General features: G+C 60.2%; 142 protein-coding genes and 2 tRNA genes. 86 read left to right on the top strand and 58 right to left on the bottom strand.

Annotated features, from left to right (window positions below):
• Window positions 1-43: 43 nt before the first annotated feature.
• Window positions 44-784 (bottom strand): RNA polymerase sigma factor, encoded by a 741-nt coding sequence (locus BGE01nite_RS07155; RefSeq protein WP_146849742.1) that lies wholly within the window; start codon window positions 782-784, stop codon window positions 44-46.
• 75 nt (window positions 785-859) lie between these two features.
• Here BGE01nite_RS07155 and BGE01nite_RS07150 point away from each other — a divergent pair, with 75 nt between their 5' ends.
• The 6 genes from BGE01nite_RS07150 (at window position 860) to BGE01nite_RS07125 (ending at window position 10,139) form a co-directional block, all read left to right on the top strand.
• Window positions 860-6,082 (top strand): FG-GAP repeat domain-containing protein, encoded by a 5,223-nt coding sequence (locus BGE01nite_RS07150; protein WP_146849741.1) that lies wholly within the window; start codon window positions 860-862, stop codon window positions 6,080-6,082.
• A gap of 109 nt (window positions 6,083-6,191) precedes the next feature.
• Window positions 6,192-7,085 (top strand): sugar phosphate isomerase/epimerase family protein, encoded by an 894-nt coding sequence (locus BGE01nite_RS07145; RefSeq protein WP_146849740.1) that lies wholly within the window; start codon window positions 6,192-6,194, stop codon window positions 7,083-7,085.
• Window positions 7,086-7,180: 95 nt separating this feature from the next.
• Entirely contained in the window at window positions 7,181-7,915 is a 735-nt protein-coding gene (locus BGE01nite_RS07140) for an SDR family oxidoreductase (protein WP_146849739.1), read from the top strand.
• Between the two features lie 40 nt (window positions 7,916-7,955).
• Window positions 7,956-8,210: a phosphopantetheine-binding protein gene (locus BGE01nite_RS07135; protein ID WP_146849738.1), complete on the top strand. Its 255-nt coding sequence runs from the start codon at window positions 7,956-7,958 to the stop codon at window positions 8,208-8,210.
• Window positions 8,211-8,230: 20 nt separating this feature from the next.
• Complete coding sequence (locus tag BGE01nite_RS07130) at window positions 8,231-9,262, top strand: lysylphosphatidylglycerol synthase transmembrane domain-containing protein (RefSeq protein ID WP_146849737.1); 1,032 nt, start codon at window positions 8,231-8,233, stop codon at window positions 9,260-9,262.
• Between the two features lie 40 nt (window positions 9,263-9,302).
• Window positions 9,303-10,139 carry a patatin-like phospholipase family protein gene (locus BGE01nite_RS07125; protein WP_170266655.1) on the top strand — a complete coding sequence of 279 codons (837 nt, stop codon included), beginning with the start codon at window positions 9,303-9,305 and terminating at the stop codon, window positions 10,137-10,139.
• Between the two features lie 388 nt (window positions 10,140-10,527).
• On the opposite strand, the gene BGE01nite_RS07120 is transcribed toward BGE01nite_RS07125, so the two are convergent.
• Together BGE01nite_RS07120 and BGE01nite_RS07115 are read right to left on the bottom strand one after the other, a co-directional pair.
• Window positions 10,528-12,351 carry a peroxidase family protein gene (locus BGE01nite_RS07120; protein WP_146849735.1) on the bottom strand — a complete coding sequence of 608 codons (1,824 nt, stop codon included), beginning with the start codon at window positions 12,349-12,351 and terminating at the stop codon, window positions 10,528-10,530.
• 295 nt (window positions 12,352-12,646) lie between these two features.
• The gene (locus tag BGE01nite_RS07115; protein ID WP_146849734.1) at window positions 12,647-14,782 is read right to left on the bottom strand and encodes an SGNH/GDSL hydrolase family protein; all 2,136 of its coding nucleotides are present in this window, start codon (window positions 14,780-14,782) and stop codon (window positions 12,647-12,649) included.
• 288 nt (window positions 14,783-15,070) lie between these two features.
• On the opposite strand from BGE01nite_RS07115, the gene kdpF reads away from it, so the two are divergent.
• From kdpF to BGE01nite_RS07080, 7 genes are all read left to right on the top strand, one after another.
• Window positions 15,071-15,154, top strand: a complete 84-nt coding sequence (gene kdpF / locus BGE01nite_RS29875) for a K(+)-transporting ATPase subunit F (RefSeq protein WP_146849749.1) — start codon at window positions 15,071-15,073, stop codon at window positions 15,152-15,154.
• A gap of 11 nt (window positions 15,155-15,165) precedes the next feature.
• Complete coding sequence (kdpA, locus tag BGE01nite_RS07105) at window positions 15,166-16,998, top strand: potassium-transporting ATPase subunit KdpA (protein WP_146849733.1); 1,833 nt, start codon at window positions 15,166-15,168, stop codon at window positions 16,996-16,998.
• Window positions 16,999-17,082: 84 nt separating this feature from the next.
• A complete protein-coding gene (kdpB, locus tag BGE01nite_RS07100) occupies window positions 17,083-19,104 on the top strand; it encodes a potassium-transporting ATPase subunit KdpB (protein WP_146849732.1) in 2,022 nt (673 codons plus the stop codon).
• 192 nt (window positions 19,105-19,296) lie between these two features.
• A complete protein-coding gene (gene kdpC, locus BGE01nite_RS07095; protein ID WP_146849748.1) occupies window positions 19,297-19,908 on the top strand; it encodes a K(+)-transporting ATPase subunit C in 612 nt (203 codons plus the stop codon).
• A gap of 57 nt (window positions 19,909-19,965) precedes the next feature.
• On the top strand, window positions 19,966-20,700 hold the full coding sequence (locus BGE01nite_RS07090; protein WP_146849731.1) for a transposase: 735 nt from the start codon (window positions 19,966-19,968) through the stop codon (window positions 20,698-20,700).
• Window positions 20,694-23,408, top strand: a complete 2,715-nt coding sequence (locus tag BGE01nite_RS07085; RefSeq protein WP_146849730.1) for a sensor histidine kinase — start codon at window positions 20,694-20,696, stop codon at window positions 23,406-23,408. The genes BGE01nite_RS07090 and BGE01nite_RS07085 overlap by 7 nt, the downstream gene beginning before the upstream one ends.
• Window positions 23,409-23,426: 18 nt before the next feature.
• A complete protein-coding gene (locus tag BGE01nite_RS07080) occupies window positions 23,427-24,092 on the top strand; it encodes a response regulator (protein WP_146849729.1) in 666 nt (221 codons plus the stop codon).
• 55 nt (window positions 24,093-24,147) lie between these two features.
• Here the strand turns inward: BGE01nite_RS07080 and BGE01nite_RS07075 are convergent, their stop codons facing one another.
• Both BGE01nite_RS07075 and BGE01nite_RS07070 read right to left on the bottom strand, forming a co-directional pair.
• The gene (locus BGE01nite_RS07075; protein WP_146849728.1) at window positions 24,148-25,179 is read right to left on the bottom strand and encodes an SMP-30/gluconolactonase/LRE family protein; all 1,032 of its coding nucleotides are present in this window, start codon (window positions 25,177-25,179) and stop codon (window positions 24,148-24,150) included.
• A gap of 68 nt (window positions 25,180-25,247) precedes the next feature.
• Window positions 25,248-27,485 (bottom strand): redoxin domain-containing protein, encoded by a 2,238-nt coding sequence (locus BGE01nite_RS07070; RefSeq protein ID WP_146849727.1) that lies wholly within the window; start codon window positions 27,483-27,485, stop codon window positions 25,248-25,250.
• A gap of 150 nt (window positions 27,486-27,635) precedes the next feature.
• Between BGE01nite_RS07070 and BGE01nite_RS07065 the strand changes: the two genes are divergently transcribed.
• On the top strand, window positions 27,636-28,379 hold the full coding sequence (locus BGE01nite_RS07065; RefSeq protein WP_146849726.1) for a hypothetical protein: 744 nt from the start codon (window positions 27,636-27,638) through the stop codon (window positions 28,377-28,379).
• Between the two features lie 97 nt (window positions 28,380-28,476).
• Window positions 28,477-28,716 (top strand): acyl carrier protein, encoded by a 240-nt coding sequence (locus BGE01nite_RS07060; RefSeq protein WP_170266653.1) that lies wholly within the window; start codon window positions 28,477-28,479, stop codon window positions 28,714-28,716.
• Window positions 28,717-29,009: 293 nt separating this feature from the next.
• On the opposite strand, the gene ligA is transcribed toward BGE01nite_RS07060, so the two are convergent.
• Window positions 29,010-31,001 carry an NAD-dependent DNA ligase LigA gene (gene ligA / locus BGE01nite_RS07055; RefSeq protein WP_146849724.1) on the bottom strand — a complete coding sequence of 664 codons (1,992 nt, stop codon included), beginning with the start codon at window positions 30,999-31,001 and terminating at the stop codon, window positions 29,010-29,012.
• A 24-nt stretch (window positions 31,002-31,025) separates the two neighbouring features.
• On the bottom strand, window positions 31,026-32,252 hold the full coding sequence (nspC, locus tag BGE01nite_RS07050) for a carboxynorspermidine decarboxylase (RefSeq protein ID WP_246145677.1): 1,227 nt from the start codon (window positions 32,250-32,252) through the stop codon (window positions 31,026-31,028).
• A gap of 172 nt (window positions 32,253-32,424) precedes the next feature.
• Between nspC and BGE01nite_RS07045 the strand changes: the two genes are divergently transcribed.
• Both BGE01nite_RS07045 and BGE01nite_RS07040 read left to right on the top strand, forming a co-directional pair.
• On the top strand, window positions 32,425-33,657 hold the full coding sequence (locus BGE01nite_RS07045) for a PQQ-binding-like beta-propeller repeat protein (protein WP_146849723.1): 1,233 nt from the start codon (window positions 32,425-32,427) through the stop codon (window positions 33,655-33,657).
• A 63-nt stretch (window positions 33,658-33,720) separates the two neighbouring features.
• Window positions 33,721-34,137, top strand: a complete 417-nt coding sequence (locus BGE01nite_RS07040; RefSeq protein ID WP_146849722.1) for a hypothetical protein — start codon at window positions 33,721-33,723, stop codon at window positions 34,135-34,137.
• Between the two features lie 46 nt (window positions 34,138-34,183).
• Here the strand turns inward: BGE01nite_RS07040 and BGE01nite_RS07035 are convergent, their stop codons facing one another.
• Entirely contained in the window at window positions 34,184-34,708 is a 525-nt protein-coding gene (locus tag BGE01nite_RS07035) for a hypothetical protein (protein ID WP_146849721.1), read from the bottom strand.
• Between the two features lie 137 nt (window positions 34,709-34,845).
• On the bottom strand, window positions 34,846-37,296 hold the full coding sequence (locus BGE01nite_RS07030) for an Amuc_1098 family type IV pilus outer membrane protein (protein ID WP_146849720.1): 2,451 nt from the start codon (window positions 37,294-37,296) through the stop codon (window positions 34,846-34,848).
• Window positions 37,297-37,795: 499 nt separating this feature from the next.
• Between BGE01nite_RS07030 and BGE01nite_RS07025 the strand changes: the two genes are divergently transcribed.
• Window positions 37,796-38,446: an RNA recognition motif domain-containing protein gene (locus BGE01nite_RS07025; RefSeq protein WP_146849719.1), complete on the top strand. Its 651-nt coding sequence runs from the start codon at window positions 37,796-37,798 to the stop codon at window positions 38,444-38,446.
• Between the two features lie 105 nt (window positions 38,447-38,551).
• On the opposite strand, the gene BGE01nite_RS07020 is transcribed toward BGE01nite_RS07025, so the two are convergent.
• From BGE01nite_RS07020 to BGE01nite_RS07000, 5 genes are all read right to left on the bottom strand, one after another.
• Window positions 38,552-39,199 carry a histidine phosphatase family protein gene (locus BGE01nite_RS07020; protein ID WP_170266652.1) on the bottom strand — a complete coding sequence of 216 codons (648 nt, stop codon included), beginning with the start codon at window positions 39,197-39,199 and terminating at the stop codon, window positions 38,552-38,554.
• Between the two features lie 119 nt (window positions 39,200-39,318).
• Window positions 39,319-40,146 carry a PP2C family protein-serine/threonine phosphatase gene (locus BGE01nite_RS07015; RefSeq protein ID WP_246145676.1) on the bottom strand — a complete coding sequence of 276 codons (828 nt, stop codon included), beginning with the start codon at window positions 40,144-40,146 and terminating at the stop codon, window positions 39,319-39,321.
• Window positions 40,147-40,275: 129 nt separating this feature from the next.
• Complete coding sequence (locus BGE01nite_RS07010; RefSeq protein WP_146849717.1) at window positions 40,276-40,944, bottom strand: hypothetical protein; 669 nt, start codon at window positions 40,942-40,944, stop codon at window positions 40,276-40,278.
• Window positions 40,945-40,962: 18 nt separating this feature from the next.
• Window positions 40,963-42,591 (bottom strand): DUF1501 domain-containing protein, encoded by a 1,629-nt coding sequence (locus BGE01nite_RS07005; RefSeq protein WP_246145675.1) that lies wholly within the window; start codon window positions 42,589-42,591, stop codon window positions 40,963-40,965.
• 38 nt (window positions 42,592-42,629) lie between these two features.
• Window positions 42,630-47,675, bottom strand: coding sequence for a DUF1800 family protein (locus tag BGE01nite_RS07000; protein WP_146849715.1), 5,046 nt, complete (start codon window positions 47,673-47,675; stop codon window positions 42,630-42,632).
• 270 nt (window positions 47,676-47,945) lie between these two features.
• Here BGE01nite_RS07000 and BGE01nite_RS06995 point away from each other — a divergent pair, with 270 nt between their 5' ends.
• Entirely contained in the window at window positions 47,946-49,376 is a 1,431-nt protein-coding gene (locus BGE01nite_RS06995) for a DUF1501 domain-containing protein (protein ID WP_146849714.1), read from the top strand.
• 37 nt (window positions 49,377-49,413) lie between these two features.
• On the opposite strand, the gene BGE01nite_RS06990 is transcribed toward BGE01nite_RS06995, so the two are convergent.
• Together BGE01nite_RS06990 and BGE01nite_RS06985 are read right to left on the bottom strand one after the other, a co-directional pair.
• Window positions 49,414-49,938 (bottom strand): hypothetical protein, encoded by a 525-nt coding sequence (locus tag BGE01nite_RS06990; RefSeq protein ID WP_170266650.1) that lies wholly within the window; start codon window positions 49,936-49,938, stop codon window positions 49,414-49,416.
• A 216-nt stretch (window positions 49,939-50,154) separates the two neighbouring features.
• Window positions 50,155-50,862: an RNA polymerase sigma factor gene (locus tag BGE01nite_RS06985; protein ID WP_146849712.1), complete on the bottom strand. Its 708-nt coding sequence runs from the start codon at window positions 50,860-50,862 to the stop codon at window positions 50,155-50,157.
• A 203-nt stretch (window positions 50,863-51,065) separates the two neighbouring features.
• Here BGE01nite_RS06985 and BGE01nite_RS06980 point away from each other — a divergent pair, with 203 nt between their 5' ends.
• From BGE01nite_RS06980 to BGE01nite_RS06970, 3 genes are all read left to right on the top strand, one after another.
• Window positions 51,066-53,072 (top strand): serine/threonine-protein kinase, encoded by a 2,007-nt coding sequence (locus BGE01nite_RS06980; protein WP_146849711.1) that lies wholly within the window; start codon window positions 51,066-51,068, stop codon window positions 53,070-53,072.
• A gap of 63 nt (window positions 53,073-53,135) precedes the next feature.
• Complete coding sequence (locus BGE01nite_RS06975; protein WP_146849710.1) at window positions 53,136-54,002, top strand: M48 family metallopeptidase; 867 nt, start codon at window positions 53,136-53,138, stop codon at window positions 54,000-54,002.
• 20 nt (window positions 54,003-54,022) lie between these two features.
• On the top strand, window positions 54,023-55,030 hold the full coding sequence (locus BGE01nite_RS06970; RefSeq protein ID WP_146849709.1) for a phytoene/squalene synthase family protein: 1,008 nt from the start codon (window positions 54,023-54,025) through the stop codon (window positions 55,028-55,030).
• Between the two features lie 89 nt (window positions 55,031-55,119).
• Here the strand turns inward: BGE01nite_RS06970 and BGE01nite_RS06965 are convergent, their stop codons facing one another.
• Window positions 55,120-55,809 (bottom strand): DUF1353 domain-containing protein, encoded by a 690-nt coding sequence (locus BGE01nite_RS06965; RefSeq protein ID WP_174770039.1) that lies wholly within the window; start codon window positions 55,807-55,809, stop codon window positions 55,120-55,122.
• Between the two features lie 217 nt (window positions 55,810-56,026).
• Between BGE01nite_RS06965 and BGE01nite_RS06960 the strand changes: the two genes are divergently transcribed.
• From BGE01nite_RS06960 to BGE01nite_RS06885, 16 genes are all read left to right on the top strand, one after another.
• Window positions 56,027-56,353 carry a hypothetical protein gene (locus BGE01nite_RS06960; RefSeq protein ID WP_146849708.1) on the top strand — a complete coding sequence of 109 codons (327 nt, stop codon included), beginning with the start codon at window positions 56,027-56,029 and terminating at the stop codon, window positions 56,351-56,353.
• Between the two features lie 84 nt (window positions 56,354-56,437).
• Window positions 56,438-56,821: a hypothetical protein gene (locus tag BGE01nite_RS06955; protein ID WP_146849707.1), complete on the top strand. Its 384-nt coding sequence runs from the start codon at window positions 56,438-56,440 to the stop codon at window positions 56,819-56,821.
• Between the two features lie 12 nt (window positions 56,822-56,833).
• A complete protein-coding gene (locus BGE01nite_RS06950; RefSeq protein WP_146849706.1) occupies window positions 56,834-59,533 on the top strand; it encodes a TraG/VirB4 family ATPase in 2,700 nt (899 codons plus the stop codon).
• Window positions 59,530-60,051 (top strand): hypothetical protein, encoded by a 522-nt coding sequence (locus tag BGE01nite_RS06945; RefSeq protein WP_146849705.1) that lies wholly within the window; start codon window positions 59,530-59,532, stop codon window positions 60,049-60,051. Before BGE01nite_RS06950 ends, BGE01nite_RS06945 begins: the two co-directional genes overlap by 4 nt.
• 24 nt (window positions 60,052-60,075) lie before the next feature.
• Window positions 60,076-60,999 (top strand): hypothetical protein, encoded by a 924-nt coding sequence (locus BGE01nite_RS06940; RefSeq protein ID WP_146849704.1) that lies wholly within the window; start codon window positions 60,076-60,078, stop codon window positions 60,997-60,999.
• Window positions 61,000-61,047: 48 nt separating this feature from the next.
• Complete coding sequence (locus tag BGE01nite_RS06935; protein ID WP_146849703.1) at window positions 61,048-62,112, top strand: hypothetical protein; 1,065 nt, start codon at window positions 61,048-61,050, stop codon at window positions 62,110-62,112.
• Window positions 62,113-62,133: 21 nt separating this feature from the next.
• Window positions 62,134-62,769: a hypothetical protein gene (locus BGE01nite_RS06930; protein WP_146849702.1), complete on the top strand. Its 636-nt coding sequence runs from the start codon at window positions 62,134-62,136 to the stop codon at window positions 62,767-62,769.
• 11 nt (window positions 62,770-62,780) lie between these two features.
• Window positions 62,781-63,467, top strand: a complete 687-nt coding sequence (locus BGE01nite_RS06925) for a hypothetical protein (protein WP_146849701.1) — start codon at window positions 62,781-62,783, stop codon at window positions 63,465-63,467.
• Window positions 63,464-64,414: a hypothetical protein gene (locus BGE01nite_RS06920; protein ID WP_146849700.1), complete on the top strand. Its 951-nt coding sequence runs from the start codon at window positions 63,464-63,466 to the stop codon at window positions 64,412-64,414. Before BGE01nite_RS06925 ends, BGE01nite_RS06920 begins: the two co-directional genes overlap by 4 nt.
• 33 nt (window positions 64,415-64,447) lie before the next feature.
• On the top strand, window positions 64,448-65,659 hold the full coding sequence (locus BGE01nite_RS06915; protein WP_146849699.1) for a TrbI/VirB10 family protein: 1,212 nt from the start codon (window positions 64,448-64,450) through the stop codon (window positions 65,657-65,659).
• A 51-nt stretch (window positions 65,660-65,710) separates the two neighbouring features.
• Window positions 65,711-66,394, top strand: coding sequence for a hypothetical protein (locus BGE01nite_RS06910; RefSeq protein ID WP_146849698.1), 684 nt, complete (start codon window positions 65,711-65,713; stop codon window positions 66,392-66,394).
• Between the two features lie 55 nt (window positions 66,395-66,449).
• Window positions 66,450-67,346: an AAA family ATPase gene (locus BGE01nite_RS06905; RefSeq protein WP_170266649.1), complete on the top strand. Its 897-nt coding sequence runs from the start codon at window positions 66,450-66,452 to the stop codon at window positions 67,344-67,346.
• Window positions 67,321-67,581, top strand: a complete 261-nt coding sequence (locus BGE01nite_RS06900) for a hypothetical protein (protein WP_146849696.1) — start codon at window positions 67,321-67,323, stop codon at window positions 67,579-67,581. Before BGE01nite_RS06905 ends, BGE01nite_RS06900 begins: the two co-directional genes overlap by 26 nt.
• An 8-nt stretch (window positions 67,582-67,589) precedes the next feature.
• A complete protein-coding gene (locus tag BGE01nite_RS06895) occupies window positions 67,590-67,955 on the top strand; it encodes a hypothetical protein (RefSeq protein ID WP_146849695.1) in 366 nt (121 codons plus the stop codon).
• A 53-nt stretch (window positions 67,956-68,008) separates the two neighbouring features.
• Window positions 68,009-68,824: a DUF7847 domain-containing protein gene (locus BGE01nite_RS06890; RefSeq protein WP_146849694.1), complete on the top strand. Its 816-nt coding sequence runs from the start codon at window positions 68,009-68,011 to the stop codon at window positions 68,822-68,824.
• Window positions 68,821-70,083: a DUF1552 domain-containing protein gene (locus BGE01nite_RS06885; RefSeq protein WP_146849693.1), complete on the top strand. Its 1,263-nt coding sequence runs from the start codon at window positions 68,821-68,823 to the stop codon at window positions 70,081-70,083. The genes BGE01nite_RS06890 and BGE01nite_RS06885 overlap by 4 nt, the downstream gene beginning before the upstream one ends.
• Window positions 70,084-70,175: 92 nt before the next feature.
• Here the strand turns inward: BGE01nite_RS06885 and BGE01nite_RS06880 are convergent, their stop codons facing one another.
• Window positions 70,176-71,078: a LysR family transcriptional regulator gene (locus tag BGE01nite_RS06880; RefSeq protein ID WP_146849692.1), complete on the bottom strand. Its 903-nt coding sequence runs from the start codon at window positions 71,076-71,078 to the stop codon at window positions 70,176-70,178.
• Between the two features lie 103 nt (window positions 71,079-71,181).
• On the opposite strand from BGE01nite_RS06880, the gene BGE01nite_RS06875 reads away from it, so the two are divergent.
• From BGE01nite_RS06875 to BGE01nite_RS06835, 9 genes are all read left to right on the top strand, one after another.
• Window positions 71,182-72,309 (top strand): CmpA/NrtA family ABC transporter substrate-binding protein, encoded by a 1,128-nt coding sequence (locus BGE01nite_RS06875; protein ID WP_146849691.1) that lies wholly within the window; start codon window positions 71,182-71,184, stop codon window positions 72,307-72,309.
• The gene (locus BGE01nite_RS06870) at window positions 72,306-73,598 is read left to right on the top strand and encodes a CmpA/NrtA family ABC transporter substrate-binding protein (protein WP_146849690.1); all 1,293 of its coding nucleotides are present in this window, start codon (window positions 72,306-72,308) and stop codon (window positions 73,596-73,598) included. Before BGE01nite_RS06875 ends, BGE01nite_RS06870 begins: the two co-directional genes overlap by 4 nt.
• Window positions 73,599-73,700: 102 nt before the next feature.
• On the top strand, window positions 73,701-74,588 hold the full coding sequence (locus tag BGE01nite_RS06865) for an ABC transporter permease (RefSeq protein WP_146849689.1): 888 nt from the start codon (window positions 73,701-73,703) through the stop codon (window positions 74,586-74,588).
• Window positions 74,589-74,607: 19 nt separating this feature from the next.
• Entirely contained in the window at window positions 74,608-75,531 is a 924-nt protein-coding gene (locus BGE01nite_RS06860) for an ABC transporter ATP-binding protein (RefSeq protein ID WP_146849688.1), read from the top strand.
• On the top strand, window positions 75,528-76,415 hold the full coding sequence (locus BGE01nite_RS06855; protein WP_218032919.1) for an ABC transporter ATP-binding protein: 888 nt from the start codon (window positions 75,528-75,530) through the stop codon (window positions 76,413-76,415). Before BGE01nite_RS06860 ends, BGE01nite_RS06855 begins: the two co-directional genes overlap by 4 nt.
• 50 nt (window positions 76,416-76,465) lie before the next feature.
• Window positions 76,466-77,857 (top strand): alginate export family protein, encoded by a 1,392-nt coding sequence (locus BGE01nite_RS06850; RefSeq protein WP_146849687.1) that lies wholly within the window; start codon window positions 76,466-76,468, stop codon window positions 77,855-77,857.
• Between the two features lie 215 nt (window positions 77,858-78,072).
• Window positions 78,073-79,278 carry an MFS transporter gene (locus tag BGE01nite_RS06845; RefSeq protein ID WP_146849686.1) on the top strand — a complete coding sequence of 402 codons (1,206 nt, stop codon included), beginning with the start codon at window positions 78,073-78,075 and terminating at the stop codon, window positions 79,276-79,278.
• A 52-nt stretch (window positions 79,279-79,330) separates the two neighbouring features.
• On the top strand, window positions 79,331-80,962 hold the full coding sequence (locus BGE01nite_RS06840; RefSeq protein ID WP_146849685.1) for a bifunctional protein-serine/threonine kinase/phosphatase: 1,632 nt from the start codon (window positions 79,331-79,333) through the stop codon (window positions 80,960-80,962).
• Window positions 80,963-80,986: 24 nt separating this feature from the next.
• On the top strand, window positions 80,987-82,615 hold the full coding sequence (locus tag BGE01nite_RS06835; RefSeq protein ID WP_146849684.1) for a diflavin oxidoreductase: 1,629 nt from the start codon (window positions 80,987-80,989) through the stop codon (window positions 82,613-82,615).
• Window positions 82,616-82,721: 106 nt separating this feature from the next.
• On the opposite strand, the gene BGE01nite_RS06830 is transcribed toward BGE01nite_RS06835, so the two are convergent.
• A complete protein-coding gene (locus BGE01nite_RS06830) occupies window positions 82,722-83,114 on the bottom strand; it encodes a four helix bundle protein (protein WP_146849683.1) in 393 nt (130 codons plus the stop codon).
• Between the two features lie 38 nt (window positions 83,115-83,152).
• On the opposite strand from BGE01nite_RS06830, the gene BGE01nite_RS06825 reads away from it, so the two are divergent.
• From BGE01nite_RS06825 to BGE01nite_RS06790, 8 genes are all read left to right on the top strand, one after another.
• Window positions 83,153-84,907 (top strand): NirA family protein, encoded by a 1,755-nt coding sequence (locus BGE01nite_RS06825; RefSeq protein WP_146849682.1) that lies wholly within the window; start codon window positions 83,153-83,155, stop codon window positions 84,905-84,907.
• A gap of 64 nt (window positions 84,908-84,971) precedes the next feature.
• Window positions 84,972-86,585, top strand: a complete 1,614-nt coding sequence (locus BGE01nite_RS06820; RefSeq protein WP_170266648.1) for a DmsC/YnfH family molybdoenzyme membrane anchor subunit — start codon at window positions 84,972-84,974, stop codon at window positions 86,583-86,585.
• A 2-nt stretch (window positions 86,586-86,587) separates the two neighbouring features.
• On the top strand, window positions 86,588-88,783 hold the full coding sequence (locus BGE01nite_RS06815) for a molybdopterin oxidoreductase family protein (protein WP_146849680.1): 2,196 nt from the start codon (window positions 86,588-86,590) through the stop codon (window positions 88,781-88,783).
• A gap of 33 nt (window positions 88,784-88,816) precedes the next feature.
• The gene (locus BGE01nite_RS06810; protein WP_146849679.1) at window positions 88,817-89,122 is read left to right on the top strand and encodes a hypothetical protein; all 306 of its coding nucleotides are present in this window, start codon (window positions 88,817-88,819) and stop codon (window positions 89,120-89,122) included.
• A gap of 127 nt (window positions 89,123-89,249) precedes the next feature.
• A complete protein-coding gene (locus tag BGE01nite_RS06805) occupies window positions 89,250-89,822 on the top strand; it encodes a DNA-3-methyladenine glycosylase family protein (RefSeq protein ID WP_218032918.1) in 573 nt (190 codons plus the stop codon).
• 312 nt (window positions 89,823-90,134) lie between these two features.
• Window positions 90,135-91,301 carry an efflux RND transporter periplasmic adaptor subunit gene (locus tag BGE01nite_RS06800; RefSeq protein ID WP_146849677.1) on the top strand — a complete coding sequence of 389 codons (1,167 nt, stop codon included), beginning with the start codon at window positions 90,135-90,137 and terminating at the stop codon, window positions 91,299-91,301.
• A gap of 17 nt (window positions 91,302-91,318) precedes the next feature.
• Window positions 91,319-94,489, top strand: coding sequence for an efflux RND transporter permease subunit (locus BGE01nite_RS06795; RefSeq protein WP_146849676.1), 3,171 nt, complete (start codon window positions 91,319-91,321; stop codon window positions 94,487-94,489).
• Between the two features lie 17 nt (window positions 94,490-94,506).
• Complete coding sequence (locus BGE01nite_RS06790) at window positions 94,507-95,979, top strand: TolC family protein (protein WP_146849675.1); 1,473 nt, start codon at window positions 94,507-94,509, stop codon at window positions 95,977-95,979.
• Window positions 95,980-96,062: 83 nt separating this feature from the next.
• On the opposite strand, the gene xylA is transcribed toward BGE01nite_RS06790, so the two are convergent.
• Window positions 96,063-97,376: a xylose isomerase gene (gene xylA / locus BGE01nite_RS06785; protein WP_146849674.1), complete on the bottom strand. Its 1,314-nt coding sequence runs from the start codon at window positions 97,374-97,376 to the stop codon at window positions 96,063-96,065.
• 86 nt (window positions 97,377-97,462) lie between these two features.
• Between xylA and BGE01nite_RS06780 the strand changes: the two genes are divergently transcribed.
• The 3 genes from BGE01nite_RS06780 (at window position 97,463) to BGE01nite_RS06770 (ending at window position 102,099) form a co-directional block, all read left to right on the top strand.
• Window positions 97,463-98,287 (top strand): AraC family transcriptional regulator, encoded by an 825-nt coding sequence (locus BGE01nite_RS06780; RefSeq protein ID WP_246145674.1) that lies wholly within the window; start codon window positions 97,463-97,465, stop codon window positions 98,285-98,287.
• 88 nt (window positions 98,288-98,375) lie between these two features.
• The gene (locus BGE01nite_RS06775) at window positions 98,376-98,612 is read left to right on the top strand and encodes a hypothetical protein (protein ID WP_146849673.1); all 237 of its coding nucleotides are present in this window, start codon (window positions 98,376-98,378) and stop codon (window positions 98,610-98,612) included.
• A 109-nt stretch (window positions 98,613-98,721) separates the two neighbouring features.
• Entirely contained in the window at window positions 98,722-102,099 is a 3,378-nt protein-coding gene (locus BGE01nite_RS06770) for a choice-of-anchor D domain-containing protein (protein ID WP_146849672.1), read from the top strand.
• A gap of 149 nt (window positions 102,100-102,248) precedes the next feature.
• Here the strand turns inward: BGE01nite_RS06770 and BGE01nite_RS06765 are convergent, their stop codons facing one another.
• From BGE01nite_RS06765 to BGE01nite_RS06745, 5 genes are all read right to left on the bottom strand, one after another.
• A complete protein-coding gene (locus BGE01nite_RS06765) occupies window positions 102,249-104,156 on the bottom strand; it encodes a vanadium-dependent haloperoxidase (RefSeq protein ID WP_146849671.1) in 1,908 nt (635 codons plus the stop codon).
• A 140-nt stretch (window positions 104,157-104,296) separates the two neighbouring features.
• Window positions 104,297-105,502, bottom strand: coding sequence for a DUF1573 domain-containing protein (locus BGE01nite_RS06760; protein WP_146849670.1), 1,206 nt, complete (start codon window positions 105,500-105,502; stop codon window positions 104,297-104,299).
• A 26-nt stretch (window positions 105,503-105,528) separates the two neighbouring features.
• Entirely contained in the window at window positions 105,529-112,866 is a 7,338-nt protein-coding gene (locus BGE01nite_RS06755) for a carboxypeptidase regulatory-like domain-containing protein (protein ID WP_170266647.1), read from the bottom strand.
• A 105-nt stretch (window positions 112,867-112,971) separates the two neighbouring features.
• A complete protein-coding gene (locus BGE01nite_RS06750) occupies window positions 112,972-114,111 on the bottom strand; it encodes a hypothetical protein (protein WP_146849668.1) in 1,140 nt (379 codons plus the stop codon).
• Window positions 114,112-114,125: 14 nt separating this feature from the next.
• On the bottom strand, window positions 114,126-117,287 hold the full coding sequence (locus tag BGE01nite_RS06745) for a carboxypeptidase regulatory-like domain-containing protein (protein WP_146849667.1): 3,162 nt from the start codon (window positions 117,285-117,287) through the stop codon (window positions 114,126-114,128).
• Window positions 117,288-117,776: 489 nt separating this feature from the next.
• Here BGE01nite_RS06745 and BGE01nite_RS06740 point away from each other — a divergent pair, with 489 nt between their 5' ends.
• Together BGE01nite_RS06740 and BGE01nite_RS28920 are read left to right on the top strand one after the other, a co-directional pair.
• The gene (locus tag BGE01nite_RS06740; protein ID WP_146849666.1) at window positions 117,777-125,066 is read left to right on the top strand and encodes a Calx-beta domain-containing protein; all 7,290 of its coding nucleotides are present in this window, start codon (window positions 117,777-117,779) and stop codon (window positions 125,064-125,066) included.
• The gene (locus tag BGE01nite_RS28920) at window positions 125,066-125,203 is read left to right on the top strand and encodes a hypothetical protein (protein ID WP_170266646.1); all 138 of its coding nucleotides are present in this window, start codon (window positions 125,066-125,068) and stop codon (window positions 125,201-125,203) included. The genes BGE01nite_RS06740 and BGE01nite_RS28920 overlap by 1 nt, the downstream gene beginning before the upstream one ends.
• A 107-nt stretch (window positions 125,204-125,310) precedes the next feature.
• Here the strand turns inward: BGE01nite_RS28920 and BGE01nite_RS06735 are convergent.
• Window positions 125,311-125,385 (bottom strand) — tRNA-Cys (locus tag BGE01nite_RS06735).
• An 89-nt stretch (window positions 125,386-125,474) separates the two neighbouring features.
• Entirely contained in the window at window positions 125,475-126,239 is a 765-nt protein-coding gene (locus BGE01nite_RS06730) for a serine/threonine-protein kinase (protein ID WP_170266645.1), read from the bottom strand.
• A gap of 71 nt (window positions 126,240-126,310) precedes the next feature.
• Here BGE01nite_RS06730 and BGE01nite_RS06725 point away from each other — a divergent pair, with 71 nt between their 5' ends.
• Window positions 126,311-127,978 (top strand): sulfatase family protein, encoded by a 1,668-nt coding sequence (locus tag BGE01nite_RS06725; protein WP_146849664.1) that lies wholly within the window; start codon window positions 126,311-126,313, stop codon window positions 127,976-127,978.
• 95 nt (window positions 127,979-128,073) lie between these two features.
• On the opposite strand, the gene BGE01nite_RS06720 is transcribed toward BGE01nite_RS06725, so the two are convergent.
• From BGE01nite_RS06720 to BGE01nite_RS06705, 4 genes are all read right to left on the bottom strand, one after another.
• Window positions 128,074-128,304, bottom strand: a complete 231-nt coding sequence (locus BGE01nite_RS06720; protein WP_146849663.1) for a ribbon-helix-helix domain-containing protein — start codon at window positions 128,302-128,304, stop codon at window positions 128,074-128,076.
• 114 nt (window positions 128,305-128,418) lie between these two features.
• Complete coding sequence (gene fabF / locus BGE01nite_RS06715) at window positions 128,419-129,666, bottom strand: beta-ketoacyl-ACP synthase II (RefSeq protein WP_146849662.1); 1,248 nt, start codon at window positions 129,664-129,666, stop codon at window positions 128,419-128,421.
• Between the two features lie 79 nt (window positions 129,667-129,745).
• Window positions 129,746-130,150 carry an RNA-binding S4 domain-containing protein gene (locus BGE01nite_RS06710; protein ID WP_146849661.1) on the bottom strand — a complete coding sequence of 135 codons (405 nt, stop codon included), beginning with the start codon at window positions 130,148-130,150 and terminating at the stop codon, window positions 129,746-129,748.
• A gap of 57 nt (window positions 130,151-130,207) precedes the next feature.
• Complete coding sequence (locus BGE01nite_RS06705) at window positions 130,208-131,593, bottom strand: alkaline phosphatase family protein (protein ID WP_146849660.1); 1,386 nt, start codon at window positions 131,591-131,593, stop codon at window positions 130,208-130,210.
• Window positions 131,594-131,909: 316 nt separating this feature from the next.
• On the opposite strand from BGE01nite_RS06705, the gene lgt reads away from it, so the two are divergent.
• The 3 genes from lgt to BGE01nite_RS06690 all read left to right on the top strand — a co-directional run bounded on the left by lgt (window position 131,910) and on the right by BGE01nite_RS06690 (window position 134,139).
• Window positions 131,910-132,857 carry a prolipoprotein diacylglyceryl transferase gene (gene lgt, locus BGE01nite_RS06700; protein WP_170266644.1) on the top strand — a complete coding sequence of 316 codons (948 nt, stop codon included), beginning with the start codon at window positions 131,910-131,912 and terminating at the stop codon, window positions 132,855-132,857.
• A gap of 117 nt (window positions 132,858-132,974) precedes the next feature.
• Window positions 132,975-133,051, top strand: a tRNA-Pro gene (locus tag BGE01nite_RS06695).
• Window positions 133,052-133,185: 134 nt separating this feature from the next.
• The gene (locus BGE01nite_RS06690) at window positions 133,186-134,139 is read left to right on the top strand and encodes a hypothetical protein (protein ID WP_146849658.1); all 954 of its coding nucleotides are present in this window, start codon (window positions 133,186-133,188) and stop codon (window positions 134,137-134,139) included.
• 60 nt (window positions 134,140-134,199) lie between these two features.
• Here BGE01nite_RS06690 and BGE01nite_RS06685 read toward each other — a convergent pair whose 3' ends face one another.
• Window positions 134,200-134,436, bottom strand: coding sequence for a ferredoxin (locus BGE01nite_RS06685; protein ID WP_146849657.1), 237 nt, complete (start codon window positions 134,434-134,436; stop codon window positions 134,200-134,202).
• Between the two features lie 221 nt (window positions 134,437-134,657).
• Here BGE01nite_RS06685 and hemQ point away from each other — a divergent pair, with 221 nt between their 5' ends.
• From hemQ to BGE01nite_RS06660, 5 genes are all read left to right on the top strand, one after another.
• Complete coding sequence (hemQ, locus tag BGE01nite_RS06680; protein ID WP_146849656.1) at window positions 134,658-135,470, top strand: hydrogen peroxide-dependent heme synthase; 813 nt, start codon at window positions 134,658-134,660, stop codon at window positions 135,468-135,470.
• 31 nt (window positions 135,471-135,501) lie between these two features.
• Window positions 135,502-135,768: an addiction module protein gene (locus BGE01nite_RS06675; protein ID WP_146849655.1), complete on the top strand. Its 267-nt coding sequence runs from the start codon at window positions 135,502-135,504 to the stop codon at window positions 135,766-135,768.
• Window positions 135,765-136,067, top strand: a complete 303-nt coding sequence (locus tag BGE01nite_RS06670; RefSeq protein ID WP_146849654.1) for a type II toxin-antitoxin system RelE/ParE family toxin — start codon at window positions 135,765-135,767, stop codon at window positions 136,065-136,067. Before BGE01nite_RS06675 ends, BGE01nite_RS06670 begins: the two co-directional genes overlap by 4 nt.
• 17 nt (window positions 136,068-136,084) lie before the next feature.
• Entirely contained in the window at window positions 136,085-136,870 is a 786-nt protein-coding gene (locus BGE01nite_RS06665) for a thiazole synthase (protein WP_146849653.1), read from the top strand.
• Between the two features lie 84 nt (window positions 136,871-136,954).
• Window positions 136,955-138,334: an NAD(+)/NADH kinase gene (locus BGE01nite_RS06660; protein ID WP_146849652.1), complete on the top strand. Its 1,380-nt coding sequence runs from the start codon at window positions 136,955-136,957 to the stop codon at window positions 138,332-138,334.
• A gap of 651 nt (window positions 138,335-138,985) precedes the next feature.
• On the opposite strand, the gene BGE01nite_RS06655 is transcribed toward BGE01nite_RS06660, so the two are convergent.
• The gene (locus BGE01nite_RS06655) at window positions 138,986-141,811 is read right to left on the bottom strand and encodes a PVC-type heme-binding CxxCH protein (protein WP_146849651.1); all 2,826 of its coding nucleotides are present in this window, start codon (window positions 141,809-141,811) and stop codon (window positions 138,986-138,988) included.
• A 48-nt stretch (window positions 141,812-141,859) separates the two neighbouring features.
• Window positions 141,860-142,117, bottom strand: a complete 258-nt coding sequence (locus BGE01nite_RS06650) for a hypothetical protein (RefSeq protein ID WP_146849650.1) — start codon at window positions 142,115-142,117, stop codon at window positions 141,860-141,862.
• 175 nt (window positions 142,118-142,292) lie between these two features.
• On the opposite strand from BGE01nite_RS06650, the gene BGE01nite_RS06645 reads away from it, so the two are divergent.
• Window positions 142,293-142,793, top strand: a complete 501-nt coding sequence (locus BGE01nite_RS06645) for a hypothetical protein (protein WP_146849649.1) — start codon at window positions 142,293-142,295, stop codon at window positions 142,791-142,793.
• Between the two features lie 9 nt (window positions 142,794-142,802).
• Here BGE01nite_RS06645 and BGE01nite_RS06640 read toward each other — a convergent pair whose 3' ends face one another.
• A complete protein-coding gene (locus BGE01nite_RS06640; protein ID WP_146849648.1) occupies window positions 142,803-143,396 on the bottom strand; it encodes an LOG family protein in 594 nt (197 codons plus the stop codon).
• 129 nt (window positions 143,397-143,525) lie between these two features.
• Here BGE01nite_RS06640 and BGE01nite_RS06635 point away from each other — a divergent pair, with 129 nt between their 5' ends.
• From BGE01nite_RS06635 to BGE01nite_RS06625, 3 genes are all read left to right on the top strand, one after another.
• Window positions 143,526-144,137 (top strand): superoxide dismutase, encoded by a 612-nt coding sequence (locus BGE01nite_RS06635; RefSeq protein ID WP_146849647.1) that lies wholly within the window; start codon window positions 143,526-143,528, stop codon window positions 144,135-144,137.
• A gap of 231 nt (window positions 144,138-144,368) precedes the next feature.
• The gene (locus BGE01nite_RS06630) at window positions 144,369-145,796 is read left to right on the top strand and encodes a Gfo/Idh/MocA family protein (RefSeq protein WP_146849646.1); all 1,428 of its coding nucleotides are present in this window, start codon (window positions 144,369-144,371) and stop codon (window positions 145,794-145,796) included.
• 5 nt (window positions 145,797-145,801) lie between these two features.
• Complete coding sequence (locus BGE01nite_RS06625; RefSeq protein ID WP_146849645.1) at window positions 145,802-147,193, top strand: hypothetical protein; 1,392 nt, start codon at window positions 145,802-145,804, stop codon at window positions 147,191-147,193.
• 84 nt (window positions 147,194-147,277) lie between these two features.
• Here the strand turns inward: BGE01nite_RS06625 and BGE01nite_RS06620 are convergent, their stop codons facing one another.
• The 9 genes from BGE01nite_RS06620 to BGE01nite_RS06590 form a co-directional block, all read right to left on the bottom strand.
• Window positions 147,278-147,646, bottom strand: a complete 369-nt coding sequence (locus tag BGE01nite_RS06620; RefSeq protein WP_146849644.1) for a hypothetical protein — start codon at window positions 147,644-147,646, stop codon at window positions 147,278-147,280.
• Window positions 147,647-147,894: 248 nt separating this feature from the next.
• Window positions 147,895-148,707 (bottom strand): bifunctional DNA-formamidopyrimidine glycosylase/DNA-(apurinic or apyrimidinic site) lyase, encoded by an 813-nt coding sequence (gene mutM, locus BGE01nite_RS06615; RefSeq protein WP_146849643.1) that lies wholly within the window; start codon window positions 148,705-148,707, stop codon window positions 147,895-147,897.
• A 29-nt stretch (window positions 148,708-148,736) separates the two neighbouring features.
• Window positions 148,737-150,230, bottom strand: coding sequence for a signal recognition particle protein (ffh, locus tag BGE01nite_RS06610; RefSeq protein WP_146849642.1), 1,494 nt, complete (start codon window positions 150,228-150,230; stop codon window positions 148,737-148,739).
• A 173-nt stretch (window positions 150,231-150,403) separates the two neighbouring features.
• Window positions 150,404-152,200 carry a GreA/GreB family elongation factor gene (locus BGE01nite_RS06605; protein ID WP_170266643.1) on the bottom strand — a complete coding sequence of 599 codons (1,797 nt, stop codon included), beginning with the start codon at window positions 152,198-152,200 and terminating at the stop codon, window positions 150,404-150,406.
• 223 nt (window positions 152,201-152,423) lie between these two features.
• Entirely contained in the window at window positions 152,424-153,782 is a 1,359-nt protein-coding gene (locus BGE01nite_RS06600; protein ID WP_146849640.1) for a tetratricopeptide repeat protein, read from the bottom strand.
• A 40-nt stretch (window positions 153,783-153,822) separates the two neighbouring features.
• Complete coding sequence (locus BGE01nite_RS28915; protein WP_170266642.1) at window positions 153,823-153,999, bottom strand: hypothetical protein; 177 nt, start codon at window positions 153,997-153,999, stop codon at window positions 153,823-153,825.
• 75 nt (window positions 154,000-154,074) lie between these two features.
• Entirely contained in the window at window positions 154,075-155,340 is a 1,266-nt protein-coding gene (gene murA, locus BGE01nite_RS06595) for a UDP-N-acetylglucosamine 1-carboxyvinyltransferase (protein ID WP_146849639.1), read from the bottom strand.
• A gap of 97 nt (window positions 155,341-155,437) precedes the next feature.
• On the bottom strand, window positions 155,438-155,587 hold the full coding sequence (locus tag BGE01nite_RS28910) for a hypothetical protein (protein WP_170266641.1): 150 nt from the start codon (window positions 155,585-155,587) through the stop codon (window positions 155,438-155,440).
• 243 nt (window positions 155,588-155,830) lie between these two features.
• Window positions 155,831-156,172: a low molecular weight protein tyrosine phosphatase family protein gene (locus BGE01nite_RS06590; RefSeq protein ID WP_146849638.1), complete on the bottom strand. Its 342-nt coding sequence runs from the start codon at window positions 156,170-156,172 to the stop codon at window positions 155,831-155,833.
• 66 nt (window positions 156,173-156,238) lie between these two features.
• Here BGE01nite_RS06590 and BGE01nite_RS06585 point away from each other — a divergent pair, with 66 nt between their 5' ends.
• Window positions 156,239-156,919, top strand: coding sequence for a metallophosphoesterase (locus BGE01nite_RS06585; protein ID WP_146849637.1), 681 nt, complete (start codon window positions 156,239-156,241; stop codon window positions 156,917-156,919).
• A gap of 159 nt (window positions 156,920-157,078) precedes the next feature.
• Here the strand turns inward: BGE01nite_RS06585 and BGE01nite_RS06580 are convergent, their stop codons facing one another.
• Genes BGE01nite_RS06580 through BGE01nite_RS06565 form a run of 4 tightly spaced genes read right to left on the bottom strand, consistent with a single transcriptional unit; the run spans window position 157,079 to window position 163,830 of the window.
• The gene (locus tag BGE01nite_RS06580) at window positions 157,079-157,513 is read right to left on the bottom strand and encodes a cyclic nucleotide-binding domain-containing protein (RefSeq protein ID WP_146849636.1); all 435 of its coding nucleotides are present in this window, start codon (window positions 157,511-157,513) and stop codon (window positions 157,079-157,081) included.
• 45 nt (window positions 157,514-157,558) lie between these two features.
• On the bottom strand, window positions 157,559-158,737 hold the full coding sequence (locus BGE01nite_RS06575) for a GumC domain-containing protein (protein WP_146849635.1): 1,179 nt from the start codon (window positions 158,735-158,737) through the stop codon (window positions 157,559-157,561).
• Between the two features lie 30 nt (window positions 158,738-158,767).
• A complete protein-coding gene (locus tag BGE01nite_RS06570; RefSeq protein WP_146849634.1) occupies window positions 158,768-162,283 on the bottom strand; it encodes a hypothetical protein in 3,516 nt (1,171 codons plus the stop codon).
• Between the two features lie 53 nt (window positions 162,284-162,336).
• A complete protein-coding gene (locus BGE01nite_RS06565) occupies window positions 162,337-163,830 on the bottom strand; it encodes a type IV secretory system conjugative DNA transfer family protein (protein ID WP_146849633.1) in 1,494 nt (497 codons plus the stop codon).
• Between the two features lie 120 nt (window positions 163,831-163,950).
• Between BGE01nite_RS06565 and BGE01nite_RS06560 the strand changes: the two genes are divergently transcribed.
• Window positions 163,951-167,670, top strand: a complete 3,720-nt coding sequence (locus tag BGE01nite_RS06560; RefSeq protein WP_146849632.1) for a hypothetical protein — start codon at window positions 163,951-163,953, stop codon at window positions 167,668-167,670.
• A 229-nt stretch (window positions 167,671-167,899) separates the two neighbouring features.
• Here BGE01nite_RS06560 and BGE01nite_RS06555 read toward each other — a convergent pair whose 3' ends face one another.
• Both BGE01nite_RS06555 and BGE01nite_RS06550 read right to left on the bottom strand, forming a co-directional pair.
• Window positions 167,900-168,091 carry a hypothetical protein gene (locus BGE01nite_RS06555; RefSeq protein WP_146849631.1) on the bottom strand — a complete coding sequence of 64 codons (192 nt, stop codon included), beginning with the start codon at window positions 168,089-168,091 and terminating at the stop codon, window positions 167,900-167,902.
• 24 nt (window positions 168,092-168,115) lie between these two features.
• Complete coding sequence (locus tag BGE01nite_RS06550; RefSeq protein WP_146849630.1) at window positions 168,116-169,381, bottom strand: glutamate-5-semialdehyde dehydrogenase; 1,266 nt, start codon at window positions 169,379-169,381, stop codon at window positions 168,116-168,118.
• 270 nt (window positions 169,382-169,651) lie between these two features.
• Here BGE01nite_RS06550 and BGE01nite_RS06545 point away from each other — a divergent pair, with 270 nt between their 5' ends.
• Window positions 169,652-170,578 carry an alpha/beta hydrolase gene (locus tag BGE01nite_RS06545; protein WP_146849629.1) on the top strand — a complete coding sequence of 309 codons (927 nt, stop codon included), beginning with the start codon at window positions 169,652-169,654 and terminating at the stop codon, window positions 170,576-170,578.
• An 11-nt stretch (window positions 170,579-170,589) separates the two neighbouring features.
• On the opposite strand, the gene BGE01nite_RS06540 is transcribed toward BGE01nite_RS06545, so the two are convergent.
• The 3 genes from BGE01nite_RS06540 to BGE01nite_RS29700 all read right to left on the bottom strand — a co-directional run bounded on the left by BGE01nite_RS06540 (window position 170,590) and on the right by BGE01nite_RS29700 (window position 178,397).
• Window positions 170,590-171,252: a hypothetical protein gene (locus BGE01nite_RS06540; RefSeq protein WP_146849628.1), complete on the bottom strand. Its 663-nt coding sequence runs from the start codon at window positions 171,250-171,252 to the stop codon at window positions 170,590-170,592.
• Window positions 171,197-177,559, bottom strand: a complete 6,363-nt coding sequence (locus BGE01nite_RS06535) for an ATP-binding protein (RefSeq protein ID WP_146849627.1) — start codon at window positions 177,557-177,559, stop codon at window positions 171,197-171,199. Before BGE01nite_RS06535 ends, BGE01nite_RS06540 begins: the two co-directional genes overlap by 56 nt.
• 115 nt (window positions 177,560-177,674) lie before the next feature.
• Window positions 177,675-178,397, bottom strand: coding sequence for a hypothetical protein (locus BGE01nite_RS29700; protein WP_146849626.1), 723 nt, complete (start codon window positions 178,395-178,397; stop codon window positions 177,675-177,677).
• Window positions 178,398-179,418: 1,021 nt separating this feature from the next.
• Between BGE01nite_RS29700 and eno the strand changes: the two genes are divergently transcribed.
• From eno to BGE01nite_RS06515, 3 genes are all read left to right on the top strand, one after another.
• Window positions 179,419-180,705, top strand: a complete 1,287-nt coding sequence (gene eno / locus BGE01nite_RS06525; protein ID WP_146849625.1) for a phosphopyruvate hydratase — start codon at window positions 179,419-179,421, stop codon at window positions 180,703-180,705.
• A 48-nt stretch (window positions 180,706-180,753) separates the two neighbouring features.
• Complete coding sequence (locus BGE01nite_RS06520; protein ID WP_146849624.1) at window positions 180,754-181,086, top strand: FtsB family cell division protein; 333 nt, start codon at window positions 180,754-180,756, stop codon at window positions 181,084-181,086.
• 225 nt (window positions 181,087-181,311) lie between these two features.
• Window positions 181,312-181,965: a hypothetical protein gene (locus BGE01nite_RS06515; RefSeq protein ID WP_146849623.1), complete on the top strand. Its 654-nt coding sequence runs from the start codon at window positions 181,312-181,314 to the stop codon at window positions 181,963-181,965.
• Between the two features lie 268 nt (window positions 181,966-182,233).
• Here the strand turns inward: BGE01nite_RS06515 and BGE01nite_RS06510 are convergent, their stop codons facing one another.
• On the bottom strand, window positions 182,234-182,743 hold the full coding sequence (locus BGE01nite_RS06510) for a cation transporter (RefSeq protein WP_146849622.1): 510 nt from the start codon (window positions 182,741-182,743) through the stop codon (window positions 182,234-182,236).
• Window positions 182,744-182,856: 113 nt separating this feature from the next.
• Between BGE01nite_RS06510 and BGE01nite_RS06505 the strand changes: the two genes are divergently transcribed.
• Entirely contained in the window at window positions 182,857-183,840 is a 984-nt protein-coding gene (locus BGE01nite_RS06505) for a rhomboid family protein (RefSeq protein ID WP_170266640.1), read from the top strand.
• 148 nt (window positions 183,841-183,988) lie between these two features.
• Here BGE01nite_RS06505 and BGE01nite_RS06500 read toward each other — a convergent pair whose 3' ends face one another.
• Window positions 183,989-185,185, bottom strand: a complete 1,197-nt coding sequence (locus BGE01nite_RS06500; protein WP_146849620.1) for an FG-GAP repeat domain-containing protein — start codon at window positions 185,183-185,185, stop codon at window positions 183,989-183,991.
• 156 nt (window positions 185,186-185,341) lie between these two features.
• Between BGE01nite_RS06500 and BGE01nite_RS06495 the strand changes: the two genes are divergently transcribed.
• Both BGE01nite_RS06495 and BGE01nite_RS06490 read left to right on the top strand, forming a co-directional pair.
• Window positions 185,342-191,200, top strand: coding sequence for an immunoglobulin domain-containing protein (locus tag BGE01nite_RS06495; protein WP_146849619.1), 5,859 nt, complete (start codon window positions 185,342-185,344; stop codon window positions 191,198-191,200).
• A gap of 120 nt (window positions 191,201-191,320) precedes the next feature.
• Entirely contained in the window at window positions 191,321-198,112 is a 6,792-nt protein-coding gene (locus BGE01nite_RS06490; protein ID WP_146849618.1) for an immunoglobulin domain-containing protein, read from the top strand.
• A gap of 62 nt (window positions 198,113-198,174) precedes the next feature.
• On the opposite strand, the gene BGE01nite_RS06485 is transcribed toward BGE01nite_RS06490, so the two are convergent.
• The gene (locus BGE01nite_RS06485; RefSeq protein ID WP_170266639.1) at window positions 198,175-199,497 is read right to left on the bottom strand and encodes a S8 family peptidase; all 1,323 of its coding nucleotides are present in this window, start codon (window positions 199,495-199,497) and stop codon (window positions 198,175-198,177) included.
• A 205-nt stretch (window positions 199,498-199,702) separates the two neighbouring features.
• Here BGE01nite_RS06485 and BGE01nite_RS06480 point away from each other — a divergent pair, with 205 nt between their 5' ends.
• Genes BGE01nite_RS06480 through BGE01nite_RS06470 form a run of 3 tightly spaced genes read left to right on the top strand, consistent with a single transcriptional unit; the run spans window position 199,703 to window position 202,869 of the window.
• Window positions 199,703-200,782 (top strand): ABC transporter ATP-binding protein, encoded by a 1,080-nt coding sequence (locus BGE01nite_RS06480; RefSeq protein ID WP_146849616.1) that lies wholly within the window; start codon window positions 199,703-199,705, stop codon window positions 200,780-200,782.
• 23 nt (window positions 200,783-200,805) lie between these two features.
• A complete protein-coding gene (locus BGE01nite_RS06475) occupies window positions 200,806-201,906 on the top strand; it encodes a cytochrome-c peroxidase (protein ID WP_146849615.1) in 1,101 nt (366 codons plus the stop codon).
• Between the two features lie 45 nt (window positions 201,907-201,951).
• Window positions 201,952-202,869 (top strand): glycosyltransferase family 2 protein, encoded by a 918-nt coding sequence (locus BGE01nite_RS06470; RefSeq protein WP_146849614.1) that lies wholly within the window; start codon window positions 201,952-201,954, stop codon window positions 202,867-202,869.
• On the opposite strand, the gene BGE01nite_RS06465 is transcribed toward BGE01nite_RS06470, so the two are convergent.
• Window positions 202,870-203,301 (bottom strand): DUF5069 domain-containing protein, encoded by a 432-nt coding sequence (locus BGE01nite_RS06465; RefSeq protein WP_146849613.1) that lies wholly within the window; start codon window positions 203,299-203,301, stop codon window positions 202,870-202,872.
• Between the two features lie 42 nt (window positions 203,302-203,343).
• Window positions 203,344-204,384, bottom strand: a complete 1,041-nt coding sequence (locus tag BGE01nite_RS06460) for a Gfo/Idh/MocA family protein (RefSeq protein ID WP_170266638.1) — start codon at window positions 204,382-204,384, stop codon at window positions 203,344-203,346.
• A 48-nt stretch (window positions 204,385-204,432) separates the two neighbouring features.
• Between BGE01nite_RS06460 and BGE01nite_RS06455 the strand changes: the two genes are divergently transcribed.
• The gene (locus BGE01nite_RS06455; RefSeq protein WP_170266637.1) at window positions 204,433-205,104 is read left to right on the top strand and encodes a SanA/YdcF family protein; all 672 of its coding nucleotides are present in this window, start codon (window positions 204,433-204,435) and stop codon (window positions 205,102-205,104) included.
• The last annotated feature ends 177 nt before the right edge of the window (window positions 205,105-205,281 follow it).

Below are 205,281 nucleotides of genomic sequence, written 5' to 3'. Positions count from 1 at the left end.
TCCGGGCAAAGTGACAGGATTTTTGAGAACCGGTCTAGTCCGTCTAGTCCTCACGGCTTCCCATCACGGCCATCAGATGCGCCAGTTCCGCCTTCAGTTCCTCGGCACCGCTCACCGTCTGCGCGATCTCTCCCTCGATCAGCTTGCCGTATCGCTTGCGCATGCGGTGGATCTGCAGGCGCATGGTCGCCTCGACGATGCCCAGCCTTCTGGCCACGTCTGCGTAGGGTGTGACGTTATCTCCCAGCGGCAGAAACTCCCTCAGCAACTCAAAGGTCTCACGATTGTCAGCCTGCACATACTCCGCGCGCAGCTTCGCCTCGGCTCCCGCCAGCACGTCCGCAGCCCACGCACGATCAAACAGCAGATCTGGATCAGACGGTTCGCTTGACTCCACCGCGTAGCGCGCCTCGGCGTTGGTGTCCTGAAAGGACATCGTCTGAAGATGCATGCCACCGCGCTTGTTCGCCGTGTCATGCCGGTGCTGCTTCGCCATCACCCGCTTCAGCAGGCCCAGCATGAAACCGCGCAGCCGTCCCTTCTCCTGCCGCGCATCCTGCAGGCATTCATGGCTCACCAGATTCTGAAAAAAGGCCTGCGTGATGTCCTCCGCATCCTCTACCGCCAGCCCCCGCCGCCGCGCATACGCATAGATGGGATACCAGTATGTCCGGCAGAGCTGCTCCATGGCCTGCGCAGCTTCAGGGGAGCCTCCCTTTTGCGCGCTGCGCACCAGAGTCCAGCGGGTGGACGGAAATTCAGAACTTGGACTGGCGCTCGACATTTAAAAATTTGTTCGCTCAGACTGAAACAACTCCGCCCGGACCGGTAGAGCAAGATCAAACGCATCATCGCGCTTATGAACCGACTCTCCCGACTGTTCACCCTCCTGCTTTGCCTCTCATCTGTCCACGCGGCAGACACCACCCCTCCCACTCTGAACGTCCAGCACACCTGGATGGAAAAGATCGGCGGCATCACCCACTTCAAGATGCTCCTCGATCCCAGGGACGAGACCGGGTTTGCCGCCTTGGCGGGCATCGAGTTCCGCAGCAAACTCAACAGCACCGCAGCACTGCCGGACTCCACTCCCTGGAATGCTTATCCCTGGATCCGAGGCCAGCCCTTTGACATTCCCTTCAATTGCACCTCGGTGGTGTTCGAGTTGCGTGCCAGGGACGCCGCCGGCAATGTCTCGCCTTTGCAGCGCAGGACCTTCGCCTCGCCCTTCCCCTATTCCACGCCGCCGAACACGATGGCCAAGTTTGGCGGAAAGTTCGCCTATCCAGGAAATGCCATTGCCTGCGTGGGTCTCTTTGGCGCGAACTTTGACGGCGTTGGAATCGGTGATGACATCGTTCAGATTGATCGCGTGAGCGGTGAGGTCCGCGTGCGGAGACAGCCCGGCGGCAGCACCTTTGCCGCGGAGGACTCCATCTTCCTGACGGGCAATTCAGTCACTGATAGCGCCATGGCAGACTTTGACGGTGATGGCAGACCCGATCTCGCGGTGGTCGTGGACGGAACTCTGAAAGTCATGCACAACGACGGCCTGAACGTCAGCAATGCGCTGACCTTCACCACGGCTGAACCCACCGGCATGTCCACGCTGGCCTACACCTCCGTGGTCAGTTGCGCAGTGGCAGATGTCACCGGTGAAGGCAAGCCTGACATCATCATCACCGGCACCGCGAATGATCCCATGGCTGGAGCCGTCACCCGCATCGCCGTGCTGGTCAACAACGACCAGAACAACCTCACCTCCGCCAATTATGCCAATGCCGGCCCCTCCACCAGCCCTGGCCAGGTCAGGCTGGGTGATGTCAATGGCGATGGCTGGACGGATGCCGTGATGGTGGATCCGGCGAACCAAAAGCTCGTCACCTTCCGCAACAAGACGAATGGTTCCTTTGGCAGCGCGGATGAGGTGGATGAAAGCCTGCGCCCCAGGGAAGTTTCCACCGGGCACATGTTTGAACCCATCACCGCCAGGGCCCTGGCCGTGGGTGATGTGACCGGTGACGGCCGGGCTGACGCCGTGGCCATGATGCACTGGTTTGTCAGCACCAATATAGATGACCGGGACGACACGCGTGATCACCAGATGTGGCAGTTGTTTGACGCATTGCCTGACGGCTCCCTGCATGTGAATCCCATGTATGAAGTGGGTGTGGGTCCGCGGGCCGTCACGCCCACTGATTTCAATTCAGACGTGCTGCTTCAAGACCTGGATGGAGACCGCTTTCCTGAGATCATCGTCACCAGCAAGTTTGAGCCCATGCCCCCGGGTGGCTCACGCGCCGGAGGCATCCGCGCCTACAAGCTGACTTGTCAGCTGAGTCCCACCAACACCCTGCAAAGCTTCGATCTGGAGCAGACGGTGTATGCCACGGACGCTGGCAATCCGCACCGGCTGGCTCCGGGCCGCTTCTCCGGCAATCAACGCCCGGACATCCTGCTGGCGAACGCCTCCAATCCGCAGCTGCAGTGGCTCTTCAGCAACTACACACCGCTGTCCAAACCCACAGACATCGCCGGAGGAGCCACCACGGACTCAGATGCCACAGGCGTGGCAGGTTCAAACGGCATTTATAGTTATACCGAGTATCCAGGTGGAGGCATCGGCTACTCCATCACCTGCGTGAACAACACCTCCTCACCGCTGGCTGGCGTGACCTTGGAGAGCACCCTGCCCGCAGAGTTCATTTTGCAGAGCAACGACCTGAACGCCGTGGTCAGCGGCACAGGAGCTGCACGCGTCATTCGCTGGACCACAGACGTGCCAGCCGACTCCGCCGTGGTGAGAAACTTCCGCGTCAACCTCAGCACCACCACCAAGACCCCCAGCTTCTCCCCGAAAATCCAGCTCAAGCAAGGCACGAAGGTCCTCATCTCCGCCTACATGCCCTTGGTGAAACTAGGCGCCGTGAACTTCACTGCCATCCCGGACAGTCCCGGACAGCTTTGGATCTTCAGTTACAAGCCAGCTTCCGTGCCCCCAAACTCCACCGTCACCGTGCAGGCCAGTCCTGACGGCATGAACTGGCTGCCCATCCCCAGCGGCCAGATGAGTGAGGAAGTGTCCCCGACACCGAAGTTCAGCCTGATCACCACCACCATTCCCGATGGCAGCCGCTATTTCCGCGCGGCCGTGTTCTCAGAGGCAGAAGGCTTCAAGTACTCCTCCGTCTTCAATACATTTTTACCGCCCACAACGGCTCTGAAGATCACCACCAAGTCACCTCCGAAAACGGGTCAGACCTGGACCTTCGCAGCCACCCAGACCAGCACTGCGGCCAATGTCCAGGTCCGCTTCCAGTCCACGCTCACTCCCGATGACGAGTACACCTGGACCGACCTCCCGGCCTATGCAGAAACAGCCCGCTCGGGAAACACCTGGACCTCAAACACCTACAACATCCCCTCAGGAAATCGATACTTCAGGGCCATCTCTTCTGCGCCAGGATGGGTGGACAGCATCTCCGGACAAGCCGGTCCCTACAATGTCCAGCAGTCCTCCCCTCAGCTGCCCTACTTCACCTACTATCACATCGACTTCAAAAGCCCCATCCGCCATGGCGACTCCGCCGCCTTCATGGCCAGCTGTCCTGCCGTGTTCGGCTTGAAGGTCCGCTTCCAAAGCCGCCCTGCGGGCTCAGACGACAATGCCTGGACTGACCTAACCGATGGTCAGACAACCGTCAGCGGCACCAAGTGGACCTTCATGAGCAAATACCTGCCGGTGGGAAACCGCGACTGGCGCGCCGTCGCCTCTGCTCCTGGCTACAACGACAACACGCAGCGCATCACCGGCAAGGTGGTTTCAGAGGCGCTGTACACCTTTGAGGTGCTGCCTGCGCCTCTGCCGCAGATGGCCACCGTCTTCGCTCCATTCAACATGCCGGAAGACGGCTCAGTTCAGCGTAACAACGTTAACTTCAACATCGGCATCGACCTTCTGGACTTCAATGGCGTGCAGCGGGTCTTCCTCCTGGCCGGCCCGCCAAACGGAGTCTACAAAGAAGTACCCGGTGTCGTCTTCACCCACCTCGGAGGTGTCAGTTACATCGCACCCGTCAAGTTCACCGGCACGGGAGATCTGTATCTGTGCATCGGCTGCACGGATGGCTACAGCCCGTCCCAGACCAAGTACTCAACTTCGGTTAGGATCACCATCGGCTCGGGCACCGGCAGCTCGTTCGGCCCCGTCATCACCGCTCCCGCCGGCACACCCACCCACCCCACCAAAACCGCCCTCGGCTCTGTGCTCATCAAGGCCCGCATTGGTGATGATGCCCAGGTCTGGCGGGCCTTTGTTCATCGGATGACATCGGACGGGCAGTTTCTTCACACCGTCGGAGAAATGAAGCGCGGCTCCACCGCCAATCCCTCTGACTTCACCTGCACGGATGGTGCTCTTGATGCAGGTCAATATTTCTACCGCGTCGTGGCTCAGGATTACGAGAATCATGAAACAGTGGGCGCCACCTTCGGCCCAGTCACCCTCACAGCGCCCGCACCGCCTCCCGGGCCGATCTATCTCAATGTCGTTTCCTCATCCCAGCACGTGCAGCCCAAACTGCCAAAGACCAACCCCAACTACCCCTACATCCCGTATGCCACCTCAGGAACGGTGACGTTCGACTACAGCGGCCTGCCGGCAGGAACCACCTACTTCCTTGCCTACCGTGTGGATCGGACCTCTGACGACGCCTACATCACCCTCCCCGTGACCAAAACCACAGGCTCGGCCACCATCAGCTCTCCTGAATGGGATGAGGAGACTTATGGGCTGCAAGGCCCGGGTGAATACCAGATCATCGCCGTGAACAGCGGCAACGAGCTCACGATCGGCAGCGGAGACAACACCTTCCGTGTCGGCCGCTCATGGAACCAGCCAGACTCCTTCACTGAGCTGGACTATGGTCTCTACTGGTTCAAGGACGTGAACAATGGCCTCAAAGGTTTCGACTCATCGCAAAGGGATGACTACTTTGATCCCGACAAACCCACCGTCATCTACGTGCATGGCTGGCAGAGCGGCGAGGTCAAGCTCCGCCGGCGTGAGAGCTGGAAGCGCCAGGATCCTTTCAAGGACAGCACGACCTACAACATGTGCCAGTACTGGAAAAAACAGGGCTACAATGTCGGCATGTTCAACTGGAACCAGTTCGCGGATGCCTCGCTGCTGGAGTCCCAGGCAAACATCTACTACATCGCCAGCGAGCCAGACATGCCAGCCGGTCACTCCATGTTCTTTGAGACCGCCAACACCTATGATGCATGGACCAAGCAGCCGGAAAGCACCCGCAGGTATCGGCGGAGCGGCAAGGGCGGCTCCATTGAAAACAAGACAGTCTGTGACCTCCTGCTGGCAGAACTCTCCCGCTGCATGGGCGGCTATGTGCCCACGTCTAACAAGGAGTTCAGAATGATCGGCCACTCGCTCGGCACCCAGCTCGTAGGTCGCACCTGTGATGTCATCCGTGAGAATCCAGGTTGGGGCATCCCCTTGCCCACGCGCATCTCCCTGCTGGAGCTCGCCCAGATCCACGGTCTGGATCCGCGGGGGCTCAACATCAATGACCTCCAGTACGGTTACATCAGCCGTCTGAAGGCCGCAGGAGTCGCCATCGACTGCTATCAAAGCACCGATCTGCAGTCACTGCTGGGCATCAATCTTTCCTTTGTGGGGAACATCCACGACATGTGTGCCTACAGCCGCTGGCGGCCTGACTTCATCACGCCCATCAACTGGAGCCTGGACATCTTCAACAAGTCCGTCGGACCCGGCGGAGTCTTCGTGAAATCCCACAACGAGCTTGTGCGCTGGTACATGCATACCTTCAACTATCCCGCCAGCACCTTCGAAGCCTGGACCTACCGGGGGCTGAATCTCTTTGCCAAGGACCAAAGGGTCGGGAACGCCCTCACCGCCAGCACTTCCAACGCCGCTGTGAGAGCCCTGATGAATGGTAACTATTGGTTCGAGCAAAGCGGCGGCGGTGGCAACAGCAAGGTCAACGGCAAAGCCACTCAGGACTTGCTGGACGATGAATGGGAACGCAAAGGCAGCCCGTGACCTGCGCCATGTCCCGCCGCCAGATTCATTAGCCTGGGCCTAAGGTGCAGGTGCCGTTGATTGCAAATGATGCCCGGGGCTGAACGTACGTAACCTCACCCTGACCATCATGAGCACACGCCGCACCTTTCTCACCACCGCCCTTCAAGCCAGCGCCCTTGCCCTCGGAGGCACGGCTGTCACTTCTCAGGCTCAAGCTCCGAAGCGCCAGCTTCGCAAGGCCATCATGGGCGGCACGCTCGGCATCAAAGGCACGCTCATTGAAAAATACACCGCTGCGAAAGAGGCAGGTTATGAAGGAGTCGAACCCTCTGGCGGAATGAACCAGCAGGAAGTCATCGATGCCCTCGGAGCCTCCGGTTTGAAAGCCGCCAGCGTCTGCTGCCACACCCACTGGAAGCAGACTCTCACGCACAATGATGAAAAGGTCCGCGCGGAAGGGCTGCAGGGCGTGCTTCAGACCCTGAAGGACGCCAAGGCCTACGGTGCCGAGTCCATCCTCGTCGTGCCCGGTGTCTGCAATGAAGAGGTGCCTTACCATCTCGCCTGGGAGCGCTCCATCGCCGAGATCAAGAAGGCCGTGCCATTGGCCAAAGAGCTCGGCGTGAAGATCAGTATCGAAAACGTCTGGAACAATTTCATCCTCAGCCCGCTCGAGGCCGTGCGCTATCTCGATGAAGTCGGTGATCCCATCGTCGGCTGGCATTTCGATATCGGCAACGTCCTGCGCTACGGCTGGCCTGAGCAGTGGATCACCGTGCTCGGCAAGCGCATCAACCGCATCCACGTCAAAGAATACAGCACCAAGAAGATGAAGGACGAGGGCGTGTGGAAAGGCTTCGACTGCGACCTCACCGAGGGCGACAACAACTGGCCCGCCATCATGAAGGCTCTCGACGACGTCGGCTACACCGGCTGGGCCATCAGCGAGCAGCGCGGCGGTGTGAACCCGAACGGCCTCAAGATGCTCACCGAGCGCATGGACCGCATCTTCGCGATGTAATCCGCACTGTTGACCGCCTACTGCTCACTGCCCACCGGCAACCGTCCACCGCTCGAATCACTAGCATAGCGCCACGGACTCGTTAAGAGAGAAGCATGTCTTCTCCCAGACGTATCCTCATCACCGGCGCCAATGGCGTCCTCGGCCAGGCCACGGCGCGCTATTTCCTCCAGCGTGACCCGGACTGCCAGGTCCATCTGGGCGTGCGTGAGCGCCGGGATCAGGCAGAGGCCCTGGTGGCGGAGTTCAGCGGCCGCGCCTTCCTCAGCCCCCTGGAAATCACAAGCGCGGAGGCATGGTCAGCCGCGATATCCCAGATCGAAGCCCAAAGCGGCCCTCTGAACGTGCTGATCAATAATGCTGGCTACCATGATGACTCCCTGCTCGCGACCATGACCGCGCAGCAGTGGCATGGCGTGCTGGATGCGAACCTCAATGCCGTCTTCATCGGCTGCCAGGCCGCCTTGAAGCCCATGATGCTCCAGCGCTGGGGCCGCATCGTGAATGTCGCCTCTCTCAGCGCCCTGCATTCCCCCGCCGGCCAGACGAACTACGCCGCCGCCAAGGCCGGTGTCATCGGCCTCACCCAGAGCCTGGCCAAGGAAACCGCCCGCCTGGGCATCACCGTGAATGCCATCTGCCCCGGCCATATCGAAGGCGCGCTCCCTGCGGGCTGGACCGAGGACCAGATCAAGGCCGTGAAGCGTGAGACGCCCATGCGCCGTTTTGCCCGGCCGGAGGAGATCGCCGCGGCGGTTTTCTTCCTTGCGAGCCCCGAGGCGAGCTATATCACTGGCGCCGCCCTGAAGCTCGACGGTGCCCTCGTCTGATTTCCCCTCTCCCTACCCTCTGACTCCGAACACATTGCGAATGAATCTACGCCAGCGAATCAAAGAAGTGATGGCCAGTGAACTGATGCTGGAAGTAAGCGTGGATGAAATCGCTGACGATGCCCCCCTCTTCGGCCCCAACGGCATCGGCCTGGACAGTGTGGACGCGCTGCAGCTCGTGGTGGCCATCGAGAAGCATTTCAAACTCAAGATCAGCGACCAGACGAAGGCCCGGGAGATCCTCCACAGCGTGGATAGCATCGCCCAGGCCATCGAGGAGGCCGGTCTCGCCTGAAGTCTCCGGACGCCTCGTGCATGAAAAAGGCGCTGCTGATCTTCCTGAAGCTGGCGGTCACCACCGTGCTGCTCGGGATGATCTTCCGTGAGCATCAGTTCAGGCAGAGCATCCTGCCGCACCTCAGCGCGCTCGGGACGAACTGGCAGTGGACACTCGGCGGACTGGCCTGCTACGGCCTCTCCGTCTGGCTGAGCTCCCTGCGCTGGGAGGTGCTCTTGCGCGGTCAGAAGCATCCGGTTCCGGGGAAGGAAGTGCTGCGCGTCACCGTCGTCAGTACTTTCTTCAATATCACGTCCCTCGGTCATGTGGGCGGAGATGCCTACCGCATCCTCGCGCTCATGCGCCGCCCTGGCGCGCAGCGTCTGCCCGTGGTCGTCTCCGTCATCCTGGATCATCTGGTCGGCATGGTCGGCATCGCCATTCTCTTCCTGAGCTGCCGCGTGGTCTTTGACGACCGGCTCGCCACCCTCAGCCCTGAGGTGCGCACCATCCTGAAGGGCTTTGAGATGTTCATGGGCGGCGCCTTGTTCTTTGTCATCCTCTCCGCCATCTCCTTCACCCCGCATCTCTACAACTGGGGGGAGAAACAGTGGCCCCGCATGCTCGGCTTCGCTCCGCTGAAAAGCTTCGCCAATGCCTGTGATGCCCTCCGCCGGGACTGGCCCGGGTCCCTCATCGCCATCGTGCTTTCGGTGCTGCTCTTCGCCGCTCACTTCCTCTCCTTCTACTGCGCCATCTTTGCCGTCGGTGGCCAGGCACCGCTGCTGGAGGTCATGGGGGCCATGCCCATCGTCGATACCGCCGCGGGTCTGCCCATCTCCGTCTCCGGCCTCGGTGTGCGTGAAAAGACCTTTGAGACCCTCATGCATGCTCTCACTGGTCTGCCAGAGGCCACCGCCGTCTCCGCCTCCCTCGTCGGCTGGCTCATGAGCGTCGCCTGGGGTGTCCTCGGCGGCCTGCTCTTTCTCAAAGGCGGCGGCAAAGCCTCTCTGCCCTCTGAAAACAGCGAAGCACAAACCGAGAACCGCGAACCGAGAACTGAGAACTGAGAACTGCCAACTGTTCACCGTCCACCGCTCACCGTCCCCCTTGTCCTCCCGCATCGCCATCTCCCTCGGGGCCTCCTTCCTCGGCTACGCCACTCACTCGGGCTTCCTCGCTCGTCTGCATGAGCTGGGCATCCGTCCCGTGGCGGTCGGTGGCTCATCGGCAGGAGCTGTCGCCGCCGGTTTCTATGCCTCGGGACTGCCTGCGGACCAGGTGCGCCAGGTCGTGACCTCATGGGACTTCCGCAGTGCCTTCATCCGCCGCACGCCGTGGTTCACGCACTACATCCGCGCCACCTTTTGGGAATCCAATCCCGGTCTCTTCAAAACCGATGACGCTGTGACCTTCCTCGAATCCGTTCTCGGTGATCTCCAGATCGAGAGCCTGACCTCGCCATCCTTCCTCGCCGCCGTCAGCAATCTCGAAACCTACCGCACCCACTTCCTGCAGAGCGGTTCCCTCGCCCGCGCCATGGTGGCCAGCTGCTGCGTGCCCACCATCTTCCAGCCGCTGCAGCATGCCGGCATGACCTGCTATGATGGTGGCGTCGCCCATGAGACGCCCATGGACCCTTGGTTTGAGGATGAGAATGTGGACACCATCATCCTGCACCGCGTGTCTCACACCGGCGGCAGCGCGCCACGGATGGTGCCCTTCAATCTCATCAACCTCACCGCCAGCTCCCACGCCGTCGCCAGTGAGCAGTTGCTGCACTACCGCCTCAAGCTCGCCGAGATGCACGGCAAAAAGGTGATCGTTATCAACACCAGTCACGACCGCCCCGCCCTCTTCTCCAGCAAGCAGATGCCCTCCTTCTACGAAGCCGGCGCCGCCACCGCCGAGAAGCTCTTCGAGAGTGATCTAAAATCACTACGATAGCATCTCACGCACAGCAGTCGCGAAGCGTCCCGGAGTGCGGTGGCAGAGAGGCACGGGCCACCGTGCCTCGTCGACACCGCTAGCGTGCGCATGAAAAATCCCCGCACCTCGCCCCCGTCTCTGCGCACACAAATACAGCGCATCGCCAACGGCTCGCCTAACCAAAAGCTTTCGAGCCGGAGGCTCGGCGGCCGGTAGCCGGTGGTGAAATGAGCGTCAGCGAATGAGAACCACCGGACCACCCATGACGAGATCTCCAAATAAAGCACGCATCCCGGAGGGATGCCGGAAGCTTCCGCTGCCTCCTTCACCTCAGTAAACAAAACAAAGCCCATGTAGCCTTCGCCACATGGACCTTGCCTAACAAACCCTTCCACCACACCACTCCTCACCGCGCTACTGCCTGCTTGCCTGCGGGTGACACACGCTTCGGTGGAGGCGAAATAAAAGCATTCGGCCCCACCTCAGCACCAATCTTCGTGTTGCGATGCACGATCACACTCAGCGTCTGCGCGTTGATCATCCGCACCACATCACGCGGCAGATACCACTCATACCAGAAACGATCCCCGTCACGAACCCGCACGAATTGATCCACCAGGATCTTCTGGAAGGTCTCACCCACCATCGAACCAGGCCGGTCCGCCTCCGCCAGACCACCGATCCACAGATCAATGTCCGCCGCACTGTCATACGCCGCATCCAGCTCCGCCACCACCTGACGGTTCGGATTCACGTCCTGGAACTTGTTCACCGGACGCAGCTTCAAAGCCGCACGCATTTGAGCAAAACTTGGCAGGCCATGATCACGACCGCGCTGCAGGTTCAGCGAGGCCAGGTCCAGACCACCAGCCCCAGGAGGGCCGAACAAAAAGTCACGCACGTCATCGATCACCCATTCATCCAGCTCCTGCGCACGGCCGATGCACAGGCCGCGCAGGATCGGATCCACACCCTCATCCGTGATGTGCCCAGGCTGGAAGAACGACTGCGCCAGCGACAGATTCCCCGCCTCGATCTCCGCACCCGTCGCATCCAGCCGCAGCAGCGTGGAGGAAAGCAGACTGTGGCCGATACGATACGCCGCCGTGGCGAACTCATTGGAGATCGTCGGATTCACACCATTCTTGTAACCGCGATACGGAGGAATCGCCCCAGGTCCCAGCAGCACTGGCAGGAACTCGCGATACGTGATCGCCTGCATCTCCGCGCCCACCACGATGCGCGCAAAGCTGTAGATCTCATCCTCAGGCGCTGAAGGATTCGCCGCGCGATACAGATCCGCCCAAAAATTATGCTCACGCAGAAACAGCGTGTGGATCGCGATCAAGCCCACCTGCTCATTCACACGCACATCACCTGCCACAAAGAAGCCAGGAGCCGGTGGCAGTGCCGCCAGCGTGTCTGAATGCGTGGGCAGCAGATCACCATGCACGCTGGTTGTCACTCTCAGCCGACCTGTTCCATCATTCGCACGCAGCGCCGCTGATCGAGCGGCATCCGAACCATACACCTGCGAGGCATCAATCCACGCCGTGATCGCGCTCTTCTGCTCACGCACACCGTTCACCATCACATAAGCACTGCGGTTCAGCGCCATCGTGGCCGTGCCAGTGCTGGTGGGATCAAACGAAGGATCACCTGTGGGGACAGCCACCGGGAAAGCCTCTGCCGGATTCGCTGCGGGCGTTTCATCCAGATCATGATCCAGGAACTGTCCCCACTGCCAGAGCATGTCGCTGGCACCACGACGGTTCGGACGATCATTCTGCTGCTTCGCCACCGCATTGCTGATCACACGCGGACTGGGCCGAGTCGCTCCTGCCGGTGTGCTCACACCATCTCCATAAGCATTCGGTGCCAGACGCACAAACGGCTGGTTAGGCGTGCCCCAGGTCGGATTCGCCGCATTGTTGGCGCTGCCATCCACCGTACGAAACTCCGCTGGCAAAATAAACGAGGCAGGCATCGCCGGAGGCTGTGGCTTGCCCGCATTCTGCGGCGGCTTCGGAGCCTGACCATTCTGCGGAGGCTGCTGCCCCTGCGGTGGCTGGCCTTGTGGAGGTTGCTTGCCCGGATCCATGCGCGGAATAGGCGCCGCACCATTCGGCATCGGCGGAGGTCCCTGCTGCGCCAGCGCAGCACTGCTCAGGGCAAAGAGAGCCGCCGCAGGAACGACTCGGTTGATCATGGGGTGTCTGATCGTTTTCATGGCTTTGTTGGTTAGGTTTTGAATCGTGGCGGCTGGCAGGCGCCAGCGTTGTCACACCCACAACAGACCAACCCTGTGTTAAGGCCTTGTGTCAGCGAACCCGGAGATTTGTAACGGGATGGTAAAGGTCGAAAAAACCTTCCGGAACTCCCAAAAGCAGGCCACCCGAGCATCTCACGCAGAGAAGCTCTCACTCAGGTCTCTTGATTGGAACCCCTGTGTCCCTCGGTGCTCTCTGTGGTTAAAATGGATGCCTTCCCAAACACGACGTCGCCACCACCTAACCATTTTTCACTCAATCCACAATCACCGTCGCACGCGCCGTCGGCTTCTCCGTGAGCTCCAGCACCGCCTGCGCACCAAAACCATTCGCCTGCTGCCGCAGCGGCACCAGGGACCACGTTTGATATCCCTTCGAGGTGTTCAGTGTCAGTCGCACATTCAAACCAAACTGGCTGTTCCCATTGTCCAGAGCCCATTCATGCAGATACAGATAGCTGCGCGGAATCACGAGCTGGATCTGATTCTGCCCATCCGCACCGGAGACAAGCGAGGCGTGAAACACCTTCGGATCAAACACCGCTCCATACCCCGTGCCAAACGCCCACGCCGCCACGGGAAGCACCGTCCCCTTCCCTGGTGTGGCACTGCCTGTGACACGCACCGGCGCCGTGCTGCCCGACTCCAGCCGCTTGCCATAGCTGCGAGCATCCAGGTTCACCTCCATCTGCCACGCCGGCCTGCCATCGACGGTTGGCAGCAGCATTTCAGGGCCGTTGACATCGCAAACCAAGGTCAGCCTCGATTTATCCGCCTGCGCCAGGAAAACCACCCTGCCTGCAGATTCCGTGGAAGGCGTGAGAGTCACCGCCTGCTTCAGCCCCACGTTCCGGGCCACCACGATCGGACGGGTGCTCGTCAGATCCAGCCCCGGCAGCTTCACCTTCAGCGTGAGATTGGATCGCCTAACCAACTCTCCATCCACAGGAAGGTCGAAGCCGAGATCCAGCGGCTGTGCGGCGCCCGGCTTGAGCTGGAACCTGCCGCTGAGCTTGCTGCCCAGAAACTCCGCCTCCCAGCTCCCGGACACATCTTCTGTGCCTGTGCTCATGATCTGTCCGCCGACCATGAATTTCTTGTCCTGATTGAAGAGCGTGTCGGGATTCCACACCACCGCCACCGGCTGCACCGGCGCACGCTGCGTCATCACCGCGGCCCGGCTGCCTGAAATGACCAGCAGCGGCAGCCGCACCACACTCTCCTCCAGCGTCACCTCCTCCTTGCCCCGCGCATACTGGATCACCAGCGCCTTCTTCGCTCCCGCCGCTAGCACCACTTCCGGCTGCGCCTCGCTCGGCTTCCAGCCACTGGCGATCAAGGGCAGCACTGTGAGCCGCTGCTCCTCCTTCGTTCCATTCACCACCGTGCAGCGCAACTCCAGGCCCGCACCATTGTCCTTCCACACTGCAGCCGTGTTCTCAAAGTTCACGGATGGAGCCGCGATGCCATCCAGCATCATTTGAAACAGCACACTGCCCAGACGCTGATGCAAAGCCACGCGTGGCATGAACCGCCCGCCTTTGTCTTCATGGAAAAAACTGCGCCAGGCACCCGAAAGGCGGTCAAAGCGCTGCGCATCATCACGAGCGTCCGAAGGAGGCATCCCCATCACAGCGGCCAGATCACCGAGATCCGCAAACATCCAGCCTTCATCTTCCGCCTGCTCGCGAAGCGCATCCCCCAGCGGACGCGCGCGCCCAAGACTGCCTTCCAGAGGCTCGCTGGCTGGCAGCCACGGAGCCACGGCAAACACCTCCGCTTTCATCGCATGCGCAGCTTCCACCGCCTGCTCCATCTGACGCACAAAGGCTGGTGGCGACACACCAGCCTCCGCTTCAGCCAGCCCATGACAGATCAGCACCAGGTCCACCGGAGACTGTGTCGCCACGGAGCCAAGAATCGACGGAGCATCCACCAGAGCCTGGTCCTGCCCCGAAAGCACACGCACGGAGATGCCTGGTGCCAGCACGTCCAAGCTCGCATCCTTCCCGGTCTCACGCACACCGCCCGTGTAGAAAAATTGGTTCGTCAGTTCACGGGCAAAAAGCGCCGGGAAAGTCTGCATCGCACCCGCCTTGCCATCCTCGGACCAGATCTCCATCTCCCGCTGGCCGGCCAGCACCAGAATGTGCACCGTTTCCCGTTGCTTCAGCTTCAGCCAGGTTTTGGGCAGCAGCTTCTGCAGGCGCTGCTGGCGGACCTCGCTCAGCTCAAAACTGTCCCTGCTCTGTGGTGGTGTGGGCTTCGGCAGCCGCGCCTCCAGCGCCCGCGCATGCAGCACCTCCGCCGGTGTCTGGGCAGACAACGGGCACAGGCCGCCCCAGGCAACAAGCCCGGCGCCAAGGAGGTGAAGTAGCTGGAAACGAATCATGGCCTTTCATCGCCGTGGAGACCGCCCTTTTCCAGTCCAAAGACACGCTCCTGACAGCCTTCGCCGCCTTCGTCTGCCGCACCTGAGGGCCATCTTTACGCCGTTTTAACGCCCCGCGCCCGGCCTTTAACTCGGCAGCGGCGGAGCAGCGGCCATCGTGGGGGTAAAGCAACACCCCTCACACCATGATTGACCTCATCTACGTCCTGTCACTCGCCGCCTTCTTCGTCATCAGCGCCCGCTACACCGACGGCTGCGACAACCTCTAACCCGCGCCCACCCCACGCCATGGAAACCATCCTCGTCGGACTCATCGCCCTCGCCCTGATCGCCTACCTCACGGTGGCGATGCTGCGTCCTGAAAAATTCTGAACCACCCTCCTATGCAAGCAAGCGACTGGCTTCAATTTGCCCTCTTCCTGGGCCTCCTCACGCTCATCACGAAGCCGATGGGCCTTTATCTCATGCAGGTGCTCGATTCCAACGGGCGCACCTGGCTGGACCCCGTGGTCAGGCCTGTGGAAAAACTCACGTACAAAATCCTCGGCGTGGATCCACAGCGCGAGCAGGGGTGGAAGCAATACACCTTCTCCATGCTCGCCTTCAGTTTGACTGGCGCGCTCTTCACCTATGCCATCCTGCGCCTGCAGCACCTGCTCCCGTGGAATCCCCAGGACCTGCCGGGCCTGAGCCATCACCTGGCCTTCAACACCGCCGTCAGCTTCACCACGAACACGAACTGGCAGAGCTATGGTGGCGAGGCCACCCTGTCCTACTTCTCACAGGTGGTCGGGCTGACGTTTCATAACTTCGTCTCCGCCGCCGTCGGTATCGGTATTGCCGCGGCCCTGGTGCGCGGCATCAGTGATCGTAAAACGAGTTTTCCAACTCGTTCAACCGTAGACCGGGTTTTCCAACCCGGTGAAACGAGTTCGAAAACTCGTTCTACAGTCGGCAACTTCTGGACCGATCTGGTCCGTGTCACCTACTACCTGCTCCTGCCGGTCTGCGTGGCCTTGGCCATCTTCCTGGTGTCCCAGGGCATGATCCAGAACTTCGATGCCTACACCCACGCCAAAACGCTCGAAGGTGCCGAACAAATCATTACGCAAGGCCCCATGGCATCCCAGGTCGCGATCAAGATGCTCGGCACGAATGGTGGCGGCTTTGTGAATGCCAATGCGGCGCATCCTTTTGAGAATCCGACACCCCTGTCGAATCTCATCCAGATGCTCTCGATCTTTGCCATCGGCAGCGGTCTCACCTACTACCTCGGCCGCATGGTGAAGAACCAGGGCCACGGCTGGGCCGTGTGGGCCGCCATGATGATCATGTTCGTCGGAGGCGTGCTCGTCTGCGCTCACTATGAAGCCGCAGGCAATCCCATCCATCAACAGCTCGGCATCACCAACGTAGACCGGGTTTTCCAACCCGGCCATGAAGATCAAACAAGCTCACAAACTCATCCCACGGGCAACATGGAGGGCAAGGAAGTGCGCTTCGGCCTCTTCAATTCCTCCCTCTTCGCCACCGTCACCACGGCCGCGTCCTGCGGTGCGGTGAACTCCATGCATGACTCCTTCACGCCCATCGGCGGTCTCGTGCCGCTGTTCATGATGGAACTGGGCGAGGTCGTCATCGGCGGTGTCGGCGCAGGCCTGTATGGCATGCTCGTCTTTGTCATCCTGGCCGTCTTCATCGCCGGTCTCATGGTAGGCCGCACGCCCGAGTATCTGGGCAAGAAGATCCAGGCCAAGGAAGTGAAGCTGGCCATGCTGACGCTGCTGGTTCTGACCCTCAGCATCCTCGGCTTCACCGCCTGGGCCAGTGTCAGCGCCTGGGGCGTCGCCGGGCTGAACAACGCCGGTCCTCACGGCTTTAGCGAGATGCTGTATGCTTACAGCTCCGCCACGGCCAACAACGGCAGCGCCTTCGCCGGCCTCACCGCCAACACTCCGTGGTATAATACCACGTTAGGCATCGCGATGCTCATCGGCCGCTTCCTCATGATCGTGCCCATCATGGCCATCGCCGGATCTCTGGCAGCCAAGCAGGCGGTTCCTGCGGGCCCCGGCACCTTCCCGGTGAATGGCGCCACCTTCACCATCCTGCTCATCGGCACCGTGCTGCTCATCGGCGCGCTCAATTTCCTCCCCGCTCTCGCCCTTGGCCCCATCGTCGAGCACTTCCTCATGGGCCAGGGCCAGCTCTTCTAAAACGTAAAACGAGTTTTCCAACTCGTTCGCCAATAACCTTCGCAAACACCCCCAACCATCGAGTTCGAAAACTCGTTCTACGATATGCCCCACAAACCTGCTTCTCTTTTGGATGCTTCCATCCTCGTGCCCGCCATCGGCGGGTCATTCAGGAAGCTCGATCCCCGCCTCATGGTGAAAAACCCGGTGATGTTCGTCACGCTCGTCGGCGCGGTGCTCACCACCGTCAGCATCTTCACCAGCCAGGCTGACCGCGGCTTCATTACCCAGCTTTCCGTCTGGCTGTGGTTCACCGTGCTCTTTGCCAACTTCGCCGAGGCGGTCGCGGAAGGCCGTGGCAAGGCCCAGGCGGACAGCCTGCGCAAGGCCCGCAAAGATACCCTGGCTCGTCGCCTCAAGAACGGCCAGGAATCTCATGTGCCTGCCCCTTTGCTGGAGAAAGGCGATCTCGTCGTCTGCGAGGCCGGAGATGTCATCCCCGCCGATGGCGAGGTGATCGAAGGCATCGCCAGTGTCGATGAAGCCGCCATCACCGGCGAATCCGCACCCGTCATCCGCGAAAGCGGTGGCGACCGCAGCGCCGTGACCGGCGGCACGAAAGTGATCAGTGACCGCATTGTGATCCGCATCACGTCCGAAAAAGGAAACACCTTCCTCGACCGCATGATCGCCATGGTGGAGGGCGCGAAACGCCAGAAGACGCCGAACGAGATTGCCCTGACCATCCTGCTGTCAGCGATGACGCTGATCTTTCTGCTCGTGTGCATCACTTTGAAGCCCTTTGGCATCTACTCGGGTGTCGCTTTCAGCATCCCTGTTCTTGTCGCACTGTTGGTTTGCCTCATCCCGACCACCATCGGCGGTCTTTTGAGCGCCATCGGCATCAGCGGCATCGACCGCCTCATCCGCCGCAATGTCATGGCCACCTCCGGCCGTGCCGTCGAGGCTGCGGGTGACATCGATGTGCTCCTGCTGGACAAGACCGGCACCATCACTATCGGCAACCGCATGGCCTCGGACTTCCGTCCTGCCAACGGCATCACGGAGCAGCAACTCGCGGATGCAGGCCAGCTCGCCTCCCTGGCTGATGAAACACCGGAAGGCCGCAGCATCGTCGTGCTGGCCAAGGACAAGTTTAACATCCGCGGCCGTGAGCTGGCCGCTCCTCATGCCACCTTCGTTCCCTTCACCGCACAGACACGCATGAGCGGTGTCGATCTCGAAGGCCGCAGCATCCGCAAAGGTGCCGCTGACTCGATGAAATCCTACATCGAAGGCAAGGGCGGTGTGTATCCCGCTGAAGTGGCGAAGGCTGTCGAAGCCGCCTCCCGCGCTGGCCGCACACCGCTCGTCGTGGCCGAGGGCAGCCAGGTGCTGGGTGTCGTGGAACTCAAGGACGTGGTCAAAGGCGGCATCAAGGAGCGCTTCGCGCAGCTTCGCAAGATGGGCATCAAGACCGTCATGATCACGGGAGACAATCCCATGACCGCCGCCGCCATCGCCGCCGAGGCCGGTGTGGATGATTTCATGGCCCAGGCCACCCCAGAGGACAAACTCAAGCGCATCCGCGCCGAGCAGGCCGAGGGCCACCTCGTCGCCATGACTGGTGACGGCACCAACGACGCGCCTGCCCTTGCCCAGGCCGATGTCGGCGTGGCCATGAACACCGGCACCCAGGCCGCGCGCGAGGCCGGCAACATGGTCGACCTCGACAGTAATCCCACGAAGCTCATTGAGATCGTGGAGATCGGCAAACAGCTGCTCATGACACGCGGCTCGCTAACCACCTTTAGTATTGCGAACGACATCGCCAAATACTTCGCCATCATTCCGGCGATGCTCATGGCCACCTTCCCGGCCATCGCCCCGCTGAACGTCATGGGCCTCGCCTCACCTCAGAGCGCCATCTTGAGCGCCGTGATCTTCAATGCGCTCATCATCATCGCGCTCATCCCGCTCGCGCTGAAAGGCGTGGCCTACAAGCCCATGGGCGCCGCCGCCGTACTTCAGCGCAACCTGCTCGTCTACGGCGCTGGCGGCATCATCATCCCCTTCATCGGCATCAAGGCCATCGACGTCATCGTCACCACCCTCCACCTCGCCTGACTCGTAAAACGAGTTTTCCAACTCATTCGCACACAGCCTTCGCAAACACCCCCAACCGCAAAACGAGTTTTCCACCTCGTTCGCAAATCACCTTCGCAAACACCCCCAACCGTAAAACGAGTTTTCCAACTCGTTCGCAAATCACCTTCGCAAACACCCCCAACCAACGAGTTAGAAAACTCGTTTTACATGATGAACCCTCTCTTCACCGAACTCCGTCCCGCCATCCTTGCCACGCTTGTGCTGGGTGGCATCACCTGCGGCGCTTATCCGCTGCTCATCACCCAGGTGGCCAATGCCACCTTCCACGACCAAGCGCACGGCAGCCTGATCACGGGCAAAGACGGCCAGATCATCGGCTCTGCCTTGCTCAGCCAGAACTTCACCGCGGAAAACTACTTCCACCCGCGTCCCAGCGCTGCGGGCAGTGGTCACGATGCCGCAAGCTCCAGCGGCAGCAACCTCGGCCCCACCTCGCAGAAGCTGCATGATGCCCTGAAGGAACGCATCGCCGCCTATCGCACCCTGAACGGCCTAACCACGGATGCCGCTGTGCCTGCGGATGCGGTCACCGCCTCGGGCAGTGGTCTCGATCCACACATCAGCGTGAAAAACGCCGAACTGCAGGCCGCTCGCGTCGCCAAGGCCCGCAACCTCAGCATCGAAAAAGTAAAAGAACTCATCATCGCAAACACCACGAAGCCTGACCTTGGCATCCTCGGTGACGCAGGTGTGAATGTGCTCGAGCTCAACCTGGCGCTGGACAACGTAGAACGAGTTTTCCAACTCGTTCCCTCCAAGTAACGTCAACACCCAAACCCAAACCGAACGAGTTGGAAAACTCGTTTTACCATCCACGCCATGCCACCCGACTTCATCATTCCAGAAGACTTCAAACCCTTCAAATGGCAGGGTGATTTTTGGAACTATGAGCGAAACCTGCCCCACTGGCGGCAGCCAGGTGTGACATTTTTCATCACCTTCCGGCTGAATGATTCGTTGCCACGCGAGGTCGTGCAGGAGGCGCAGATGGAAAAGGAAGCCTGGGAGAGGCGGATCGCCCAGCAAGAGGTCCCCGACGAACACATGCAGGAAGAGTATGCGGCCTGGCAGCGTCGCACCTGGCGGAAAATGGAGTCGGTCATGGACCAATGCCACGGCGCATGCCTGCTGCGCGACCCCGCGATCCGTCAAATCGTCGCCGACGCCCTGATGTTTTTCGAAAACGAACGCAGCAGCATGCATGGCTTCGTCATCATGCCCAATCATGTGCATCTCGCGGCACGTGCACTCGCGGAATGGCAGATTGAAGACGTGCTGAAATCGTGGAAAGGTTTCACGGCTCGCGAGATGAACAAGAAGCTGGGTCAGAAAGGCCAGCTCTGGCAGGAAGACAGCTGGAACCGCATCATTCGCGATGAGACCCACTGGCTAAAAGTGATGCGCTACATCGCCAGCAATCCCGCCAAGGCGAATCTACATGACGGAACCTTCACCGCCTGGTTTGCCGAGCGGACCCTCAACGTAGAACGGGTTTTCCAACCCGTTCTCAAAGAAGAACCACCCATTTTTCACCCCGAGGACGAACCATGGTAAATGACGAACAGCGAACGAGTTGGAAAACTCGTTCTACGGATGACGAGTTGGAAAACTCGTCCTACGCTGACGCCCTCCTCGCGGACATCGTGCGAGCGGAGGCTAAAACAGGCAGGCTGTACATCTTCCTCGGCATGTGCCCGGGCGTGGGCAAGACCTACGCGATGCTGCAAACAGCCCGCCAGCGCATGAAAGAGGGGGTGGAGATGCTCGCGGGCATCATCGAAACCCATGGTCGCGCGGAGACCGCCGCCCTTCTGGAAGGCATGCGAATGCTCCCGCGCAGGAAGCTGGAGCACCGTGGATTCATGCTGGAAGAGTTCGACCTGGATGCCGTGCTTTTGCAGCGGCCCGAGATCGTGCTGGTGGATGAACTAGCACACAGCAATGCGCCCGGTTCACGCCATGCCAAGCGTTATCAAGACGTGCTTGAGCTGCTGGATGCAGGCATCGATGTGTATACCACGCTCAACGTGCAGCACATCGAGAGCCAGGTGGACATCGTGCGGCAGATCAGCGGTGTGACGGTGCAGGAAACCGTGCCGGATTCCATCCTCGATCGCGCACATGAGATCCAGCTCATCGACCTCAGCGTGGAGAAACTGCTGCAGCGGATGACTGAGGGCAAAGTGTATCTCGGTGACCGTGCGGAGGAGGCCATGAGCGGCTTCTTCAAGGCAGGCACGCTGACCGCACTGCGTGAGCTGGCGCTGCGCTTCACCGCTGAACGAGTGGACCGTGATCTGGAGGACATCCGCAGGGCCAGACGCATCAGCAGTCCGTGGAAGACGAATGCGCGGCTCATGGTCGGCGTGGGTCCGAGCCCGCATGCGGAGAGCCTGATCCGCTGGACACGCCGCGCTGCCACAAGGCTGAACTGCCCCTGGCTCGTCGTGTGGATCGAAAGCTCACCGAGTCTGAGCACCCAGGATCAGGAACGTCTCACCCGCGCCCTTGGTCTCGCCCGCAAACTGGGTGCCGAGGTGATCTCCGCGACGGGTGAGAATGTGGCGGAAGCCCTGCTGCGTGTGGCCCGCGAGCGCAATGTGACCCAGATCGTGGTCGGCAAGCCAGAGAAGCGGCTCTGGTGGCGAGCCTCCCTCGCCGACCAGCTCATCATGGGCAGCGGCGACATTGACATCTGTGTGGTTAGGCCTGCCGCTTCAGCGGAAAAGAAGTCCGGCACCGGACCGCGGGAGCTTCTGCCCGTCTCCGTCATCGGCGAATATAGCTGGGCACTGGTCTCTGTCTTTGTGATCGCCAGCCTGTGCTGGGGCATCGCGCCGCACACGGGATACATGTTTGTGGCGCTGATCTTCCTGATCGCGGTGGTGCTGGCCGCATTGCGCTTTGGCCGCGGCCCGGTGCTGGCCATGGCCACGCTGAGCGCGCTGTGCTGGAACTATTTTTTTATTCCGCCCCAGTTCACACTGAACATCAGCAAGGCCGAGGACTGGATCATGTTCATCCTGTTCTTCATCGTGGCCCTGAGCATGGGCAGCCTCACCTCCCGGCTGCGCATGCGTGAGGTTGCTGAACGTCGCCGCGCCAGCCAGACGGACGCTCTTCTTCGGGTCACTCAGGGCGCGGCGCTCTCCGCTGATCCTGCGAAGGGACTCGCGGATGCGCTGCGCTGTATCAATGAACTGCTGCATGCGCACACAGCGCTGGTGATCCGTGAAAACGACCGCTCGCTGCCCCAGGCAGCTCATCCAGCCAGCAGCTTCCAGCCATCGGCGAAGGAGTGGGGAGTCATCGCCTGGAGTTATGAGAACAAACAGTGTGCCGGATGCCATACGGAAACACTGCCGGAGTCCGCCGCCACTTGGTTTCCTCTGCAAACAGCCACGGCCACCATGGGCGTGCTCGGTGTGCATCTGGATGATGAAACACGCCTGGACTTTGCCACGCGGCAGATGATCGAAGCCTTTGCCCTGCAACTGGCGCTCGTGATTGAAAAGGAGCACTTTGTCCAGGCCTTCAGCCATGCGGAGGTGCTGGCGCAGTCCGAAAAACTGCACCGAACCTTGCTCGACAGCGTCTCCCACGAACTCAAGACCCCAATCGCGGTCATGCAGGCCTCCCTGGAGGCGATGGAGGACATCCAGAGTCCTTATCTGACCGAGATGCGAACCGCCACGCGACGGCTTCAGCGAGTGGTCGACAGCCTCCTGCAAATGACACGGCTCGAATCCTCCGCGCTGCACGCTCATCACGACTGGTGTGATCTGCGAGATGTCATCGCGGATGCGCAGCAGACCGTCGGCGCTGCTTTGGAAACGCATCCCGTGCGCCTTCACATCGCGGACGATCTTCCGCTGTTGAAGATCGACTTCACGCTGCTCGCACAAGCCCTAACCAACATTCTGCACAACGCGGCTGTCTACACACCACCTGGCACCGAGATCGATCTGCATGCACGCCTGCAAGACCAGCGATTGCGGATCACTCTTCGCGATCATGGGCCAGGCCTGCCACCCGGTGCCGAACTGCGGGTGTTTGACAAATTTTACCGTGCGCCTGGATCTCCTGCGGGTGGGACAGGCCTTGGGCTGGCCATCACCAAAGGCTTCATCCAGGCTCTCGGCGGGCGCATCAGCGCGCATAATCATCCCGAAGGCGGAGCCGAGTTTGTTATCGAGATAGAACCAATCTCCCAGCTCACTCCGCCCGTAGAACGAGTTTTCCAACTCGTTCCCAACGAGTAAGAAAACTCGTTCTACACCATGACCGCGCTCGTCATCGACGATGAAATCCAGATCCGCAGGCTGCTGCGCATGGCCCTGCAGTCCAGAGACTACACCGTGCATGAAGCGGAGAGCGGCCAGCTCGGCCTGCAGGCGGCCGTGTTTCAAAAGCCGGATGTCATCCTGCTCGATCTAGGTCTGCCGGACATGGATGGCGTGGAGGTGCTGAAGCGTCTGCGCGAGTGGAGCCAGACACCGGTGCTCATCCTCAGCGTGCGTGACCAGGAAGCTGTCAAACTCGCAGCTTTCGATGCTGGTGCGGACGACTATGTGACGAAGCCTTTTTCAACCGCCGAACTCATCGCACGCCTCACCGCCATCCAGCGTCGTCAGCAGGCCGAGGACTCAGCCAATCTGCGCTTCGGGGACCTCACGCTAGATCCCGTGCACCATGAAGCCCTGCTCCACGAGCAACCTCTCAAGCTGACGCCAACCGAGTATGCCCTGCTGGCCCTCCTGGTGAAACATTCGGGCAAGGTAGTGACCTTGAAACAACTCCTGCGCAGCGTGTGGGGACCGCAGGCCGAGCAGCAAAGCCACTACCTGCGTGTCTACGCCAATCATCTGCGCAAGAAGCTGGAAGGCTCCTCTTTGGAGATCAAAAATGAACCCGGCATCGGCTATCGCCTCACTCAGAAATCGTGATCAGCCACCGCGGCGAGACAAACTTCGCAGTTCACTGGATGTGCCTCTCATTGGCTCATAGCCCTTTGACCTTCGTCTTCACGCGCAGCAGAAACATGTCCGCCGTGATATACAGCGTGCTCTTGTCCTCACCACCCCAGGCGCAGTTCGCCGTGGCCTGACCCGTGAGGATGGAACCCAGATGCTTGCCATCCTTGTCCAGGATCAGCACACCCCCAGGGCCTGTGGTCCAGATGTTGCCTTGGGAGTCCACCTTCATGCCATCACAGCCACCTTTGCGCTCTGGTGACTTCAGCTTCTGCGCATTGAAAAGCTCGCGTCCCTTCGCCGGCTTCGGCACGATCACTCCATTGATGATGCCCGCGATCCCCTTCCCTTTGGACACCAGGTCATACGCCATGATCCGGGTGTTGTCCTTGTCTGACACCGCGATGTAGAGCGTCTGCTCATCCGGACTCAGCGCGATGCCGTTCGGCCATTTGATATCGTCGATCAGCAGCATTGCCGGCGACTTCTGCCCCTCCACTGGATACACCGCGTAGATGCCATGATACGGTGCATCCGGCGCCTCGCCCTTCTTCATGCCATACGGCGGATCGGTGAAGAAGATCACTCCCTTGCTACTGATGACGAGGTCATTCGGACTGTTGAAACGCTTGTCGTTATACTTGTCCGCCAGCGCCGTGAAGCTCCCATCCTTCTCAAGTCGCGCGATCCTTCGCTCGCCATGCTGGCAAAGGATCAGGCTGCCCTTCGCATTCACCGCCAGACCGTTCGAGCCCTGCCCGTCTCCGGAAAGACTGCCGCTCGGCTTCAGCACCACCGAGGCAGCCTTCTCGCCTTCCTTCCAGCCAAACACCGTGTTCTCCGGCACATCGGAAAATACCAGCCCGCCTTCTTTCCACACCGGCCCCTCGGACCAGTTAAACCCGCTCGCCAGCACCTCAACCTTCGCATCCGAGTCTAACAGTGCATCCAAAGCCGGATCCAGCTTCTCAATGCTGCCCTTGAACTCCGGCAGAGGATCGGCCGCCAAGGCAAGTGATGTGATGACAAAAGCGAGGCTGGAGAGGACGGTCAGTTTCATGAGCACGCGGAGGCTAGAGAGAAGCCTCCCGCATGGCAAGCGTATGAATCAGCCAGTCACCACCTCATTCACCGCGCCGCCACATCGCCATGGAAGGGCGAGTAGTATTCGAGGTAGCCGATCATCATCTCATCAAAGGTCTGCTGGCCCCAGTGCACCGTCTTGGTGGGGTCAGGGTTCGCGGGATTCTTCTCACTGTTGTCAAACACCGCGGTGATCTTCACCTGGCTGCCACGCGGGAGGAAAAGCGGCTTGCTGTAGTCATAGCGGAGCTGCCAGTTGAAGTCATAGCGCGGGATGTCCAGCAGCACTTCTTGTTTGCCACCAGGGCGTGTGACCTCAAATTTAAAGGCCTTCCCACGCACGTGCATGTGGGCCACATACGCGAGCACGTGCATGTCAAAGGGCACATCCTGCACCTTCGTCACCACATGATCAGATTCGCCCGGCGGAATGTTCAGACGGTTCTGCGTGACGGCGGCGGTATGCACCACATAGCGCGGTGCAGTCTTGGCAAAGTGCAGGCCCATGCGCAGGCGCTCCTGCGTGGCCTTGCCATTCGGCGTGTAGTGAATCTGGAAGCTCACCGTGCATCCGGCAGGTAGCTTCTTTGCATAACCTTCCGGCCAGAAATGATTGGAGTTCCCCGGCACATACGCCGCCCAGTAGCCTTCGGAACCTTCACCACGATCACGCAGCTTCGCGCCCTTCTTGTGCACCTGGACGATCACGTGATGCACCACGCCCGCATTCGTGGGCAGGATCTCATACCCCTGCACCCAGCGGTCTTCCGGGAAGTCCGTGGACACCGTGAGAAACTGATACGGCATCGTCCCCTCCGCTTTGATATCCACCGCCCGCGGAAGCTGAATCACCGCGTCAGGCTCACCCAGCTGCCACATCTCCGGGAAAACCAGCTTCGCCGGTGCATCCGCGACATCGCCCATCGGACGGTCACTGGCCAGCCAGGCAAGGAGATCGCCCTTGTCCTGCTTGGCGAGCGAGCAGTCATTGCTCCAGAGTGTCGCCTGCCCTTCTGGCGGTGCAGCGGCAAACCAAGGCGGCATCACTCCGCGCTCCACCTGCTTGCGGATCATGCCGGCGTTCTCGATCACGTCCTCATACGTCTCCAGGCTGAACGGACCCACGCTGTCTTTGCGATGACACTCGATGCAGTTCGCCTGCATGATGCGTGAGATCTGGTGATGATAGGTGACCTTCGTCTGAGCCACCGGCGCGCTCTTCTTCAGATCCAAAGCACATCCCGGCGCCGTGGTCGCCGCCACCTCCGGCTGCTTGCGGGCGATCAACGCCGCCACAGCATCACGCAAATAAGTCTTCGTGGCCTTCTCCTTGGAGTAGCCCAGCCCATACTGGTCGTTCACCGCTCCGCGATACGTCAGCGTGCGCGCTGGATCGATGAGGAAGCACTCCGTCGTCGTCGTGGCCGCCAGCGTGGCGGTCAGCAGCCCTTCCTTGTCATGAATCACGGGGGAGCCCAGCGCATGCGAGCTAACAAACTTTTGAATATCCTCCGTCGTCTCACCCGCCACCGGGCACACCAGCATCATCCTCACCTTCTGCGCGCTCGCCTCTTTCTCAAGGCGCGCCAGCTCAGCTCCGAGCTTGCCGCTGATTGGGCAGGTGGCCCCAAAGTAAGCCACGATCAGCCCCTGGCTGCCTGCCAGATGCTCGCTGAGCTTCTTCTCCGCGCCGTTCAGGTCCTTCAGCATCAGATCAGGCACCAGATGCCCCACACCCACCTCGCTGCCTTTGAGGATCTGTGGTGCTTCGGTGAGCTCTTCGCTCTTCGTCTCAGTCACAGGAACCTCAGAGGCCGGAGCTGTCGGGGCACCGGGAACAGCAGGGATGGTCTCGCCCATCGCTTTCAGCTTGGCCACGGCGACGCTGGCCTCTTCGAAGGTGATGCTGCCATTGCCATCCGTATCGAGCCGGCTGAACCACGGTTTCTTCGGCATCTCCTCGGCCGTGATCACCCCGTCCTTGTTCTTGTCCAGGTAGTCAAAGACACCCCGCTCGCCCGATGAAGACTCAGACTTGCTGGGAGCAGCCGCCTGCTGGCGCAGCGCCTTCGCCGCTTCCTCCAGAGTCAGGCTGCCGTCTCCATTCAGGTCCAGCCGGGGCAGGATGGCGGCGGCATCCATCTCCTGGCCGGAGATCTGGCCGTCCTTGTTCGTGTCATAGGCATCGAACTTCGAGCGCAGATCAGCGGCGCCCTGGGCGCGCAGGAGCACCGCACCGGTGGCGACGACCAGGAGGAAGCAGACGAGAGTGATTCGTTTCATGAAGGTGTGATGAGTGCGCCACGCGTGGCGGATGTATGACATCAAATTCAGCAGCAGCCCTCCCCCAAACCCGGGCGGAGGAGACTGGTTGCCAGATAGGGGGACGAAAGTCTGGTTGCGCAGACGCGTTGGAGTGGCTTGGAGTACCTCATGACTGACGCGACCGTCCCGACGCCCGCTTTCCCCATCCTCTGCCATGTCACGCCCTGGTATTTCCGGCGCATGGGCATGATGACGCTGATGGTGGCGGTCTTCGGCATCTATTTCCTCTACGATGGCAAATATGGCTACCCCAAGGCCAACGTCATTGCCGACAAGAAAACCTGGTTCGAGGAAGTCGTCCTGAAGAGCTTCGACGAGGCCAAGTCCGCCGGAAAGGTGGACATCTGGGTGGAAAATGCCCGCCAGCAGGGCTGGCCCACCGGCCGGGATGGCGAGCCCCCCCGCTGGGTGTCCTACGCCGCCGAGCACAGCTGGCCGGAAAAACCGCACCGCTACACCCAGAAGGAGATCGATGAGCAGTTCTGGTGGGGCGGCGGCACCCTTTTTGCCGCTGTGATCCTCGGCGTGATGATCCTGGTGAACAAAAACAAGGTCCTGCGCGGCGAGCCAGACCACTTCGTCACCCCTGAGGGAAAAAGGGTGAACTATGCCGACTCCTTCCGGATCGATAAACGTCTTTGGGATAACAAAGGACTCGCCTACGTCTGGCACCGTCCTGGCGGCGACTCTGCCCAGCCTGCCAAAGCCGTGATCGACGATTTGAAATACGAGGGAGCCGTGCGCGTTTTGGACGTCCTCATGGCCAACTTCAAAGGCGAGTTGCTTGAGAAAGTGCAGCCTCCAGAAACGCCAGTTGACGACGCCGAAACCGAGGCGGGTAAAGAAGCTTGAAAAGTCCACTTTTGAACCACTTTCAAAAATCCAATAATTCGCCCTTGCCAAAGAAAAACGAGCCGCTACCTCTCCGCCGCACATCCCCCACCCTATTATGGCAGACAACATCCAAGACAAAGTCCGTGACATCATCGTCGAACAGCTCGGCGTGAACCCAGAGCAGGTGACGCTGGAAGCCAAGTTCATCGAAGATCTGGGCGCAGACTCCCTGGACACCGTTGAGCTCGTCATGGCCTTCGAAGAAGAATTCGGCATCGACGTTCCTGATGAAGAAGCTGAGAAGCTTCTCTCCGTGGGCGACGTCGTCCGTTACGTGGAAGAAAACGCTGAGTAATCAGCCCCTTCCTCATCAACCCTTTTCACAAGCAGGCGGGCCCTCCCGCCTGCTTTTTTGTGCCCACGACTCTCTGACATGGACTGCGGCAGCCCTGCTGCCGCTTTCTCCAGGCCAGCCCAGCTGGCCGTCGCCAACACATTGGGCATTGGAGTTCATTCGAGGCGCTCCCTCGGCAGCAAGGCTGCCCAAACGCCAAAGCGGCAGCAAGGCTACCGCAGTCCAAGTGGACCCGGGCCAGTCTGCAAACCGTCGCCAACACTCAAGATCGCAGATCAAAACGTGATCATCGATCACCCGATCATCACCCGAAACTCCGGCTCGCTGATGATCTTCACGCCCAGCTTCGTGGCCTTGTCCACCTTGCTGCCCGCATCCTCACCCGCGAGCAGATACGTGGTCTTGCCACTCACACTACCGCTGACCTTGCCGCCATGACTGCGGATGGTCTCAGCGATCTTCTCCCGCTCCTCGCTGAGAGCACCCGTGATGACCCAGGTCGTGCCGTTCAGCTTGTCACTCGCCGCCACGATCTCCTGCTGCGCAAAAGTCAGCCCACTGGCTTTCAGCCTCTTCAGCAGTTCGATGTTCACCTCATCACGGAACCAGGCAAACAAGCTCTGGGCCACGACTCCACCGATGTCGGGGCATTGGGCGAGTTCTTCCAAACTGGCCGCCTGCACGGCATCGATACTGCCAAAATGCTCCAGCAGCTTTCGTCCACCACCCGCACCCACATGCAGAATGCCCAGGCCAAACACGAGCTTCGCAGGTGACTGCGTCTTGCTTTGCTCGATGGCCTTGAGGTAGTTGTCGATGCTCTTCGTTCCTACGCGCTCCAGAGTCGCGAGCTTGATCTGGTCCAGCGCATAAAGGTCCGCCACATCCTGCACGAGCTTCAGCTCCACAAGCTGCGCCACCACCGACTCGCCGAGTCCGCTGATGTCCATCGCACCACGGCTGACAAAATGCTCGATCCGGCGCTTCACCACTTCCGGGCAGTGCGGGTTCGGGCAGCGGATCACCACCTGCTCCTCATCCTTCTTCACTCCCGTGCCGCAGATGGGACAATTCGTGGGCACCGGGATCTTCGGCTCATCGCCGCTGCGCTTCTCTGTCTTCACACTCACCACGGCCGGAATGATCTCCCCTGCCTTCTCGATGATGACGTAGTCACCAATGCGGATGTCTTTTCGCTCGATCTCCTCAAAGTTGTGCAGCGTGGCATTGCTCACCGTGCTGCCACTGACAAACACCGGCACCAGTCGTGCCACCGGCGTGAGAGCCCCCGTGCGCCCGACCTGGATGTCCACGGACAGCAGCTTGGTCTCAGCCTGCTCCGGCTGGTATTTATACGCGATGGCCCAGCGCGGCGCCTTGCTGGTGAAACCCAGCTCACGCTGATCCACAAAACTGTTCACCTTGATCACCGCACCATCCGTCTCATACGGCAGCGCTTTGCGCTTCTCATCCAGTTCACGGATTGCGGAAATCAGCTCCTCCGCCGTGCTCGCATGCCAGATGTGGTCCGCTTTGCGCAAGCCAGCGCGGCCGAGCAGATCATGCATGTCCTTCTGCGACTGCACCTCCAGCCCGGTGGCATCCGCAAGACCGTAGAAGACTACGTCCAGAGGCCGTTTCGCCACGATCTTGGAGTCCAGCAGCTTCAGCGTGCCCGCCGTGGAGTTGCGCGGATTGGCAAAGGTGGCCTCACCAGCCTCCTCACGTTCCTGGTTCAGCTTGGCGAAGTTGGCCTTCGACATGTAGACCTCGCCGCGCACTTCAAAATTCTGCGGCCCGTCCTTCGGCAGCCGCAGCGGCAGTGATTTGATGGTCTTGATGTTGGTCGTCACATCATCTCCCGTCTGCCCGTCACCACGCGTCACGGCATGTTTCAGCAGACCGTTTTCATAGCGGATGGAGATGGCCACGCCGTCCACCTTCGGCTCCACCACGCAGTCGATCTTCTCGCGGCCCAGTCCCTTTTGCAGACGGGCAAAGAACTCCGCCAGTTCCTCCTCGGAGTAGGTGTTGTCCAGGCTCATCATCGGCGCGCTGTGCCGGATCTGGGCAAAGCCCTCGATCGGCGCGCTGCCCACACGCTGGGTCGGTGAATCCGGCGTGATGAGATCCGGGAACTTGGCCTCGATGTCCTGCAGTTCGCGCAGCAGCACGTCAAACTGCTGGTCGGAGATGACCGGCTTCCCTTGGTAATATAGTTGGTTATGCCTCTCAAGGTCGGCGCGGAGGAACTCGGCGCGGGCGGCGGCTTCAGCGTGGGTCATGGATGAAGGTCGGTGATGAAAGTCTCAGGACAGCTTTCTCTTGAAGTCCTCATACCCAAAGCGCCGCACCACGCGGAGCACTCCGGTTTCAGGATCATAGAGATCGATGTCAGGATGGACCACACCGTTGAAGGTGGAGGTCTTCACCATGGTGTAGTGGGCCATGTCCGTGAAGACAAGCTTTTGACCAATCTTCAGCGGTTCGGGGAAGCTATATTCATTCACCACGTCTCCAGCGAGACAGGTCATGCCGCCGAGGCGGTAAGAGTGCGGCAGCGCGCCGGGAACATCCGTCCCCAGCACATGCGGGCGATACGGCATCTCCAGCGTGTCAGGCATGTGCGCCGTGGCGGAGCAGTCGAGAATGGCCGTGGGCAGACCTTCTGTCGGCACGATGTCCATCACGCTCGCAATCAGATAGCCTGTGTTCAGCGCCACCGCTTCACCGGGCTCCAGATACACTTCCTTGCCATGACGCTCGATGAAGCTGCGGATCACACGGATCAGGCGCTCCACATCATAGTCCTTGCGCGTGATGTGGTGACCACCGCCCATGTTCACCCACTGCACCTGTGCCAGCAACTTGGGGAAACGTTTCTCCACTGCGGCGAGCGTGCGCTCCAGCACATCGCTGTCCTGCTCGCAGAGAGCGTGGAAATGCAGGCCTTCCAGACCCGTGAGATCTTCATCCTCCAGCGTGGCCATGCAGGTGCCCAGACGGCAGCTCGGTGATCCTGGATCATAGAGGCTCACCTCCACCTCGCTGTGCTCCGGGTTCACGCGGATGCCCGGGCTTGGCGCATGCTTGCCAGCCGCACGCGCGGCATCCAGCAGCGGCTTCCAGTGCTTCCACTGCGAAGGCGAGTTGAAGCTGATGTGATGGGAGATCGGGATGATCGTCTCCATCTCCGCCTGCTTGAAGGCCGGGGCATAAACATGCAGCTCCTTGCGGAACTCCTCATGACCCAGCAGCGCCTCATGCAGACCGCTGGAGCAGCAGCCGTGCAGATACTCGCGCACCAGGTCAAAGGTGGAAAACATGGAGAACCCCTTCAGCGCCAGCAGGATCTTCGCGCCGGACTCACGCTGCACATAGGCCAGCTTCTCCAGGTTGCGCTTCAGAAGACCACGATCGACGACATACGCGGGCGTCTCGACGGCATTGACGTCGAAAGCGGGCGCGGGTTGCTCAAACACATGCGGAGGGGTTGGGGCCATGCGCGCAGGGGGATAGCGAGATGCGAGGCTCATGCCAGTAACAATGCGAGGAAAGTCCGGCGAAGATTCCACTCCTCTCTGGCACTGCATTTGCCGCGCTCCCTTTCCCGAGGCAGCATTCTCCAAATCGGCAGCAGCATGAGGGGGATTTTTTTCTCGCATTTGCGGACGGTTCGCGGCCCTATCAGACGTACAGTCACCACCTATGAAAGCCGTCCTCTCCCTCGCCCTCCTCATCACCACGGCGCAAGCCGCCGACTGGCCCACCTTCCGCGGTCCTGACCGCACGGACATCTCTGGAGAAAAAGGCCTGCTGAAAGAGTGGCCTTCCGCCGGCCCCAAAAAGGTCTGGACGAATGAGGACGCCGGTCTCGGTTACTCCGGTTACGCCATCGTCGGCGGAGTGCTCTACACCATGGGTGCTCGCGATGCCGTCGAATACCTGATCGCCATCGACACCGCCACCGGCAAGGAAAAGTGGAGCGCTGAGGCGGGCGCCCTGCTGACGAATGGCTGGGGCGATGGTCCGCGCTCCACACCGACCGTGGATGGAGACAAAGTCTATGCCATGAGCGGCAAAGGCACCCTCGGCTGCTACAGTGTCGCCGATGGGAAACAGATCTGGAGCGCCAGCATGACCGAGCTCGGCGGCAAAGTGCCAGGCTGGGGCTACTGCGAGAGCCCGCTAGTTGAGGGCACCCTCGTCATTGCCACCCCCGGCGGAGCCAAAGGCACCCTGGCCGCCTTTGACAAGACCACCGGCAAGCTCGCCTGGCAGACGGCGGACTGGACGGATGGTGCCCAGTATTCCAGCGTCATCGCCGTGAATCACAACGGCGCACGCCAGCTCATCCAGCTGACCATGCAGAGCATCGCCGGTGTGGATGCCAAGGACGGAAAAGTGCTCTGGAAGACCGAGTTTCCCGGCAAGACCGCCGTCATCCCGACTCCCATCTTCAAAGACGGCCAGGTGTTTGTGGCTGCCGGTTATGGTGTGGGCTGCAAGGCCATCAAGATCGGCTCGAACAACAGCGTGGAAACCGTCTACGAAACCACCGACATGGTGAACCACCATGGTGGCGTGGTGCTCGTGGGTGACCACCTCTATGGCTACAACGACAAAGGCGGCTGGACCTGCATGGAGTTCAAGACTGGCAAGGTCGTCTGGACGGAGAAGAAACTAGGCAAAGGCGCCATCCACTGCGCGGACGGCATGCTCTACCTGCTGGAGGAAAAGACCGGCACGGTGGTGCTCATCGAGGCCAGCCCCAAAGGCTGGAGTGAAAAGGGCCGCTTCACCCTGAACCCGCAGACCACCCAGCGTAGCCCGAAAGGCATGATCTGGACGCACCCTGTGGTCAGTGGTGGCAAACTCTTCCTGCGTGACCAGGAACTGCTCTTCTCCTTTGACGTCGGCGGAGCCACACCCGCTCCCTGATATCAGGTCCGAGGTGAAGCCTGGTCAAACATCGCTCGTTGTGGCATGCTGAGTCGCATCATCATGAAACGCCATCTTTTCACTTTCTTCGCGACTGCCATCGCGGCTGCAGGCTTCCAGGCCGCGGTCGCCGAACTGCCGCCGTATGTGTATGAGGAGCGGAAAGCGGGTGCTCCTGAGCATCTGGAACTGAAGATCGTCAGCTCTGAAGTCACCGAGAAGAAAGAAGGAGACACCACATCTGCCCAGGTCAAAGCCACGGCGGAGGTGGTCTCCGTGAAGCGCACCCGCGCCAGGCTCAAGCCCGGCGAAAGCATCGTGATCAGCTACGGCACCATCACGAAGCGGCCTGCGGGTTGGGCCGGGCCTTCCTCTCCCGGCGTTTTGACGAAGGACATGAAGGTCATCGCCTGGCTCGCCAAGGAAGAGGACGGGACTTATGCGCCGGTGGCGGGCGGACAGAGCTTCGCCCAGCCTTAAAGAGATGCGCTGCATCACCTATCCAAAAACGTGACCACCTGGAGTGTCAGCTTTCTGGATAGACCGCCACGGTCATGATGCCTTCCGTCGGCGCCCAGCCCACGACTTCCACCCGGCGGGGAGAAGCCTTGGCCGTGGCATCGCTGCTCATGCCCTGACGAACCGCATCCACGACCTTCTTCTGAGTGTCGTCATTCACATTGCTGCCGAAGAGATCCGCCAGTTTGGCGAGCACAGGTGCGGGAGCCGTCATGCCCACTGCCGTCACGGGCTGGCGGCTTTGGCCGATGGCCGCGATCTGCTCACGCATGGTTTCAGGCGGCATGCCACCAGGCATCAGGATCAGACGACGCAGGCGCGCCACGGTGGGCACATTCACATGCGGCTGCAGCGCGCTCGCCAGGGAGGGGCTCACGGCAACCGCCGGCGGCTTGATGGACTTCGTGGGCTTCAGGAACCGGCTGCCAGAGACCATAGTGTCGTCCTCCATGACCGGCAGCTCAGGCCCTGCCACCGGTAGCGGCAGCAGGCTGTCCTGCGCGCGAAGGGTCGCAGCGCAGGTCAGGCTCATCAGGAGCATCCAGGCAAGTCGGGGGGGAAACATTATCAGGAAAGGGCCGCGGTTGTATCAAGAGTGCTGAAATCCGACAATCCTATTTTTTGAGCTTTTTTGGCCTGGGTGCCGTCCAGCGGCACTCCCAGGTCCGATCAAGGCTGGTTCACACGCCTGCCGGAAGGGTCCACCACCTTCACCGAAACGAACATCAGCATGTTCTTCAGGCGGCGTTGCTTGACCTTGCTCTGGAAGGCCCGGCCAACAATCGGCAGCTTGCCGATCACCGGCACATGGTCGTCGATCATGATTTCCTGATCGGAAATAAGCCCGCCAAGGACGATCGTGGCACCATCATAGATCTTCACGGAAGTGACGATCTTCTTCGTCGAAAAGATGGGTTGCAGGATGGTGTTGGGCGTCAGTTCCACCCGCACTGGAGGCAGGGCGTTCAAAACTGCACCTGGAGCAAAGGCCACGGTGTTGATCGGCGAGCCATAATTCACAAATCCCACGAACTCGGTGAACTCGGGCGTCAGGGTCACGTCCACAGAGCGACCGTCCTCCGAGATGACAGGTTCGACATCCAGCACAACACCCACGCGCCGTGTTTCAAAGGCCGTCGGCGTGGTCGGTGTCACCGGAATCGGTGGCGGCGGCGCCTGCGGCTGGATCACACCATTGATGATGGTGACCGTGTTGTTGTTCCCCACATTGGTCGGAATCTGCGGTGGATCAAACTCGGTGGGGTAGATCAGTTCACGCACAATCTCCACGGAAGCCTTCTGGCCGCTCTTGGTGATGACCGAGGGTTTGGCCACCAGATCCAGGCCTTCTTTTTGATCGAGAGCCCGCACCACCGTTTGGAACTGCGGTGCTGTGAACACTCCGGCCAGGGAAAACGCTCCGGAGGATCTGGCCGCTGCCGAATTCACACCGCCATACAGGACATTTTCAATCGTCCGGTTGGCATCCAGGTCGGCCGAACTGCGCAACCCGGCAGTCACTGGGCCCAGGTCAGCCTTGTTCAGACCAGCCACCGCAGGAAACTCGGTGCTGCCAAAAAGATTGCTCTGCTGGTTGCCGCCGGTGCCTCCGCCGACCTGCACGTTGCTGCCACTGCCGCCCAGAAGCCAGTCAAAGCCCAGCTCTTCCAGCTTGCCGCTGTTCACCTCCAGGATCTTCACCTCGATCACCGCCATCTTGGGAGACGAGTTCAGGGACTGCTCCACCAGGGATTCCACCATCTCCAGGTTCTTGGCCGTGGTGCGCACAGTGAGCATGTTCGCCACCGGATTGTAGTTCGCACCGCCGCCCTCAGGGAAAAGGATGCCCCGGCTCTCCAGAAACTCCTTGGCACCCATGCGCCGCTGAATGGTCGTCGATCCGGCACCTGCCGCCGGCTGGGCGAAGGGATCCGCAGGCGCCGCCGCAGGAGCCATGGCAGCGCCGGCGATGAAATCTGGCGGCACCCGGAAAGTCCGTGAAATCAAGGTGGTGCCGGTATCCGTGAGGGACACAATACGGACGGCGAACTCTTCCACACGGTAGGTCACGCCGGAAACCTCCGTCGCGTAGCGCAGGATCTCCTCGACCGGCACATCGATCAAGCTCAGTGACACCGGACGCAGCGGAGTGTCTGGTGGCAGCCCCAACACGAAATCAATGCCTCTCTTCGTCGGATCGACATCACGTGTGCGGACTCGCAGGTATTCCAGGACCTCTTCCAGGCTGGCGCCGCTGAAATCCACTTTCTCAATCCGCAGGTCACGCAGCTTGTCCACCAGGCCGCTTTTGCCGCTCTTGGCTGATGTGCTCCTGCCGCTGACGGCACCATCCGGCAAGCCGCTGACGGTTGGCGCATTGAGCAATGGCTTGTGTTCCCAAAGCTCGCTCACGCCATTCAGCATGCGGCTGCGTTGATGATCTTTGGCCGTGTTAAAATATCTGGCGCGCTCCCGCTCCACCTTCTCCATGCCACGGCGGGCGGCGGAGTTGGTCGGGTCAATGCGCAGGACGTCTTCATAGGTGGCCAGAGCCTTGTCGAACATGCCCGTCTCCTCCTGGGAGGCGGCGAGTGTCAGCAGGCGCTTGACCTCCGCCACCTTCTCAATGTGCTTGGGAGTGAGCGCTGGCGGGAAGCGGTCGGGATCATTCATGATCAACCGCAATTCCACGATGCCACGATCACCTTTGGCGATGCCTTCATGGTCCAGCGTTTCCAAAATCAGGTTCGCCGCCGGGTAGTCAGCCCCGTTCACCTTCTCACGCGCCAGGATCAGTCCCGAGCGCAAATACCCCTCCAGGGCCACCGCCCGGAAAGCCTGGGCCGTGGGGATGTTCGGAATCGTCTGAAACACTTCCTCGTAGGCCTTGTAGGCGGCCGCGGACTGCCCTTCGCGCAGCAGCTTGTCGGCGGTCTCCAGCTTGGCCACCTGGTCACTCATCAGCTGGCTCCTTCTCAAAACCTCCCGTTCAGCCAGGGAAACCGTGGATTTTGAATCGGCCGCCGGGATTGTCGAGACGGCACCGACTCCCAGGCCTAAAGCCATGAGAATCTGGAGCTTGCCGGGCCAGAATTGGGTCGAAACGTGGGGGGAAATCATCGAAAAAGCGGCATCAAATACCAGGGGAAATGGCAGGACTATCAGTTTTCGCTGGCCAGCCCAAGCATTTTCTTTGCTGTGTTTGCGGGCGCGGGAAAGTGGTCCGGCTCGGTTAAAATCCAAGGTTGACCCGCCATTCCCTGGCGCTTAGTCTAACTGTGCAACTGACCAGAGCACTGTGCTCGGAGGTATCTGCCCACCCACTGACCAGCGGAATGCGCCACGCCAGACCACTGACTGCGCCAACAGCTTCGATTGGACCCGCGATGAACTCGCGCGGGCGCCTCACTGTGACTGATTTTTGTCACCAGCATAGCGGACCCGCCGCAGGGTCCATCTCCAGTCATTGTTGCGGCACCCGATGGGGCAGCGAGGAACCGCAAGGGCGGTTTCTAACGCGGCCCGTCGTCCGGGAGGATCAGTCGTCCCGGCCACCAGCCCCCAGCATGCCCCTTGGCGTGGTGCCACGAAACCCACAGCACCCCAGATACCCCACCCCATGTCAGACAATTCATATCAAGGAAACCGCCGCCGCCGCCGTCGTCCACGCACCGGCAGTGGCCCCAGCACCGGTGGCCAGCGCTCGTCCAACGCTCCGCGCAACGCCTCCATCCAGCAGACTGGTTTCCAGAAGTTCCTGAGCATCATCAGCTTCGGCCTTCTCGGCAAACCTTCTTCCCTGCCCTCCGTCGCCCCTCGCTCGGCCCCGACCAGCCAGCTGTCCGGTGGCAGGTCCTCATCCCCATCTTCCTCCTCCGGTGCACCTCGCCCGCCACGTGAGCCTCGCGAGCCGAAGCCACGTCGTGAGTCCGCCGCCCCAAACCCAGGAGAGATCTCCACGGAGCGCCTCTATGTTGGCAACCTCTCCTACGACGCTTCTGAGAGCGATCTCTTTGAGCTCTTCAACGGCGTCGGCAGCGTCCGCAATGCCGAGGTCGTGGTGAACAGCCGCACCCAGCGCTCCAAGGGCTTCGCCTTCGTGACCATGGGCACCGTCGAGGAAGCTCGCCGCGCCGTCACAGAACTCCACGGCAAAGAATTCATGGGCCGCCCGCTCCAGCTTAGCGGTGCCAAGCCAATCGGCAGTGGTGATCGCGACCAGCGTGACTCTTCGGAAGAGTCCGCCTCCACCGAACCTGCAGCGGTTTGATCTGAATCATTCACCGGGTCTGACCTGACCCGCTTCCACAGCCTGCCATCTTCACCGATGGCAGGCTTTTTGTTGGGCACCGGTCGTCAGGCTTGGAGTTTGGCCTCAAACCTCCACCAGAGGCGGGCAAAAATTCAGCAGCTCAATCTCAAACGCGTGTTTCTTGTCCGGCTGCACTTCCACCACGCTGATGCTGCCATACTCAATGTTAAAGTGAGCCATGTGCCGCAGCGGCTGCCCCAGCATCAGGGACAAGATCACACGGATGATGCCGCCATGGCAAAACACCGCCACACGCTTGTGCGGGTTGTCATGCAGGATCTTCAGCAGCGCAGGCTGCACTCGGTTCTCCAGCTCCGCAGCGGATTCGCCATGCGGGATGCCCTTGGTCTCGATGATCTCCAGCCAGTCAAAAGCGCTGACACCGAAGTGCTCCTGCACCCCTTCCCAGCGGTAGCCGGTCCAGTCACCGAAATCGACCTCACGCAGTGCCGGAATGATCACCGGTTTCATGGCCGTGCGCTCCGCCAGCGGAGCCAGGGTCTCCTGCACCCGCTTCAGCGGGCTCGCATAAATGGCATCCATCGGCGTGTCACGCAGCCACTCAGAGGCTGCTTTCGCCTGCCTATGACCCAGCGGCGAAAGCCCCATGTCGATCCGGCAGCCGCCAAAAACCTTGTGATAACGCTCCTCCACCTCGCCATGGCGGATCAGGTAGAGCTGCGTGGGATGATTCGGGAGATGAAGTTTCAAAGCACCCCCGTCATGCCACCAAACCCGCCCTTCGGCAAGAAGCAGGCTCAAGGCACAACCTTCAGAAAATTTTTCTACCTTAACAACAAGGAACCAAGAACAAAGAACCAGGAACTCCCTCACTCCACCTCAATGCAGATGGCCGTGCAGTTATCTCTCCCAGATTCCGCCACCGCATGCTCCACCACTTTATAAGCCCGCGGCTTCTCATCCGCAGGAGCACTCAAGTGATCCGCAATCCGGAAATCCCACAGCGCATCCGTGATGCCGTCTGAACAGATCAAAAAGCGGTCCCCGCTCTGATAGCGCACGGAGCCAATATGCGGCCGCACGTTCTGCTGCCCTGCCCCCAGCGCCTGGTCCAGCCGGTTCTTCGCCGGATGCATGCGTGCCTCACGCTCATTCAGCTTTCCCTGACGCCTCAGCCAGCCCACGTGCGAGTGATCCTCCGTAACCTGGATCATGGAACCCCCTGAGGGCAGGTAATAAATACGGCTGTCCCCCACATGCGCGAAGTGCATGAATTCCGTTGAAAAACACGCCAGGCTCAGCGTCGCGCCCATGCCGGCACATTCATGATACATGCGCCCCATCTTGGAAATCTCCGCATGCACCTGGTGGCAGATCTCCTCCAGCACATCGCCAAAGCCTTGGTTGATGCCCTCCACCGCCAGCTTGTAGCTCCTCGGCATCAGCCGCATCACCTGCTGGACGACCATGCGGCTGGCGAACTCACCGGACTTCGCGCCGCCCATGCCATCGCTCACTGCAAACACAAAGTCTCCCTGCGCCAGTGATGACTCCCCCACCTTCCCGAGGTAGTGCACCTCCCGCGCATCATAGGTCAGCGCGAGGAAGGAATCCTCGTTGTTTTGGCGGTAGCGGCCGACATGGGTCATGCCGGACCACCGCAGGCGCGGCGCTGGAGAGTCGGGAGAAGGGGTCACGATCACCTGATCGTGGATAATCCAGGGCCAAAGGTCAACCCTCGGCCTTGCGGAATCACATCCTGCCGGCACGCAGTTCACGAGCCAGCGTGTGCCTCCTCACACGCTGACTCATGACACAACGAGCACTCACTTCAGCACCACATCCGCGCTGACGCTCTCGCTGAGAATGTCATCGGCCGTCCACATCTTCTTGTCAGGGCCTGCGGACCGGACGGTGGTCTCCCAGGCGCTTTCGGGATGAAATCGATACGGTGTGCCCCAGCGGTCGATCAGCTCGCCGTCAGGATTGATCGCCGGATGACTCTTCGGCAGTACGGCGATGCCCTTGGGATTCTCCCCCTGGAGCCGGCGGACGATCTCGTCATTCAACTCACCTGTCGGCATCGCCCCAAAAGCCCGGCGGAACTCCTCCAGCAAAATGCCGACGCTCTGCACGTCATCATAAGCGGTTTCATTCGCAGGCTTTTTGGCTGCTTTTTCAGCCAGGGCTTCGGGCAGCCCGAGATCATGAATGATCTCGAAGGCCCCGCGCATCGGGTACACCACACCCAGCGGTGTGGTGGCAAAGAGATGGACTCCAAAGGGACTCTCCACCGGTGGCGGCGGGCGCGGCTGGGCCAGAGGGCCGCAGAAAGCGGCATCCTGCGGACCTTTCGCGCGCAGCGTGGCCTCCGATGAAGAAGTCGAAGTGCCGGCCACGTCTCCATCGCCCGCCAGCCACCATCCTGCGAACAGGATGACAGCCAGCAGGGCGACGAAAGCGGCCTGCCTCAACAATGTCATGCGGCGCGACATAGCTTTTGGCAGGAATGGTTAGACCGTGAAGTCCACAAACCCGAGGTTGCTCGGGATCGTGCTCACGCTTTGGAAACGGCCCAGGTTCGGGAAGACCGTGGTGACATCATTGCTGGTTAGGCCGGAGACATAGCCGGTGCCCTGGCTCATGAACCACTTCGCCACCACACTGGCGTATTGGTCCACCGCCAGGGTCGGGATCCAGCGGCCGCGGTTGCTGTCCACATCCTGGCTCGTGGCACGGGCGAGGTCCGGGAAGCTGCCGTAGATGCGCTGGCCGATCACAGGCCCGCCCATGACGATCTGGTGACCGCCCCAGCCATGATCCGTGCCGGAGGAGGTCTCACTGCCATTCGGCTGCAGCGTGCGGGTGAAGTCAGAGCTGGTGAAGAGCAGCGTGTCATTCCAGAGAGCTGGGTCGATGGCCTCGATCGCGTCCTTGAAGCCCTTCAGGCTCTTGTCCAGGTTCCCCATGAGGTTGCCATGATCCGTGGGCTGGTTTTGATGCGTGTCATAGCCGCCCATGCTCACAAAGAAGATCTGGCGGTTGTTGCTCAGGTCGGTGCGGCCCTGCATGAGGCGCGCCACCATCTTGAGCTGGTTCGCCACATCCGGCAGCGTCACGCCAGCGCCGAAGGCATTCGTGAAGGCCGTGTCGATCGCCGTGGTCGCGCCGCTCAGCGCGGTGCCCACGATCGCCTCGTTGTCACGAGCACGCTGCATCACGTTGTTATACCCCTCTTCCAGGTGATGCTGGTAGATGCTGTCCCCCACCCCGAGCTGCATGCGCGCGAGCTTGGTGATGGTGTCAAAAGCCTTCAGGGTGCGGCCCTGGTCATTGTTGTTGTAGGTCGGCGGTATCGTTCCGTAGTTCGCACCGTTCGCGTAAGTGTTCGTGCCGCTGTTGTATCCGCTCAGCCCCACCACACCGGTGGTGCCGATGGAATACTGGATGACACTGGAACCCACCTGGAAGGAGTTTTGTCCTGCGATGGAAATGTTCATCGACACCGACGAGTTGGGGTTCGCTCCCGCTGCCGTCAGCACATCCGCGGCACGTCCGCCCCAGCCGTTTTGGAAAGGACGGTCCGGCAGGCTGCTCTGCCACTGAAGCTGCTGGTCACTGTGGGAGAAAAGCTGCGGTGGCACCGGTGTGGTGCGTGGCACGGCGATATACTGCGTGCGGGTGATCGGCTGCACCAGCGTGCCCACGTTGGCCACAAAGGCCAGGTCGCCGCTGTTGAACATGCCCTGCACGTTCGTCATGTTGGGATGCACGCCGAAGGACGTCGCCGTGGTCTGGCCGAAACCGCCGCTCGGCGCCGTCAGCGCCAGCGCGGCCCCGGTGCCAGTCACCGGGATATGAATCGGGTGCGGTGTCGCGCCGCCGGGCCTCGCTGACTCATAATTGGTTCGCGCCGTGCCGTCCAGCGGCACGAGCATGTTGTTGGAGTCATTGCCTCCGTAGAGGAAGAGGCAGATGATCGCCTTGTAGTCCGTCGGCGCGGCCTGCGCCATCACACCCTGCACCATGTTCAGGTGCGCGAGCGTGTTGACGATGCCCGTCACGCCGAGGCTGGCGCAGGCGGAGCGGCAGATGAAATTCCGCCGTGTGTCGAAGTGGTCCTGATGCTTTTTGTTCTTCATAATGATCAGTGGTTAGGTGTTTCGATGTGGGGCGGAGATTACTTCTGGACGATGAACTCGGGCGAGCTGGTGATGAGATACACCGCGGCTCTCACGCGGTTGCCGCCATTGGCTTTGGAGACTGGCGGCGCGTCCGGAGCGATGATGGAGAGCTGGTTGATGATGATGCTGCGTGGATCCACGGCTGTGGAGGTGTAGGCAGCGCCATACTTCGCCTTCAGCGAGCCCGAGCAGAGCAGCGCATCCAGGCGGTCCACCAGGTAGGTGCAGGCAGAGACTTCCGTGGCACCCACCGTCTCGCGGTTGGTGATGTAGTCCGTCACAATGCCGCCAAGGTCGACGAAGACGCCGTCCTGAGTACCAGCCGTGTCACCGATGAGGTTCGTGGTGCCCTGGCCGCCTGGCAGCGCTGCCGCAGGATCCACGATGGAGGAGTAATCAATCTGGCGATGATAGTTGATGTTCTGCACCACCATGTTTTCCGTCAGGATCTGCAGCTCAGGAGCCACGAGGCCCGCCGCTGCCACACGTCCGCCGGGAGTGTAGTCGGGCAGATACCAGTTGAACACGCTTGGGGCATTGTTCGGCGTCTGGCCCAGCACACCACCGGTGCCGCCATAGCGGAGCTGGGTGGCGCCACCGGGGAAGTTGTCAGCCTGGCTGGCCAGATAACCGTAACCCACGAGGTCGTTGGTGTTCGGGCTGGCTTCATCCATGTCGATCTGGGAACGGGCACCGAAGGCGCGCAGCACCTGGAGGTAGCGGACGATCGGCTCCTTCACCTTGCCATAACCCACATTGACGGAGGTGTTGCCGTTGATCGTCTGAGGATCCACGTTCTTCATCGTGCGGGCCTCGTAGTCCAGCAGGATGGCCTTCACCACGGCAGGCAGACTGCCGCGCAGACCGCCGGCCGTGGCACCATTGCTGTCCTTGAAGGCCTGGGTCACACGATAGATGTAACCACGGCTCGGATTGCTGGTGGTCAGGCGCTGGATGAGCCGGCTGCTCAGGAAGGGCGCGCTGTTGTTGTGGTTATACAGGGCATCCATCGTCGTATCCAGCTCCGTCTCCGCGTAGGCTTCACGCTCAGCCGTGGTCGGCGTGGCATCCACATAGGCAGGCAGGTTCGCGCTGAGGAAGGCTTTCACACCCTCGTCATGATAGGTGACGAAGTTCTTCATCGGGTTTTCATAGCCCGGATGGAAGTACTCGGCGCCTTCGCTGGCATTGCCAAAGCTGGCCTGGTTGATCGGCGGCACGTAGTTGTTCGCGCTGCTGTTCTGCACCAGCGCAAAGCTGTAGCCGGTGAACACCTTGGACAGCTCCTTGATGTCATCATTGTCATAGGTGGCGATCGGCTGGCCGTTGCTCTGCAGCTTCAGCGTGCCGTCGTCCCACAGTTCCAGCAGGCCGATGGAGAAGAGCTGCATGATCTCACGAGCGTAGTTTTCATCCGGGGAGAGAGTGATCTCGTTCGGATCCAGCACGCCATTGCCATTGGTGTCGGTGCCCTGGGCCTTCTGGTTCTTCAGGTGGCTCAGGTATTTGCCCATGATCGGGTGCTTGCTCACGTCTTCCAGCAGTTGGCGGATCGTGATGCTGCTGCCGTTCGCGCTGCTGTAGCTGGTGACGATGGGCGGCACAGCACTGGGGCTGCCTGGTGGCTGCAGATGACGGATGCCATCCGCAAAGTCCGTCAGCATGTCATAGTAGCGTGAGTGGCCGTAAGCACGGGAGCTGACGGTGCCCTCACGATCTGACACCACGAAGACCTGCTCCAGGGCGAAGCCCACACGCTGGCGGAGCTGGTCGTGCGAGTCATTCGCGATCATCCACCAGGCGTGACGACGGTTTTTGTTATCCGGATCATAGCTTTCCTTGTTGCGTCCGGCTGGGATCGGCGGACTGCCCACCGTGCTGCTCCACTTCTGCCAGTCAGCTGCATTGTTAGGCGGGAAGCCCACCGCAGTCCCACCGGAGTCGAGCAGGGGCTGCGCGCCAATCAGCGCCCACTCCTGCTGGTCAGCCGCATAGTTGTAGTCATAAAGCGTGGTCTGATCCCGGGTGGAGGAGAACTGGTCATCAATCCAGGCCGAGAAGGCAGCAATGCGGTTCGTGGCCGTGGTCTTCGGCGTGGCGATGGTGTTGTAGAGAGCGGTGATCTCAGCCTCGGTCGGACCAAAGGTGGCCTGGGTCAGGAAGCGTGCGCACTCGCGGCGCACCTCTTCATCGGTCGTCAGGTTCTCCAGAGTTGGGCTGGTCGGCACCGGAGGCGGAAGGGGTGAGCCAGTCTGCAGCGTCAGGTCCGCTTTGATTTCACCACTGGCATAGCGGTTGGTGTGAACGTTCACATACAGGTTCACCCCGGTGACATTGCGGTAGATCGCGTCGATGATCTGCTGTCCCTTGACCCCTGCGCTGTCCACAATGGTCCAGGGATAGTCGACCAGCGGACCGTTGGGCAGACCATCAGGATCACCGTAGATGATTGTGCCATGAGCGATCGGACTCGCAGAGCCGCTGTTCGAATAGTGAACATGGCTGCCGTCGATGTCCGTCTGCGGCGTGGTGAGACCATTGAAGGTCGTGGAGATGCGTGCTGCATTGTGCGTGCCGTTCACGATGATGGTGCCATAGCCGTAAGCACTCGTCACAGCAGCACCCTGCGCCAGAAAGGGACCGACAAAGAGGCGCTCATTGGCAGGAATGTTCTGCGCATCATAAATGATCACCACTGAGGTCGTGGTGCTGCCTACAACGTAGGTGGATCCATTGGAGCCGAGCGTGATGCGCAGACCTTCTGGATACTCTTCCAGCCCATCACCATCCGGTGATCCAGCCGTCACAGTCGGCCGCACGTACACATCCACGCTCTGGGCTTCCACCGGCAGCGCGATGGAGGTCGTGAGCTGCGTGCCGCCTGTGTTGGCCGTCCACAGCGTGTAATCAGTCGCGCTGGCTGGAGCACGATTCGTGTCCGTGGTAGCAGTTCCCGCGACCGTGAAGTTGATGGTCAGCGGCGCGAAGGCTCCGGTGCGTGTGAAGCGATAGCGGGCGCTCGTGCTGGCGATCGTGCCAGCTGTGCGGTCATTCACTTCATACGCATTCGTCGCTGCATTGCCCACCGTGATCGTGCCGCCTGTGAAGACAGTGTAGTTGCTGGAGGTCGCGAAATCGAGGCGGTTGTGATACTCCTGCTGGTTGGTCATGGCGTCACCATCGTCATCAGCGGCACCATTGATGGTGGTGAGGTTGCCCACCGTCGCGGTTTCCCAGGTATCAGGAGCACCATCCTCATCCACATCCGCAGCACCTTGCACGACCAGGAACGCGGTGGTCTCCGAGCTGTGCGTGTTGTTCACCGTGCCCTCGCCGAACTGCAGCGGGTGGTTGTCCTCCTGGGCCACGATATTCACGCGGTCGCCGAACAAGTATTGCCAGCGGATGGTGGCGGGGTCGGCATCCACCTTGGTCTGCATGGAAGCGAAGATGAAGGGATCTGCATGCGCACGGCTGAAGGTCACCTTGCGGAAGGAGCTGTCATTGTTCGTGATCTGTCCGGCCTGGAAGCGCATGCCGGTCGTGAAGAAATTGCTGCTGCCCTGGGTCATGGCGATCCAGTGGACCGTCTCACCCGCATGGGCGTCGGCATCGATTTCGGACTCATCAAGTTCAATGCCGAAGCTGGTGGCTGTCACGGCGCTCACGCGTGCCTGGCAGGCATCTGCATCCGTGGTCGTCGCCACCTGCGCGAAGACCGCCGGGGCATTCGGGAAGGAGGTGGAAAGGCTCTGCGTGCTCGTGGTCTGTGTCACACTGCTGGTTCGGCCAGCCTGCCACACCACACCGCCCACGGCGTGCGTGCCGGACTCGGCGACGATGTAGCTGAGGTGCTCCAGATAGTTGTGCGTCTGGCCGCTGTGATGATCCCAGCGGTCCACGATGAACTCGAAGCTGCCCTTGTTGGCATTCGCAGCATCCACCGCGAGCACGTTGCGCACGCGAATCGTCAGCGAGGTGCTGTTGGTGTAGGAGAGAGGCCCCATCACCACCACTGGTGTGGTGTAGGCATTCGCCAGGTTCACCTTCGTCCAGGTCGTGGCGCTGGCCTGGGTGACATTGAGGTCACCCACTTCCACCTTCGCAGCCACTTCGCCATTCATGTCACCGAGGACAATGTAACCAACCGCTTCAGCGGTGTGAGTGACATCGGCACTGGAGGAGGTCTCCTCCTGGAACTGCACCTGCACGCTGGTGGTGCTGAGGGACTGCATCCGCAGCTCGCCAGGATTCGTGTCATTCTTCGTCTGTGCCTGGGCGATGAAGATCGGGTTGGTGCGGGAAGCCGGGAACGTGAGGGTTCCAAAGGCATCGGTCGTGGCCGCAGAGGTGGTGACAGCGCTCAGCACCTTGCCATCGAGATAGCCCGTGCCTGCCGACACCGCGATGTAGCCGATGCTCTCATTCGAGAGGGCCGTGGTGTAGGACTCCTGCGTTTCCAGGTTCACCTGGAAGCCCGTGGAGGTCACACTGGCGATGCGGGTTTTCAGCGCGCGTGGATTGTTCGCGGCGATCGTGTTCACCGTGGACTCCACCTGCGCCAGCACCACTGGTGCGGCTGTGAAGCCTGTCAGTGTCACGCTCGATGCCGTGCGGTTCACCGTGGACAGACGGCCCACCTGCCAGCGCTGCGTGCCGAACACATGCGAGCCTTCGCTGAGCGCCAGATAATGCACCGTCTCAGCCGCATGATCTCCTGTGAGATAGTCCCACTCATCCACCTGATACTGGAAACTTGTGTTGGTGACATTGCGCACGCGCATCACCAGCGGATCTCCATTCGCCTTTGTCGCCGGCCCCATGACCACCACCGGAGCGGCGGCAAAGGTGCGGGTGAAATTCACCGTCGTCCAGGTGGTCGAGTTCGCCTGCGTGATGCTCAGGGATCCGGATTGGAAATTGGCCGGTGCAGCCGCGAGAGCACCGCCGATGAGAGAGAGCGCTAGCGCGGCGGAACGCACCAGAGTGGTGAAGCGCGAACGTACACGTCCGCAATTTTGGTTGGGTGGTTGGTTTGCCATAACGCTATTATTTTTGGCGTTAGGCCTCAATGAATTGAAGAGTTTCGTTGTCCCCCGTTCGGGTGAGTTTAAAGTTACCAAACGGCAATGTTGTAATCACAACGCATGTCATCGCACCACATCCTGTCCATCCTGCCACGACAAGAATACTGCCTGCATCAGGGAAACCCCTCTTTGCATAATCCGGCATGACGACATGGCTTTGCCTACCCAGGACGAAAGAGAACTTCATTCGTGTGCGAATGCTGGTATCCTCCAAAATTCGCCTCCATGAGCCTCCTCCGTGACCTTCAGACTGAGCATGCCCGCTATCTCACCCGCCGCTGGTTTTTCCAGGAGTGCGGCGTGGGCATGGCCTCTCTGGCTGCGCTGGACATGATGCGCTCTTCGGGCCAGGCAGCACCAGCGCCTGTCAGTCCGCTGGCCACGAAAAAGCCCCATTATCAGGCGAAGGCCAAGCGGGTCATCTATCTCTTCATGGGCGGCGCCCCGAGCCACCTCGAGCTTTTCGACAACAAGCCCGAGCTCGCCAAGTGGGACGGAAAGCTGCCACCTGCAGACCTGCTGAAAGGCTATCGCGCTGCCTTCATCAATCCGAACAGCAAGCTCCTGGGACCGAAATTCAAGTTCGCGAAGCATGGCCAGAGCGGCGCTGAAATCAGCGAACTCCTGCCGCACACCGCGAAGATTGCCGATCAGCTCACGATTGTGCGCTCGATGAAGACGGATGCCTTCAATCACGCGCCTGCGCAGATCCTGATGAGCACGGGCTCGCAGATCTTTGGCCGTCCGAGCTTTGGTTCATGGACCCTCTATGGCCTCGGCACCGAGAACCAGGATCTCCCCGGTTATGTGGTCATGCAGAGCGGCCAGAAGGGACCCAGCGGCGGTCTTTCCAATTTCGGCTGCGGCTTCCTGCCCACGGTTTATCAAGGCGTGCCCTTCCGCAGCAGCGGCGAGCCCGTGCTCTATCTGAACAACCCGAAAGGCGTGACCGAGACCACCCAGCGCCAGACTCTGGATGCGCTCAAACAGCTCAATGAGGAGCGCCTCGGCACGGTGGGAGATCCAGAGATCGCCGCGCGCATCAACAGCTTTGAGCTCGCCTACCGCATGCAGCACACCGCTCCGGAGGTGATGGATATCTCCAAGGAGCCGAAGCACATCCTCGACATGTATGGCGCGAAGCCAGGCGAGGCCTCCTTTGCCAACAACTGCCTGCTCGCCCGTCGTCTCATCGAGAGCGGCGTGCGCTTCGTGCAGCTCTTCCATGAGGCCTGGGACCATCACGGCGGCCTCACCGGTGGCCTGAAGCAGCAGTGCGGACTCACGGACCAGGCCAGCGCAGCCCTCGTGCGTGATCTGCAGCAGCGCGGTCTTCTGGAAGACACCCTGGTGATCTGGGGCGGCGAGTTTGGCCGCACTCCGATGGTGCAAGGCGGCAGCGACGGACGCGACCACCACCCGAATGCCTTCACCATGTGGTTCGCCGGCGGCGGCATGAAGCCAGGTCTCACCCTCGGCGAGAGTGATGAGTTCGGCTTCAATGTCACCCGGGATCCCGTGCACGTGCATGACCTGCATGCCACACTGCTTCATTTGTTAGGCTTTGAGCATACGAAGCTGGCCGTGAAGTTCCAGGGCCTGGACATGCGCCTGACCAATGTCCACGGCGAGCTCGTCCCCAAACTGCTCGCCTAAAGTATGTTGTTCACGCTTCAGCGTGTCTGGGGCTGCCTCATTTGATCTTCGCATCCATCAGGTCGATGTGCAGCTCGGCCTTCTGGCGCCCCAGGATCTCCGCGTTGCTGATCTTCCCGGTAAGCGTGATCTTGCTGCCCGTGCCGATCTTCGCGGCCTTCTCATGCTCGCTCAGATCCAGCACGGCCATGAGATGCACATTGACCTGCACACCCGAGGCGCGGGTCGTGTCGATGACCGACAGGATGCGGTAACGCGTCACATCCGGCGCATCCGGACGCTGGAACTTCTCCACCGCACGCACATTGAATTTGAAGGTGCCTGTCTTCCCTTCCGCATTCTTGGCGGCCTGCATGCTGGCCTTCGCCGCCGCATCCATCATCTGGCGGGAGCCAGGTCGCAGGTCACCCATCACATCACGGGGGATGTCCTTCAGCGCATCATCCGGATCGGTGATGACTGAGGCGGAAGGCTCTTCCTTTTTGGCATCCTGAGCGGGGCTCAGCGAGGTGGCGAACGCAAGGCAGACAAGGGCAAGACCGGATTTGAAGTGCATGTTCATGGGGCGACTTGGAGAGAGTCAAAGCCACAACGGCGGGTGCTGGAGCTTTATTGGGACGTCTTTAAATAAAACCGCCGATGAATGTCGATAGCATCCCTCGCACCATTTCACTCAGTCATTTCCAGTTACCTATCGTTTCAATCCTAGGACACCTAGCCTCCACGCATCACGATTCACCTGACAAGGATGTCATGCCCTCTCAGTTTTGAAAACTGCTCAACCCACCAGCGCATTGCGCAGGGCAGCCAGTTCTTCGTTCACACTGTCCTCCGTCGGCGCGCTCAGCGTGCTCGCCACGATCTCCTTCATCACCTCGCGAAAGCGTTTGCGAAGCCGTGACACGGACTGCCTCACCGCATCATGTGACATGCCCAGCTGGCGGGCCAGTTCCGCATCATTTCCAGATCCGGATTGTGAGGGATCAAGGCGCGTCCGGAGCAGTTGAAACTGCGCCCCCTTCCCTGCAGCCTCCTGTTCGCGAGCCAGTTGCTCTATGGAAGCTTCAATGATGCGCAAGGCACAGAGACGCTGGTAGTTCGCTTCAGGCGTCCGATGATCCACTGGCTGGATGGCAATCTCGTCCTCTGCCATGGAAGCCTCGATGGAAAGCACCTCGCGCCCGCCTCCACGCTTGAGCGCATTGGCTTGTCGCTGCCAGTGCTTGATGTGGCGGCCAAACGCCGTGAGGAGATAATTACGCATTCGACCCAATCCAGCATCTGCGGCAGAAAAGAGGTCCTTCTCCAAAACGAAACTCAAAAAGCTTTGCGTGAGATCCTCTGCATCCGCAGGAGATATATTCTGGTAGCGCGCATAGGAGTAGATCGGTCTCCAATAAATTTTGCACAGCTCTTCGAGCGCGAGACGGCCCTGGATCGGATCTCCTCCATCACGCAAAGCCACAACCACGCTCCAACGTGTCATCGGAAAGGCTCCATGTTGTGTGACAGAACTCGTCGGCATTCAGTACCTATCGGGCAGCACCATGCGGACGGCAACAAACGAGAGCAATGTGACGAAAAATTTTAACTGTCACAGTCTCCAGCCGTCTGCGTACCCAAGTCATGTTCTCCCCGCCCTTTTGATTTTCTGAAGTGGCAACATTCCAGATAGTCACCTCACTCTCGATGTCTGATTACGCTCCGACTCCTCAGCCCAAAAAGACACCTGGCTCCTCCGATCATCGGCTGGCCGGGCTGAATCCTATTGGCTTGATGGACGGGGTGCTGGGTGGCCGGTCCACGGATTGGGAGCCTCCGTCAGCTGAGTCGCTTGAGCCCTACTTCCCGGGGTACACAAGCTTCCGCTACATTGATCGCGGTGGCATGGGCGCCGTCTACTCGGCGCTGCAGACTTCCCTGCAGAGGCGCGTCGCCATCAAGATCCTGCCGCCAGAACTCGTGGATGATGAGGGCTTCATGCAGCGCTTCCAGCAGGAGGCCCAGCTGCTCGCACGCCTGCAGCATCCGCACATCGTCACCGTCTATGACTTTGGCATCACGCTCGCGGGTCATCACTTCATCGTCATGGAGTTTGTGGAGGGTGTCTCGCTGCTGGACATCATCCGTCGTGACAGTCTCGGCGCATCACGCGCGCTCAACATCACCGCGCAGGTTTGCGAGGCGCTGGGCTACGCTCATGAGCGCGGCATCATTCATCGTGACATCAAGCCGAGCAACATCCTCATCGACCAGCGCGGTTTCGTGCGGGTGGCTGACTTTGGACTGGCCAAAAGCTCGCTGGCCCAAAACACCACCACCAGCGCGCGCACCCGCGGCTTTCTCGGCACCGTTGGTTATACCGCTCCAGAGCACCGGCGGAAGGACACCGTGCCGGACCACCGCTCAGACATCTTCAGCCTCGGCGTCACGCTCTATGAAATGCTCACCGGCCAGCTTCCGGCGGGCGTCTTTGACCCGCCGTCCAAGACCTGCGGCACGCCCTCACACGTGGACAGGATCATCCGCCGCGCGCTCATGCAAAATCCGGCGGACCGGTTCCAGACAGCGCTGGAGATGCGCGCCGCTCTCGCCTCCTCGCTGATGCGCATGGGCACGCCGCTCGTGCAGCGTGCCATCATCAGCAAGCCCATCACCTCCATGGTCACCTGCGTGATCGTCGGCATGGGCCTCATCTACTTGCTGGATGCGCTGAATAACAAATTCCTCGTCAACCGCCCGCATGCGCACGTTTCCACCGCGCAGCCCTCGGTGGGGGAGATGACCGCCCTGCAAAAGCCGGAGGAGTCCATCATCCCGCTCAGCTCAGAATGGGCCGTCCTCCACATCAAGACACGCTGGCCGCTGGTTCCTCTGGCAGTCGCCAAGCTGCCTGGCTGGACCTTTGCCGAGATCCACTCTGAAAGTGAGCAGGCAGAGGTGATGCGGCTGCTCGCCGAGAAAGAATTCAACAGCCCCCTCTGGCTCGCGGCCCATGCTCAGCAAGATGACGGACACACACCTTTCACCTGGGTCTCCGGGCGCCCCATGGACTATCAGGCCTGGGTGGGTCCCCACGTGGCGCAGCCGCTGCTGATCACCGAGATCCAGGCGAAGAACAGCGCCACACTGGTCGCAGGTGAGGAGAGTCCCGACTGGATCGAGGTGATGAATACCTCCGCCGCCCCCATCGACATCGTGGGTTATCACATGAGGCAGATGGTCGTGCAGGACTCCACCCGGCGCTTTTACTCCCAGGACTGGCTGCTGCCAAGCCGTGTGCCTGAAGGCATGAGTTCCATTCTTCAGCCTGGGGAGCGGCGTGTGCTGATCTGCCGCAATCACGCCACGCCTTCGTCGAGCCACATGTTCATCACCTTCAACCTGGAAGGCACCTCGGCGCGCCTTCAGTGGTGTGATCCTCGAGGCCACATCTGTCAGAACTTCGAGACGCCATGGCGGGCCTTCCCGACGGATGCCTCCATCGCCCTCGCACCGGATGGCAAGACCTGGGGATGGAGTGAGAAGCCCACCCCGGGAGCGGCCAACAGCGCCGTCAAGACCGCCTTCACAGCTCCAGTCGCCGGATCGAAGGATGAGCAGGGCTTGGCCTTCCTGCCAGATCTTGGCGGGCGCTGGTGTGGCAGTCCGCAGCAGTTCACCAAGGCCGCGCTGCTGCGGCGCAAGGCCCCGTAAAGTCGTGGAACACCCCAGACTCGTCTCTTGATCGGGACTTCATGCCCCGATACGATCTGCGGCATGAAATCCCTCTTTGATCGTCTCTTCGGTGGTCCGCGGAACTACTATGGTGAGCCACAGCAGCGCCGTGGCATCGGTTGTCATCCGCGCATCCTCATGGCGCTGCTCATTATCGGCGGCAGCGTGGTCTTCCACTACATGGGCACCACCTCTTATGAAAATGAGTTCACCGGTCGCACCCAGCGTTTGAAGTTTGAGACACCGCAGGAAGAGATCGCCCTCGGCCTGCAGTCCGCCCCCGGCATGATCCGTGAGATGGGTGGCCAGTCACGCAATGCCGCAGGGCAGGCCCAGGTGGACAAAGTGGGCCAAAAGCTCGTGCAGAGCACACTCGCGCGGCAGACACCCTACCAGTTCGACTTTCATCTCCTGGCGGACAATCAGACCATCAATGCCTTCGCCCTTCCCGGCGGCCAGATCTTCATCACGGAGGCCCTGTTTCGACTGCTGAAAACGGAAGACCAGCTCGCCGGTGTGCTCGGTCACGAGATCGGTCATGTCGTCGGTCGTCACTCGAATGAGCAGATGGCCTCCTCAGGTCTCTGGAGTGGCATCGGGCAGGGAGTCGGCGTGCTGCTCTCGGATGGGCAGAGCAATGCCGGAGCACAGATCGGCCAGACCATCGCCCAGATGCGCATCATGAAGTTCGGGCGTGATGACGAGCTCGAATCTGATGCGCTCGGGGTGCGCTTCCTCATCGAAGCAGGCTACGACCCCGAAGGCATGATCGCCGTCATGGAGGTGCTGGCAAATGCGGCCAAAGGCAGCCACCAGCCCGAGATGCTCAGCACCCATCCGAACCCTGAAAACCGTGCCGGAAAGATCCGTGAGTTGATCGCCAAATACAGAGCGGAGAAGCGCCGCTAAGCAGCCCCCAGCCTTCCTCCATGTCTGACGAATCCCATCACGAACGCGAACTTGGCGGCCAGCTTCTCGCCAGCGTCTCACGCTCCTTTTACCTCACACTCAAGGCTCTGCCCCAGGAACTGCGGGAACCCATCTCACTGGCCTACCTTCTCGCACGCACCGCTGATACCATCGCCGATACCGCCAGCGTGCCTGCCACAGTTCGCATCGAATGCCTCAACGACTTCGAATCCCTCGTTCTAGGCGGTTCTGACGACGTCAAAGCCCATCTCACCAAACGCATCACCGCCGACTTCGTTGCTCATCAGAGTGACGAGGCCGAGCGCCGTCTCATGGAGCGCTTTGCGGATGGTCTCGCCTGGCTGGGCACCATGCAGGGCGCGCCATTGCATGCCATCCAGCAGGTGCTTCAGCGCATCATCCACGGCCAGCGTCTCGACATCCAGCGCTTCCCTGCTGATGGCTCGCTGCGCTGCCTGCAAACCGAGGCCGAGCTGGATGAATACACCTGGCTGGTCGCCGGATGTGTGGGTGAGTTCTGGACCGAGATGTGCGCCATTGAAAAACCCGCCTCTCTGGATCCCGCCGTCAGTCTCGAGCAGATGAAAACCTTGGGCGCGCGCTTTGGCAAAGGACTCCAGCTCATCAACATCCTCCGTGACATCGGTGAGGACATTCAGGACGGCCGCTGCTATCTGCCCGGCTTCACACCTGAAGAGGTCCAGCGTGACTCACGCATCCTCCAGCCCGCCTGGCAGCATTGGCTGGGCGTCTGCCGTGGTCATCTCGACTGCGGTCTCGACTACATCAGGCACGTCGCGGATGCCAAGCTGCGCTACGCCACGGCCCTGCCGCTGCTGATCGGAGTCAAAACCCTCTCCCGCATGGAGAAGACCTCCTGGGACAAGCTGCTCCAGGGCGTGAAGATCAACCGCCTCGACGTCGCCGTCATCCTCGCCGAGACCGCCATCGCCTGCCGCAGCGTGGAAAGCATGACCAAGTTATATCATAAGTTAGGCCAGCACTGACTTTCAGACCTGCTTAGCCTCTCACAAGCCGCGCCGCAGCCGTACGTTGTTCACGCTTCAGCGTGTTCAATGAATCCCGCACCCGCACCTCACGGCGGCGACTCCCAATACGGCGAGGTCGAACCCGCCAGCACATCCGGCTTGTCAGGTGTCGGTGCGATCTCACTCTGTATCTTGTTCAGAGCCGGGATCAAAGGCAGGTTGCTGACGGCCGTGCCTAGCAGGGGTGTGAACAGCGAGTCCTCCACCAGCGTCGGCTGGCCGTTCCAGGCCTGCATGCCAAAGCGCTTCACCGCCCAGTGAATGGCCAGCAGCCGCGCAGGATTCGGATCCTTGTAGGCTTTGCAGTCACCTTCCATCTGCGTCTTGATGACTTCAGCGAGAATCCAGTCCGCCTTCTCCTTGTCATAGTAGAGCGCCTTTCCATCACGTGACACACCCGCCGGGACCTTGCGCCGGTTCGCCTCATACAGCCAGTCGTGGATCAGGTAACCTGGCGCATACGTCCATGGCGAGTATCCCTTCCGGTTCCACAGTGTTCGCGGGATGCTGCCACCGTCCGTCTTGATGGGGTGCGGGCAGATGATCTCGCCGTTCCAGCGCTGGAAGGCAAACAGCCGGTCCACATTGTTCTCCAACTCAAATTTGTTAGGCTCCTCCCACTTCATGTAGGGATTGCCGACGATCTTGCCGGTCGAAATCTTGTCATAGAACTGCCGGCTGGCACAGGAGGTGAGCGTGCTGGCGAGTGCGGCGAGGAGGAGGAAGACGCGAATCATAGGGGGAGCTTCCCGCGCCTTAACCACGCGCCGCCCTGTGGCAAGAAAATCAACCGTCAGGTTTGCGGCGCGCCCCCGGCGGCAGCCTGGCCGCCCTGGCCCCACGGCGTCCGGAACAAAAGTTTGTCACAGCCTTCCGCACTCCGGCTAACCCCCAGCAGCAAACGGCATCCAAGCCCGGGAGCTACCAAGATACACTACAACAAACTACTCCTCCATGAACCCTATCGCAGTCGCAACATTTGGCGCAAACATCCTGCGCTTCACCATGCCTCTGGCTCAGACCGGCACGGAACAAACCCTCGCTGGCAACATGAGCAGCATCGTCAGCATCCTGAACATGGTCGGCCTCGTGCTCGCCTTCGGCGGCCTGCTCTTCGCAGCCGTGATGTTCATGATGGGCCAGACCGAGCGCGTGCTTTACGGCCTGGTGGGCGCTGGCATTGGCGGCCTCTCCTTCGTCATCGTGAAAGTGATGTTCAATGCCGGCAACTCCGGTTCGGACAGCACCGAGCAGGTGAACATGGGCGGCGCCACCCCGTAATTGGTTAGACCCAACTCAATTCTCGGGCTTTCAAGACCCTGATGAGCCCCGGCGGCTCATCAGGGCTCCCCACTCCATCCCATCATGGCAGCCGACCAGCACCAAGGCATCCGCCTGCACGAGACGAATGAAGGCCGCGAGACCCAGCAGGGCATCGCCGGCTTTGAGGGCCTGAACGCCCTCTTCTTCATGTTCGCGCTCGGGCTGGCGCTCATGATCTTCCGCAGGTTCGCGGGCGATTCTCCGCCCAACATGCCCGCGGCGGTCATCGGCGCGGCCATTCCCATCGTGCTCGTCTCCCTCTACTGCTTCGGCCTGAAGCAGGGAAAGCCGCCCAGTTATGACGTGGAGCTCGGTGAGTGGCTCATCATCAAGGCCTCCGGCGCATCTTACTTCTCGCCCCGGCAGGTGGAACCCCTCGCCCTCGACTGGGTGCAGGATCCGAAGAACAAGGAATCTCAAGTCTGACCCTCCTCCAGGATGGCACGTTTCATCAACTCCTACCTCGACGAGGATCTCATCATCTACCGCGGTCTCCAGCGTGGCGGCGCCATCGGCAAGGGCTACAATGTCGAGCTGCCGGACACCGAAAACACGGATGCCTCCTGGCTCATGTCTCTGGAAGACAACCTCCGCGTTCTGCTGCGCATGGTGCGCCCGGAACTGCGCATGCAGGTGGCCTGGAGCGTGGACAGTGACTACCGCAAGGAGCTGGAGCGCTATCGCGAGAAGACCGAAACACTCCCGCAGGACCGCTGGTCCACCCGCAACCGCGAGGAGCGCTACAACCGCTACGATCAGAAGATCAAAGATCACAAACTGCGCCGCGAGCATCTGCAGTTCTATTTCACCTCACGCCTCGGTGGCAAAGCCATGGGCGGAGGCCGCCCGTATTATGAAGAGCTGCTGCAAGCCGCGAAGCGTGAGCAGAACGAGCTCGAGGAAGCTCTCCGCCAGCAGTTCGGCAGCCTCGGCGGCCGTGTCTCTCCCATGGGAAACATGGACCACTTCGAGTCCTTTTACCGCTACTTCAATCCCAGCGCCTTTGAGAATGATGCGCTGAAGCTGGACGACATCTACGATCCCAGCAAGACCATCGCGGAGATGTGCTTCAACAGCGAAGCCTCGCCTCTGCGCATGGGCAGTTCCACCTTCAAGCTGGACGGTTTTTATCAGGGCATCTGTGTGGTGAAGACCCTGCCGAAGTTCACTTACATCGGCATGATGCGCACGCTGACGCAGCTGGATTTCCTGGACTACCAGATCATCTGCAACATCGAGGCGGGCGATGTCGAAAAAGACCGCGTCGCCACGGAAAGCAAAGTAGCCCGCCTGGAGCGTGGCAAGATCACCCCTTCCCTTGAGGCCACGCTGCAAAAGCTGCGCACGCGTATCCGTCGCCTCAGCACCAACGAGGTCGTGCCTTACCGCATGCACCTCATCGTGCGCGTGTGGGACAAGGATCCGGATGACTGCGCCAGCAAGCTCTCCGCCATCCGCAATTCCATCCTGAAGCTCGGTGGCGCTCAGTCCTATGAACCCACGTTGCCCACCAGCGTGCGGAATTACTGGCAGCTCTGCATGCCCGGCTGGACATGGGCGAACTACAACGACTTCAAGCTCTACGTTGAGGACGTGAACCTCGCGGATCTCCTGCCCATCTCCAGCACACCCACAGGTGATCTCGATGAGGCTGAAGCCATCTATGACGGACCTCGTGGCGCTCTCGTCGGCTGCACCACCTTCGTGGGTAAAGAAGGCAACATGCGTCCTGAGCACGGCATCATGTTCGGTGCCTCCGGCGCCGGTAAATCCGTCTTCACCATCGACCTGCTCACCCAGACCGCGCCGTATTATGACTACACGGCGATCGTCGAGGAAGGCCTGAGCTACAATCTCTTCACGCGCATGTATGGCTGCAAGCCCATCATCGTGCAGCCGAACGGCAACCTAACCTTTAATTATTTCGACACACGCGGTCTTCCCCTTAGTCCGGACCAGCTCAGCGGTGCCACCTCCGTGGCGCACCTTATGGCCGGACCACCTCCCGATGTGGACAAAGATCGCCTGCGTCAGGCGCTGCTCGCGAAGCAGATCGAGCGGATCTACATCGACCAGTTTGAGACCTGGGCCAGCCGTAATGCCGAGCTTCGTGTGGAGGCCGCACGCCGCGTGGCCATCGCGGATGCCTGGCGTAAAAAGAAGATGCCGCAGGGCACCGTGCTCGCAGATGCCTGGATGGACTTCTGGTCCGACTTCCAGGATGGCGAGCCTCTCGCGTCCGAGCTGAACCGCATGACCGTGGATAACGCACGCATTGAGGACTTCCTCAATGATCCGGGTAATCAATGGGATCTCATGAGCATGGCCTACACCCTCATGAAGCCTGAGGACATGCCCACGCACAGCCAGTTCGTGGAGTTGCTGAATCTCGAAAGCCGTCAGCGCAAAGCTCATCCAGATCTTGCTCTGCTCTACATGCTTCTGGATCCATGGACACGCACCGGCCGCTACGGTGCCATCCTGGATGGCGTGAACAATGTGGACCTCAGCGGCAAGGTGGTTCACTTCGAACTCAGCTACATTCCTGAAAGCGCTCGTGAGCTGCGCACCGTCGCCGCTTTCCTGATCACCAATGACCTGCGCAAGGAGATCATGCGCCGTCCGCGCTCGACTCGTAAACGTGTCATTCTGGAAGAGCTCTCCGCCTTCCTCGCCATGCCGGACGGTGACCGCATCACGCGTGAGTACTATGAGCGTATGCGTAAGTATTCCTGCTGGGTCTTCTCCATCATCCAGCAGTTCCAGCGCATCAAGGACCATCCGGTCCGCTCGTCCGTCGTCGGTAACTCACGCGTCATGTTCATGCTGAAGCAGCCTGACCAGCGCGATGTCGAAAGCATGAGCGAGGGCTTCCGCATCCCGAGTGTGACGAAGCGCCAGGTCACCTCCTTCCCGGATCCCTCCGAGATGAAGACGGACCCTTACGGCTCCTTTGTCTATTACCACGAAGCCACAGGCCGCCCGAAAATCGCCGTCGGCAGGCACCAGGCCTCGAAGGAAATGATCCTCTGCTCCGCGACCTCGGGCGAGGCCTTCGAGAAGCAGAACGAGCAGCTCAAAGAATACGGCGGAGACGCCTACAAGATGATCCTCAGCCAAGCCAAGTCGAAGAAATGAAAACGCGCACTCTCATCTCCCTCCTCTTCCTCAGCGCCCATCTCGTCTCCTGCACGAACTCCGAAGGCGGCATGAACAAAGGCCTGCTCGGCGCAGCATCCGGCGGCCTCATCGGCGCACTGCTGGGTGACAACCTGCTGAACAAAAACAAGAACAGCAGCAGCGGCAACAGCTCGTCAGGCAATTCCGGCAACAGCAGCGGTAATAGCGGCAGCAACGATGATGGTTTCCTCGAGGAAAACTCCGGTCTCATCACCGGTGCCGTCGCCGGTTATGCCGCAGGCGCCATCAGTGATGGCATCTCCAAAAACGAGATCCGTCAAAAGTATCTCGATGGGTATAACAAAGGCCGCAGTGACTCCATCAAGGAGCTTTACTGGCTGAAGCGTGATGCCGAGCGCCCTGCCGGAAATCCAGATCTCCAGCGCCGCTACTACGAAGTGCCCATTCCCGAACATGTGACCACCGACGGTGTGCTCGTCGAGCCGCGCAAAGCCGTCATCGAAGTCGTCGAGTAAACAAACTCAAGCCACCCCAACACCATGAAAACATGCTTGTTACTGATCAGTGCCAGCATCGCCATGAGCGCGGTGTCCGCAAATGCGCAGGCCCAGCTTGTCTATGATCCATCCGTCGAAGCGGCGGTGAACACCTCCACCGCCAAGCTCACCGAACTGCTGGCGGAGGCCAAAAAGCAGAACACGAACCTTGAGGAGCAGCTCAAGCGCGCGGGAGATCCAGCGAGCCTCTACAACGGGTCAATGGAGGCGCTCAAGCGAGATCTGCTCAACACCGATGCCACGATCAAAACGAACGATGAGCGCGCCACCATGCTCACCGCGGCTGACGGCACCGCTGTGTTTGGCCGGGCTACTTATGGCATCACCGCTGCCGTGAATGAAGATGTCACCTTGAAGGACGGCACTGTCGTCCAGCGGGACGTCGCGAAGTATGAGATCGAAGGCAAGATGCTGGCAGATGTGGATGAATACCGCCGCATCCGTGATCAAGCTCTGGCCAAGAAGAAGACCCTCACCACTGAGTTGCAGACAACCATCGGCCAGCTGGAAGCCGCGACAGACTTCGGCAGCATTCAAAAATACGGCACGCTGATCCAGCTCCTGCAAGGCCAGATAGCGAGCACCGACCGCGCGGCCGAACAAGCTTTGCATGACATGGAAGTCCTGGACCGTGAGATCAAGATCCAGTCCAGCGCCGCGCGCAAAGCCAATGCGGAGAAAGCCCAGCTCGAAAGAGATCACAACGCCGAAGGCCGCAGCAAGAGCACCATGGCGGACCGCGAGACGCAGATGGATGCGACCAAGGAGACGGCCCTGGAGAAGGTCAATGAATACATGACCAGCCGCAAGGGCAAGAACTACGGCACGCCCACCAACAAGGGGCCTAACATTCAATGGCGCAAGGGCACCGACACTCCTCCTGCTGAGGAAACTCCCGCTCCCTGATCGGCCTGCCTCTCATCGGTCGCGACTCGCCTCACTTCCTAGCCCTCCATGAACCTCCCGATCCCCATCCTCCTGGCTGACGGCGTCATGGCGACGCTGCAGGAGCTGATGAATCCGTTCTACGAGGGACAGCTCACGGACATCTGCGTGCTGGTGTTTGACACGCTGATGCCCCTCACCATCGGGCTGGCCTTCGCCGGACTGATCACACAGGTCTACAAAGGCCTGATGAGCGGCACGCTGGACGGCATGTTCGGCCAGATCATCATGGTCGGTCTCGTGGCTGCCATCATGCCCTTCTATCCTCAGTGGATGCTCGACTGCCGTGTCTGGCTCAGTGATGATCTGCTGGCGGCACTCTCGCTCGATCCCACAGGTTTGCTGGACTCCTTTGGCGAGAGCTTTGGAGATCTGGACATGTCCGCGGACTCGGACAGCATCTTCGACCTCTTCGGTCTCATCGACCCGCTGGCCCTCATCGAATACATCGCGCAGATCATCGCAAACTTCTGCATGCTGGTGATCGGCTTCATCTGCTACATCTTCTTCTTCCTGGCCTATCAGTTGCAGATCTTCGGCCTCATGATCGGAGCCTGCGTCTCGCCGCTCATGTTCGGCATGTTTCTCTTCGAGACGACGAGGACCACCGCCGTGAAATACTTCACCGGCATGATCGGCATCTGCTTCTGGCCGCTCGGCTGGGGCATCGGCCTGCTGCTGGCGGACTTCTTCCTCACCGTCGGCATTGAGATCTGCACCATCATCTGCATGGCGCTGAACTTTGTCGGCTTCGGTCTCATCGTGGAGGTCATCGCCATCTTCCTCATGGTGCTGCTGGTCTTCATGTGGATCATGTTTGTGCTCTTCAAGGCACCGAAGATCATCCAGGCCATGGTGCTCAATGGCACGCAGATCGGCATGGCCTTCGCGGGTGCGGCCCTGGGCACCGCCACAGGCGCGGTCGGCAGCACCATCGGCGCCGTGGGTTCCGTGGCCGGTGCCGTGCCCATCGTCGGTGGCGCAGCCGAGAAAGCGGCGGGCGCAGCCAAGGGTGGAGTGGATGCCATCGGCAGCGTCGGCGGACTGGCCAACGACGGAAACGACCAGGGATAACCAAGACGAAACCACATTTGCATGAAAGGAGTCGCTGACATCTTCATCTCCAAGGAAAAGCTGGCCATTTTCTGGTATCTGGCCTCACTCAGCTGCCTGGTCTTCACCGGCTGGCATCTGCACGGCCTGGCGGTGGAGCGGCGCGGCACCATGCTCTATGTGCCGCTGGAGAACTCAGACTACTATCTGGACCGCACCCTGAAGCTCGAGACGACGAACGAGCTGCTCGACTACCATACGCGCTTCGCCCTCGAGACTTATTTGAATCGCGGCCCCTCCGGCCCGCTGACAGCCACCCGCCTGCCCTACCTCTTTTATGGCAAAGGTCTGGACCAGGTGCTGGCGGATGAAAAAGCACTGCGCTTTGATTTTGCCAACCAGAAGACCCACCAGATGCTGGAGGTCGGCAGGGTCACGCTGGAGCTGGAGGAAAACCTCAGCGCCACCACCATCATTCAGGGCCAGCTGCTGCGCATCAGCTCTCATCCCACCACGGGTGAGACGGTGGTGCAATCCTTCAAGGTCCAGGCCAGGATGGGCTGGGAACGCAATCCGAACGCGCTGCTCGCACGCCGCTTTGCCTGGGTCTGCAATGACGTGGCCTACAGCCTGGACGAGGTGGTCGCCGATCCCGAGGCGGAGAAAAAAGAGAAGTAACTCACGAACTCATGCCTGAAGCCGCTCCCAACACCAAACGCCGCAGCGCCATCGACACCCTGGTGGTGCGGGACCGCACTGCCGTCTTCTGGTTCCTTGTCGCCATCGCCACGGCGGCGGCATGCACCTGGTATACGAACCTGATGTCAGAAGCCTTCAAGCTTCAGTCCACCTTCGTGGTCATGGACTCCGCAGGGGCCTACTACGTGCCCCCTGGCCTGCCCTACAACAAGCTGGACGCCATGCACCTGCAGCTCAGCGAGATGGTGGTGGAGACCGTGCTGGAGCGAAATCGCGACGGCCTGGTGTATCCCGAGCGCCTACAGAAGCTCTTTGAGAAGCCTGCCCTTCAAAAGTTCCTGATCTACCTCGAAAAAGAAGCAGTCTATTTCCGGTCTAACAACGTCACGCAGACCTTTGAGCTCGACCCCATCAAGTTCATCGAACCACGCGGCAATGCCACGGTCACCACCGTCGCCACAGGCAGGGTTCGCCGCGTGAGCTTCCTGGCCGGACAACAGCAGGACAAGACCTATGACTTCACGATCACCATCGGCTGGTGGGTCAATCCGTATCTGGCACGGGACAAGAACTTCCCCTCCCTCGTCCGGGGGCTGCAGATCAATGACTTCCAAAAAGCTGACGCACCCGCCGCGGAAGCGCTGCCCGAGACCGCACCCAAGTCTGACGCCCAATGACTCTGACCTCCCATTCCAGTCTCCTGCTCACCTGCGCGCTGCTCATCCTCGCAGCGCTCAGTCCTGCTCATGCCCAGGTGCAAAGCGGACGCGAACTGGTGCGGCTGAATGCCAGCCAGAACCTGCATGAAATCGCCATCAACACGAACGTGTCCACCACGGTCGTGTTCCCGGAGAAGATCACCACGCTCACCGGCTTCGGACTGGTGACCCAGCCTCAGTCTGCCGAGCAGATGGGAGCCTCGAAGGTCTGCATCGTGCATTACGAGAACAGTCCTGCGGACACTCTGGTCGTTCGTCTGATCAAGCCCGGCGAGGCCTGCTATGCCACCATCCGCACAGCGCGCGCCTTTTACATGATGCGCTTCACGCCTTCGGAAGCCGCGAATCTGGCGGTGATCGTTCCACCACCTGCTCCCACGACTGCGTCCTTCCAGGTGGAGGCGCAAACCATCGCCCAAAAGCGCATCAAGTTCTCTGCCGAGGAGCTTGTGGGCATGCTCGGCAAGGCGCGCAACCGCAAGGCTCTGCAGCCGCTGAACCCCGGCCTCTACTCCGGCTGGCAGGAGCGCAACGGTCTGGAGATGACCTCCTCCCAAAACGGCATGATCTCCACCATCTATGAGATCCAGCGCAATCCGGACAAGGACATCATGGTCTTCCGCTGCAAGGTCACCAATGGCAGCACCAGTGTCTATGACTTCGAACCCGACGCCGTGAAGATCCGCGTGGGTGAGCGCAGCTATGATGTGCAGCTCGCCGACTCCGGCCACACCATCAATGCCGGGGGGAGCATCCTCATGGACCTCGTGACGCAAGGCGGCCCGGGAGGCAATCGCGAGGCGCTCTCCATCAACCAGGACTTCCGCATCGAGATGCCCGAGCCAGGGCGCCGCGACCAGATCGATCCCGTCCTCTTTGGCGACTCCCTCGCTGAAGGCAAGTAACTGAAAAACTGAGAACCGAGAACTGCGAACGCCATGATGAAGCACCTTCAGAAACCCGCCGTGCAGATGCTGCTGCTCCTCGGCGTCGTGGGCATCGCGGTCATCGTCTTCTACAGCACGAAGAAGCCCTCCACCACCGCGGTGAACATCACGAAGAAAGGCTCCCAAGGGCAGACCTCCAGCCTCATCGCTGAGGAGAAGAACGTGAAGACCACGGACAAGCGCACCGCATCCATCGGCAGCGAGCAGGATGTGCAGACCTTCGTGCCGGTCGCAAAAAAGGCACCGCCTAGCATCATCGGCAGCACCAACCGTGGAAACACCTCCCAAAAGCCGCCGCCACCGCCGCCTTATCCGAAGCTCGTTCATGTCACCAACGTGCTGCCGGAGCCCTTTCAGCAGAAGGCTCCCACGCTCTTTGCTCCACGCGGCCTTTTGATCAAGGCAGCTCTCGTCATCACGGTGGACTCCTCTTCCCTGGACACTCCGGTGCTCGCTCTCATCACCGAGGATGTGTATTGGAATCACAAGCTCATCGTCCCTGCCGGCACGCAGGTGATGGCCAAGGCCTCCAAGGGTCGTGAACGCGACCGCATCGCCATCAGCGGCTCTTACACCTTCATCTGGGCGGACGGACGTGAGTATAATCTCTCCTGCACCGCGCTGGATCACGTGCGCGAAAGTGATGGCAGCTACGGCATCACCGACGGCTCCGCCGGCATCCGCGGACAGATCATCAAGAACGACCAGTATGCCGAGCTGAAGATCATGGTTGCCGAAGCCCTTCAGGGCATCATGAACAACAACCAGAATCAGTTTCAAAGCATCTACGGTCTGGTCCCAGAGAACTCCAGCCGCAACGCCGCGCTGGGTGGAGGATCACAGGCCGCCAGCGCCTACTCCCAGCTTCTCACGAAGAAGCTGGATCAAGACCTCGACTTCGTCCGCGTGGCCGCTGGCACGCAGTTTTACATCTTCACCAATGCGGTCTTTGAACCTGAGATGGCCAGCATCGCCGGGCTGAAGCAAGGCGGCAAGGAGCTGACCAGCTGGGAGCTGAGTCAGGAGATGTATTCACGAGCCGCCGCTCTGTCGGCGTCTGATAGCGCACAAGCTGCCACAGTCGCTGAAGCCACACGCAAAGCGGATGACGAAAAGCGTGCCGCCGAGCGCGCCGCACGCGTCAGCGAACTCATCCAGGGCGGCCCCAACGAAACCACTGCTCCAGCGCCCGCCGCTCCTTAACGTTTCTCCGTGTCTTCCCTCTCCGCGTCTCCTCTCTTCTTCTCGTAAGCCATGAATCTCCACTTCCTCATCATCCCAGCCAGCATTCTCCTGCTGGCCTCATGCTCTTCCAGAAAGGAAGACGAGGTGCTGACATCGCCGCTCGCCGCGCCGGCTGAAGAAGAGGAGCTGGCCTACATTCCCACCTATTCGAAATCCGTCCTCGCAGGCTGGCCCAAAGGTCGCTCGCTCGACAAGCATGACACCTCCCGCGTCCGTCTTGATGAGCAGGTGCATGCCTACCATGTCGGCCGCCTTCCCAGTCATGACCGCCAGGAGATGCATGAGGCGCACACGGTCTATCGCTTGGAGCAGAATGCCCGCTGGGACACCCGCCTCCCCGCCACGCCCATGCAGTCACGCGGTGTGTTGTTAGGCATCATCGAGCCTTCGCGCAACGAGGTGCCCAAGACCACGCTCATCGAGCAGGAGCGCCAGTCTCTGCTGGCGAAGAGCCGGCAGCTCGAAATCACCATGACGCGGTTGAACGGGCTCCAGGGCCAGCTTGAGAAGAAGCTCGCCGCTTTTGACGAGACCGAGAAAAAGGCCAGAGATCTCGAGCTCGAGATCGCCCGCACCCTGGCAGAGAAGAACGAAGCTAAAGCCGCTCTGAAAGCCGCGGAAGAGCGCATCAGAGAGCTCGATGCCAGGGAGCGCCTGCGTGTCAATTCCTCCAACCAGAGCCTGCTCAAATAACAAGCTGAAGCCACTCTCCACATTATCGGATCCTCCCACGCTACCACACCGCTTCATGCCCGACCTCGCTCACATCCAGGGACTGCGCCCCTTCCTCGATGAACGCATCATCGGGCAGGATCACGTGATTCCGAAGGTCGTGCCCATCGTGCAAAACGGAGAGCTGGGCCTGGCAGATCCGAAGCGCCCCAAAGGCACCTTTCTCTTCCTCGGCCCCACCGGTGTCGGCAAGACGGAAACCACACTTTTGGTTACCGAATATGTCTACCAGGATGTGCAGAAGCACTGCATCCGGCTGGATATGTCCGAGTATCAAAACCAGGAGTCGCTCGGCCTTCTGCTCGGCAGAGATGAGAGTTCCCGCGGCAACATGGGGCGCTTCTATGATCGTGCCGAAGGTCGCGGTGTGATTCTCTTTGATGAGATCGAAAAGGCGCATCCGCGTGTGCTGGACATCTTTCTCCAGGTGCTGGATGCCGGACGCATCACCGTGGCGAATGGGGAGACACTGAACCTCTGCGAGTTCTACATCGTGGCCACCTCCAACATCGGCGCGGATGCCCTCATGGAGCTCAAGAACAGTCCCATGGCCACCGTCGAGCGTTTCATCGAGGATCTCGCCGCTGCGGAACTCCGTCCTGAAGTGCTCGCGCGCTTCAATGTGCGCTGCGTCTTTCAAAAACTGGGTTACTCCGCGCAGAAGCAGATCGCCAGCATCATGCTGAACAAGGAGCTAAAACTGCTGAAGGCCAAGGGTTACGAGCTCCAGCCAGGCCCCGGCGTGATCGAGCTTCTCATCTCCAAGGGCGTGGAACCCCGTCTCGGTGTGCGCCGCATGCGCTCCACGGCTGAAACCCTCTGCCGCGCCGCCGTGCGCGAGGCACTGCTCGCCAGCCAGCCCACCTCCGGAACCCTCGTCCCCCAAAATGGAACCCTGGTCATCCATTCGTAACTACTTGTTAGACAAGCGGGACGCGCTGCAGGTCTTCTACCGCCTGCATCCAGCCGCTCTGCGCTACACCTGGGCGGGTCTCTTTCTCCTCTCCGCCGCCGCCACCCAGCGCTGGGCCGCAGCCCTGATCATCCTCGCCGCCATCGGCGTGCTCATGCTCTTTGACCGCTGGGGCGAACCCTGGCTCAGAAAGGGTCGCCAGATGTTCAACTCGAAACCCGGCCCCAAGCTGTGACTCTTTCCATGAAACACTTTTGGTTCACCCTCTTTAGCATGGCATGGCTGCTTCTCACAGCCTGCAACACCGCCCATCCTCCGCATGTGATGGTGGATTCCGATGTCATACCCGTCGGCAGCCGCGTGAACTTCTGGGTCAATCACGACGACGAAGGCTGGAAGGAGTCGAACATCCACATTGCTTATCTTCCGCGTCCCATGACCGGTGCCGAGGCACGCCGCTGGGCGGAAGGCGCGGGCACCAGAGACGGCGGCATGCTCTGGACCCATTACTACGTCCTCGTCACCCCGCCCGGAGCCGATGGCCGCGTCTGGCGCAGCAACGTCCACGCCCGCGGCGCCACCTGGGATCCAGGCAGCAAGCGACTGTGAGACTTGAAGCCGGGGGATGAGCACTGCACTATCAGAGGCAGACCGCTGATCCTTTGAACGAAAGCCTCAACCCCTACGCGCCCCCGGACTCGGAGATCCTGACACCTCCGGAAAGCCCGCTTGGGACCTGGAGCACCTTTTGCAAAGCCTGCGTTCTTTATGTCCGCCATTTTCCTGCCATTGCGGTGATCGTGCTGGTCGTCAGCATACCTATGGAGCTGGCATGCAACTATGCCACAACCTTCGAGCTCGATTGGAATCAGTTGATTCTGCAGGCGACTCTCATCAGCGAGGTGTCTGACCACTTGGTGGGCATCATCCCCATGGCCGGAGTCATTTTCTTCACGCTGAATCGCATGTCTGGCAGGCCCGCCAGTCCCGGCGCGTCTTTGATGGCAGCCCTGCGTTCCTGGCCCAAGATGTTCTGGACCAACCAGCTCTCCACCTTGATTCTGATTCCGGCAGGGCTGCTGCTCGTGGTGCCCTTCTTGGTGCTCTATCCCTACCTCATCCTCATGGAAGTCCTCGTGATGGCGGAAGGCCTGTCTGGCACCGAGGCATTGAAGCGCAGTATGGCCCTCACCCGCAGATGCTTCTGGCCCGTTTTCCGGATCGGCTTCCTCTCCATGGGAATCCAGCTAGCGATTTCACAGATGCTCTCCGAACTTCAGCTGTCCGTTCCTGAGTTCGACCATTGGCTGGGGACCGCCTTTGAGTGCGTTCTGGAGACACTCGCCGGGGCGTTTGAACTTGTCATTCTTTGCTGCATCTACCAGGCCCGCACGACCCCAGCGGTGAGGGAGCTGGGAGAGACGGACATCTGGAAAGATCCCCCCTCCGCCGACGTTCGCATCAGTGCCCCCCTATGAAGAACGTCCATTTTAGCTTCGGTTCCCATCTTTCCCGCCGCGCCATGCTGCGTGGAGCCGGGATCTCGCTCGGTCTGCCGCTGCTGGAGGCCATGACGCCTGCCTTTGCGGCCACGCCAGAGGTGAAAAGCGCCAAGCGCTTTGTGGGAGTCAGCCTGGCCCTGGGCCTGCACAATCCGAATCTCGTGCCTGAAACCGGCGGCAGGGACTACAAGCCTTCTCGCTACCTCGCGGGCATTCAGGACCTGCGGAATGATTTCACGGTGGTGTCTGGCTCTTCCCACCCGGGAGTGACGGGTGGTCACACGGCTGAAGGCAGCATTTTTTCCGCCTGCCCGAACCAGCGCGGCACCACCTCCCGCAATACCATCTCGATTGACCAGCTCATGGCGAAGCATCTGGGGCACGAGACCCGCTTCCCTTCCCTGGTGCTGAACACAAACAGCCAGAGCAGCCCCTCCTACACGGAGAACGGCTCCATGATTCCCGCTGAAAACAGCGCCATGAAGCTCTTCACACGCCTGTTTGTGAATGACTCGCCTGCTGAGCAGGAGCGCCAGGCCGAGCTCATCCGCCAGGGCCGCAGTGTCATGGATGTCGTCGGAGCCGAGGCGAAGGCTCTGCAGCGCGAAGTCGGCGCCGGGGATCGCGACAAGCTGGATGCCTGGTTCACCAGTGTGCGCGAGCTCGAGCAGCGGCTGGCCGCGAACGAGGCCTGGACTTACAAGCCGAAGCCCAAGGTGGCCATGAAGCCGCCCACGAACATTCCGCGTGACAACGAGGTGGCCGTGGAGCGCATCTATCTGGACATCATCCACATGGCACTGATGACGGACAGCACGCGCTTCATCACGCTGCACGTCACGGGTAATTCTGTGCAGGGCATTGAAGGCGTGGACACCAGTTACCACAACCTCAGCCATCATGGCATGGACGAGGAGAAACTGGCGCAGCTCGCGCTCGTGGAGCAGGGCGTGATCAACGAGTGGGCTGGATTCCTCCGCAAACTCAAGACGGATAAATTGTTAGGCGACACCATGGTGATGCTCACCTCCAATCTCGGGAATGCCTCCGCGCATGACAACAAAAACATGCCCGTGCTCTTTGCCGGCGGCGGCTTCAAGCACGGCCAGCACCTCGCCTTCGACCAGAAGGAAAACTATCCCCTGCCCAACCTGTATCTGAGCGCCCTGCAGCGCCTGGGCCTGGAGGAGGAAACCTTCGCCACCAGCACCGGCACGATGAGCGGACTGGCCTAAAGCCCTCAAGACCGCGAACCAAAAGTATGTTGTTCACGCTTTAGCGTGGAATTGGAGGTTCATTGCACACGCTGAAGCGTGAACAACGTACATCACCCGTTCATCCCGCGCCCTACTTCCTCGCAGAGCCCCACAAACGTGCGCTCCGGAAGATTCAGCATGCGCCCCTTCAGCGTGGAGACCACCCAGCGGCGCTTCAGCTTGCCCTTCGGCATCGGCACACCCACCAGCTGACCAGCCTCGATCTCATGCCGGGCGATCCAGCGCGCGGCAATGGCCACACCGATGCCTAGCTTCGCCAGCTCCTTCGTGGCTTCCGAGCTTCCCAGCTCGATGAAGTTCCCCAGCCGCACGCCCTGCTTCATGAAGAACTCCTGGATCAGCGTGAAGTTCAGGCTGTTCCGGCTCGCCACAATGAAAGTCTCGTTCGCCGCATCCTTCAGCTTCGGCGGCTTCTGCGCCCAGGGATGCAGAGGCGACACGAGGAACTCCAGGTCATCCTCAAAGATGGCATGGCAGTCAAGACGTGAAACATCGTTAGGCCGCAGGCTCACGGTGAGGTCCACATCTCCCTTCATCAGGCGCTCGATCGTGTCCGGTGTCTCACCGCAGATCACCTTGATCTCATAAAGCGGGAAGCTTTCCTTAAACTCACGGAACACCGTGGGCAGGATGAACTGCGCCGCCGCCGTGGTGCAGCCGATGCGCAGTTTGCCGCGCGGTGTCTGGTCCAGCGTGCCCAGCGCGGAGCGCGCCTGGGTCATCACCTGCAGGATCGTCTCAGCACTCGGCAACAGCTCACGGCCCGCATGGGTCAGATGCACGCTTTTCCCCTGGCGGTGGAAGAGCTGGCAGCCCAGGTCCGTCTCCAGCGCCTTGATGGCATGACTGATGGCACTTTGGGTCAGGTGCAGCTCACGCCCCGCCTGGGTGAAGCTGCCGCTGCGGGCCAGGGAAACGAAGGCGCGAAGCTGTCGGGTATCAAGGGTCTGCATGGATCAATGAATCGAATTCATACATGAAGTGAAAATCTTCGCGCCTGATTTCTGAGGGAATTTGGCCCGATGGCACCTTCGATGCTGAGGGGAATGGCACGTCATGCCCAAGTCCACCTCTCTCTCTCAGCCCGCTCTAGGCGGTGTCGTCCAGCCTGTACGCATCGGCTTCAAGCCGCTCGTCGACTGCGCTCCGTTGCTGGTGGCCCATGAGCGGGAGCTGTTTCGCAAGCATGGCGTGCGAGTCGATCTTAGTTGTGAAGTCGGATGGGCCACCATTCGGGAGAAGCTGCTCTACGGCCAAGTGGACGCCGCCCATGCCATCGCGGGACTGGCACTGGCAATGCGCCTTGGCCTCAGCAGCCCGCCCTGCCGGGTGGTGGCACCCTTCGTCTTCAACCTGCACGGCAATGCCATCACCCTCAGCCGTGACCTCTGGAACCGCGGCGTGCGTGATGCCGCCAGCCTGAAAAAGCTCATCCGCAGCACGCCGACGCGCCGCTTCACCTTTAGCACCGTCTCCCGCTTCTCCTCCCACTACTTCCTGCTCCGCCAGTGGCTCACTGCTGGTGGCATTGACGTCGAAAAGGAAGTGCGCATCGTCGTCCTCCCGCCCACGCAGATGGTCGGAAACATTGAGGCAGGCCTCATCGACGGTTGTTGCGTGGGCGAACCCTGGAACAGTGACGCCGTCTCACGCGGTGTGGGCTGGATCGCCGCCACAAGCGAGCAACTGGCTCCCGGTCATCCTGAAAAAGTGCTGCTCACCACGGAAGCCTTCATTGAGAAGCATCCGGATCAATCTGCGGCCCTGGTCGCCGCTCTGCGCGAGGCCTGCGCCTTCTGTGATGATCTGGACAATCGTGGTGAAGTGGCCCGCATCCTGGTCCGCAGCGGCTACTTCCATCTGCAGAGCGAGGAAAGCCTGAAGCGCTCCCTGGTCGGCCCGCTGGATCTCGGCACCGGCAAAATGGCGGACGTGAATGCTTTTCATATCTTCCAGCGCCGGGATGCCAATGAGCCCACCGGCGAACGTGGCCGCTGGCTGCTCGAGCAGTTCATCACCCACGGCCTGATCACCCCGGGCGAGCGCCCTGAAGCGTCCATCGTCCTCGCCGAATGCTGGACCGCCAGCGCCATTCCCCAGATTTCCCTGCCAACAGCCGCCGCCAACGCCACCGCCCCCACGACCAGCAAACCCAACAAACGCCCAAAAATCGCCCAAGCATGAAACCCTCCCCCACCACAGGCACTCTTTCCCGCCGCACCCTCCTCCAGCGCAGCGCCAACGCCGGTCTCGGCACCCTCTTCTCCGGCCTGCCCGCCGGCTGGGTCGGCTCTGCTTATGCGGACGACTCTCCGGAAATGCCGGACGTGAAGCTGGGCATCATCGCCCTCACGGACTGCTCCAGCATCGTCGTCGCTCACGAGAAGGGTCTCTTCAAAAAATACGGCATCAACTCCACCGTCAGCAAAGGTGCCAGCTGGGCCGCCATCCGCGACTCCCTGACCAACGGCGACATCCAGGGAACACACATGTTGTTAGGCATGCCCATCGCCTCCACCATGGGCCTCGGCGGCGCGCCGAAGAAGCCCATGGTCGCCCCCTTCATCCTGAACCGCAACGGCCAGGCCATCACGCTGGCAAACACCTTCAAAGGCAAGGTCGGTGATGATCCGAAAGCTCTTAAGCCCTTCGTCGATGAAGCCAAGGCCAAGGGCAATCCTCTGACCTTCGCGATGACCTTCCCGCCTGGCACGCACGCCATGTGGACCCGCTACTACCTCGCCGCAGGTGGGATCAATCCTGGCGACGCCGCAGGTGCAGGTGCTGACATCTCCCTCATCACCGTGCCGCCTCCGCAGATGGTGGCTAACATGAAGGTTGGCAAAATGGATGGCTTCTGCGTCGGCGAGCCCTGGGGCGCCAAGACCATTGCTGAAGACATTGGTTATACCGCCATCACCACCCAGGCCATCTGGAAGGATCATCCGGAAAAAGTCTGCGCCTTCACCGAGGAGTTCACCGCCAAAAATCCGAAGACCGTCAAGGCCGTGCTCAAAGCCCTCCATGAAGCCAGCGTCTGGCTGGACAAGATGGAGAACCGCGAGGAGCAGGCAAACATCGTCAGCGCCGCCACTTACATCAACTGCCCGCCTGAGACCATCCTCGGCCGTCTGCAGGGCAAGTATAACATGGGTGACGGACGCAAGTTCAAGGACCCGAACTACATGATTTTCAGTGATCGTAACTGCAACTACCCGCAGGCCAAGTATGGCAAGTGGTGGCTCACCCAGCTCCGCCGCTGGGGCTTCACCGAAGGCGCGCCTGACTATGAAGGCGTGGCCAAGCAGGTGATGCGTGCCGATATCTATGAGGAAGCCATGAAGGAAATTGGTTATGCCCACGGAGGTGCCAGCGATGCCGCTGAGACTCTCTTCGACGGCGTGACCTTTGATCCCAAAGGCGACCTCGAAGCTTACGCCGCGTCCTTCGCGGTCAAGACCATGAAAGGTTAATCCCCCTCTCTCCCCCGAGACCTCAACGCCCTAAAGCTCCGGCTGTGAAGAAACACGCAGCCGGGGCCACGGGGAGTCCATGCCCAAGAACAGCCGCCGCCCATGCAACACCTCCTCCACAAATACAAACTCGACGCCCTCTTCCTTCCGCTCGCAGCCATCCTTGTGACCTGCCTCTTCTGGTATCTGGTCGCGGGCAAATCTGTCATCACTGAAAAGGTCGATGACTTCGGAGACAAGATCAAGGTCACCAAGCGTGAAGGCCTCTCCGCCGACCTTCCCACACCGGTGGAAACCTGGACGGCCAGCAAGCTCTACATCACCGAGCCTTTCGCCAAGCGTGGTGAGCTCGACCAGGGCATCCTCCGCTTCACCTGGGAGTCACTGGTGCTGGTGGCACAGGGTTACGCCATCGCTCTCATCATTGGCACACCGATCGGCTTCTTCCTCGGCCTTTCCAAAAAGTTTACCATGGCCTTTGATCCGCTGATCCAGGTCCTGCGTCCTGTTTCCCCTCTCGCCTGGCTGCCGCTGGGCATGATCCTTTTCAGTGGTGTGAAGATCGTCAACGGCGATGGCCGAACCACCTTTGGTGCATCAGATGCCGCCGCGCTCTTCACCATTGCCGTCTGCGCCATGTGGCCCACGGTCATGAACACCGCCGTCGGCGTGCGAGCTGTGCCGGTGGACTATCTGAATGTCGCGAAGGTCCTGAAGCTCTCGAAGTGGAAGACGCTCTGGAAGGTCCTCGTGCCTGCCACGCTGCCTTACATGTTCACCGGTTTCCGCCTCAGCCTCGGCATCGCCTGGCTGGTGATCGTGGCTGTGGAGATGCTCACCGGACGTCCAGGAGTGGGTGGCTTCCTCTGGCAGCAATACAACGCCAACAGCTACGCCCACATCATTCTCTGCATCCTCACCATCGGCGTCATCGGCTACATCCTCGACCGCCTCATGAGTGTGATCGAAGGCCGCTTCAAGACAGCTTAACCCTCCACCTGATCAAAATATGCCGCTTATTGAGATCAAGAATGCTTCAAAGGGTTACGGCTACAATGGTAACCGCTCTGAAGTCCTCAAGGATATTAATCTCTCGCTCGAAGAAGGCGAGTTCGTCGTCATCGTTGGTTATTCCGGATCTGGCAAAAGCACGTTGATCAATCTGATCTCCGGGCTTGTGAAGCCGGATTCCGGTGAAGCCACTATTGAAGGCAAGAAGATCACGGAGCCAGGCCCTGACCGTGGTCTCGTCTTCCAAAACTACTCCCTGCTTCCATGGCTCAACGTCACGGAAAATATCGCTCTCGCGGTCGATGAAGTCTTCAAAGACTGGACCAAGGAGCAGCGGAAGGAGCATGTGAAGAAATACATCGACATGGTGAAGCTCACTCCTGCGGCCCACAAGCTGCCGAAAGAGCTCTCCGGAGGCATGCGCCAGCGTGTTTCCGTGGCACGCACACTCGCCATGATGCCGAAAGTCTTGCTGCTGGATGAGCCTCTCAGCGCGCTCGATGCCCTCACGCGTGCCACCATTCAGGATGAGATCAGCGAGATCTGGCGCGAGAACCTCACCACCGTGCTGTGGATCACCAATGATCCTGATGAAGCGCTGCTGCTGGCCGACCGTGTGATCCCGCTGCTGCCCACATCACCAGCGGCGACTCTGGGCGAACCAATCCTGGTGGATCTCGAGCGTCCGCGTGACCGCAAGACGTTGAACCACGATCCTAAGTTCAAGAAGCTGCGCGCACAGCTCATCAACACACTTCTGGATGCCAAGGGGAAATCCAAATCCAAGACCAGCGTGAAGCTCTCCCTGCCTGACATCCTGCCTGAAGACCTGACCACGGTGAACAGCCTCGAATTCCTGAACCGCCGCGGACCCAAGCGCCGCTCCGACAACAAGCGTGAAGAAGTGGAGGTGGCTGTATGAGTGTTCCCAATCCCAAAATGCTGGAGCTGGATCGTCTCTGGAAGACTTACGACACTCCCAAAGGCCCGGCCACCATCGTCAAAGACTTCAATCTGAAGCTGAAGGAGGGCGAGTTCGCCACGCTCATCGGCCACTCTGGCTGCGGCAAGAGCACCGTGCTCATGATGGTCGCGGGCTTGAGTGACCTGAGCAAGGGCAACATGATCCTCGCCGGTCGTGAAGCCAGCGGCCCGGGTCCGGATCGCGGCATCGTCTTCCAGTCCCCCTGCCTGCTGCCATGGATGAGCGCCTTTGAAAACGTCATGCTCGGCGTTAACCAAGTTTACTTCACGGCCAGCAGGCAGGAGCGCCGCCAGATGGCGGAGTATTACCTCAGCATCGTCGGTCTCGCGGATGCCATGCACAAGTTTCCGGGCGAGCTCTCCCAGGGCATGCGCCAGCGTGTTGGCATCGCCCGCGCCTTCGCGCTGCAGCCAAAGATGCTGCTGCTCGACGAACCCTTTGGCATGCTGGACTCCCTCACTCGTTACGAGCTTCAGGAAGTGCTTCTGGAACTCTGGCGCCGCAACCGCATCACCACGCTCATGGTCACCCATGATGTGGATGAGGCCATCTTTCTCTCCGACCGCGTCGTGATGATGACGGATGGTCCCGAGGCCGAAGTCGGAGATATCCTGAACATCCCCTTCGAGCGGCCACGCAACCGCAAGGAGATCATGGAAGACCCGCGCTACTACGAGCTGCGCGAGCACCTCATCACCTTCCTCAACGACCGCTCCCACATCCGTCCGAGTCGCGAGCCCTCCTTCAAGCCATCTCCCGACATGGCCGCGGAGCTCGCCACCCACGGACCCGCCCTCCCTTTCCCTACCGCCGCCGCGTAGCCGAACCCCCAACACCAACAGCACCTCAACGCAACAACACACCACCCGTGATGAAACCCACTGCTCTCTTACTGCTCGCATCGGCATCGCTTGCTTTCGCAGGCGCTCCTGCTGAAAAGCCAGCAGCTCCCGCTCCCTTCCCACCTCCCGGTTACGCGCCCATCACCTTCTTCGACGGCAAGCTCACCGTCGACATCCAGGAGAAAATGCGCTTCGAAGGCCGCGAGAATAACTTTGACTTCAACAGCGCGGTCAACAGCCCGCAAGACGCCACCTGGCTGCTCCAGCGCTTTCGTCTCGGCCTCGGTTATCAGATGACTGACTGGCTCAAGATTTACGTCCAGGGCCAGGATGTCCGCGAACTCGGCGGCAGCCGTAACAACGACATCGGCAGCCCCGGCAGCTTCGGCGCTGAAGGTGATGACAACTTTGACATCCTGAAGGCCTACGTCCAGCTCGGTGACATCAAGAAAGGCTTCAGCGCCACCGTGGGTCGTCAGTTCCTCAGTTATGGGGACCAGCGTCTCGTGGGTCCGCTCGAGTGGTTGAACCAGGCGCGCACGTTTGATGCCATCAAACTTCGTTATGCCACCAAGACATGGGCGCTCGACCTCTTCACCTCCAGCCCTGTGACCTTCAAGGATCACGAGTGGAACGTGTCCCAGGCCTTCGACAACCAGAACAACCAGGACTCGATCTTCAGCGGTGCCTACCTGTCCACCCAGTTCATCCCCATCAACACCACCACGGACTTCTACGCCTTCCACAAAAGTGACCAGGGGAATGCTGACTTCGGCGCTCGTCGCGGCGATAGCAGCTTCTACACCTTTGGCACCCTGTGGAAAGGGGATCCAAAGAAGCTCGGCGGTTTCGACTACGAAGTCGAGATGGCCTATCAGACAGGCAAGGTGTCCGGCCGTGATCTCAGCGCCTTCGCCGGCCACTGGGGTGTGGGGTATAACATCAAGCACTCGTGGAAGCCACGCGTGGGTCTGCAATACAACTACGCCACCGGTGACGACAGCCTGGCTGACGGTGACGTGAATACCTTCCAGAACCTGTATCCGACTAACCATCTTTTCTATGGTTACATGGACACCACGGCCTGGTCGAACATGCACAACCCGCAGCTCAACGTCAGCTTCATGCCCACGGCCAAGCTGAAGGTCATGCTGGACTACCACATCTACTGGAATGCTGACAGCGGTGACGCCTGGCGCCGGGTGAACAACCAGACGCGCGTGCGTCCGGTGAACGCAGCCGCACGCAGTGCTGACAAGTATCGCGGCCAGGAGTTCGACATCACGGCGATCTACAAGTTTAACCCGCACGTGGCCCTCCAGACCGGTTACAGCTTCTTCCTTGCAGGCGATTACCTGGCCCAGACCGGCGCTTCCGACAACGCGCACTTCGGTTACGTCCAGCTTCAGTTCGACTTCTAATCCCCTGATCCACTGACCCTCATCGAGAAGGGCGGGATCCGCACACCAAGCGTCGGGCGCGACCAAACAGCGTCTAATGCCCGCGGACTCCCGCCCTTTTCACATGAGGAATGTTCATGGATATCAAAGAAAAGATTCACGGAACTTGCAATGAGAGCACCCGGACTTGGCATGCAGGCGGCTAATTAAACGAGGCAGTTCCACATCGCCCCCGAATGAAACTCTCCGCCCTCAAATCCTCCGGCCACTGGCCCACCCTGCTCACCTCATTTCTCTATTTCGACGTCAGCTTCATGGTCTGGACCATCCTCGGCGCCCTGGGTGCGCAGATTGGTCAGACGCTCGGCCTCACTCCCCAGCAAAAGGGTCTCATGGTTGCGGTCCCCTATCTCTCCGGAGCCTTCATCCGCATCCTGCTCGGAATGCTGGTGGACCGGATCGGAGCCAAGAACACCGGCATCGTCGCCCAGTTGATCGTCATGGCGGGCATGACGGTGGCCTGGTTCACCGGCCTGCATCAGTTTTCCCACACCCTCATGCTCGGCGTGGTCCTCGGCGTCGCCGGGGCCAGCTTCGCCGTGGCACTCCCCCAGGCAGGCCGCTGGTATCCGCCGCAGATGCAGGGCGTGGTCATGGGTCTCGCAGGCGCTGGCAATGTCGGCGTGGTGATTGATTCCCTCCTCGCTCCTCGTCTCGCCGCCGCTTATGGCTGGCCCTCCGTTTTCGGTTTTGCGCTCATCCCGCTGGTGCTTGTGTTCATCGCCTATTGTGTCTTCTCCAAAGAAGCGCCTGTGCAGGTGAAAAAGAAGACGCTCAAAGACTACGTCAATCTGCTCAAGGAGCGTGACGCGCACTGGTTCTGCTTCTTCTACACCATCAGCTTCGGTGGCTTCTCCGGTCTCGCCGCCTCCCTCATCATCTACTTCACCTCGGAGTTCGGGCTCACCGCGGTGGAAGCTGGCACCTGGGCCGCAGGTTGCACGCTCATCGGTGCTCTCGGCCGCCCGGTCGGTGGTGCCATTGCAGATCGTCTCGGTGGCATCCGTGCGCTGAACATCCTCTATGTGGTCGCAGCGCTCTCCCTCTGCCTCGCCGCTTTCGCTCACAGCATCGTGCTCTGCGCCGTCGGTTTCTTCCTCGCCTCCGGCGCCTTTGGCATGGCGAATGGTTCGGTCTTCCAGCTCCTGCCTCAGCGCTTCGCGAAGGACATCGGTGTCATGACCGGCCTCGTCGGCTGCGGTGGTGGTCTCGGTGGCTTCATGCTCGCCAGTTCGCTGGGCTACTCGAAAGGCCTAACAGGAAGTTATCTCATCGGCATCCTCGCCTTCTCTGGCCTCTGCATGCTGGCTCTCATCGGTCTCAGCCTCGTGAAGACCCGCTGGCGCACAACCTGGGGTGCCATCGCCGAGGCCCGCATCTGATTAATCCGCCGTATCCACGCCTAACGACCTTTTCTTAACAAAGCACACACTCGTGAAAGTCCTCAGCACCAGTTTCGGCCTGCCGCGCAACGAAGGAGATCCCTCCTCCGATGCCTTCGCCGTGCGTGCCTGGGACCAGACGGTGATCGCGGTGCTCTGTGATGGTGCTGGCACCGGCACTCCGGCACGTGAAGCAGCTCAGAGGGCGGTCTCCACGCTGATCGAGAACTACAGCGCCCGCCCGCGCTCCTGGGATCCGCCCCGTGCTCTGACCGAGTTCACACGCATCCTCAACCGCTCCTTTTACCAGGAGTCCATTGCCCGCTATGAGCGGCCTGAGATGGTCTCCACGCTCGCCGCGGCTGTCATCGAAGGGAACCGCCTCTATGGCGTGAACCTCGGTGACTCGCGCATCTCCCTCTGGCGGAATGACCGCCTGTTCACGCTCTCTGAAGACCATGTCGACGACGATCAGCGCAACATGCTGACCCGCGCGCTGGGCATGACCGAGGAGACCACTCCGAATGTCTTCCACATCGACCTCGAGGACGGTGATGTGGCCCTGCTCTGCTCTGATGGTCTCAGCAACCATCTCGAGCCGGAGCAGATCGACAACGCTCTGCGCCAGCGCAGCAGCGCCCGCAGCCTCGTTCACAGTGCCCTGCTTCACGCGAAGACGGAAACCATGGATGACATCAGCGCGGTCGTGCTCGACATTCAGAAAACCGGTCAACTCCGTGCCATGAGCGAGCGTGCCCTCACGATCCCTGAAACACTGGCCAAAGGCCAGGTCATCGACGGTTACGAACTCATTCGCAGCTTCCAGGGCACAGACCGCGTGTGGCTCGCAGAGAAGGAGCATCAGCGCGTGGTCATCAAGTTCGCCCCCGTGGAAGCCACCAGCAGCGAACCACATCTGAATGCGTTTGTGCGCGAGGCCTGGAACGCCACCCGTGTACAGACTGAGCACTTCGTGCGCTCTCACGAGCCTGCCGGGCAGACGCTGCGTTACTATGTGATGGAGTTCGTGGACGCACCCAGCCTTTGCTCGGTGCTGCGTGAGCGTCTGCTCTCCGTGGACTCCGCGCTCGCGCTGGGTCACTTCCTTGCCGAAGCCTCGCAAACTCTGCTGCGCCTTGATCTCGCCCATGGTGACATCAAGCCGGAGAACATCCTGTGCGCCGGGGACTATGCACGCCTCACCTTCAAGCTCGTGGATCTCGGCAGCGCGGTGGAGCTCTTCTCCATCTCGTCACGCGCCGGCACGGCCAGCTATCTCGCGCCCGAGCGTTTCCACGGCGCGCCGATCAGCGAGCGCACGGAGATCTTCGCCATCGGTGTCACGCTGTATCAGGCACTCACGCGCAAGCTTCCCTATGGCGAGATCGAGCGCTTCCAGACGCCCGTTTTCTCCCCTGCTCGCGGACTCACCAAGCTGAACCCGAACGTGCCGCCCTGGCTTGAGACGGTCGTGCGCCGCGCCATCACCATCAGCCCGGAGCGCCGCTACCAGCACTACTCCGAGCTTCTCCATGACCTGCGCAATCCAGCGAAGGTTCAACCTTTCTTCGAGCATGCCACCCCGCTCGTGGAGCGCATCTCACCACGCTTCTACAAAGTGGGCTTTTTCCTGCTGCTCATCGCCAACCTGATCCTGCTCCTGAAGCTCATCTCCACGCATTGATTGTTAGTCCCTCCTTTTCTTGTCATGACACACGTCCCGCTCATTCCTGAAAACGCCCCCTTCACCGCCGAGCAACGCTTCTGGCTCAATGGCTTCCTCGCCGGTGTCCTCAGCCGTGGTGGCGCGGCAGCTGTGGCTGCTGCTCCTGCGGAGGCAAAACGCCCGCTCCTCATCGCCTTCGGCAGCCAGAGCGGCAATGCAGAAAGTTTGGCCAAGCGGCTGGCCAGGGAAGCAACGGGTCGAGGCTTCGCGGCGCGAGCCGCCGGTCTCGACTCGTTGCAACCCGCCGATCTCCTCAAGGACAAGAACGTCCTGCTCATCACCTCCACCTGGGGTGAGGGCGACATGCCAGACAACGCCATCTCCTTCTGGGATGCCATCAATCAGAATGGCAGCAGCCCGAAACTCGAAGGCGTGCAGTACAGCGTGCTCGCCCTCGGCGACAAAAACTACGGCGACACCTTCTGTCTCGCCGGCAAGAAGCTCGATGAGCGTCTCGCTGAACTTGGTGCCACGCGCATCGTGGATCGCGTGGACTGCGATGTGGACTTCGATGACCTCGCCAAGAAGTGGTCCACGAATGCCTTCACCCTGCTCAGCGGCAGCGACAGCGCCGCAGCAGCGCCTGCAGCAGAAGAGGAGAAGGAAACCGGCTACACCAAGAAGAACCCCTTCCCCTCCCCACTGCTCGCCAATGTCGCACTGAACGCCTCCAACAGCAGCAAGGACACACGCCACATTGCCTTCAGCCTGAAAGGCAGCGGCCTCACCTATGAAGTGGGTGATGCGCTCGGCGTCTTCGTGCAGAACTGCGCTGAGGTCGTGGACAGCATCATCGCCGCTCATGCCTTTGATCCAGAGGCCACCATCACACTCGAAAGCGGTGCCACCTGCGCGCTGCGTGAGGCGATGATCAAGCACTTCGAAGTGCGTCACCTCGTGGGCAAGACACCCGAGGCAGGCATCGCGCTTCCAGCCTTCATCGAAGGTCTGCGCAAGCTTCAGCCGCGTCTCTACTCCATCGCCTCCAGCGTCAATGCCCATCCGGATGAAGTTCATCTCTGCGTCGGCGCGGTGCGCTACAGCACGGATGGCGTGCAGCACAAAGGTGTGGCCAGCACCTTCCTCTCCGACCGCCTGCCGCTCGGCGAAACCACCGGCATCTACTTCCACGCGGCGAATCACTTCCGCCTGCCGACAGATCTCAGCAAGCCGGTCATCATGGTCGGCCCGGGAACAGGCATCGCCCCCTTCCGCGCCTTCCTCGAAGAGCGTGAAGTCACGAAAGCTCCCGGCAAGAACTGGCTGTTCTTCGGTGACCAGAAGCGCACCACTGACTTCCTTTACCATGATCAAATCATTGGTTGGGTGCAGACTGGTCACCTCACACGCCTGGACACGGCCTTCAGCCGCGACCAGGAAGAGAAGATCTACGTCCAGACCCGCATGATGCAGGCTGCTAGCGAACTCTGGCAGTGGCTGGAGGAAGGCGCCTACTTCTACGTCTGCGGTGATGCCAAGCGCATGGCCAAGGATGTGGATCAAGCCCTGCACGAGATCATCCAGACCGCCGGCGGCAAGACAGTCGAAGAGGCCGCCGCCTATGTGAACGAGATGAAGAAGGCCAAGCGGTATGCCCGCGATGTCTATTGAGAATGACCAATTTCCAAGCATGCCAATGACCAAGGAAATCCCAAACGCCAAAACTCAATGCCCATGCAAGCTCGCAAATGCAGCTTGGTCATTCCCACCTCGGGATCTATTTCTGCCGGTAGATAGCCGCAAAGATGAGCAGAAGCTCATTCGCTTCCTTCCAAACCGGAACAGCTGCATTTCTTTTATCAGGGCAGGCTTTCACAATCATCCGCACCCAGTGACGAGTCTCTTTCGACTCCTTCTTACAGGTGCCAATCTTATTCATAAACTCTTTCCTCGACACAGCCTCATCAGCCTCGCCGTAGTTCGCGCCCACGCTGGTGCCACTGCGCACAAGCTGGCTGATCAAAGGCCGGGTCACACTGTCTTCCTTAACCGAACGACAGAACTCGATCACCATCTCGCCAAACAACGCCGTCCGCTCCTCCAGATCAAACGGAGGCTGATCCCCGCCATCTCCAGTACTGCCTTGTTGGTCATTGGGCTTCTTGGTCATTCCTTGGTCATTGGTGCCTGAACCTTGGTCATTATTCTATGAACGCTCTTTTAACACCTCAATCCTCAAAAGACACAGTTGGCGATTTTTCGTCAGAGCAGAAACGTTATCTCGAAGGCTTCTTCGCCGGAGTCTCCGCCGGAGGAGTTTCCTTTGGAGATATTTCAGCAGCTCCGGCTGCAGCCGCTGCGCCATCAGGTCCATCCTTGGACGAACTGACCAAGGAAGAGCGCATCAAGCGTGAGCTGCATCCTTTCGATGCCATCGAGCAGCTAGTGATGGATGCGCGCTGGAATGCGAAGCCTGAGCCTGAGTCGGTGTTTCGTTACAAGTGGAACGGCCTCTTCTGGCTGAACCCGGTGAAGGATGGCTACATGTGCCGCCTGCGTATTCCGGGTGGCATCGTGAAAAGCTACCAGCTTCGTGAACTCGCGGCGATCTCGCGTGAACTGACCACGGGTTACATTCAGATCACCACGCGCAACAACTTCCAGATTCGTCTGATCGAGCCTAAAAACTGCCCAGATGTGCTTCGCCGCATCCAGGGCTGTGGTTTGCACTCCAAAGGCGCGGGTGCGGACAACATCCGCAACATCACGATGAACCCTTGCGCGGGTTATGATCCTTACGAGCTCATCGATGTGCGCCCGCTGGTGAATGAGCTGGCCACGCTGATCATCGCCTCCAAGGAGTTCTACGATCTGCCGCGCAAGTTCAACATCGCCTACGATGGCGGCGGCCTGATCTCTTCGGTTGAAGACACGAACGACATCGGCGCGAGCGCGGTGAAGATCGGCGAGAACAGCGAAGGCATCGAGCCAGGGGTCTACTTCCGCATCGCGCTCGGAGGTGTCACAGGTCACCAGACTTTCGCCAGCGACTGGGGTGTGCTGGTGAAGCCCGAGCAACTCAACGACGTCATGGTCGCTCTGCTGCGCGTGTTCATCCAGTTCGGTGACCGCACGAACCGCAAGAAGGCACGCTTCAAGTATGTCGTGGAGGATAAAGGACTCGATGGCGTGCTCGTGGAGACAGAAAAGTTCCTCAAGTTCAAGCTCACCCGCCTCGCTCCGGATTCACCGATTCAGGAGAAGCGCACGTTCTCCCAGCAGGGCCACTCACACGTCGGCACCTACCCGCAGAAGCAGGAAGGTCTCGTCTATGTCGGCGCCACTGTTCCCGTGGGTCAGATGACCGCCAAGCAGCTCGAGCGCGTGGCCGATCTCGCCGAAAGCTATGGCAGCGGCGAAGTGCGCCTCACCGTGTGGCAGAACTTCATCATCCCGAACGTCAAGGCCGCCTATGCCGCCACGCTGGCGAAGTCTCTCAAGAAGCTCGGCTTCCCCTGCGAGACCTCCCCGCTGCGCAATGGCTTCGTGGCCTGCACGGGTAACAAATATTGCAAATTCGCCGCCAGCGACACCAAGGGCCACGCCATCGCCATGATGGACTACCTGGACAAGCGCGTGAAGCTGGACAAGCCCGTGAACGTTCACTTCACCGGCTGTGCCCACTCCTGCGCCCAGCACTTCATGGGAGACATCGGACTCCTCGGCACCAAGGTGAAGTCTGAAAGCGGTGAAGGCTACCACGTCACCGTCGGCGGCGGCTTCGGTGAGAACCGCAAGATCGGCCGTCAGATCTTCAGCGGCGTGGCCTTCGAATCTCTCGGCACCACGCTGGAGCAGATGTTGAAAGGCTATCTCGCGAAGCGCACGCCGGACGAGTCCTTCCACGCCTTCTGCAACCGCCACACGGTGGGGCAGCTCCAGGAAATCTTCAGCGAAGCATGAGGCACAAGTCATGGTGGTCGACCTCTCACAATCCCCAACGTCAACGGTAGGGACACGCTGCTCTGTGTCTCAGCCGGGTGGCGGAGACGGTGAATCATCGCCACCAGGATCTCAGACGCGCTCACTCACCCAGGAGTCTCTGCTTGAGGAACTGCTGAAGGAGCAGAAGACCCTGGGGACGCCGGTGGCGCTCTTCTCCGAGGAGTATGATTCCAAGCCTGTCCGTGATCGTTTCTCCCACCTCATCCCGCTCTCGAAGCCCACGCGTGGTGAGCAGTATGCCTTTGAAGTGCACCTGGATGAATGCACCGGCTGCAAGGCCTGCGTGGCCGCCTGCCACTCGCTGAATGGTCTCGATGAAGGCGAGTCCTGGCGAGACATGGGCCTGCTCGTCGGCACGAGAAAGCAGCCCTATCTGCAAACCGTCACCACGGCTTGCCACCACTGTGTGGAGCCCGCCTGCGCGGACGGCTGCCCCGTGCTGGCTTATGATAAAAACCCTGTCACAGGCATTGTTAGGCACTTGGACGACCAGTGCATCGGCTGCAGCTACTGCATCCTGAAATGCCCGTATGACGTCCCGAAGTTTAACTTCAAGCGCGGCATCGTGCGCAAGTGCGACATGTGCCAGGGCCGCCTTGCCGAAGGTGAAGCCCCTGCCTGTGTGCAGGCCTGCCCGAACGAGGCCATCCAGATCAAGATCATTCGTCATGATCTCGTCCAGGAGAGCGGCAGCATCATCCCGGGAGCGTTTGATTCCAAATACACTCGGCCCACCACCACCTACATCTCCAGTAAGCCAGTGCCTGTTGCGGCGAAGGCCGCGGACTCAGGCCGCATCGAGCTGGATCACGGCCACACACCGCTCTCCTGGATGCTGGTGCTCACGCAGATGAGCGCTGGCACCTTTATCGGCTGCGCCATCGCCATGTGGCTGAATGCGCTGACCCTCCAGCAAGCCGCCATCACCAGCGCTGTCGCACTTTTGATTGGGCTGGTCGGCATCCAACTGAGCGTGCTGCACCTCGGGCAGCCTCTGAAAGCCTGGCGCGCCTTCATGGGCTGGAGAAAGTCCTGGCTCTCACGCGAGATCCTCGCCTTCGGGGCGCTGCCCGGCGGTGGTGCAGCCATCGCGGCTGCGTGGTGGTTTGACAATATGGAATGGATGCGACTCGCGGTGACTGGCACGGCTGTGGCAGCGCTCGCCGCCGTGTTTTGCTCCGTGATGGTGTATGTGGACACAAGGCGGCCGTTTTGGTCGCTGTCGATGACCTCAGGCAAGTTCTTCGGCACCATGCTGCTGCTTGGTGGCTGCGTGTGCGCCGCCGTGTGGATTTTCTTTGGAGTCGCTGCTGTCTACTGGGCCATGGGCATCAAGGTCGTGCTGCGCTGGATCCTCTCTCTTTGGGAGATCTCACGCTATCGTCTGGCCTTGGAAGATGAAACGACTCCCTGGCACAAATCCGCGCTGGTCATCCGGAAGCATCTCTCGCATCACATTGAGCTGCGCGGACTCAGCCTCGTGATGACAGGTCTTGTGATTCCTGTGGCCATCGCCGGAGGTGCCCCGGCACACTGGATGCTCATTGTCTCACTGCTGATGACCTCTGCCAGCCAGCTCGTCGAGCGCCTCTATTTCTTCACCGCCGCGGCAGGCTCTAAAATGCCAGGGAACTGATCATGATCACCGCACCAGCCATGACCTTTCGCGAGTGGGACGGCCCGCTCACCTCTGACCTTGTGCGAGAGCCCGCCAAGTTCGGACTCGGCCAGGTTCCATCACGCCTGCTGCCAGATGCGACAACGAAAGCCATCTGCGGCTTCTGCTCCACGGGCTGTGGCTTAAAGCTGCATCTCAAAGATGGCGAGGCCATCAACCTCACGCCGGATCCTGACTATCCGGTGAACCTCGGCACAGCCTGCCCCAAAGGCTGGGAAGCTCTGGCGGTTCTGGATGCGCCAGATCGCGCTACCATGCCACTGCTTCATGGCAAGCCTGTGGAGTGGGATGTGGCGCTGAAATACTTCTGCGAGAAGATGAAGGGCATCCTCGACACGCATGGTCGCGAGGCTGCGGCGTTTCTGAGCACCGGCCAGATCATGTTTGAGGAGATGGCCTTCCTCGGATCGCTCGCGAAGTTCGGCATGGGCATGCTGCATGGCGATGGCAATACGCGCCAGTGCATGGCCACTGCGGTCACTGCTTATAAAGAGAGCTTCGGCTTTGATGCGCCGCCCTTCACCTATGCGGACTTTGAGGAAAGTGACGTGCTGGTCTTCATCGGCGCGAACCCCTGCATTGCCCATCCCATCATGTGGCAGCGGGTGCTGAGCAATGAGCGCAATCCGGAGATCATCGTGGTGGATCCGCGCAAGACGGAGACCGCGATGGCGGCCACGCAGCACTATGCCATCAAACCGAAGAGTGATCTCACGCTGCTCTACGGCATTGCCCACCTCATCATTCGTGAAGGTGGCGTTAACCAAAACTTCATCAACGAGCACACGAACAACTTTGAGGAGTTCGCGAAGTTCGTCGCTGACTACACGCCTGATCGTGTGTCTGCCGAGACCGGCATCAGCGTGGAGCAGTTGAACAAGTTCGCGCAAACCATCATCAAAGGCACACCGCGTGTCTCCTTCTGGTGGACCATGGGTGTGAACCAAGGTCATCAGGCCACACGCACCGCGCAGGCCATCATCAATCTCGCGCTGATGACGGGGAACATCGGCAAGCCCGGCACGGGTGCGAACTCCATCACGGGTCAGTGCAATGCGATGGGATCGCGCTTGTTCTCAAACACCACCAGCCTGCTGGGTGGTCATGACTTCCGCAATCTCGCGCATCGTGAGAAGGTCGCCGCTGCCACAGGCATCCCGGTGCATCGCATCCCCGATCAGCCGAGCCTGGCTTATGATCAAATCTTGGACGCGGCAGACAGTGGCAAGGTCAAGGCCATCTGGTTTGTGGCCACGAACCCGAGCCATTCGTGGATCGATCAGAGCCGCTTCAATCGCATCCTGGACAAGCTCGACTTCATCGTGGTGCAGGACATGTATTGCAGCACCGAAACGGCGAAGCGCGCGCATCTTGTGCTGCCTGCCGCGGGCTGGGGTGAGAAGGAAGGCTGCTTCATCAATAGCGAGCGCCGCATCGGCTACAGCCCGAAGGTGCGCCGTGCTCCAGGTCAGGCACTCGCAGACTTCCACATCTTCCGCCTCATCGCCCACTACTGGGGTTGTGATGATCTCTTCCGTGGCTGGACGAGCCCTGAGGCCGTCTTTCGCGTGCTGCAACGCTGCACCGAGAACCAGCCCTGTGACATCACCGGCATCAACGGCCATGAGATGCTGCGCAAAAGCGGCGGCGTGCAGTGGCCGCTGAATCGCGAGCAGGCCGCCAAGTTTGATGTCTCCACCTCCAAGCAGCGCAGGCTCTTCGCCGATGGCAAGTTCTACACATTGGACAAGAAGGCCAAGTTCATCTTCGATCCACCGACGGAGATCCCGGACCAAGCTCGCGATGAGTATCCGCTCGTGCTGATCACCGGTCGTGGCACCAGTGCGCAGTGGCATACGGAAACACGCACCGGTAAATCAGCCGTGCTCGCGAAGATGATCCCGGAAGAGCTCATGCTCGATCTCAATGTGAACGATGCACGACACCTCAAGATCAGCGATGGCATGAGCGTGCGAGTGATCTCACCTCGTGCTGAACTGACCGCCAAAGCGCGCCTAACCACCTGCGTGAATCCTGGAGAGGTCTTCCTGCCGATGCATGACAATCGCGTGAACCAGCTCACTTACGCCTCCTTTGACCCGTATAGCCGGCAGCCGAGCTACAAGCACAGCGCGGTGCGGGTGGAGAAGGCTTGATGACGGAAGACGTGCCCAGATAGGATTCGCAGCATGAAGCTTATCGAGTCTATCGTAGTTGGTGCAATGCTTGTTCTGCTGGTCCCGGCGGTCGCAGGTGGTATTTATGAGATCGTGAAGCAAGGGCCGAGCGATAGCTTCCTCTTCGGCATCTTGGTTTTCGGCCTGCCAGTGATCATCGTAGGGTTGATCACGCTGCCGGTCGCCATTTATCGAGCACCAAGAGTCCGGCAAGTTTGCCGTCTGCTGCTGGTCTTCATGATTGGCATGGTCTTTGTCATCCGAACATTGAACCAGCGGAGATGGAGTAACAGGCCGCCAGCCGACCTCCAGACGTAGTGCTGCGCGGGTGGAGAAAGTTTGATAGTGTTCATCCTGACATCATGCTGGCAATCCGCTGGATGCTTTTACAGTGCTGGTGATGCACTCCGAAGCTGAAGCCCATCTGTCCAAGCGCTGCGCCATCATGAAGCGACTGATCCTCGCTCATGGTCCCTGTGATCTCAAAGCCGAAGCCAAGCGCTCTCCTTATGAAGCACTGGTCAGTGCCGTGGCGCATCAGCAGCTTCATGCAAATGCTGCGGAAGCCATTTTGAAGCGCTTCAAGGCGCTGTTTCCCGGCACACGCTTTCCGACTCCGGCGCAGGTGCTGGAGCTTGATGAAGCGGCACTTCGCAGTTGCGGCTTCTCTTTGAGCAAACTCACGTCCATCCGCGACATCGCCGCGAAGGCCGCCTCGGGTCATATTCCCACACGGGCAGCAGCCATGAAGCTGAGTGATGAGGAGTTGATCGAGCGACTGGTGGAGGTCCGCGGCGTGGGTCGCTGGACGGTGCAGATGCTGCTCATTTTCACGCTGGGTCGTGGCGATGTGTTTCCCTCCGATGACTACGGCGTGCGCAATGGCTGGCGGGTAACCAAGAAGCTCGCCGAGATGCCGAAACCCAAGAAGCTTCAGGCTCACGCGGACAAGAAATGGAAGCCTCATCGCACCCTCGCAGCGTGGTATTTGTGGCGGGCGGCGGATGCCTCCAAGTAAGGGGGATGCCCCCTGCTGCCAGGGGGGAGGAAGGGGTGGGATACCGCCTCCAGGTGATGCCCGTTCACCAGAGGCGGCCAGAGGACCTCCCAAGCCCAAAAAGATAGCACATTTCGTTGATTTTCAAAGATAAACGCACCCCAAGAGCTCTACCTCCCCAGGAGGCAGGCGCTTCGATCACGCCAGAAATAGCAGAAAAAATCAGGCTTTTTTGATGGTGCCCGGGGTGAGTCAAAAACCCCCTGCTGAGGGTATAGGATTTCCGGGGGGATTGTGGCTTTGTTCCCAGCGTAACTCCCCCTCTCTATCCCTATGACTTGGAAGTATCTCATGCTCGCCAGCCTGCTGGCAAACTCTGTCCCGAGCAGCTGCAACAAACAGAAAGACGAAGCGCAAGAAGCGCATGGAGAGCACGCCGACAAGGCCAAAGGTGAAGGCGAGCACCATGAGGAGGGTGGCCATGAAGAGCATGAGGAGCATAAATCCAAGCTCATCGTCACCCGTCCGCTGAAGAAGGACACCGTGGTCACGCGTGATTACGTGTGCCAGATCCGCTCTCGCAGCAACATCGAGGTGCGTGCCCTGGAGCGCGGCTACCTGCAGTCCACCTTTGTCAAAGAGGGCCAGCTGGTCAAAGAGGGCGACCCCATGTTTAAGATCCAGCCGCTGGTTTACCAGGCTGAACTCAAAAGCGCAGAGGCTGAGTCCCAGGCAGCGCGGGTGGAGTATGAAAACACGAAGCGTCTCTCCGACAGCAAGGTGGTGTCTGAAACCGAGCTGGCCATCTCCAAGGCCAAGCTGGAGAAGACTCTGGCACAGGTGAACCTAGCGCAGACGCATCTTGGTTTCACGGACATCAAGGCACCCTTCTCCGGCCTGCTGGACCGCCTGGAAGTGCGACAGGGCAGCCTTCTGGACGAAGGCGACTTGCTGATCAAGCTCTCTGACAACAGCGAGATGTGGGTTTACTTCAATGTGCCGGAGGCTGAGTACCTGGACTATGCATCTGAAGAACAGCCGGAAGACCGCAAGGCCGTCACTCTGGTGATGGCAAACGGTCAGGCCTTCAAAGAGAAGGGCCGCGTCAATGTCATCGAGGCTGAGTTTAACAACGAGACCGGCACCATCCCCTTCCGTGCAGACTTCCCGAATCCAGACCGCCTGCTCCGTCATGGTGGAACGGGGAACATCCTGATGAAAAAGCAGGTGAAGGGAGCGATCCTGATCCCGCAGAAAGCCACGTTTGAGGTGCTGGACCATCACTATGTGTTCGTTGTCGGAAAAGATGATGTGCTGACGCAGCAGCGTGTGCACATCAGCGAGGAGATCGAGGATCTCTTCATCATCAGCGAAGGCGTGAACGAGAATGACAAGATCGTGCTCGAAGGACTGCGCCAGGCGAAGAGCGGCACGAAGGCCGAGTATGAGTTCCAGGAGCCCGCGGAGGCTTTCAAGAACCTCAAACTGCGCGCTGAATAACTCCGGAGAATCCGACCATGTTCACCAAGATCCTCCACAGGCCAGCCCTGGCCATCGTCATTTCGCTGCTCATCCTGTTCCTGGGCGGCCTCTCCATCGTCACCCTGCCCATCTCCCAGTTCCCGGATGTGGCGCCGGTGGTGGTCATGGTCACCCTCGACTACCCTGGCGCGAGCGCCAAGGTGCTGGAGGAGTCCTGCCTCATCCCGCTGGAGCGCTCCATCAATGGCGTGCCTAACATGAAGTATATGACGTCCGATGCCACCAGCGCGGGCGAGGCCACCATCCAGGTGATCTTCAACATGGGCACCGACCCCAACCAGGCGACGGTGAACGTGATGAACCGCGTGAACCAGGTGATGAGCCGTCTTCCTCCCCTGGTGCAGCGTGAAGGTGTGGTGGTGAACAACCTCACGCCGAACATGCTCATGTATGTGAACCTGTACAGCACGGACAAGAACGCGGACATGCAGTTTCTGTTCAACTACGGTTACATCAACCTCATCCCCGAGCTGAGCCGTATCCGCGGCGTGGGTTCCGCCAAGATCCTGGGCACCCGCCAGTATGCCATGCGCATCTGGCTGAAGCCGGACCGCATGCGTGCCTATAAAATCTCCACGGAGAAGGTCATGGAAGCGCTGGCCGAGCAGAGCGTCATCGGATCCCCCGGCCGTCTCGGCCGTGCGGACAGCAAGACCTCCCAGGCCCTGGAGTATGTGCTGACCTACTCAGGCCGCTTCAATACCCAGGAGCAGTATGAAAACGTGATCCTGCGCGCCACCGAAGAGGGCGAGCTACTGCGCCTGAAGGATGTGGCCACCGTGGAGCTCGGCAGTGAGTTCTACGATCTTTACTCCGACCTCGATGGCAGCCCTTCCGCCGCTATTGTGATCAAGCAGAGCTTCGGCAGTAATGCGCATGAAGTTATCAAGGAGATCAAGGCGAAGCTGGCTGAGTTTAAAGAGAAGTCCTTCCCCTCCGGCATGGACTACAAGATCAGCTATGACGTCTCGAACTTCCTTGATGCTTCCATTGAGAAAGTGCTGCACACGCTGGCAGAAGCCTTCGTCCTCGTGGCGCTCGTGGTGTTCGTCTTCCTCGGGGACTGGCGCTCCACGCTGATCCCGACACTGGCCGTGCCCGTGTCACTCATCGGTGCCTTCTTCCTGATGCAATGCTTCGGGGTGACGATCAACCTCATCACCCTCTTCGCCCTGGTGCTGGCCATCGGTATCGTGGTGGACAACGCCATCGTGGTGGTGGAGGCCGTGCATGCTAAGATGCATGGCAAGGAGCACATGTCTCCCTACGCGGCGACCAAGATGGTGCTGCATGAGATCGCAGGCGTCATTATTGCCATCACGCTGGTGATGACGGCGGTGTTCGTGCCGGTCACGTTTATGCCAGGTCCTGTGGGTGTGTTCTACCGCGAGTTCTCCATCACCATGGCCGTGTCCATCGTGCTCTCCGGGGTCATGGCTCTCACGCTCGCGCCCGTCTTGTGCGCCATGCTTTTGAAGAAGCCTAGTCACGAGAAGAAGAAATGGCGCGGACCGATCGCGATCTTCCTGGATATCTTTAACCGCATTTTTGACAGGGTCACTGACATGTATGAGGCCCTGCTCAAGAGGATCGCTCACCGGTGGATCGTGACGCTCATTGTTTTGGGTGCCTCCGGTGCAGCGACCTACTATCTGAATGAAGCGCTGCCTGCTGGTTTCATTCCGGCAGAGGACCAAGGTATGATCTACGCCATCCTTCAGACACCTCCGGGTTCCACCCTGGAGCGAACCTACGCGAAGTCTGAGGAGCTGCAGAAAGTCGCCAAGGGCATCGAAGGCGTCGAATCCGTCTCGACTCTGGCAGGTTACGAAGTGCTGACGGAAGGCCGTGGCTCCAACGCCGGCACCTGCTTGATCAACCTGAAAAGCTGGGACGACCGTAAACTCACCGCCCCGCAGGTCATTGAGGAACTGGAGCACCGGTGCAAAGAGATCTCCGGTGCGCAGTTTGAGTTCTACGAACCCCCGGCGGTGCCTGGCTACGGTGCGGCGGGCGGCTTCTCCCTGCGTCTTCTGGACAAGACCAACACGGGTGACTACGACAAACTGCAGGTGGTGAACAACGACTTCATGGCAGCCCTGCACAAGCGCAAGGAACTGCGCGGTCTCTTCACCTTCTTCAGCGCCAACTACCCGCAGCAGGAGATCGTGATCGACAACAAGGTGGCCATGCAGAAGGGCGTCTCCATCGGCAAGGCCATGGACAACCTCGGCATCATGATCGGGAGCACGTATGAGCAGGGCTTCATCAAGTTCGGCCAGTTCTTCAAGCTGTATGTGCAGGCGGATCCAAAGTATCGCAAGATGCCCTCGGACCTCGACGACATGTATGTGGCTAACGAAAAGGGTGAAATGGTTCCCTACTCGGCCTTCATGAAGCTGGTGCCGAAGCAGGGCCTGAACGAAATCACCCGTTACAATGCCTACCCTGCCCCGTCCATCCAGGGCGCGCCAGCCCTCGGCTACAGCAGCGGTGACGCCATCAAAGCCATCCAGGAAGTGGCGGCAACGACTCTGCCGCGCGGCTATGACATCGGCTGGGCGGGTCTCTCGTTCGACGAAGTGGGCCGTGGCAATGAAGCGCTCTACATCTTCATCATCGTGCTCGCCTTCGTGTATCTCGTGCTCGTGGCCCAGTATGAGAGCTTCATGCTGCCGCTGGCGGTGATCCTTTCCCTGCCGGTCGGCGTCATGGGTTCCTTCGCGCTGCTAAAAGCCATGGGCCTGGACAATGACATCTATGCGCAGGTCGGCCTGATCATGCTCGTGGGTCTTCTCGGCAAGAACGCCATCTTGATTGTGGAGTTCGCCGCGCAGCGACACCACGAAGGTCTCTCCATCTTTGAGGCCGCCGTGGAAGGTGCGAAGGTTCGTCTCCGCCCGATCTTGATGACCTCCTTTGCCTTCATCGCGGGCATGGTGCCGCTGCTGCGTGCGCATGGTGCAGGCGCCATCGCGAACCGCACCATCGGTGCCTCTGCTGCTGGCGGCATGCTTCTCGGCACGGTGATGGGTCTGCTTGTCATTCCTGGCCTTTACTACATCTTCGCCACGCTCTCTGATCGCGGAAAACTCCTTCCAGATGAGCACGACACACCGCTGAGTGAAATCCCCGAATATCATTGATAGCCCCCCTCCCGACCATGAAGAACGTGAAGACTAGTTTTCAAATATTTGGCATGGCCAGCATGATCCTGCTGGTGCAGGGCTGCTCAGGGCTCAAGCGTGATCCGCTGCCCTCCAGCGAGCCGCCGCTGCCCGCGCAGTTCCCCGGAGCAGGCGGCTCCGCGCGCTCCTCCGCACAGATCGGATGGCGTGATTACTTCAAGGATTCGAACCTGACCAACCTCATCAGCACCGCGCTGCAGAATAACCAGGAATTGAACATCCTGATGCAGGAGATCGCGGTGACGAAGAGCGAGGTGAAGGCGCGCAAGGGCGCCATCTTCCCCTTCATCACCCTCGGCACGGAGGCGGGCCTGGAGAAGTCCAGCCGCTTCACCCGTGATGGCGCCGTGGAGGAAGGTCTCGAAGTCAAGAAGGGCAAGGAATTCCCCGACCCGCTGCCGAACTTCGGCGCCGTGGCCGAGTTCGAATGGGAGGTGGACATCTGGAGGAAGCTGCGCAACGAGCGCGACTCCGCCATCAAGCACTACCTGGCCACACAGGAAGGCCGGAACTTCATGGTGACGAACATCGTCTCCGAGATCGCCCAGTCCTACTACGAACTGATGGCCCTGGACAACCAGCTCTCCATCCTCGGGCGCACGATCGAGATCCAGGAGAGCGCTCTGAGCGCCGTGAAGCTGCAGAAGGACGCCGCCAAGGTGACCGAGCTTGCGGTTAGGCGATTCGAGGCCGAGGTGCTGAAAAACAAAAGCCACCAGTATGAGATCAAGCAGAAGATCGTCGTCACGGAGAACAAGATCAACTACCTGGTCGGCCGCTATCCGCAGCATGTGAAGCGCAGTTCCGGCGGCTTTGAGCACCTCATGCTCACCGGCATCCGCGCCGGTCTGCCTGCCGAGCTGCTGAGGAACCGTCCGGACGTGCTTCAGGCGGAACTGGAACTGGCCGCTGCTGGTCTGGATGTGAAGGCCGCAGGTGCGCGCTTCTACCCCGCGCTGAGCATCAATGCAGCCCTCGGACTGCGCTCCTTCAGCCTGGATTCTGTCTTCACCACGCCTGAATCCCTGGTCTATGGAGCCGCCGCCAACCTGGTGACTCCGCTGATCAACCGCAGCCAGATCCAGGCCGCTTACAATGGTGCCAGCGCCAAGCAGGTGTCCGCCATCTACAGCTATCAGCAGACCGTGCTGAAGGCCTACATCGAGGTGGTGAACCAGCTGGCCGAAATGCGGAACCTGAACCAGGGCTACAACCTCAAGACCCAGCAGGTGCAGGCGCTGTCTGACTCCATCGACATTTCCGGCAAGCTCTTCAACTCCGCCCGCGCGGACTACACCGAAGTGCTCATCACCCAGCGTGATGCGCTCGAGGCGAAGATCGACCTGGTCGAGCTCAAGCAGCAGCAGCTCAACGCCTATGTGAAAGCTTACAAGGCTCTCGGCGGCGGGTATAACCGGGATGGTGATGCAGGCCCCAGCAAGAACTGACCGCCTCCGCCTCGCGAACAAGAATAACAAAAAGCCCCGCCAGGACATGTCCCGGCGGGGCTGATTCTTTAATGGAGGATCAATCAGGTGAGCTCGTTGACGATGTTCTCCAGGTATTCCTGACGGCCGCTGATGTTTGGAGCAGCTTCACCCTTCTCCAGGGCGAAGGCTTCCAGAGAAGCGAAGGATTCCTGGCCAGCTTCGATGCGGGCACCGAGGCCGGTGTCCCAGGAAGCGTAGCGCTGCTTCATGAACTGGTCGATCCGGCCGTCTGCGCGGATGGCGGCGGCGTTCTTCAAACCACGGGCAAAGGCATCCATGCCGCCGATGTGGGCGAAGAAGAGATCTTCAGGGTCAATGCTCTCGCGGCGAACCTTTGCATCGAAGTTCACACCACCGGTGGTGAGACCGCCATACTTCAGAGCGGAGAGCATCATCTGCGTGGCGACCGGAGTATCGGTCAGGAACTGGTCCGTATCCCAGCCGAGGAGGAGGTCACCGGTGTTCGCATCCAGAGAGCCGAGAGCGCCGGCGGCACCTGCGACTTCCATTTCATGCTGCATGGAGTGGCCTGCGAGTGTGGCGTGGTTGGTCTCCAGGTTGAGCTTGAAGTAGGGGAGCAGGTTGTATTCGCGGAGGAAGTTCAAGCAGGCGGCAGCATCGCTGTCATACTGATGCTTCGTGGGTTCCTTGGGCTTCGGCTCGATGTAGAACTGGCCTTTGAAACCGATGGCCTTGGCATGGTCGACGGCCATGTGGAGGAACTTGGCGAGGTGATCGAGCTCGCGCTTCATGTCTGTGTTCCAGAGGGTCATGTAGCCTTCACGGCCGCCCCAGAAGGTGTAGCCTTCACCACCCAGCTCATGGGTGACTTCGAGAGCCTTCTTCACCTGCGCGGCGGCGAAAGCGAAGACCTCGGCATTCGGCGAGGTGGCGGCGCCGTGCATGAAGCGCGGATGCACAAAGAGCTGAGCGGTGCCCCAGAGCAGCTTGATGCCCGTGCGCTTCTGTTGTTCTTTGCAAAGACCCACGATGGTGTCGAGCCACTCGTTCGACTCACGAAGCGTCTTGCCATGAGGGGAGATATCGCGGTCATGGAAGGCCCAGTAAGGCATCTGCAGCTTCTCAGCCATCTCGAAGAACACCGGCACGCGGGCCTTGGCCTGATCGAGGCCGCTCTTGCCATCATCCCACGGACGGATGGCGGTGGGAGCGCCAAACATGTCCGCGCCCTGGCCGCACATGGTGTGCCAGTAGACCATGGAGAAGCGCAGGTGCTCACGCATGGACTTGCCTTCGACGAGCTCGTCAGGATTGTAGTGCTTGAAAGCAAAGGGGTTCTTTGACTGCGCGCCTTCGTAGGCGATGCGGGGAATGTTGGGGAACTGAGCGGACATAGGCTGGGTTCGGACTGGGTTGGATTCCTGGGATGACAGCGTGGCTGCCGTTGACAGGCCATTCATAACCGGGCTAGAAACCCGGCGTGACGACAAAGCCTATGCCAAATGCGCCAAAGTCAGCCAGACGGCCCGGCGCCCGCAGAACTTCCCAGAGCCTGGAGCGGGAACGCGGCACCTGGCTGGGAAAGCTGCACCCGGCAGGGCATTTCCACACGCTTTTCGACCATCTTCCCGGCGTCTGCTTCTACTGCAAGGATGCGAAAGGCCGCTTCATGCTGGTCAGCCGGAGCTTCCTGCAGCACCACCAATTGCGCCATGAGAGGGAGATCCTCGGCCTAACTGATTTTGATGTGGCGCCGCATTCCATGGCCTCCGGCTACGTGAGTGATGATGAGCGGCTGCTCTCCGGCAAGGACCACTGCATCGAGCGTGTGGAGCTGTGGTTTGACAAGCAGGGCAGCCCGGACTGGGTGTTTGTCAGCAAGCTGCCGCTGAAGGACAGCAAAGGCCGCATCTGCGGCACCGCCGGTGTGGTGCGACCTGCAGCCGAGCATGAGATGAAGCTGCCCATGCTGCAAAGCGTGGCCCAGGCGGTGGAGATCATCAGGAAGGACTACGCGACGCCCATCTTGCTGGCAGAAGTGGCGCGCAAGTGCGGCCTGTCCATGCGCCACTTTCAGCGCCGCTTTCAGCAGGCCTTCGGCTTCAGCCCGCAGGAGTTTCTCATGAAGACTCGCGTCGCCGCTGGGATGAAGCTGCTGGAGGAAACGAACTTATCGGCAGCGCAGATCGCAGTCCGATGCGGGTTTGTAGATGGCAGCAGCTTCGCGGAGCAATTCGGCGCCCGGGTGGGACAGAGTCCAACGGTCTATCGGGAGACGGTGCACAAGCACACGGAAAGCTTTTAGCGGTGCGAAGCCCGTCACTTCCATCGATTTTGAAAGCGGAGGCGAGGGCGGAAATTGAACCCGCGCTTCTTGAGTGGGTTGTTTGTTGATGTTTGAAGGTCGGAACGTCTTGCGCCTGTTCAACGCCTTCACCGAAAGTCTGCAGTCCGAAAATCTAGCAGAGCTGCCCAAACAGACCGAGGCCCTTCACGATCATGTGGACAGTCACGTCCGTTTGGCAGCGGGAGAGGCGAAGATCTTCTTCTCTGAAGAAGATCTATGCTTTGGCTCTCTCCTGGATTGTCGCGTTTCAACGGTCAAACAGCGCTGGATTGTTTCTGGCTGAAGCTTGGGAAATCGCAAAGGGTTAACCGAACCCTCCCTCTTTTGACAATCACAGAACCTGACATTAAAAGGGGCTTCGCCAAGCTCCTCGCGCTTACACCTGCCTCATCATGAGATTTTTTTGTTTTTCGCTGCTATGCCTCGTTTCACTGGCAGTCGTTTCTCCAATCGCTGCCCAATTACCGCCCCAGATCACAGTGGAATATCCGGCAGGCTCACCTCTGACCGGTTCAGCATCGGTGAATATGGGTTATGCGGTGGTTGGCGGCTCAGTTAATCGCCCCATCACGATTCGGAATACGGGCGAAGAGACCTTGTCAGCTCTTTCTTTTAGCATGGTGGGCGGCAATAGCAGTGATTTCATCACTGGGGGGCTCACCGAGAGCACAATTGCAGCCGGCGCCAGCAAGACACTCACGGTGAGTTTCTCCCCTAGTGAGGGTGGCTTGCGCGCCACCAGTCTTCACATTGGCAGCAATGATCCCGGTCAAAATCCTTTTGTCGTTTCCCTGAGTGGCACGGCAGGGACGGCCCCGAGCATGATCACTGACAATTTCGACGATAATTTAATCGATGCGGCAAAGTGGTCACTGGAGGCTAGCTCTGTGCAGTTGGTGGAGACAGATCAGCGTTTATCCTTCGTGGGAGCGAGCGAGGAAGGGGCTGAGAGCAGGCTTTCACTCTTGTCAGGCCAACCTACCTACGGGCAAGATTGGGAGGCGACAGTCGAAGCTACAAATTCTGGCAAAAGCTTGGTTGTGAATAGCCGAGTGCGGGTAAGCCTCGAGATCAGTGGAGATAGCGGGAATCATATTACACTCCCATTTCAATGGTATTTCCCCCAACCACCGGCGAAACCCTCAAAGATTTTTATCGGCGAGTTCGTGACAGACAACGTCGCATCCGTAGGACTGACCGAGCAGTTCAACGCAACATCGCCAAACAGTGTTCTGAAGGTATCATTCAACGCGACGTCTAAAGTTTTCACCCTCTCGGTGGATCTGGATGGCGCTACCAATGGTTATCAGTGGCAGGCTCTTTCCAGCTATGGTGTTGCGGGTGGCGGTGGCGCACACAATGCCAATTGGGGGATGTCGGCCGATGACAAGTTTGGCATTGCTTTGGTCGGATTTATGAAGGCCGCTGGGCCTGGCTATGGCACGCTGTCTTTTGATAACTTTAGCCTCAAAGCCAGCAGCATTGTGCCACCGGTTATCACGAAACATCCATCAAGCCAGTTACGGGTGATTGGCCAGAGGGCAACGATGGTAACCACTGCGACTGGTTCACCTCTAAACTATCAATGGTACATGGGTGAATCCGGAGACACTACGACACCTATTGAAGGAGCCACGAGCGCCAGCTACACAACACCTTACCTTAGTGGGGGAGCCTCTTTCTGGGTCCAGGTCAGCAACAGTCTAGGTGCCGTTAACAGCAACACGGCAGTGATAGCCACCACCGAGACACCACAAGCGCCTGAATTCGTTGAGCAAGCGCAATCCGTTGTCGCTACTCTTGGTCAAATCGTTACCTTCAGTCCAGGGGTCACAGGATCTGATCCCATCACCTTGCTTTGGAAAAGAGGCACGACAAGCATTCCAGGTGGCACGGCCAGCTCTCTGACGATTGGCCCCCTGAAAACCACTGATGCTGGCATTTACACCCTGACAGCCAAAAGTGACGTTTCCACTGAGGTTTCGGACAACGTCTATCTAGCAGTCGTCACTCCTGGTCCCGCGACGCGATCCGTCCCTCTTGGCGGCAACGTCACAATGACCGCAAACGTTGCATTCCCAGCGGGTACGCCAATGAGCTACCGATGGAAGCAAGGCACAACCTTGCTCGACGACGGCGACGCCCGCACCGGCACCCATGACAAAACACTCGTTATTACCGGCATGACTGGAGGACATGCAGGTGAATACACCTGTGAAATCACCATGCACACGCCGCATAATGATGTGGTGGGCAACAACGGCCCAACAGTTTTGGCCGTGGTGCAAAAACCAACTCTCAATGCTGAGCATTTGAGTGAAGCCTTTGATACGGTTCAGGTAGCGCAGAGCGTGAATTTTGTCATTCCTGCTTCAAATAATCCGACCAAGTTCACTGTTTCCGGCCTGCCTGCGGGCATCAAGCTGGATGCTGCGACGGGACGTCTGACGGGCCAGGCCACTGCAGCAAAGTTGGTTAGAGGTGAGGTCGTTGCCTACCTTCTCAAAGTGAGTGCTAGCAACGCTGCGGGCAGCAGTGAAATCCAAACCGTGGAGTGGAAGGTTATGCCGTTGGGCGCCGCAGAAACAGGCAATTTTTACGGTCTGATCAATAGAGATCAGGTGTTGACGGATGAACTTGGCGGCACTTTGAAAGTGACCGTTTTGTCAACGGGCGCGTTCACTGGCACGGTGAAGCTGGCTTCAAAAACTTATGCTTTCAAAGGCACCCTCACGAAGGATAATGACGAGGCGCCTTTTATCGTGCATGCCAGTATCTCGCGTAAGACCGGGCAAGCACTGCTATACCTTGACTTCACGGTTGGCACCCAGGCCTATGAAGATGAGAACCTTGAAGAGACTCTTGCAGTCGTGGGCAACGATGAAGAGGGGGAGGCTACTCTTACCGTCTTCCATAGCCCCTGGAGCGCGAAGGCACCGGCCACCCAATATGTGGGAAGCTATAACACTGCTTTTGATCCGCAGGGTGGTGATGGACCGGCAGGTTTCGGCGTTGCAGTTGTGAATGTTACCGCAGCAGGTATTGTGAGCTGGTCTGGTAAACTGGCTGATGCCACAGTCTTCACAGGTAGCGCTCCTCTGGGTAAAGGTGGTCAAGTGGCCATGCACAACATGCTGTATGTGAATACGGGTTGTGTTCAGGGCACATCGCTCATTACGGCTGGAGAGTATGAGAGTCTCGGAGAACCGGTCCCAAAGCTGCTTGATGGTTCGGTTTATTGGGTAAAAAACGAACAGCCGCAGCTATCGACAACACGCACATATAAGCTCGGTTTCATGTTGAATGATGTGAAGGTGATCGGTGGACTTTATGCCAAGCCAGGACTCAATAAGCCGGTGCTTGGGCTGCTCACTGATGCCTTGCCTAATGCAAATGCGTCACTCACCTTTGCAGAAACCCAAGGTCACATCAGTGGTCTGGAAATGTGGAACGTGGCCATCAATGACAAAAACGCTGTCACTGTGGAGACTCCCAATGATTTTGGCATCAAGCTTACGGTCGCCGCCAAAACGGGCAATTTCAGTGGCTCCTTCGTGTTGAAGGATCCCGATCCCACAAGTGACGCGGAAACGCCACCCACGATTACTCGCTCGGTAACCTACACTGGGATCTTGATCACACGCGAAGGCTTCAACCGTGGGGTTGGATTCTTCAACGTGGCCGAGTTGCCGTTCATTAATGGTGAGGTTGAGCCTGCTAAGAAGGTGACTGTGACGCCACAATGGAGCGGCAGCGTGACTCTGGAATAGCCGTAGATTAGGCTGGGCTCATGATTGCTCAACAACACCACGGATTGGCGCAGACTGGGGGCTCGGCCACCTGAGCAACGGGATGCGGCAGTGAACAGGGACTGCAGCGGGGGCGATTTTGAGGCGGTTTGCAGGTGGAATGATGTGCCTCAAGATGACGACTTGGGACGCTGATAGCCGAAAAGTCCGCGTTTGCTGACGATGGTGCCATCAAAGTATTTCTGCGCGAGCTCCCAGGCGAGCTTGCCGCACTGCGAACCGAGGCGCCGGCCGGTGAGATCATCTGCGGACACATGAATGCCGCCCCAAAGACGGGAAAGGCCGGCTTGGTCCGCCGCATCATAGTAGGTGCCCCATTGCAGTTCCACCGGCTGGCTGGGACCCTTTTCAAACTTCAGGCCGGTGTCGGCAGGTTCCCGGTGAGTCGCCAGGCCGCCAGGGAAAAAGGGCGAGCCCGTGATGGACGTCATGACCTCCGCAGCCGACCGGCTGAAGGTGCTGTGGCCGGAAACAAAGCCCGGGAAGCCCGGAGTGACAAAGGTCGGCCGTTGATAGGGCAGCCAGTCTGCTGCGAGGATCCATTTCGTCCCGCCATGCTTTTTGGTAGGCTCAGCCGGCTGGCCCGCCCACGAGAGCACCGCCACGGCACCGACCGGCAGACCGGCATGCCGCTGGCCCGGACGCGCGGTTTCGGTGGTCACGCTTTCAATCAGACCCGGCACAAGCGGCAGACCTTCCGCATGATAGTTAGGCGCGTCCTTCTGGGTGCACTGGCCCATCTGGCCCATGTAACGGATGAAGCAGATGGGGCGGCCTCCGTCGTAATAGCGCTTCACGGACCAAGCTGCGCAGGCGGCATCATGCAGCGCCGCGTTGAGGACGAAGTAGAGCTTCACATCCCACTCCAGGTCATTGAGCACGTTACCGCGGCCGCCCAAGCGCTTGCTGAAGCCGGGGGTGTCACCCACTTTGTTGGCGATGACGTTCCAGTGGCCAGGTGGTGTTTCCGAGGTGGGACCGTCCGCCCAGAACTCTGCCAGGATGCGGGAGAAGTCACCACGTTTCACCAGATTGGGCGGGTAAGGGGCGCCGGTGGCCGGATTCACCGGGTGGCCGTTGCCGTCGTTGGCGCCGAGGGTGTTGTTGCCAAAGGCGCCGGGGGAGATGTTGATAACGACGCCATCGTCAGGGTTTAACTCGCTGCTGCGCCGGATGATCTCCACCACCTCATCCCGAAACTGGGCGTCTCCAGCGCCCTGGAGTCGCGGCTGGGGCCCTGGATCGATCCAGGGTTTGCGGCTGTCCTCGCGCTTGAGGGCAAAAGGGCGGACGGCGAGCCACTGGGGGCCCTGGAAGGTCTGGATGGGGCCGGTGGGATTCCCATGCTGGTCAATGGCATTGGCGATGGCTAGCGGCTGCCAGCAGTTGATGTCCTTGACGTTGGTGCCGCTAAGGCCGGTGACCAGGGGTTCGTTCACGCATTTGTACCCGCCCTTCTCCACCGGCAGGTCGGCATAGGCCTGCGCCTGGAGGGCCCCGTCTTCCATGAAGAACGCTGAGACAGCCGCTGCCACGCTGTTGCCCACACCCGCCGGTGTGGCCGGGTCCGCAGCCTTGTTGTCCACGTCAAAACCGAGCGCCTTCATGCGGGCATCAAAGGCCTGCTGGGACTTCGCCGCGTTCAGGGAAAACGCATAACGTTCCGTCAAAATTCGATAGGCCGCGTAGCTCACCGCTTGGTGCCGTGCGGCGGCGATGTCGGGCGCGGTGTGCTTGCCCCGGTAGATGAAGCCTGCCGCCGCAGGATCATAGGCCGCCCAGGCGTCATACATGGCCGCAGACAGCGAGAAGAGATTGCGCGCGTGCACTGGAGGGTGCGGCCGGTCAATGCGGATGGCCGCGAGGATCTCCTCGTCCCAGATGCGCGCGGTGCTTTTCACACCTGCGGGGTTTGGCACGTCTGCAGCACCCAGAAGACCGGTGACGGCCAGCAGCACAAGGAGAAGCGCTGGGAGACAGGCGCCGGAAGCGGAACGTCCGATGGGGTTCTGGCTCATGAGATGCTGTGAAAACGGGGGATGAGTTTCACCTAACTAACTCTGTATTTTTTTGCTGCCGTGCCCCGGCCGAGCGACCGTAAAATAGCAGGACGGACGCTGCCAGCAAGACCGCATCCACACCCAGGGCGGGCAGGGCTTCATTTGCTGCTGCCAGCCGGGCCCGCCTTCCCCGAAGCCGCGCTGCCCGAAGCCGCGCTGCCAGCGGCTGGTCCCGCCGCAGCCCCGCTGCCCGTGGTCGTTGTCGTGGTGGTGACCGGCGCGCCGGGCTGGCCATCAGCCTCCGCGCCCACCGGGGGTTCAGGACGCTTCATGAGCACGGCGACGGTGAGCGGGACCTGCATCTTGGACATCGTCGGTTCCGAGGTTTCAAAAGTCAGGAAGCCCTCGTGTCCCAGCTTGGGCACTTCATCTAGCCGCGCGGTCACCTCAAAACCGCCAGGCCCCAGTTCATTCAGTTCCAGGCTCAGCCCCTTCAGTGAACTGGCGAGGTTCTTGATCTCAAAAGCCTTGCCCGAGAGGGAGCGGACCCGGAGGCGCCGGGTGACCAGGGCTTCCGACCGGCCCGGCTGCAGCGCCGAGTCCGTGATGCTCCAGAACAAGCTGTCTGGTGAGGCAATGAGCTCTCCGGAGATGCCGCCGAAGACTGGCAGGGTGGTCACGGGTGTCTTGTCATTGTCCCCCGCGTAGACGGAGACGGTCTCATTGTAGCGGCGCGGCGGCGCGAGCCCCTTCACCTCCACCAGAATCTCCGTCTCCCCCAGCAGCTTGGCCGTGATCCAGGGCTGCGAGGTTTCGATCCGGCGGATCTGCAGCGGCTTGCCGTCCATGCGGAAGATTTTCACCGGGGTGCCGGCGGTGGCCGAACCCAGCTTCACGTCCACCGTAAGCGAGACCGGGTCCACCTCATAGAGAGGCGAGTAGTCGGCATTAATCGTCAGGATCTGCCGCGGATTGTGGGGGTCGTTTGACTGCAGCGTGACCGTCTTGGACATGAGGCCGCGCGTGCCGGTGAGCCGCCACTCAAAGCTGACGCTGCCCTCCTCCCCCGGGTGGTAGATGAACTTGTCCATCCGGGCCACGGTGCAGCCGCAGCTCGTGGTGGGCTGCGGCATCATCAGGTCCGCCTTGCCCGTATTTTTGAATTTAAAGGCGCCCGTGATCGTGTCCGTGTCGGTCACCGTTTTGAAGTCATAGACCACCTTCTCAAACTCGATCTTCGGCAGGTCTTCCGCCAGCGCCGGAACGCAGGCCGCCAGCAGCAGCCCGGCCGCCGCCGCCAGCCTGGAGTTCAAGGAAATGCCTCGTGGCAACGACGATGCTGCTGGATCTGAAAGACTCTTCATGGGGGGACTCGGACGGATCGATTGGGTTAGGGAGTCGTCTGGCGCGGCGCCCTGACCGTGAGCACCGCACCACTGCTGATGAGGGTCCCGTTAGCATGGGTGACCACACAGCGATAGCGGCGACCGTTCAGGTCGAGGTCCGTCGTCACATAGAGAACGGCAGACGTGGCCCCTTTGTAGCTGGCGCCATTGCCGATCTCTGTCCAGGTGGTCCCATCATTGCTGGAGACCTGCCACTGCAGACTGACTGAGCCACCCGAGGTGGCGACGCGGAAGGCCACCTTCTGACCGGCCACCACGGACTGGCTGGCGGGCTGCAGGGTGATCTCAGGCAAGGGAGCGACAAACGCGGACGCCACCTGCGGCTGACCGCCTGGGGTATTGGCCACAAAGTCCAGCATGGAGATGCCACCCGCATTTACCAGGACATCCTGATTCACCGGAGGCAGGTAGCCCTGGGCCTGCAGGTCCTCCGCCGATGGTCCCACATTCCACAAACCTGCCGTGGCCGGCAGCGTGTAGGCACCCAGGGTGTTGGTGATGTCAAAGCTGTGATAGCCGTCCGCCGCGATGAAACCGAACATCTGCACACCGGCAATGGGCTGGTTCTGCGGGTTTCTGAGGAAGCCCTTGATGCTGGCAGAGGCCGACATCGCGGTGAAGTTCAGATCGTAGAACTCATCGTTGACCAGGGCCTCCTGCGCCTCGGGAATCACGTAGCCCAGCGCCTGGAGGTCGTCGTTGTCCACGCTCACGGACCAGTTGCCGTTAAACAGCGGGATGAAATACAAACCGTCATCGTCTGTGACGCCGCTGGCCGCATACCCGACATTACCCAGGGTGAGGTCGCCGAACACACGCACGCCCGAAATGGGTGCGAAGTTTTCATCCGTCACCGAGCCCGTCACCGCACCCGTGGCCACCGGTGCCACGAGGTTCAGCACCGCAGTGCCAGCCGGCACCATGACACTGCGCGACATAGGTGCCACATATCCCCGGAACTGCAGCGCCTCCTCAGACACAGAAACCGCCCACGAACCCGGGAAGATGGGCAGCGAGTAGTTGCCCAGCTCGTTGGTCAGCGCGGTGCCGTAATACACCACCCCGGCGAAGGTGGACTCACCATACACAGGCACACCGGTGATGGGGGTGCCGTGGTCATCCTTCAGCGAACCAAAGATGGTGGCGGAGGCCTGCGGGGCCACAAAGTTCCGGATCACAGGCGCCCCCGCGACCATGGCAGTTTGTTCGGAAGGCCAGACATAACCGCGGGAGCGCAGCTCGTCCGCGGCGACAGAAACAGTCCAGTGCCCGGCACAGACGGCCAGGGAATACTGGCCTGTGGCACTTGTGGTGGCAGAACTGGAGAAGTTCACTCCGCCCAGGGTGGACGAGGCATAGACCCGTACCCCGCTGATGGGCAGGTTGCCCCCGTCTTTCACACTGCCCGTGATCTGCGTGGTGGCCGCGACCAGGCTGAAGTCCGCTTGCCGGACCTCATAGTAGTTCAGGTGAAACTCCGTGCCGTCCGGAACCAGAAGCCCCGTCAGACCAGGGCTGTCGTGTGCAATGTAGATGACCCAAGGCCCGTCCGTGACCGGCATGACGTAGTGGCCGGCGGCGTCGGTCAGCAGATTGCCCACCTCCAGCGTGCCGTAGTTGTGGCTCGCATCCAGCATGATGCCTGGCAGCGGGTTGCCATTGGGACCTCTCACCGTGCCCTGGATGAGCGCCGTGGCAGGATACACCGAATGGTTCGCCCCGGTCACCGCGCCCGCCTGTGTGCTGACGGAAAGGGGTGTCGTGTCGTAGTTCACGCCCACGTAACCCAGCCGGCGGAGAGACTCCTCCGAAGTGGTGACACTCCAGATGCCGGACGTGACCGGCAGGAGATAATGACCGAGATCGTCTGTTTGCGTCACCGCCGCCAGCCCGCCCTGGGACGTGGCGAAGACCTGGACGCCGCTGAACCCGCTCTCCGCGAATCCCTCGGCCACGAATTGTCCGGTTACTACCCCGGATATGGAAGTGGTGGCCGCCGTGAGCGTCACCACCCGGCTCACCGTCGCCCCGGCAGCCAGTGCCACCGGCGGAGCGGCGGCGAAATTCGTCACAAAACCGCTCTTGAACGCGACGACCTTATAGGTCCCCGGTGGCGCGGTGATGGTGTACTTGCCTGTAGAATTGGCCAGCGCCCCGACCACGAACTCTTCCGTGCTCGCATCCAGCAGCACCACGCTGGCATAAGGCACCCGGTTGGCACCATCGGTAATCGTGCCGGTGAACGACTGCGCAAGAGCGGGCTGTGTGAGGGTCAGCGTGGTGGTCAGCGGGGCGAAGTTTTCAAAGGGGCTGCTCACCCTCAGGATGTGCGCCCCGGCCAGCCGGCCAAACTCGGACCCGACCGAAGGTGTGATCTTGACCGAGATCTGACCATCCGCCGCGCCGTCCTCATCCCCCGCCACGAAGGGATTGCGCACGCCGCCGATGGAAGCCACCTCGCCGCTGGTCACGGCGAATTTCTCCGCCAGGAAGTCCGCCGCATCAATGATGCCGTTGCCATTCACATCGACAAAGCGTTCCACGGCGGCGGTGTCCCCGGCCGTCATTCCCTTGATCTGAAGGACGGCTGAGCTGGTGGAGGTGCTGGTGAGCGTGGCCGGAGTCAGCTGCAGACTCATCACACCCGTGGCCGTGACTGTGAGGGTGGCCGGATTGCTGGCGGTCGTGCCCAGGTTGTTTGTGGCACGCAGGCGGAACAGATGACCGTTTTGCGCCAGCGTGGACATGAATGAAAGCTGATGGGTGTTCGTGCCAGTGAACACACCGTCATCCACCAGATCGGTCCAGGCACCGCCACCGTTGACCGAGGTCTGCCACTGGAGCATGGCCATCGGAACCGCATTGACGCCCGCCGTCAGCATCACGCCATCACCCGCGATCACCGTCCAGTTCGCCGGCTGGGTGGAGAAGATGGGCGCGTAGTTCACGAACAGGTGCGCAAGATCGCTCGTCCGGCTGCCATAAATATTCGTCGCCACGCAGCGGTAGTGCATGCCGCCGAGAAGCGGGCTGCTGGTCACCGTCAAGGTCGTGCCATGGGTGCCGCTGTAAGGGCCGGTGTTTTCCAGGTTCGTCCAGGAAAAGCCGCCCTGACCCATCTCCTGCCACTGGTAGGAAGGCTCCGGCGTGCCGGAGGCAACGATGGAAAACTGAGCCGCCGAGCCCGAGTTCACCGTGACATCCGCAGGATGCTGGGTGATGACCGGAGCGGACCGCACCGTGAGCGTCGCCGCGTTGCTGGTGGTCGCGCCCAGGGCGTTGGTCACCACGACCCGGAAACGCGAGCTCGACATGTTCAGCGTCAGGTCAGGCACATGCAGCGAAGCGGTCTGCACGCCCACATAGGCCGCCCCCTCGACCAAGTCCGTCCAGGTATCGCCGCCGTTGGTGGAGATCTGCCACTGGTATTGCGGGGCGGGGTGCCCTGCCACGGCGACCTCGAAAACAGCTTCGTCCCCGATGAAGAGGGTGGCGCTGGTGGGATGTGAAACGATGACCGGCACGGAGCTCACAAGGAGCGTGGCGCTGTTGCTGTTCATCGAGCCAAGCGTGTTTGTCGCCACCACGCGGTAGCGGTGACCGCTCTGGTTGGCAGTCAGATTCATCACGCTGAGGACGGACGTGGTGACGCCATTGTGGCCGGGACCGTTGACCAGATCCGTCCAGCTGGCGCCGCTATTGACCGACCGCTGCCACTTGATGGAGGGCGCGGGATCTCCTGTCACGACGACAGAGAAAGTGGCATTCAGACCCGCGTTCACCGTCTGGTCGGCAGGATGCGTGGTGAACTTGGGGGACTTGGAGACGACCGAGCCGCCGCCCACGTAAAACACGGCGTTGGCGATCAGCTTGTACACGTTCTCATTGTTGCCACCGTAAAGGGCAGGAAACAGATTGAGACCCACCATGTTGCCCGCCGCGTTGACGGCGATCATGTTCACACCACTACCATCCGTGGCCAGCAGGATAGCGTTCGTGTCCAGCGTGGGCCTGGCAAAATTATAGTTGTTAAAATAATGCAGGCCCGTGAGCACATCTTCTTCGAAAATGGGATGCCCGGGAACCACGGCGACCAGATTGCCAGTGGGAGTGCCGTTGGATTGCACGTTTTTGAACGGCGAGTATCCCGTCTGCATGATTCTCCCGGCCACCGACCACGGGCTGCTGTAGCTGTAAGTGGCCAGTGCCACGGCTCCGCCTGCATCCACAAAGTCCGCCAGCACGTTGCCAAGAGCGTTCGCGTCACCCGGGTAGTTGTTGGAATAGTGGAGGACCGCATCATACTGCTGCAGATATGAAAGCGTGGGTGTCTGGTAGTTGGAATAATACACGTCCACTTTCGAGAAGTAGCCGGAGGCAAGCATCTGGCTGGTGGGCGGACTGGAGTCCGAGCAGACAATGAGCAGCGCCAGCTCGTCCCGGAAGGAAATGATGCCAAGGTCCGTCACCGCTCCTGGGTTCGGGGGGATGGCTGCGGAAGTTCCCTTCAAATTTTTGCCACCGACATTGGCCGTGACGCTGGCCACAATATTGCCGCGTACCGTGGGCACATTCGAGATGGAGAAGCTGCCATTGATCGCGGTGGTCGCAGTGCCGCCGAAGTTCAGGGTCACGGCCGCGCCAACCACGCTGGCTCCGGCAGGATCCACCACCTTGCCGATCACCGTCGTCTTCGGATCCGGGACCACCTGCAGCACCCGCGTGGCGCTCGTGGCCGTGTGTCCCGCCGTGTCCACGGCTTCCACCCGCAGACTCCTGCTCGTCACGCCGAGAGGCACCACGAAGGTCGTCTGGTAAGGTGCGGAGGTGTCTGTGTCAGCCAGCACGCCCTCCACATAAAATTTCATGGATACCACGCCCAAATCATCGACCGCGGAGCCGGTGAAGGTGACCGTCTGCTCTTCAAACAGCACCGCGCCCTCTGCAGGGGCGGCGATGGTGGCCGTGGGCGGAAGATCCGGAGACACGTTCACCACCACGGAGGCGCTGGTCGTGGCGTTGTTGCCAAAGTCCACCGCCTGTGCCTGGAGCGTGAGCGTGGTCGCGCCCAGGGGCACATCATACGTCAGCTCATACGGTGCCCCGCTGTCAGAGTTCACCTGGACCCCGTTCACCAGGAGCCGGACCGCCGCCACTTCCACATCATCCGACGCGTTGACCTTGACGGTGATGGTGGAACCCTCCGTGACCGTCGCTCCCGAGGCTGGCGAAGTGATGAAGACCTGCGGCGGAATGCCCGCGTTATCCTCGATGACCTGATATTGACCGATGTAGAGCCGGGAGGTGCCGTAAGTTCCATTTTCGACGAAGGCACTGCCATAAGCGGCGGCCAGGTACGCGTACCCGCCCTGCACGGCGATGCCGTGACCATCATCATCCCGATACTGGCCGAAGTCCAGAATTGCCTTGGGTACGGGAGTCGCAGGCGTGCTCACGTCCGTGATCGGCACGCCGTTCACAAAATTGATGTCCGCTCCGATGGCAAAACGTCCGTCCATGACGACGCACTCCAGCCTGCCCCCGGTGCTGATTGAAGGCGGGGTGCCCACCACGGGAGCCGCCCTGTTGGCCAGATTGACGGGCATCAAGCTCAAGCTCGTGTCCGCGACGAAGGCATAGGTGCCGCTGAGGGCCACGTCGCGCGCGTCTGCGCTGCTGTAAGCCGCGGTTCCGACCAGCACGGGCTGCGCCGGGTTCGCCACATCCACCACCAGCAGGCCGCCGTAGCCCACGGCCAGCGCCACCGTGGTGCCAGACACATCCACCCCTTTGGCGGTGCCATTCACAATCAGGCTGCCGATAATGCTGGGAACGCTGGGCACAGAGGCATCGATCACTTTGAGACCTTCCGAGCCGTCCGCCAGGTAGACCCGGGTACCGACCAGCACCAAATCCCAGGCCTCTCCCGGCGTGTCTACCGACCCGATGGACACAGGCGCAGTGGGCTTGGCGATGCTGATGACCCGCAGACCTGCCGTGCCGTCCGCCACGTAGGCCAGATTTCCTGACACCCGCACATCGTTCGCGTTTCCGGGCGTGTCCAGCGAACCGACGATGACCGGGTTGCGGGGATCAGACACGTCCACCACCTGGAGGCCGCTGGCTCCGGCGGCGACGTAGGCGTAACTGCCCTGCACCGCCACTGCATTGGCAAAGCCCGGGATGTCGACAAACGAGCGCGCGACCGGCGCGAAGGACTGCACGGTCACATTGACGGTCTTGGAGAACCCGTTGCTCGTCACCGTCAGCACCGCCGTGCCGTCGTCACCGGCAAACACACGGCCGTCGGGGCTGCCAAAGTTGGCCACAAAGAGATTGCTAGACACATAATTGGTTCCCCGGCTCGTCGGCGTGAGGTCCAGGGTGCTGCCGTCCTTGAAGCGGCCCACCACCGAAAGTTGCTGGGAGGCCTCGCCAAGGATTGAGTTGACCGTCAGGACCATGGCGGAGGGGGTGACCTGCAGGGAGTCCAGCGCCGCGGCAAAATTCTTGCTGTTAGAGTCCGTGGGGTCCGTGCCGGTCTGGTACTCCAGGGCATCATTGATGCCGTCGCCATCCGTGTCCCGCAGCAAGGGATTGGTCACCTTGCCCAGCGTGCCGAGGACCTCCTGCCGGTCCTTGATGCCGTCACCGTCGGTGTCGGCGCGGAAGGGATCGGTGCCGTAGACCATCAGTTCCTCAAAGTTCGACAGGCCGTCGCCGTCCGGGTCTTCCTTCGCATCCACCGGCTCATTGGGATTCAGGCGGTTCGCCACCTCGATCTCGTCCGGGATGCCGTCACCATCGGAGTCGGTGGAGGAGAATGCCACGCGCAGCTGGATGATGCCGACCGCGCCATCATTGGTGGCGGAAAGGATGACGGTGCCCGCCGCATTCGCCGTCACCAGGCCGGAGTCGCTCACGCTGGCGATGGTGGTGTTGCTGATGAAGAAGCTGGTGCCCAGAGCTGGGGAGGTCACGTCCTTCACCGTGCCGTCCGGGTAGGTCGCCGTGGCCGTCAGCTGCGCGGTGGCACCCCTGGTTGTCAGGGTCGTCGCTGTGGAGGTGACTTTCAGCTCCTTCGGGATGGGGCTCACCGCGCCCAGGATGATGTCTGGCACCGTCACGGAGCCGTTGGCCGGGACCAGGAAGAAGTCAGACTGGCCGGACTGGGTCACACCGTCCTTGGTGTAAGTGGCGCGCGCCCGGACCAGCCCTGTGTTGGCCGGGATGTTCGGCAGATTCCAGGTGCCGTCCTCGCGCACCTGCACGCTGCGGTTGAGCACGCTCACAATGGTGCCGGGCGGAAGCGGGTCAGCCATGGCCGTTTGGCTAAACCAGACCAGGAAGGAAAGGCAGACATGGAGCCATGCGGCCCTCGGGGCCCGGCCTCCTGACCTTTGTGCCAGTTTGGGAGTATTCATTGTTTACTTTTTTAGAAGGCTGCCAAAAGGGGGGGCCTCCAGGCTTGCCCGGTCAAAAACACCACTTTTAAAAATCTGGTCCACCGGGAGGACATTGGAGGAGTTGGTCCAGGCGAGAGTCTTGTCCTCGTTGTGGATGAAGTACATGACTTCAATCTTGGGGGACTCCCGGGATCTGAGGTAAGCGACGGCGATGGGACCTGCGTCCATCACAAAAACTGGCTCCTGACCCAGGATGGCCGTGCGGTACTGCGCCCGCTCCTCGGGCTTGGCCGTGACCAGCCACTTCTTAAGCCGGCCAGCGCCTTTGGGAAGCATGTGCCGGGTCACCTCGCCCAGGTCCGGCTTGGCCAGCTCTTCTTTGATCTTGGCCAGGGTCTGCTTCACCTCTGTCACCAGAGGGGTCTCAAGCGCGGCATCCGCTGGAAACCCCGTGAACACCAGCATGCTGGCGGCCGCATCTCCCAGAGGCTGAACAGGGGGCGTCAGGACGGGAGTGACGTGCGTGGTCTTGCCCACCTCCTCGTCGCTCAAGTACATGGGGGCCTCGGGGAGTTTTCCCTTGGCCATGTCAAACCAGTCCGTCACCATCACATAGCTGATGCGCGTGGTCCGGTAGGGCAGGAACTTGTAGGAGCCATCCTCGTTGAACCGGAAGGCGAAAGAGACGAAGCCCGCCTTTTCACCACGGCGGACCTCGGCAAAGAAAACCGCCATGCCATCGAACAGGTAAGCCCGGGGGATGGAAAGCACTTCCACTCCGACAAACTGCTCGAAAAAGGCGCTGGCCTGGGTGTCAAAACGCTCGCCATCCCGGCCTTCCACAGGGTCAGACAAAGCAAACAGGGCATCGCGATCCTTGTCACGCATGGCCTTCACCACCTGCTTCATCGCCAGATCGGACGTCGATTCGACCGCCCCGGCCTGCTCCCACCAGCGCTCGTTGTTCAGTTGGCGCTCCCTGACCTGGAGGCCACAAGCCGTCAGTATATACTTGGCCTCCGCATAAAACGGCAGACGAAGGGTGACGACGGACTCCTCCGCCCGCACGGCGCCGGGCGCACCCAGCAAAAACAAGACCAGCAGGCACCCCAGCCAAGTCTCCGTGGCTCTCAACAACTTGTCATGTAAACGCAAATGCATCGGGGTCGTCGTCCTCAAAAGATAGTTTTGATCGTCACGTAGGGGTCTTCACTCGAGACTTCGATGGACAAGAAGTCTGCTGAATAGTCCACCTGGCTCTTGGCACCCCCTGTTTCGTAACTTCCGGAAAACTTCACGCCCACCTTGGCACTCAAGGGCTGGACGGAGAGAATGCCGCCCGAAAGGCCCTCATTGCAATCCTTGAGGTTGTAACCAATCTGAGCGATGTTGATGGGCAGGGTGAGGTCGCCGAAAAGGATGCTGGCGCTGGCGGCAAACTTGAACTCATCACAGATGAAACAGTTGGTGGTCACCTGCAAGCTGCCTCCCGCACGGGCCGAAAGCCGCGGGGTGAGCCGCGCTCTCAGCGTGCCAAAGAAGCAGGATTTGCCATCAGGACTGGCCTGGGAGGGACATTCACGCCGGAAGCCCACCTGACCGCTGGCACCGATCGTGCCGCCGATGAAGACGCCGACGTCCAGCTCGCCCTCGATTTCGACCGAGGCAAAGCCCTTGAAGTCCACCTTCTTGGGGCCGAACTGAGGGATCGGACCCGGCGGCCAGAGCTTGCCTTCGATGGTCAGACTGCCCAGGTCCGCATTACCGGACAGCTCCCTCTTCATCCCGAGCCCCATCTTGGGATCACAGCATTGCTCCTCGTTGCCGGTCAGGGTGATGTTGTCTGGCGCGGTGAAGGCCACATTGATCCCGATCTTCTTCAGTTTCTTCAACTCGTCGTTCACCTTGCCAATCGTCTCGTTGGGCATCGAGGCCGTGATGGAAGCCTCGTGTCCCGGCTGAAGCGTGATGGGGACCTGCGCGCCATTTTTGCAGGTGACGCATTTGTTGTCCGGGGGCATCTGCCCGTTTTTACCGGGATCCGCCACGCAGCCGTTGCCTTCACATTTCTGGCACGGCGGGCAGGTGCCCGCATTGCCGGACACGGACGGGTTGCCGCCGCAGTGCCAGCCGCCTTTGATAACGCCAACGCCGGGGTCCGAGCAAATCTGCATGCCATCGGAGCTGACCGTGCCGGTGCCGATAGCCACAAAGCTGGCCAGATCGGTGTCGAAGGAATACATCTCCGTTTTCTGGCCCGGCTGCAGCCCGTCCACGTTTGGCAGGCAGAGCTTGGCGGGTGGATTAAAGAGGCACTGCTTGGGGTTGATGCTGATGATGAAGCGTGGCTGCTGGCCGAAATTCGGCACCTCAGGAGTCTTGTCGAGATGCACGACGGTGGCGGTCACCGAACCGACCTTGGAGCCGCCCGGGAAGGTCACTGACCCCGGTGCCAGGGTGAGACTGAAGCCGGGATATTCCGGCAGGGTGATAGTGCCGCCATAGTTCAGCCCCACGCCCACGGCGGTGGAGGTGTCGATCTGCAGCAGCCGCACCGGCATGCCGATGGTATTGTCATGACCCGCGACGGTGGTCAGCGTGTAATCCAGCGTCACCCAGGAGCCGGGACGCAGGACAGTGGTACCGTCCACCACCAGGCGCACCGTGCCCACGGGCGCGGGTTTCAGCATGAACAGGCCCTGGGCGTCTGACTGGGCGGTCAGCCCCGTGCCCACGACGGTGATGGTGGCGCCCGGAACAGGCACGTCGCTATTGTCCAGCACCACGCCGCTGATGCTCGTCTGCATGGCGTCTCCCGGCAGCACGCCGGAGGCCAGGAAGGCGACCGGAGGCCGGGAACTACCCGGGAAAGTCGCCTCAATGACATTGTTTTCCACGCCTTCGTCCGGCCCCAGCTTCAGGGTGACAAGGGCGCGGCCGTCACTGTCTGTCATGACCGTTCTCACCGGCAGGCCGCCGAGGGTGCCATTGCCCTTGATCACCGAAAAGATCACCGGCGTGTTGGCCAGGCGGTTGTAACCGGCATCCACCACAATGGCGACAAAGGGCTTCGGCAGCGGCTGGTTGGGCACGCCTGCCTGGCGGTTACCAGAATCCAGAACGATCAAGCCAGCAGGAGCAGGGGCGGAGGAGGCGATGAACACGGCCGGCCCCTGGAAACCCACCGCAGTGGCCTGCACCTCGTTGTTGCCCACGCCGACACGGCTGCCGAGCTGGAAGGACGCCTGGGCCTTGCCCGCGCCATCGGTGTTTACAATGATGGACCGCGCGGTGCGGCCGCCGCCCGTGAGCTCGCCATCATTCTGGGTTACTTTGAAAATGACCTCGGTATTGGGCACCGGCGCCCCCTGCTCATCGGTCACCAGAACTACCAGCGGCTGGGCCAGAAGCGCCCCGATGACGGCAGACTGATTGTCGCCTGAAAAGGCCTGGATGCGCGACACCATCCCCGCCTCATAGGTCAGAGTGGTGGTGGCAGTGCCCACATTTCCCGCCCTGTCCGTGCCCGTGACGGTGAGGGTGTTCAGCCCCGGCGTCAGCGGGACGTTGCTAGCGATGAAGGTGCGGTTGGCGACCAGCGCGGGCACACCGTTCACAACGACGGTACCCTGCTCGCTGTTCACGGTGCCGATCACCGTGTCACTGAAGATGCCCGTCACCGTCACGCTGCTCTTGGTGGTGACGGAGTTTTCCAACGGCGCATTGATGCCCACACGCGGCTTTTCCGTGTCCCGGCTGACGTTGACGCTGGTCGTCGCCACCAGGCCGAGCGGATTGGTGGCCACCGCTGTCAGGGTGTTGGCACCCTCCGTGAGAGGGACATCGGCAGAGAAGCTGTTGCCGGTCACAACGGCCGGGGTCAGGTTCACATTGACCGTCGTCGCGGGGCTCGAGGTTGTGCCCGTGACATGAACCACGGAGGTGTTGGCCAGCATGCCGTCCAGCGGGCTGGCGATGGCGACCTTGAACTCCTGGGAGTTGACGGTGAACTGCCAGCGCAAAACGCTGGGATTGAAAGCGACCAGCCGGTTTTGCCGGATGGCGAAGGTTCCCAGGCTGGTCTTGGTCGTTCCTGCCGGAACGTCGCCAAAGGCGAGCGTGCGCACGACGATGGCCGTGTCCAGCGAGGTGGAGGTCACCGTGCCCACCACCCTGGGCGCGTCTGCGCCAAGGTTGGTGATGTCCGCCTCGATGCTGAACTCGAACTCCTGACGACTGACGCGGAGGGTGTTCACCACCTTGTAGTTCCCGATCATGAACGGGACTTTTTTCAACTGCGCTACCGCCGGGCCGGGCGTGGCGAGGAGCAGGAACATCAACAGGCACAAGGCCCATTGGGCCAGGAGTTTGAAACTCCTGGAGCATCCTGCGCTAACATCCTTCGGAGGTGTCTGGTTCTTCACGGGATTACTGGGCTTGAAGGTGAAAGATGACAATACTGGCTTTCTGCACACCGCAGATCTGAGGCGGGCCGCGTCATTTTAAAAAAACAATAATTGGTTTGGCCGGAGATTAGGTGACAGTAACACTCACTGTCAATACAGGATCTCCGGTTACACATTACAATTTCGCAACAATTTGTTACCCAAAAATTAAAAATGCAGGAAATAAAATTCTGTATGTCACGTCATGCAGGACCTGTTTTCATGTCTGCGGGCGCGGAGCCCTTATTTTAGGCGGCTTTCCGCGTTTCCAGCGGTCATTTCTGGCCCGCTGAAAGTTATTCGCAATCACCCTCGCGCCACGAACACTTCCCACGAACGGCTTGCAACAAGTGGCGCGTCCTCATATAAGCCTAACACATTATGAAAAAAAATTCATCGCCTGGCCGAATGAATGTGGTGCGGGTCCTGCTAATGACCTGCCTTGTCCTGGTGTTTCCGGCGGCCGTCCATGCCGCGGCGAGTGTTCACTACGCTGCGGTTGACCTCCCTGACACCACGCCCGGCGAGGATCTCTGGCGGCTCAATTACCGCGTGGCCGGGCACAGCTTCGTGGACGGGCAGGGCTTCAACATCCAGTTTGACTCCGAGCTCTTCAAGGCGCTGCAGAACCCCTCCGGCGCGGCTGCCACCGACTGGGACGCGCTGCTCATCCAGCCGGATTCGGGCCTGGGCTCCCCGGGATTTTACGACCTGCAGGCGCTGAAGGACAATCCCGCGCTCGGCAGCCTGTTCGTCGTTGAGGTCGTCTGGCTGGGGCCGGGCAAGCCGGGCCCGCAGACCTTCACAATCTACAACACCAACCTGGCCACGCTGGAGACAGGCCTGACCGCGCCAGTCATAGGCACGATCCCGGACACGACGGTGGCCCAGAATCAACCCACCGGTGACATTCCCTTCACGGTCGGGGTGGTCGGTGCCCTGACGGCGGCTTCCAGCAACACCACGCTTGTGCCCAATGCCAGCATCGTGCTCGGTGGCAGCGGCACTAACCGGACGGTCGCCATCACACCGGTCGCTGGCCAATTTGGCACCAGTACCATCACCGTCACGGATCCCACCAGCGGCGCGACCAGCTCGTTTGTGCTGACCGTGCAGGGCTTTGGCAAGCTGGGCTTTGCCACTCCCGGATTCATGGTCAGCGAGGGCGGTGATGCAGCCGTCGTGGTGAGCCGCAGCGACGGCTCTGTGGGCGAGGTGAAAGTGTCGGTGTCCACCAGCGCCGCAGGTGCCACGGCCACAGCGGGCGGCGACTACACGGTCGTGGCCAGTCAGGAGCTGACCTTTCCGGCAGGCTCCACCACCCAGACGATTTTGATCCCCACCGCTCCGGATGCGGCCGTGGAAAACAACGAGACCTTCACGGTCACCCTCAGCAACCCCACCGGGGGGGCGGTGCTGGGCAGCCCCACCTCGGCCAAGGTGAGCATTGTGGATCCCTCCGCCCTGACCTTTGCCGGGGATGATGCGCCGCCTAGCGTCACCCTCACGGCCCCTGCGGCCAAGGCGACCCTCGGCCTGCCGGTCGGTGGTAAGGTGGCACTCACGGGGATGGCCACGGACAAAAAAGGGGTGCGCAAGGTGCAGTATTCCCTGAATGGAGGCGCCTTTTTGGATGCCACGCTGGACACCCCTGGAGCCCCGTCCACAGGCTATCAAGCCCAGCTCACCCCCGCTTCTGGCAGCAACACCGTGGTAGTGCGCAGCGTGGACTTCGCCACGGCCAACGGCAACGCCACCGTCACGAACAGTTCCACGGGCAGCCCCAAGGTCACCCTGCAAACCGTGCCCGTCGGACTGGGGCCGAATTCTGATTTCATGGGCCGGAAAGTGGTCAGTATCAGCGGCAAGACGGTGACTCTGGACGGATCGGCGAGCGCCACCGTCAGCCAGGCCACTCCGTTTCCTTTTGCCACCACGGAGCGGGTCTCCTCCGCGGTCTCCTCCACCTTCAAGGTCCTGCGACCGCTGGCCGTGCAGATCGTGGGCGCGGGCTCAGTGACCGCCGGTTTCGCCCCCAGCTCCAATCGTGAGGCGGGAGAGCGGCTGGTCATCACGGCCGCACCGGTCTCGGCCCCCGCCCCCGGCAGCCTGTTCGTTAACTGGACGATCGTCAGCTCCCACACACCGGCGGATCTGGCCGTGTCGGCCAGCGACCTTCAGAAGCCGATGCTGAGCTTTGTCTTCCGGGAGAATCTAGTGCTGCGGGCGAATTTCACCCCGAACATCCTCGCCCCGCTGGGGGATCCGGCCAAGGGCTCCAAGGGCGCGGAATACAACGGCCTCATCCATGCCAGCTCCACCCTGCCCGCCCCCGGCGGCACCGCGCCCAGCAACAGCACGGAAGGCCTGATCTCCGCCCTCGTCACGACCACCGGCTCCTTCTCTGCCAAGCTGACCATCGACGGCAGCGTGCTCAACGTCCCGGGGGTGTTTGACGAGGCCGGCCACGCCCGTTTCGGCCGCTCACGCGCCACCACCTTTGCCATCGCCCGGACTAACAAGCCCAGCTTCATCATCTCCCTGGACATCGACATCTCCGTCGGCCGGACCAAGGACGCGATCACGGGCACGGTGGTGGCCACAGACTTCCAACGCTCCATGGTCCTGGCGGTGTCCACCCTCCGCGCCGACCGCGCTCACTACGACGGTATCACCGGCGCCACCACGGTGCCGGGCGCCTACCTCGGCGCTGGCGGCGCCACGCAGACGTACTCGCTGGTGCTGCCCCCGCTGCCACTGGCCCAGACGGCTATCGTCTCCGTTTTTGGCGTGAACGAGCTGGAAGCCGACCACGGCGGCGTCATCGTGGACCAGGGCAGCGTCCTAGAGGTCGGTGGCCAGGTCAGCTTTAATGCCCCCGCGCCTGACGGCATCGTCCCCGGGGAGGTTTACACGCTGGCGGACGACGACGACACCAGCCCCACGGACGATTATTTCTCCCTCAAGAACGCCGATGGCAGCTACGTGAACATCGACGACACGTATGAGGGCGAGCTCTTCAACGTCTCCGTGGATCCGCACAACCATCAGGTCCAAGGCAGCGGCCTGGCACCCTCGGACTACCCGCAGGGTTACGGCGGCGGCTCGCTCACCATCACCAAGGCGGGCGTGGTCAATCTGACCCTCAAGCTGGCGGACGGCACGCCGCTCACCGCCAACACGAAGCTGTCCAAAGATCTACGCTTCCCGCTCTTTGTGCCACTCTACAAGGGACTCGGTTACCTGGCCGGTGAAACGGCCCTCGACAGCACAGCTCCTGGCAGTGACCTGGCCGCCACCTATCTGGGCTGGCTACGCCCTTTTGACGCGACCTCCCTGTACTACCCGGCAGGTTGGAAGAAGAGCATCCGCGTGGGTCTGAAAGGCGCGCGGTACAGCAGCAGCTTCACCCCTGCCAGCAGCGCCCTGCGCGCGGCGGACGGTGCCGACCTGGACGCCATCGGTGATGGCCTGGCCGCTGTGGATGCCGCCAATGGCAACGCACGGCTGGCCTTTTTCGACGGCCAGCTTTCCGCCCTGCTCCTGCGCAAAGTCAGCATCGCTGTGGACAACAAGGTTTCCAAGGTCCCCGCCAGTGACAGCACCTTCGAGCTGAAGATCACGCCGGGCCCGGGAACCATGGATGGCACCTTCATTCACGAAAGCGACCTTGGCGCCTCCTCGTCCTCCAAGACCTCTTTCCAAGGCGTGATTTACCAAAAGGGCCCGGACGCGGCGGCCTATGGCTACTTCCTCACCCGCAAACCCGCCTCCATGGACTACGCGGGCGAGAGCGGTGGCGTGGTGCTCGCAGGCGGCACCACCGTCCCCACCCGCAACTTGCTCCTCGGGACCGGACCCGGCACGGTGCCTTCCGCTCTCACGCCTGTGGGACCGCAGCCTCTCCAGGTCGACATCGTGGGCCCGGGCAAGGTGACGGCCGGATTCTCCCCCACCTCCAGCCGGAACGTGGGCGACCGCCTCAGCATCACTGCCGCTCCCGATACCACGCCCACGCCTGGCGGCCTCTTCGTGAACTGGACCATCGCCAGCGCCCACACCCCTGAAGATCTGGCCATCTCGGCCAATGATCTGCAGAAAACGACCCTCAGCTTCGTCCACCGCCAGGGCCTGATCCTCAAGGCCAACTTTGTCAGCAATCCCTTTGTGCCGCTAGGCAGCACCAAGGGCGTGGAATACACCGGCCTCATCCATGCCAGCCCTGCGCTCCCCGCACCCAACGGCACGCTGCCGGGGAACAGCACGGAAGGTTTTATCTCCGCGCTGGTCACCACCACCGGCTCCTTCTCAGCCAAGCTCACCATCGACGGCAGCGTGCTGCCTGCGGCAGGTTTCTTCGATGAGATCGGCCAGGCCCGCTTCGGTAACAACCGCTCGAAAATCCTCACGGTGGTGCGGCTAAACAAGCCGAGCCTCCTGGTCACGCTCGACATCGATGTCTCCCCCGGCCGCACCAAGGACACCATCACCGGCACGGTCACGGCCACGGATTTCCAGCGTTCGGTGGTGCTCGCCGTGTCCACCATCCAGGCGGACCGCGTGTTCTTCGACGCCCTGACCCCGGCCACCACGGTGCCCGCTGCCTATCTGGGAGACAACTCCGCAGACCAGCTGTACTCCGTGGTGCTGCCGCCCCTGCCTCTGGCAACGACGCACACCATGGCTTTGTTCGGCATCAACGACGCCATCGCCAATCATGGCGGCATCATCATTGACGAAAGCAATGTGCTGGAAATCGGCAGCCTGATCACCTTTGCCGCGCCCGCTCCCACCGGCCTGACGGCAGGCGTCCTCTACACGGTGGTGGACGAGGATGACGCAAGCCCTGGGGACAACTTCTTCTCCCTCAAAACCCCCTCCGGTGACTATGCGGACATCGGTGACGCCTACGACGGAGAGTCGGTCCCCTACATCTTGGATCCCGTCAGATTTCAACGCCTCGACAACATCCTCGGCAACGGCGATTTCCCCGAGGGCTACGGCTTCGGCACGCTCACGGTCACGAAGGGTGGCCTGGTGTCTTTCTCGCTGAAGCTGGCCGACGGGAGCTCTGCCACGGGCTCGTCCAGGCTCTCCAAGGATCTGCGAACCCCCTTGTTCGTCCAGCTTTACAACAAGCTCGGCTTCCTGGGCGGGGAGGTCACCCTGGACAGCACCGATCCCGACAGCGACCTGAGCGCCGCGAGCCTGGAGTGGGTGCGCCCGCTCGACGCCGCCGCCCAGCACTTCCCTGGTGGCTGGAAAAACAGTGTCCGGCTGGGTCTTCAGGGTGCCAGGTTCAGCGCCAGCTTCACGCCTGCCAGCAGTGTCTTGCTCACCGCGGACGATGCAGATCCGGACCGCGTCGGGGAGCCTTTGCCTTCAGCGGACGCCGTGAGTGGTAACGCGCACCTGGTCTTCTTCAACGGCCAGCTGGCCAGCCCGTTGCTGCGCCGGGTCAACATCGCCACCGACAACAAGGTCAGCAAGGTGCCCGCCAGCGACTCCAGCTTTGAACTCAAGATCACGGCTAAATCCGGGCTCTTCGAGGGCACCTTCATTCATGAAAATGACCAGGGCACAGATTCCCTCTCCAAGACATCCTACCAGGGTATCTTCTACCAGAAGGGTCTGGCCGCTGGCGCCTATGGCTTCTTCCAGACCCGCAAACCCAAGGGGCTCGACTACACGGGCGAGAGCGGTGGCGTGCTACTCCTCGGCGGCACCAACGCCGATCCGGGGAACCCGCTCCTGGAGCTCTTCACTTCCTCGGAAAATGGGAACCCGCCCGGTGGCAGCCTCACGACCCAGGGCCAGCAGCCGCTCGCTGTCCAGATCGCCGGTCCCGGCTCGGTGACGGCTGGTTTCTCACCGACTTCGAACCGTCAGACCGGGGACAGGTTCAGCATCACCGCCACTCCTGCCACCAGTCCCTCCCCGGGAGGCCTGTTTGTGAGTTGGTCTATCCTCAGCGGTCATACGATCGCGGATCTGGCCATCTCCGCCAGTGATCTGCAGAAGCCGATCCTCAGCTTCGTCCACCGCCAGGGCCTGATTCTCAGGGCTAACTTTGTCGCCAATCCCTTCCTGCCGTTGGGCAATGCGCCGAAGGGTTCCCCAGGCATCGAATACACGGGGCTCATCCACGCCAGCCCCACCCTGCCACTGCCGAACGGCACGCCGCGGAACAACAGCACCGAGGGCTTCGTCTCCGTGGTCCTCACCGCCTCCGGCTCCTTCACCGCCAAGCTCAGCCTGGAGGGGACCACCCTCAGCGCCCCAGGCTTCTTTGACGACGCCGGCCAGGCGCGGTTCGGCCCCGCCCGCGCCACCTCCTATGCCATCGCCCGCACCGGCAAGCCCAGCCTGGTGCTCACGCTCGATATTGATCTGTCCCCGGGCCGCACGAAGGACAGCATGACCGGCACGGTCACCGCCACGGATTTCCTGCGCTCCCAGGTCCTCGCCGTCTCCACACTGCGCGCCGACCGTGCCTTCTTTGACGGCCTCACAGGGCCCACCACCATTCCCGCCGCCTACCTCGGCGCTGGCGCGGCCACCCAGAACTACTCGGTGATCCTGCCCGCGCGCCCACCTGCCGAGATCCTGGATGTCTCCGTCTTTGGCGTCAACGAGCTCATCCCGGCATACGGCGGCGTCATCGTGGACTTCAGTGGCCGGCTGGAAGTCGGCAGCGAGGTCAGTTTCAATGCCCCGGTGCCCGGCGGCATCACGGCCGGCGCCCTCTACACCCTGGCGGATGATGACGACGCCAGCCCCAACGACAGTTACTTTTCTCTCAAGGACTCCGCCGGCAGTTATGTGGACATCGCCAATGCCATCGAGGATGACATCTTCAGCCTCAACCTCGAGCCTGAGGCGCACCAATCCGCCAGCCTCGGCCTTGCCGCCACAGACTTCCCGGGAGGCTATGGGTGCGGAACTGCCACCATCAGTAAAAGCGGCGCCGTCATGTTCGCGCTCAAGCTCGCGGACGGCACCGGCGTTTCAGCGTCTGGCAAGGTCACCAAGGACCTTAAGCTTCCGTTCTTCGCGCAGCTTTACAAACAAGCCGGCTTCCTCAGCGGCGACATCACCCTGGACAGCACCCAGACCGAAAGTGACTTTGCCGCCGTCAACCTCGACTGGCTGCGCCCGGTGGACCGCAGCTCCCAGCATTATCCTGGCGGCTGGCAGCCCATTCGCGTGGGTCTTGACGGAGCCCGTTACGAGACCGTGTTCTCACCCGCCAGTAGCGTGCTGCGCCGCGCCGATGGCCCTGATGCTGGCAGCATCGGGGATGCGCTGCTGCCAGTCAGCCCGGCCAATGGCAACGCCTCACTCGCCTTCACCGGAGGACAGCTGTCCACCGAGCTCCTGCGCCGGGTGAACGTCACGACGGATAGCAAAGTAACCAAGGTCCCGGCCAGCGACTCCAGCTTCGAGCTGAAGCTCAACGCGGCCAAGTGCGCCTTTGACGGCACCTTCATCCACGAAAATGACTGGGGGATTGCCTCGCCAGAAAAGACTGCTTTTCAAGGCGTCTTCTATCAAAAAGGCTCGGGCGCGGGTGCCTATGGCTACTTCCTGACTCGCAAGGCCTCCGCGCTAGACTACACCGGAGAGAGCGGTTCTGTCATACTCGTGGGTGATCCAGAAGCGATCCAGTGATGCTCTGGCAGGATCGCGGGATCATTGTGGTCATGCAGCGGAAGACACGCTTCTGCGGGAGGCTTCTTTGGAAGCAAATGCCGAGCACGAATATCGTGCTCGGCAGCTTTGTGGATGGCAGCAGCTTCGCGGAGTAATTCGGCGCCCGGGTGGGGCAGAGTCCAACCGCCTATCGGGAGACGGTGCATAAGCACACGGAAACGTTTTAGCGGCCCAAGGCCTGACACCTTATGATGTGTGAAAGTGGAGGCGAGGGCGGGAATTGAACCCGCGCATACCGGTTTTGCAGACCAGTGCATTACCACTTTGCTACCTCGCCATGCTCGTTGAGCGAAGTGGGAGGCTAGCGAGTCGGGGCGGGGTGTCAACTGCGGGAAAGGCATTCCAGCACGGCTGACTTGGGAAAAATCAGGCGGAGAGGGTTCTTAAAGCCTCCTGGCAGCTCTGCGGGCGATCGCCGGGCAGGCGGGACATGAGCTTTTCAACCCAGGCGACGAGGGAAGCGGGGAGATCCGGGCGCGCATCGGCGAGGGCGGGTGGCTCGGGATAGAGGTGGCTGGTCATGACCTCGGGGGTGGTCTCACCGACGTGGGCGAAGCGGCTGGTGAGGGCGAAGAAGAGGGTGCAGCCGAGGGCGTAGAGATCGGTCCGCACATCGAGGTGCCTTTCCTCAAACTGCTCCGGGGCCATGCAGTGGATGGAGCCGACGAGGGGCTGGCGTGAGCTGACACCTAGTGGTCGGGACTCGCCGAAGTCGATGAGGGTCCAGATGCCATCGCCGCCTTGCTGGAGGTTCGCGGGCTTCACATCGCGGTGAAGGAAGCCGGCGCGGTGGACGGAGTGCAGGGCATCCAGAGTCTGGGAGGTGAGGCGGGCGAATTCGGTGAGGGAAAGTGGATCGCGAGACGCACGGGCATCCAGGGATTCGCCTTCGAGCCATTCAAGCGCGAGGTACGCACCTTGGGGAAGTATGCCGCTCTCCATGAGTTTGACGACGTTGTCTCCACGAATGGTGCTGAGCGCGTGAGCCTCGCGCTCCCAGGTGGGCAGGCGTGCGAGGTCCTCAAACTTCTTCAGGGCGATGATGCGGCCATCACGCCTGTCCCGGGCTTGATAGATGCCACCGCGATCGCTTTCGGCGATCTTTTGGAGCACTTCGAAGTCATCGATCATGGTCCCCATGCTGCCTCGGACAGCGGCTGGCTGCAAGTCTGCCTGCCTGCCCTTCGTTCACGGGCATCACCATGCGTCTATTCTCTTTTCTCGCCCTCGGATTTGCCCTCCTGATGCCCGGCTCACCGCTCTCTGCCGCGGATGCGAAGCGGCCGAACATCCTGTTTTGTTTTGCGGATGACATGGGGCGCTATGCGAGCATCTATCAGCAGCTGGATGGCAAGGGCACGGTCAATGATCTGATCAAGACGCCGAACATCGACCGCATCGCGAAGGAAGGTGTGCTTTTCAAGAATGCGCATGTCTGCGCACCATCCTGCACACCGTGCCGCAGCTCGCTGCTCTCCGGACAATATTTCTGGCGCACGGGCCGCGCGGCCATCCTGCAAGGCGCGAAGTGGGACCTGGGCATTCCGGCCTATCCACTTTTGCTCAAAGACTCGGGTTATCACATCGGCAAGGCGTATAAGGTGTGGTCGCCCGGCTCACCGGCGGATGCGCCGTATGGGCAGCAGGCGCATGCGTATGAAAAGGCGGGCCGCCGGGTGAATGACTTCTCCGAAAACGTGACGAAGATGGTGAACGAGGGCAAGGCCGTGGATGCAGCGAAGCAGGAGCTCTACGATGAGGTCGCGGGGAACTTCGATGCCTTCATCGCGGATCGTAAAGAGGGTCAACCCTTCTGCTTTTGGTATGGGCCGACGAACGTGCATCGCAAATGGGTGAAGGGCAGTGGCGCGAAGCTCTGGGGCCTGGATCCTGAGCAGCTCAAGGGCAAGCTCCCCGCCTTCCTTCCGGATGTGCCCGAGGTGCGTGAAGATCTGGCGAGCTACTTTGGCGAGATCATGGCCTTTGATGCCTGCATCGGCGTGCTGCTGAAGAAGCTGGAGGCACTGGGTGAGCTGGACAACACGCTCGTAGTGGTGAGTGGAGATCACGGCGCGCCGGGCTTCCCGCATGGGAAGTGCAACCTCTACGATTTCGGCACGCATGTGACGCTGGCCGTGCGTGGCGCGGGCACGAAGGGTGGCCGTGTGGTGGATGATTTCGTGAACCTCATGGATCTGGCGCCGACCTTCCTGGAAACGGGTGGTGTGACACCGCCTGAGGTCATGACGGGCCGCAGCCTGGTGAAGGTGCTGCAGAGTGACAAGAGCGGCCAGGTGGATCCTGAGCGCACGTCTGTGATCACGGGCCGCGAGCGGCATGTGGAGTCCGCGCGCGAAGGCTATCTCCCCTACCCTCAGCGCGCGCTACGCACGCCGGAGTATCTGTATATTCACAACTTCAAGCCGGACCGCATGCCCATGGGCGATGCCGGGCAGATGGATGCGGACGCGGACACCCTAACCAACAATACGCACATCAGCTTCGCGGACATGGACAGCAGCCCCACGAAGGCCTGGATCATCGGCGAGCGTGCGAACGCGCAGTGGAAGCAGCATTTCGACTGGGCCTTTGCGCAGCGTCCGCGCGAGGAGCTGTATGTCATCGGCAAGGATCCGTTTGAGGTGAAGAACGTGGCTGATGATCCGGAGTATGCGACCATCCGCGATCAGATGCGCGAGCGCCTCATGGCCGAGCTGAAGCGCACGAAGGATCCGCGCGTGGAGAATGATGGAGCCTTCTTTGAGACGGCTCCCATGGCGGGTCCACTGCCGGATGACATTATGAAGCCGAACCGCGCCAAGGGTGGCAACAAGGGCAAAGGCAAGGGTGCGGGGAAGAAGGAGGAGTAATGGCCTTGAATGATGGTAGAAAAATTAAGGGTAGAAAGATTTCAGAAAATTTTTCTACCCTCAATCTTTCTACCTCCATCGGTTTGGGCTCGCTCTCAGATGGCTGCGTTCAGGCGGACTCGATCAAGCACTGAGGCATCATAGAGGATGTGTTGAGAATGCACTCCGCTGAGAATGGCAGATTCCAGATTCAGCGGTTCATCAAACTCTTGATGCTCGAGCGCGCGCAAAGCTGCACGCACGACCTCACCTTCATCGGCATAACGACCTGTCTGCATCAACCTCTCCACGAGCGCGGACAGTGCTGGAGGCAAGACGATCTTCATGTCTGAAGAATGGGGTTTGTTTCATCTTTGTCTAGCACCTGCACCCAAAGCAAAAGGAGACGCTTTGGGCGTCTCCTTTTGAGGATAGATCAGAGAAGCTGGAGCGGACTTTATTTAGTCCACCTTCTTCACGAGCACGGAGCTGTTGTGACCGCCAAATCCAAAACTGTTGCTGAGGGCGGCGGTGACTTTGGCCTGACGGGCGACGTTCGGGACGATGTCGACATCGACTTCAGGGTCGAGGTTTTCGACGTTGATGGTCGGAGGGATGATCTGGTCGCGGATGGCGAAGATGCTGGCGGCGAGCTCAATACCACCGGCGGCACCGAGAAGGTGACCGGTCATGGACTTGGTGCCGGAGACGAGGAGGCCCTTCTGGGCGTATCCGCCGAAGGTGCGCTTGATGGCGCGCAGCTCACAGAGGTCACCCACCGGAGTGGAGGTGGCGTGAGCATTCACGTAGCTGACATCGGTCGGGTTCATCTTGGCATGGCGGAGGGCCATGTCCATGCACTTGGAGGCGCCGAGGCCTTCCGGATGCGGGGCGGTGAGGTGGTAGGCATCGGCAGTGACGCCGTAACCGGCCAGCTCGGCATAGATGGTGGCACCGCGCTTCTTGGCGTGCTCATACTCTTCGAGGACGACAACGCCGGAGCCTTCCCCCATCACGAAGCCATCGCGACCCGTGTCCCAGGGGCGGGAGGCGCGCTCAGGCTCGTCATTGCGCATGGAGAGGGCTTTCATGTTGCCGAAACCAGACAGGCCGCAGGGACGGATGCTGGCTTCAGCACCACCGGCGATCATGATATCGGCATCGCCAAACTTCATGATGCGCCAGGCCTCGCCAATGTTGTTGTTGGACGTGGCGCAGGCGGTGGTGATGCACATGTTCGGGCCCATGAAGCCGAAGTCGGTCGCGATCATGCCGGAGGCGATGTTCGTGATCATCATCGGGATCAGGAAGGGGGAGACGCGGTTCGGGCCCTTGTTCAAAAGGATCTCATACTGGGTCTCGATGGTGCTCAGACCGCCGATGCCGGAGCCGACCATGACGCCGACGCGCCAGGGGTCCAGGCTGTCCTGGTTCAGGCCGCTGTCCTTGAAGGCCATCTTGGAGGCAGCCATGGCGAGCTGGAAGAAGCGGTCCGCACGACGGGCTTCCTTGTGATTGTTGAAGAAGGGGGTGGGGTCGAAATCCACCACTTCGCCTGCGATTTTGCAGTCATACTTCTCCGTGTCCATGCTCTGGATGCGCCGGATGCCGCTCTTGCCGGCCACGAGGTTTTTCCAGAAGTCATCCTTGTTGTTTCCGAGGGGGGAAACGACTCCGATGCCTGTGATAACGATACGACGTTCAGTCATGAGTTAGGTGGTAGGTAGGTGAGACGTGAAGGGTCAGAGAACACGCTTTACCCCCTGCGGCAAGGTGTTTTTCCCCCGGTCAGGCGTGCTCCTGGGCCCACCATTCCCGCAACTGCCTGAGTTGCTGCTTATTAGGCTTGGCCACGGTCTCGTGCTCCCGGGGTGTTTCCAGTTCCCGCTGGCGGCGGAGCTCCCCGGCCTTGATGATCCACTCCTCCGGGGTCTGGTTTTCACAGAACTCCAGCACCCGCGGAGCCCCCAGCCGCTGAGACGGGAAGCCGAGCACTTTTAAACGCAGGCGCAGGTCTCCGCGCACGACCTCCAGGACGTTTCCGAGATGCAGATCACGGCTGGGTTTGATGACCTGGCCGTCGAGAGTGACGTTCCCCTTATTGCAGGCCTGGGTGGCCAGGCTGCGGGTTTTGAAAACGCGGATGTGGTGCAGCCACTTGTCTACACGCTGGGTCTCTAGGGTCTCGGCCATGTCTCGTCTCTACCTCTCCTCGCGGTTGGATGTGCCGCGCGCGGCGGCTTTGCTTGCTTACTTCAGCGCTTCCTCAAGCACGCGTCCTTCCACCCCAGGAATCGTCACGCCGAGCAGCTTCGCCATGGTCGGGGCAACATCGCGATTGTCAATCTTCTCAATGACGCTGCCGCCGGTCTTCACCCCGGCTCCGCTGATGACAAAGCAACCACCCATGTCCGGGTGCGTGTGCAGGTAACCGTGGGAACCTTTGGCGACCTCCACCTTGGTGATCACGGCGCTGTCCGCGAGGGAGTCCGTGAAGTTATAACCGTCCTTTGCGGACAAGAAGAGGTCGGGCTCGCGAGGGTCCTCCTCGGACAAGAGATGGCCGACGACGGTCTTGAAGTCCTTCCGCTCGACGATGGACTCCACGCCTTCAATGGCGGCGAGCTTGGGCGTGATGTCCGCCAGGATGCTATAACGGTTAGCTTGATCAAACACGTAGACGAAACATGCGCCGCCCTCGGCCATGGCGAAGACTTTGGAGGACTTGTCCAGCGTTTTTCCGAGCACGGTTTTGGTTAGGCCATCCTGCTTCAGCACCACGTTTGGATTGATGAGCTTGTCATAGGTGATGAAGCCGTGATCCGTGGTGATGACGAAGGTGGTCTTGTCACGAATGCCTGCCTCTTCCGTGGCGCGGATGAGATCAGCCACGCGGTTGTCGGAGTCATTCGCAGCCCAGTAGGCTTCGGGAACCTGGCGACCGTGCGCATGCTCGAAGCTGTCCAGGCTCACAAGATGGAGGGCGAGGAAGTTCGGCTTCTTGGTGCGGATGATGTGCTGCGCGAGCTGCGAATACATGTAGTCACGCTGCGCCTTGCCGGGATTGCCTGCCTTGCACCACTCCATCTGTTTTTCGATGGGGATGCCGAGCTGCTTGGCCTCGGCGATGAGCTGCGGGGTGCCGTATTTTTCAAAGAGCTCCTGCTCAAAAACATCTGGCACGGTCCAGTCGAGGGTTTTGGCACCGCGTGAGGCAGGCCAGATGACGCCTGCAGTGGTCATGCCCGCTTGTTTGACCACGTCATAGATGGTCGGGGTCTTGACGATCTCTTCCTTGTTGAAGATGGGGTCCGGGATGAGCGGGATCTTTTTCCACTGCTCTCGGTCCCAGTAGTCGTTCGAGAGCACACCGTGTTTGCCGGGGTTCACGCCGGTGACGAGGGTGGTGTGATTGGTCCAGGTGACGGTGGGAAAGCTGCACTGCATGCGCTTCGCACGCACACCCTCCGCGGCGAGCTTTTTCACCGTGGGCATATGGCAGCGGGGATCGTCAAAGTAGTGATGCGCCCAGCCGTCAATGCTGACCAGGATCACATGCTCCGCCGGTGCGGCGATGGCACGAACGGCGGCGGACAGCAGAGCGATGGCGACGAGAAGACGGCGGCTGGATTTCATGGAAACGAGAGAACGCTGGGGTGACGGATTTTTTAACCGCAGATAGCGCCGAGGGCTCAGATGGTCCCGGAATTGGCTGAAGGCTACTCTCTAACGGAACGATACCAGCCGTTGGAGTGCAGGCTTTAGCCGATCTTTGACGTGACGTTCCTTCCCAGAACCCAGATCGCCTAAAGGCTTCACTCCAACAGAGCGAAACTGAGCCCGGTAGGCTGCGCGGGACACGCGCATCCTGTGGAGTGGCTGCGTATGGATGGCGCTCCTTTCACTTGCCGGAATCCATGCCTGCCACGAAATGGGGGCCGGTTTTCCTGCCATGACCAGCGTCCTCGCCACCTATCTCCACGATCTCAGCCCTTATCTGATCCGCTTCAGCGACAGCTTCGCGCTGCATTGGTATGGGCTGGCCTATGTGCTGGGCTTTTACCTGACCTATCTGGTGATGCGGTTTCTGGCGCGGCGCGGCCTCTCCGAGATCAAGGAGAACCAGGTGGCGGACTTCATCACCCTGGTGGCCATCTTTGGCGTCGTGCTGGGCGGACGCGTGGGCTACATCCTGCTCTATGATTGGGATCAGTTCGTCCAGACGCCGTGGATGATCTTCATGATTCACAAGGGTGGCATGGCCAGTCATGGCGGCATCGCGGGAGTGGCACTTTTCTGCCTGTGGTATGCGCGGAAGCACAAGATCTCGTGGACGGGCATCGGTGACACACTGGTCTGCGGTGCGCCGCTGGGGGTGTTTTGCGGCCGCATCGCGAACTTCATCAATGGCGAGCTTTTTGGCCGAGTGACGACGAGCTCATGGGGCATGAAATTTCCCACGGAGCTGCTGCATGAGGACTTCGTGAAGCAAGGTGGGACACCGGTTTCCCTGCCCCCGAATCTGCAGCACAGTCCGGAGATCATCGCGTGGTTTGAGCAGAATGGCGGAGGTCGTGCGGAGCTGGAGTCCATCCTGCACACTCGTCATCCCTCCCAGCTTTATGAAGCCCTGGGTGAAGGTCTGCTGCTGAGCGCGGTGCTGCTGGCGGTGCGCATGCGCTGGCCGCGGCTGCCGCACGGTGTGCTCACGGGGCTGTTCTTCATCCTCTATGCGGTGGCACGCATCAGCCTGGAAAACCTGCGCCAGCCAGACTCAGGCTCCGAAGCCATCATGGGCATGACGAAGGGGCAGTTCTTCTCCCTCTTCATGGTGCTCACAGGCATCGCTTTCATCATCTATGGAGCACTGCGTGGTGGCCGCCTGAAGACGCAGGTTTGATGGCGGATGAGATGAAGAAATTTTGCGCGGGATGAAAACAAGTCAGTTGCAAAGGAGAGGCATCCCGCCATCATCCGCATCCCCAGCCGGACAGCGCATGCTGTCCCGCCAAAAGGTCGGGCCGTAGTTCAGCCTGGTAGAACGCTTGCATGGGGTGCAAGAGGTCGTGAGTTCGAATCTCGCCGGCCCGACCACTATCTCCCGCCACGATGCGGGAAGGTTTCGAGGAAGTGCTTGCCCGCTCTGCCCTGCCTCAGTTAAGCATGCGTGCCTTTATACCGTGAACTAGTCCATGCATCTTGCCACTCCAGCCCCTCATCGTGCTTTCATGGCGACTGCTTCAACCCTGGCGGTCATTCTGGTCCTGTGCCTGGTGCTGGGCTGGCGCTATCATTTCAGAGTGGTGGAGCATCGGCGGGCGATCATGCAGATGTCCCAACAGGCGGAGAAAGTGCGGCTGGCCACGGCCTACTCGACGGAGAGCGCACGCCCGGCAGCCGTGACCGCTACTCCTGGCACGGTAGTTCCGGCCGCACTCACCGCACCACCCGAGACTGAGGTCGTGCTGCGCTACGATCCCGCCGCGCGTAAGGTGCCGGAAACCACGGAACCAGAAGTCCTGCCGCTGACTGCCTTGACCGATGCGGAAGGCCTGGTCCGCAAGTATGCCGACACCACCCACTGGCAGGACCGGCTGCAGTTTGTCTCAGAGCCGGAGCGGGTGCGGGCACTGATGGAGGACTACTATGAGGTCCAGCAGAATGTCGATCCGGTGATTGGGACGCTCATTGATCAAAAACGACTGCGGATCGGCGGGGCTGAGATCATCCAGCTGAACTTCCGGGGCTCCCGTGTGGTGGGACGGCTGGAACTGCTGATGCGCCGCACGGGCACCAACCGGCTGGTGATCGACTGGGAGAGCCTGGTGGGTTACTCGCAAAAAAGCTTCAGCGAGCTGTCCAAGACGCGGCCATCCACCCCCGTCCTGGTGCGTGGCTATGTGACGCTGGATGACTACTACAGTCATGAGTTCAGTGACAGTTTGAGATATCTCTCACTGAAGGTCACGTCCCCTGATGGCACCGGACTGATCAACGTCTACTGCCCGCGGGATGGTGAAATGGCGAGCTGGCTGCAGACGAATCTGCGAGGCAGCCTTCAGGAATCGCAAGCCAAGGCCTGCACCCTGTGGATCAGCTATCCGGAAAAGGCTGAGTCAGGGCGCTGTGCGAACCTGCTCCAGGTGCAGGCGAGCCAGTGGCTGATACTGCCGAAGAAATAGAAAAGGCGCGGCTGCATGAGCCGCGCCCTTTTGGAAAAGAACCCAGGATTGGAAAGGATCTCAGTCTGCGCCGTCGCGACCGATGGCCTCGACCGGGCAGCCGGTGAGGGCTTCCTCGCAGAGGTTGATCTCGTCGTCGTTTTCTGGCTGCTTGAAGACGTAAGAGTGGCCACCGTCGTCATCACGCTTGAAATTGGCTGGAGCCGTCTCACGGCACAGATCGCAGTCGATGCACTGATCGTCCACGTAGTAGGCACCGTTCACGTTCTGGGAATATTTGTTTGCTGCGTCAGCCATTGTCAGGGGGATGTCTGGGGTTTGAGGGCCGGGAGAGTAGTGCCCACCCCCCTCTCTTTCAATCGTTTTTTCCTCCCCGCGCAGGACGAGACGGGGTCTCAAAAAGGCAGGCGCAGGAGAGCACAAGGATGGGCAAGACTTCCCCTTTCCTGCGGCTTGATCCTGCCCGAAAGCACGGCAAACAACTCCCAGTCACTTTTACCTCCACCAACCGCCCCTCCATGTCCCCCATCATCCCCCAAGAAGGCTGGATCGTTCAGCACCTGTTTTACAACCTCGACCACGGTTTCTGGGCCGCCCTGACGCCTGAGGAAAAGGCTGAGCGCACCACCCGCTTGGCGGAGACCCTGCAGCGCATCCGCAGCCACCCGAAGACCCAGTTGCTGAGCTTCAGCATGGTGAGCCCGAAGGCTGACCTGGGCATCATGCTGCTCACGCCAGATCTGCAGGACGCGAACCGCTTTGAGAAGGAGCTGACGCTGGCCCTGGGGCCGGAGATGCTGAACCCGACCTACAGCTACCTTTCCATGACCGAGTGGACGGAATACAGCGAGAAGGAGGAGGAAGCCTCCGAGCGCATCGCCCGCACGGAAAACCTGGAGGCCGGCTCCGAGGCCCACGCCAAGCGCATGGCCGAGTGGAAGGGTCACATGGACAAGTATTTCAACGACCGCCTGTACCCGAACATGCCGGACTGGCAGGTCATGTGCTTTTACCCCATGAGCAAGCGCCGCAATGTGGGTGCGAACTGGTATGCGAACGACTTCGCCACCCGTCGTGAGCTGATGCAGGGCCATGCCCGCACCGGCCGCAAGTATTCCGGCAAGGTGCGCCAGCTCATCACCGGATCCACCGGCCTCGATAGCCATGAGTGGGGTGTGACCCTCTTTGCTCACGATGTATTCCAGATCAAAAGCATCGTCTATGAGATGCGCTGGGATGAAGTGACCACGCAGTATGGCGAGTTCGGTGACTTCTACATCGGGATCCAGCTCAATGGCGACGAGCTGCTGCAGAGGCTGCAACTGGCTTGATCTGGGCAGGTAAATTGGTTACTCTCCAGCCATGAGCGCGATCGCCAGCACCTCCACACCCGTCATTGACGCATTGATGGGTGCCATCTCCTGCCTGAGTCGCGAGGAGAAGAAAGTGTTGGTGGAACGTGTGCGTGAGGAGATCATCGCGGACGATGATGATATTCCCGAATGGCATCTCGAAATCCTTGAGGAGCGGGAAAAGCTGCGCGCCGCAGGGCTCGACGAATCCATTCCCGTAGAAGACGCTTTTCGCCAAATCCGTGAAAGGTTTCAACAGGAACGAATGAAGTCATGACGGTGCATGTTCTTCGTTCTGCGCATGAAGACATTCTCAAGGCAGCACGGTTCTACGAGAAACAAGAGAAGGGACTTGGTGAACGCGTCATCGCCTTTCTCGAGACAGAGGTCATGAAGCTTGGCGAGACGGCAGGGATTCACCCTGTCCACAGGGGTTTCTACCGTGCAGTCGTCCAAGGTGCATTCCCCTACTACCTGATTTATTACACCGTGGATTCCAAAGGCGTTCACGTCCGGGCCATTCTAGACCACCGCCGTAACCCCAGTAAAATTCGCCGACGACTTCGCGACGTTTGATTCCCTTTTTCGATTTCATGCAGAACCAGCCCCTCACCATCGCCGGACGCACGTTTCAATCCCGCCTCATGCTGGGCACGGGCAAGTTTGCCTCGGGTGATCTCATGCGTGATGCCATCGTGGCCTCGGGCACGGAGATCGTCACGGTGGCGCTGCGGCGCGCCGACCTCTCCGGCAAGGGAGATCCTTTTGCGAACATTCTGGACTACATTCCGAAGGACATCCTGCTGCTGCCAAACACCAGTGGTGCGATGAATGCGGAGGAAGCGGTGAGGCTGGCACGACTGGCCGTGGCTGCAGGTCTGCCAAACTGGGTGAAGCTGGAGATCCATCCGGATCCTCGTTACCTTTTGCCGGACCCGATCGAGACGCTGAAGGCGGCGGAAGTGCTGGTGAAGGAAGGCTTCATCGTGCTGCCTTACATCAATGCGGATCCCGTGCTGGCACGTCGCTTGCAGGATGTCGGCACAGCCACGGTGATGCCGTTGGGTTCGCCCATCGGATCGCATCAAGGCATCACCACGCGGAAGCAGATCGAAATCATCATTACCCAGGCCACGGTGCCGGTGGTGGTGGATGCAGGCATCGGTGCGCCGAGTCATGCAGCGGAGGCCTTTGAGATGGGTGCGGATGCCGTGCTGGTGAATACCGCGATTGCCATCGCCAGTGATCCCGCGCGCATGGGCATCGCCTTCAAGATGGCGGTGGAGGCAGGGCGTGCGGCTTATGAGATGGGACTCGCGGAGTCCAGCACGGAAGCTACGGCCACAAGTCCGCTGACGACCTTCCTTTATCAATCATAGGTCATTCGCCACAGCGTGGTGCTTTGACAAACATGCCCGCATGTTCTGTTTGCCGCCGCGCTTGGGCACCTCCAGATTTATCTCATGCGTATCGCCATCTTCGGAGGCAGCTTTAATCCGCCCGGACGGCATCATCGTGCCATCGCGGAGACTTTGGCGCGTGAATTTGACGAGGTGCGGGTGATCCCCTGCGGGCCGCGCCCTGACAAGTCTGTGACGGACAGCATTCCGCCGGTCTACCGTGCCGCGCTGGCGGATCTGGCGTTTGCAGGTTTGCCGAAGGTGGTGGTGGATCTCTTTGATCTGGAGCAGGCCACGTTTTCACGAAACTGGGAGCTGCAGGAGCGCTTCGCGCCGATGGGTGAGGTCTGGCATGTGGTGGGCACGGATTTGATCGCCGGTGGTGGACGTGGCGCGGCACCGATCCAGACCTCGTGGGCCAAGGGTGAGGAGCTTTGGAAGACGGCGCGCTTCGTGGTGCTGCAACGTCCGGGGCATGACATCGATCCGAATGATCTTCCGCCACACTCCAAATTGATCCCGCTGAATGTGCCGGGCTCCAGCACGGAGATTCGTGAGAGGCTTGGACGTGGCGAACCCATCGATGACCTGGTGCTGCCAAGAGTACGTGACTACATCGACCGCTATGGCTTGTATCGCGCGCCGATCCCCGGCACCTGGGCGCGAGACAGTCTGCATGATGCGCCGTTTCTGGTGTGCTCGGACACGAAGAATCCCAAGACCGATGCGCTCGCCGAGAAAACCGGTGCGGGTGTGAGTGATGGCGACGCGAAGTTCATCAACGTGCTCGGGGGCGATGGCGCGATGCTGCGCTGCATTCGCGAGCACTGGCGCAAACGCCTGCCTTTCTTCGGCATCAATGCAGGGAACCTCGGATTCCTCATGAATGCGCCGGAGCAGGTTTTTAGCGAGCCGTTCCCGCCTTCGGATGTGATCCTGCGGCAGCTTCCGATGCTCTATCTGGAGTTCGAAGGCGCGAATGGTGAGACCCGCACCTCGTATGGATTCAATGATGCCTGGCTGGAGCGAAGCACCAGCCAGAGCGCATGGCTACAGGTGAAAGTGAATGGTGATGTGCGCATCGCGAAGCTGGTCAGTGACGGTGCACTGGTGGCCACCGCAGCCGGATCCACAGCCTATGCGCGCAGCATGGGCGCCAGCCCGCTGCTGGCGGACACGCCTGCGTGGTTGCTGGTGGGTTCAAACGTGCTGCAACCGGCGCACTGGCGCAGCGCGCTGCTGAGTATCGACAGCACGGTGGAGATCCGCAATCTCTCACCGGACAAGCGTCCGGTGGAGGCTTTTGTCGATGGTCATAGCATGGACGAGGTGGTGGCGCTGCGTGCGCGCATCAGCTGCGCGGCGGCGGCGGAGCTGGTCTTCTGCGCGAGTCATGACATGGCGGACAAGATTGCGGCGATTCAGTTTGAGGCGGGTTCTTGAGTTGGAAATACCTAACTAAGGATGCGAATGCAGGGCGTGAGGCAATGACCTTGTGCATTGAGGGCCAAGGGCCCGACACTCCTCAGCCCAGGCCAACGGCCTGGGATTCAGCACGTTTCGCACTCGCCAACGAACCAGAGCGCCGAAGGTGCGACACTCGCCTCCTCGGGTCCATTTGCCGTTGCAATGTCCGACGTCGAGTGTCGGCCCTACAGGCCTCCACATCGGGTAACCGACGTTGTTTGGCGCCTTTCCCAGGCCGTTGGCCTGGGCTAAGGAGTGTCGCCTCTTCGAGGCTCACAGCACTTTGGCTACAGCACGTGGTTAGACCGCGTTTCGCGAATGTCTGAACCCTCGGCAGGCACTCCAAAAGAAGTAAGCGCTGAGCGCCAGCAAAGCGACTCCGAACCCGACACCGATCCAAATCTCCCGGCTCGACATCCACTGCTCGTCGAACAAACCTGAACCTACTTCGATGGTCCGGCAATGCAGGAATTGAGAGCGAAAGCAAGCGATGAGACCAAAGAATACGAGAATCACTCCGGCAACAACTCTTAGTGTGATGGTGAGCATTCGCATAACAATAGGTGCAACTAAACAACTGATTCCAAACAAAAGAAGGCGGGTGGGGACACCCGCGCTCCATAGGGGTCACTTCACCTGCACGGGGTGCATGAGGAAGGCGATGAGGTCACGGATCTGGTCGGGCTGGAAGGCGAGGAGGAGGCCTTCGGGCATCATGGACATGGGGGAGGCGTCTTGTTTCACGACTTCACTTTTCTCGATGACGGTTTCCTCGGTGAGCACGCGCAGCGTGAGGGTGCGGGCATCCTGGCGGGCGACGACACCGCTGAGCACGCGGCCGTCTTTGAGGGTGACTAGGCTCATGCGGTAGTCGGCACTCACCACACCGCTTGGGTCGGCGATGTTTTCGAGGAGGTAGTCGAGGTTCGCGCGGCCGGAGCCGGTGAGGTCGGGGCCGACCTTGCCGCCCTCACCATACATCTGATGGCAGGCGCCGCAGACGGCGGTGAAGAGGATGCGGCCCTGGCTGAGGTTGGCCTTGGCCAAGGCAGCAGGCGTGAGCTGTTTCTTTAGTTTCTCGATGAGCTCTTTTTTGTCGGCAGCGGACTCGCGCAGCTCGCCCCAGACATCGGTCAGCTTTTTGGTTAGGGCCTCGTCATTGAAGGCGCGGACCTGACGGGCATGGAAGGCGGTGATGTCTGTGCGGGTGATCTGGCCCTTGGCCACGCTCTCCAGCATGGCGGTGGCCCAGGAGGGACGTGAGACGAGCACATCCAGCACGGCGGGGCGGTCGGCGGAGTTGAACTTGCGATAGTCCTTAACCAAGCGCTGACCGATGGTGGGATCATCAAAGAGCGCGAGACCACGAGCGGCGGCGACATTGAGGCCGCGTGTTTCGAGGAGTGATTCACAGACTTTGCGCAGATCGTCAGGGCGAGCATCGATGAGAGTCTTCAACGCGGCTTCACGGGCGGCCATGTCAGCCTTGTCATCGACCACAATCTTTTTCACGTCATCAAGAGCACGGCCATCGCCGAACAGGATGGAGAGGTCGCGAATCATGGTGGGGCCGTTTTCGCCGAGCAGCGAGACATCAACCTTGGCGACCTTGTCCCAGGCAGCGGGCTTCGTGACCTTGCGCAGGCCTTTGAAGGCTTCCGACATGCCTTCGAGGATGGCCAGGATCTGCTCGGGCTTCGCTTGAGCGAGGAGATCGTTCAATGCTTCGGGTTGGGTCGTGAGGCTGCGCGTGAGCCACTTCAAGGTCTTGGGCCAGGTGCAAACCTGCGCGAGTTTCACCAAGGCTGCGGGCTCACTTTTAGCCAGCGGGCTGATGCCAAACCAGACCATGTAGGGCAGGAAGGGATCACTCGCATATTGAGCATGCTTCAGCAGTTCCACGGCGAGCTCGGCGCGATGCTTCAGAGGCAGGCGCTGAAGCGTGCTGGCGAGGGTGAGGTGGACGAGGCTGGAGTCATCGTTCTTGGCTAGATCCAGGAAAGTTTGGAGTTCCTGCACTTCTTTGACAGCCTGCGGATGGGCTTCACCGGTGATCTTGTCGAGGGGCCAGAACTGGGTCATCTCGCGGATGGCGAGGACGCGCTGATGCTCGTTGCCTTTGAGATCGGCTTTGGGGACGGGCTTGCGCCATGCCCAGGCGGCGGAGGGCAGGTTGGAAGCTTGCTCTGCTTTGAGTTCGGGCTTCTTCGTCTCACCATAAGTGATGCGGAAGATGCGGCCGGAGGTGCGGTGCACGCCGGTGGATTCGTGGCATTCGCCGGTGTCGCTCCAATCCAAAATAAAACCGCTGCCGTCGGGGCCGGTGCTGATCTCGATGCCGCGGAACCAGAGGTCATCACTGAAGAAGACATCGGGCTCGTGCTTGCCGACATAGCCGCTACCGTTGCGCTCCAGGCGCTCCACGTTGGCACGACGACCATGCATGTTGAGAGTGAATAGTTTGTTATGGTAGGTCTCGGGCCACTGGGTGCCCTGGTAGATCATCATGCCGATGTGGGCATGACCGCCGCCGAGGCTGTTGGCCTTGCCGTCTCGGGATTCCGTCCAGCTGCCGCTGCGGTCGTAATGGTAGTGATCGGCGATGGTATCGAGCTTCTCATACACGAAGGGATTCATGGTGCTCGAGTCCATGAGATGAGCGCCGGGGATGAGGTGCCAGAGGTGACCAGTGACCGTGTTGATGAAGAACATCTCGCCGTCCTTGTCCCAATCATGGCCCCAGGGATTCGTGGTGCCGTGAGTGAGCACCTCGACGATCTTCTTCTCGGGATGGAAGCGCCAGATGCCGCCCTTCATGGGGATGCGCTGCTCATCGGGTGTGCCGGGCACGCCGAGATGTCCGGGGCAGGAGTGACCGCAGCGGCCGTAGAGCCAGCCATCCGGGCCCCAGCGCAGACCGTTGGCGAAGTTGTGGTAGTTGTCCTTCGCGACAGTAAAACCATCCAGCACGACTTCTGGCGGACCATCGGGGATGTCATCATTATTGGCATCCGGGATGAAGAGCACCTGCGGCGGACACATGAGCCACACGCCACCACGACCGACCTCCACACTGGTGAGCATCTGCACGTCTTCCGTGAAGACCTTCCGCGTTTCCGCCACGCCGTCCCAGTCCTTGTCCTCGAGGATGATGACGCGGTCCTTGAGGCCAAGGTCAAAGCGCTTCGCCCGCTCCGCATAGGTGTAGTTTTCCGCCACCCACATGCGGCCTTTGGTATCCCATGCCATGCCCACGGGATTCTGCACCTCTGGTTCGGCGGCGAAGAGCGTGGCCTTAAAACCTTCCGGAAGCTTCAGGGCCTTCAGCGCGTCCTGGGGAGAAGTGGGCTGGGGATCACCAGGATCTGAGTTGTAGAGCTTCGGGAAATCAGCCGCCTGGGCGAAAGCGAGGAAGGACAGAAAGGACGCAAAGGGCAGGAGGGAACGCGGCATAACAAAAAGAATCGAAAGAGGCAGGCGAAAGGGTTCAGGCGGAGGAAGTCAGGGATCGAGGCCGAGGGACTGTCGGTGCTCCGGGACGGTCGGAGCAAGGGTCAGCGAGCCACAAGACGTGCAAAGCAACCCGTTGGCATCGCGCTCGGGAGTCATGTAGGTCTTCCAGCCTCCGTCTGGAAGACGGATCTGAAGTTCCGAACTTCCAAAGCCGGTCAGGATGGCATTGGCGATGTCACGATTCAGTCCAGCTTCGACTTCGACCAGGAGTTCCTGGCAGATGGGGCAGTGGCAGGCGTCGGGCATGATTCGGCGGGAAAGGCTTTCTACGGGGTCAGTGAGGGATTTCGAGCACCTTGGAGGGAGCCGGGCTTCAGGCAACTTTCTTCGAGAGCGGTGTAAGGCTGGGTCTTTGGAAGGCAAAGCTCCACCATGGACAATCGAGAGGACGGCTTGCTAAGATGCCTCGAACAAGAATTCGATGCCCACTCCAACCAAGTTCCGCAACCTGCTCATCACGACGTTTCGTGGCTTGGGGCTCTCCTTTCTTTTTGGAGTGGGTGCCCTCGTCATTCTATGTGGTGGGACGTATGTTTTCTACTGGTGGGAACAAAGCTCCTGGAGAGTTTCCGCACTTTCACGACTCGCGAACGCGGAGCAGGCGGATGCGATGGTCCAATCTGAGTTGAGCCAAATCAAGGTTCCAACGTCCGAGTCGTACCCCGGATCATGGGTAGGCAGATATGTGATAAAAATGACCAACGGAGAGCACTTGGTTTATGAATACTGGCACAGAAAAGCGCTGGTGGCGGATCTGCTCCTGGCTCGCGGTTCGGATGGACGCTGGTATTCGGGCAACGATCACTACTGCAATGACATGGCGATGATTCGATTTTTTCCGCCATCCTCGTCGATCGCCGAGTTTGCCAGCAAGTATTCCCTGCACGAGTTTGACGGCCCGAAACAAACCAAGGCGCAGTGAATCTGCGGATCAGCGCGCAGCTTCATCGACGAGATCCGTGATCCACTTCCCGTCCACGTAGGGCTGGAAGCTGCGCATGGCGGTGAGGAGGGCGGCGGGAGCGGTCTCAGTGAGGAGGCTGGCGCGGTGCTCGGGCTTGAGGAAGCCGCTGGCGCTCATGTGGTCCAGGAAGGTGAGCAGGTGATCAAAGAAGCCGTTCACGTTCAGGATGCCGACGGGCTTGTGGTGAAAACTGAGCTGCAGCCAGGTGAGGGTCTCGAAGAGTTCATCCAGTGTGCCAAAGCCGCCGGGGAGGGCGATGAAGCCATCGCTGAGGTCCACCATCTTTTGCTTCCGCTGATGCATGGTCTCGGTGATGTGCAGCTCGGTGAGAGTGGCGTGGCCGAGTTCCTTGGCGAGCAGGGACTCAGGGATGACCCCGATGACCTCGCCACCGGCGGCGAGGGCGGCATCCGCGATGACACCCATGATGCCCACTTTCCCACCGCCGTAGACGATGCCGATGCCCTGACGGACGAGGTAGGTGGCCAGGGCGGCAGCGGCTTCCTGGAGCACGGGGTCGTTTCCGCGGCTGGATCCGCAGTAGATGGCAATTCGGCGCATGAGGTGTCTTTGACGCAGGGGCGGGCAGGCTTCAAGCGCGGGCTGTTTTCGAAAAAAGTGGCGGCAGCTAGCCCTTGCCGCCTGACGTATCTCCCGCTACCTACCCACCCCGAACCCAACACAACCCTTATGGCACACACCCTTCCTGCCCTTCCCTACGACAAGGCCGCTCTCGAGCCGCACATCGACGCGACGACGATGGAGATCCATCATGGCCGTCACCACAATGCCTACGTGACCAACCTGAACGCCGCGATCAAGGACAACGCCGAGCTTGAGGCGAAGTCCATTGAGGATCTCTGCAAGAACATCAACAGCGTGCCAGAAGGCATCCGCGGAGCTGTGCGCAACAACGGCGGCGGTCACTTCAACCACACGCTGTTCTGGAACATCATGGGCCCGAACGCTGGTGGCGCTCCAACGGGTGCGCTGGGTGACGAAATCACCTCCACCTTCGGTTCTTTCGATGCTTTCAAGGAAGCCTTCGCCAAGGCGGGTGCGACCCGTTTCGGCTCCGGCTGGGCCTGGCTGGTGGTGAAAGATGGCAAGCTGGCCATCACCTCCACGCCTAACCAGGACAACCCGCTCATGGACGGCAGCGGCACCCCGATCCTGGGCTGCGATGTCTGGGAGCACGCCTACTACCTGAAGTACCAGAACAAGCGCCCGGACTACATCACCGCCTGGTGGAATGTGGTGAACTGGAGCGCCGTGGCGGATCTCTTCGCGAAGGCGAAATGAGCTGACTGACTACCTGGATTTGAGATTTGAAGGCCGCGGCAGAGATGCCGCGGCTTTTTTGTGTTTAACGGAGGGGTGGCGAGAGATGAGGGCAGTTGGTGGATTGGCAAGACTTGCTCGGCCCACGCACCACAACCCCATTGGAATGGGGTTGTACGTTGGAATCCGTCAAACTTCCCGAAGTCCTCTGTTGCTGCGAGAGGCGTGGCACGGCTAGAATTTGCCTCCGCCATGAAAAAAGTCCCCTTCTCCACTCGCCGTCAGTTTCTCACCACGGGGGTCGCTGCCCTTGGTTTCCCGATGATCGTCCCGCGCTCTGTCTTCGGAGCACCTGGACGTCCGGCTCCTTCGGAGCGCATCACGGTGGGGGCCATCGGCTGGGGGACCATCGCGGGAGACTGGACACCGAGCTTTCTGAACAATGAGAAGTGCCAGGTGATCGCTGTGGCGGACCCGATGAAGGAATACGGGCACTACGGTTATGATGGCAAGGAAACGGGTGGTCGTGAGGCCGGGAAGAAGATCATCGACGAGCATTACTCGAAGGCGGCGAATCGTCCCGCGAAGGCCTGCACGGCCTATGCGGACTTCCGTGAGATGATGGAGAAGGAAGACCTGGATGCGGTGCAGGTTTCCACACCGGATCATTGGCACGCCTACATGGCCATCTATGCAGCACGCAAAGGCAAGCATGTCTATGGTCAGAAGCCGCTGGCGCTGAACATCGCCGAAGGCCGCCGCATGGCAGATGAGGTGGCGAAGGCCGGTGTGACCTGGCAGACGGGCAGCCAGCAGCGCAGCGACATTTATTTCCGCATGGCCTGCGAGATGGTGCGTAATGAGCGCATCGGCAAACTGAAGCGCGTGCGCGTGGGCCTTCCCGGCGGCCACAGCAACTGGAACGGCATGGCGGACAAGACCGAGGTGGCACCGGTGCCGGCGGACTTTGATTATGAAATGTGGTTAGGCCCGGCGGAGCAGATGGACTACCGCCCGGCGCTGCTGCCGCTGAACTGGAGGCATAACTTTAATTTCTCCGGCGGCATGATCACGGACTTCGGCGCGCACCACATCGACATCGCGCAGTGGGGCATCGGCACCGAGCACACGGGGCCTGTTGAACTGAAGAACGTGAGCGGCACGCTGAACAAGACGGCTCTCTACAACACGGCCACGGCCTTCGCCTTTGACTGCGTGTATGAAAACGGCGTGCTCATGCAGGTGGCCAGCCCGGATCACAAGCTGATGCCCGAGGTGGAGGCAGCGATGCAGTCCGCCAGTGGCGGCAACAAGAAGCCCTTCGACCATGTGGGCGTGCTCTTTGAGGGCGATGCCGGCAAGTGGATCTACGTGAACCGTGGAAAGATCACCGCCAGCGATCCGGCGATCCTGCGCGAGAAGATCGGGCCTAACGAAATCCATCTCTACGAGAGCAAGGACCACACGGACAACTTCCTGAGCTGCATCTATGACGGCAAGCGCACCTCCACCCCCGTGGAGATCAGCCATCGCAGCATCACCATCGCGCATCTGGCCAACATCGCCCTGCGCACGGACAGCGCCGGCTTGAAGTGGAATCCGCAGAACGAGACGATCGAAGGCAATGAGGCGGCCTCCAAGCTGCTGTCCAAAGAATGGAGAAAACCCTGGGCCCTGTGATCTGTTTGAAACGACTCCTCCAGAGCTCCGCAGCCACAGTGCTGCGGAGTTTTTGTGTTCTCATCGCGGTGGCCACGGCTTCCGCGCAGACGCTGCAGCTCAATCCTGCGGACATGCTGAAGGGGAGCGGCATCGGGCAGGCGCAACCGGCCACAGCTTCCGTGGCTCCAGCGACAGCCACAGCGGCACCGGAAGCTCCGCCTGCTGCTGCATCCGGATTACCTGCCCCTGCCACTGCTCCCGATGCGACGGTCCCCGCCAGTCCGCAGAAGGTGGCGCAGGGTTATCTGTATGTGGAGCCTTATCAGGCGCGCTTTGAGGCCATGTTTGATGCGGAGCGCTTCTTGCGCTGGCTAAACCCTCTGAAGGAACTCCCGGCGGAGCTGGATGCGGCGGCGCAAAAGGCCGCCTGCGAGGCCGCGCACAAGCAGGTGCAGGACTGGTGTCACCTGAGTGCGAATGGCACGCGTGTCGAAGGCGCGTTTCTGGGAGTCTCCGTGATCAAAGGCAAGCCCGGGGCCACGCTGCCCATGAAGGCGGATGAGACGCTGCCGCTGAACCAGGCTTTGTTTGGCTTGATGTGGGAGTTCCCCACACCGCCAGGGCCGGACGAGGTCATTGCGGAATGGCATGGGTTCTTTGAGGAAATCTCCACGATGCCCATCCGTGTGTTTTTTGGGTCCAAGTCGGAGACTCTCGAAGTGAGCCGTGTGCTGCCGAAAGCTTCCTGGAAATCCCAGGGCCGCCTGCCGCTGCCCACGCCGCTGGCGAAGGTGCCGCAGATCGTGGTGGTGCCGGGGACCAAGGTGCCGCTGGCTTCCATCATCTGGGGGCTGGGAGGCCTGCTGTTCTTCATCTTTGTGCGCATTCATGAGCGCCACCTCCCAGGAGGCTCGCTGCCGTTTCTCTGCGCCTGGATCCTCGGCGCGGTGCTGAGCTGGCCGCTGCTGAACATTTCGTTCGGCGGAGGGGCGGAGATCCCGACGGTCACGGAGAAGAAGGAGGCGGAGAAAATTCTCACGCCGCTGCTGCGGAACGTGTATCGCGCCTTTGACTACCGCAACGAGTCCGAGATCTACGATGTGCTGGCGCGCAGCGTGGACGGCGAGCTGCTGCGCAAGCTGTATCTGGAGACGATCCAGGCGCTCACGCTGGAAGGCCGTGAAGGCACGCGCGTGACGATCAGCGAGTTCAGCGCGGATGTGATGGGTGTGGAGCCATTGAAGAGCGGGCCTGGATTTGTGAGTGACTGCCAGTGGACCGCGATGGGCACGGTGGGCCACTGGGGGCATTCACACACACGGGTGAACCGGTACAATGCGAAGGTGACGATCAGTCCGGTGGAGAATGCGTGGAAGCTGACGGCGCTGGATGTGACGGAAGCGCGGAGGCTTTGAGGGAAGCAGTGTGATTTAGAACCCTTTTTGTTAGGCAAGATCCACCGAGATTCGGGGAGAACAGGTTGGAAAACCTGTTCTACATCAAGGGTTCCGGTGCTTCCAGACGCTGGCGAGGTTCATGCCGTAGTTGGACTCCTGCTGCCGGCTGGTGAAGGTGCGCTTGAACCAGTTGGTCTTGAACTCCATGGGGAGCATGATGGAGGGGGCTTTGGGGTCGTAGACGAAGGGCGTGCCTTCGTGCGCGAGGAGGCCGGGCTGACCGAGGTCGGCCAGAGTTTTGGGCCAATGACCTTTGGCGGAGCGGAAGGCGATCACGCCCTCCCCGAGTTTATGAACGGCTGTCCAGGCACGGCCGCGCTCGGTGTGGGGAAAGATGGCCCAATCCCATACCAGCCATCCGAGGATGATGGCGAGTGCCAGCCCCATTTCGAACCGCAGGTAGCGTTTCATGACGGCAGGAATTTAGTCGGGGTGGTGGTGGTCGGACAAGGGAAATTTGCGGCGTTGCCCCTCGTTTGGAGTGCAGCCTTTAGACGATCTGGGGCTCTTGTGACCTGGCAAGGTCATGGAATCCTGATCGGCTGAAGCCTTGACTCCAACATGCTGATCACGCAGCGGGGGTGCCTTTGTCATCGCAGGCGAGACGCCTGCACCACACTGTGCTACTTTGAGCAGGCGGGACGCCTGCACCACATTCACTACTTTTGGCACTTGGGGCAGAAGAAGGTGGAGCGGTTGCTCATGACAAGGCGTTTGACTTGGGTGCCGCAGGCGAGGCAGGGATCGCCTTCGCGGTCGTAGACGCGGAGGGACTGGATGAAGTAGCCGGGCTCGCCTTTTTCATTCACGAAGTCACGGAGGGTGGTGCCGCCCATCTCGATGCTGGCGGCGAGCACCTCGCGGATGGCAGCGACGAGCTTGGCAAAACGCGGCCTGGTGACCTTGCCAGCCTCTTTGTTAGGGTGAATGCCCGCCATGAAGAGGGCTTCGCAGGCATAGATGTTTCCGACACCGACGACGGTGTGGGAGTCCATGATGACGGCTTTGATCGGCGCTGACCGGCCTTTGCAGGCTTGGACCAAGGTTTCCACGCTGAACTCATCGCTGAGCGGTTCGGGGCCGAGATCGCTAAGAAGCGGATGCTGGGCGGGATCTCCTTCGATCCATAGCGCGGCGCCGAAGCGACGTGGATCGTGCAGGCGGATCTGTTTTCCTTGATCCGTGGTGAGGGCGAGGTGGTCGTGCTTTTTCCAGACAGTGTCTGGATCACTCACGCGCAGGCTGCCGGACATGCCGAGATGCAGCAGCAGGGTGCCGGTCTTGCAGGTGAAGAGCAGATACTTTCCGCGGCGCACACCCTGGGTGATGCGATGCCCCTCGAGCTCGTGAATGGTGTCAGGCACGGGCCAGCGCAGGCGCTTGTCACGCACAACCACTTCACGGATCACGCGCCCCACCAAATAAGGTGAGACACCGCGCAGGGTGGTTTCGACTTCAGGAAGCTCAGGCATGGGGAGATGCGCGAACGCGAATACGAAGCCTAACCCCCAAGCTTCGGACGTTTGCCGAATTTACCCATTTTGTTAGGCTTGAGGCCGCCCATGCCGCCGGGGAACATGCCTGGAGGCATGGGGGGCATTTTGCCACCGCCGCCCATCATGTTGGCGAGACCGCCGAGGAGGCCTTTGCCGCCTCCGCCGCCGCCAGGTGCACCACCGCCGCCGCCCATCATGCCGCCGGCGAGCTGGGAGAGCATGCCTTTGTTCCCCATGAGCTTTTTCATCATCTCAAACTGCTGCACGAGCTGGTTGACCTCCACCACGGGACGGCCGCTGCCGTTCGCGATGCGCTTGCGGCGGCTGCCGTTGAGGATCTCCGGCTTGGAGCGCTCTTTGGGCGTCATGGAGAGGATGATGGCCTCGGTGTGCTTGAGGCGCTTGTCATCCACACCGGGCATGTTCTTTAGCGCGCCCATGCCTGGAAGCATGCCGAGGATGCCTTCAAGAGGTCCGAGGCGCTTCATGAACTTGAGCTGGTTCAGGAAGTCCGTGAAGTCGAATTTGTTCTCCTCGAAGCGACGCATCATGCTCATGGCCTGCTTCTCATCGATTTCCTCCGCGGCTTTCTCCACGAGGGTGACGATATCACCCATGCCGAGGATGCGCTGGGCCATGCGGTCTGGGTGGAAGACCTCGAGCTGCTCCACCTTTTCACCGACACCGATGAACTTCACCGGGCAGCCGGTGACCTGGCGCATGGAGAGGAGGGCACCACCACGGGCGTCACCATCCAGCTTGGTCATCACCAGGCCGCTAAGGGTGACCGTCTCATTGAACTTCGAAGCCACGGCGACGGCCTGCTGACCAGTCGCGGCATCGGCCACGAGGAGGGTCTCGCTCGGTTGCACGAGGTCGCGTACCTGCTTCAGCTGGGTGAGAAGCTCGTCATCCACTTCCTGACGACCGGCGGTGTCAAAGATGGCGACTCCCCCGCCCTGCTCGTCCAGCCACTTCAGCGCCGCACGGGTGGCTTTGACGGGATCTGTCTCGCCAGCAGGCGGGACACAAACGGGCACGCCGAGCTGCTGGCCGAGCACCTGGAGCTGGGTGATGGCGGCGGGGCGATAAAGGTCGAGCGCGATGAGGAGCGGGCGCTTGCCCTGCTTCTTCAGCCAGGAGGCGAGCTTCGCGGAGGTGGTGGTCTTGCCAGCACCGTTCAGACCGACCATCAAAATGCGCTGAGGCGGGCTGAGATCCAGCTCCGTGGCACCACCACCGAGGAGCTTCACGAGCTCGTCGTGGAAGATCTTCACGATCATCTGACCCGGGTTCACGGTGCGCAGCACGTCCTCACCCTGCGCGGTTTCGGTGACGGCCTTGATGAGGTCTTTGGTGACGGTGAAATCCACATCCGCCTCGAGAAGCGCCATGCGGATGTCCTTCATTGCATCCGCGATGTTGGATTCGCTGATCTTGGCGGTGCCGCGCAGTTTGCGGAACGCATCTTCGAGCTTTTCTTGCAGGAGTGAAAACATGAGACGGGGGTGGGAACCTTCTCTGTGGCGCAGAAAAGGGCGTGGGGCAAGGAGGGACCGGCTCTCGGTGAGCGGTTGGCTGTAGTCGGTAGCCGGTGAGCAGTCAGCCGTTTAAAAACAAACTCCCGCGCTGGAGGTCCAGAGCGGGAGTTTGGGAAGGGATTGAGGAAGAATTAGGCGCCGGTGTTGTAGGCGCGGATGGCGGTGATCTTCACCTTGCGGCCGTCAGGGAGTTCAGCTTCTTCGCCGATGGCCTTGCCGGTGAGGACTTTGGCGATCTCGGAGAGGTAGGAGACGATGTTTTTCTCCACATTGCTGTCCCAGGCACCGAGGATGGTGAGGGATTCAGAGTGGCCGGTAGCGGCGTCCGTGTAATCAACGATGGTGCCGATGCCGACGACGGAGGTGTCCGCATTGGCGAAGTCGGTGCCGCGGGCGCTGCCCACGTCACGCTCCAGTTCGTCACGCATGCGGTTGAGGATGCCCTGCTGGTCACGGGCGGCCTTGTAACCACCGTTTTCACGAAGGTCACCCTCTTCACGGGCGATCTGGATCTCGTTCTTGTTGTGGGGGATCTTGACGGTGACGAGCTCATGAAGCTCAGCCTTCTTCTTCTCCAGGCTGTCCCAGGAGACGCGGAGAGAGGTGTCCTCACGACCGGCGTTCTTGTCCTCCATGATGCTTTCGAACTCAGGGCGTGCCTTGATGACACGGGCCATGAGGGAGCGGCGGGTCAGCTCATCCAGCACGGTGCTGCCGAGCAGACGTTTGACAAAGTTCTGCACCATCTCCTCATCTGGGTCCACGGCCCATTCACCGATGAGCGCCTTCTCCGACGAGAGGACGTCCACAAGACGACCGGTGCGCTTCGGACCACCACTGACGTGGTCGTCTTCGATGGTGTCGAGCACGGCGTGAGCAAGGTCGATGCTGAAAACAGACTTGGCGAGACCATCACGCTCTTTGCAGGTCCAGATCAGGATGTCCTGGGTCAGGGTGCGGTTACGGACGGCTTTCTTTAGGTAGTCAGCCAGAGCTTCGATCTCACCATTGGCATCGAGAACGATGGCGATCTCACCCACGGCGCGACCACCCGTGCGGGCGATGTGGTTGAGGAGCTCAACGACCCAGCCGCGGTCCGGGAAGGCATCCGGGAAGGCGCGATAAAGGCGGCCGTAGAGAGAGGCTGGCAGACCGGCGACGTTTTCGGCGATCTGGCTGCGGGCTTCAGAGACAAGGTCGGAAGCCTTGAAGGAACCCATCGGAAGCGTGGCTCCCTGGATGCCATCAATCAGCTCGTCACGGGAAAGGAGGAGCTGGAGGCTTTCCTTGAGATGCAGCTTCCAGGCTTTGCGGACGGTGTCCGAGATGTCCTGGAAGACTGGAGCCAGCTCCTGGGTGGGGTTTTCGAAGAGGTCGATGTCCTTCTGGATGAGGGCGAGGACGCCGAGCTTGCCCTTCAGGTCACGCTTGAAGAGGAAATCCTTCACCATGCCGCCGCCGGGCTTCTCAGCAGCGTCACGAAGCACGAGAGGGTCCTGACGCTTGGAGGGGACGACGATGTGGCGGGCGCTCTTGAGGGCGCGCTTGGCAGCTTCCCACCATTTCTTGTAATCAGCCTCGGCAACAATGCGGGGCTTCAGCAGGCCTTCGAGCTGGTCGAGGGACATTTTGTTGCCGCTGGACTTGAGGGCGAGTTCCACAAGGGCGATCGAGTCGGACTTGGCCATCTCCTTCAGGGTGTCCAGCTCGGAAAGACGGCGGGACAGAAGGTGCGTGGGAGGCAGAATCTCCAGGCTGCTGATGGCGAAGCTGATTTTCAGCGCATGACCAGGCTTGCCTTCGAAATCGATGAGCAGTCGGTCGCCAATCACGTCCCATTCTGCGATGCGGCCAACGCCCCAGCTTTTATGCAGGACGAAGGTTCCTGGTTCGAGCTGGGAAAGCTTTTCTGCATCAGCGGAAGACAATTTGCCTGCCGCCACCAAATTTTGCGCCTCGGAATTCATGGGGGCGCGATGCTAGCAGGGTGTTCAGGGCTAGCAAAGGAAACTTCCCGTGGCCTGTTTCTAAAGTACTCAGCCGCCCGACTTCATTCTGATGTTTTTACTGTGCCTAAAAGTCATACAGCCGCAGATTGGAGTCTGCGGCTGTAGGAGGGAAACGGGCGGTTTTCCGCCTGCTGGAGATGAATCAGGAGTAGGAGGACTCCACGCGCTTGGCCACGTCTTTGTAGCCGTAGTCAGCGTTATAAATTTCCTTGAGGGCATCCAGGCTGGCGGCCTTGTCGCCCATTTTTTCGCAGACGAGGGCCAGTTCGTAGAGGATCTCCTTCTTGGTATTGTCCATGATGGTGAGCTCCTTGTTCGCTTCCGAGAAGGAACTGCGGGCAAGATCGTTCATGTTCTTTTTCTCGAAGCAGCGGCCGAGCAGGAGCATGGCCTTGATGCGAATATGCGGGTTGGCCTTCGCCTGCTGGAGCTCTGGAAGGGCTTCCGTAAACATTTCTGCGGCAAAGAAGGCCTGACCGAGCTCGAAACGCAGACCTTTGTCCGTGGGGTTGCGCTCCACGCGGGCTTTGGCCTCGCTGATCATGGAAGAAGCGCGCTGGAGGCGGATGGCCGCCAGATTCTGGCGCTGCTCCGCGGCCTCAGGGGCATCGGGATAAGCGGCCAGCCACGCCTCGATCTGGGCGATGTAGGCGTCCTGGCTCTTGTCACGCAAAAGTTCCGCGCGGCGCTGCAGGGAGACGTCCCCAGGGTTCAGCGTGAGAGCGTATTCGAAGAAGGAGAGGGCGTTGGTGAGATCTCCCAGTTCCTCGTAAAGCTGGGCGATGGCCTTGACGTGGTTGATGTTGGAAGGCTCGGCATCGTATTTGGCGGAGAAGCTGGCCAGGAGAGATTCCGTCTGCTCCGTGGTGCGCCCCTGCTTGTTGAGGAGTTCGAGCTCGTTTTGCTCGTCGGTGTTTTTGACAGCGTCCCTGAAGTTACCGCCCCAGCCCTGACGCATGATGGAACCACGCGCGGCTGCGTCTTTCTCACCTTTGATGGCGAGCATGTCACGCGGATCGATTTCAACGATGGCCTTGTAGGTCTTGGCAGCATTCTCCGGCTGCTCATAGGTCATGTAGTGGGTGGCCAGCTGGTGGAGCAGCTTGGTGTTCGTGGGCTGCGCCATGCGCAGGGTCTCCAGGGCAAAGGAGGCCAGATCATAGAACTGCACCTTGACGGCGAGATCATAGAGCTGGCGGTTGCCGCTCTCACTGAAGGGATCTTTTTGGAAAACGCGCTCCTCAAGGTCGGCGATGGCCTCCCAAGGGTCTTTTTTGCCACCACCACCGCCGAAGCCCAGGCTGAATTTCTTGCCCGTGCCGATGTATTCCCCTTCGGCGCGGCGCAGTGCCTTGCGCCCGTCCAGGAAGGTGGGCACGTCTTTCACGATCGGGAGGATGAGGCTGGCGGCGTATTCCCAGTTTTTCTGTTCGATGGCGAGCAGGCCTTTTTTCCAAAGGTTCTGGTGCTTCGGTTCGAGTTGAGCTTCGTTGACGGTCATGGTTTGAGCAGGTGGGGGGACGGATCCGAGTGGCAGAAGGCTACTTTTTCGCCTCGGGGGCGGGGCTGGCACCCACCAGGGTGGTCAGGGCACGCCATTCCTCGCGCACACCCTGGCTGAACCCATCCATACTGAAACCGTGCTCAAAGAGCACCATCCAGACGAAAGTGGCGGCGAGGAAGGCGAGGAACCAGAGGATTTTAGAAAGCAGGCGCATGGGCCGGGAAAATGATGTTACTACAAGAAAAAGGACCGAAGCGTCCAGCACGTTTTCATTTTGGGCCGTCCAGCCCTACTCCCTGACACGTTCCAGCTGAGCCCCGAGGGAGGCCAGCTTGTCGTCCAGATGCTCGTAACCGCGGTCGATGTGATAGAGGCGGTTCACGTCGGTCTTGCCCTCGGTGACGAGCCCGGCCAGCACCAGGGCGGCGGAGGCGCGGAGATCACTGGCCATGACAGGGGCGCCCTTCATTTTCGAGCCGCCGCGGATGCGGGCAGTGGCTCCCTGGAGATCAATCTGCGCTCCCATGCGCTTCATTTCCGCCACGTGCATGAAGCGCTGCGGGAAAATGGTTTCGGTGATGGTGCTGACGTCATTGATGACGCAGGCAAGGGCGCAGAACTGTGCCTGCATGTCCGTGGGGAAACCGGGATAACAAAGAGTGGTGAGGTCAAAACCCTTGGCGTTCGGATTCGGGGCGATGCTGATGCTGTCCTTGGTGATCTCGACCGGGAATCCGCATTTTTTCAGCACGTCCGTGACGGATTTGAGGTGCTCAGGCATGACGCGCTTGATGGTGATGCCGTCTCCCAGCATGGCTCCGGCGCAAAGGAAGGTGCCAGCCTCAATGCGGTCTGGAATGACGGTGTGCTCGGCGCCGATGAGCTCCTTCACGCCTTCGATGACGATGCGGTTGCTGCCTGCGCCCTCGATCTTCGCGCCCATCTTGATCAGGAAGTTCGCCAGATCCTCCACCTCAGGCTCCGCGGCGGCGCCTTCGATGATGGTGGTGCCTTTGGCCAGCACGGCGGCCATCATGACATTGTCCGTGCCGAGCACGGTGGAGCCGTGCTTGCCCATGAGGTTCATGGTGGCGCCTTTGAAGGTCTTCTTCGGTGCGTTGACGCTGATGTCACCGCCCTCCACCTGGATCTCCGCACCCAGGGCCTCGAGTCCTTTGAGATGGAGGTCCACCGGACGATCACCGATGACGCAGCCGCCCGGGAGCGAGACGGTGCACTTTCTGAGGCGGCCGGTGAGCGGACCGAGCACGCAGATGGAGGCGCGCATTTTCCGCACGAGCTCATAGGGAGCCACGGATTTGATCTTCTCCGCCTTCACGACGACGACGCCGCTGGCGCGCTCCACCTCGGCGCCGAGCTCGCCAAGGATGCGGACCATGTAGTTGGTATCGCTCAGGTCCGGGACGCGGCGGATGGTGCAGGTGTCCTTGGTGAGGAGGGTGGCCGCCAGGATGGGCAGGGAGGAATTCTTGCTGCCGCTGATGTTGACGCGGCCTTTCAGAGGCGCGCCGCCGTGAACAATGAGTTTTTCCATGATGCGCCGTCATTGGCGCGCCGGAGGCAGGTGGCAAGCGGGAAGATGACCGGCTTTTCGCCACAGGCAGAAAACTAGAGTCTTTTCGAGAACCCGGCTAAGACATGATGCGGCGCCCCAAAAGGATGAGGCAAAGCAGAACGGCCAGGGGTGTGATGACGTAGATCACGAAGTCTCCAACACCGTCTTGCTGGGCACCGCCATTGCGCAGACGCTCGATCTCATTGAGATGCGTGGCGTCGATCATCTCTTGGGACGTCTGCGCTAAGATCGGAAGAGGGCCAGGGAGAACCGCACGAGAGAGAGACATGGGAGAATGTCCTTTGAGGGTTTCGATAGACCGCCCACGCATCACCCTCTCCCTCTTGGCGAACACCGTGAAAGTCGCGTCGAGGGAGAGAAGTGACACGTGGACGTACTTGAATTACCGTTGAGTCGCCCAACCGTTACACAAAAAGTAAAAAATAAGTAAGTCTCCTTCAGTGGCCCATTATTTCGTCTCCGAAGTAATTGCAGCAAGATGAGGCTCCACACGCTGAATGAGGAGCTCCATCAACTCAGGAGACATGAACTCATAGTCATCACTGATATCGAGCACGCCGATCTGGAGATCTGGATACAGGTCCGGGAAGTCTTCGCGCAAACGGCGCTTATGCGTGTGCTCCATGACGAGAATGAGATCTGCCCAGCGGAGCAGCTTCTCTGTCACGCGAATGCGCGCGGAGGCGCTGGTGCCCGCGCTGCGCACCTGCACACGCGCATCCTGGCGGTAAACCGCCTCCGCGGTGGGACTGCGCCAGTGATTGCGTGAGCAGAGAAAAAGGATATTCATGTGAGCCATCACGATGCCGCGTTCTTTTGCCCGGGAGAAGCGCGAAAAGCCATCGTCTTTTCTGCCATGCCCAACGCCCTTTCTGAATCCCGCGCCTGCCTGCCTCCGCCGCACCCGCCCGAGGTGGCCAAGGGTGTGATCCTGGATGCGCGGCATGCTCTGGTGCATGCGGAGCAAGGCTGGATGGCGATCGCGGATGTGCACTTTGGCTATGAGGCGCGGCGAAGGCGTGCGGGTGCGCTGCTGCCTGACTGGGGCATGCCGCAGTGTGAGCGTGTGCTGCATGAACTGGTGAGGGACCATCAACCCAAACGCCTGATCCTGGTGGGTGACATCATGGACGGCAGCGGCACGGTGGAGGAGACGCTGGAGCTGCTGAAGCGCCTAACCGAGAGTGTGAAAATCATCTGCGTGCTGGGCAATCATGACCGCGCGGGACTGAAGCGTGGCATGAGCATGATTCCGTCTCACCGCGAGGGTGAGTTTCTCTTTGAGCACGGGCATCTGCCGTTGTCCGACCATGAAGGTGTGATCGTGACGGGGCATGAGCATCCGGCCACGCATTTCCGGGACGGCGCGGGCTTGCGGCTGAAGCTGCCGACGATGGTGCAGGAGCAGATCAGCGCGAAGACGCAGCGGTGGATTTTGCCGGCGTTCTCTCCGTGGGCAGCGGGAGGGGAGTACACGTCCGAGCACAAGCGCCTGCAAACGTGGGCCTGCGGGAAGGGACGGGTGTGGAGGGTGTGAGATCTGGAGAGATAGCGTAGGCTTCTCGCGCCCTTCCAGGGCGCGATGAGATGAGACCTGCGCATCGCGATAGTCCGGGGGTTCTCGCAAGCTTCGCTTGCTTCACCCCCGGCTAATTTCTCTCGAGCCTCCGGCTCGCAATGCAACCCGACAGCCTAATCAACGATTCGCCAAGTCAACGAACTTGTCGTTCATGGTGCGGAGGCGGTGGGAGAGGCAGGTGGCGATGCGCTTGAGGAGGCGGTAGGCGACCTTGGAGTTCGCGGTGTGAAGGCGGTCGAGGCTGTCCTTGGAGATGAGCCAGACTTCAGAGTTGTTCACGGAGCGCACGGTGGCGCTGGCGGGACCGGGATCGAACACGCTCACCTCACCGAGGGAGTCGCCGCTTTCCAGGAGGGCCACGCGCTTGAGCTCTCCATCCACCTCCTGAAGCACCTCAATCTGGCCGCGCAGGACGAGGAAGAGATTTTCGTTTTCATCACCCTGCTTGATGATGATGTCTCCGGGCTCATGGGCGCGGGAGTCGCCATAGCTGGAGAGAAGCTGGAGTTCGTTGGCGCCGAAATTGGCAAGAAGGGGGGTGAGGGATGCCATGGTTGTAAAAATTGTTAGGTTGGAATGGGAATGATGCCGCCCGGATCAATGGCGACCGATGCGGGTCTTCAACTGGTCCACACGAGTCTCGGAGTTCGCCACCTTCTGCTGCTGGTTTTGAACCTTGGCATCAAGCCTGACGCCTTTCTGATCCAGCTTCTGGATGTCGCGGACTTCCTTCTGCTTCAGAGCATCGGAGACGTGCGGATTGTTGGCGGCGTTGTTTAGCGAGTCTTGCTTCAGTTCACGCTTCTGGTCATTATCCCTCTGGCGATTGAGGTAGTCGGCCAGCTTCGCCTCACGGCGCTGGAGCTTCGCCTCGGCATCATTGAGCTTGGACTGGTTGTCCCGGCCAAGGGCGGCCTTGATCGTGGTTCCCACACCGACATGCGCCCCAACCTGGAGAGTCGCGTGGTCGGCCTCGCCAAGCTGCTGGGAGGTTTGCTCCATTTGCTGCCTGAAAGCATCATCCTGGGACAGGGCGACAGCAGCGGGGCTCGCATTGATCGCCTCCGTAAAATCATCAAGCTGCGCGGTGAGAAACTTCATCGCCGACCGGCTGGCCTCGCAGGTCATGGCGGCCCGCTCCCTGGTTGACTGTGAGGCGTTGTTGTCACCACGAATGGCGCCGAAGTCATTGCTGATCTCATTGATGGCGCCCCTCAGCATGAGTGTGTTCACCGCCAGCCGCTTCTCCGCCGCGTCACGATCGGCTCCGACGATATCGCCAGGAATGCCTGAGGAACAAGCCTGCATAAACTCACACGCATCAGGAGAAAGCTTGTGCTTCTCTGAATCGAAAGCATTCAGCAAATCACGCGTGGCATCAGGCACTGCGGCGTCATGGTTTTGCACATGTCCATGGATGTTGAGAGGCTGGGTGTGCTGATGATTGCGGCCGACGTCCTCAGCTTTGCCCTTCACCGCATCAAAGAACCGCGAGGCGCTTTCACTCATGTAATCCGTCATGAACTGTGTGCTGGCATTACTTTCCCGCAACAAGGTCTTGGGCTCTGCGCGGGCATTCTCCACACCCTGGTTCACGATGGCCCTGCCGACCTCGCAACAAACCGCCTGCTTTTGCCGGCCTGTGAGATTGGGGTCGGTCATCAAATCCTGGAAGGCGGTGGCGCCAGCCGCAACGTTGTTGTTGCCGTCCAGGCCGGCAAAAATGGCTGTGGCTGCGTTTTGAACCGCTGGATCATTACTAGGAGTGTAAGGCATAAGGGAAAATCAGATTGAGGTTGGGGAGCGCTAGCCTTTGAGCTTGGCGCCGACGGATTTGGAGCCGTCACGGACGGCGGTGTTGACGACCTGGCCGACCTTGCTGCGGTCGAGCTGCTTGAGGCCGGGGAAATCTTTTTTCAGGGCGTCCATCTTCTCTTTGATCTCGGGCTCGGTCTGCTTGTCACCGCCGGGCGCGCCGTTCTTGAAGTCATTGTAGGCCTTGGGATCTGGACCGAGGAGGCCTGCGGCCTTGATGGCATCTCCCCCGCCCTTCTTCAGATCACCGAGCTGTTTCTGGAGGTCTTTGTACTCAGCCTGCTTCTCAGCAGGGACCTCGTGCAGCGGCTGCTCGGCCCCTTTGTTCTCCAGCTTCTGCGCCACGGCAGACTTGGCCGTGCTGGCGATGCCCTTGATGGAGTCACGCACGCTGGCGAACTTGGATTTTTTTCCTGCACCTTCCTGGCCCTGGCCTTGCGCCTCCTCATTGGCGGGAGCCTGAACGGCGGGCTGGTCTTGTTTTTGGTTATTCGCCTCGGGCTCGATCCCCTGCTCCTCGTTGGGCAGCTCGTTGATCTCGATGCCGGACTGCTCGCCTTCGATCTCCAGCTCGCCGGAGGCTTCGAGCTCGATCTCGCCAGCACCTTCCTCAAGATTGGCAAAGTCGTTTTCGATGGCATCTATCTGGCTCTGCGTGAGCGGGATGTCACCGCTGGCTTCGAGCTTCACCTCGCCGCTGGCCTCCAGCTTCTGATCGTTGGCATTGGCCTCGATCTCGATCTCACCGGCGTTCACTTCATTCTGCGGCTGCGCGACCTGTTGCTGATTCGTGGCGAGGCGTGCCTGCGCGGCGATCCGAGGCTTCATGGGCTCCACAGCCTGATCCAATGCGGCGCTGAGCTTTTGCTGCTCGACTTTCTGCTCCTGAAGCGTCTCCTGACGCGCCTTCTGCGCGTTGTCAAAGATCTCCTCCAGGCCGGCGGTGACCTCGGGATTACCGTTCAACTTGGACTGGTTCAGCCTCGCCAGGGAAGCCGTTATGTTTTGATCATGGGTTTGCAGGTCAGCCTCCAGCTTCAGGAGCTTCGACTGGCCGTCCGTGATGTTCTTGGCCAGGCCTGCGTCTTGGAGCTGGCCTGGATTCCCTGCAATATCAGCGCGTGCATCTTGCACTCCTTTTTGGTAGGCCGCGAACTTGGCATCCACCTGGGGTTTGGGCACGTCTGTCTTTTCCAGAACCTTGCGCTGCTCATGCTCTGGCTTGGTCGCGTTAATGGCGAGCGTCTTCTCCGTGTCCGCGATGGCAGCCCCCAAATAGGATGCGGGAGGAGGAAGGCCGGTCGTCTTGGAGAGGTCGTTTCCGGGGGTGACCTTGATCTGTGCCTCGCGGGCCACGCGGAAGGTTTCGTCGTTAAACTTGTCCACCACGCGGCCGTCCTTCCTTAGGTCCTTGACATGATCCTGCAGTTCCTTGAGGCGGTTCACCGCGCCATCAATGGCCTCGGTTTCCAGGCCAGCCACGCCGCCAGGTGTTTCAATGCTCTGCAAAGCTTTGCGCAGATCGTCAGGCTTGAGAGCCTCAATCTTGTCCGCTGTGTCCGAGTGCATGAACATGGGTTTGGTGCCCACGGCCTTGGCCGCCACGGCATCGTCCTGGAGCATCTGCTCACGGTTCACCGTCGGGAATGCGAGATCATTGTCGATGCCGCGAACTTCCTTATTGTTAGGATCCACGAAAATGTTCCCCGTATGGCGGTCAATCTGGCCGGTGATGTAGTCCTGGGCCTCCAGGTCGAAGAGGCCTTTCTGAATGGCGGGATCCTTGTAGTCAGCCTTGAGGAAGGACTCCTGCGGATTTTCCCGCGTGGGCCGGGTGAGGATGGCGGCGCCGGGAACGGCCACACTCAGCGTGGAGGCCTGGCCATTGCCATCCATGGCAAACTTTTCCTCGGCCACAGCGTCCATGCCGAGCGCCTTGTTCACGGTGGAAGTGGCCACGGCGCGGGTGAGCAGCGTGGTGGTGTCTGCCCCGAGCGCTTCTTTCTTGGCCGCCGCATCCTGCACCATGGTGCCCCCATAGGCGTTTCCGACCTCGTTCTCCCGGCCATAGAGAGGCCCCATGGTGCCGAGCACGTTGACGTCTTTGGCGGCAGAGGCCTCGACGGCGTCATCCGCCTTCTGAATCTCCGTACGCCTTGCCTTGACGGCATCTTTGTCCTCAGGATCAGGCGCGGGTTGAGAACGAACGTTTTGATGGGCCTGCTGAAGCTCGGCGGTCTTGTTCCCGAGTCCCATCTTGCCGATGGCAAAGGTGGTGCCGCGGTTATCGAGAGCCTGGGTGGAGTCCACCTTGAAGGTCTCGCTGGCCTGGGATTTCTTCGCCGCCAGGCTTTCGGCCGTTTCAGGACGCACGCTCAGCTCGCCGCCGATGCCATAGGTCATCTTTTGGTCGAACTCGTTCTCTTCCACGGCAAACTGCGCGGCAACGCCAGCCTTGCTTTGTTGCAATGCTTGTTGGGCTTTCTCGATCTCCTTCTCGAGATGCTTGCGCTCGCCATCGACACCGCCGTGGCGGATGTTCCGCAGGTTGGCGATGACGCCGCCCTTGTTTTCCAGCTTGCCCATGCGCTCATTGAGATCATCCAGACGGGCCACATGCGGCTTGATGGCCTGGGCTTCGGCGAGGAGCTTGGGCTCGACGCCTTTCACTGTGTCCAGACCATTGGCGCGGCTGAGTGTCTCAGCATCCACGCGCATTTTGGAGAGATCACTTTTGCTCAGATCCAGGCCGCGAATGTTGGCGCCGCTGATGTCAGGATTGACCGCGAGGTCGATGCGGGACGCGATGTAGACTTCTTCCTCCGCAGCATCCGCATCAAAGCCTTGCTGGGCGGCGAACTCCACCCCCATCCTGGCCGCTTGCTGCATGCCCGCGACCTTGAAGTCGTGAGCCTGTGACTCAAAGATTTTCTGCTGCTGTTTGAGCGTGGAGATGGTCTGCTCGAGACCTGCATCTTTAAACTGCTCACCCGACTGCTCCTGCACGGATTTTTTCAGGGCCGAATATCTTTCTTCCAGGGTCTGGATTTTGTTCCCGAGGTCGATGCCGGGGCTGTCGCGCATGCTCATCTCTGCCTGCAGCAGGTCCCGGGGATTGAAGGCATTGTTGCGGACATTCATCCAGGTGCCCACGGCGTCCTCGAGGTATTCCCGGCTCGCTGGCACATCAGGGCCGTTTTTTTTCGACTCCGGACCACGGGCGGAGGTGATGTTCTTCTCCACCAGGTAAAGGTTTCCCAGCTTGTGACCGAGCTCGATAGAGTCCACTTCATTGAGCGTGGAGACCTTCCGCCCGACATCAAACATGTCCTTGAGCTGCTGATCACTCACCTTGCCGAGGTCCAGCTCCTTGCCGCGTGTGTCAAAGATCTTGATGACCTCTGCCTGACGAAAGGAGTCCTGATACTTCCCCACCTCGGCACTGAATTCAGTGGCGAGATTGGTCAGGTTGTCGTGGGCCTTTTGTTGATCGGCGTCGAGGGGCATGAGGTGAAACGGTGTGCGGGCTTCTTGAAACAATGAAGGTCAGCGAGAGGTCATCACTTCCACCAGTCCGGGATCTTGCCGGCGCCATCCATGGCGGGGATGCGCATGCGGATCTTGTCCTTGCTGGGATGGACGATCCAGGCGGTGGCGTCTGGCATCTTCATGAGCTCGCCGGGCTGGACCTCGTAGTCCCACTCTTTGTTCACCGTGGTGCTGCTGTCCTTGCCCAGGAAGCCATAACTGCGGGACTTTTTCTTCTTCTCGATCTTGGCGATGAACTCCGCCACGGCCTGCGCGCCTTCAGGATCCGGCTGGCGGAAGGCGATGCGGGAGCGGCAGTTCAACGTGAGCACCTGAGCGGTTTCTTTTCCGAGCACGGGGAAGAGCGAGGCATCACTCTGCATGCCGAGGATGAGGCAGCAGTTCGCGGCGCGGAGACGGTCGATCACGTTGTGGTCGGAGATGCCGTCCTCACTGGCAGTGGCGAGGGCCTGGAACTCATCCATGAGGGCGATGAGGAGGTTCTCGGTTTTGCGCTCGGACTTCGGTTTATCAAACCGCATCATGGCATGCGTGTAGAAGAGCAGCTTGATGTAGGTGTTGATGTAACGGCGCTCGGTCTGGAAGGTCTGCGGCATGGCGGTGCAGAAGACGCGGCCCTTGTCCACATCGGTGATGTCGATGGTATTGGGCAGGTCTGAGCAGAAGATCTCCGCGATGTCCGGATGCGTGAAGAAGCCGAGCATGACCTTCAGCGTGCCGACCAAACCTTCTTTTTGTTCGGCGGCCTGGGCGCTGAGGAAGGTCTGATCGAAGTACTTGGCCATCTTGATGCGCTCAGGGGTGCTTTCGGCATCGAGAAGCTCGTTGAAGAGCTCTTCCATGGTGGATTTGTCCGTGAGGAACTCATAAGCGCGGAGGACGTTCACGGGTTTGCCAAGAGTTTCGAGCAATTCAAACGCACTCGTGAGCGCCTGCTGCGCAGCGGGTTTGAAGAAGGAGGACTGCTCGCCTTCGGTGAGAGATGCGCCGGTATCGACCAGGTTCTTCGCGTGCGTGGTGTAGGGCAGGCGTGGATCGGAGACGAGGTTGTAGCGCTCTTTGGGCTGCCAGGAGCGGTCACTGCGGTCCGGGCGCACCATGAGCACGCAGACGTCATTCGGGCGGCCGTGACCGGTGAAGTGCTCCATGGCGAAGAAGTGCTCGTCCCCTTTCGCGCCGAGGATCAAGCCGCCCCAGTTAGGCCGGGCCATGCTGATCTGGTGGAGCAGTGGATTGAAACCGGAGGTGGTTTTGCCGACGCCGGTATCTCCGGTGATCAACCAATGACGCGTGAACTCACCGGGCTTCCACTTCAGGTGCTTGTATTTCACGATGAAGTCTTTGGGGCCGAAGTCAGGGTCCCACTTCAGCAGCACGAAGGCGCCGAGCACGCAGATGAAGGCGACTCCTCCGGTGACCTCATTGATGCTGTCATACTGGAACATGTACCAGATGCCAAAGGTGGCGACGCCAGCGGCGGTGAGGAATTTGAGAAAGGAGAACATGAGGCGGGGCGAGCGGATTCGGCGTGATCTGTCAGCCGAAGTAGCCCCGTCCGGGCATTCTGTGACACACTGACCGGGCTTGTCACAAAAGAGCGGCGATGGGGTAACTGAGAGACCGCCATGAACGACGAACAACGCGCCCGCATCATTGCCTCCCTCACTGGCCAGCACGACGACGCCAGCTCCCCCTTTTCACCGGCCCCAGGCCCGCCGGCTGCCAATGCGCCGAAGATCCCGGATGCTGCTGAGCGGCAGGCGTGGAATCAGCGCACCCAGGAATACGCCACGGGAGAACGCCACAACCGGTTCATCAAGTCCGACCGCGAGAAGGCGGTGAATGCCTGCTGCAAGGACATGGATGCGGTGCTGCTAGCAGGCGAAGGCTCTGACATGCAGGTGGCGCGCATGACAGGGGTGCTGCGTGGCCAGCTGCAAAAGTCCGGCCTGCGCATGGATCCGGCTGTGGCGGGGGAGCAGCGCCAGGCCAGCGTGGTGCTGGAGTCTCTGCTGGCCCAGCAGCAGCGCTGGGGCCAGACTTTGACAGACAGCCAGATGCTGACAGCCATCAGCGGACTCAGCCCTGAGCAGCAGCGGCAGTTGCTGCAGGCTGATCGTGCCTCTGGAAACCGGCTCTACAACCGCCTGGAGGCCGGCACACGAGATAACGACATGGCGAGGGACATGCTGGAGCACATACGCCCGCAGGTAAATGCGGCGGCAGCGCTGCAGAGACTGGATGAGCGTGACACCACGGGTGTGGAAAGCCAGCTCACGAAGGATTTCCTCAAGCACCTGGAGCAGAACGCAGTGTCCCAGCAGGGCATGGCGGCGGTGTGTGACAAGCTGGCCTTCCGCACGCAGATGATGAAGGGACATAAAGAGGGTGCCGACATGCCGAAGCTGGAGGCGAACGATGCGCACACGCGTGACAAGTTCACGGCGCGCTTGTTTGCCACGGCTGCGGAACTGCCGAAATTCAGTGACAACGACTTTTCCCAGGCTCTGCGCATGCCGCAGCAGAATCTCCTCAAGATCACCGGCAGCAGCCTGGGGGCGATGCGCGAGGGTGATGTGAGGCTGCTCGGGGCTCTCAAGGAGTCTGCGGTGGCTGGTGCGGATGAAGCGCCTGATCTGGCAACGCTCTGGGAAACGATCGAAAAGACGGAGGCAAAGCAGTGGAGCAAATTTGAGGCGGCCAAGCCTGAGAACCAGACCAGCATCAACGCCCTGAAGAATGCGCTGGAGACTGAAGCCAACGAGCGGCATCAGCAATCCGCGCAGAACATCTCCACACGGTTCACGGAAGTGGGGAACAAGATGACAGCGCACCGGCAGCACATCCAAAACAATCTGCTGCCTGCGCTGGACCTGCAGATCAATGACGCACGAGGGCAGGTGAATGCTGCGGCGACACCTGAAAATCAGGCGGCACTGCAGGGTCTGGAGAACAAGAAGACCAAGCTGGAGGGATTTGTCGCGAAGCTGCAGGACACTGAAAATCGCATCGCGAACATGAACGCCACACCGGACAGGCTGCTGCCGGTGGTGCAGCGCTTTGGCGCGCTGGCATCTGCGGGAGATCCTTTCAATGCGGGCACTCCGGTCAATGGCAACCTGGACAGTGTGAAGCCGATGAGCCACCGCGCTTTCATGGAGTTCACCCGCCAGATGGAAGGGCATCTGAATGCGATGGACCAGAAGCAGAACTATGCGACCGGGCTTCAAAATGTGTATCCAGTGCTGCCCACAGCAGGACGCGACCTAAACCAGTGCCCGTGGCTGCAGAGCACGGTGAATGACATGGTGCGCAGCGCGGAGTTCATCAAGGAAGGTGACAACGGAGTGCCTGACTTCAACCTCGGCAACACGCCGATCATCATCATCGATCAAAGCGATGTGCACGATCCCGCGCTCTGGCAGAAGAACGAGGACCTGTGCCAGAAGCTGATGGACGACCACGTGGACCAGGGGCTGAAGATCGTGCATCTCTCCATGGAGGATGTGGAGCGCCTGGCAGGCGATGACGCTAACAAACTATTCGACGCGAGCCAGTCCCGGAACGCGGGCTATGGCGGCGCCCGCAACATGGCCTACATGATCGGCCCGGTGATCCGCCACTGCGAGAACAACCACATCGAGTGGAAAGACCTGGACGCGAATGCGGCCAGAAACCTCATCCACAGCCAGGCGCTGCAGCGCAACAACGCGTCCCTTTTCATGGGGGATGACACGGATCTGGTGACACCTGGCACCATGCTGGGCAAGGCGATGGCGGCCAATCTCTACTGCGCGCCAGGCACGGACTACACGCTGGTCAGCCAGAAGCGAGACGGGCGTGACACCATGGGTGTGAGTGAGTTTCAAACCAACTCCCCCACCGTGGACATCCTGCTGAACCAGGGCTACGACGCCATGGCCGCGAACGTCTTCAGCAGCAACAAGTGGAACTCCGATTTGAAAGTGGCCGGCATGGGCTGCACGGCGGGTGACTCACGCTTCTGCCTGGACCTGCCGCTCGGTGCGGAAGAGAAGCAGAACGAGGCCCTGCGCAGCGCTGTCGACAACTTCAGCAACAGCTCGCATCTCTCCGGCGACCGCCAGGGCGAGCTGAGCACCTATCTGCAGGGGCACCTGAACTACACGAACTCCAGCGGCATGGTGAAGGCGCTGATCATGGATTCCAAGGCTTGCGCCTGGAACACCGAAGCGAGCCAGATGGATGCCAGCACCGGTGCGGCGCGCTTTGCGAACCTGGGAGCGGTCATGCAGTGGGCCTCGCAGCCGCAGAACGTGCAGCAGTCCCAGCAGGCCTTCTTCAAGGCGATGTGCGGATGGGAGGCCAAGGAGCCGGGCGGCATGCTGGGGCTGGACCAGACTCCGGCCCAGGCGGCCAATGCCATGCAGGGTGAAAGCGCCCTCAAGACTCACCTAACCAACAGTGCCGAACCTACAGCCAATGCGGCGAAGGTGCAGTTCTTCCTGGACAACAATCCGCAGATCTCCAACGACGAGCGCGCCCAACTGGAGAAGATCAAGGACACCTACAACAGCGCGGGCAGGCAGGCCGGTGAGTGCAAGCAGTACATGAACAAGCTGACGGACAAGCTGGTTCCGGGTCCGCCCGCAGGCAGCACGCTGGCCGGACAGGCGAAGGTGGCCGCGGTGCAAGCCGCTGTGGCGGCGGCTCCCCCCAATGGTCCGGGCAGCATCGCCGACATGATTCGGGACACGAAACAGGAGATGGAGAATCAGGTTCCGCCGGTCCGTTTTGATGCCAACAACCGCCTGATGCGGGATTTGCATCTAGCCACGGAATCCGTGGGCGGTGGGGGCTTTGGGAGGCTGGCGCAGAACATCCGCGGGCCGGCTCAGAACCTCCAGGTGAACGTGAATGTGGGAGTGGGGAACGGCGCGAACCTTCAAGCGCCCAACTATCCCGCCCCCTTGCCTCCTGCCGTGCAGCCTCCGGCGCAGAACCATCTGCAGCCCCCGAACTACCCTGCGCCATTGCCGCCTGCGCCCAACTATCCTGCCCCGCCACCTCCTGGGGTGGCCGCGCAGAACAATCCTCCTCCCGCGGTGAACGGGCAGAATGCCAACGTGCCAGTGGCCGTGGGCGCGAACCAGCAGGGTGGTCCGCAGGCCCCGCCGAAGGAAAGGGTGCTGGATGCGCTCAAGCGCAATCGCAGCGAGTCTGACCTGTCCGCTCTCCAGCAGGAGCCAAAGGCGGGAGACGACAAGAAGAAGAGCCTGCGGGCGAGCGGCGACTGGCAGTCCGCCAAGCCCAAGGGTCCGCCGCAGCCAGGCGGGAATTCGCTGAGGTCGTCAGGTGGGCCGTAGGAGTAATAGCTCGCAGAGATCTTGACCGGCGCGGAGCGTCCTGGAGTGCGCCAGTCCTCTGGCGCCCTTGAAGGACTAACCATTTATTTGCTCAATTTGATGCGCGAAGGCTGGGGGAGGTTAGGTGGTGTTTGGGGGATGTGTGCATCAGTCGCTCCGACGAAAGCTCCAGAGGGCTGGAGCACTCCAGGACGCTGCCGCGACTTCCACAGGCCTCACCTAACCAAGATTACTTGGGCAGCAGGATGGGGATGCCGGCGTCGATCTCGAAAAGTCTCGTGCCGTCCTGGCGGGCGAGGGCTTTTTCGTCGGCGGGGCGGCCGTGGCGCTGGAGGTCTTCGGGGGTGGCCCAGCGCAACGGTTGATGCGTGTCAGGGCAGCGGAACTGCGGGAGGAATTCGTTGATCCAGTCGAGGTTCATGAGGGGCAGGAAGCTCGGGGTGGATCAGCGGGTCTGGCCGTCGCCATCGATGAGGTATTTGTAGCTGCAGAGCTCGGCAAGGCCCATGGGGCCGCGGGCGTGGAGCTTGTCGGTGCTGATGCCGATCTCGGCACCGAAGCCGAACTCGCCGCCATCATTGAAGCGGGTGCTGGCATTGTGCAGGACCACGGCGCTGTCCACCTCATGCATGAAGCGCTCGGCCTCGGCGCGGTCCTTGGTGACGATGCTGTCGGTATGGTGGGAGCCATAACGATTGATGTGACTGACGGCGTCGCTGAACGAGGAGATGGTTTTGAGGGAGAGGATGAGATCGAGATACTCGGTGCTCCAGTCCTCTTCGGTGGCGGCCTTGGCATCGCTGCCGAGGTAGGTCACAGCAGTGGAATCACCACGCATCTCGACCTTGGCCTCACGCAGGGCGGTGGCGAGCTTGGGGTAGAACTCTTTGGCGATGCTCTCATGCACGAGCACGGTCTCCAGCGCATTGCAGACGCCGGGTTTCTGCGTCTTGGAGTTCAGGATGAGCTTCACGGCCATGTCCTGGTCCGCCGAAGGGGCGACGTAGATGTGGCAGACGCCATCGTAATGCTTGATGACGGGCATGCGGGCGGTGGCGACGACTTTTTCGATGAGCCCCTTGCCTCCACGCGGGATGATGAGGTCCATGAACTGGTCCATCCTGGCCATGTGCTCGACGCTGGCGCGGTCCGTGAAGGGGATCAATTGCACGCTGTCCTGGGGCAGTCCGGCGCGCTCGCCGCCGGTCTGGAGGGCGGCGGCGAGGGCGACGTTGGAATGGATGGCCTCGCTGCCGCCGCGGAGGAGGGTGGCATTGCCGGTCTTGAAGCAGAGGCTGGCGGCGTCCGTGGTGACGTTTGGGCGGGACTCGAAGATGATGCCGATGACGCCGATGGGGACGCGCTTTTTGGTGATGCGCAGGCCGTTGGGGCGGGTCCAGGCGCTGAGCACCTCGCCCACGGGGTCCGGGAGGGCGGCGACCTCGCGCACGGCATCGGCCACGGCTTTGAGGCGCTTGGGGTCCAGAGTGAGGCGGTCGATCATGGCCTTGGTGAGGCCTTTTTCATGGGCGGCTTCGAGGTCCTTGGCGTTGGCCTCGAGGATGGCGGGCTGCTGGGCATCGATCTCGTCCGCCATGGCGAGCAGGATGGCATTCTTCTGCTCGGAGGTGAGTTTCACCAACTCGTGCGCGGCGGCGCGGGCACGGCGGCCCATGTCGAGGATGGCGGTTTGGATGTGGACGTCAGTCATTGTCTGGGAAGGAGATTACGTCATGCCGTCCGATTCCGCCTCTGCAAATGGAAAACTCTGGGGGCGAATGTGGGTCGGGGGTGGTTCGCGGTTAGTTTTTACAGGATTAACAGGATTCCAGGATGGACAGGATTAAGACCTCAAGGTTCCAATCTTGTTAATCCTGCCATCCTGTTAATCCTGTGACGAAAGGCCATGAATGAAGATGGAGAAGTCCCCAGCCCTTTCTGGAGGCTTGCAGGATGAGGCGGGTGTGTGCGTTATGGGGGGATGCGACTGATTTTGACTTCTCTGGCGGCGGTGGCCGTGTCTGTTTCTGTTTTGTTTCCTGTGTGCCCCTGCCCTGCGGCGGATGTGACGGCGGATGCGCCTGCTTCAACTCCAGCTCTGGAGGTGAAGGTGGAGAAGGATGTGAGCTATCTGCCGGAGGGGCGGAAGGAGAAGGGGGATCTTTATCTGCCGAAGGTGGAGGATGGGAAGAAGCACCCGGGGGTGCTGATCATCCATGGCGGCGGGTGGAAGGGCGGGGTGAGGAATGCGGCGCGGGAGATCAACATCGGGACGACGCTGGCCTCGCATGGATATGTGTGTTTCAGCATCGACTATCTTTTGGATGATCCGAAGTCGCCGACGATGTGCTGGCCGCAGAACCTCTATGATTGCAAGACGGCGGTGCGCTGGATGCGGGCGAACGCGGAGCGGCTGCACCTGGATGTGGATCACCTCGGGGTGATCGGGGGTTCGGCGGGCGGGCATCTGGCGAGCATGGTGGGGATCACCGGGCCGGAGAGCGGCCTGGACCCGAGCGGGCCGCATGGGGAGCTTTCCTGCCGGGTGAACTGTGTGGTGGACATGTATGGCCCGGCGACTTTTGAGCATCGCGATCTGTCCATCCTGCGCGCGACGCGGACGGAGGCGCCGGAGCTGTACAAGCAGTTCACGGTGCTGACGCATCTGGACCCGAAGGATCCGCCTTTTCTGATCCTGCACGGCACGGCGGACACGACGGTGGATGTGTCCCAGTCGGAGACGCTGGCGAAGGCGCTGGCCGAACAAAAAATTGAACATCACCTGGAGATCATCCCGGATGCGCCGCACACGTTTCATCTGCAGTCGAAGCAGAAGGATTTAAGGCCTCTGGTGCTGGCGTTCTTTGACAAGCATTTGAAACCTTCAGTCTCCAATTCGGAGAGGTAGGATTCTTGAGTTCAACTCAAACGTGCTTGCATCATGTTCCGCATCTTCACAGCCCCTTCGATAAAACGATTCAAAGTCTCGATGCGTTCTGTGAGTTGCTTATGCTGACCGTCCTTCTGAGCCTCTTTAGTTTCCGGGCCATACTCATCAAAAAGCCTTACTGCCAACCGAATGTCCGCATCTTCAGTTTCGCCCATCAAGTTTTTCAAGTAGCGCAAAGTGTCCTCACTGCGGCACGATTCCACGGCAAAACTGAGAAGCTCACTCATCAGAATGCGTGCGGCGCGATCAATGCTCTCGATAACCGCCAAAGTCTGAGCAGCTTCCTCGTCCAGAGCGACTTCGTGTCCTCGCAAATATTGGTTATGCCAAAAACGCGGATTCTCCGGACTTAGCCTATTCAATGTCTCAAACAAGGGCTCGAAATCTTCCAATGGTCGAGAACCATGAGGCAAGCTTGATCGGTGACTCCATAACATCAAAACCGTCTCGAAGCAGCGCTTTTGCGCCATCTCTTTATTCTCACTGGTAGCTGTTTCAGCTTCGACTATGAGTTGGGCAACATAATGAGCCATCCAGTGGGTAACGGGCTTACTGCTATGATCACGTTCCAAACCTTCAACGAGTAGCTTGCCCAAGCTGATAATGCGTTTTTGTGTCTCGGAGGATTCCATTTGAGTCCAAAATGAAGACTTTCTTGGACGGAGGCAAACGAGAAAAATCAGATCCCTCGTAGCCACTACGCTCCATTGACCTTCGTATCTCGACATCAATCACCAGCGAACGTCCAAATCGGGCACATGCCAGCTTCAAAAGATCAACAGAGGCGAAAACTCGCTGTCCAGAACGAGTAAAACTTGCATGACGAGACTCTCGCTGGTCGCTCCAAATATCTACCGATAGTGCTGGCTGTTGATTCCCTGGAATATACCAAAACCGCTCATCGCTATCATGAGTGAGCCCAAACAATTCAATCAGACGCTGATCAATGATGTTGGGGCGCAGGTTTAGTGAGTGCGCATAAGGATCAAAGTCATCGTGCCCACTTCTACTATGACCATCGTGATTGATGAAAGGTATCAATTCAAAAATCGCATCCTGCTTTGAATGATCAACAGTGTTCAAGATGCCTCTTAAACTGCAAAAATGAACGTCATTTGCTGTGCGTACGGCGATGGCAAGCGAATCCGCTAGTGCTGGTAGAACAAAAGCACAATTAATGGAAATGGTTTCCTCACGGTAGCTTTCAACATCGTTCCAGTAACCGTATACACATAGGCCCCCCTGCATGCTGGCTTGCGCGACTAGCAGATCATAGAAGTCATCGGCCTGAACTTCAAAAAGCCAGTCTGACGAGTAAGTAGAGGACGGTTGCCTTCGTGGCGGGAGACTTGGATCACGCCGGTCTGAAAGCCACCTTCCGTCGCCTCGGACCAATTGATGGCGTCGAATCCAATCGGTCCAACGATCAGTTTCCTCATCCCAGCTAGCACGATGAAGAATAGGCATGCGAGCCATGAGCTTTGCCGCGACAATCATCAGAGAATGATACGCAAAATAAAAATGATAATCATGAATCCAAGGATAGTCACCGTGGCTATGGTAAGTCCCACGCCAGTCAAAATTTTGTGATCTCCAGATCGGACGACGTTTATCTTCTCGATAATCAGCTGAGCAAGATACGCGCAATGTCTCCACTGCCTCGAATCGCATCAAATCCTGCAATTCCGAAAGAGGCACTTCGAACACTCTGCACAACGAAGGCAACCAGTAGGCTTCAAAATCCATTCCAAAACTAGGCTCTCGCGGCCATTCACGTAGGCCGTCTTGATGCCATGGGCTCTGAAATGATTCTTGTTCATTAACCTCACGCAACGGGAAGGGAGACTTCACCAAATTGGTCATCATTTGAAGTTCTGAACTCGAAATAGTGCCAGGATAAGCCGCTTCTATTTTCTGCACCAATTTAGATGCTTCAAGCTGGATCAGGGCATGCGGAGGCCCTTTCGTAAGATCAATAAAAACTTGCACGTGTCGAAGCAAACTCCCGGGAAAGTCCAATGCCCCACGAGCAAGGCCAAACAACAGATACAATCTGGCATGAAGTTCATAAAAAATAAATTCCCGCCCTAAAAAAGCAGCAATCTCTAATCTGCCAATCCATCGTAGTAGTGATGCTATCTCCTCCTGGCAATCCAACTCGACAAGTCTGCGCACGCAATGTGCAGCTTGCCAACGAGTTTTAGAGGATGGACTGCCTAGACTTGCCCAGATCAGACCAGTGTATGAATCCAAGACATTTGCTGGAGGCGTCAGCCATTCCTCCCAAGGACCATCACCAAACTCTGGCGGCAAATGTTTCTCAAGTCTCTCCAAAGCGTAGGCTAAAACCTCTCTGACTTTCACAAGAGGCAATCCCTCTACTGCTATGGTGGCAAAGCCAAAAAGAGCCGCGCTATGTAGCAAAGTTGTCGATTCCTCCACTTGCTGGAGAATCCCTTTTTTCAACTCTCTTAACTCTGTCTCGCTAAGTTCGCACTCCTTCAAGAAATAAGCGAGCCTTTGACTCTCCGACAGAGCATAGTGAAATCTCCTTCCAGCTTTCTGCAGAAAAGGCAACCATTCACGTGCCACCGCTGCCCGACCAAACCATTTCTGTTTGATAAGCCCCATCAAGGATCTTATGTCGAAATAATCGACTATTTGCTCACCTAAGACTACCTGCATGAATGCTGTCTCACGCCCTCGTGGGACGTGGTCTAACAAATCCGACAGGGTAGGCTTAGCTTCTCCCATCATGATAGGTCCGCAGACCATTTTCACTGCTTTTACCAAACCTTGAGTAGTCTTCAGATCACATCCTGGAAACAACATCTCAACGGATCTAATTTGTTCGGGCAACAGATTCTTTGAGCTAAGCGAAGCTGGCCGTTCTTGAACAAAAGTTTGCATGCCCTCGGCCCTCAGTAGGTGTTCATTGAGGCAATTAACATCCAGCCCGTACTGGGCGGCTAAAGTGGTGAGTTTAATCCGCTCATCCAGTAAATTGCCATCTCTGAAAGCATCTACGACAGTTTGGTTCAAAAACTTCTGCTGGCGACTCTTCGATGCTTCGTGTGTTAGGCAAAGCTCTAGCAACTCAAGCGCACCGTGTGGCCCAATAAAACCTGTCGCCGCAAAACAAGCCGCGGCTTGCAGTCTACCTGTCTGAGCAATCTCTTCAAACAGTGTCTCAGTGAGCCGAGGCTGCGTGCCTAGATATCTTTCATTCCAGCGACTTAGCCCTGTGAAGGCGGAGGCCGGATGCAAGTGAACCAAAGTTCTGATCACGTTCTGGCGATCCCAATGCTTTTCATCATCCGTTGAAATGCCAACCAACTCGGCACACCGAATGAATCGGTATGCCAGCATTACAGCTTCACCTTGGACATCGCCCGCCCCACGCGCCAGCGAGCATACCGCCTCCCAACGTGTTGTAATCTCATCATCAAACTTTGAAGTTTCTTCTACCGCATTGACGAAGTAGGCAGCAGCATCGTCCTTGCTAAGAGACAGCACGGCACGAGCCATCTGCACAAACCAATGCCCACGCTGATTGGGCTCTGGAGAGTCCATCGCGCCAGCCAATTGCTGACACGCAATTTCTGCAGCGTGACCAATGTCTACCAGGTTTTCATGGCGATAGGCAATCCGCATCATTTGGACGCGGTGAGCCAGCGCTCCCATAGAGGGAGATTTTTTGTGGAGATTTTTAATAATCATCTCCTTGAGCTCATCGCTAGCCCGCGCTTGCAGAGCTACGATTCGTAACTTCTCGACCTGCAACTCGTCCCAGAAAGTATCTATCGTGGAATAACGTTCGTCATGATCGCCGAACGAGGATAGTTCAACGGCTGCATTCGCTTGCGAAATTGCCAACTGCTCCCACCCCTCTTCGCGAAGAAGAAGTTTTGCTCGAATTTCACATACAGCGACCAACGTTCGGAGTATGCTCTTAGCATCTTTGCGCTCTCTCTTCGTTTCTGCATGTTCTTTTGCTTCCTTGGCAGGTTCTGGCAGGAGAGATTCAACATCAGGTAGTTTTTGCCCATTGAGCACTGCATGCAATGCGAGCGCCTTAGCAAAGGCATAGCGGGAGGTCTTGTCATAGCCGCTTGTGATTGTATGAATCGATGGAACATACACGGCTTTAATTTCTAGCACTCGGCATATCATCTCAGTTGAAAGCTTGTGATAGGCACAAGCCTCCGAAAAACTCACCAGCGAGGCCAATAAAGGTTCTCGTCTTGTATCCCAAGGCGCTTCATCGAGCTTTTCCTGACCTTCAGCCAACCGCTTGAGTGTCCAGTTCAGAGAAACCTTCGGGGGTAGTTTGCTCACCCGCAACAACTCATGGCAGAGAGCAAGTATGAGATGAGAGCACTTCGCGCCACTCCGAGCAATACCATCGATTATCTCAAACTGCCCCCTATCCACAAGGCGCCCGACAATGATACCTGTTACCTCATGAATCATCTCAGCTGGTTGCCATCCAGTAATAAAACCACAGAAAGCTTTTGGACCGTGCAGCCCAAGACATGCCCAGCCGAGTTCGGCAATCTCCGATCTTTTTAACTCTTCATGGTGGAAGCGCTCATTCTTCGGAAGCCTACTTTTCTCCTGAAAATAGTTATCGAGCCAGAGGCCCGCAGTTCTCAAACAATTGCTGGCTTCACCTTGAAAGTCCTTGTTCCATGCTAGAAGAGAAGCAGCAAAAACTTCTTCCGACCCCTTCCACGCACCCCGTATTTGACGCTTGTAAGCACACTCTTGAACTATTTGGGCATCTTGCAGGGTGGCCATCAAGTCCGTGTTGTTCTCTAATAACTCCAACTGGCGTAGATTCCCGGCCATTTCTTCGCCAGCCCGTAGAGCCAACTTCGCAGCATCCACCATTCTCCTGGCCTTCAGTGCTGTTTTCAGCGCAAATTGAAGCCGGTAGATGCTCACCTCATGAGCCTCAATACTGTTATTTTCTGGCAGAAACTCGCCAGAGAGTGCCAAGGTAATCAGTTTGTCATGTTCACCTGACTGATGCCAGAGAGCGGGCAATGATCTCGCAGCATAAGTGTAAGTTGCGGAGAGAGGTTCAAGAGCAGCCACATAGATGCGGATGTCACTTGCACTCGCGGCAAAAGTCTCCTTGAACCACGTCTCCGTGGGTTCATCACGAAACTGCACGGACTGATCAGAATGCCACAAAGGTCGGCCAAGATCTGAAATGAAACTAACAATCGTTGCTGGCTCAACTTGTGCAGCGGCTGCTAACACCACAATTGGAATAAAAGGAGGTAAAGTTGCCAGTCCTCGACATATGGCATCAATCTGCTCTCCCTCTATCTTGGGATGCAGGTCCTTCAAATGGTCAATCGCAGTTTGGAGCTGATTTCCAATTTGTTCATCAATGGAGATCCGCTTTCGACCGAGTGAGAGAAGCATTCCCTGAATTGATTCCTTTGCGAACGCAAGGCAGTTGGACTGAATGCGAGGATTACCGCCAGTAAGCCTGTGAAACTCTTTTGCTTCCATCCCGGTGGCGTTGGGGAAGTGTGATTTTAGGTGCCGGGTAGTCTCACTTATTGTAAACGCATTGAGACGAATTTGCAGAACACTAGAGGGAGGATGTAGAAGCTGTCTGCGTCCTGATCGGCAGAGAAAAACGAGGCGGCAATTCTTCGGTGGTCTCTCTCTTATCAACAAATGAGCAAAACCATTCTCCTCTAGCTCCAGCGCCGCCATTTCTGCATTGTCCGCTGCATCAATGAGGAGCATGAGCACTGCCTCCGAATTCTTATGTTGCAGCGCTTCGCATGCCTCACCTACACGCCTCATAAAGGCTTTAAAAACTTCCTGCGATGCCGACTGGTTTGGGACAATCAAACTAGAACAAAGCCCTTCGACGGCCATCTCATTTGCCATTTGCATTAAGGCATCGCGGGGGCGATGCCGAGGCTGACTTGGACTTCGGTAATTTCCGCCACCAAAACAGTCATAAACTAGGCCGAATGAATCATGCGGGAGAGTATCCTTTATTTGCTGCGCCACAATGGTCTTACCAACTCCACCCTCTGCATGAATGATAACAGTACGCGAAGTTGAAGCTACAATCTGTTTTACTATCTCTAAATGTTGTTCACGAACAAAAGCGCTTCCTAGAGGTTCAAAGGATGTTGGCGCGGGGAAAAGATCTCTGACATTGCTCACACCGAAAACCTTTAGAACATCGACCTGGCTTATTAGTCCCCGTTTTTTGCTTGTGCCTGACTTCGGTAGCGCTTGATCAGAGATCAATCCTAGCATCCGATGGGTCATCCCTTCTTCTAAGGTCCCAGCTGCCAATCGGGACAACTCAAACTGTAATTCCCTTTCTTGGCCCAGATAGCCGCTCTCTTGATCAGCAATGTCAAAAGCTGACAGAAAAGCTTGTAATTCATTTCCGGCCAAACCGGTGACAGACATGAGTTTTTTGACAAATTGAACAGGCGCGTTCTCTCCAGCAACAATTTGGCTTATAGCGTTCTTTATCGAATCGCTAACTGGCCGATTGGAAACATAGTGGTAGTAATGTTGCGCTTTGCGACGACGCTTCTTTGTCTCGACATGCCGCAGTGCAAAGCCTTTCAAAGTCCGACCAAGTTCTGATAAGGTAGACGGCTTAGTGACTCGCACAGTTGAGTGCTTGAGCTGGTAGTAGTGGATGGAATCCAACGAGTCCTTTTGAGAGTACGTCTCTTGAAGGTCGATCACTAGTTCTCCTGGTTTTTTTGGATCACTCGATCCTTCTACAATCACATACTGTAAGGAAGAACCCGGCTGGATCATTTTCAGGCATCTCCTTGCAGCCCACATATAGTGAAAGCGATCTCCGGCCCGTGAATTCAATGCTGCGTTGACGTGCGCGTCCATTGAAAATGTTATGACTCCATAACTTTCACCAATCAAGACTAGAGAAAGAGGCTTTCAGAAATTACACGCATTGACGCGCTGCACCGCGCAGAAAACTTCCGCCTTGTGATTCCACATGCGTTGAAACATCGTAACCTAACTACGAATGCTTTCACTTCCGGATGGTGACGCGGAAGGTGGCGCCGCCGGGGCGGCAGTAGTTTCCGCCCCAGGCGCCGTGGTTGTGGTGGTAGGTGGCGCCGTAGCCGTTGTAGTTGAGGCCGATGCCGTAGCTGCCGTTGTAGGGGTAGCCGGGGTAACCGTAGCCGTAGGGGTAGGCATAGCCGGAACCGTTGGTGTAACCGTAGGGGTAGGCGCGGTAGCGGTCGTATCGGCCATAGACGCCGGTGGTGTCGTGGATGGCGCCGAGGGCGGGCAGGACGGGGATGACGGAGGGGCCGTTGTCGTTGGCGAACTGGTTTTGCTGCTGCTGGGCGATGGCCAACGCGGCGCGGGCCTGGGCTTCCTGGCCGAGGGCCTGGATGCGGGCGCGGTCGGCGGCGGCGGCGAGGGCGGCGAAGCGGGCTTCCTCGTATTTGGCGCGCGCGGCTTTTTCGGCGGCGAGTTTGTCGGCACGCTCTTTTTTATAGGCGGCGGCTTTGGAGGGGCTGTAGCCGAGGCGGTCGCGCCAGTCCTGGGAGAGGTCGGTGAAGAGGATTTTGGCGGCGCCGTTGGCGTGGCGGAAGGAGACGCCGTCCGGGTGGACTTTGACGATGTGGCACTGGCGGAAGGTCTTGCCGGTGAGGGTGGTGATCTTGGCGATGGGCGCGGGCGCGGCGGTGGCCAGGGTCGCTGAGGCAAGGGTGAGCAGCAGGGGCAGGACGATGGCTTTCATGGCGATACGATACGTTGTGTGTCAGCTCAGTCTGACGAGAGTAGCATGGGGGTTGTTCGAATGTCGAGGATGGTTCTTTGGGGTAACGGTTCTCGGTTCGCGGTTTTCGGTTCGCGGTTGTTTTCAGAGGGTTTTAACCGCTGATTGGACGCTAATACAGAGAAGTAGAGATGTCGGCGCGGTGTCCAAAGGGGCCGCTTGGGTCACTTGGCGAGGTGGGAATGGTGGGGGAAGATTCGGGGAGAATGAGCCATGAATAGGATGCTAATGACCAGGTACACCGGGAGCTGCTTGCGGTGGGTTGCGATTGTTTGCAGTGGTTTGCAGTGGTTTGCAGTGGTTTGCAGTGGTTTGCGGTGGTTTGTCAGACAGCCGCTGGTTGGCGGGTGGAGACTCTCGCGCTCCTCGCTCGGGGTGGTCGTGGGTGAGGATGGCTAGTTGGGTGGTTCGCGGGTCCGGGGAGGACAAGTGGGGCCCAACACAGCAGGCCCCTACCGGGGGTTTAGATTGGGATCCGGGTGGATCAAACTGTGAGGGAAAGCTGAGGTGGATGGAGATGGCGAAGTGGGCTCAACTTTCGGAGAAAGTTGGCCACGTTGGGGGTGATCAAGGTAGATCAAGGTTCGAAGAACGGCGGGCTGACGCCAGCCGCTACGGGAGGGGATCCGAGTGGATCCGACCTGATCCGGCCTATCTGGGGTTGGGTGTGCTGGCGACGTTCAGGAGAACAAATGGGGCCCGACGCATTCGTCCTTCGCAGTCTTGCTACGGAGAACGGAGCAGGCCCCTACCGGGGGTTTAGACGGATCAAGGCTGATCCAGGTGGATCGTGTTCGAAGAACGGCGAACTGAGAACTGGGAACCGCGAACTGGCCCCGTGACCAGGGGTTTGCTTTGTTCCTCTTGTGTGGGGCACGATTCCGGCTATCACCCATGCCGCTTGTCGGGCTCCTGGGAATGACCTGGGGTTGCCTGCTTGCCAAAACCCCATTAGTTAAGCATACTGAATTAAATCACCCTCATGGACGATCTTACCATTGTACAAGTCATCGGGCGCGAAGTGCTCGATTCCCGCGGCAACCCTACTGTCGAAGTCGACGTGCTTCTGGAAAACGGAGCGATGGGCCGCGCTGCCGTCCCCAGCGGTGCGAGCACCGGCGAACACGAAGCTCTGGAACTGCGTGACGGCGACAAGAAGCGCTATCTGGGCAAGGGCGTGCTGAAAGCCGTGGATGCGGTGAACAACGAGATCGCGGATTGCATCATCGGCAGCGACGCCTCCGACCAGGTGGCGATCGACAATGCGATGCTGGAAGTGGACGGCACGCCGACGAAGTCCAAGCTGGGCGCGAATGCGATCCTGGGTGCTTCCCTGGCAGTCGCCAAGGCTGCTGCGGTGGCTCTGGGCCAGCCTCTCTACAAGTATGTGGGCGGGCCGAACGCGAAGGTGCTGCCTGTGCCGATGATGAACATCATCAACGGTGGTGCGCACTCTGACGCGCCGATCGATTTCCAGGAGTTCATGATCATGCCGAAGGGCGCTCCGACTTTCTCCGAAGCTCTGCGCTATGGCGCGGAAGTCTTCCACGCGCTGAAGAAGATCCTGCATGATCTGGGTCTGAACACGGCGGTGGGTGACGAGGGCGGTTTTGCCCCAACGCTGAAGAGCGCGAGCCATGCGCTGGAAGTGATCGCGCAGGCGATCGAGAAGGCTGGCTACAAGATGGGTGAAGACATCTTCATCGCCCTGGACGTGGCTTCCTCCGAGTTCTTCGACAAGGCGAAGAACAAGTATGTCTTCAAGAAGAGCGACAAGTCTGAGCGCACCGCTGAAGAGCTGGTGGCCTACTATGCCGAGCTGAAGAAGAACTTCCCGATCATCTCGATCGAAGACGGCTGTGCTGAGAACGACTGGACGGGCTGGAAGCATCTGACGGACGCTCTGGGCGCGACAACGCAGCTGGTGGGTGACGATCTCTTCGTGACGAACACGAAGTTCCTGCAGAAGGGCATCGACGCGAAGACGGCGAACTCGATCCTGGTGAAGGTGAACCAGATCGGTTCCCTGACCGAGACTCTGGACGCTGTGGACCTGGCTCACCGCCATGGTTACACCGCTGTGATGAGCCATCGCTCCGGTGAGACGGAAGACTACACGATCGCCGATCTGGCTGTGGCCACGAACTGCGGCCAGATCAAGACGGGCTCCCTTTCCCGCAGCGACCGTATCGCAAAGTATAACCAACTTCTCCGCATCGAGCAGGAGCTGGGTGAGAACGCGATCTTCGGCGGCCGCATGAAGGTCTAAGTCTAATCAAGTATGTAACTAAACTCCGCCGCGACGCGGCACCTCTTTATGAAGTATCAAGAGATCCAGAACGAGTCCCCGACCGCCCCGCAGCCTGTTGACCGCATGCTGGGAGGGCTGGTGAGGCTCGGGAAGATCTGCCTGCTGCTGCTGGTGGTGCCCGTCGTGGTGGAGATTTATAAAAAGCCTCTGGCTGAGCAGAATGCGCAGCGGGAGAAGCTGGAGGCGCTGAAGACGCAGCGCGATGCGCTGGCCGGAACGCGCGACAAGCTGGTGCGCCAGATGGACTGGATCAAGAATGACACGGCGTATCTGGAGATGCGTGCGCGTGACCATGAGCACATGCACAAGAAGGGCGAGTATGTGATCCGCTTTGAGTAGATCGGTGGTAGGTGGTGATAACGGGGCCGCTGAGGAGTGCGATGGTGGGGTGAGATGAAGCGGGGCGCGGAAATGACGAAACCAGAATGACGAATGACGAATTGGGGGGCTGTAGCACGTCTCATCCCCTGCCCTATGCCTGCGCCTGGCCTGCATTTTTCATGATTCGGGCTTCGACATTCGTTCGTCATTCGGATTTAGTGATTCGTCATTCTTTCCCTCACTATGCGTCTTCTCCTTCTCTCCCCTGCCCTGCTGCTTGTTTCCTGTGTGGATCCTTATGGGAATCCAATGAGCCCTTTTGGGCCGCAGCAGCCGGCGCCTTATTCGGGGCCGAGGGAGGAGTGGCGTAACCAAAACCGTGACCAGGGTCAGGAGCAGGAGCGCCAGGCGTATGAGCGCGGTGTGTCTGATGGCCGCGCAGATGGGAATGCGAGGCTGGGGAAGAACTACAAGAGGCACTACCAGAGCTACACGCCGGCGACGCAGACGGCGTATCGCCAGGGGTATGATCAGGGGTATGCACCAGAGCAGGCTCCGCCGTCTGGACCTGGATATGGATACGGTCAGGGCATGGGTGGCTGGCAGCAGCCTGGACAGCAGCCGGGCGGAACGTATGTGCCGCCGTATCCTGGAAGCAACAATGGTTATCCGCAGAGTGGCGGGAACAACTATCCGGGGGGTGGTGGCTACAACAACACGCCGCCGCCTTCACCCGCGCCTTCCAATGATCCGGTCTATCAGCAGGGGTATGATTATGGGCTGAGGGATCGTGTGTCTGGCCGGCAGAATGATCCGGGGGCGCACACGGGGAGGTATGATCCGCGGAGCCGCCGGAGTTTTGAGCGCGGGTATTCGGATGCTTATAATGCGAGGTGATCTTTGCTAACGAAGCATTGATTTATTAACCGCAGATAGCGCAGAGGGCACAGATGTCCCAGGCAGAAGACCTGGCCTATCGAGTGCTTTGGGATTTGTTCAGCGAGATGACTACTTTGCTGGCGCGGGTTCGCGGGTGCTTTGGTGACTTCTGGCTTGTGGGTGAATCGGGATGCAACCCCATTGGAATGGGGTTGTACGTTGGGGGCATGAAAAAGGGCGACCTTGGTGGTCGCCCTTTTGATTAGGTGAAATGAGATCGCCTGGATTACTTGATGGAGGCGGCGAAGCCGGCTTTGTTGAGGGCGGCGGTGAGCTCGGCCTCGGTGAAATCACCTTTGACGGTGAAAGAACTGGCCTTGGAGGCGACGGTGTTTTCCGTGATGCCTGGGACGGTCTTCACGGCTTCAATCATGGCGTTGGCGCATTTCTGGCAGCAGAGGTGGACGCTGCTGACGGTGGCTTCGGTGAGCTTCTTGGGAGCGGCGCTGGAAGCGGTGGTGCTGGCTTTCTCTTCATCGCTGGTGCCGTAGTAACCGGCGGCGACGATGGCCTCGACGGCTTTCTTGGCGTTGGCCTTGGACTTGGAGGTGATGGTGACGGTCTTGCCTTCGGCGGTGACGGTGGTGTCTTTCACGCCGGCGGCGGCCTTGATGATGCCGTTGGTGCAGCCTTTGCAGCAATTGTGCACGCCACTGAGGGTGACGACGGTGTCAGCAGCCTGGACGGCGGAGGTGATGAGGGAGAGGGCGGCGAGGAGGATGAGGGAGGTTTTCATGTGGCACGCTATAGACGTGCTCACCCCGGTGTTTCTTTGCCAAATCTTACGCTGGAGTGAAGATGTGCAAAGCCCGTTGCGAGGGCGCAAACACAGCCTACTATCCGCGAGTCATGGCCCTCTACGACCGCGATTACATGCGCGAAGATGAACCGACGCTGCAGGAGCGGCTGCGGAGGATCACGGCATTTCAGTGGTTCTTCGGGGCGAACATTGTGGTGTTCGTGGCGCAGTTCCTGTTTGGCATCGGGGCATCCATGCACGGGGGCCAGTTCATTCCCGACGGCGGGGTGAGCATCAGCGAGCTGACGAGCGGGAAGGTGTGGACGCCTTTCACCTACATGTTTGTGCACGGGAGCGTGGGGCACATCCTCTTTAACATGGTCACGCTCTGGTTTGCCGGGAAGCGGGTGCAGGATCTGTATGGGCAGAAACACTTTGTGCTGATCTACATCCTCTCGAGCCTCGTGGGCGCGGCGCTGCAGATCGTGGCGGGTTCACTGATTGCCCAGCAGGGAGATGCGTATCTGCTGGGGGCCTCGGCATCGATCATGGGACTTATTCTGGCCTATGCGGTGGCGGTGCCGGATGAGGAGATGACGATGCTGTTCATGTTTGTGATCCCGGTGCGGTTCCGCATGTGGGGGCTGGCGAAGTTTCTGCTGATCATGAACCTGTCCCTGGGAGTGCTGGGGATGGTGCATGTGCTGCCGGAGTTTCTTTCCAGCGGCGGGGCGATGGTGGCGTATCTGGCGCATGTGGGCGGGGCGATCGCGGGCTGGTATTACTCCCGCATGCTGGGCTATGGCGGGCTGCCACCGAACCTGGAGTCCCTTGGCTCGACCTTTAAGGCGAAGACGAACCGCCAGCCCGCGATGGCGGGGACGCGGCGGAGCAGCCGCCCCGTGGTGGAGCTGGATGAGGAGGCGATCCGCCGGCAGAATGCGCGGAGGGATCCCGTGGTGGACCTGATGCGGGATGAGGTGGACCCGATCCTGGACAAGATCACCGAGCAGGGCATGCACAGCCTGACGGATGATGAGCGGCGCATTTTGGACCGGGCGAGCCGGCAGATCTCGAAGAAAGAGAAGAACTGAGGCAGGGCGGGGACGGGGAATTTTAACCGCAGATAGCGCAGAGGGGCGCTGAATGGGCGCGAATGCCCTCTTGTGGAGATCTCGCAGGTTACGGGAGTTTTTCACCTCGTGAGGAACGAGCGGGCTAAAGCCACGATCGTTCTACGGATTACTGGCGCTGGTTCCAGTAGATCTTGAGGTTCTTGGTGGCGCGGCCGGCGGCGATGATGTCGACATCGCGGTCGCCATCGAGGTCGGTGCCCACGGCGTCCTCACAGGCCATGGTATTGTCATCCAGGAGGTATTGCTGCCAGCCGTTGCCGTCTTCCTTGGTGGTGTAGAAGAGTTTCACGCCGACTTTGTCCCCGATCTTGTGGTGGGAGCGCCAGCCGACGACGATCTGGCGGTTGTTCAGGCCGAGGTAGTCGTAGCAGGCGATGGCGTGGCCATCGATGAGGGTTTCATCCAGCACGTGGCGCTGCCAGGGGCCGTCTTTGGGGCCATCGGCAGGCGGGGTGTAGATGACGGCTTGGTTGCCGTGCATGGGCTCGATGGTCGCCACGTAGGGCTGGCCGCCGGAGAAGGCACCCCAGCGGACTTCCCCCGCGCCTTTGAGGCCGTTGGCAGCATCATGCTGGGTGATCCAGTGGGTGCGCCAGCCTTTTTCGGAGGGGTCGAGCCGCATGACGCCTTCTTTGCCGCAGAGGAGGATGGACTCGGCCTCGGTGGAGCTCGCGGCGGGGACGATGTCCAGGTTGTGGGTCATGTGCATGGCATCCGTGACCAGGGTGGTGTTCCAGGGTTGTGTCACGTCATCGGGCTTATGGTAGGCCAGGACGCGGACGCCGGCGCCTTCGCCGTTCTTGTTCCCACGGCCATGGAGGGGGACGACGATGAGGTCGTAGCGCCCGGCCTGGTTGCGGACCCACTTCATGCGGTGGGTGGTGGGCTCATGGCTGAGCTGGACGGGTTTCCAGGGCTGGGTGCGGTCGGCTGGAGGCACGAGGTAAAAGACGGCGCCGCTGTCCACGGTGTCCGCCGGGTTCCACTGGGCTCCGGCGGCGATCTCGCACTTGCCGTCACCATCGATGTCACGGGCGGCGATGCAGACGTGGTCCTTTTCGGTCAGTTTTTCGACGATGACGTGCTTCTTCCAGGTGGGGTTCTGATACCAGACGATGGCGGATTTATCGCAGAGGAGGATGTCCGTTTTGGCATCTCCATCCACGTCTGCGAGGGCCAGGCCGTAGCCAATGCCGACCTGGTTGTCGATTTCCTGGGCCTTGAAGTTCGGGGCGGGGTCAGCCTGGACGGACAGGGCCGTAAGGCTAAACAGGACAGGGAAAAGGCGGCGCAGGGGGCTCATAAGCAGGAGATTTTGGAGAGATCTTTTACGTTCAGCGAGAAAAGATTTCGCGGGCAAACAGGAGGATTGACATTGTAATCACAAAGTCACTATTCTTTTCGAGCAAATGACCCTCAACGCACTGTCAGAGTAGGGCATCTCAACTTCCCCCCAGCCATGACGCCCCCGCCCTCACTCATTTCCGTACTCCTGAAAGGGTTCCTGACCGCGGGCCTGGTGCTCGCTCTGACAGGTGGAGTTCAGGCTGTGGCCCCCAAGGCACCGGTCATCACCAAGGTGGATTTCTCCTTTGCGGGCTTTGATGGCAATGTGGTCAAGGTCGGAAACCGCCACTCGTATCTGGTGACGTGGACGGACAACTCCCTGGATGAAGAAGGCTTCGATGTGCAGATCAAGGCGGGGTCAGACCCTTTCTTCACCATCAGCCGCGTGAACGCCAACTCGACCCAGGCCGCCTTGATCGGGGTTCCCGGTCTGGATGGCGGCACGGATGTGTTGTTCCAGATCGTGGCGTGGAAGTTCAACGGGACGAGGATTGAGTCCACCGCCTCCAAGACCTTCACCTACAAGGTGCCGATGGGGACGGGCCAGGCGGTGATGACTCCGCCGGAAAATCTCGCAGTGACGAATGTGGACGACAGCCGGGTGAAGTTTGCCTGGAAGGACAACAGCAATTCGGAAATCTTCTACCAGATCGACTTCAAAGAGGCCTCTGCCACCGGCTTCCAGGGGCTGACCTTTGTGAACCACTCCGGGAACAATTTCATCACGCCGCTGACGTTGACTGACCAAACCTTCCGGCTGAGGCTCGTGCCTAACACGGACTACAATTTCCGCGTGCGCGGCACCCGGCTGCAAGACCTCGCCGCCACAGGAACCAATGCCACGCAGTATACCAACACGGTGACACTGCGCACGCCAGTGCTGACAGCGCCCACGAATCTCGGCGCCGAGACCCTGTCTGAAAGGGCGATCCGTCTGCGCTGGCTGGACAACTCCACCAACGAGACTGGATATGAGGTGCAGTACCGGGCCATCGGGGACACGGAGTTCGACGTCCTCGGCACGCTGGGTGAGAACGTGACCACGGTGGATGTGCCCGTGCCGCAGGGATCCTCCCTGGCATGGCGGGTGGTGGCGCTGTACACCTACACCCCCTCAGGAGCCACCAGCGAGACGACGATCCGCAGTGACTACTCCAACCAGCTCACTTACAGCACTGACTTTCCGGCACCGACGAATCTTCAGGCATCCATGACCGGACGCGCCAACACGGTGGACCTGACCTGGGAGGACAAGTCCGGCACCGAGTATGGCTACAATGTCTACACCCGCCCCCAGGGCACGCCGGATTGGTTCTTCGCCCGCGCCACCCGTGAAAACATGACGAAGGTGAGTGTGAGCTCACGCACGCAGGCCAATGACAGCACAGGCAAGCCTGTGTTCATCCCTCTGGAGGCCGGTCAGGTGCACGAGTTCGTGGTGAGGGCCGTCTCCCAGGACGAAACCAATGTGTCTCTGGACAGCAACGTGGCCTCCGCCCAGGCCCGGCATGGCTTCAGCAGTCGTCTCTACCATCCCGCCCAGGTGGGCGCGCCCCTGACGCGGCTCGTGGAAAACACCAGTGGCGGTTATGACACCGTGGTGGGCTATCTGGCCTCGACCTCGAATGCGGCCAACCGCAGCGACTGGAACATCACCGGGCTGCCACCAGGAACGATCTTTGAGTCCAGCACGGGTCTCCTGACAGGCACACCCACGCAGGCGGGCATCTACAACTGCACCATGACCGCGGAGTTCATCGACAGCCCCACGGTCACCGAGACCCTGGTGCTGCGCGTGGTGCCATCCGCCGTGCCTTCCGCAGCATCCCCGTATATCACCAGGGCGATCCAGCCAACCACCATCGGCATCAACACGCCTTTCCGAGTGACGCTGGCCGACAAGTTTGGTGATCCTGACGCTGAAACAGCGGTGGCCCTGGAGACCTCCTTGCTGGACCAGTTTGGAAAACCCAAGGTGATCGACATTCACCTCTTCCCGAGCCTGGCTCCAAGAGCGGTCGCCAACTTCCTTTCCTATGTGAACGCGGGGGACTACAACAGCCTGATCTTCCATCGTCTGGCCTGGAACCGTGACTCCAGCGGCACGCGGGTCAGCCCCTTCGTGCTGCAGGCCGGCAGCCTGAGGGCCGTGGCCACACCGAGAAGCTTCGCCAGCGTGCTGTCCCGCCCCGCGCCATTGAATGAGCCCGGCATCGGCAATTTCCGCGGCACGATCGCAGCGGCCAAGGTCGGCGCCCGCACGGCCACGGCCACCATCACGCCTGCTGGCGGATCGGCCACCACGGTGCTCAAAGACGATGCTTTTGGTTATGTCGGCAACCCTGACAGCGGCACCACGGACTTCTTTGTGAACCTGGGTGACAACACGCAGAACCTGGACAACCAAAACGGTGGGTTCACCGTGTTCGGCCGTGTCAGCGGACCCGGCATGACGGTGGTGGACACCATCACCGCGCTGCCCGAAGGCAGCTATCAGAACAACAACAACACCAGCACCTACGACGCCAGTTTGGACAAGCGCATCATCGTGGACGGCAGCCTCACCGCCTTCTCCGGCATCCCCATGACCGCCACGCCTGTGCCGACGGACATGGACATCAGCAAGACGGTGCGGATCATGAAGGCAAGCCTGACCCCCACCATGCGCTTCACCGTCAGCAATCCATCTTCAACGGTGGTGAATGCCGTGGTCGAGGGCAATGAATTGAAGCTCACCGGCCTCACGGAGGGCTCCGCCAATGTCACCGTCATCGCGGCTGACCTGGACAGCAACTCCAAGAGCCAGACCTTCAACGTCATCGTTCAGAAGGGTTACAGGCCCCCGGTCATCACCAAGCACCCCGTCTCACAGGCTGTGGTCGCCGGCACCAAGGTGACCTTCAGTGTCACGGCCACTGGATCCAACCTGCTTTATCAATGGCGCCGCAAGATCGGCAGCGGGCTGCCGGCAAACATCGAAAACGCCAATGCCGCCACCTACGTCATCCCCAGCGCCCAGGCGGGTGACGTGGCTCTCTATGATGTCGTGGTCTCGAATGCCACAACCATCCTCGCCAGTACCCCTGCCCGGCTGGATCTGCGCACGGCGCCGGCCGTGGGTGTCATTCAGCAAGCCAAGATCGTGGAGGTCGGCAAGCCGCTCACCCTCACGGTGACCAATGTCGTCGGCGCGCCGACACCCACGTTTGCCTGGAAGAGAGGCACCGCTGCCGTGGCTGGGCAGACCACTGCCAACCTGAACATTGCCGCCGCGAAACTCACGGATGGCGGGGTGTACACCGCCACGGCCAGCAACATTGTGAGCAAGGCCACCACCACTCCGGTGGACGTCATCGTGGTGAACAAGGCAGAAACCAGGCTGTTCTCCACCACCGCCAAGACAGTCAGCCTGACCGCGCCAGTGACAGGGCCTAACCTCAAGTATCAATGGCGCAGGAACACCGCGGACATCCTGGCAAACACGCCGCGCTTCACCGGCGCGGACAGCGCTATCCTCAAGATCACCGGCACGATGCTGGAGGACACGGCCAGCTACACATGCGTCATCACCCAGGAGCCTGCCGGCACGCTGGGGGCCGTGGAGACGGGAGCCATCAAGCTCTTCATCGTCCAGCGCCCTTCCCTGCCCAATCCGCTTTCCGGCATCAATGCCCCGCCCACCGCCTTCATCGGTGTGGACTACTCCTGGAAGCTTCCCTACTCGCCGTTGGAAGCATTGACCCCGAGCTCGTTCACCGTTTCCGGCCTTCCACCCGGCCTCAAGCTGAACGCCGCCACGGGTGTGATCAGCGGTCGTCCCACGGCGGTCGGGATCTTCCCGATCAGGGCGATTGCCTCCAACATCGCGGGTGCCAGCACTCCTGTCTCAACCGGAGACCTGAGGGTGTCACCGCTTCCCTTCTCGAACATCGGGACCTTCGTCGGCACCATCTCCCCTAACCAAATGGTGAACAAAAACAAAGGCGGGCGCTTTGAGCTCACCGTCCAGGACACCGCCGCCTTCTCCGCCAAGCTGATTCTCGGCACCGAGATCATCCCGGCGGCGGGCGCGCTGGGCATCGGCAGCAGCATCACGGGCTCGGGCGCCATCACGTATCAAAGCCGCATCGAGCTGAAACGGAAGGACAAGAGCATTGTCACCTTGCTGTTCGAGCTGGACCCTGATCTCGGTTACATCACGGGTGTGGTCTCCAGCGGCACGGAGAACGCCTACATCAGCGGCTTCAGGCAGTTTTGGGACCTGAAATGGCGCCCATGTATCTACGGCATTGATCCCCTGGGCCTGACCACCACGGTTTCCTACAACATGTCCCTGAACCTCAACAACGACGAGGAAGACGGTGATGTGGGTGATCAGACCATCCCTCAGGGCAGCGGTTATCTGAACATGATCGTCAGTCCAAAGGGCACCGGCACCATCAGCGGACGCCTGGCAGATGGCACGACGATCACCAGCAGCTCCATGATCGGGCCTCAGGGAGAGGCGCTGCTGTTCCTCATGCTGTATACGAACACGGGCTCCGTCGTCGGACAGATCAATCTTGGGGATGACCTGCTCGGCCCGACCAGCTCGCTCCGCCGTGTGGATGGCGCCGTGCGCTGGATCAAGGACGTGCAGCCCGCCACCCAGCGGAACTACCAGGCTGGCATTCCGGACACGACCCTCAGCATTCTCGGAGCCACGTATTATTACAAGCCGGGCAGCAACCTGATTGTCATGGGAGTGCCCAGCGTGACCAGCGGCAGAAACGTCACCCTGGACTTTAGCGAAGGAGGTCTCGCCGGTGCCTCGCGCAACCCTGACCGCGCCATGCGCGTCACCACGGCCCACACCATCGCCGACCCGGCGGCCAACGATGCCAACACCACTCTCGGCATCGTGCCTGCCACCGGCAGTGTTTATGGCAGCTTCGTGCTGAAGGATGACGGCGTCACAAGGTCGGTGGCTTACCAGGGTCTGGTCATTCCACCCGTCCCCTACACACCTGCGGCCACGAACTCCAGCGGTGTCATTGTCGCGAATGAGATCGCCGGTTCGGGCGGCTTTGCCACCGGTTACTTCCTGCTGCCGGAGCTTCTGCCCACCATCACGAAGTCCAAGATCAAATCTGGCCGCGTGGTGATCCAGGGGAACGCCATCACCATCACCACCCAGCCGGCAGACGCCACCGTGAATCCAGGTGCCGACGTGAGCCTGACGGTGGGCATCGCCGCAGGTGCCCAGGGCACCGTGACGTATCGCTGGAGAAAGGATGGCAACAGCATCTCCGGCGCGACCACCAGCAATCTCAATCTGAGCAGCATCACCGAGAACAAACAGGGCAAGTATGACTGTGTCGTCACCAACGGCTCCTACAGCGTGACCAGTGACTTCGCCGTGGTGTCTGTGAATGATCCTGTGGTGAATCCCACGATCACCCGCACCCCCAGCACGGCCAAGGTGAAATCAGGAACGAAGATCACCTTCTCAGCTGCCGTGGAGAAAGGCACCACCCCGCTGCTTTATCAGTGGAAGAAAGATGGCGTGGCCATTCCTGACGCCACGAACTCCACGTATGAGATCACCAGCAGCACCACGGCCAACACCGGAAGTTACACCGTGACGATCATCAATATCGCCTCGCCATCACCCGGTGTCACCTCCGCCACACCCAACGTGCTGACCGTGATGGATGCAGCCGTCATCACCAATGTCAGCCGCACACCCTCCGAAGAGGTTGTTCCGAATGCCTCCCAGGTGGTCTTCACGGTTACCGTAAGCGGCACCGGCCCCTTCACCTATCAGTGGAAGAAAGGAAACACCGCCATCACCGGCGCCACATCCTCCAGCTACACCATCTCTTCTGCCAGTTCCACCGATGCGGCCAGCTACTCCGTCATCGTCAAAAATGATGTCACCCCCGATGGGGTGGCCAGTGCCGAGGTGCCTCTCGCGGTCGCAGCGCCCTGATTCTAAGACCCTTGGAGCATATTGACATCCACGCTTTTCGCCACGATCTCTCCCGCCCTTTTCGCATCTACCCCTGAGCATGCCCGCCGCCCGAGCGGGCATGGCTCTTTTCTTGTTTCCATGCCCTCCGCCTTTCTTCGCCATCTCTTCCTGGCCCTTTTGTTTAGCGTCACTGCGACCAGCCTGCGCGCCACACCGCCCATGGCCCCCAGTAACGGGACCTTCACCCACACGCACTATGGCGTGCCCTTTGTGGGCAACGGCACCATTGCTGCGCCCCAAGTTCCCGCCAACAGCCGGCATACCTGGCATCTGACGTGGCAGGACAATGCCACCGATGAGGAATCCTACATCGTCCTGGTGCGTTATGGATCGGCAGGCCCCTTCAGCACCTTTGGCATTCTGCCCGCCAACAGCACCTCTCACACCTTCTCCATCAGCAATCTGGTGACCCACCTCACCATTCCAGTGCAGTTCAAGATCGAAGCCTGGAAATACAACGGCGGCGTGGCTGAAAGCAGCGTGCTGACCATGAACACCGTCATGCCGAAGCCTGCGACTGCGGGCCAGCAGAGTTACAGCGCGCCTGCCAGCATTACACCCCCTGTCTTTCTCGATCTCGATCCTGGCAATGCTACGAATTTGAGCGATGGCCGAATCAAGCTCGACTGGCCGGACACCAACAATGCGGAAATGGGCTACGAGGTGCAGATCCGCGAGGCCAAGTCCGGCATGGTGGAAGCAGACTGGTACAGCATCGGCAACCTGCCTTGCAACTCCACCAGCATCACGCTCTCGAACCTGTATTTCCGGCGTGACACCGTGACGCGTCTCCAGTTCATCCCAGGGAAGCGCTACCAGTTCCGTGTTCGCGCCACCCGGCCAGGCGTGCAGGTCGATGTCGACACAGCCGGCAACCCCGTATATGCCCCCGCAACCAACTTTGTGGAAACACCAGCCGGCACGGATGGATCCCAGGCCTTGCAGATTCCCGAGCTCAAGGCACCCACTAATCTCGACGTCTCTGGAGCCAGTGAAACCCAGCTCCGCCTGACGTGGACGGACAATTCTGACAATGAGACGGGCTATGTCATCGAGTCCCGCTACATCACCACGGGCACTCCGCCAGCGTTCACCGAATTTGGCACCGTGGGGGAAAACACCACCAGCGTCCTCGTCCCGGCCACTCAGAATGCCATCGCCGAATTTCGCATCCGCGCGGTCTTCGCCTACACGCCATCAAGCGGCCCGGAGATCAAACTGTACTCTGGCTATTCCACCAACGACCAAGCCAGCACCAATACCTTCCCGCCCCCTAGTCAACTCACGGCTACTCCGTCAGCCGGCCTCTCCAACACCATCAACCTCACGTGGAAAGACAACTCATCTACTGAATACGGCTTTGATATCTGGGTGCGGGAATGGCGCCCACAGCCTCCGCCAGGAACGCCCTACGTGGAAGCACCCTGGAAGTTTGCACGCGGGGTTCATGCCAACGTGACCAGTGTCAGTGTGGACTCCAGGCACGTTGGTGCTGTGGATAGCAAAGGCCGTCCCAATGACACGAATTTCTCCAAGCTCGTCCCAGGCACCGCCTACGAGTTCATGGTGAGGGCCGTGGCGGATGGAGAAACCAGCGTGTCTGCACCCAGCAACGTCGATCCCCCATATTCGAGCCCCGTGCCATCTCCCAACGGCACACCCAGGAACGGCTTCACCATGCCGCGTCTCTATCATCCGGCCAAAGTGGGACAAAGCTTCCAGTACTATCTGACCACCACGCCTGAGGTATCCCGCATCAGCTGGAATGCATCTCCTCTGCCTCCAGGCCTTTCTTTCAACAGCTCCACAGGCATCATCTCAGGCACTCCCACCCAATCGGGTGTGTTCGAGGTGCCTCTGACGGCCAGTCTGGCGGCGACTTCCACGGCCGAAGCTGCCACGCCCAGTGCGATCTTGACGCTGCGCATTGTCGGTTTGCCAGCCGTCCCTGCCGTCACCTCCACCATCCCTAATACCACGGTCGGTTTGAACGCCACCGCAGTGATCAATCTGGAGAATCACTTCACGGATCCCGGCGCGGAGAAGGCTGCGCGCTTGGAAACCAGCCGTGGCAACATTGACATCGATCTCTTCGCCACGCTCGCCCCGGAGGCCGTGACCAATTTCCTGGCCTACGTGAATGCCGGTGACTATGACAACGTGGCCTTTCACCGTCTGGCCTACAGCAACTACGGCATCCCCTTCGTTCTGCAGGGGGGCAGCATGAAAGTCTCCACGGCTCCGAAAAACTTCACCAGCGTGGGAAAGCGCCAGTCTCCCACCAACGAACCGGGTGTCTCCAACCTGCGCGGCACCATCTCTGCGGCGAAGATCGGCGAGCGCACTTCCGTCAGTGACAACGGCACCGTCGTCACACAGAGCCAGCCAAACAACGGGAACGACGACTACTACCGCGACGGGAACTACGGACTGGTCGGCCTGCCAAACAGTGCCACCACGGACTTTTTCCTCAATCCGACGGACAACTCGGGGAACCTGGACAACCAGAACGGGGGCTTCACCGCTTACGGCCGCCTCACAGAGGCCAGTCTGACCGTTCTGGACCAGATCACCCTGCTGCCACGGGGCAGCTATCAGGATGGTCTCCTTAACGGCAGCAATGTCTCTCTGGGAGACTTCCCGATCAATGCAGGATCGGCGCCAGCAAACATGGACAACACCAAGGCGGTCAAGATCATCAACGCCAGGTCCATCCCCCTGCTGACGTACACCGTCAACGAAACCTCCGCCGACAAAGCCACTGTGGTGGTGGAAAACAACCAGCTCAAAATCACGGGTCTGGCAGCAGGCACCCGAAGCGTCATCGTCACTGCCCGGGACATCGACGGAAACACCGTTCCCCAGACCTTCACCATCAATGTCTCCCCGGGCTTCCAGCCGCCAGCGATCACGAAGCATCCAGCCTCCGCCACGGTCAATGTGAAAGCCAACGTCACCCTGAGCGTGACTGCCACCGGCACCGCACTCACCTACCAATGGCGGCGCGGCGGTGCCAATATCGCAGGCAAGACAGACTCTAAGCTTGTGCTGACCAATGTCCAGGCAGGTGATTCCGGTGTCTACGATGTCGTCGTCACCGCAGGTGGCCAGTCTGTCGTCAGCACCGCCGCCACCCTGGCGGTGCGTGTGCCTGCGGACATCACCACCAGCCTGCCTAACGAACTTCTTGTCGCAGTCGGCCAGCCCATTCACCTCCCCCTGACTGCGACGGGGTCTCCGGCGCCCACCGTCACATGGCGGAGAGGCACCACCGTGATCAAGGGCCAGACTAACCAATACCTGTACATCCAGTCCGCCACCCTGGCAGACGCGGGCGTCTACACCGCCACCGCAGTCAATGGCAGCACAGACAAGTCCAATGCCTGCACGGTGCTGGTGGTGGACAAGGGTACCACCAATGTGGCTGCCGCGCCCGGAAAGCCGGTGAAGCTCACCGCACCTGCGGCAGGTCCCTTTGTCAGCTACAGCTGGCGCAAAGGCGGGCAGCAGATCAACCAGGCTGGCATCACCGGCACGGACAAGGCGGTCCTGTCCTTCGCCTCGGCTGAGGCTGGCGCCACTGGGAGCAGCGGGAACTACACCTGTGTGCTGACACCTCCCGGCAGCCTGCCTGTCACCATTTCAGGCACCATGCATCTGGCGGTGGCCAGTGCTCCGCAGCTCAGCCCCATGACCGGTGAGGATGCCCCTCCGAACGGCTACGTCGGAGATGGTTATACTTACGCCCTGCCCTATTCGGCCAATGATGAATACATGCCTTCCAGCTTCAGTGTCACGGGCCTGCCTCCCGGCCTGACGCTCAACACCGCCACGGGTGTGATCTCCGGCCGTCCGACGAAGGCCGGCAGCTACACCATCACCGCCAAAGCCAGCAATCCGACTGGCACCAGTGCTCCAGTGAGCGGGACGATCCGCATCGTTGCGCCAGAAGCCGCCGGGGCCGGCACCTATGTGGGGATCGTCAACCCGGCATGGACCGTCAATGACGGCAGAGGCGGTCGTGTGGACCTGACGGTTACTGACAGCAGCGCCTGGAGCGCGAAGCTCCAGCTCGGCAAGGAAGTCTATAATCTCAAGGGGACCATCATCATCTCTGTCAGCAGCGTCTCGGGTGCCACATCCCTGGTGTATTCCTCCGGTGTCAATTTCACCAGCAAGGCCGGCAAGCCGCTGACCCTCTATTTTGAGCTCAATCCTAGCAATGGTGATGTCACGGGCTACATGTCCTCCAGCACGGAGCTCGTCGAGGTCAACGGCTACCGGCTGGTCTGGAGCCCCACCCGCTATCCCTGCACCTTCGCCGGGCTCTTCAACGTGGCGCTCACGCTGGCGGCAGACCATCTCGCCCAACCAGAAGTTCCGCAAGGAGATGGGTACATGGCCCTCTCCACCAGCTTCGCTGGCATGGGCACCATCGCCGGACGCCTGCCGGACGGCAACACCATCACGAGCAGCGCCTTCGTCGGCCGCGCGGGGCAGACGGTGCTCTTCCAGATGCTCTACAAGAACACTGGGTCGCTCATCGCCCGCATGGGCATCACCACACCGAGAGACACCAACACCGCCGATACCGTCATCCGCTTCAACAGCTACAACGGCAGCGCACGCTGGATCAAAGACAAGCAACCAGCCACCGAGCGCAACTACCAGCCCGGCTTTTCCTCCACGCTGCTGAATCTTCGCGGCTGGGCCTATCAGCCTCCCAAGGCGGAGATCACTCCCGTCGTGATGAACCTGCCAGGAGTCGCGGGCAACGCACGCCTGGAGTTCAATGAGGGAGGTCTCGCGGGCGCCAGCCGGGATCCCGACATCACCTTCCGCCTCACGAACGCCAATCTGGCTGACTTCACAGGTGCCAGCAACACGGCCAAGGTCACCCTCAAAGTTTCTCCAGCCACCGGAGCCTACAGCGGCACCTTCGAGCTCGATGACAACGGCTTCAAACGCCCCGTGACCTTCCAGGGCCTGATCATTCCCGAAATCGCCGCCATTCCGGGGCTCGACGCCTTCTCAGTCACGGCCAACGGCAGCACGACCGCCGTCGCTGCTCAGCCGGGCCGGGCCGCAAGCCCCTCACGTGGCGCAGGCTACTTCTTGCTCGACAGGCTCCCCGTGCCTCCGTCCACCAAGAGCGTGTCCTTGCTCTCCGGTAGCGCACGTCTAGGAGCTCCAGGCCTGACTGTCACCACGCAGCCCGTGTCACAGACGGTCAACCCAGGGGCCAGTCTCAGTTTCACCTGCGCGGCGGAAGGCGGCCTCGGCGCCCCTCCAACCATCACCTATCAGTGGCGCAGAAACGGCATCAACATCGCCAATGCCACCACGCCCACTCTCAGCCTCACCAATGTTCAGCAGGTCTCTGAGGGCGAATTTGACTGCGTCATCCGGAAGAACACCGTGATCCCAGCCGCTGAAGGCATCCCCGCGCAGACTTTTTTGGACACCGGTGTCACCACCACACAGATCGCCACGCTGGCGGTCAACGATCCTGTCTCTGACATCTCCATCCTGCAAAATCCAGCCAGGAACACTCTCCTGACCGGCACCGTGGTCACCCTCACGGCTGAGCACAAGGGCACAGCTCCCTTCACCTACCAATGGCGTCGGAACGGAACTGACATTGACGGTGCCACCGGACCATCCCACACCACGGGCCCGCTGAACAATGACAATGCAGGCAACTACACCGTGCTAGTGAAAAACGGCGTCTCCACCGATGGCTTGCTGAGCCCGACGAAGACTCTGAGCCATGACAACCCTGTCAGTGCCGTGGCCATCAGCCGCACCCCTTCCAGCACGAAGGTAGGCGCCGGCACACCCCTGATCTTCAAGGCGGTCGTGATCGGCTCCAATCCCGTGTTTCAGTGGCTGAAAAATGACATCCCGATTTCCGCCGCCACCGGCTCCACCTTCACCATCCCGACCGTGGCCACGACGGACCAGGGACTCTACAAAGTGCAGGTCCTCAACTACGTGACCGATGTACCCATCGTGAGCAGCGAGCTGCCGCTGGTCGTGACGAATGACATCAGGAACGTCATCATCACTAAAGACTTCGCAGGGGAGGCCCTGGCGACGAACACCAGCGCCACGCTGACGATCAACGCCGACAGTTCAGATACGGCCTTCAGCTACCAGTGGCGCCGGAATGAGGTCGACATCCCCGGTGAAACTTCCAAAACTCTCTCGGTGAACAGTGCCAGCACGGTGACCGTGGACAACCCGGACCGTTATGATGTGCTGATCTCCAATACCCTGATTCCGGAGGGTGTCCTGAGCGCGCCCTTCGTTCTGCGAGTGGCAGAACCTGTCTCGAACGTGGTCATCTCCAGCTCGCCTTCTCCAGAGAACGTCAAGCAAGGTGACAATGTGACCTTGTCGGTTTCGGCCTTGGGCACCAATCTTGAGTATGAGTGGCGCAAAGACGGATTCGCCATCTCTAGTCAGACTTCCTCCAGCTACACGATCTCCGCATTCAACAGCAATCAAGAAGGCAACTACACGGTGCGGGTCAAGAATCAGGTCAACGCGATCGTGAGTTCGATCCTCGAGCTTAGAGCCAATGCGCCGGTCACCTCGGCATCACTCTCACTGACCAGCCCCGGCAGCACGACCGTAGCACCGGGAGCACCGCTCACCTTCAATGTTAGTGTCACGGGTGGATTTGGCCATAGCTTCCAATGGCGAAGGGGCAATGAAGACATCGGCAGCGGCACCAGTTCCACGCTGAATACGACGGCCCCGACGGATCCTGGCTCCTATATCTACAGCGTGGACGTCAACAATGCCGTCTCGAATTCTCCCGTCACCAGCAATAGCGTCACCATCATCGTCAACGCGGAGCCGTAAAGCTGGCATGAGTTCCTCGCGGACTCATTGATTTTCACCCAGCTCCAGGAAGCTCGATGTCACTAAGGCAGCCTCAGAATCCCCGCGCCCACCTGGGTGGACGGGGCGCCGGTCCTCACGGCGTTTTGGGTGAGGACGTTCGGGATCTGCTGGCTCTGGTAGTTCCGGCTCAGGAGGGCTGAGATGGCCCCGCTGGTGATCGCCGCGGCCTGTGAGGTGCCGCTGCCGATCACGGTCTTTCCATCACTGTAGGCAGAGACAATGCCCACCCCAGGCGCCGAGATGAAAAGGCCCTGCCCTGAGTTCGAGAAGTAAGCCTGCCTGCCCTGCGCATCCACCGCTGCCACACTGATCACCCCGCTGTAACTGGCCGGATACGACAGCGCATTGGCCTGCTCATTGCCAGCGGCGGCCACGACCACCACACCACGGCTGATGGCATAGGCCACGGCGTCCCGCAGCATGCTGGAGTCACCGGCCGCGCCGAGACTGATATTGATCACCACAGCTCCACGGTCCACGGCCCACATGATGCCCTCTGCCACCATGGCGGTGTCACCAGTCCCCGTGGAGTCAGCCACGCGCACGTCCAGGATCTCACTCTGCGGTGCCACGCCGCCGTTCGCTTCATCACGCCCTGCGATCAGGGAAGTCATCGCCGTCCCATGGCCGTGGTAGCTCTGGTGGTCATTGACGATGTCATGATGCGTGACCTTCACTCCGGTGAGGCTGGCATGCTCCGTCACTCCGGTGTCGAGCACGGCCACCTTCACCCCTGCGCCCCAGCGGCTGCGATCTCCCACCGCGTTGATCATCTCCAAGCCACTGCTCTGAAAGGGCACCGAGCCGCCGGCATTGTTCGGATCAGTCTGCGGTTCCTGCGGCAGTCCCGGAACATAGGCCAGATAGTTCGGGGCGATGTTGTCATAGTCCTTCGCATGATCCCGCAGTTCCTGCGCCATCTTCGCCGCGTCACGATACCTCACGCGCGCCGACTTCAGCCGCGCATCGCTGTACACGATGTCGATGCCTGAAAGGCCGGCGCGATTACGGAAAGCCGCGAGCGCCTCCGGCGAATTGAACCTCAGCAGCAGTTCGTTCTTCACCACGGAGGGTGACTTGTTCAGCTCGGCCAGCTTCCTCTGCAGCTCATCATACGCGGCTCCCACAGCCGCCAGCGCCGCCGCCTGAGCTTCCACGGCCATCCGCTCCGCCGCCTTGGCATCCCCCGCTTCCGCAGCCTTCTTCTTGGGAAGCGGTTCCAGCTTCGCCATGCTCTGCACGGGCGCATCCGTCGTCTCAAAGGCCAGCCAGCCCAGCGCTCCGAGCGAGATCAGACATAGCACCGCGCTGAGGGTGAGGAAGGTTTTGAGCCAGTCGTTCATAGAAAGAGACTCTCTAGGACTCGTGCATGATGCCCGGCGTTTCATCTTTTTAGACCGGCGGTCGCATTTTCCAGTGCGGCCGGGCCTACGTCGATCGAAGCAAGGAAGCCGCACCCGCATTCACCCTCGGAGCAGCTTTCCTGTCAGAACCTTCAGGGTCCGCGAGTCTTGACACCGTGCCTGCCAGACCTTCCTATGCCTGCGCATGGTTCACATCTCCATCCAAGGCCTCCACAAGCGCTTCGGCTCCCAAGCGGTGCTGCATGACGTGAGCCTCGACATTGCCCAGGGTGAGCTGTTTTTCCTCCTCGGCCCCAGTGGTTGTGGCAAGACCACCTTGCTCCGTCACATCGCCGGCTTTTACCAGCCGGACTCCGGCGCCATCTTCTTTGGTGAGGACAATGTGACCCGCCTTCCTGCGCACAAGCGCGGCACCGGCATGATGTTTCAAAGCTATGCGCTCTGGCCGCATCTGAATGTCGCGCAGAATGTCGCCTTTGGTCTCGAGGAGAGGAACCGGCCGAAGCAAGAGATCGAGGATCGTGTGGGGCAGGCGCTCGAGCTGGTGAAACTCGGTGGGCTCGGCGCACGCCGCATCTCCCAGCTTTCCGGCGGCCAGCAGCAGCGCGTGGCCCTGGCGCGTGCGCTCGTCATCCGTCCGCGCTGTCTGCTGCTGGATGAGCCGCTCTCAAATCTCGATGCCAAGCTGCGCCATGAGATGCGCTCAGAGATCCGCCGCATCTGCAAGGAGTTCGGCCTCACCGGCATCTACGTCACGCATGATCGTGATGAAGCCCTCAGCATGGCGGACCGGCTCGCCATCATGGAAAACGGCCGCATCGCTCAAGTCGGCACGCCGCAGGATGTGTATCGTGATCCCGCCTCACGCATGGTGGCCGAGTTCATCGGCGAGGCCAACTTCATCCCGGCGAGAGTGCGCGGGAACTCCAGCGAGGCAGGATTCTTCGAGGTGGAATCCAGCTTCGGGCCGCTGAGAGCCCGGGCCACTCGCGGGGACTGGCATCCAGCTCCAGGAACAGAGGTCACCTTGTCAGTGCGGCCGGAAGCACTGACCTTCGGGCACGTGCTGGAGTCCATCAATCGCTTCCCGGGCCATGTCACGGACACCACCTACCTGGGCTCCACCGTGCAGTATGAACTGCAGATCCCCAATGGGCCCCTGCTGAAGGTCAGCGAGACCAATCCCCGCCAGATCCGCCAGCCCTCCACAGATGCGACACGCCTCATGGCCGCGGCGATGGATGTGGTGATGCTGCCTAACTAGTGATTGATTCATATCGTGAGATCATGAAGCGGCACCTTTCATGGCTTCTGCTCTCAGCCACCCTCGCCTGGGCGGATGAACCATCGTCCAGCACTCGGATCGATGCCCTGCCACGCTCAGCCGCTCTTCCGGAGGACAGCCCGGCGAAGGTTGAGCTCGGCCGCCTGCTTTTCTTTGATCCCGTCCTCTCCGCGACTCGTGAAGTGGCCTGCGCCACCTGCCATCATCCTAATTTTGGTTGGGCCGATGCACGACCGACACCGCTAGGCGTGCATGCCAGCGGTCTCGGCCCGAGCCGGATGCTGGTGAAAGGAGAAGAGTTTCTGCCCTCCAGGCGCAACACACCCACCCTCCTGAACGCAGCCTTCAACGGCATCGAATCCGGCAAGCCTTTGGATCCATCGAGGTCACCGATGTTCTGGGATAACCGTGTCCAAAGCCTGGAAGCGCAGGTCATCATCCCCATTCGCGCTCATGAGGAGATGCGCGGGGATGCCTGCACCGAGGCGGAGGCCGTGGAAAGCATGGTGCAGAGGATCAAAGCCATCCCGGAGTATGTGAAACGCTTCGAGACCAAGATCACCGTGAAGACCGTCAGCGCAGCCATCGCGGCGTATGAGAGAACTCTCATCACCCCCGACACACCCTTTGATCGCTTCATGCGTGGCGACAAGGCGGCCATGACACCCGCGCAGCAGCACGGCATGCAGGTCTTTCACAAAGCTGGCTGCTCCCTCTGCCACAACGGGCCGATGCTCTCCGACTACAAGCTGCACGCCATCGGCCTAACCGACAGCACGACCAGCCGCCACGAGTTCCGTACTCCCTCCTTGAGAAATCTCAAATTCACCGCCCCCTACATGCATCACGGAGGTGAGCTGACTGTCGGCAGCGTGCTCTTCTTCTATGACCGGCTCATGGATCAGTCCGCAGAGACCCTGGAAGGAGCGGATACTGCGACCCTGCCAGCGCTCGATCCCCTTCTACGCAGGATGAACATGCTGCCCGAGGACCAGGCGCCCATCGAAGCCTTTCTCGAGGCGCTGAACGCGGACAGCTATGACACCACCGTGCCAGATCGCGTGCCCAGCGGGCTGCCGGTGGCAGGTGTGAAGAACGATTGAGACTGGACTCCTGCGCTTTGGTATCGTTCAGTTCCGCTATTCTGCATGGCAGGCCCGTTCTTCACCGTCTACACCCCGACTTACAATCGGGCCCACACCCTTCATCGCTGCTACGACAGCCTGAAGGCGCAGACCAACCGTGATTTCGAATGGCTGATCGTCGATGATGGCTCCACGGATGGCACTGCGGAGCTCGTCGCCCAGTGGCAGGCGGAGAATCTGCTGCCCGTCATCCGCTATGAGCCGCGTCCGCATGGAGGCGCGCATCGTGTGCACAATCACGGCCTCGCCGTGGCTCATGGACAGATGATGATCAAACTGGATTCCGATGATGGCTGCGTGCCGCAGGCTCTGGAGCGTCTGCGCTTCCATTGGGAGAGCATTCCTGAAAGCGAACGCGCAGGTTTCTCCGGCGTCACCGGACTCTGCCAGGACCAGGATGGAAAGCTGGTGGGTTGCGAGTTCCCCAATGCACCGCTCGACTGCACAGCGGCGGAGCTCGACTACATCCACCATGTGCATGGAGAGAAATGGGGCTTCCTGCGTCTGGATGTGCTGCGCCAGTTCCCCTTCCCTGAGGACTGCACCGGCAACTTCATTCCCGAATCCTATGTCTGGTCCCAGGTCTCGCAGAACCACGAGACCCGCCATGTGAACGAGCAACTGCGCATCTACTGGATGGATGCGCCGTCCTTGGTCCATGGCCGGCCTGATCCTTCACGCAATGCCGACGGCCACCGCCGCATGTTTGGCATGGTGCTGAACCTGGAAGCAAAGTATGTTCGCGTAGCACCTGCGCGCTTGTTCCGTGTGGCCGTGCAGTTCTCACGCTTCAGCCTGCTGCATGGCACAGGTCTTATGCAGCAATGGCAGAGCCTCCGCCCCGGCTTGCCGAGGCTGCTCTGGCTCCTGGGCCTGCCTCTCGGCGCGGCCCTTTTCATGCGGGACAAGCTGCGGAAATGATCAAGGCATGCGCCCTTCTTCGACATCCATGAGGTCGAAGAAGGTGACGATGTCCTCACGATGCGCGAGACCTGCCTCGGCACGCTGCTGAATGAGACCCGGTGTGGCCTCGTCACGCCAGCCGCGCTTGAACATGAAGCCATTGAAAAGGCGGATGTGCTCGTCATCCGGCTTGCGGCCCTGCTGGAAGCACCATTCGAGCACGTCTTCATCCGTGCCGCCTTGCAACGTGCGCGCCGTGAGATCTGCAAAGCTCACGCCCAGCAGCGTGCAGATGCGGTCATCAAAGGTGCGGCTGCCTGGAACGAAGTCGAGATGATAACCGTCCGGCAACTTCCCTTCGCGGGCGTTGTAGCGGATCTTGTCCAGAATACGGCCAAGGACGGTGATGCCACCGACGGTGTCACGAGGAGAGCGGAAGGGGAAGGACATGAGGGTGGGTAGTTGTCGTCAAGAAGGTCACTGGTCAAGCTCTCACCACACCCCGGCTCCACGCAGCACCGTCTCATGCACCGCGATGTCATGCGCGGCACTCCAGGCGAGCTTCTTCTCGCCACGCACGATCTTGGCGAGATCTCTGAACTCACCGACATAGCGATCCTTCGGCACCTCCAGCGTGATGGACTGCGTGCCTTTCTTGTAACCGCCCTTGGCCTCAGACAGCGAGAGGTTCACCTTGCCGGACTCAAGCGGCAGGATCTCAAACGTGCCCTTCGTGCCGGTGACATTGAAGCGCCGGCGCGGCCCGCCAAAGGGATCCGCGTGATTGCAGCGGATCACGGCCGTGGCTTTCGCATACTCGAGCACCGCCATCTGGTTGTCCTTCACGCCATCATCCGTCGTCGGAGTCGAGAAAGCATGCACGGCGGCAGGCTTGCCGAGCAAAGTCACCACCGCGTCCGTGACATGGCCCGCGAGCTCAAAGAAGCCGCCGCCTGGCAGCTTCCGGATCGCGCCACGCGTGCTCTTCTCTGCCAGCTTGCCCATCGCGGCATCGATCTCGGTGATCTCACCTAACCAACCTTCACGCACGGCTTTGAAGAGCAGCTCAAAGGCAGGATTGTAGCGCAGCATGTAACCTATCTGCACGGTGAGATCATGCTTGTCCGCCTCCAGGCGCATGGACTGAAACTCGTCGTGATCCAGAGCTCCAGGTTTGTCCAGATGCACATGCTTGCCTGCCCAAATGCAACGCAAAGCTGCGGGGCATGAATCTTCAATGTCTGTCTCCACGGCCACCGCCTTCACACTGGCGTCACCGAGCAGTGCTGATTCGGTCAGTTCAGCCAGGCCTCGATACGTCTCGGATTCCGCAGCACTCTTTCGTTGAGCTTCATCTTTCTCCACAAAGCCCACGACCTCCCAGAGATCCGGCAGCCCGCGCATGGAGGCCATCTTGCCAGCCGCGTGCGCATGCGTGGTGCCGATCTGGCCGATCTTCAACCGAGCATCCGCGGCGTAAACATGGGCCGCGGCCAGGGCGGTGGAAGCAGTGAGAAAGTGACGACGGTTCATGATGAGAAGTTTTGCTGCCGGATGTGAGTGATGGAGTATCGTCCGCACATGCTCACGTCTCTCATGCATCGTCGCTTGAACTGGAAACGGCTGGCCGGGCTCGGTGCCTTCGGTCTGGCTGGAGCAGGTGTCGCCATCTGGGGCTCTGATCACTGGGTGGAGTCCGTGGCCGCGAAGTATTGCCATGAGACCCTCGATCAAGCGCCCGCCATGCCGGTGGCGCTGGTGCTCGGTTGCTCACCCTTCATCGGCTCGTTGAAAAATCTGTTCTTCGAGTATCGCATGGATGCAGCGGCCCAGCTTTACCGCAGCGGCAAAGTGAAGGCGCTCATCGTCAGCGGAGACAACAGCACGAAGGAATACGACGAGCCCACGGCCATGAAGGAAGCCCTGATGAAGCGCGGTGTTCCAGAGCAGGCCATCTACAGTGACTATGCCGGGTTTCGCACACTGGACTCCGTGGTCCGCGCGGACAGCATCTTTGGCCAGAAGCGCTTCATCATCGTCTCCCAGCGGTTCCACAACGAGCGTGCCGTCTTCCTGGCCCGCCAGCGCGGCTTGGAGGCCGAGGCCTTCAATGCCAAGGACGTCCCAGCAGGCACCGGCGTGAAGACCCATCTTCGTGAATACCTCGCCCGCGTGCAGGCAGCGCTGGATGTCACCGTGCTGCAAACCCAGCCGAAATTCGACGGACCTCCGGTGGTGATCACGCAGAAGTAGGCTTGGTTCCGTGGAATGTATGCATTGATGTATGACGAGCCGGAGGCTCGACGGCCGGTAGCCGGTGGTGAAGCAAAACCGCGAAGCGGTGAAGCGAGAACCACCGGAAGATGACACCGCGAGACCATTTCAAGCGCGCGTCCCGGCAGGGATGCCGGAAGCTCGCGCCAAATGCCT

Origin of the sequence: Prosthecobacter gellanilyticus, from assembly GCF_007992435.1 — a bacterium.
In the GTDB taxonomy this organism is placed as follows: Bacteria; Verrucomicrobiota; Verrucomicrobiia; order Verrucomicrobiales; family Verrucomicrobiaceae; genus Prosthecobacter; species Prosthecobacter gellanilyticus.
Note: the sequence above shows the minus strand (reverse complement) of the source record. Positions and strands in the feature narration are given on the sequence as shown.

Bases quoted from the DNA above. Each gene is read 5' to 3' on its own strand.
- BGE01nite_RS06705 (WP_146849660.1), bottom strand. From the start codon at position 131,593: ATGAAATCCAGCCGCCGTCTTCTCGTCGCCATCGCTCTGCTGTCCGCC.
- ffh (WP_146849642.1), bottom strand. From the start codon at position 150,230: ATGTTTTCACTCCTGCAAGAAAAGCTCGAAGATGCGTTCCGCAAACTG.
- BGE01nite_RS06545 (WP_146849629.1), top strand. From the start codon at position 169,652: ATGCGACTGATTTTGACTTCTCTGGCGGCGGTGGCCGTGTCTGTTTCT.
- BGE01nite_RS06985 (WP_146849712.1), bottom strand. From the start codon at position 50,862: ATGACACGTTGGAGCGTGGTTGTGGCTTTGCGTGATGGAGGAGATCCG.
- BGE01nite_RS06540 (WP_146849628.1), bottom strand. From the start codon at position 171,252: ATGGAATCCTCCGAGACACAAAAACGCATTATCAGCTTGGGCAAGCTA.
- BGE01nite_RS06670 (WP_146849654.1), top strand. From the start codon at position 135,765: ATGACGGTGCATGTTCTTCGTTCTGCGCATGAAGACATTCTCAAGGCA.
- BGE01nite_RS06655 (WP_146849651.1), bottom strand. From the start codon at position 141,811: ATGCCGCGTTCCCTCCTGCCCTTTGCGTCCTTTCTGTCCTTCCTCGCT.
- BGE01nite_RS06510 (WP_146849622.1), bottom strand. From the start codon at position 182,743: ATGAAAACCTCCCTCATCCTCCTCGCCGCCCTCTCCCTCATCACCTCC.
- BGE01nite_RS06870 (WP_146849690.1), top strand. From the start codon at position 72,306: ATGAAACCCTCCCCCACCACAGGCACTCTTTCCCGCCGCACCCTCCTC.
- BGE01nite_RS06515 (WP_146849623.1), top strand. From the start codon at position 181,312: ATGCGTCTTCTCCTTCTCTCCCCTGCCCTGCTGCTTGTTTCCTGTGTG.
- ligA (WP_146849724.1), bottom strand. From the start codon at position 31,001: ATGACCCACGCTGAAGCCGCCGCCCGCGCCGAGTTCCTCCGCGCCGAC.
- murA (WP_146849639.1), bottom strand. From the start codon at position 155,340: ATGGAAAAACTCATTGTTCACGGCGGCGCGCCTCTGAAAGGCCGCGTC.
- BGE01nite_RS06905 (WP_170266649.1), top strand. From the start codon at position 66,450: ATGCCCGACCTCGCTCACATCCAGGGACTGCGCCCCTTCCTCGATGAA.
- mutM (WP_146849643.1), bottom strand. From the start codon at position 148,707: ATGCCTGAGCTTCCTGAAGTCGAAACCACCCTGCGCGGTGTCTCACCT.
- BGE01nite_RS06855 (WP_218032919.1), top strand. From the start codon at position 75,528: ATGAGTGTTCCCAATCCCAAAATGCTGGAGCTGGATCGTCTCTGGAAG.
- BGE01nite_RS06520 (WP_146849624.1), top strand. From the start codon at position 180,754: ATGAAGTATCAAGAGATCCAGAACGAGTCCCCGACCGCCCCGCAGCCT.
- nspC (WP_246145677.1), bottom strand. From the start codon at position 32,252: ATGAGCCTCGCATCTCGCTATCCCCCTGCGCGCATGGCCCCAACCCCT.
- hemQ (WP_146849656.1), top strand. From the start codon at position 134,658: ATGTCCCCCATCATCCCCCAAGAAGGCTGGATCGTTCAGCACCTGTTT.
- BGE01nite_RS07010 (WP_146849717.1), bottom strand. From the start codon at position 40,944: ATGTCGCGCCGCATGACATTGTTGAGGCAGGCCGCTTTCGTCGCCCTG.
- BGE01nite_RS06800 (WP_146849677.1), top strand. From the start codon at position 90,135: ATGACTTGGAAGTATCTCATGCTCGCCAGCCTGCTGGCAAACTCTGTC.
- BGE01nite_RS06710 (WP_146849661.1), bottom strand. From the start codon at position 130,150: ATGGCCGAGACCCTAGAGACCCAGCGTGTAGACAAGTGGCTGCACCAC.
- BGE01nite_RS06970 (WP_146849709.1), top strand. From the start codon at position 54,023: ATGTCTGACGAATCCCATCACGAACGCGAACTTGGCGGCCAGCTTCTC.
- BGE01nite_RS06920 (WP_146849700.1), top strand. From the start codon at position 63,464: ATGACTCTGACCTCCCATTCCAGTCTCCTGCTCACCTGCGCGCTGCTC.
- BGE01nite_RS07025 (WP_146849719.1), top strand. From the start codon at position 37,796: ATGTCAGACAATTCATATCAAGGAAACCGCCGCCGCCGCCGTCGTCCA.
- BGE01nite_RS06580 (WP_146849636.1), bottom strand. From the start codon at position 157,513: ATGGCATCCCTCACCCCCCTTCTTGCCAATTTCGGCGCCAACGAACTC.
- BGE01nite_RS06720 (WP_146849663.1), bottom strand. From the start codon at position 128,304: ATGAAGATCGTCTTGCCTCCAGCACTGTCCGCGCTCGTGGAGAGGTTG.
- BGE01nite_RS06960 (WP_146849708.1), top strand. From the start codon at position 56,027: ATGAACCCTATCGCAGTCGCAACATTTGGCGCAAACATCCTGCGCTTC.
- BGE01nite_RS07135 (WP_146849738.1), top strand. From the start codon at position 7,956: ATGAATCTACGCCAGCGAATCAAAGAAGTGATGGCCAGTGAACTGATG.
- BGE01nite_RS06585 (WP_146849637.1), top strand. From the start codon at position 156,239: ATGCCCAACGCCCTTTCTGAATCCCGCGCCTGCCTGCCTCCGCCGCAC.
- BGE01nite_RS06465 (WP_146849613.1), bottom strand. From the start codon at position 203,301: ATGTCCTTCCCCTTCCGCTCTCCTCGTGACACCGTCGGTGGCATCACC.
- BGE01nite_RS07130 (WP_146849737.1), top strand. From the start codon at position 8,231: ATGAAAAAGGCGCTGCTGATCTTCCTGAAGCTGGCGGTCACCACCGTG.
- BGE01nite_RS06590 (WP_146849638.1), bottom strand. From the start codon at position 156,172: ATGAATATCCTTTTTCTCTGCTCACGCAATCACTGGCGCAGTCCCACC.
- BGE01nite_RS06940 (WP_146849704.1), top strand. From the start codon at position 60,076: ATGAAAACATGCTTGTTACTGATCAGTGCCAGCATCGCCATGAGCGCG.
- BGE01nite_RS06930 (WP_146849702.1), top strand. From the start codon at position 62,134: ATGAAAGGAGTCGCTGACATCTTCATCTCCAAGGAAAAGCTGGCCATT.
- BGE01nite_RS07090 (WP_146849731.1), top strand. From the start codon at position 19,966: ATGCCACCCGACTTCATCATTCCAGAAGACTTCAAACCCTTCAAATGG.
- BGE01nite_RS06850 (WP_146849687.1), top strand. From the start codon at position 76,466: ATGAAACCCACTGCTCTCTTACTGCTCGCATCGGCATCGCTTGCTTTC.
- BGE01nite_RS07005 (WP_246145675.1), bottom strand. From the start codon at position 42,591: ATGAAGAACAAAAAGCATCAGGACCACTTCGACACACGGCGGAATTTC.
- BGE01nite_RS06845 (WP_146849686.1), top strand. From the start codon at position 78,073: ATGAAACTCTCCGCCCTCAAATCCTCCGGCCACTGGCCCACCCTGCTC.
- BGE01nite_RS06965 (WP_174770039.1), bottom strand. From the start codon at position 55,809: ATGATTCGCGTCTTCCTCCTCCTCGCCGCACTCGCCAGCACGCTCACC.
- BGE01nite_RS06825 (WP_146849682.1), top strand. From the start codon at position 83,153: ATGAACGCTCTTTTAACACCTCAATCCTCAAAAGACACAGTTGGCGAT.
- BGE01nite_RS06810 (WP_146849679.1), top strand. From the start codon at position 88,817: ATGAAGCTTATCGAGTCTATCGTAGTTGGTGCAATGCTTGTTCTGCTG.
- BGE01nite_RS07065 (WP_146849726.1), top strand. From the start codon at position 27,636: ATGACTGACGCGACCGTCCCGACGCCCGCTTTCCCCATCCTCTGCCAT.
- BGE01nite_RS06980 (WP_146849711.1), top strand. From the start codon at position 51,066: ATGTCTGATTACGCTCCGACTCCTCAGCCCAAAAAGACACCTGGCTCC.
- BGE01nite_RS06950 (WP_146849706.1), top strand. From the start codon at position 56,834: ATGGCACGTTTCATCAACTCCTACCTCGACGAGGATCTCATCATCTAC.
- BGE01nite_RS07040 (WP_146849722.1), top strand. From the start codon at position 33,721: ATGAAACGCCATCTTTTCACTTTCTTCGCGACTGCCATCGCGGCTGCA.
- BGE01nite_RS06990 (WP_170266650.1), bottom strand. From the start codon at position 49,938: ATGAACATGCACTTCAAATCCGGTCTTGCCCTTGTCTGCCTTGCGTTC.
- BGE01nite_RS06955 (WP_146849707.1), top strand. From the start codon at position 56,438: ATGGCAGCCGACCAGCACCAAGGCATCCGCCTGCACGAGACGAATGAA.
- BGE01nite_RS06815 (WP_146849680.1), top strand. From the start codon at position 86,588: ATGATCACCGCACCAGCCATGACCTTTCGCGAGTGGGACGGCCCGCTC.
- BGE01nite_RS06945 (WP_146849705.1), top strand. From the start codon at position 59,530: ATGAAAACGCGCACTCTCATCTCCCTCCTCTTCCTCAGCGCCCATCTC.
- BGE01nite_RS28920 (WP_170266646.1), top strand. From the start codon at position 125,066: ATGCTCTGGCAGGATCGCGGGATCATTGTGGTCATGCAGCGGAAGACA.
- BGE01nite_RS06765 (WP_146849671.1), bottom strand. From the start codon at position 104,156: ATGAGCCAGAACCCCATCGGACGTTCCGCTTCCGGCGCCTGTCTCCCA.
- BGE01nite_RS06925 (WP_146849701.1), top strand. From the start codon at position 62,781: ATGCCTGAAGCCGCTCCCAACACCAAACGCCGCAGCGCCATCGACACC.
- BGE01nite_RS06740 (WP_146849666.1), top strand. From the start codon at position 117,777: ATGAAAAAAAATTCATCGCCTGGCCGAATGAATGTGGTGCGGGTCCTG.
- BGE01nite_RS07070 (WP_146849727.1), bottom strand. From the start codon at position 27,485: ATGAAACGAATCACTCTCGTCTGCTTCCTCCTGGTCGTCGCCACCGGT.
- BGE01nite_RS07120 (WP_146849735.1), bottom strand. From the start codon at position 12,351: ATGAAAACGATCAGACACCCCATGATCAACCGAGTCGTTCCTGCGGCG.
- BGE01nite_RS06550 (WP_146849630.1), bottom strand. From the start codon at position 169,381: ATGACTGACGTCCACATCCAAACCGCCATCCTCGACATGGGCCGCCGT.
- BGE01nite_RS06570 (WP_146849634.1), bottom strand. From the start codon at position 162,283: ATGCCCCTCGACGCCGATCAACAAAAGGCCCACGACAACCTGACCAAT.
- eno (WP_146849625.1), top strand. From the start codon at position 179,419: ATGGACGATCTTACCATTGTACAAGTCATCGGGCGCGAAGTGCTCGAT.
- BGE01nite_RS06975 (WP_146849710.1), top strand. From the start codon at position 53,136: ATGAAATCCCTCTTTGATCGTCTCTTCGGTGGTCCGCGGAACTACTAT.
- BGE01nite_RS07045 (WP_146849723.1), top strand. From the start codon at position 32,425: ATGAAAGCCGTCCTCTCCCTCGCCCTCCTCATCACCACGGCGCAAGCC.
- BGE01nite_RS07085 (WP_146849730.1), top strand. From the start codon at position 20,694: ATGGTAAATGACGAACAGCGAACGAGTTGGAAAACTCGTTCTACGGAT.
- BGE01nite_RS06750 (WP_146849668.1), bottom strand. From the start codon at position 114,111: ATGCATTTGCGTTTACATGACAAGTTGTTGAGAGCCACGGAGACTTGG.
- BGE01nite_RS06645 (WP_146849649.1), top strand. From the start codon at position 142,293: ATGCCCACTCCAACCAAGTTCCGCAACCTGCTCATCACGACGTTTCGT.
- BGE01nite_RS06470 (WP_146849614.1), top strand. From the start codon at position 201,952: ATGGCAGGCCCGTTCTTCACCGTCTACACCCCGACTTACAATCGGGCC.
- BGE01nite_RS06885 (WP_146849693.1), top strand. From the start codon at position 68,821: ATGAAGAACGTCCATTTTAGCTTCGGTTCCCATCTTTCCCGCCGCGCC.
- kdpF (WP_146849749.1), top strand. From the start codon at position 15,071: ATGGAAACCATCCTCGTCGGACTCATCGCCCTCGCCCTGATCGCCTAC.
- BGE01nite_RS06630 (WP_146849646.1), top strand. From the start codon at position 144,369: ATGAAAAAAGTCCCCTTCTCCACTCGCCGTCAGTTTCTCACCACGGGG.
- BGE01nite_RS06480 (WP_146849616.1), top strand. From the start codon at position 199,703: ATGGTTCACATCTCCATCCAAGGCCTCCACAAGCGCTTCGGCTCCCAA.
- BGE01nite_RS06880 (WP_146849692.1), bottom strand. From the start codon at position 71,078: ATGCAGACCCTTGATACCCGACAGCTTCGCGCCTTCGTTTCCCTGGCC.
- BGE01nite_RS06760 (WP_146849670.1), bottom strand. From the start codon at position 105,502: ATGAAGAGTCTTTCAGATCCAGCAGCATCGTCGTTGCCACGAGGCATT.
- BGE01nite_RS06495 (WP_146849619.1), top strand. From the start codon at position 185,342: ATGACGCCCCCGCCCTCACTCATTTCCGTACTCCTGAAAGGGTTCCTG.
- BGE01nite_RS06685 (WP_146849657.1), bottom strand. From the start codon at position 134,436: ATGGCTGACGCAGCAAACAAATATTCCCAGAACGTGAACGGTGCCTAC.
- BGE01nite_RS06660 (WP_146849652.1), top strand. From the start codon at position 136,955: ATGCGTATCGCCATCTTCGGAGGCAGCTTTAATCCGCCCGGACGGCAT.
- BGE01nite_RS06830 (WP_146849683.1), bottom strand. From the start codon at position 83,114: ATGACCAAGAAGCCCAATGACCAACAAGGCAGTACTGGAGATGGCGGG.
- BGE01nite_RS07060 (WP_170266653.1), top strand. From the start codon at position 28,477: ATGGCAGACAACATCCAAGACAAAGTCCGTGACATCATCGTCGAACAG.
- BGE01nite_RS29700 (WP_146849626.1), bottom strand. From the start codon at position 178,397: ATGAAAGCCATCGTCCTGCCCCTGCTGCTCACCCTTGCCTCAGCGACC.
- BGE01nite_RS06895 (WP_146849695.1), top strand. From the start codon at position 67,590: ATGAAACACTTTTGGTTCACCCTCTTTAGCATGGCATGGCTGCTTCTC.
- BGE01nite_RS06475 (WP_146849615.1), top strand. From the start codon at position 200,806: ATGAAGCGGCACCTTTCATGGCTTCTGCTCTCAGCCACCCTCGCCTGG.
- BGE01nite_RS06995 (WP_146849714.1), top strand. From the start codon at position 47,946: ATGAGCCTCCTCCGTGACCTTCAGACTGAGCATGCCCGCTATCTCACC.
- BGE01nite_RS06575 (WP_146849635.1), bottom strand. From the start codon at position 158,737: ATGCCTTACACTCCTAGTAATGATCCAGCGGTTCAAAACGCAGCCACA.
- BGE01nite_RS06795 (WP_146849676.1), top strand. From the start codon at position 91,319: ATGTTCACCAAGATCCTCCACAGGCCAGCCCTGGCCATCGTCATTTCG.
- BGE01nite_RS06755 (WP_170266647.1), bottom strand. From the start codon at position 112,866: ATGGCTGACCCGCTTCCGCCCGGCACCATTGTGAGCGTGCTCAACCGC.
- BGE01nite_RS06555 (WP_146849631.1), bottom strand. From the start codon at position 168,091: ATGAACCTCGACTGGATCAACGAATTCCTCCCGCAGTTCCGCTGCCCT.
- BGE01nite_RS07075 (WP_146849728.1), bottom strand. From the start codon at position 25,179: ATGAAACTGACCGTCCTCTCCAGCCTCGCTTTTGTCATCACATCACTT.
- BGE01nite_RS06860 (WP_146849688.1), top strand. From the start codon at position 74,608: ATGCCGCTTATTGAGATCAAGAATGCTTCAAAGGGTTACGGCTACAAT.
- BGE01nite_RS07145 (WP_146849740.1), top strand. From the start codon at position 6,192: ATGAGCACACGCCGCACCTTTCTCACCACCGCCCTTCAAGCCAGCGCC.
- BGE01nite_RS06675 (WP_146849655.1), top strand. From the start codon at position 135,502: ATGAGCGCGATCGCCAGCACCTCCACACCCGTCATTGACGCATTGATG.
- BGE01nite_RS06915 (WP_146849699.1), top strand. From the start codon at position 64,448: ATGATGAAGCACCTTCAGAAACCCGCCGTGCAGATGCTGCTGCTCCTC.
- BGE01nite_RS06745 (WP_146849667.1), bottom strand. From the start codon at position 117,287: ATGTTCCTGCTCCTCGCCACGCCCGGCCCGGCGGTAGCGCAGTTGAAA.
- BGE01nite_RS07155 (WP_146849742.1), bottom strand. From the start codon at position 784: ATGTCGAGCGCCAGTCCAAGTTCTGAATTTCCGTCCACCCGCTGGACT.
- BGE01nite_RS06775 (WP_146849673.1), top strand. From the start codon at position 98,376: ATGTTTGAAGGTCGGAACGTCTTGCGCCTGTTCAACGCCTTCACCGAA.
- BGE01nite_RS06620 (WP_146849644.1), bottom strand. From the start codon at position 147,646: ATGAAACGCTACCTGCGGTTCGAAATGGGGCTGGCACTCGCCATCATC.
- BGE01nite_RS06600 (WP_146849640.1), bottom strand. From the start codon at position 153,782: ATGACCGTCAACGAAGCTCAACTCGAACCGAAGCACCAGAACCTTTGG.
- BGE01nite_RS07080 (WP_146849729.1), top strand. From the start codon at position 23,427: ATGACCGCGCTCGTCATCGACGATGAAATCCAGATCCGCAGGCTGCTG.
- BGE01nite_RS07000 (WP_146849715.1), bottom strand. From the start codon at position 47,675: ATGGCAAACCAACCACCCAACCAAAATTGCGGACGTGTACGTTCGCGC.
- BGE01nite_RS06790 (WP_146849675.1), top strand. From the start codon at position 94,507: ATGAAGAACGTGAAGACTAGTTTTCAAATATTTGGCATGGCCAGCATG.
- kdpC (WP_146849748.1), top strand. From the start codon at position 19,297: ATGAACCCTCTCTTCACCGAACTCCGTCCCGCCATCCTTGCCACGCTT.
- BGE01nite_RS06500 (WP_146849620.1), bottom strand. From the start codon at position 185,185: ATGAGCCCCCTGCGCCGCCTTTTCCCTGTCCTGTTTAGCCTTACGGCC.
- BGE01nite_RS06490 (WP_146849618.1), top strand. From the start codon at position 191,321: ATGCCCTCCGCCTTTCTTCGCCATCTCTTCCTGGCCCTTTTGTTTAGC.
- BGE01nite_RS06725 (WP_146849664.1), top strand. From the start codon at position 126,311: ATGCGTCTATTCTCTTTTCTCGCCCTCGGATTTGCCCTCCTGATGCCC.
- BGE01nite_RS06505 (WP_170266640.1), top strand. From the start codon at position 182,857: ATGGCCCTCTACGACCGCGATTACATGCGCGAAGATGAACCGACGCTG.
- BGE01nite_RS06865 (WP_146849689.1), top strand. From the start codon at position 73,701: ATGCAACACCTCCTCCACAAATACAAACTCGACGCCCTCTTCCTTCCG.
- BGE01nite_RS06910 (WP_146849698.1), top strand. From the start codon at position 65,711: ATGAATCTCCACTTCCTCATCATCCCAGCCAGCATTCTCCTGCTGGCC.
- BGE01nite_RS06770 (WP_146849672.1), top strand. From the start codon at position 98,722: ATGAGATTTTTTTGTTTTTCGCTGCTATGCCTCGTTTCACTGGCAGTC.
- BGE01nite_RS07140 (WP_146849739.1), top strand. From the start codon at position 7,181: ATGTCTTCTCCCAGACGTATCCTCATCACCGGCGCCAATGGCGTCCTC.
- BGE01nite_RS07150 (WP_146849741.1), top strand. From the start codon at position 860: ATGAACCGACTCTCCCGACTGTTCACCCTCCTGCTTTGCCTCTCATCT.
- BGE01nite_RS07115 (WP_146849734.1), bottom strand. From the start codon at position 14,782: ATGATTCGTTTCCAGCTACTTCACCTCCTTGGCGCCGGGCTTGTTGCC.
- BGE01nite_RS06635 (WP_146849647.1), top strand. From the start codon at position 143,526: ATGGCACACACCCTTCCTGCCCTTCCCTACGACAAGGCCGCTCTCGAG.
- BGE01nite_RS06485 (WP_170266639.1), bottom strand. From the start codon at position 199,497: ATGAACGACTGGCTCAAAACCTTCCTCACCCTCAGCGCGGTGCTATGT.
- BGE01nite_RS28915 (WP_170266642.1), bottom strand. From the start codon at position 153,999: ATGCGCCTGCTTTCTAAAATCCTCTGGTTCCTCGCCTTCCTCGCCGCC.
- kdpB (WP_146849732.1), top strand. From the start codon at position 17,083: ATGCCCCACAAACCTGCTTCTCTTTTGGATGCTTCCATCCTCGTGCCC.
- BGE01nite_RS06665 (WP_146849653.1), top strand. From the start codon at position 136,085: ATGCAGAACCAGCCCCTCACCATCGCCGGACGCACGTTTCAATCCCGC.
- BGE01nite_RS06650 (WP_146849650.1), bottom strand. From the start codon at position 142,117: ATGCCCGACGCCTGCCACTGCCCCATCTGCCAGGAACTCCTGGTCGAA.
- BGE01nite_RS06640 (WP_146849648.1), bottom strand. From the start codon at position 143,396: ATGCGCCGAATTGCCATCTACTGCGGATCCAGCCGCGGAAACGACCCC.
- BGE01nite_RS28910 (WP_170266641.1), bottom strand. From the start codon at position 155,587: ATGATCGACGCCACGCATCTCAATGAGATCGAGCGTCTGCGCAATGGC.
- xylA (WP_146849674.1), bottom strand. From the start codon at position 97,376: ATGTCCGCTCAGTTCCCCAACATTCCCCGCATCGCCTACGAAGGCGCG.
- BGE01nite_RS06730 (WP_170266645.1), bottom strand. From the start codon at position 126,239: ATGATCGATGACTTCGAAGTGCTCCAAAAGATCGCCGAAAGCGATCGC.
- BGE01nite_RS06460 (WP_170266638.1), bottom strand. From the start codon at position 204,384: ATGAACCGTCGTCACTTTCTCACTGCTTCCACCGCCCTGGCCGCGGCC.
- kdpA (WP_146849733.1), top strand. From the start codon at position 15,166: ATGCAAGCAAGCGACTGGCTTCAATTTGCCCTCTTCCTGGGCCTCCTC.
- BGE01nite_RS06835 (WP_146849684.1), top strand. From the start codon at position 80,987: ATGACACACGTCCCGCTCATTCCTGAAAACGCCCCCTTCACCGCCGAG.
- BGE01nite_RS06935 (WP_146849703.1), top strand. From the start codon at position 61,048: ATGAACCTCCCGATCCCCATCCTCCTGGCTGACGGCGTCATGGCGACG.
- lgt (WP_170266644.1), top strand. From the start codon at position 131,910: ATGACCAGCGTCCTCGCCACCTATCTCCACGATCTCAGCCCTTATCTG.
- fabF (WP_146849662.1), bottom strand. From the start codon at position 129,666: ATGACTGAACGTCGTATCGTTATCACAGGCATCGGAGTCGTTTCCCCC.
- BGE01nite_RS06690 (WP_146849658.1), top strand. From the start codon at position 133,186: ATGGCGACTGCTTCAACCCTGGCGGTCATTCTGGTCCTGTGCCTGGTG.
- BGE01nite_RS06805 (WP_218032918.1), top strand. From the start codon at position 89,250: ATGAAGCGACTGATCCTCGCTCATGGTCCCTGTGATCTCAAAGCCGAA.
- BGE01nite_RS06455 (WP_170266637.1), top strand. From the start codon at position 204,433: ATGCTCACGTCTCTCATGCATCGTCGCTTGAACTGGAAACGGCTGGCC.
- BGE01nite_RS07035 (WP_146849721.1), bottom strand. From the start codon at position 34,708: ATGAGCCTGACCTGCGCTGCGACCCTTCGCGCGCAGGACAGCCTGCTG.
- BGE01nite_RS06560 (WP_146849632.1), top strand. From the start codon at position 163,951: ATGAACGACGAACAACGCGCCCGCATCATTGCCTCCCTCACTGGCCAG.
- BGE01nite_RS06875 (WP_146849691.1), top strand. From the start codon at position 71,182: ATGCCCAAGTCCACCTCTCTCTCTCAGCCCGCTCTAGGCGGTGTCGTC.
- BGE01nite_RS07030 (WP_146849720.1), bottom strand. From the start codon at position 37,296: ATGATTTCCCCCCACGTTTCGACCCAATTCTGGCCCGGCAAGCTCCAG.
- BGE01nite_RS06565 (WP_146849633.1), bottom strand. From the start codon at position 163,830: ATGTTCTCCTTTCTCAAATTCCTCACCGCCGCTGGCGTCGCCACCTTT.
- BGE01nite_RS06900 (WP_146849696.1), top strand. From the start codon at position 67,321: ATGGAACCCTGGTCATCCATTCGTAACTACTTGTTAGACAAGCGGGAC.